The sequence below is a fragment of the Streptomyces sp. NBC_01450 genome (assembly GCF_036227505.1).
Taxonomy (GTDB): domain Bacteria; phylum Actinomycetota; class Actinomycetes; order Streptomycetales; family Streptomycetaceae; genus Streptomyces.
The window spans coordinates 3,640,001-3,870,686 of record NZ_CP109480.1; the positions used below are offsets into that span (position 1 = coordinate 3,640,001).

At 69.7% G+C, this 230,686-nt stretch carries 196 protein-coding genes and 4 pseudogenes (1 of these 200 only partly in view); 77 read left to right on the forward strand and 123 right to left on the reverse strand.

Annotated elements, in window-relative coordinates; genetic code table 11:
• Nucleotides 1-58 precede the first annotated feature (58 nt).
• The 3 genes from OG568_RS16210 to thyX form a co-directional block, all read right to left on the reverse strand.
• Complete coding sequence (locus tag OG568_RS16210) at nucleotides 59-1,744, reverse strand: ribonuclease J (protein ID WP_266586413.1); 1,686 nt, start codon at nucleotides 1,742-1,744, stop codon at nucleotides 59-61.
• Between the two features lie 137 nt (nucleotides 1,745-1,881).
• Entirely contained in the window at nucleotides 1,882-2,781 is a 900-nt protein-coding gene (gene dapA / locus OG568_RS16215; RefSeq protein WP_266430499.1) for a 4-hydroxy-tetrahydrodipicolinate synthase, read from the reverse strand.
• Between the two features lie 210 nt (nucleotides 2,782-2,991).
• The gene (gene thyX / locus OG568_RS16220) at nucleotides 2,992-3,732 is read right to left on the reverse strand and encodes an FAD-dependent thymidylate synthase (RefSeq protein WP_266586409.1); all 741 of its coding nucleotides are present in this window, start codon (nucleotides 3,730-3,732) and stop codon (nucleotides 2,992-2,994) included.
• 203 nt (nucleotides 3,733-3,935) lie between these two features.
• Between thyX and OG568_RS16225 the strand changes: the two genes are divergently transcribed.
• Together OG568_RS16225 and OG568_RS16230 are read left to right on the forward strand one after the other, a co-directional pair.
• The gene (locus tag OG568_RS16225) at nucleotides 3,936-4,175 is read left to right on the forward strand and encodes a hypothetical protein (RefSeq protein WP_266430505.1); all 240 of its coding nucleotides are present in this window, start codon (nucleotides 3,936-3,938) and stop codon (nucleotides 4,173-4,175) included.
• 122 nt (nucleotides 4,176-4,297) lie between these two features.
• Nucleotides 4,298-4,855 carry a hypothetical protein gene (locus OG568_RS16230; protein ID WP_329532092.1) on the forward strand — a complete coding sequence of 186 codons (558 nt, stop codon included), beginning with the start codon at nucleotides 4,298-4,300 and terminating at the stop codon, nucleotides 4,853-4,855.
• Between the two features lie 126 nt (nucleotides 4,856-4,981).
• On the opposite strand, the gene OG568_RS16235 is transcribed toward OG568_RS16230, so the two are convergent.
• From OG568_RS16235 to eccD, 6 genes are all read right to left on the reverse strand, one after another.
• Nucleotides 4,982-5,437: a hypothetical protein gene (locus OG568_RS16235; RefSeq protein ID WP_329532093.1), complete on the reverse strand. Its 456-nt coding sequence runs from the start codon at nucleotides 5,435-5,437 to the stop codon at nucleotides 4,982-4,984.
• Nucleotides 5,438-5,469: 32 nt separating this feature from the next.
• Entirely contained in the window at nucleotides 5,470-6,222 is a 753-nt protein-coding gene (gene dapB, locus OG568_RS16240) for a 4-hydroxy-tetrahydrodipicolinate reductase (protein WP_266430514.1), read from the reverse strand.
• Nucleotides 6,223-6,248: 26 nt separating this feature from the next.
• Entirely contained in the window at nucleotides 6,249-7,628 is a 1,380-nt protein-coding gene (locus OG568_RS16245; RefSeq protein WP_266430517.1) for a M16 family metallopeptidase, read from the reverse strand.
• Nucleotides 7,625-9,841, reverse strand: a complete 2,217-nt coding sequence (locus OG568_RS16250; RefSeq protein ID WP_329532094.1) for a polyribonucleotide nucleotidyltransferase — start codon at nucleotides 9,839-9,841, stop codon at nucleotides 7,625-7,627. The genes OG568_RS16245 and OG568_RS16250 overlap by 4 nt, the downstream gene beginning before the upstream one ends.
• Before the next feature lie 374 nt (nucleotides 9,842-10,215).
• Nucleotides 10,216-10,503 (reverse strand): 30S ribosomal protein S15, encoded by a 288-nt coding sequence (gene rpsO / locus OG568_RS16255; RefSeq protein WP_019064787.1) that lies wholly within the window; start codon nucleotides 10,501-10,503, stop codon nucleotides 10,216-10,218.
• A 208-nt stretch (nucleotides 10,504-10,711) separates the two neighbouring features.
• A complete protein-coding gene (eccD, locus tag OG568_RS16260; protein WP_329532095.1) occupies nucleotides 10,712-12,169 on the reverse strand; it encodes a type VII secretion integral membrane protein EccD in 1,458 nt (485 codons plus the stop codon).
• A 272-nt stretch (nucleotides 12,170-12,441) separates the two neighbouring features.
• Here eccD and eccCa point away from each other — a divergent pair, with 272 nt between their 5' ends.
• The 6 genes from eccCa (at nucleotide 12,442) to OG568_RS16290 (ending at nucleotide 21,378) form a co-directional block, all read left to right on the forward strand.
• Nucleotides 12,442-16,386 carry a type VII secretion protein EccCa gene (gene eccCa, locus OG568_RS16265; protein WP_329532096.1) on the forward strand — a complete coding sequence of 1,315 codons (3,945 nt, stop codon included), beginning with the start codon at nucleotides 12,442-12,444 and terminating at the stop codon, nucleotides 16,384-16,386.
• 124 nt (nucleotides 16,387-16,510) lie between these two features.
• Nucleotides 16,511-16,897, forward strand: coding sequence for a hypothetical protein (locus OG568_RS16270; RefSeq protein ID WP_266430533.1), 387 nt, complete (start codon nucleotides 16,511-16,513; stop codon nucleotides 16,895-16,897).
• A gap of 110 nt (nucleotides 16,898-17,007) precedes the next feature.
• Complete coding sequence (locus tag OG568_RS16275) at nucleotides 17,008-17,322, forward strand: DUF397 domain-containing protein (RefSeq protein WP_329532097.1); 315 nt, start codon at nucleotides 17,008-17,010, stop codon at nucleotides 17,320-17,322.
• Nucleotides 17,323-17,627: 305 nt separating this feature from the next.
• Nucleotides 17,628-19,574, forward strand: coding sequence for an ATP-binding protein (locus tag OG568_RS16280; protein ID WP_329532098.1), 1,947 nt, complete (start codon nucleotides 17,628-17,630; stop codon nucleotides 19,572-19,574).
• Between the two features lie 51 nt (nucleotides 19,575-19,625).
• Nucleotides 19,626-20,954, forward strand: a complete 1,329-nt coding sequence (locus OG568_RS16285; protein WP_329532099.1) for an SUKH-4 family immunity protein — start codon at nucleotides 19,626-19,628, stop codon at nucleotides 20,952-20,954.
• Between the two features lie 118 nt (nucleotides 20,955-21,072).
• Nucleotides 21,073-21,378: a hypothetical protein gene (locus tag OG568_RS16290; RefSeq protein WP_266430545.1), complete on the forward strand. Its 306-nt coding sequence runs from the start codon at nucleotides 21,073-21,075 to the stop codon at nucleotides 21,376-21,378.
• 42 nt (nucleotides 21,379-21,420) lie between these two features.
• Here the strand turns inward: OG568_RS16290 and OG568_RS16295 are convergent, their stop codons facing one another.
• On the reverse strand, nucleotides 21,421-21,849 hold the full coding sequence (locus OG568_RS16295; RefSeq protein WP_329532100.1) for a hypothetical protein: 429 nt from the start codon (nucleotides 21,847-21,849) through the stop codon (nucleotides 21,421-21,423).
• A 121-nt stretch (nucleotides 21,850-21,970) separates the two neighbouring features.
• On the opposite strand from OG568_RS16295, the gene OG568_RS16300 reads away from it, so the two are divergent.
• Both OG568_RS16300 and OG568_RS61460 read left to right on the forward strand, forming a co-directional pair.
• A complete protein-coding gene (locus OG568_RS16300) occupies nucleotides 21,971-22,627 on the forward strand; it encodes a hypothetical protein (RefSeq protein WP_329532101.1) in 657 nt (218 codons plus the stop codon).
• A 573-nt stretch (nucleotides 22,628-23,200) separates the two neighbouring features.
• Nucleotides 23,201-23,551: pseudogene (locus OG568_RS61460) on the forward strand (WXG100-like domain-containing protein); the annotation flags it as partial.
• Nucleotides 23,552-23,913: 362 nt separating this feature from the next.
• Here the strand turns inward: OG568_RS61460 and OG568_RS16310 are convergent.
• Together OG568_RS16310 and OG568_RS16315 are read right to left on the reverse strand one after the other, a co-directional pair.
• Nucleotides 23,914-24,666: a hypothetical protein gene (locus OG568_RS16310; RefSeq protein ID WP_329532103.1), complete on the reverse strand. Its 753-nt coding sequence runs from the start codon at nucleotides 24,664-24,666 to the stop codon at nucleotides 23,914-23,916.
• Between the two features lie 48 nt (nucleotides 24,667-24,714).
• Nucleotides 24,715-25,497 carry a hypothetical protein gene (locus OG568_RS16315; RefSeq protein WP_329532104.1) on the reverse strand — a complete coding sequence of 261 codons (783 nt, stop codon included), beginning with the start codon at nucleotides 25,495-25,497 and terminating at the stop codon, nucleotides 24,715-24,717.
• Nucleotides 25,498-25,588: 91 nt separating this feature from the next.
• Here OG568_RS16315 and OG568_RS16320 point away from each other — a divergent pair, with 91 nt between their 5' ends.
• From OG568_RS16320 to OG568_RS16355, 8 genes are all read left to right on the forward strand, one after another.
• Entirely contained in the window at nucleotides 25,589-28,558 is a 2,970-nt protein-coding gene (locus OG568_RS16320) for a toxin glutamine deamidase domain-containing protein (protein WP_329532105.1), read from the forward strand.
• 167 nt (nucleotides 28,559-28,725) lie between these two features.
• Nucleotides 28,726-30,969, forward strand: coding sequence for an SUKH-4 family immunity protein (locus tag OG568_RS16325; RefSeq protein ID WP_329532106.1), 2,244 nt, complete (start codon nucleotides 28,726-28,728; stop codon nucleotides 30,967-30,969).
• Nucleotides 30,969-32,030, forward strand: coding sequence for a hypothetical protein (locus OG568_RS16330; RefSeq protein WP_329532107.1), 1,062 nt, complete (start codon nucleotides 30,969-30,971; stop codon nucleotides 32,028-32,030). Before OG568_RS16325 ends, OG568_RS16330 begins: the two co-directional genes overlap by 1 nt.
• A gap of 104 nt (nucleotides 32,031-32,134) precedes the next feature.
• Nucleotides 32,135-33,442 carry an SUKH-4 family immunity protein gene (locus OG568_RS16335; RefSeq protein WP_329532108.1) on the forward strand — a complete coding sequence of 436 codons (1,308 nt, stop codon included), beginning with the start codon at nucleotides 32,135-32,137 and terminating at the stop codon, nucleotides 33,440-33,442.
• 226 nt (nucleotides 33,443-33,668) lie between these two features.
• Nucleotides 33,669-34,424 carry an immunity 49 family protein gene (locus tag OG568_RS16340; RefSeq protein WP_329532109.1) on the forward strand — a complete coding sequence of 252 codons (756 nt, stop codon included), beginning with the start codon at nucleotides 33,669-33,671 and terminating at the stop codon, nucleotides 34,422-34,424.
• A gap of 37 nt (nucleotides 34,425-34,461) precedes the next feature.
• Complete coding sequence (locus OG568_RS16345) at nucleotides 34,462-35,292, forward strand: immunity 49 family protein (protein WP_329532110.1); 831 nt, start codon at nucleotides 34,462-34,464, stop codon at nucleotides 35,290-35,292.
• 45 nt (nucleotides 35,293-35,337) lie between these two features.
• A complete protein-coding gene (locus OG568_RS16350) occupies nucleotides 35,338-35,643 on the forward strand; it encodes a hypothetical protein (RefSeq protein ID WP_329532111.1) in 306 nt (101 codons plus the stop codon).
• 460 nt (nucleotides 35,644-36,103) lie between these two features.
• A complete protein-coding gene (locus tag OG568_RS16355) occupies nucleotides 36,104-36,397 on the forward strand; it encodes a hypothetical protein (protein WP_329532112.1) in 294 nt (97 codons plus the stop codon).
• Nucleotides 36,398-36,521: 124 nt separating this feature from the next.
• On the opposite strand, the gene OG568_RS16360 is transcribed toward OG568_RS16355, so the two are convergent.
• Nucleotides 36,522-36,914, reverse strand: a complete 393-nt coding sequence (locus OG568_RS16360; RefSeq protein ID WP_329532113.1) for a hypothetical protein — start codon at nucleotides 36,912-36,914, stop codon at nucleotides 36,522-36,524.
• 72 nt (nucleotides 36,915-36,986) lie between these two features.
• Here OG568_RS16360 and OG568_RS16365 point away from each other — a divergent pair, with 72 nt between their 5' ends.
• From OG568_RS16365 to OG568_RS61465, 8 genes and pseudogenes are all read left to right on the forward strand, one after another.
• Nucleotides 36,987-37,643 carry a hypothetical protein gene (locus OG568_RS16365; RefSeq protein WP_329532114.1) on the forward strand — a complete coding sequence of 219 codons (657 nt, stop codon included), beginning with the start codon at nucleotides 36,987-36,989 and terminating at the stop codon, nucleotides 37,641-37,643.
• A 232-nt stretch (nucleotides 37,644-37,875) separates the two neighbouring features.
• Nucleotides 37,876-38,190 (forward strand): type VII secretion target, encoded by a 315-nt coding sequence (locus OG568_RS16370; RefSeq protein WP_266586366.1) that lies wholly within the window; start codon nucleotides 37,876-37,878, stop codon nucleotides 38,188-38,190.
• A gap of 111 nt (nucleotides 38,191-38,301) precedes the next feature.
• Nucleotides 38,302-38,964 (forward strand): WXG100 family type VII secretion target, encoded by a 663-nt coding sequence (locus OG568_RS16375; RefSeq protein WP_329532115.1) that lies wholly within the window; start codon nucleotides 38,302-38,304, stop codon nucleotides 38,962-38,964.
• 76 nt (nucleotides 38,965-39,040) lie between these two features.
• Entirely contained in the window at nucleotides 39,041-39,442 is a 402-nt protein-coding gene (locus OG568_RS16380; RefSeq protein ID WP_329532116.1) for a hypothetical protein, read from the forward strand.
• Nucleotides 39,443-39,540: 98 nt separating this feature from the next.
• The gene (locus OG568_RS16385; protein ID WP_329532117.1) at nucleotides 39,541-39,846 is read left to right on the forward strand and encodes a hypothetical protein; all 306 of its coding nucleotides are present in this window, start codon (nucleotides 39,541-39,543) and stop codon (nucleotides 39,844-39,846) included.
• Nucleotides 39,847-40,039: 193 nt separating this feature from the next.
• Nucleotides 40,040-40,204, forward strand: a complete 165-nt coding sequence (locus tag OG568_RS16390; protein ID WP_329532118.1) for a hypothetical protein — start codon at nucleotides 40,040-40,042, stop codon at nucleotides 40,202-40,204.
• Nucleotides 40,204-40,602: a hypothetical protein gene (locus OG568_RS16395; protein ID WP_329532119.1), complete on the forward strand. Its 399-nt coding sequence runs from the start codon at nucleotides 40,204-40,206 to the stop codon at nucleotides 40,600-40,602. Before OG568_RS16390 ends, OG568_RS16395 begins: the two co-directional genes overlap by 1 nt.
• A gap of 148 nt (nucleotides 40,603-40,750) precedes the next feature.
• A pseudogene (locus tag OG568_RS61465) lies at nucleotides 40,751-40,885 on the forward strand (IS630 family transposase); the annotation flags it as partial.
• A gap of 175 nt (nucleotides 40,886-41,060) precedes the next feature.
• Here the strand turns inward: OG568_RS61465 and OG568_RS16400 are convergent.
• Nucleotides 41,061-41,450, reverse strand: coding sequence for a hypothetical protein (locus tag OG568_RS16400; RefSeq protein ID WP_329532120.1), 390 nt, complete (start codon nucleotides 41,448-41,450; stop codon nucleotides 41,061-41,063).
• A complete protein-coding gene (locus tag OG568_RS16405; protein WP_329532121.1) occupies nucleotides 41,447-41,746 on the reverse strand; it encodes a hypothetical protein in 300 nt (99 codons plus the stop codon). Before OG568_RS16405 ends, OG568_RS16400 begins: the two co-directional genes overlap by 4 nt.
• A 459-nt stretch (nucleotides 41,747-42,205) precedes the next feature.
• Here OG568_RS16405 and OG568_RS16410 point away from each other — a divergent pair, with 459 nt between their 5' ends.
• The gene (locus OG568_RS16410) at nucleotides 42,206-43,048 is read left to right on the forward strand and encodes a helix-turn-helix domain-containing protein (RefSeq protein ID WP_329532122.1); all 843 of its coding nucleotides are present in this window, start codon (nucleotides 42,206-42,208) and stop codon (nucleotides 43,046-43,048) included.
• On the forward strand, nucleotides 43,045-43,260 hold the full coding sequence (locus OG568_RS16415; RefSeq protein ID WP_329532123.1) for a DUF397 domain-containing protein: 216 nt from the start codon (nucleotides 43,045-43,047) through the stop codon (nucleotides 43,258-43,260). The genes OG568_RS16410 and OG568_RS16415 overlap by 4 nt, the downstream gene beginning before the upstream one ends.
• 298 nt (nucleotides 43,261-43,558) lie before the next feature.
• Here OG568_RS16415 and OG568_RS16420 read toward each other — a convergent pair whose 3' ends face one another.
• The 11 genes from OG568_RS16420 to eccB all read right to left on the reverse strand — a co-directional run bounded on the left by OG568_RS16420 (nucleotide 43,559) and on the right by eccB (nucleotide 55,127).
• Nucleotides 43,559-44,932: a hypothetical protein gene (locus OG568_RS16420; RefSeq protein ID WP_329532124.1), complete on the reverse strand. Its 1,374-nt coding sequence runs from the start codon at nucleotides 44,930-44,932 to the stop codon at nucleotides 43,559-43,561.
• A 50-nt stretch (nucleotides 44,933-44,982) separates the two neighbouring features.
• Nucleotides 44,983-46,260, reverse strand: coding sequence for a WXG100 family type VII secretion target (locus OG568_RS16425; protein WP_329532125.1), 1,278 nt, complete (start codon nucleotides 46,258-46,260; stop codon nucleotides 44,983-44,985).
• Nucleotides 46,257-46,613 carry a hypothetical protein gene (locus OG568_RS16430; RefSeq protein WP_329532126.1) on the reverse strand — a complete coding sequence of 119 codons (357 nt, stop codon included), beginning with the start codon at nucleotides 46,611-46,613 and terminating at the stop codon, nucleotides 46,257-46,259. The genes OG568_RS16425 and OG568_RS16430 overlap by 4 nt, the downstream gene beginning before the upstream one ends.
• Before the next feature lie 729 nt (nucleotides 46,614-47,342).
• Nucleotides 47,343-47,702, reverse strand: a complete 360-nt coding sequence (locus tag OG568_RS16435; RefSeq protein ID WP_329532127.1) for a hypothetical protein — start codon at nucleotides 47,700-47,702, stop codon at nucleotides 47,343-47,345.
• A 24-nt stretch (nucleotides 47,703-47,726) separates the two neighbouring features.
• On the reverse strand, nucleotides 47,727-48,953 hold the full coding sequence (gene mycP, locus OG568_RS16440; RefSeq protein ID WP_329532128.1) for a type VII secretion-associated serine protease mycosin: 1,227 nt from the start codon (nucleotides 48,951-48,953) through the stop codon (nucleotides 47,727-47,729).
• 201 nt (nucleotides 48,954-49,154) lie between these two features.
• Complete coding sequence (locus tag OG568_RS16445) at nucleotides 49,155-50,594, reverse strand: WXG100 family type VII secretion target (RefSeq protein ID WP_329532129.1); 1,440 nt, start codon at nucleotides 50,592-50,594, stop codon at nucleotides 49,155-49,157.
• A 36-nt stretch (nucleotides 50,595-50,630) separates the two neighbouring features.
• A complete protein-coding gene (locus tag OG568_RS16450) occupies nucleotides 50,631-50,981 on the reverse strand; it encodes a hypothetical protein (protein WP_266430636.1) in 351 nt (116 codons plus the stop codon).
• Between the two features lie 65 nt (nucleotides 50,982-51,046).
• Nucleotides 51,047-52,363 carry a type VII secretion-associated serine protease mycosin gene (mycP, locus tag OG568_RS16455; protein ID WP_329532130.1) on the reverse strand — a complete coding sequence of 439 codons (1,317 nt, stop codon included), beginning with the start codon at nucleotides 52,361-52,363 and terminating at the stop codon, nucleotides 51,047-51,049.
• Nucleotides 52,364-52,591: 228 nt separating this feature from the next.
• Complete coding sequence (locus tag OG568_RS16460; protein ID WP_266430643.1) at nucleotides 52,592-52,876, reverse strand: WXG100 family type VII secretion target; 285 nt, start codon at nucleotides 52,874-52,876, stop codon at nucleotides 52,592-52,594.
• Nucleotides 52,877-53,011: 135 nt separating this feature from the next.
• Nucleotides 53,012-53,323 (reverse strand): WXG100 family type VII secretion target, encoded by a 312-nt coding sequence (locus tag OG568_RS16465; protein ID WP_030602125.1) that lies wholly within the window; start codon nucleotides 53,321-53,323, stop codon nucleotides 53,012-53,014.
• A 217-nt stretch (nucleotides 53,324-53,540) separates the two neighbouring features.
• Nucleotides 53,541-55,127 carry a type VII secretion protein EccB gene (gene eccB, locus OG568_RS16470; RefSeq protein ID WP_329532131.1) on the reverse strand — a complete coding sequence of 529 codons (1,587 nt, stop codon included), beginning with the start codon at nucleotides 55,125-55,127 and terminating at the stop codon, nucleotides 53,541-53,543.
• 352 nt (nucleotides 55,128-55,479) lie between these two features.
• Here eccB and eccE point away from each other — a divergent pair, with 352 nt between their 5' ends.
• From eccE to OG568_RS16490, 4 genes and pseudogenes are all read left to right on the forward strand, one after another.
• Nucleotides 55,480-56,802, forward strand: coding sequence for a type VII secretion protein EccE (eccE, locus tag OG568_RS16475; RefSeq protein WP_329532132.1), 1,323 nt, complete (start codon nucleotides 55,480-55,482; stop codon nucleotides 56,800-56,802).
• On the forward strand, nucleotides 56,802-57,644 hold the full coding sequence (locus OG568_RS16480; RefSeq protein WP_329532133.1) for a hypothetical protein: 843 nt from the start codon (nucleotides 56,802-56,804) through the stop codon (nucleotides 57,642-57,644). Before eccE ends, OG568_RS16480 begins: the two co-directional genes overlap by 1 nt.
• 186 nt (nucleotides 57,645-57,830) lie before the next feature.
• Nucleotides 57,831-57,947, forward strand: a pseudogene (locus OG568_RS16485) (SCO5717 family growth-regulating ATPase); the annotation flags it as partial.
• 345 nt (nucleotides 57,948-58,292) lie between these two features.
• A complete protein-coding gene (locus tag OG568_RS16490; RefSeq protein WP_329536369.1) occupies nucleotides 58,293-60,977 on the forward strand; it encodes a MinD/ParA family ATP-binding protein in 2,685 nt (894 codons plus the stop codon).
• Nucleotides 60,978-61,067: 90 nt separating this feature from the next.
• On the opposite strand, the pseudogene OG568_RS16495 reads toward OG568_RS16490, so the two are convergent.
• Nucleotides 61,068-61,313: pseudogene (locus tag OG568_RS16495) on the reverse strand (bifunctional riboflavin kinase/FAD synthetase); the annotation flags it as partial.
• 295 nt (nucleotides 61,314-61,608) lie between these two features.
• On the opposite strand from OG568_RS16495, the gene OG568_RS16500 reads away from it, so the two are divergent.
• The 5 genes from OG568_RS16500 to OG568_RS16520 all read left to right on the forward strand — a co-directional run bounded on the left by OG568_RS16500 (nucleotide 61,609) and on the right by OG568_RS16520 (nucleotide 67,579).
• Nucleotides 61,609-63,486, forward strand: a complete 1,878-nt coding sequence (locus OG568_RS16500; RefSeq protein ID WP_329532134.1) for an ABC transporter substrate-binding protein — start codon at nucleotides 61,609-61,611, stop codon at nucleotides 63,484-63,486.
• A 61-nt stretch (nucleotides 63,487-63,547) separates the two neighbouring features.
• On the forward strand, nucleotides 63,548-64,615 hold the full coding sequence (locus OG568_RS16505) for an ABC transporter permease (protein ID WP_329363686.1): 1,068 nt from the start codon (nucleotides 63,548-63,550) through the stop codon (nucleotides 64,613-64,615).
• Complete coding sequence (locus OG568_RS16510; protein ID WP_443077666.1) at nucleotides 64,612-65,562, forward strand: ABC transporter permease; 951 nt, start codon at nucleotides 64,612-64,614, stop codon at nucleotides 65,560-65,562. Before OG568_RS16505 ends, OG568_RS16510 begins: the two co-directional genes overlap by 4 nt.
• A complete protein-coding gene (locus OG568_RS16515) occupies nucleotides 65,559-66,581 on the forward strand; it encodes an ABC transporter ATP-binding protein (RefSeq protein ID WP_329532135.1) in 1,023 nt (340 codons plus the stop codon). The genes OG568_RS16510 and OG568_RS16515 overlap by 4 nt, the downstream gene beginning before the upstream one ends.
• Nucleotides 66,578-67,579: an ABC transporter ATP-binding protein gene (locus OG568_RS16520; RefSeq protein ID WP_329532136.1), complete on the forward strand. Its 1,002-nt coding sequence runs from the start codon at nucleotides 66,578-66,580 to the stop codon at nucleotides 67,577-67,579. The genes OG568_RS16515 and OG568_RS16520 overlap by 4 nt, the downstream gene beginning before the upstream one ends.
• A 124-nt stretch (nucleotides 67,580-67,703) precedes the next feature.
• Here the strand turns inward: OG568_RS16520 and OG568_RS16525 are convergent, their stop codons facing one another.
• The 9 genes from OG568_RS16525 to rimP all read right to left on the reverse strand — a co-directional run bounded on the left by OG568_RS16525 (nucleotide 67,704) and on the right by rimP (nucleotide 79,867).
• Nucleotides 67,704-68,657 carry a bifunctional riboflavin kinase/FAD synthetase gene (locus OG568_RS16525; RefSeq protein ID WP_329532137.1) on the reverse strand — a complete coding sequence of 318 codons (954 nt, stop codon included), beginning with the start codon at nucleotides 68,655-68,657 and terminating at the stop codon, nucleotides 67,704-67,706.
• 116 nt (nucleotides 68,658-68,773) lie between these two features.
• The gene (locus OG568_RS16530) at nucleotides 68,774-72,448 is read right to left on the reverse strand and encodes a serine protease (protein WP_329532138.1); all 3,675 of its coding nucleotides are present in this window, start codon (nucleotides 72,446-72,448) and stop codon (nucleotides 68,774-68,776) included.
• Nucleotides 72,449-72,703: 255 nt separating this feature from the next.
• On the reverse strand, nucleotides 72,704-73,609 hold the full coding sequence (gene truB, locus OG568_RS16535) for a tRNA pseudouridine(55) synthase TruB (RefSeq protein ID WP_329532139.1): 906 nt from the start codon (nucleotides 73,607-73,609) through the stop codon (nucleotides 72,704-72,706).
• The gene (gene rbfA / locus OG568_RS16540) at nucleotides 73,606-74,061 is read right to left on the reverse strand and encodes a 30S ribosome-binding factor RbfA (protein WP_266430683.1); all 456 of its coding nucleotides are present in this window, start codon (nucleotides 74,059-74,061) and stop codon (nucleotides 73,606-73,608) included. Before rbfA ends, truB begins: the two co-directional genes overlap by 4 nt.
• A 33-nt stretch (nucleotides 74,062-74,094) precedes the next feature.
• Nucleotides 74,095-74,388 (reverse strand): DUF503 domain-containing protein, encoded by a 294-nt coding sequence (locus OG568_RS16545; protein WP_329532140.1) that lies wholly within the window; start codon nucleotides 74,386-74,388, stop codon nucleotides 74,095-74,097.
• A gap of 263 nt (nucleotides 74,389-74,651) precedes the next feature.
• The gene (gene infB / locus OG568_RS16550; RefSeq protein WP_329532141.1) at nucleotides 74,652-77,807 is read right to left on the reverse strand and encodes a translation initiation factor IF-2; all 3,156 of its coding nucleotides are present in this window, start codon (nucleotides 77,805-77,807) and stop codon (nucleotides 74,652-74,654) included.
• A 147-nt stretch (nucleotides 77,808-77,954) separates the two neighbouring features.
• Nucleotides 77,955-78,233: a YlxR family protein gene (locus OG568_RS16555; RefSeq protein ID WP_329532142.1), complete on the reverse strand. Its 279-nt coding sequence runs from the start codon at nucleotides 78,231-78,233 to the stop codon at nucleotides 77,955-77,957.
• 102 nt (nucleotides 78,234-78,335) lie between these two features.
• Nucleotides 78,336-79,358 (reverse strand): transcription termination factor NusA, encoded by a 1,023-nt coding sequence (gene nusA / locus OG568_RS16560; protein ID WP_266430695.1) that lies wholly within the window; start codon nucleotides 79,356-79,358, stop codon nucleotides 78,336-78,338.
• Between the two features lie 2 nt (nucleotides 79,359-79,360).
• Nucleotides 79,361-79,867, reverse strand: a complete 507-nt coding sequence (gene rimP, locus OG568_RS16565) for a ribosome maturation factor RimP (RefSeq protein WP_266430698.1) — start codon at nucleotides 79,865-79,867, stop codon at nucleotides 79,361-79,363.
• Between the two features lie 309 nt (nucleotides 79,868-80,176).
• Between rimP and OG568_RS16570 the strand changes: the two genes are divergently transcribed.
• The 3 genes from OG568_RS16570 to OG568_RS16580 all read left to right on the forward strand — a co-directional run bounded on the left by OG568_RS16570 (nucleotide 80,177) and on the right by OG568_RS16580 (nucleotide 82,238).
• The gene (locus OG568_RS16570) at nucleotides 80,177-80,719 is read left to right on the forward strand and encodes a hypothetical protein (RefSeq protein WP_329532143.1); all 543 of its coding nucleotides are present in this window, start codon (nucleotides 80,177-80,179) and stop codon (nucleotides 80,717-80,719) included.
• On the forward strand, nucleotides 80,716-81,198 hold the full coding sequence (locus OG568_RS16575) for a ferritin-like domain-containing protein (RefSeq protein ID WP_266586307.1): 483 nt from the start codon (nucleotides 80,716-80,718) through the stop codon (nucleotides 81,196-81,198). Before OG568_RS16570 ends, OG568_RS16575 begins: the two co-directional genes overlap by 4 nt.
• A 98-nt stretch (nucleotides 81,199-81,296) precedes the next feature.
• The gene (locus OG568_RS16580; protein WP_329536371.1) at nucleotides 81,297-82,238 is read left to right on the forward strand and encodes an aminoglycoside phosphotransferase family protein; all 942 of its coding nucleotides are present in this window, start codon (nucleotides 81,297-81,299) and stop codon (nucleotides 82,236-82,238) included.
• 146 nt (nucleotides 82,239-82,384) lie between these two features.
• Here the strand turns inward: OG568_RS16580 and OG568_RS16585 are convergent, their stop codons facing one another.
• From OG568_RS16585 to dxr, 6 genes are all read right to left on the reverse strand, one after another.
• Nucleotides 82,385-84,079 carry a proline--tRNA ligase gene (locus tag OG568_RS16585; protein WP_329532144.1) on the reverse strand — a complete coding sequence of 565 codons (1,695 nt, stop codon included), beginning with the start codon at nucleotides 84,077-84,079 and terminating at the stop codon, nucleotides 82,385-82,387.
• 104 nt (nucleotides 84,080-84,183) lie between these two features.
• Nucleotides 84,184-84,753: a GNAT family N-acetyltransferase gene (locus tag OG568_RS16590; RefSeq protein ID WP_329532145.1), complete on the reverse strand. Its 570-nt coding sequence runs from the start codon at nucleotides 84,751-84,753 to the stop codon at nucleotides 84,184-84,186.
• A gap of 113 nt (nucleotides 84,754-84,866) precedes the next feature.
• Complete coding sequence (locus OG568_RS16595; RefSeq protein ID WP_329532146.1) at nucleotides 84,867-85,715, reverse strand: GNAT family N-acetyltransferase; 849 nt, start codon at nucleotides 85,713-85,715, stop codon at nucleotides 84,867-84,869.
• A gap of 461 nt (nucleotides 85,716-86,176) precedes the next feature.
• Nucleotides 86,177-87,334 carry a flavodoxin-dependent (E)-4-hydroxy-3-methylbut-2-enyl-diphosphate synthase gene (ispG, locus tag OG568_RS16600; RefSeq protein WP_095852303.1) on the reverse strand — a complete coding sequence of 386 codons (1,158 nt, stop codon included), beginning with the start codon at nucleotides 87,332-87,334 and terminating at the stop codon, nucleotides 86,177-86,179.
• 174 nt (nucleotides 87,335-87,508) lie between these two features.
• Nucleotides 87,509-88,813 (reverse strand): M50 family metallopeptidase, encoded by a 1,305-nt coding sequence (locus tag OG568_RS16605; protein WP_329532147.1) that lies wholly within the window; start codon nucleotides 88,811-88,813, stop codon nucleotides 87,509-87,511.
• Nucleotides 88,810-90,093, reverse strand: a complete 1,284-nt coding sequence (gene dxr, locus OG568_RS16610; RefSeq protein ID WP_329532148.1) for a 1-deoxy-D-xylulose-5-phosphate reductoisomerase — start codon at nucleotides 90,091-90,093, stop codon at nucleotides 88,810-88,812. The genes OG568_RS16605 and dxr overlap by 4 nt, the downstream gene beginning before the upstream one ends.
• Nucleotides 90,094-90,294: 201 nt before the next feature.
• Between dxr and OG568_RS16615 the strand changes: the two genes are divergently transcribed.
• Nucleotides 90,295-90,747, forward strand: a complete 453-nt coding sequence (locus tag OG568_RS16615) for a lamin tail domain-containing protein (RefSeq protein WP_329532149.1) — start codon at nucleotides 90,295-90,297, stop codon at nucleotides 90,745-90,747.
• Between the two features lie 8 nt (nucleotides 90,748-90,755).
• Here the strand turns inward: OG568_RS16615 and secA are convergent, their stop codons facing one another.
• The 4 genes from secA to OG568_RS16635 all read right to left on the reverse strand — a co-directional run bounded on the left by secA (nucleotide 90,756) and on the right by OG568_RS16635 (nucleotide 97,064).
• Entirely contained in the window at nucleotides 90,756-93,521 is a 2,766-nt protein-coding gene (gene secA, locus OG568_RS16620) for a preprotein translocase subunit SecA (protein WP_329532150.1), read from the reverse strand.
• 49 nt (nucleotides 93,522-93,570) lie between these two features.
• A complete protein-coding gene (locus OG568_RS16625) occupies nucleotides 93,571-94,056 on the reverse strand; it encodes a hypothetical protein (RefSeq protein ID WP_266586293.1) in 486 nt (161 codons plus the stop codon).
• Between the two features lie 103 nt (nucleotides 94,057-94,159).
• Nucleotides 94,160-96,091: an acyl-CoA dehydrogenase family protein gene (locus OG568_RS16630; protein ID WP_266586291.1), complete on the reverse strand. Its 1,932-nt coding sequence runs from the start codon at nucleotides 96,089-96,091 to the stop codon at nucleotides 94,160-94,162.
• Between the two features lie 166 nt (nucleotides 96,092-96,257).
• Entirely contained in the window at nucleotides 96,258-97,064 is an 807-nt protein-coding gene (locus tag OG568_RS16635) for a GH12 family glycosyl hydrolase domain-containing protein (RefSeq protein ID WP_329532151.1), read from the reverse strand.
• A gap of 318 nt (nucleotides 97,065-97,382) precedes the next feature.
• Between OG568_RS16635 and OG568_RS16640 the strand changes: the two genes are divergently transcribed.
• The 3 genes from OG568_RS16640 (at nucleotide 97,383) to OG568_RS16650 (ending at nucleotide 101,217) form a co-directional block, all read left to right on the forward strand.
• The gene (locus tag OG568_RS16640) at nucleotides 97,383-98,396 is read left to right on the forward strand and encodes a LacI family DNA-binding transcriptional regulator (RefSeq protein ID WP_266430732.1); all 1,014 of its coding nucleotides are present in this window, start codon (nucleotides 97,383-97,385) and stop codon (nucleotides 98,394-98,396) included.
• A 160-nt stretch (nucleotides 98,397-98,556) separates the two neighbouring features.
• Nucleotides 98,557-100,608 (forward strand): glycoside hydrolase family 31 protein, encoded by a 2,052-nt coding sequence (locus tag OG568_RS16645; protein WP_329532152.1) that lies wholly within the window; start codon nucleotides 98,557-98,559, stop codon nucleotides 100,606-100,608.
• 117 nt (nucleotides 100,609-100,725) lie between these two features.
• The gene (locus tag OG568_RS16650) at nucleotides 100,726-101,217 is read left to right on the forward strand and encodes a hypothetical protein (RefSeq protein WP_329532153.1); all 492 of its coding nucleotides are present in this window, start codon (nucleotides 100,726-100,728) and stop codon (nucleotides 101,215-101,217) included.
• 19 nt (nucleotides 101,218-101,236) lie between these two features.
• Here OG568_RS16650 and OG568_RS16655 read toward each other — a convergent pair whose 3' ends face one another.
• The 7 genes from OG568_RS16655 to OG568_RS16685 all read right to left on the reverse strand — a co-directional run bounded on the left by OG568_RS16655 (nucleotide 101,237) and on the right by OG568_RS16685 (nucleotide 112,323).
• Nucleotides 101,237-101,950: a glycoside hydrolase family 12 protein gene (locus OG568_RS16655; RefSeq protein WP_329532154.1), complete on the reverse strand. Its 714-nt coding sequence runs from the start codon at nucleotides 101,948-101,950 to the stop codon at nucleotides 101,237-101,239.
• Between the two features lie 36 nt (nucleotides 101,951-101,986).
• Entirely contained in the window at nucleotides 101,987-104,266 is a 2,280-nt protein-coding gene (locus tag OG568_RS16660) for a glycosyl hydrolase family 95 catalytic domain-containing protein (protein ID WP_329532155.1), read from the reverse strand.
• Nucleotides 104,263-106,278, reverse strand: coding sequence for a beta-galactosidase (locus tag OG568_RS16665; protein WP_329532156.1), 2,016 nt, complete (start codon nucleotides 106,276-106,278; stop codon nucleotides 104,263-104,265). The genes OG568_RS16660 and OG568_RS16665 overlap by 4 nt, the downstream gene beginning before the upstream one ends.
• A complete protein-coding gene (locus OG568_RS16670) occupies nucleotides 106,278-108,491 on the reverse strand; it encodes a 1,4-beta-glucanase (protein WP_329532157.1) in 2,214 nt (737 codons plus the stop codon). The genes OG568_RS16665 and OG568_RS16670 overlap by 1 nt, the downstream gene beginning before the upstream one ends.
• A 150-nt stretch (nucleotides 108,492-108,641) precedes the next feature.
• Nucleotides 108,642-109,577 carry a carbohydrate ABC transporter permease gene (locus tag OG568_RS16675; RefSeq protein WP_329532158.1) on the reverse strand — a complete coding sequence of 312 codons (936 nt, stop codon included), beginning with the start codon at nucleotides 109,575-109,577 and terminating at the stop codon, nucleotides 108,642-108,644.
• Nucleotides 109,574-110,608 (reverse strand): ABC transporter permease, encoded by a 1,035-nt coding sequence (locus tag OG568_RS16680; protein ID WP_329532159.1) that lies wholly within the window; start codon nucleotides 110,606-110,608, stop codon nucleotides 109,574-109,576. The genes OG568_RS16675 and OG568_RS16680 overlap by 4 nt, the downstream gene beginning before the upstream one ends.
• Nucleotides 110,609-110,634: 26 nt before the next feature.
• On the reverse strand, nucleotides 110,635-112,323 hold the full coding sequence (locus tag OG568_RS16685) for an extracellular solute-binding protein (protein ID WP_329532160.1): 1,689 nt from the start codon (nucleotides 112,321-112,323) through the stop codon (nucleotides 110,635-110,637).
• 376 nt (nucleotides 112,324-112,699) lie between these two features.
• Between OG568_RS16685 and OG568_RS16690 the strand changes: the two genes are divergently transcribed.
• On the forward strand, nucleotides 112,700-115,555 hold the full coding sequence (locus OG568_RS16690) for a glycoside hydrolase family 3 C-terminal domain-containing protein (RefSeq protein ID WP_329532161.1): 2,856 nt from the start codon (nucleotides 112,700-112,702) through the stop codon (nucleotides 115,553-115,555).
• Nucleotides 115,556-115,657: 102 nt separating this feature from the next.
• On the opposite strand, the gene OG568_RS16695 is transcribed toward OG568_RS16690, so the two are convergent.
• The 3 genes from OG568_RS16695 to OG568_RS16705 form a co-directional block, all read right to left on the reverse strand.
• A complete protein-coding gene (locus OG568_RS16695) occupies nucleotides 115,658-117,103 on the reverse strand; it encodes an aldehyde dehydrogenase family protein (RefSeq protein ID WP_329532162.1) in 1,446 nt (481 codons plus the stop codon).
• A 291-nt stretch (nucleotides 117,104-117,394) separates the two neighbouring features.
• On the reverse strand, nucleotides 117,395-119,056 hold the full coding sequence (locus OG568_RS16700) for a PucR family transcriptional regulator (protein ID WP_266586268.1): 1,662 nt from the start codon (nucleotides 119,054-119,056) through the stop codon (nucleotides 117,395-117,397).
• A gap of 188 nt (nucleotides 119,057-119,244) precedes the next feature.
• Nucleotides 119,245-121,698 carry an ATP/GTP-binding protein gene (locus OG568_RS16705; protein ID WP_329532163.1) on the reverse strand — a complete coding sequence of 818 codons (2,454 nt, stop codon included), beginning with the start codon at nucleotides 121,696-121,698 and terminating at the stop codon, nucleotides 119,245-119,247.
• Between the two features lie 331 nt (nucleotides 121,699-122,029).
• Between OG568_RS16705 and gabT the strand changes: the two genes are divergently transcribed.
• Together gabT and OG568_RS16715 are read left to right on the forward strand one after the other, a co-directional pair.
• Nucleotides 122,030-123,364 carry a 4-aminobutyrate--2-oxoglutarate transaminase gene (gene gabT / locus OG568_RS16710; protein ID WP_329532164.1) on the forward strand — a complete coding sequence of 445 codons (1,335 nt, stop codon included), beginning with the start codon at nucleotides 122,030-122,032 and terminating at the stop codon, nucleotides 123,362-123,364.
• 200 nt (nucleotides 123,365-123,564) lie between these two features.
• A complete protein-coding gene (locus tag OG568_RS16715; protein WP_329532165.1) occupies nucleotides 123,565-124,407 on the forward strand; it encodes a phosphatase PAP2 family protein in 843 nt (280 codons plus the stop codon).
• Here OG568_RS16715 and OG568_RS16720 read toward each other — a convergent pair.
• From OG568_RS16720 to OG568_RS16755, 8 genes are all read right to left on the reverse strand, one after another.
• Nucleotides 124,346-126,154: a chitinase gene (locus OG568_RS16720; protein ID WP_329532166.1), complete on the reverse strand. Its 1,809-nt coding sequence runs from the start codon at nucleotides 126,152-126,154 to the stop codon at nucleotides 124,346-124,348. The genes OG568_RS16715 and OG568_RS16720 overlap by 62 nt on opposite strands.
• Nucleotides 126,155-126,264: 110 nt before the next feature.
• On the reverse strand, nucleotides 126,265-126,708 hold the full coding sequence (locus OG568_RS16725) for a hypothetical protein (protein ID WP_329532167.1): 444 nt from the start codon (nucleotides 126,706-126,708) through the stop codon (nucleotides 126,265-126,267).
• A gap of 176 nt (nucleotides 126,709-126,884) precedes the next feature.
• Nucleotides 126,885-128,303 carry an NAD(P)/FAD-dependent oxidoreductase gene (locus OG568_RS16730; protein ID WP_329532168.1) on the reverse strand — a complete coding sequence of 473 codons (1,419 nt, stop codon included), beginning with the start codon at nucleotides 128,301-128,303 and terminating at the stop codon, nucleotides 126,885-126,887.
• 71 nt (nucleotides 128,304-128,374) lie between these two features.
• Nucleotides 128,375-129,175 carry an ABC transporter permease gene (locus OG568_RS16735; RefSeq protein ID WP_266430772.1) on the reverse strand — a complete coding sequence of 267 codons (801 nt, stop codon included), beginning with the start codon at nucleotides 129,173-129,175 and terminating at the stop codon, nucleotides 128,375-128,377.
• The gene (locus OG568_RS16740; protein WP_329532169.1) at nucleotides 129,176-130,099 is read right to left on the reverse strand and encodes an ABC transporter permease; all 924 of its coding nucleotides are present in this window, start codon (nucleotides 130,097-130,099) and stop codon (nucleotides 129,176-129,178) included.
• Entirely contained in the window at nucleotides 130,099-131,250 is a 1,152-nt protein-coding gene (locus tag OG568_RS16745; RefSeq protein ID WP_329532170.1) for an ABC transporter ATP-binding protein, read from the reverse strand. Before OG568_RS16745 ends, OG568_RS16740 begins: the two co-directional genes overlap by 1 nt.
• Before the next feature lie 158 nt (nucleotides 131,251-131,408).
• Nucleotides 131,409-132,656, reverse strand: a complete 1,248-nt coding sequence (locus tag OG568_RS16750) for a polyamine ABC transporter substrate-binding protein (RefSeq protein ID WP_266586255.1) — start codon at nucleotides 132,654-132,656, stop codon at nucleotides 131,409-131,411.
• A 265-nt stretch (nucleotides 132,657-132,921) separates the two neighbouring features.
• Nucleotides 132,922-134,445, reverse strand: a complete 1,524-nt coding sequence (locus OG568_RS16755) for a gamma-aminobutyraldehyde dehydrogenase (protein ID WP_329532171.1) — start codon at nucleotides 134,443-134,445, stop codon at nucleotides 132,922-132,924.
• A 178-nt stretch (nucleotides 134,446-134,623) separates the two neighbouring features.
• Between OG568_RS16755 and OG568_RS16760 the strand changes: the two genes are divergently transcribed.
• The gene (locus OG568_RS16760; protein ID WP_329532172.1) at nucleotides 134,624-135,262 is read left to right on the forward strand and encodes an NADAR family protein; all 639 of its coding nucleotides are present in this window, start codon (nucleotides 134,624-134,626) and stop codon (nucleotides 135,260-135,262) included.
• Between the two features lie 136 nt (nucleotides 135,263-135,398).
• On the opposite strand, the gene OG568_RS16765 is transcribed toward OG568_RS16760, so the two are convergent.
• Nucleotides 135,399-136,277 (reverse strand): DUF4190 domain-containing protein, encoded by an 879-nt coding sequence (locus OG568_RS16765; RefSeq protein WP_329532173.1) that lies wholly within the window; start codon nucleotides 136,275-136,277, stop codon nucleotides 135,399-135,401.
• 103 nt (nucleotides 136,278-136,380) lie between these two features.
• Between OG568_RS16765 and OG568_RS16770 the strand changes: the two genes are divergently transcribed.
• Nucleotides 136,381-137,496 carry an adenosine deaminase gene (locus OG568_RS16770; RefSeq protein WP_329536372.1) on the forward strand — a complete coding sequence of 372 codons (1,116 nt, stop codon included), beginning with the start codon at nucleotides 136,381-136,383 and terminating at the stop codon, nucleotides 137,494-137,496.
• A gap of 20 nt (nucleotides 137,497-137,516) precedes the next feature.
• A complete protein-coding gene (locus OG568_RS16775) occupies nucleotides 137,517-138,200 on the forward strand; it encodes a glycerophosphodiester phosphodiesterase (protein ID WP_329532174.1) in 684 nt (227 codons plus the stop codon).
• A gap of 34 nt (nucleotides 138,201-138,234) precedes the next feature.
• Here OG568_RS16775 and OG568_RS16780 read toward each other — a convergent pair whose 3' ends face one another.
• Together OG568_RS16780 and OG568_RS16785 are read right to left on the reverse strand one after the other, a co-directional pair.
• Complete coding sequence (locus tag OG568_RS16780) at nucleotides 138,235-139,971, reverse strand: sigma-70 family RNA polymerase sigma factor (protein ID WP_329532175.1); 1,737 nt, start codon at nucleotides 139,969-139,971, stop codon at nucleotides 138,235-138,237.
• Between the two features lie 159 nt (nucleotides 139,972-140,130).
• Nucleotides 140,131-140,985 (reverse strand): class I SAM-dependent methyltransferase, encoded by an 855-nt coding sequence (locus OG568_RS16785; RefSeq protein ID WP_329532176.1) that lies wholly within the window; start codon nucleotides 140,983-140,985, stop codon nucleotides 140,131-140,133.
• A 210-nt stretch (nucleotides 140,986-141,195) separates the two neighbouring features.
• Between OG568_RS16785 and OG568_RS16790 the strand changes: the two genes are divergently transcribed.
• Together OG568_RS16790 and OG568_RS16795 are read left to right on the forward strand one after the other, a co-directional pair.
• Complete coding sequence (locus OG568_RS16790; RefSeq protein ID WP_329532177.1) at nucleotides 141,196-142,815, forward strand: MFS transporter; 1,620 nt, start codon at nucleotides 141,196-141,198, stop codon at nucleotides 142,813-142,815.
• Nucleotides 142,816-142,929: 114 nt separating this feature from the next.
• A complete protein-coding gene (locus tag OG568_RS16795; protein WP_266586239.1) occupies nucleotides 142,930-143,928 on the forward strand; it encodes an Lrp/AsnC family transcriptional regulator in 999 nt (332 codons plus the stop codon).
• Between the two features lie 34 nt (nucleotides 143,929-143,962).
• On the opposite strand, the gene OG568_RS16800 is transcribed toward OG568_RS16795, so the two are convergent.
• The 5 genes from OG568_RS16800 to OG568_RS16820 form a co-directional block, all read right to left on the reverse strand.
• On the reverse strand, nucleotides 143,963-144,544 hold the full coding sequence (locus OG568_RS16800; protein WP_266629142.1) for a PadR family transcriptional regulator: 582 nt from the start codon (nucleotides 144,542-144,544) through the stop codon (nucleotides 143,963-143,965).
• Nucleotides 144,545-144,632: 88 nt separating this feature from the next.
• Complete coding sequence (locus tag OG568_RS16805; RefSeq protein ID WP_329532178.1) at nucleotides 144,633-145,115, reverse strand: hypothetical protein; 483 nt, start codon at nucleotides 145,113-145,115, stop codon at nucleotides 144,633-144,635.
• Complete coding sequence (locus OG568_RS16810; protein ID WP_329532179.1) at nucleotides 145,099-145,590, reverse strand: RNA polymerase sigma factor; 492 nt, start codon at nucleotides 145,588-145,590, stop codon at nucleotides 145,099-145,101. Before OG568_RS16810 ends, OG568_RS16805 begins: the two co-directional genes overlap by 17 nt.
• Before the next feature lie 155 nt (nucleotides 145,591-145,745).
• On the reverse strand, nucleotides 145,746-146,357 hold the full coding sequence (locus OG568_RS16815; protein WP_266430797.1) for a class F sortase: 612 nt from the start codon (nucleotides 146,355-146,357) through the stop codon (nucleotides 145,746-145,748).
• Nucleotides 146,354-146,776, reverse strand: coding sequence for a sortase-dependent protein (locus tag OG568_RS16820; protein WP_329532180.1), 423 nt, complete (start codon nucleotides 146,774-146,776; stop codon nucleotides 146,354-146,356). The genes OG568_RS16815 and OG568_RS16820 overlap by 4 nt, the downstream gene beginning before the upstream one ends.
• 201 nt (nucleotides 146,777-146,977) lie before the next feature.
• Between OG568_RS16820 and OG568_RS16825 the strand changes: the two genes are divergently transcribed.
• On the forward strand, nucleotides 146,978-147,436 hold the full coding sequence (locus OG568_RS16825) for a MarR family winged helix-turn-helix transcriptional regulator (protein ID WP_329532181.1): 459 nt from the start codon (nucleotides 146,978-146,980) through the stop codon (nucleotides 147,434-147,436).
• Between the two features lie 139 nt (nucleotides 147,437-147,575).
• On the opposite strand, the gene OG568_RS16830 is transcribed toward OG568_RS16825, so the two are convergent.
• On the reverse strand, nucleotides 147,576-148,769 hold the full coding sequence (locus tag OG568_RS16830; RefSeq protein ID WP_329532182.1) for an ABC transporter permease: 1,194 nt from the start codon (nucleotides 148,767-148,769) through the stop codon (nucleotides 147,576-147,578).
• 129 nt (nucleotides 148,770-148,898) lie between these two features.
• On the opposite strand from OG568_RS16830, the gene OG568_RS16835 reads away from it, so the two are divergent.
• Nucleotides 148,899-149,372, forward strand: a complete 474-nt coding sequence (locus OG568_RS16835) for a MarR family winged helix-turn-helix transcriptional regulator (RefSeq protein ID WP_329532183.1) — start codon at nucleotides 148,899-148,901, stop codon at nucleotides 149,370-149,372.
• 268 nt (nucleotides 149,373-149,640) lie between these two features.
• Here the strand turns inward: OG568_RS16835 and OG568_RS16840 are convergent, their stop codons facing one another.
• Entirely contained in the window at nucleotides 149,641-150,063 is a 423-nt protein-coding gene (locus tag OG568_RS16840; protein ID WP_329532184.1) for a RidA family protein, read from the reverse strand.
• A 115-nt stretch (nucleotides 150,064-150,178) separates the two neighbouring features.
• On the opposite strand from OG568_RS16840, the gene OG568_RS16845 reads away from it, so the two are divergent.
• The 7 genes from OG568_RS16845 to OG568_RS16875 all read left to right on the forward strand — a co-directional run bounded on the left by OG568_RS16845 (nucleotide 150,179) and on the right by OG568_RS16875 (nucleotide 157,788).
• A complete protein-coding gene (locus tag OG568_RS16845) occupies nucleotides 150,179-151,003 on the forward strand; it encodes a fumarylacetoacetate hydrolase family protein (protein WP_329532185.1) in 825 nt (274 codons plus the stop codon).
• 2 nt (nucleotides 151,004-151,005) lie between these two features.
• Entirely contained in the window at nucleotides 151,006-151,488 is a 483-nt protein-coding gene (locus OG568_RS16850) for a cupin domain-containing protein (RefSeq protein WP_329532186.1), read from the forward strand.
• Nucleotides 151,485-152,411, forward strand: coding sequence for an acyl-CoA thioesterase (locus OG568_RS16855; RefSeq protein ID WP_329532187.1), 927 nt, complete (start codon nucleotides 151,485-151,487; stop codon nucleotides 152,409-152,411). Before OG568_RS16850 ends, OG568_RS16855 begins: the two co-directional genes overlap by 4 nt.
• A 63-nt stretch (nucleotides 152,412-152,474) precedes the next feature.
• Nucleotides 152,475-154,115, forward strand: a complete 1,641-nt coding sequence (locus tag OG568_RS16860) for an AMP-binding protein (RefSeq protein ID WP_329532188.1) — start codon at nucleotides 152,475-152,477, stop codon at nucleotides 154,113-154,115.
• On the forward strand, nucleotides 154,112-156,481 hold the full coding sequence (locus tag OG568_RS16865) for a bifunctional salicylyl-CoA 5-hydroxylase/oxidoreductase (protein WP_329532189.1): 2,370 nt from the start codon (nucleotides 154,112-154,114) through the stop codon (nucleotides 156,479-156,481). Before OG568_RS16860 ends, OG568_RS16865 begins: the two co-directional genes overlap by 4 nt.
• 38 nt (nucleotides 156,482-156,519) lie before the next feature.
• Nucleotides 156,520-156,927, forward strand: a complete 408-nt coding sequence (locus OG568_RS16870) for an acyl-CoA thioesterase (protein ID WP_329532190.1) — start codon at nucleotides 156,520-156,522, stop codon at nucleotides 156,925-156,927.
• A gap of 18 nt (nucleotides 156,928-156,945) precedes the next feature.
• Nucleotides 156,946-157,788 carry a PaaX family transcriptional regulator gene (locus OG568_RS16875; RefSeq protein ID WP_266591454.1) on the forward strand — a complete coding sequence of 281 codons (843 nt, stop codon included), beginning with the start codon at nucleotides 156,946-156,948 and terminating at the stop codon, nucleotides 157,786-157,788.
• 72 nt (nucleotides 157,789-157,860) lie between these two features.
• Here OG568_RS16875 and OG568_RS16880 read toward each other — a convergent pair whose 3' ends face one another.
• Both OG568_RS16880 and OG568_RS16885 read right to left on the reverse strand, forming a co-directional pair.
• Entirely contained in the window at nucleotides 157,861-159,480 is a 1,620-nt protein-coding gene (locus OG568_RS16880; RefSeq protein ID WP_329532191.1) for an amidohydrolase, read from the reverse strand.
• A 214-nt stretch (nucleotides 159,481-159,694) separates the two neighbouring features.
• Entirely contained in the window at nucleotides 159,695-160,672 is a 978-nt protein-coding gene (locus OG568_RS16885; protein WP_329532192.1) for an Lrp/AsnC family transcriptional regulator, read from the reverse strand.
• A 112-nt stretch (nucleotides 160,673-160,784) separates the two neighbouring features.
• Between OG568_RS16885 and OG568_RS16890 the strand changes: the two genes are divergently transcribed.
• Entirely contained in the window at nucleotides 160,785-162,239 is a 1,455-nt protein-coding gene (locus OG568_RS16890) for a carboxylesterase/lipase family protein (RefSeq protein WP_329532193.1), read from the forward strand.
• A gap of 50 nt (nucleotides 162,240-162,289) precedes the next feature.
• Here OG568_RS16890 and OG568_RS16895 read toward each other — a convergent pair whose 3' ends face one another.
• The gene (locus OG568_RS16895; protein ID WP_329536373.1) at nucleotides 162,290-163,453 is read right to left on the reverse strand and encodes a polyamine ABC transporter substrate-binding protein; all 1,164 of its coding nucleotides are present in this window, start codon (nucleotides 163,451-163,453) and stop codon (nucleotides 162,290-162,292) included.
• Nucleotides 163,454-163,679: 226 nt separating this feature from the next.
• Nucleotides 163,680-165,119, reverse strand: a complete 1,440-nt coding sequence (locus tag OG568_RS16900) for a gamma-aminobutyraldehyde dehydrogenase (RefSeq protein WP_266430827.1) — start codon at nucleotides 165,117-165,119, stop codon at nucleotides 163,680-163,682.
• A gap of 165 nt (nucleotides 165,120-165,284) precedes the next feature.
• Here OG568_RS16900 and OG568_RS16905 point away from each other — a divergent pair, with 165 nt between their 5' ends.
• The 7 genes from OG568_RS16905 to OG568_RS16935 all read left to right on the forward strand — a co-directional run bounded on the left by OG568_RS16905 (nucleotide 165,285) and on the right by OG568_RS16935 (nucleotide 171,885).
• A complete protein-coding gene (locus tag OG568_RS16905; protein WP_054235338.1) occupies nucleotides 165,285-165,803 on the forward strand; it encodes an Lrp/AsnC family transcriptional regulator in 519 nt (172 codons plus the stop codon).
• The gene (locus OG568_RS16910) at nucleotides 165,788-167,170 is read left to right on the forward strand and encodes an aspartate aminotransferase family protein (protein WP_329532194.1); all 1,383 of its coding nucleotides are present in this window, start codon (nucleotides 165,788-165,790) and stop codon (nucleotides 167,168-167,170) included. Before OG568_RS16905 ends, OG568_RS16910 begins: the two co-directional genes overlap by 16 nt.
• A gap of 189 nt (nucleotides 167,171-167,359) precedes the next feature.
• On the forward strand, nucleotides 167,360-168,097 hold the full coding sequence (locus OG568_RS16915; protein WP_329532195.1) for an ABC transporter ATP-binding protein: 738 nt from the start codon (nucleotides 167,360-167,362) through the stop codon (nucleotides 168,095-168,097).
• Nucleotides 168,079-169,341, forward strand: coding sequence for a hypothetical protein (locus OG568_RS16920; RefSeq protein WP_329532196.1), 1,263 nt, complete (start codon nucleotides 168,079-168,081; stop codon nucleotides 169,339-169,341). Before OG568_RS16915 ends, OG568_RS16920 begins: the two co-directional genes overlap by 19 nt.
• Nucleotides 169,342-169,459: 118 nt before the next feature.
• Nucleotides 169,460-169,867, forward strand: coding sequence for a VOC family protein (locus OG568_RS16925; protein WP_266586199.1), 408 nt, complete (start codon nucleotides 169,460-169,462; stop codon nucleotides 169,865-169,867).
• A gap of 60 nt (nucleotides 169,868-169,927) precedes the next feature.
• Entirely contained in the window at nucleotides 169,928-171,043 is a 1,116-nt protein-coding gene (locus OG568_RS16930) for an LOG family protein (protein ID WP_329532197.1), read from the forward strand.
• A gap of 149 nt (nucleotides 171,044-171,192) precedes the next feature.
• On the forward strand, nucleotides 171,193-171,885 hold the full coding sequence (locus OG568_RS16935) for an LAETG motif-containing sortase-dependent surface protein (protein WP_329532198.1): 693 nt from the start codon (nucleotides 171,193-171,195) through the stop codon (nucleotides 171,883-171,885).
• Between the two features lie 197 nt (nucleotides 171,886-172,082).
• Here OG568_RS16935 and OG568_RS16940 read toward each other — a convergent pair whose 3' ends face one another.
• From OG568_RS16940 to OG568_RS16970, 7 genes are all read right to left on the reverse strand, one after another.
• Nucleotides 172,083-173,150, reverse strand: a complete 1,068-nt coding sequence (locus OG568_RS16940) for an ABC transporter ATP-binding protein (RefSeq protein WP_329536374.1) — start codon at nucleotides 173,148-173,150, stop codon at nucleotides 172,083-172,085.
• An 89-nt stretch (nucleotides 173,151-173,239) separates the two neighbouring features.
• Nucleotides 173,240-174,916, reverse strand: a complete 1,677-nt coding sequence (locus OG568_RS16945; protein WP_329532199.1) for an ABC transporter permease — start codon at nucleotides 174,914-174,916, stop codon at nucleotides 173,240-173,242.
• Nucleotides 174,892-175,968, reverse strand: a complete 1,077-nt coding sequence (locus OG568_RS16950; protein ID WP_329532200.1) for a thiamine ABC transporter substrate-binding protein — start codon at nucleotides 175,966-175,968, stop codon at nucleotides 174,892-174,894. Before OG568_RS16950 ends, OG568_RS16945 begins: the two co-directional genes overlap by 25 nt.
• Before the next feature lie 288 nt (nucleotides 175,969-176,256).
• Nucleotides 176,257-177,363, reverse strand: coding sequence for a 23S rRNA (adenine(2503)-C(2))-methyltransferase RlmN (gene rlmN, locus OG568_RS16955; protein WP_266586194.1), 1,107 nt, complete (start codon nucleotides 177,361-177,363; stop codon nucleotides 176,257-176,259).
• A 333-nt stretch (nucleotides 177,364-177,696) separates the two neighbouring features.
• Entirely contained in the window at nucleotides 177,697-179,205 is a 1,509-nt protein-coding gene (locus OG568_RS16960; protein ID WP_329532201.1) for an AAA family ATPase, read from the reverse strand.
• A gap of 918 nt (nucleotides 179,206-180,123) precedes the next feature.
• Nucleotides 180,124-180,609, reverse strand: a complete 486-nt coding sequence (locus OG568_RS16965; RefSeq protein WP_329532202.1) for an NUDIX hydrolase — start codon at nucleotides 180,607-180,609, stop codon at nucleotides 180,124-180,126.
• Between the two features lie 19 nt (nucleotides 180,610-180,628).
• On the reverse strand, nucleotides 180,629-180,793 hold the full coding sequence (locus OG568_RS16970; RefSeq protein ID WP_329532203.1) for a hypothetical protein: 165 nt from the start codon (nucleotides 180,791-180,793) through the stop codon (nucleotides 180,629-180,631).
• A gap of 529 nt (nucleotides 180,794-181,322) precedes the next feature.
• Between OG568_RS16970 and OG568_RS16975 the strand changes: the two genes are divergently transcribed.
• Nucleotides 181,323-182,636: a glycoside hydrolase family 3 N-terminal domain-containing protein gene (locus OG568_RS16975; RefSeq protein WP_329532204.1), complete on the forward strand. Its 1,314-nt coding sequence runs from the start codon at nucleotides 181,323-181,325 to the stop codon at nucleotides 182,634-182,636.
• Nucleotides 182,637-182,788: 152 nt separating this feature from the next.
• Here OG568_RS16975 and OG568_RS16980 read toward each other — a convergent pair whose 3' ends face one another.
• From OG568_RS16980 to OG568_RS16990, 3 genes are all read right to left on the reverse strand, one after another.
• Nucleotides 182,789-183,994: a cytochrome P450 gene (locus OG568_RS16980; protein ID WP_329532205.1), complete on the reverse strand. Its 1,206-nt coding sequence runs from the start codon at nucleotides 183,992-183,994 to the stop codon at nucleotides 182,789-182,791.
• On the reverse strand, nucleotides 183,994-184,992 hold the full coding sequence (locus OG568_RS16985; protein WP_329532206.1) for an LppY/LpqO family protein: 999 nt from the start codon (nucleotides 184,990-184,992) through the stop codon (nucleotides 183,994-183,996). The genes OG568_RS16980 and OG568_RS16985 overlap by 1 nt, the downstream gene beginning before the upstream one ends.
• Before the next feature lie 159 nt (nucleotides 184,993-185,151).
• A complete protein-coding gene (locus OG568_RS16990; protein ID WP_329532207.1) occupies nucleotides 185,152-185,460 on the reverse strand; it encodes a hypothetical protein in 309 nt (102 codons plus the stop codon).
• Between the two features lie 265 nt (nucleotides 185,461-185,725).
• On the opposite strand from OG568_RS16990, the gene OG568_RS16995 reads away from it, so the two are divergent.
• The gene (locus OG568_RS16995; RefSeq protein WP_266586182.1) at nucleotides 185,726-186,091 is read left to right on the forward strand and encodes a DUF6479 family protein; all 366 of its coding nucleotides are present in this window, start codon (nucleotides 185,726-185,728) and stop codon (nucleotides 186,089-186,091) included.
• A gap of 139 nt (nucleotides 186,092-186,230) precedes the next feature.
• Here OG568_RS16995 and OG568_RS17000 read toward each other — a convergent pair whose 3' ends face one another.
• The 5 genes from OG568_RS17000 to rpsB form a co-directional block, all read right to left on the reverse strand.
• Entirely contained in the window at nucleotides 186,231-187,361 is a 1,131-nt protein-coding gene (locus OG568_RS17000; RefSeq protein ID WP_329532208.1) for a phosphatidate cytidylyltransferase, read from the reverse strand.
• On the reverse strand, nucleotides 187,361-187,918 hold the full coding sequence (frr, locus tag OG568_RS17005; protein WP_054235439.1) for a ribosome recycling factor: 558 nt from the start codon (nucleotides 187,916-187,918) through the stop codon (nucleotides 187,361-187,363). Before frr ends, OG568_RS17000 begins: the two co-directional genes overlap by 1 nt.
• 170 nt (nucleotides 187,919-188,088) lie before the next feature.
• The gene (gene pyrH / locus OG568_RS17010; RefSeq protein ID WP_266430864.1) at nucleotides 188,089-188,859 is read right to left on the reverse strand and encodes a UMP kinase; all 771 of its coding nucleotides are present in this window, start codon (nucleotides 188,857-188,859) and stop codon (nucleotides 188,089-188,091) included.
• Nucleotides 188,860-189,038: 179 nt separating this feature from the next.
• Nucleotides 189,039-189,875, reverse strand: a complete 837-nt coding sequence (gene tsf, locus OG568_RS17015; protein ID WP_168496067.1) for a translation elongation factor Ts — start codon at nucleotides 189,873-189,875, stop codon at nucleotides 189,039-189,041.
• A gap of 95 nt (nucleotides 189,876-189,970) precedes the next feature.
• Nucleotides 189,971-190,894: a 30S ribosomal protein S2 gene (rpsB, locus tag OG568_RS17020; protein ID WP_266430868.1), complete on the reverse strand. Its 924-nt coding sequence runs from the start codon at nucleotides 190,892-190,894 to the stop codon at nucleotides 189,971-189,973.
• A gap of 270 nt (nucleotides 190,895-191,164) precedes the next feature.
• Here rpsB and OG568_RS17025 point away from each other — a divergent pair, with 270 nt between their 5' ends.
• Complete coding sequence (locus OG568_RS17025; RefSeq protein WP_329532209.1) at nucleotides 191,165-191,800, forward strand: murein hydrolase activator EnvC family protein; 636 nt, start codon at nucleotides 191,165-191,167, stop codon at nucleotides 191,798-191,800.
• A gap of 137 nt (nucleotides 191,801-191,937) precedes the next feature.
• Here OG568_RS17025 and OG568_RS17030 read toward each other — a convergent pair whose 3' ends face one another.
• The 18 genes from OG568_RS17030 to proS all read right to left on the reverse strand — a co-directional run bounded on the left by OG568_RS17030 (nucleotide 191,938) and on the right by proS (nucleotide 206,687).
• On the reverse strand, nucleotides 191,938-192,495 hold the full coding sequence (locus OG568_RS17030) for a TetR/AcrR family transcriptional regulator (protein WP_329536375.1): 558 nt from the start codon (nucleotides 192,493-192,495) through the stop codon (nucleotides 191,938-191,940).
• Nucleotides 192,496-192,637: 142 nt separating this feature from the next.
• Nucleotides 192,638-193,480, reverse strand: a complete 843-nt coding sequence (whiG, locus tag OG568_RS17035) for an RNA polymerase sigma factor WhiG (protein WP_266430872.1) — start codon at nucleotides 193,478-193,480, stop codon at nucleotides 192,638-192,640.
• A gap of 272 nt (nucleotides 193,481-193,752) precedes the next feature.
• Nucleotides 193,753-194,901: a DNA-processing protein DprA gene (gene dprA / locus OG568_RS17040; RefSeq protein ID WP_266586177.1), complete on the reverse strand. Its 1,149-nt coding sequence runs from the start codon at nucleotides 194,899-194,901 to the stop codon at nucleotides 193,753-193,755.
• Nucleotides 194,898-196,523 (reverse strand): YifB family Mg chelatase-like AAA ATPase, encoded by a 1,626-nt coding sequence (locus OG568_RS17045; RefSeq protein ID WP_329532210.1) that lies wholly within the window; start codon nucleotides 196,521-196,523, stop codon nucleotides 194,898-194,900. The genes dprA and OG568_RS17045 overlap by 4 nt, the downstream gene beginning before the upstream one ends.
• Nucleotides 196,523-196,894, reverse strand: a complete 372-nt coding sequence (locus OG568_RS17050; protein ID WP_266430878.1) for a YraN family protein — start codon at nucleotides 196,892-196,894, stop codon at nucleotides 196,523-196,525. The genes OG568_RS17045 and OG568_RS17050 overlap by 1 nt, the downstream gene beginning before the upstream one ends.
• 170 nt (nucleotides 196,895-197,064) lie before the next feature.
• Complete coding sequence (locus OG568_RS17055; protein ID WP_003965949.1) at nucleotides 197,065-197,373, reverse strand: DUF2469 domain-containing protein; 309 nt, start codon at nucleotides 197,371-197,373, stop codon at nucleotides 197,065-197,067.
• 55 nt (nucleotides 197,374-197,428) lie between these two features.
• Entirely contained in the window at nucleotides 197,429-197,959 is a 531-nt protein-coding gene (locus tag OG568_RS17060; RefSeq protein WP_329532211.1) for an NUDIX hydrolase, read from the reverse strand.
• Entirely contained in the window at nucleotides 197,949-198,692 is a 744-nt protein-coding gene (gene lepB, locus OG568_RS17065; RefSeq protein WP_329532212.1) for a signal peptidase I, read from the reverse strand. The genes OG568_RS17060 and lepB (OG568_RS17065) overlap by 11 nt, the downstream gene beginning before the upstream one ends.
• An 81-nt stretch (nucleotides 198,693-198,773) precedes the next feature.
• Entirely contained in the window at nucleotides 198,774-199,724 is a 951-nt protein-coding gene (lepB, locus tag OG568_RS17070; RefSeq protein WP_266586169.1) for a signal peptidase I, read from the reverse strand.
• Nucleotides 199,609-200,691 (reverse strand): signal peptidase I, encoded by a 1,083-nt coding sequence (gene lepB / locus OG568_RS17075; protein WP_266430886.1) that lies wholly within the window; start codon nucleotides 200,689-200,691, stop codon nucleotides 199,609-199,611. The genes lepB (OG568_RS17070) and lepB (OG568_RS17075) overlap by 116 nt, the downstream gene beginning before the upstream one ends.
• Nucleotides 200,684-201,400, reverse strand: coding sequence for a signal peptidase I (lepB, locus tag OG568_RS17080; RefSeq protein ID WP_329532213.1), 717 nt, complete (start codon nucleotides 201,398-201,400; stop codon nucleotides 200,684-200,686). Before lepB (OG568_RS17080) ends, lepB (OG568_RS17075) begins: the two co-directional genes overlap by 8 nt.
• Nucleotides 201,401-201,445: 45 nt before the next feature.
• On the reverse strand, nucleotides 201,446-201,796 hold the full coding sequence (rplS, locus tag OG568_RS17085) for a 50S ribosomal protein L19 (protein ID WP_266430890.1): 351 nt from the start codon (nucleotides 201,794-201,796) through the stop codon (nucleotides 201,446-201,448).
• Between the two features lie 131 nt (nucleotides 201,797-201,927).
• Nucleotides 201,928-202,749: a tRNA (guanosine(37)-N1)-methyltransferase TrmD gene (trmD, locus tag OG568_RS17090; protein ID WP_266430892.1), complete on the reverse strand. Its 822-nt coding sequence runs from the start codon at nucleotides 202,747-202,749 to the stop codon at nucleotides 201,928-201,930.
• The gene (rimM, locus tag OG568_RS17095) at nucleotides 202,749-203,336 is read right to left on the reverse strand and encodes a ribosome maturation factor RimM (RefSeq protein WP_266586163.1); all 588 of its coding nucleotides are present in this window, start codon (nucleotides 203,334-203,336) and stop codon (nucleotides 202,749-202,751) included. The genes trmD and rimM overlap by 1 nt, the downstream gene beginning before the upstream one ends.
• A gap of 107 nt (nucleotides 203,337-203,443) precedes the next feature.
• A complete protein-coding gene (locus OG568_RS17100) occupies nucleotides 203,444-203,683 on the reverse strand; it encodes an RNA-binding protein (protein ID WP_005479813.1) in 240 nt (79 codons plus the stop codon).
• Between the two features lie 2 nt (nucleotides 203,684-203,685).
• A complete protein-coding gene (gene rpsP, locus OG568_RS17105) occupies nucleotides 203,686-204,114 on the reverse strand; it encodes a 30S ribosomal protein S16 (protein WP_060901212.1) in 429 nt (142 codons plus the stop codon).
• A gap of 309 nt (nucleotides 204,115-204,423) precedes the next feature.
• Entirely contained in the window at nucleotides 204,424-205,020 is a 597-nt protein-coding gene (locus OG568_RS17110; RefSeq protein WP_329532214.1) for a hypothetical protein, read from the reverse strand.
• 251 nt (nucleotides 205,021-205,271) lie between these two features.
• Entirely contained in the window at nucleotides 205,272-206,687 is a 1,416-nt protein-coding gene (gene proS / locus OG568_RS17115; RefSeq protein WP_329532215.1) for a proline--tRNA ligase, read from the reverse strand.
• Between the two features lie 199 nt (nucleotides 206,688-206,886).
• Here proS and OG568_RS17120 point away from each other — a divergent pair, with 199 nt between their 5' ends.
• Nucleotides 206,887-207,714 (forward strand): class I SAM-dependent methyltransferase, encoded by an 828-nt coding sequence (locus OG568_RS17120; RefSeq protein WP_329532216.1) that lies wholly within the window; start codon nucleotides 206,887-206,889, stop codon nucleotides 207,712-207,714.
• 52 nt (nucleotides 207,715-207,766) lie between these two features.
• Here OG568_RS17120 and ftsH read toward each other — a convergent pair whose 3' ends face one another.
• The 6 genes from ftsH to nsdA form a co-directional block, all read right to left on the reverse strand.
• Nucleotides 207,767-209,704 (reverse strand): ATP-dependent zinc metalloprotease FtsH, encoded by a 1,938-nt coding sequence (gene ftsH / locus OG568_RS17125; RefSeq protein ID WP_329532217.1) that lies wholly within the window; start codon nucleotides 209,702-209,704, stop codon nucleotides 207,767-207,769.
• Between the two features lie 119 nt (nucleotides 209,705-209,823).
• Nucleotides 209,824-211,377 carry a signal recognition particle protein gene (gene ffh / locus OG568_RS17130; protein WP_329532218.1) on the reverse strand — a complete coding sequence of 518 codons (1,554 nt, stop codon included), beginning with the start codon at nucleotides 211,375-211,377 and terminating at the stop codon, nucleotides 209,824-209,826.
• 135 nt (nucleotides 211,378-211,512) lie between these two features.
• Nucleotides 211,513-213,960: a [protein-PII] uridylyltransferase gene (locus OG568_RS17135; RefSeq protein ID WP_329532219.1), complete on the reverse strand. Its 2,448-nt coding sequence runs from the start codon at nucleotides 213,958-213,960 to the stop codon at nucleotides 211,513-211,515.
• A 27-nt stretch (nucleotides 213,961-213,987) separates the two neighbouring features.
• The gene (locus OG568_RS17140; RefSeq protein WP_123997477.1) at nucleotides 213,988-214,326 is read right to left on the reverse strand and encodes a P-II family nitrogen regulator; all 339 of its coding nucleotides are present in this window, start codon (nucleotides 214,324-214,326) and stop codon (nucleotides 213,988-213,990) included.
• On the reverse strand, nucleotides 214,323-215,660 hold the full coding sequence (locus tag OG568_RS17145; RefSeq protein WP_266430911.1) for an ammonium transporter: 1,338 nt from the start codon (nucleotides 215,658-215,660) through the stop codon (nucleotides 214,323-214,325). The genes OG568_RS17140 and OG568_RS17145 overlap by 4 nt, the downstream gene beginning before the upstream one ends.
• A gap of 337 nt (nucleotides 215,661-215,997) precedes the next feature.
• On the reverse strand, nucleotides 215,998-217,473 hold the full coding sequence (nsdA, locus tag OG568_RS17150; protein ID WP_329532220.1) for a transcriptional repressor NsdA: 1,476 nt from the start codon (nucleotides 217,471-217,473) through the stop codon (nucleotides 215,998-216,000).
• 458 nt (nucleotides 217,474-217,931) lie between these two features.
• Here nsdA and OG568_RS17155 point away from each other — a divergent pair, with 458 nt between their 5' ends.
• Nucleotides 217,932-218,594, forward strand: coding sequence for a bifunctional DNA primase/polymerase (locus OG568_RS17155; protein ID WP_329363890.1), 663 nt, complete (start codon nucleotides 217,932-217,934; stop codon nucleotides 218,592-218,594).
• A 121-nt stretch (nucleotides 218,595-218,715) separates the two neighbouring features.
• Here OG568_RS17155 and ftsY read toward each other — a convergent pair whose 3' ends face one another.
• Complete coding sequence (ftsY, locus tag OG568_RS17160; protein WP_329532221.1) at nucleotides 218,716-219,927, reverse strand: signal recognition particle-docking protein FtsY; 1,212 nt, start codon at nucleotides 219,925-219,927, stop codon at nucleotides 218,716-218,718.
• Between the two features lie 128 nt (nucleotides 219,928-220,055).
• On the opposite strand from ftsY, the gene OG568_RS17165 reads away from it, so the two are divergent.
• Nucleotides 220,056-221,522 carry a cytosine permease gene (locus tag OG568_RS17165; protein WP_329532222.1) on the forward strand — a complete coding sequence of 489 codons (1,467 nt, stop codon included), beginning with the start codon at nucleotides 220,056-220,058 and terminating at the stop codon, nucleotides 221,520-221,522.
• Nucleotides 221,523-221,567: 45 nt separating this feature from the next.
• A complete protein-coding gene (locus tag OG568_RS17170; protein ID WP_266430921.1) occupies nucleotides 221,568-222,539 on the forward strand; it encodes an LLM class flavin-dependent oxidoreductase in 972 nt (323 codons plus the stop codon).
• 87 nt (nucleotides 222,540-222,626) lie between these two features.
• Here OG568_RS17170 and OG568_RS17175 read toward each other — a convergent pair whose 3' ends face one another.
• The 4 genes from OG568_RS17175 to OG568_RS17190 form a co-directional block, all read right to left on the reverse strand.
• Entirely contained in the window at nucleotides 222,627-224,045 is a 1,419-nt protein-coding gene (locus OG568_RS17175) for a sugar porter family MFS transporter (protein ID WP_329532223.1), read from the reverse strand.
• Between the two features lie 251 nt (nucleotides 224,046-224,296).
• On the reverse strand, nucleotides 224,297-228,067 hold the full coding sequence (locus OG568_RS17180; RefSeq protein WP_329532224.1) for an AAA family ATPase: 3,771 nt from the start codon (nucleotides 228,065-228,067) through the stop codon (nucleotides 224,297-224,299).
• A 221-nt stretch (nucleotides 228,068-228,288) separates the two neighbouring features.
• Entirely contained in the window at nucleotides 228,289-228,492 is a 204-nt protein-coding gene (locus OG568_RS17185; protein WP_028802434.1) for a hypothetical protein, read from the reverse strand.
• 382 nt (nucleotides 228,493-228,874) lie between these two features.
• The gene (locus tag OG568_RS17190; protein ID WP_329532225.1) at nucleotides 228,875-229,156 is read right to left on the reverse strand and encodes an acylphosphatase; all 282 of its coding nucleotides are present in this window, start codon (nucleotides 229,154-229,156) and stop codon (nucleotides 228,875-228,877) included.
• A 140-nt stretch (nucleotides 229,157-229,296) separates the two neighbouring features.
• Here OG568_RS17190 and OG568_RS17195 point away from each other — a divergent pair, with 140 nt between their 5' ends.
• A complete protein-coding gene (locus OG568_RS17195; RefSeq protein WP_329532226.1) occupies nucleotides 229,297-230,286 on the forward strand; it encodes a CAP domain-containing protein in 990 nt (329 codons plus the stop codon).
• Between the two features lie 167 nt (nucleotides 230,287-230,453).
• Here OG568_RS17195 and OG568_RS17200 read toward each other — a convergent pair whose 3' ends face one another.
• Nucleotides 230,454-230,686, reverse strand: the 3' portion of a protein-coding gene (locus tag OG568_RS17200) for a flavodoxin family protein (RefSeq protein ID WP_329532227.1). 379 nt of this gene lie beyond the right edge of the window; only the last 233 of its 612 coding nucleotides appear in the window; its start codon lies off the right edge, out of view; its stop codon occupies nucleotides 230,454-230,456.

The window sequence follows — 230,686 nt, forward strand, 5'->3', positions numbered from 1 at the left end:
GCGGGGCGCCCCGATGCAAATCGAGGGGCCCCGCTCCGGAGTTGGCGTGTGCGAGGGGTCAGACCTCGACGACGACCGGCAGGATCATCGGGCGGCGACGGTAGTTGTCCGACACCCACTTGCCCAGCGTGCGGCGGATGAGCTGCTGCATCTGGTGGGGTTCGACCACACCGTCCTGGGCCGAGCGCTCCAGGACCTCCGTGATCTTCGGGACGACATCTCCGAAGGCGGAGTCGTCGATACCCGAACCACGCGCGTGGACGTGCGGGCCTGCGGTGATCTTGCCCGTACTGGCGTCGATCACCACGAAGACCGAGATGATGCCCTCGTCGCCGAGGATCTTGCGGTCCTTGAGCGCCGGCTCGCCCACGTCCCCGACCGAGAGGCCGTCGACGTACACGTAACCCGCCTGGACCTTGCCGGAGATCTTGGCCTTGCCCTCGATGAGGTCGACGACGATTCCGTCCTCGGCGATCACGATGCGGTCGTGCGGGACGCCGGTGAGGGCGCCGAGCTCGGCGTTGGCGCGCAGGTGGCGCCATTCGCCGTGGACCGGCATCAGGTTCCGCGGCTTGCAGATGTTGTAGAAGTACAGCAGCTCGCCCGCGGAGGCGTGGCCGGAGACGTGCACCTTGGCGTTGCCCTTGTGGACGACGTTGGCGCCCCAGCGGGTGAGGCCGTTGATGACGCGGTAGACCGCGTTCTCGTTGCCCGGGATGAGCGACGAGGCCAGGATCACCGTGTCGCCCTGGACGATCCGGATCTGGTGGTCCCGGTTGGCCATCCTCGACAGGGCCGCCATCGGCTCGCCCTGCGAGCCCGTACAGACGAGGACGATCTCGTGCTCCGGGAGGTCGTCGAGCGTCTTGACGTCCACCACCAGGCCCGGCGGGACCTTCAGATAACCCAGGTCCCGGGCGATGCCCATGTTGCGGACCATCGAGCGGCCGACGAAGGCGACCCGGCGGCCGTACTCATGGGCCGCGTCCAGGATCTGCTGGATGCGGTGAACGTGGCTGGCGAAGCTCGCCACGATGATCCGCTTGCGGGCACTGGCGAAGACCGTGCGCAGCGCGTTCGAGATGTCGCGCTCGGGCGGGACGAACCCCGGAACCTCGGCGTTCGTGGAGTCGGAGAGGAGGAGGTCGATACCTTCCTCGCTCAGACGTGCGAACGCGTGCAGGTCGGTGAGGCGGTTGTCCAGCGGGAGCTGGTCCATCTTGAAGTCGCCGGTGTGGACGACCATGCCCGCGGGGGTGCGGATGGCGACCGCGAGGGCGTCCGGGATGGAATGGTTGACCGCCACGAACTCGCAGTCGAAGGGGCCGATGCGCTCGCGGTGCCCCTCCGCGACTTCGAGCGTGTAGGGGCGGATGCGGTGCTCCTGGAGCTTCGCCTCGATGAGGGCGAGGGTCAGCTTGGAGCCGATCAGCGGGATGTCCGGCTTCTCGCGCAGGAGGAACGGGACGGCGCCGATGTGGTCCTCGTGGCCATGTGTGAGAACGATGCCCTCGATGTCGTCGAGGCGGTCCCTGATGGACGTGAAGTCCGGCAGGATCAGGTCGATTCCGGGCTGCTCCTCCTCGGGGAAGAGCACTCCGCAGTCGACGATCAGGAGGCGGCCGTCGTATTCGAAGACCGTCATGTTCCGGCCGATTTCGCCGAGGCCACCGAGCGGGGTGACCCGCAGGCCTCCCTGGGGAAGCTTCGGCGGCGGGCCGAGTTCAGGATGCGGATGACTCAAAAGACTCTCCTCACCACACGCGCCACGTACCTGGCAAGGCACGTGGCGCGCATGACGTTCGTGCAGTAGCAGTTGTCTGTGTGGGGTGCAGGCCCGTGGCCTGCGTTGTCGTGCGTATTCAGTTGTGAAGTCTGTATTTAGAGCTCTACCCCGCCGGCAGCAAGATCGATCTTGAGCTGGGCGGTCTCCTCGGGCGACAGCTCGACCATCGGGGCACGCAGCGGTCCTGCGGGCAGTCCCTGCAGGGCAAGCGCGGCCTTCGTCGTCATGACGCCCTGGGTGCGGAACATGCCGGTGAAGACGGGAAGCAGCTTCTGGTGGATCTCGGTGGCCTTCTGTACGTCACCCGAGACATACGCGTCCAGCATGGCGCGCAGCTCCGGGGTGACGACGTGGCCGACGACGGAGACGAAGCCGACCGCGCCCACGGAGAGCAGCGGCAGGTTCAGCATGTCGTCGCCCGAGTACCAGGCGAGTCCGGAGCGGGCGATGGCCCAGCTGGCTCGGCCCAGGTCTCCCTTGGCGTCCTTGTTCGCGACGATACGCGGGTGCTCGGCCAGCCGCACGAGAGTTTCGGTGCTGATCGGTACGCCGCTGCGGCCGGGGATGTCGTACAGCATCACCGGCAGCTCGGTCGCGTCGGCGATGGCCGAGAAGTGACGGTACAGGCCCTCCTGCGGGGGCTTGTTGTAGTACGGCGTCACGGTCAGCAGGCCGTGCGCGCCGGTCTTCTCGGCGGCGCGGGCGAGCTCGATGCTGTGGTGGGTGTCGTTCGTACCGACGCCCGCGACAACGTGGGCGCGGTCGCCGACCGCCTCGAGTACGGCTCGTACGAGATCCGATTTCTCCACGTCACTGGTGGTCGGGGACTCACCGGTGGTGCCGTTGATGATCAGGCCGTCATTGCCTGCGTCCACCAGGTGGGTGGCGAGCCGCTGTGCGCCGTCGAGGTCGAGTGCGCCGTCCGCCGTGAAGGGCGTGACCATGGCGGTGAGGACCCGCCCGAAGGGGGTCTGCGGAGTGGAGGTCGGAGCCATGGGTAACACGCTACTCGCTGCTCAGGGCGTGGTCTGCCCTCGGGGGACACGACAAAGCGCGACAAATGCGGAGCCCGGCACTGCCTGCTCGGGGGTTCAAGCAGTGCCGGGTCCGTTTGATCAGGCTAGATGAACTTCTCGAAATGCCGCAATACGGACACCTCGCTCGGTCCATCCGCACATGTGTGCCGGACGGCGTGAGGGAGCGCGTTACGGCGCCACGCGCCCGTTGGCATTGAAGGCCGCGTGGGTGAGCGGCATGAGCTTGGCCCACTCCGCCTCCATCTTCTCGCCGACCATCTCGATCTCCCGCTGCGGGAAGGACGGGACCTTGGCGAGCTCGTGCTGGGTGCGCAGGCCCAGGAAGTGCATCAGGGAGCGTGCGTTGCACGTGGCGTACATCGAGGAGAAGAGGCCGACGGGGAGGACGGCACGCGCCACCTCGCGGGCCACACCGGCGGCGAGCATCTCCTGGTAGGCCTCGTACGCCTGTCGGTAGGAGTCCTCCATCACGCGGCCCGTGAGCTCCTGCTGCGCCTGGGTGCCCTCGACGAAGACGTACTTGCCGGGGCGGCCCTCCTGGACCAGCTTGCGGGACTCGTCCGGGACGTAGAAGGCCGGCTGGAGCTCCCTGTACCGGCCCGACTCCTCGTTGTACGACCAGCCCACGCGGTGCCGCATGAACTCGCGGAAGACGAAGATCGGGGCGCTGACGAAGAAGGTCATCGAGTTGTGCTCGAAGGGGCTGCCGTGCCGGTCCCGCATCAGGTAGTTCAGCAGGCCCTTGGAGCGCTCCGGGTCCTTCTGGAGCTCCTCGAGGGACTGCTCGCCGACGGTCGAGACACGGGCGGCGAACAGCACGTCCGAGTCGGACGCGGTGTGCTTGACCAGCTCGACGGTGACATCGCTGCGGAAACTGGGCTTGAGGTCGTCGGCGGGGGTGTCGGTCACGGTGCGGAGGGTCCTTCCCATCACGTCTCTCGGGCGGCGCCCACTCTACGGGCCGAAACTGACAACGGTGCGTTCGGTGCCGTGCCGCGACATTCGTCGGCGAACTTCAGCGAATTCGGTGATTCCGGGCACCTCTTGGGCCTTTCGCTCGTCTGTACCGGTGACAGCGATTCGTTCGAGCCTCCAGAGGAGAAGCAACACCCATGTTCCGTCGGCGCGAGTCCGTACCGTTCGCCTTCATCGCGGAAGCCGACCAGTTCCGCAGCAATGTCACTCCCCCACCGCGTGGGCGCGCGTCGGGCGGCGAGATATTCGGCCGCTGGCTCCTGGGGCTCACCGTGGTCGCCGGGCTGGTGGGCGCGTTGGTTCTCGGGATGCCGTCCCTCTCGCTGGACCAGTCGTCAGCGACGACCCAGCATTCCGAAGCCTCCAACGGCCGCTGACCCTCCCCCGCTGCCCAAATGCCGTGGGGGCACCCCCATGGCCCCCCAAGGGTGGTGAGCGGGGACCCCGCTCGATAGCCTCACCGGGCACAGCCCATGCGTGGATTGAGTGAGGAACAGTCGTGCCCCTGCCCTTCCTGACGGCGGACCGTGACTTTGACGAGGTGGCGGGCGAAGTCGCCCTGCCCTTCGACGACCGCGGCCACTGGCGGCGCCCCTACCGGCCCGGGCCTTGGCGGGTGGCGCTCGCCGCGCTCGTCCTGCTGCTCGCTTCCTACGTGCTCGTCGCGGCCGTGATCATCGCGCTCACCGGGAGCCGCTCCGCGGCGCTGCTCTGTTTCGTCGGCTCCCTGCTCGTCATCCTGTGCGCGCTGCGGCTGCTGCGGATGGGTGTCTGGGTGAGCCCGCGGGGGCTGCGCCGCGTGGGTTTCCTGTACACGAGTACGGCGTCCTGGGAGCAGGTCGTCGCCGTACGCACCGTCCAGCAGCCGGTGCGCTGGCTCGGGCTGCCGCGCACCGTGCAGGGACAGGCGCTGGTCCTCGTACGCGAGGGTCGTGCGGCGGACACCGTGCCGCCGCTGCTCACCTCGCACAACTCCGACTTCCTGGCGCGCGCGGAGGCGTTCGACCGGGCGGCGGACGCCGTCGAGGTGTGGGCCGACGAGTACCGGCGGAGTTGATCCCCCGGCGGTCGTAGCACGTCGAAGGGGCCGGTCCGCGGAGTGCGGACCGGCCCCTTCGACGTGCTTCCCGTCCTGCTGCTTCTCGTCGCACTCGCCTCGTGCTTCTCGGGTTCGCCCTGGCGCTCAGGCCTCGGCCGGGGGCCTGTCCTCGCGCAGGGCGATCGCCCGCTGCATCGCCTTGCGGGCGCGCGGGGTGTCACGGGCGTCGTGGTAGGCGATCGCGAGGCGGAACCAGCTGCGCCAGTCGTCCGGGGCGTCCTCGGTCTCGGCCTTGCGTCTGGCGAAGACCTCGTCGGCCGAGTCACGGTCGATACGGCCGCCCGGGGTGCGCTTCAACTCGTCCACGGGCAGGCCGCCCTCGGCGTCGAGCTCGGCGGCGAGCCGGTTGGCCTTGCGGACGAACTCGGTGATCTTCCACAGGAACCAGATGCCGATGACCGGCAGGATCAGCACCGCGACACCGAAGGTGACGGTGATCAGGGTGCCGTTCTGGATGAGCAGCACGCCTCGGCTGCCGACCAGGACGAAGTAGACGACCAGGACGGCGGCCGTGACGGCGTAGGTGATCTTCGCGCGCATGTCTGCCGGCTATCTGTTGTGCGTCCCTCGGCTCAGCCGAGGTCCAGGAAGTGTTCCAGGCCGAAGGTGAGGCCCGGCGTGGTCACCACGCGGCGGACGCCGAGCAGGATGCCCGGCATGAAGCTGCTGTGGTGGAGGGAGTCGTGGCGGATGGTGAGGGTCTCGCCCTCGCCGCCCAGCAGGACCTCCTGGTGGGCGAGGAGCCCGCGCAGGCGCACCGCGTGCACCGGGACGCCGTCGACGTTCGCGCCGCGGGCGCCGTCCAGGGCGGTCGCCGTGGCGTCGGGCTGCGGGGCGCTGCCCGCGCGCTTGCGGGCCGCGGCGATGAGCTGGGCGGTACGCGTGGCGGTGCCGCTGGGGGCGTCCACCTTGTTCGGGTGGTGCAGCTCGACGACCTCGACGGACTCGAAGTACGGCGCGGCGACCTCGGCGAACTTCATGGTCAGTACGGCCCCGATGGAGAAGTTGGGCGCGATGAGCACGCCGGTCTCCGGGGACTCGGCCAGCGAGGCGTTGAGCTGCGCGAGTCGCTCGTCGGTCCAGCCGGTCGTGCCGACCACGGCGTGGATGCCGTGCCGGACACAGAAGTCGAGGTTGCCCATCACCGAGGCCGGGGTGGTCAGTTCGACCACGACCTGGGTGCCGGTGGCGACCAGCGCCTCCAGCTCGTCACCGCGGCCCAGCGCGGCCACCAGCTCCAGGTCCTCGGCGGCCTCGACGGCTCGTACCGCCTCGGCCCCGATCCGGCCCTTGGCACCGAGGACCGCCACGCGCAGCTTGCTCATTGCTTCGTTCCTTACCGAGACGGGAATTACGCGACCGCGTCGTGCAGACGGGAGGCCTGCTTGTCCTTGAGCGGGCCTATGACCGACAGCGAGGGCCGCTGTCCCAGGATGTCGCGGGCGACCGAGCGGACCTCGTCGGGGGTGACCGACGCTATCCGGACCAGCATGTCGTCGACGGACATCTGCTCGCCCCAGCACAGCTCGCTCTTGCCGATACGGTTCATCAGCGCGCCGGTGTCCTCCAGGCCGAGGACGGTGGAGCCCTGCAACTGACCGATGGCGCGGCCGATCTCGTCGTCCGAGAGGCCGTGCTCGGCGACGTGGTCGAGCTCGTCGCGGCAGATCTTGAGCACGTCGTGGACCTGGCTCGGCCTGCAGCCCGCGTACACGCCGAAGAGGCCGCAGTCGGCGAAGCCCGAGGTGTACGAGTACACGCTGTAGGCCAGGCCGCGCTTCTCACGGACCTCCTGGAAGAGGCGGGAGGACATGCCACCGCCGAGGGCGGTGTTCAGGACGCCCAGGGCCCAGCGGCGCTCGTCGGTGCGGGCGAGGCCCGGCATGCCGAGGACGACATGGGCCTGCTCGGTCCTGCGGCCGAGGAGTTCGACGCGGCCCGCGGTGCGGATGGCGCGGCGGCCGTCGCGCGGGGCGATCGGCTCGACGGCGGTCTCCTTGAGGGCGCCCGCCTTCTCGAAGGCGGCGCGGACCTGACGTACGACCTTGTTGTGGTCGACGTTGCCCGCGCAGGCGACCACCAGGTGCGTCGGGTCGTAGTGCTTCTTGTAGAAGCGGCGGATGCGGTCGGCGCCGAGCGCGTTGACCGTGTCGACCGTGCCGAGGACCGGGCGGCCGAGGGGGGTGTCGCCGAGCATGGTGTGCGCGAACAGGTCGTGCACGCAGTCGCCCGGGTCGTCCTCCGTCATCGCGATCTCTTCGAGGATCACGCCGCGCTCGGCGTCCACGTCGGCCTGCTCGATCAGCGAACCGGTGAGCATGTCGCACACGACGTCGATGGCGAGCGGGAGGTCGGTGTCGAGCACGCGCGCGTAGTAGCACGTGTACTCCTTGGCCGTGAACGCGTTCATCTCGCCGCCGACCGCGTCGATGGCGGAGGAGATGTCCAGGGCGCTGCGCCGGGAGGTGCCCTTGAAAAGCAGATGCTCCAGGTAGTGCGTGGCGCCGTTCAGCGTCGGCGTCTCGTCGCGGGAGCCGACGTGCGCCCAGATCCCGAAGGTGGCCGAGCGTACGGAGGGGAGGGTCTCGGTGACGATGCGCAGGCCGCCGGGGAGGGTGGTCTTGCGGACCGTACCGATGCCGTTCTCGCCCTTGATGAGGGTTTGGGTACGGGCGACGGCCCGCGCCTCCGAGGAGGTGCGGGCCGTCGCCGTGGAGCTACGAGACGTCACTGGTCGGTGTCGTCCTTCTTGTCGTCGTCGCCTTCGCCCTCGATCACGGGGATGAGGGAGAGCTTGCCGCGGGAGTCGATCTCGGCGATCTCGACCTGGACCTTCTGGCCCACTCCGAGGACGTCCTCGACGTTCTCCACGCGCTTGCCGCCGGCGAGCTTGCGGATCTGCGAGATGTGCAGCAGACCGTCCTTGCCCGGGAGCAGCGACACGAACGCGCCGAAGGTCGTCGTCTTCACGACGGTGCCCAGGTAGCGCTCGCCGACCTCCGGCATGGTCGGGTTGGCGATGCCGTTGATCGTGGCGCGGGCGGCCTCGGCGGCCGGGCCGTCGGCGGCACCGATGTAGATGGTGCCGTCGTCCTCGATCGTGATCTCGGCGCCGGTGTCCTCCTGGATCTGGTTGATCATCTTGCCCTTGGGGCCGATGACCTCACCGATCTTGTCCACGGGGATCTTGACGGTGATGATCCGCGGGGCGTTCGGGGACATCTCGTCCGGCGTGTCGATCGCTTCCATCATCACGTCGAGGATGTGGAGGCGGGCGTCACGGGCCTGCTTGAGGGCAGCGGCCAGGACGGAGGCCGGGATGCCGTCCAGCTTGGTGTCGAGCTGGAGGGCGGTCACGAACTCCTTGGTGCCGGCGACCTTGAAGTCCATGTCGCCGAAGGCGTCCTCCGCACCGAGGATGTCGGTGAGGGCGACGTAGTGCGTCTGGCCGTCGATCTCCTGGGAGATCAGACCCATGGCGATACCGGCGACGGGGGCCTTCAGCGGCACACCGGCGTTCAGCAGCGACATGGTGGAGGCGCAGACCGAGCCCATGGAGGTCGAGCCGTTGGAGCCGAGGGCCTCGGACACCTGACGGATCGCGTAGGGGAACTCCTCGCGGGTCGGCAGGACCGGCACGATCGCGCGCTCGGCGAGCGCGCCGTGGCCGATCTCGCGGCGCTTCGGGGAGCCCACGCGGCCCGTCTCACCGACGGAGTACGGCGGGAAGTTGTAGTTGTGCATGTAGCGCTTGCGGGTCACCGGGGAGAGGGTGTCCAGCTGCTGCTCCATGCGGAGCATGTTGAGGGTGGTGACGCCCAGGATCTGGGTCTCGCCACGCTCGAACAGCGCCGAGCCGTGCACGCGCGGGATGGCCTCGACCTCGGCGGCGAGCGTACGGATGTCCGTGACGCCACGGCCGTCGATGCGGACCTTGTCCTTGATGACGCGCTCGCGGACCAGCTTCTTGGTCAGCGCACGGTACGCGGCGGAGATCTCCTTCTCGCGGCCCTCGAACTGCGGGAGCAGCTTCTCGGCGGCGATGTCCTTGACGCGGTCCAGCTCGGCCTCGCGGTCCTGCTTGCCGGCGATGGTGAGCGCCTGGGCGAGCTCGCTCTTGACCGCGGCGGTCAGGGCCTCGATGACGTCGTCCTCGTAGTCGAGGAAGATCGGGAACTCGGCGGTGGGCTTGGCGGCCTTCGCGGCGAGGTCCGACTGTGCCTTGCACAGAACCTTGATGAAGGGCTTCGCGGCGTCCAGACCGGACGCGACGACCTCCTCGGTCGGCGCCTCGGCGCCGCCCTGGACCAGCTGGATGGTCTTGTCGGTGGCCTCGGCCTCGACCATCATGATCGCGACGTCGCCGTCCTCCAGGACGCGACCGGCGACGACCATGTCGAAGACGGCGTCCTCGAGCTCGGTGTGCGTCGGGAACGCGACCCACTGGCCGTTGATCAGCGCGACGCGGACGCCGCCGACCGGGCCGGAGAAGGGCAGACCGGCCAGCTGCGTGGACGCGGAGGCGGCGTTGATCGCCACGACGTCGTACAGGTGGTCGGGGTTGAGCGCCATGATCGTGGCGACGACCTGGATCTCGTTGCGCAGGCCCTTCTTGAAGGACGGGCGCAGCGGGCGGTCGATCAGACGACAGGTGAGGATCGCGTCCTCGGAGGGACGGCCCTCACGGCGGAAGAAGCTGCCGGGGATCTTGCCGGCGGCGTACATCCGCTCCTCGACGTCCACCGTGAGGGGGAAGAAGTCGAGGTTTTCCTTGGGCTTCTTGGAAGCGGTGGTGGCCGACAGCACCATGGTGTCGTCGTCCAGGTACGCCACGGCGGAGCCGGCGGCCTGCTTGGCCAGGCGGCCCGTCTCGAAGCGGATGGTGCGGGTGCCGAAGGAACCGTTGTCGATAACGGCCTCGGCGTAGTGGGTCTCGTTCTCCACTAGCGTTTTCTCCTCGTCTTCGTCCCGTCTGCCCGTGTGGCAGGGGGACGGTGGCGGAGAGGCGCTCCGTCTGGTGCGGGCCGGTCTTCGATCGAAGCACCCGGGATCTCATTCCCCGGGGGCCACTACCGAGGACCGGCGGCGGTGCGGTGCGCGTCTCCTCGTTCGTTGACGTGACGCTCCCTACCCGGCGGGTACGGAGTCATCACGCTGTGTCGTACGTGCTGTGTCCTGCGTATTGCGTTGTGCTACCACACTACAAAGCGTCGGTGACACTCCGCACGTACAGAGACGTACGGCAGCACTTACAGCAGCGGCACGTACAGCAAAAGGAGCGGCTCCCAAGAGGTGGGAACCGCTCCCTTCACGGCGTCTTACTTGGCGCCCGCCGCACCGCGGCGGATGCCCAGGCGGTCGACCAGCGCACGGAAGCGCTGGATGTCCTTCTTGGCCAGGTACTGCAGCAGCCGGCGGCGCTGACCGACCAGGATCAGCAGACCACGACGGGAGTGGTGGTCGTGCTTGTGGGTCTTGAGGTGCTCGGTCAGGTCCGAGATGCGGCGCGAGAGCATGGCGACCTGGACCTCGGGGGAGCCGGTGTCGCCCTCCTTCTGACCGAACTCGCTGATGAGCTGCTTCTTCGTAGCGGCGTCGAGCGACACGCGTACTCCTCGTAGTCTTTAAATGTGCCACCGAGTGCCCCTGGTCCACATCTCAGGGGAGCTTCCGTTACTCGGGAGGCGGGGATCCGCTGGGCGCGGCCACCAGAGCCATGGGCTCCGGGGGTGCGTACACAAACGGCCGTCACACAGCGTACCAGCCTGGAAGTGGCCGGTTCTCCGTCGCGGCCCCACAGCCGACGGACGGCCTTCAGACGCCGCCGCGGACCTTGCTGTAGACGTCCAGGACGGCCAGGCAGACCGGGATCAGGGAGAGCAGCACCAGGGAATCCGCGAGATCCAGCATGCGGCCCCAGAAGGGAGAGAGCCCCTTCTGCGGCACGATCAGGGCGATCGCGATCAGGAGCAGCACGCCGGCCCCGACCGAGGCGCCGAGCCACAGGGTCCGTATGTCGACGGGGCCGGAGTTGCCCTGGACCAATTCGATGATGATCCCGGCCGGGGGCGAGATCGCGAGGCCGAGTACCAGCAGACCGAGCGTGACGATACCGGCCACGAAAAGGCACGTCACCTGGGCGGTGTACCGGAAGAGGCGCGCCCGCAGCATCGCGGCGAGGCCGGTGCACAAGGCCAGCAGTTGGGCCCAGCCGCTGTCGCTGAAGCCGAGCACCGCGCCACCTGCGCCGATGATGACAGCGGCGCAGCCGCCGACCAGTCCGAACAGCAGTTCGTGGCCCCGGCTGGTCTGGGCGACGATGCGCTGGACGTCGACGGCCTCGAGGTCGCCCTCCACGCCCTCACGACGGGCCCTGGCCAGGTCCTCCGGATTGCGGAAACCGATCGGCAGCTTGGCGAAACGGGCCGACCATCCGGGCAGGAAGCCTACGATCACCAGCGCGACGACCGAGGTACCGGCGGCGATCTCCCGCGGCTGCGCATCCGTGAGCACACCGCAGAACACGGCCAGCGTGCCGATCGCGGCGGCCAGCGCGGCAGCCACGAACGGGGCGTCTCCCTGCGGCAGCAGCATGATCAGCACGACGGAGCAGAGCAGTACGGCGACGCAGCCGACGAGGAACTGCAGCCTGCCTGGGCCTTCACCCGCGTCCTGGGGGATGGCGCCGGAGCCCGCGATGAGCGCGTGCGGCAGCGCCGAGACGCCGAGCGCGACGGCGCTGCCGCGGTCGTCGTACACCCGGGCCCGCACACCGGCGAGTGCCGTCAGCGCCAGCGCGACCACGCCGGCGAGGATGCCCTGAAGGCCGTGCATGTCGTGGCGTATCGGATCCGCGAACCAGAAGACGAAGCCGAGCATGATCAGCAGCAGCGCGCCGGAGACGAGGCCGGCCACCCGCATCAGGTTGTCGTTCCAGCTGCGGATGTCCTGCTTGACCGTGGTGGCGATCGCGTCCACCACGTCGTCGTGAACGGCCGGCGGCAGCGAATCGGCGAATGTGCGCAGCAGCAGCACTTCACCGTCCCTGACCCGGTGCTCGAGCAACGAACGGCTCGCGTCGAGCACTTGGCCCTCGCGGGTCACGAGGTGGTAGCCGGCGGGGCTGGTGTCCGACTGGACCAGGCCCGAGAGCCTGACAATCTCGGGAAAAAGGTCCTGGATCGGCAGGTCCTCCGGCAGCGCGACATCGATACGGCTGTCCGGCGCTGCGATGGTGATTCGGCAGAAACCCGTCGAAATCCCCGTGCTCACCTGGAAGTTCCCCCTGCTAGACAAAGCTTCTTCGCGCCGCTCGTACGACGCGGAGCGCCACCATATCCGTTACCTCGGGAGGCACAGGGTCTGCTTCCCTCATTTCTTCCAGGACCTGCTCCGCATCTCCATGCGTCTGGCTCCCTCGGGCCCTGGACGTGTCAGTAGGATCGACGCCTACGCGAACGACGCCTACGCGAACGAGAAGTACGTCGCGGTACACGGGGGCGTCGGTGCCAGGACGTATCAATCGCGAAGGATGAGTGCATTCGGTGAGCGTCGTCATCATCAAACGGCCACCGCGGATAGTGCCCCCGGTCGTCCCGGACGGCGAGGTCAGGCTCGAGACGCCGCCCGAGATCCCCCGCGAGGGCGACGAGAGCATGCTGATGAACCTGCTGCCCATGATGGGCATGCTGGGTTCCGTCGGCTTCTTCTTCATGCCCAACCTGCCCTCCTACATGAGGGTGGTCGGTGGGCTGATGCTGGCCTCGACGCTGGCCATGGCCATCGCCCAGTTCGCCAAGTCCCGGCAAGGCGGCGGCGCGGGGATGGCGCAGGACCGGCGTGACTACTTCCGCTACCTCGAACAGGTCCGCAAGGACGTACACAAGACCGCGGAACTGCAGCGGCGCAGTCAGCTCTTCCAGCATCCCGACCCGGAGCAGCTGTGGGCGGTGGCGGCCGACGGCAAACGTCTGTGGGAGCGGCGCCCGACCGACGGGGACTTCACCTCCGTACGGATCGGTCGCGGTGTGCAGCAGCTGAACACCCCGCTAGTCGCGCCGGAGACGGCACCCAAGGACGAGCTGGAGCCGCTGACCGCGGCGGCCATGAAGGCCTTCCTCGACGCGCACGGCAGTCTGAACGACCTGCCCGTCTCCGTCTCGCTGCGCGCCTTCTACCACATGACGATCTGCGGAGAGACCGACACGGTGTACGGCAACGCCCGTGCGTCTCTGTCCCAGTTGGCGACGCTGCATTCGCCCGAGGACTTGATGATCGCCGTGGTGGCACACCCCTCCGCGGCGGCGGACTGGGACTGGATCAAGTGGCTGCCGCACAGCCAGCACCCGAAGGCCAAGGACGGAGCGGGCGCGACCCGGCTCCTGTTCGACGACCTCGGAGAGCTGGAGGAGGCGCTGGCGGACCAGCTGGACGACCGTCCCCGCTGGAACCGGGACGCGAACCCCGTCTACGACCAGCCCCACCTGATCGTGGTGCTCGACGGCGGCACCGTGCCGCCGGACTCCGAGCTCGCCAGCTCCGAAGGCCTCCAGGGCGTCACCTTCCTGGAGATCGCCCCCGGTGAGATGGAGGAGGAACTGCGCGCGGGCCTGACGGCCTACGTGAAGGCGGACCGGATGCGGCTGTTCGTCGGCCACGAGTCCGCGTACACCGGCAAGCCGGACGTGCTGAACGCGGCGCAGGCCGAGTCGCTGGCGCGGCAGCTCGCCCCCTTCCGGGTCGGCACCGCGGAGGAGGGCGAACCCCTCCTGTCCAACCTGGACTTCACGGATCTCATGGGCATCGGCGACGCGGGTACCGTCGACGTGTCCCGCACCTGGCGTCCGCGCACGCTGCACGAGCGGCTGCGGGTGCCGATCGGTGTCGGCGAGGCCGGCGAGCCGGTCATGCTCGACCTCAAGGAGGCCTCACAGGAGGGCATGGGCCCGCACGGCCTGTGCGTCGGCGCGACCGGTTCGGGCAAGTCCGAGGTGCTGCGTACGCTGGTGCTCGGTCTCGCGGTGACGCACTCCTCGGAGACGCTGAACTTCATCCTCGCGGACTTCAAGGGCGGTGCGACCTTCGCCGGTATGGCGGACATGCCGCACACCGCGGCCGTGATCACCAACCTCGCGGACGACCTCACCCTCGTCGACCGTATGCGTGACTCGATCATGGGTGAGACGCAGCGCCGTCAGGAGTTGCTGCGCACGGCCGGCAACTACGCCAACCTGCACGACTACGAGAAGGCCCGGGCGGCGGGCGCCGCGCTCGAACCGATGGCCTCGCTGGTGATCGTGCTCGACGAGTTCTCCGAACTCCTCACCGCCAAGCCGGACTTCATCGACATGTTCATCCAGATCGGCCGTATCGGCCGTTCGCTGGGTGTGCACCTGCTGCTGGCTTCGCAGCGCCTGGAGGAGGGCAAGCTGCGCGGCCTGGACACCTACCTGTCGTACCGGATCGGTCTGCGCACCTTCTCCGCCGCCGAGTCCCGTACGGCGATCGGAGTCCCGGACGCCTACCACCTGCCGTCGATCCCCGGCTCCGGTTATCTGCGCTACGACACCGACACCATGGTCCGCTTCAAGGCGGCGTACGTGTCGGGGCCGTACCACGGCGAGGGCCCGTCCCGGGTGCACCGCTCGACCCAGTTGCGGCCCGCGCTGTTCACGGCGGAGCGCGTGGCGCTTCCCCCGCAGCCGGTGGTCGAGGAACCCGAGGCCGACAACAGGGTGGACGACGCACTGGCCGACACCGTCCTGGACGTCATCGTCAGCAGGATGGTCAACCAGGGACCGCCCGCCCACCAGGTGTGGCTGCCCCCGCTCGAAGAGGCTCCCTCGCTGGAGCAGCTCCTCCCCCAGCTCGCCGTCACCCCGGAGCGTGGCCTGACCGCGCCCGACTACACGGCTCTCGGCCGGCTCAACGTGCCGGTCGGCCTGGTGGACAAGCCGTTCGAGCAGCGGCGCGACGTGCTGTACCGGGACTTCTCGGGCGGCGCCGGTCACGGTCTGTTCGTCGGTGGCCCGCAGTCCGGCAAGTCGACGCTGCTGCGCTCGCTCATCTCGTCGTTCGCCCTCACCCACACACCCTCCGAAGTGCAGTTCTACTGCCTGGACTTCGGCGGTGGCAGCCTGATCGCGATGGAGGACCTGGCACACGTCGGCGGGGTCGCCAACCGTCTCGACGCCGAGAAGGTGCGCCGCACGGTCAGCGAGGTCGAGGGGATCCTCAACGCGCGCGAGGAGTACTTCCGCACCAACAACGTCGACTCGATCCAGACTTATCGTCAGCGGCGGGCCGCGGGAGCGCTGCCCGACCAGCTCTGGGGGGACGTCTTCCTCGTCATCGACGGCTGGGCCACCTTCAAGACGGACTACGAGCTGCTCGAGTCCACCGTCACCGAGATCGCGACGCGAGGCCTCGGTTTCGGTGTGCACGTGATCCTGAGCGCGAGCCGCTACACCGAAGTGCGGCCCGCGCTCAAGGACATGCTGCAGAACCGCATCGAGCTGCGGCTCGGTGACCCGACCGAGTCGGAGATCGACCGCAAGGTCGCGCAGAACGTCCCCGCGAGCGTGCCGGGCCGCGGTCTGACCCAGGACAAGCTGCACTTCATGACCGGGCTGCCCCGGGTCGACGGCTCATCGGCGATCGAGGACCTGTCGGAGGCGACGTCGATCCTCATCCGCGGCATCAACGACAACTGGCAGGGCAACCACGCCCCGTCCGTACGGCTGCTGCCCAAACTCCTGCCGTCGGAGCGGCTGCCCAAGGGGTTCGAGCACCCGGACCGCGGTGTGGCCATCGGCATCGACGAGTCGTCGCTCGCGCCGGTCTTCGTCGACTTCGAGGCGGACCCGCACTTCATCGTGTTCGGTGAGAGCGAGTCCGGTAAGTCCGCGATGCTGAGGCTGCTCATCAAGCAGATCACCGAGCGGTACACGCCGGAGCAGGCGAAGATCGTCATGGGTGACTACCGGCGCGCCCACCTGCAGGGTGTGCCCGAGACGCACCTGTCGAGGTACTGCGCGTCGGCGCCCGCCCTGTCGGAGACGCTGGAAGGCCTCGCCGGTTCGCTCAGCCGACGGATGCCGGGCCCGGACGTCACGCCCGAGCAGCTGCGCAACCGCAGCTGGTACAGCAGCCCGGACGCGTTCGTCATCATCGACGACTACGACCTGGTGGCGACGGGCATGAACCCGCTGGCCCCGCTCCTGGAGTACCTGCCCTTCGCCCGTGACGTCGGCCTGCGCGTCATCATCGCGCGTGCCTCGGGCGGTGCGAGCCGGTCGCTGTACGAGCCGGTGATGCAGCGGATGCGCGAGCTCGGCGCCCAGGGCATCGTGCTCTCCGGCGACCGGACGGAGGGTGCGCTGCTGGGCAACATCACTCCCTCGCAACTGCCGCCCGGGCGTGGGTACTTCCACACCCGGCGGCGCGGTGGGCAGCTCATCCAGACCGGATGGCTTCCCACGCGGTTCTGAGAGTCGGCTGTACGCGAGGGGCGGTACCCATGTGGGTGCCGCCCCTCGCGTACGGGTACACCGCTAAAGTGGCGTTGCGACAGGAAAAGGCCAGTCACGGGGGGCAGTTGTGTCGTCGGACTTCATGAACTCCGATCCCAAGGTCCTCAAGAACGAGGGCTACAACATGTTCACGGTCGGCCAGGACTTCGCCAAGGCCGCGAAGAGACTGCAGCAGGGACTGACCCACCTCGAGGGCGGCAGCGGTGACACTCCGCCGTGGGGTGACGACGACATCGGCGAGAAGTTCGGCGTCGTCTACGAGGGCCTGCGCGACGGCGTGTACCAGTCGATGGGCAGCCTGGCGGAGCGACTCGCGGGGATGGGGATCGCCTTCACCAGGATGGGCGTGGCGCACGAGCGGAACGAGGCCAACGAGGAAGCCATCTGGCAGAAGACGACCGCCGAGTACGACGGTCAGGTGGAGATCCCGACAGGCGTGCACCATGAGCGTCGTCGGCAGGATCCCTGACCCGAGTCCGTGGACCGTGGGTGACACGCCCCTTCCGCAGCGTGAGCACCATCCTCGCAAGTAGGGTGAGCCGCACACTTCGTTCGCACGTCAGGAAGAGGCTCAGCAGCATGACTGAGGCACGGGACAACGGGGTCGAGACTCAGACCGAGGACGTCAAGGCGCGCAAGGAACGGGAGAAGGACGAGCTGTACGCCCTCGACATCTCGGGGGCCGAGTGGCACAGCGCGCCCGGTACCGAGGAGCACGAGGAGCGAGTCGAGATCGCGTACCTGCCCGAGGGCGCGGTGGCCATGCGATCGTCCCTCGATCCCGGCACCGTGCTGCGGTACACCGAAGCGGAGTGGCGGGCGTTCGTACTCGGAGCGCGGGACGGGGAGTTCGACCTGGAGCCCGCGCCGCACAATGGTGGGGTCACGCCCTAGGGCCTGTCTGACAATTCCCGTCGTCGCCCGAAGGGCGGCCTGGCGGCGTCAGGTGCGTGCTCTCGGCGTGCCGGCCCCAGTCCCGCGTACTGGATGTACTCGGGTCTGGGGCCGGTGCGGCGAGTGGGGGCACCTCCCACGCCCTTGAGGCAGTGGGGGAGCGTGCATGGCGTCGCCAGGCAGGCGGGAATTGTCAGACAGGCCCTAGTACCAGGGCGGCGGACTCCGCCTCGGTCACCCTCCGCTCGGCACCTAGGATCAGGGTCGTACGCGAAGGCGTCCGCGATGGCGGAGGACGGGGACCCATGACCGGCTCGACCGAGGACTACGCACCGCATCCCCACATAGGCGGCCGGGCCGCCGCGCTGCGCGCGCTCGCCGCGTGGCGCGGGGCCGGGCCCGGCGCTCCGCGCGTGGTCGTGCTCACCGGCAGCTCCGGCAGCGGGCGTTCGCGGCTGCTCACCGGGTTCCTGATGCTGTGCGAGCCGGAGTTCCGCAAGCGACTGCCGCTGGACGAGATGGATCCGTCGACGGTGCCGCCGGAGCTGCCGGCCCCGGCGGTGCCGGCCCCTGACGGGTTGACCGCGGCCCAGGTCCTGTGGCTCCTCGCCGACCACTACGAGCTGAACGCCACCAGCACCGAGAACGTGTACGCCGAACTGGCCGCACTCGACGAGCCGGTGACCGTCGTCGTACCGGACGTCGACCGCGCCGGTCCGGTGCGGGCCGCGGGCGAGCCCACACGGCTCGTACGGGAGGTGCTCGCCCCCCTGGCCGCCACAGAGACGGTCCGGCTCCTGGCCGAGGTGCCGCGCCCCTTGGCCGCCGAGCTGGCCGCAGGCCTGCCGCCCGGCACCGCGCAGATCATCGATCTCGACGCACCGGAGTGGGCCGACCCCGAGGGCCTGGTGCGGCATGCCCAGGCGGCGCTGAACCCGGAGTTCGGGGCACCCGAGCTGCCGTTCACCGTCGATCCCGCCGCCCGCCTCGCCCTGGGAGCGGCGATCGGCCGCCGGGCCGGGACCAGCCCGCTGGTCGTCCAACTCGCCGTCCACTGCATCCTGATGGCTCCCGAGGGCTTCGACCCGGCCGACGAGAGCCAGCTGCCGACGTCCGTGGGCGAGGCCCTCGACCTGCACGCCAGACGGCTCGGCTCCGACCCGCAGACGCTACGGCTGATACTGGCACCACTCGCCCTGGCCGAGGCCGACGGCATACCGGCCCACCTGTGGGCGCGACTGGCGAGCGCGGTCGCCGGACAGGACATGAGCCGCGCCGTCGCGGGCGGGATGCTGCTCGCCGGGCCGTTCGTGCAGCCCGAAGAGCAGCCGGCAGAGGAGGCGGGGCAGGAGGATGGCACGCGTACGCTCCTCCGGCTGCTCCACCCGGCCCTCGGCGACGAGATCCGCGCCGGCCTGCCAAGCGTCCGCGCCGCCCAGACGCAGATCGCGATGGCGCTGCTCGAGGCCGTACCGGAGCAGGACTGGAGCAAGGCCGACCCCTACGTACGCGACCACATCGCGGGCCACACCCTGGAAGCGGGCCTGCTGCCCCAACTCCTCACGGACCCAGGGCTGTTCGTACACGCCGACCCGGTACCGCTGCGAGCCGCCATCGAAGCCGTCCCGACCGAAGAACTCGGCGCACCGGCCCGTACATACCTGCGTACCGCACCCCTGCTGACCCGCACCCAGGCACCCGCCGTGCTGCGCGCCGCCCTCCTGGAGACCGCGTTCGCCGAGGACGGCCTGCCCGACTATGCCTACGCCGTGCACCATCGGCTCGGCCTCGATCTGCCCTGGCAAACCCTGTGGAGCCTGCCCTTCCCCGGCATCAGCGCCGTGACCGTCGGCAGCCTGCCCCGTCCCGAGGGGCCGACCATCCCGGTCGCCGTTCTCGTCGTGCCCGCGGACACGCCTGGCGCGCATCCGGTCGGCGAGCCTGAGGATGCGGCCCGTTCCGCGGTACTCGTCCACGGCCTCGTAGGAGTGGACGACCTCGGCGACACCGACCCCGGGCTGGTCCTTCGCCCCTCCGAGGAAGAGCGGGCCGCCGCCCCGCTCGGCCTGAGCCGCGGCGCCGACTACCTGCGCGTCTGGGACCGGGCGAGCGAGGAAGTCGTGGCCGCGCTGATCTCCGACGTCCCCTTCACCGCAGCCGACCTCTCCCCCGATGGCATCCTCCTCCTCGCCACCGAGCGCGGGGCCAAGGCCCTCCGCATCCACCCGACGGACCCGGCGATAGCCTCGTAGCAACACCCCGTCCCCCACACGTTCGACCAGCCATCCCGAAGGAGCCTCCCCGTGACCACCCAGGAGCAGGCGCTCGCCCTCGCCGACCGTTGGCTCAACCCGGAAGGCTCGGCGGAGCCGCGCCGCGAGGTCCGGATGCAGGAGTTCGACCTGGGCTGGGTCGTGTGGGCCGCGTCCTCGGCACCCGAGCGCGATCCGATGCCCGGGGAGCGTCGGCCACCTGCCGGGATCGGCAACGCGTGCGGGGTCGTGGACCGCCGTACCAGCGAGCTGACGGTCTGGCCGTCGGTGCCGGTCGACGAGGTCGTACGGATGTACCGGCAGAAGCACGGCGGCGACGCACAGGGCGGAGGTTCTTCGCAAGGAGCCCGTCCGGTCACCGGCCCCGGCAACACCGCCGTCATCACCTACGTCGACCCGGCAGGCGGCGAGGAGACCACCCTCTTCCGCAACTCCGGCCCGGGCCTGCCTCCCGCCGAGTACCAGGCGTGGGCCGAGCTGCAGCGGATGAACGTACCCGTCGGCAATGTCGTCGCGGTCCATACCGACCTGCGTCCCAGCCTGCTCCCCGGCGGCTACACCGCCGAACTCCTCAACACCTTCCCCAACGCCCAGCTCTCCTGCTCGCAGACCTATGGAGCCCTTCCCGAGGAGCGTGCGGAAGGCATCGCGGCGCTGGTCGAGCAGGTCGAGACGATGCACCGGATCGCCGGCCAGCAGCCGCCGCCCCGCCCGCACCGCAGCCCCGTTCCCGCCCAGGTGACGCCCGCGGAGCCGATGCGTGACGTGGCCCTCGGCCACCACCTCGTCGAGGTCTTCGGCCAGGACGGCGTACGCCGCTACGACGCCGACGACATCGCCGACAGCCCGCTGCCCGAGACCACCAAGTCCACGCTCACCTGGGCGGGTCTCCCCGTCAGCCTTCCCCTCTTCTTCACCGCCGACCGGCCCGACGCCCCTCCGGCCGGCGGCCTGTTCACCGACGTCACCACGAATCTGCGCGAACGCCGCAGCCCCGCCGGCGAAGAGAAGATCGGCGCCCTGGCGCACCTGGTCCGGGTCGGCTTCGACGGGGTCGCGGTCATCGCGGTGCAGTGCCTGCCCGGTACGACGGAACCGGACGGCCTCGGCGCGGTCTGGGCCGTGGACCCGGTCACCGCCGCGGCCCGCTACGTCAACGTCTCGGCGGCCGCCTTCGCCCGCTCCCTGGCGCTGCTCGCCACAACACGGCAGCGGATGCAGGGCCTTGACCCGGTCGCGGCCGGCGCGGAAGTCGCGGCGCTGCAGGAGCAGTTGGTGGCCGTCGATGCCTCCGCCTTGGCGCATGCGGACACCTGGTGGTCGCTGATCGTCGAGCAGATGTGGCACGGGTTGTTCTGATCGGTCCTGCGGAGATCCCCACGGGGAACCCCCGCTGAGAATGCCCTCGCTGAGAGAACCCCCGCTGAGAGAACCCTCGCTGAGTGAACATCCGCTGAGAAAACAAGGAGAGCGACCCGTGACGTCGGACAACCCGGCAGCGCCGACCACCTCCGAGCAGGCCCTCGCCATCGTCCGCGGCCGGTATGCACAGCCCAAGCTGCCGGACGGCACCCCCGCTGAGCTGCGCGTCGAGGAATTCGACATCGGGTACCTGGTGTACGCGGTATTCCCGCCGGTCACAGATGCCGCCGGCCGGCCTCAGCCCGCTCCGCCCGGCGGCAGCAAGATCGTGGTCTCCAAGGAGACCGGCGAGACCGTCACCGTCCCCAACTACCCGACCGAGGCGGCCATCGCGCTGTACCGCAGGCAGCGCCAGGCATGACACGTACGGCGTGCTTCGTGCTCCGTGATCCGTGATCCGTGATCAGTAAAGCGAGAACCCGCCGCTGTGCCGCCCTTGGTTCTGCTTCCCGGACTGCGAGTCCCCACCCTCCGGCCGCCTCGGCTCGGACAGCCCGGAGGAGGGGTTTCCGCTCGCCCCCGCCTCCTCGTGCCTGATCTGCTCACGCTCCTCCTCGGAGAGCGCGTCCCACTGACCCCGCAGGGAGGCCATGCCTCCGCCCAGGGCGCGTGCCACCGCAGGGTCGTCCAGCGCGTCGCGCAGGGCGAGGCGGCCGGAGAGCAGCCTCTTCGCCGCGTCCTCCATGTCCTTGCCCACGGCGTCGGTCTCGGACAGCTTGCGCAGGGCCGAGTTCAGCGAACGTATCTGCCCCGGTTCGAGCGCCTCGTCCAGCACACCGCGGTCCGGCGAAGAACCGTGCGGGTTCGGTGAGTTCTCGGGTTGCCTGGTCATGTGGCCTCTCCTCGCTGCCCCTCGCCTCTCGGACACCCGAAGTATCTCCCGTCACGTACGAATGCCATGCTGACCCCCAGTGTCCGAAGAAGAGTCCGAAGAAGAGAAGGACCGCATTGTCATGGCCCGAACGAAAGGCATAGGACAAGGCGCAGGATCCAACCTTTCCCTCGCCGGCCTCGTCGGAAGAGCCTTCGGCCGCCTCGGGCGCGCCGGTGGCCTGGTCTTCCTTCTCGCGGGCCTCGCCCTGAGCGGATGGGGCGCGTACGAGGGGGCGTACGCGGCGGGATGGGCGGGTACGCATGGCACTCTGACGGTGAAGCAGTGCGAACTGAACTCCTCGCTCAACACCTCACGCAGCAGCCGCAAGAAGCGCCTCAATGTCCGTTGCGAGGGCACGTTCGCGTCCGAGGACGGCAAGAGCACGGACGTCAATGCCGCGGTGCAGGTGAGGTACAAGTACGCGCAGGGCACCGAACTGTCCGTGCAGCAGGCTGACGCGCCTACGACGGATACCTCCACGGACGGCGACTACACGCAGACCGACAAGCCCCGGGGCTGGCGCTTCTTCGCCGCCTTCTTCGGCGGCTGGGTCCTCACCGGCCTCGGCGTCTTCTGCCTCGCCACGGGTTACGCACCGTTCGGCCAGAGCCGCATCTCGTACGACGCGGCCTGGGAGGCGGCGGGACGGGGGGTGACGCGCCCGATCCTGATCGGGATGCTCGGGGTGGGTGTCATCGGAGCCGGGGTGTCATTCCTGGTCAGCTACTTCGTCTGATCGTCCGCGGTGGCGACCCGGCTGGCCACGGAGGGTAGTCTGCGCCGGTCAACTTCGCGTTGATCTCTGTTCGTTCAGTCAACTGCGGGGTTTCTCAGGCATGTCGAGGCCTCCATCGCAGTGCCGCCCGAATCAACCGCCCTACGGGCAGCCGCAACAGCCGTACGGCCAACCGCAGCAACCGCATGCGCAGCCGCAGCAGCCGTACGGATGCCCGCAACAGCCACAGCCACAGCCGCCGCGCGTCCCTCAACGTCCGCAGCCGGGGATCCTGTTGCGGTTCGTGAAGGCGGCCTCCGTCGGGCCGACCCGACGTTAGAGACACCGGAAGCGCACTCGGGGCCGTACGTCGTGAACGGTCTCGTCTCTTGAGGCAACCGTCAGGACCTGCAACGGATTTGTGACAGCAATCCCCTGAAGTCACCTGCGGGTGAGTCCGTAAACTTTGCGGACGGCCGTACTCCTGTGCGTATTCCCTTGACCGGTGAGGGAGTTGTACGGCCGTGTCGTCTGACGGGGGTGCTTTCTGCTGTGTCGATGATGCTGCCGGACGAACTCGAATGGGTTCTCGAGATGCTCGGCTACAACTGGCCGACGGCAGAAGAGGACAAGCTCAGAGACTCCGCCGCCCTGTGGCGGAAGTTCGGCGACGACGTCACCGCGCTGCACGAGGCGGCGAACGCCAGCGCCCGCCAGGTGACCGCCCACAACGCCGGCGACTCGATCGACGCGTTCACCAAGACCTACGCCAAGTTCGACGGCGGAGGCGGCTCCGACGGCTACCTCACCAACGCCGCCCAGGCCGCCCACATCATCGCGAACGTGCTGGAGGCCTGCGCCTACCTCGTCGAGTTCGCCAAATGGGCGGTGATCGCCCAGCTGATCGCCCTGGCCATCGAGATCTTCGCCGCCCAGGCCGCCGCACCCTTCACCTTCGGCCTGTCCGAGGTCGGCGCGCTGGGTGCGACCCAGGCCACCCGGCTGATCGTGCGCCGCCTCCTCGACGAGCTCAAGGAGGCCATCCTGGAGGCGATCGTCGAGGCGATGAAGGAGCCCGCCGTCTCCGCGATCGAGGCGATCATCACCGACCTGATCCGGCAGACGGTGAACGTCGGCTTCGGCGCCCAGCAGGGCTACGACCTCGCCACGACCGTCAAGGCCGGCAAAGACGGCGCCTGGGATGCCATCAAGCAGACCCCGCAGACCCTCGCCGAGGGTGTGCGCGACAGCCTGGGCGCCAAGGCCGGCAGCCGTGCTCACCATGCCATCGACAGTCGCATCGATGGTTATGACGGGGCGTCAGGAGCGCCGGGGACGTCGGGGGCTGATGGCGGGGACGGCTCGGGGGACGGTGACGGGGGTTCCAACGCATCCGGTGGTGACGGGGGTTCGGACTCGTCTCCCCGCTCCTCCTCCGACTCCAGCTCCAACGGCTCTGACTCGTCGGGGTCGGACTCCTCGTCGTCGACGCGTTCGGGCAGCGGCGCGGGCACGAACATAGGTGGCGGGATATCCGCGGACACCGGCGGCAGTGGTGTCGGTGGGCCGGATGTGGGTGCGGGTCCGGGCTCCGACTCCGGGTCCGACTCCGGCTCCGGCTCGGGCTCCGGCTCCGGCTCCGGCTCCGGCTCGGGGTCCGACTCCGGGTCGGGGTCGGGGTCTGGGCAGAATCCTTCCGCCTCGGACACGTCGGCCTCGAGGCCGACACCATCGCTGTCAGGTCCGACGCTGTCGGACTTCGACGACCCCACGCCCAGCGGAACGTCACCCGGTGCTGCGGACTCCAACGGTTCGTCCGGCCCTTCCCACTCCGGCGGCGGCTCCTCCGTGTCCGGCCTCTCGTCGCCGAGCACGCAGTCCGCACCCAGCCACGCGTCATCCGCCGCTACGTCGCCCTCGCCAGGCGGCGGCACGATCGGCACCTCGATCGACAGCCTGGCCTCCAGCGTCCCCACCCAGTCCAACGCGGCGCCGACGCCGACGACGAGCGACCCGTCCCCTGCGGGTACCGGGGGCCGTGCGGATGGCGGCTCGGCCATACCGACGTCGCCCGTGGCGCCGTCCACCGCAGGTGGCGGGGCCGGCTCTCACCACGGCGGGAGTACATCCGGCAGCACCCCGTCCGGCACGAGCCCGACCAGTCCGAGCCCCAACTCGGGCGCGGCGAGGATCCCTTCCACCAGTACTCCCGGTACGCCCTCCCCCACGGGAACCGGACCTGCCTCCACCCCGAGCCCCACGTCTCCGACGACGACGCCACGGAGTACTCCGACCCCGACGTCGGACGGCCGCGTTCCCGGTACGGCGGACGGTCGCACCCCTGGCACGTCGGACGGCCGAATACCGACCCAGCGCACCCCCGGGAGCACGACGCCGGGCGACAGCACGACACCGCGGAACACGCCCGGTACGACGCCGGGCGACCGCACACCGCCCCGCAACACGACGCCCGGCGACGGCACTACCCCCCGGAACACGACCCCGGGCGACCGCACCGCGCCCCGCAACACCGCGGACCCGACCGGCGGCACCCGGACCCACACCCCGGGCCAGAACCCGAGTACGACCACCCCGAACCAGAACCCGGCCCAGTCGACTCCCCCCAGGACCGCATCACCGTCCACGAGCACCCCCACGACGACGCCCTCCGCCTCGACCGGCACCGGATCCGAGCGCACCTCGACACCGAGCAGCGGCACCCCGAGCTCCTCGACACCGAGCGGCGGCACCCCCAACTCCTCGAACCAGCCCGGCCCCGCCAGCCGCCCCACCACCCAGGGCACACCCGGCACAGCCGGCACCCAGAACCAGCCGGGCACCGGCACCGGCTCCACTCCCGCCAGGCCTCCCCAGCAGCCCGCGGGCAGCACGCCCAACGCCCCGCAGCAGCCGGCCGCACAGCCCAACACCCCGCCGCAGAACACCCCGCCCAACGATCCGCAGCAACAGCAGCATCAGCAAGTGACGGCGGTCCCGGTCCACACCGTCATACGCACCCCGGGTTCCTCGACGCCGACGTCGCACCACACCCCGGCCACGCCGCAACCGCCGGGCTCGCCCCAGACCGACCCTGGCACCCCCACCGACCAGCAACACCCGCAGCAGGACAGCCTGCAGGACATCCGCGCCGACCTGGACCACTACCCCGGCGGCCTGACCGACCCCGACCCCGCCGACCAGCAGGCACTGGCCGATGCCGTCCCGCACAACGAAGACGGCACCCCGGAACGCTTCCCCGACCCCTTCGGCTCCTGGTCACAACTCCAGAACGACGGCGGCAACACCGTCCCCGGACGCAGCAACAACTGCGCCGACTGCTCCCGCTCCTTCCTGGAAACCTGGTACGGAAACCCCCAGGTCTCAGCACCCCGCACCCCCGACACCGACGAACACGGCAACCCCGACCCCTTCGCCCCCGAGAACAACGCGAACGAGAACCAGATCCGCTGGACCGGCGCCGCCCACGCCTACGCCGGTCCCGGCAACGACCCCGAGACCGCCAACAACATCGCGTCGGTCCTCCAGCAATCCGGCCCCGGCTCAGCGGCCATCGTCCAGGTCGACTGGCCCGGCGGAGGCGGCCACGCCTTCAACGTCGTCAACCACGACGGCAACATCGTCTGGATCGACACCCAGAGCGGCGAGGTCAGCAACCAGCCGCTCCACATCGACAACTCCGCACACGTCTGGCACATACCGCTGGACGCCGACCGGAACCCGATAGACACCACTCCGCCCGAGGCGGAAAACTCCGAGAACCAGAACGACGACGGGTCCCAGCCGGAGAACTCCGAGAACAACGGGCAGCCGGAGAACAGCCAAAACCCGCAGAACGACGCCTCGGGAGACACCCCGAAACAGACCGACGACACCGACACGGGAACCAACTCCCCCAAGCCGGCGGGCCCAGCGACCCCAGACTCATCGAACAACGCGGACCCCTCGCAGCCGTCGACGGCCGACCCGAACACAACGCCGGACCCGACGAACGGCGAGCCTGCCAACGGGAACGGCCGACCCCCGAGCCAGAGCAACACCCCGTCCGAACCGAACAGCACGCCTGATGGCCGGAAGCCCTCCCAGGACACCCCGGAAAGCCGGCAGCCGTCCCCGGACGACAGCAACGCTGATCCGCAGCAACAGCCGCAGCAGTCGCCCGAGACCCCCTCGGAACAGAACCGCCTGTCCCCGGCCGAGACACCGAGCACCCCGGACCAGCAGTCACGCCCGAACGAGGCTACCCACCCCGACGAGCAGGGCCGCACCCCCGACAAGGAGTCCGAGCAGCCAACCGCGACCACGGAGAGCCCGGCCCGGCCCGACTCCCCTTCGGAGCACGGGCAGCCGCCCACCGACACCACACCCGACAACGTCGACATCGGCACTCCGGACAAGGCCACGACTCCCACCCGGACTGCGACGAGCACCCCGAACGACCCCACAACCAACCGGGACACGCCTCAGCAGACCACCACGCCCTCGGACCTGCGTACGTCCATTCGGCACCAGCAGATCACGGACCGTCGCACCACCAACTCACGCACTGCGGACCGCACAAGCCCGAACCCCCTGCACAGCGGCAGCAACGGCGTCTTGGCCAGCCCTCTGGACGCCAACCGCCAGCCCGTCACGTCGACTCCAGATCGCGGCTCACAGGACTCCCAAGCGAGCCGACAGCCGGATGCCACATCGGCGAGTGCCGATCGTCGCGCTCCCACCGCGCCGGCAGGTACCGATTCAGGTGGTGGCCATGACACCACGGAGCGCCCCCAGGGCAGCGCCACCTATGACACGTCGCAAAGCCGACACGACACCCACTACGGCATGCTTCCCGAGCCGTCCCAAGCTCATCTTCGGGAAACCAACGACGTAACGCAGACCGATCTGGCCCCGGTATATGACCGCATCGGCGAGTGGAGCAATAACGGTGAGCTCAGCTCACTGCTGGGGGATCGTCTTGCTGATGAGCAGGGCGGCATTCGTAAGAGCACACTCATCAACGCGCTCACCGGATTCGCAGACCTGACAGAGGGGCAGCAGGGCGCGGTCGTTGCTGCCTTGGCCCGCATGGACTTGCGCTTCCACGCCACAAGTGCGGTGGGCGTTGCCTTGGATCCTGACGCAGACAATCCGAATTCACCTGCCAACTTCACTCCGCACACAACCGACCCGGAAAAGATCGAACGGTCGAACGCCGCACGCAAGGTGATCGGGCAGCTGATGGACAAGGCCGGCATCAAGTCCGCCGGACTCCACTACCACGCCGGAAAAGCCATCCCTGGAAGGGCTGCTCTGACTGAAGCGATCCACCAACGCATTTCGGAAGGGGAGGGTCTAACCGACAGCGAGATGGCGGAAGCAGTCCAGAACGAGCTCCAATCGCTCACCAACCACAAGGGAGACTGGTCCCGGAAGAATTTTGCGGTGATCGAGGTTCGAGACCCCCAGAACAATAACGAGATTCGATACGTCGTAGACAGCTCTCTCCCAATGAGCTCCGCCTGGGGAGCCGGAGTGCACTCCGAACCACATGCAATGGAGTGGATAAAATCTGTTAACGCGCAACGTGAAGCCGCTGGCGAGGCTCCTTTCGAGCCGGTTAGCCTCTACACGGAGCGCGAACCCTGCGGTCACGCCTCGGGAAACGATTGTTCGGGTTACATTTCCGATGAGATCGAGGAACCAAAAGACGAGGATCAGCTTCAAGAGGGGGAGAAAAAGAACGCGCTTCGCATCCACTACGGTGTCGGATTCCGCAGAGGGCAAATTGATGATAACGCAGACCTTTCAAAGGACGATGGCACCACCGCCACCGTGGAAGAGGCCAAAGAAGAGGCCAGGAAGAAGTTCACGGGCGACTTCAATAACTATGTAAACCACCTGAAGGGCATATGGGAAGGAAACGCCAAAGCTGGCAGCATGAGTAGCTAAGAGAATCCGGGACTAAGGCCGAAGGTGACGACGTGGCCAGTGGTCGACTTGACTAGATGCCGGGTACGGCAGAAACATGGGCCCGTTGGGGCTGATCTGCCAGCCGCAAAACGGCCTCGATCCGTTACATCACTTCGCTGTCGCCGTATCACTGAAAGGGTGCCCTCTTGCCCGAGACTCTCGATCCGAATTGGGAACACATCGAGGCCTGGCTAAGTCTGCCCGCCCGGAAACGGCGGGTCTTCTCCATCACCGGCACCACAGCCGTCGGCAAGACAGACTTCCTGGCTCAGGTGCGACGACGGATCAGTGATTCAGCATGGATCGACTGTCAGGGTTTGACGGCGGACGCCGTGGCCTTGCGCATGCGCGAGGCATGCCGGAACGATTCGAATCGTGGCAATCTGGTGATCTTCCTTGCCAATGTGCAGTACGCCGGGGAATTGTTGACTTCCTCCGAGCCCGCGCGCGTGGCAGGCACATTGGCTCCCGGCTTCAGGCGGTTCGGCCCCCGCGAAGTGTGGGTGATGGCTGAGCATGACCCCGAACTGATCCCGGTGGCCCCCAATCACGAGTACGAGATCGCCCTGCCCGAACGGTCACCGGTCGATCCGGCGGTTGAGCGGCCGCAAGACGAGCCGTTGCTAAGTGCGTTGGCGGCTGCGGAAACCCGCAAAATCCCGCTGGCGGTATGGCAACTGTTGTGCGCGTCCGCTGAATCACCTGCCACTGCTGATGAACTACTCACCCTGGCTAACCGCCGACCGGAGATCCTCTCGATGGCCGAGGATGATTCAGGTACCCCGGCAGTAGGTTTCGTTTCCGATGCACTCGTACACGCATGGCGGCGGGCTTGGCCCTGGGAAGCAGCCACTCAGGCAAAGATGGCCGAGGCGTTGTTGGCCGCGGTCAGTAGTACAACCGGGGGCACCTGGGCGCAGAGCGGACCTGTGGCTCGTTACGCCAGCCGGGCAGTGCCCATGCATGCCGCTCTTGCGGGCGCCCTGACCCGCGTGCTGGACAACGGCCGACTGCTCGCTCAATGCGCGCCGGCAGGACTGTACGAAGCGCTCTCCGTTGCCTACCCCAGCGGTGTCCCGTACGGGAGCACCGCCGCCCTCGTGCACTATCTGGAGGTCCAGGGCATTGTCCCCTCGTCGCAGGGAGAGTGGGTGGCATGGCTGCACCACGCGGCGCTCTCCGCGGGGCGCACGGAGTTGGCCGACCAGCTCCTCAACGCGGGGATAGAGCTCCCTTGGCGCACGGCGTGGTCGAGATGGCGACCCATGGGAGTGTTCGGGCTGCGATCACGCGACGCTGGAAGGGTCGACGAACTCGGAATCGCCGGGACCGAACCCGCCTTGCGTGTGATCACCGCGCGTGACACCACCACCGGGAAACACGCGTCCCCCAAGTATCGGTACCTACGGCAGGAGTGGGACCCCATCACTGGCGCACGGACCTCCGCACCAACCACGGTGAGGCATGCCCTCGCCGAGGGCGGCTGGGACTGGATCAGTGCCCGCAACCGCCCCGACGACCTGCCCGCCGTTTCTGCGCGCCACGGCGACCACGGCTGGGAAAGCGACTCGCCCGTACCCTCCCTGCCGCCCCGCTGCCCTTCCACCGTCACCCAGGGCATCCGCTTCAACGACACCTGGGTCTTGGCAGGCAAGGAAGGGCTCTTCGCAGTGACCATGCATGAGACAGACCAACTCCGCCAACCGCCCTTTGCGAGTAAGCCCTTGGTAGCGGCTCACTGTCGGTCCGCGACCTGGCCTCTGCCCGATCGCGCGGCAGCCGCTCTTCGCGGAGATGGGTTGCGGGAGTGGCTCGAAGAGTCTTTCGGCGCCGATTCCTGCCACCGCCTGGGCACGCCCCAGCTGCCCCCGGGGGTGAGTAACGAGGAGGCCTGCCGCTTCCTAACCGAGACCGGCCTACCCGAGATCCGCGACTTCTTGCATCTCTCCATCACCCCACGCGGCGACCGGCCCTTGCATGAAGTGCCCTGGCCCGGCCATGGGCGGGACGTCCCTCGTCATCTCCGCGCACAAAGAGAGGCGCCCAGCGACGGCCCGTTCTACGAGCTGGGTTCGTGGATGTACTCGAGGCTGTTGCTGGACGGCACCACCGGTCAGCTCCTCAGAGACACCACTGGCGGCATGGCCGAGCCTCTGGCGGGCAGCAGCCTCCCCCAGTTCTTCGCGATGGTCCGGCTCTTCGACGAATTCCGCAGAACGCACTATCCGTACGCCCCCGACCACAAGGACGCACGGATGAGCCTGGAAGCATGGTGCAGGCAGATAGACGCCGACGCCGCGCACGGTGCGGTCTGGGCGAGCATTCTCGAGGGTTACGAGTTCGAAGACAGCACCTGGGACCTCGCCTCGTACGGCGATGAGTGGGTCTGATGCCCGAATCGATCTCCGTACCAAGCACCTCGCCCATTCCGTCGGCCACCTTCCTGGGTGACATCAACACTCTTCTGCGGGACCTCTCCGACAGTGATCGCAGCGTGTGGCAGTCCGCGGAGAACCGTCTGGTCGCCCTCGGCGTACAGGCGGTCGACAGTTTGCTGCCGTATGTCGGAGACGGCGGATCGTCCCGTCTGAAATGGAGTGCCGAGTCCGTTCTGAAGCGTCTGGGCGACGAGGCACTGCCACGCCTGCGGGAGATCCGGCGGCAAGGTCCGGGCCGTCTGCGCAGCAAAGCCCTGAAGGTCCTGGTCGACCTGGGCGGTACCGAGTGCCTCGACGAGGTCGACCGGCGTGCCGTGGAACGCCTCGTGCGGATCAAGCTCATGGACGAACTCCCGGTGAAGGTCCCGTCGGAGGCCGGCCGCTGGTTGGCCTTCCCGGCGGACCGGCTCGACGACGCCGTATCCGCTCTCGGTCTACAAGACCTTCGGCCGGTCACCACCGTCATGGGCGTGGCCGCCACCACCCGAAGCACCGACTACGTGGAGTTCCAGGACTCCCAGGGTGAGACACAGACCGCCTACCGGGTCTTCATCACCCCGGAGTTCGAGAGCTGGCGTTCAAACCTGGAGTTCAAGAACTGGCGCCTGCTGTGGGGAAATTCGTTCCTGGACGAACTCGACAGCTTCGCATTGGCCGACAAGCTCAGCGAACGATGCGGTGAGGCCCACTTCTACATCATCGACCCTTACAACGCCGCAGAGAACTGGTACGTCGCCCGTGACGGTCACAGGGTGCGAAGCTTCGGCAGCTACGACTCCCCACAGTTCCAAGGAGAGCCACTGCCTTTCGAGGTGGAATACAGGGAAGACGCGGAGGACGAGGACGAGGCCGAGGAATACGCCGAGGGCGTTCCCTCCGCACTCACGGCAGCCGACAACCTCTCGGTCGAACCCGGCCCCATGCTCGCGGACGATACGCACGACCACGGGTGGCTCGCCACCACCCGCCCAGACGTACCCAACTCCCGCTTCAAGGGCGCCTTGCCCATCTGACGCCCACATCGTGCAACGGCCCGCGCAGGGCCATGGCGTCGTACACCGGCTCAGGCCTCCGATCCCAGGTGAGTGGTGTCTGCGGTGGGTGACAGGATGGCCGCATGAGTGAGGAGCTGGACGGCGTACTGGCCGACCCTGCACGGCTGTTGACCGCTGACCGCACGGCGGTGCGCGACCACATCACCGCTGCGAATGGCCCGGAGCGCGTGGGGCGCGAGGTCTTCCTACAGGCCGAAGCGATCTTCGGAGGCGCGGACGTGGCGTCTGCCGAGTTCGCCTCCTGGCTGCACTTCGCAGCGAAGGCGACCGGCCACGAGGAGTACGCCGAGCGGATCGCGACGGCCGAGCCGGGGATGCCGTGGCGAACAGTGTGGGCGTGGTGGCGGCCGGCCAACTGGTTCATGGCCCACCCGAGCCTGAACGGCGACTATTACCAGGTTCACCGCCGCCTGTACGAGGGTCGGGAGCTCGTCGAGGTGGTCGACCCGCGCGGCCCGCTCTGGCTCGACGCGGAGACGGGCCGGAGGGTGAAGGTCCGGGACGAAGGGGCGCTGGCAGAAGCGCCCTTGTCGCTGGAGGCGCTTGATGCGCCCGAACTGTACGACTGGTCGCTGACCGCCCCGGAGAGCTGGGAAGGCGCCGTCGCGTTCGCCGCCGAGGGCGGCAGGACTCGCTATCTCGTTGAGGACACGTACGGCATAGCGGTGCTCGAGACAGACGCGGAGGTGCTGCGGGACTGGCCGCGCGGCGAAGGGATCGACCCCACGTCGTCCGAGGAACCGCCGCCCGGCCCTGAACCGGTGCAGCGGCGGCCGACGGGTCCGCTCAGCGCGGCCCGGGTCGACGACGCCTTCGGGGAGCGGCACGTGGTGCGCATAGCGGAGAGTGCCCTGCCCGAGAGGCTCGAACACCCAGGTAGCAGACGGCACTTGCGGGACATCGGCCTGCCCGCGTGGTGGGCATGCCACGGGGCCGAGTACACGGCCCATTCGGCCGACGCCATGCGACCCTCGGCCGACGGCGCCTTGTCCGAGGACGGCCTCCCCAGCGGTGTGGCCGCCGCGGACCTGATCACTTTCGGCGCGTGCGACTACGGCGAGCTGTATCTGCACCGCCACGAGGGGTCCGTGCACATCTGGAGCCGACTGAACGGCCCGACGAACCGGGTGTTGGTGCCGCTCGCGCCGGACCTCGATGTCTTCACTCGCATCCTTGAAGCCGTCTACCGCTACAGCAACGCCTGCTGGCACCCCTATCCGGTGGAAGACGACCAGGAGGCAGTGGTGCGGGTGTTCCTGGATGAAATGGACAAGCTGGCCCCGGGCCTGTTCGATCCGCAGACGCCCAGCGGCATGGTGTGGGGCTGGTTCTACGCAGGCATCGCCGAACTGGGCGTGGATGGTTTCTAGTGCCTTCCATGCGTGAGTACGAGCAGAGAAGAAGGTGCGGAGAACCAGCGACTGAGCGCCGCTCCTGTCCACGACCAGAGGGAAAGCCCCCCTTCGACATCCGGAAACCGGAGGACAGGCAGGAATGACTACACAAGTGACACGTCACGACGTGCCTGCCGACCGTGTTTTCAGCATGCAAGCACTCGTTGACGACACCGAAGCGCGGGTCCGGAAGCTCGAAACCATGCCCGACACGTTCAACACCGGTCTGAACCGGGCACTGGCGAACGCCAAGAACCATTGCACCCTCGATCCCCGCGCCGCACGCATCGAGACCTGGGAGGCATGGGTCGCGGCCATGCAGATCGGCTCCGCCCTGTTCCGGGCCGCCACCTCATCGGAACCCACGGTGGAATGCCTCATCTCAGGCAAGCTGCGCACGATCCCCTCCACCGGTCGGCAGCCGCCCGCCAACGCGGGCAACTGGCTCACCGCCTTCTACTTGGCGCTCGTCTGTCGCGAACGCGAACGACTCACAGAGCTGAGCAACGTCCCGATCTCGCTGCTGCGCGAGTCCGGAGCCGTGTACGACGAGTACATCTACGACTGGGTCGACACCCTCCAGACGTACTGGATACAAGGTCCCGCTCTCGGCGACAAGTTGGTAACCGCGATCAAAGGTACGGATCCCGAGGTCCTGCAGGCCGCCGACCGCAGTCTGATGCTGCATGTCCTGTATCCCCCGCTCAATCTGTTCTACCGCTTGGTCCGAGGCGACGGTGACCGCTTCAACGCCGAACTGGTCAAGGCCCTGGAATGGCACAAGGAGTACTGGACGGCAGAGGAGTCGACGGCTGCGCAGGTGAGCGGAATCGTCGCACTGGGCCCGCTGGCCATGGCCTGCCTCGCCTACGACGGTGGCATCGCCATCGAGGTGGAGTCCGGCTACATCCCCAAGTACCTGCTGGAACGCGGCCGCGTCGGCGACTTCCCCACCTGATCCCCGAGAGGGACCGAGATGATCACGATTCCGCGTCATGAATTCCCGACGGGCCCTGCCCCAGGTGCTGCAGAACCTGGAGGCAGCACTTGAGGACGAGCTCGAGGACCTTCAGGAGGACCCCGAGTGGTTCTCCATGACCCTGAGCTCGGTGACCGACGCCCTCAACAGCCGCTGTTCGGGGGATCCCAAGGCCGACAAGCTGGAGACCTGGGAAGCCTGCGTCACCGCGATGCAGATCGGCCACGCCCTCTTCGTCGCGGCCCGCGCGACGACACCGACCATCGAGTGCCAGGTCGGCCACAAAAAGCACGTCTTCCGTTCCGGCACCGGGCCCTGGGTTCACGCGGGGAACTGGCTCACTGCGTTCTGGCTGTCCTGCGTGTGCCGTGAGAGGCAGCGTACGAACGACCTGTGCCAGGTGCCGGTTTCCCTGCTGCGCGAAGCGGGTGGCTTCGACGAGTACATCTACTCCTGGGTCGAAGCGCTGCAGACGTACTGGCTCAAGCGGCCGGAACTCGGCGACAAACTGCTCGCCGCGGTGGACGGCACCGACCCCGAGGTGCTCCGGCCCGCCTCGCGAAGCGCCGTACTGAACCTCATGTACCCGCCCATGAATCTCTTGACCCAGGTGGTGCGCGGCGACCAGGACAGGTTCACCACCGAGCTGGCCAAGACCATCGAATGGCACAAGGACTACTGGACCCGCGACGAAAAGCTTGAGCGCGATTCCGACGGACTCGTCGCCCTCGGCCCCCTGGCCATCTCCTGCCTGGCCCTGGACTCAGGTTTCACCGTCGAAGTCGAATCGGAGTACCTGCCCAAGTACCTCCTCGACGGCGGCTGGTACGGCGAGTTCCCCACATAGCCAACGCAGCAGTCGACCACAACACGAGTAGCGAACAGGACACCTATGGCTCCCGATGCGCCGCCCACCACTCCGGACGAAGCCGTCCGGATCGTCCGCACGCGTTACGCCCAGCCCAAACTCCCCGACGGCACCCCCGCCGAACTCCAGGTCCACGAGTTCGACATCGGCTACCTGGTCTACGCAGTCTTCCCGCCCCGCACCGACGCCGTCGGCCGACCGCAGCCCGCCCCACCCGGCGGAGCCAAGATCGTGGTGTCGAAGGAGACCGGCGAAACCGTCACCGTCCCCAACTACCCGACCGAGCAGGCCATCGCGCTGTACCGGAAGAACCTCACGCAGAACACGTGACGGCTGGCCAACCCCACCCGGGCCGGCCCCGCAGCACCGCTCCTCCCGACCGCGCACCCTTCACGCGGCCCGCTCTGGCTCCGACGACTCCCTCCTGATCTCACTGGTAGCTTGCGGTTACTGCCAGTTCACTCCGTGAGAAATCAATGAGCCCGCCGCCGTTCCAACCGCCACCGCCGCCTCCACAGCCACCGCAGAACCCCTACAAGCCGTACAGCCAACCCACCCCGCCACAACAGCCACCGGGGTTCGGACCGCCGCAGGCGCAACCGATTCATCCGATGCACCCCGCGCCACCGTTCCAGGCGCCCCCTTCGGGCAGCAGCCGAACGCAAGCGGTCCTCCGGTCGGCGCGGTCTTCCTCGGATTCTTCGCTTCGGTCATCGTCTCGCTGCTCTACAGCGGTCTCATCCTGGCCACGTACAAAGAGCAGTCGCTCACCACGGCCCACACCCTCCACTTGGCCCACGCGCTGGTCAACGGAGCGATTGTCGGCTGCCTGGTCGGCTTGGTGGGGCACCGCAGCAATGGCGCCCATATCGGTGGGGCCGTCATCGCCGCGCTCGGCGCCTTCTTCGGCTTCACCGACGCCGTCCCGCTCATCATCGCCGAGAGCCAATCACCCAGCGCCATCGGGAACATGATGGAGGCCGACCCCTTCATCCCGACCAAGGCCTGGTGGAACAACGAAATCGACTGCGGAGTCGACTGGTTCTCACCGCTCGGCCTCCTGCTCGCCGCAGCCGCCGCGTGAGGCCTCGCCTGCCTCATCGCCAGGAAACGCCGCCAGATGTGACTTCTCATCAGGTGCCGGTCGGGCCACCACCTGGTGCCCGGGCGGCAGCCTGGGCCGGTCCTGAGACCCAAGACGGTATACCTCAGCGGAAAGCGGGACTGTCGCCGAGACCCGCCAACGCTGCCCCAATACAGGTGACCGTCATCGCCCAGCGCGTGTGGCCGATCCGGGCAAGCGCAAAACCCCAACCGCTCAAGACCACCCCCACGGCATAGGTGGCGACCCAGACACCCAACGCGTCGCCCCCACCGAGGCGTACGACGATCAGAACAAGGCAGACGGCGGCCAGCAACCCGGCAAACGCGGCGTACATCGCACGGACCTGCCGCGCGTCACGCCGCCGACCCTCCGCGAGCCCCGGTCGGCCCTGAGCCTGGAACTGCGCCCGCAGTTCCTCCGCGCTCCGCCCGGGGGACAGCGGCTGCTCGCCTGGCCTGTCCGGGCTGTTTGCCGCCTCACCGCCATGCGTTGTCATAGCAGCGGAGCATAGTGGTCAACGCTCGGCCGGCCTGGTGGGGGCGCAGAGACGTTCTCTACACTCCACCGCATGTCGCTTCCCCACGGACTCTCCCCCTCCCCCACCGCCACTGTCGTGCGCACCGGCCAGCGGTCCTCGCGGCGGATGATCCCACTCGGCATTGTCCTCACGGCGATCAGTGCCCTGCTCCTGTTCGGCGGCATTGCGATAGCCGCTGGGCTCGGAGACGGTGGACCAAACCCCAAGGGGATCGGGGGAATCGTCATCGGGCTGTTCATGGGCTTCATCAGCGTCGCCAGCCTGACCGTCGCCTGGTCGAGTCGGCACTCCAACGTGAGCATCGACGACACGGGGCTGTGGGTCAGCAACGGCAAGGTCCAGAACGTCATCCCCTGGCAGAGCCTCGCCGGAGTCGGGCTGCACTGGAGCAAGGTCGGCAGGGGCGGTGTGAAGGTGCACTCCATAGAGCTGTGCCCCAACACGCCCATCGACCGCGACGACCCGGTCCTGTGGCCCCTGGTCCGAGATGAGGAACCGTTGCACCCCACCCACCCGCGGCTGCGCTACCGCCTCCCCGTCCCTACGGGTTCCCGGGTAGCGCTGGTCACTGCGATCCAGCAGCAGGTCCCTCAACTGTGGCTCGGTGAGACCGAGCGAGAGACCAGCTACATGGGTGTTCCGGATCGCAAGGGACACCGGGAGCGTACGCGCGGATCCTCGCGTTAACGGGCCTGCCCGGTGGATCGTTGGCCGTTGTCAACGCCGGGGACAATCCGTGATCCTTTTTCAACGGCCCAAGAGTGCCTCAAAGTTCGGCCGCCGACGGCAATCGCACCCCGGTCATAGTCAACAGGGCACCCGAAGCAGCAGAGCTGCATGATGCGGTCTGCCGACATCCGTCCGCGTGGCTTGCGGTAGCGTGTCGCAACGGCTGTGACCAATGGACAAAGGTGAACAGATGGGGTTCAAGGTTCAGGGTGACGACCTGGAAAGCTACGCAACTCAAATAGGCAGAGCCGCTGAGGACATTCAGCAAGCCAGGAAATATGAACGGGACAATACGAACGTAGGCGTCTCCGACCAAGGACTGATCGAATTGATCATCGGTGCCCACCGGTCGGTCGTCGAGGAGGTCAACTCCGCCATGACACGGGCAGAGTCGGTGCTCCGCGCCGCAGAGGCGGAAATGAGGAAGAGCGCCAGCTACTACAAGGCGACCGACGAATCTACGGCTCGGTCCATGGACGCCACCTTCCCGCCCAGCAAGCGCTGACTCCGCCAGCCCCCGAGAGGCCCCCGCATGTCCGGGTTTACCGACATATCCGAGCCCACGAGCCACCTGACCGCCCCCAAGAAGCCCGAGGAGTTCTCACAGGGACTCCTGTTGGACGTCTTCAACGACGCCAGCGACCTCGTCAGCCCGTCGTATTGGATCATGGAGGCGTACAACGCGGTCTTCGGGTTCAACCCCTTGGACGAAGCCATCCAGTGGTTCGCCGGCGACTGGGAGTCATTCGCCGAGTGCGCCTCCGTATGGCAGAACATCGGCAAGGCCTGCGAAGGCGTAGCGCAGAACCTGAAGTCGGGGAACTCCTCTCTCGATTCGACATGGGACGGCAACGCCGCGGATGCGGCCTATAACTACTTCGACGAGCTGGCGAAGAAACTCACCGGCTGCCGCGAGACCTTCGATTCCCTGCATTCCACGTACGAGAGCCTGGCCAACGCCGCCTATTCGACGGCGGAAGCCATCAAGGGCGTGCTCGGCGGGATCATCGACGGCCTGATCATCGTCGGTATCGAAATGGCCGCGGGTACAGCACTGTCCTGGACAGGAGTCGGGGCCGTCGTTGGATATGGGCTGGCTGCCCTTGAGATCACGCGGCTGCTCAAGATGTGGGGCGACGCAACCAAGATGCTTGCCGAGGCGCAGACCATCGTCAACGGCGGAGTTGGAGTCCTGGAAGCGCTGGGAGCCGAGATCTACGGGCACTTCCAGAACTTCCCGTCCGTGGGTGGAAATTACGACAACCCTGCGGTCGCCTGACGCTGTTGCCCCATCGCTCAGCAATTCCCGGCAGTAACCGGTAGTCGATTGCCGGTAGTAAGGAGGGACCCACGCCATGGCTGAAGAGCGCCAGATCGGCGACGCAGACCTGATGGACATCGCGCGGGACGAGACACGGGCCCGTGCTCTACGAAAGTCGCTGCAGCGCCTCGCCGACAACCCGTCCGGCAACAGTGCGCTCCAGGAGATGGCCCGGGAAGTCCTCTCCGGGCGGGTCGGCCTCCGCGAAGCCCTGCGCGTGGGCGCGTATTCCGATGCCCTCGGCGAGCGCATTGCACAGGCTCGCCAGGAGTACGAGCAGCTGTCCCCAGAAGTGCGTGAACAGCAGCGCGCCGAGGCCGAGCGTTACCTCGAAGCTCAGCGCGCCGAGATCGAACAAGAACGCCAAGAGGCAGCAGAGCGCTCGGGCACGGCACAGCGCCAGGCTCGTCACAGTGGCCACGACTGGAAACTCTGACCGGTGCACAACCTGCCAGCCGCATACTGGCAGGGGTACTGGATGAGCGAGCCTCCCGCCAGCTACGCCGATCCGGGCGATCGCGTAGCCTGCCACACATGCTGATGAATGACATGGGTGACGGCAGCCGGGAGCGACTGTCATCTCGCACCTGGTGGAACGCGGCAATGTTCGCCGGCATCCTCAGCGCGATGGTAGCCCTGGGCAGCGTCGCAGCGGCTGTCATGCCGGGCGTCGACGTCGCTATGCGTGTGGTGACCGGAGTTCTGGCTGTCGTCGGCGCCACTGGAGTATGGGCGGCCGTGCGCAGTTATCGCAGCCGCAGCGGCAAGCTGTTGGCGCTCGCCCTGACGTGCGCCCTGGGGAGCACCGCGGCGCTGGTAGTACTCCGCAGCGTGGCCTGAGGCCCCCCGGGGGGAGGGACACCTCCCGCTCGTTCCTCCGCTGCTGGAGCGCTCGCCCCTGACAACCGTCGGAGACGCAGAGAGTGTTACGAGCTCTCTGCGTGCGGTCAACGCCTCGACGATACGCCGCTGGCCGAAACAGGCCGAGGAGGGCGGCGCCTGGTTCGCCGGTGACCCGGCCTTCGGCGGCGTCATGATCGTTCCGGGCAGCAACGGCATGCTCTTCGTACAGCCCTCGGGCTGGGAGAAGTACGAGCAGGAACGCGCCCAGGCCGATCCGCAGCGCAGGGCCCTTGCCGAACGGGCCGGTATCTCCGGGCTGTTGGAGAAGGAGCCGAACATCTTGGTGGGTGGCTGATGCGCGTATTCGGCTGGGTGTGCGGCGGCATCCTCGCCCTCGTGGCCGCCTTCTGGTGCGTCAGCGCGACCGCCGACCTCGCCCTGTCCGCAGGGGACTACGGCACCCCGGGCACGTACCAAGTGGAGACCTGCAACGACACCAGCAACACCCGTAAGAACTCCGACTACGACTGCTACGGGGACTTCACGCCGGACGGCGGCACCGCTGGCGACGCCGTCTACGTGCACCTCAAGGACACCGGGCACGACTACCCGGACGGCACCGAGTTCGACGCGCAACAGGGGATTGAGCCGGAGACGCTTCAGCGGGTCGGGTTCTGGGGCATCGTGGGCGAGCTCTGGCAGGTCTCGGCCCGCGTGGCCGTACTCGCAGGCCTCGGGTACCAAGCCATCTAACCGCGGGGGGAGTCCCACAGCCGGGAGCCCTCGCGGCGCCAGAAGGTGGCCGACCGGGTGGGCTACGCCGCCGTGGTCGCCATCCCCGTGGGCATACTGAGCCTGATCGCCGTGGCCGCGGAGCCGACCCCCTAACTAGTGCTGGGCCTGGCGGGCCGCGAGCGAGGTGGGACCACGGTCGAAGGGACCCGCCTCCCGGCCCCGGCTGAGCGAGGATCAGTACGCCCGGCTGGAGGCGGCGCTGGAGCGGGGGCCGCTCCCCCATGGCTCGCCCGACAAGCGGTGAACGCCGGCACGGGTGCAGACGTGATCGGCCGAGCGTGTGACTCCTTTCCAGGGAAGCGCCTGATCAAGCGGTGAGGGCCCTGGCCTCGCCCACGAGGATGTGGCGCTTCAGCGCCGAGTGCAGCATCCTCGTGGCTCACCGCTTGGGCCTCGAGCTGCCCCGCAACTCGGCCTTACGGGCCCTCACAGTCGGTGGGCGCGGCAGCAGTACGGGCGGGCGGCGGCTTGACGGGCTGCCGGAGTCGTGCGCCTCGGCTTTCAGCGATGAGGAGCGTGTCGCCGAGAGCCTGGGCGAGTTGCTCGGCGAGGCGTCGGACGGCATCCGGGGCGGCGGGTACGGCGAGCACTTCCCAGGCCTGTTCGTGGAGCTGTTCTGCGAGGCCGAGTTGTACGGTCTCCACGCGATCGGCGATCCGGGAGAGGGTGCCGTCACCGATGCCGTCCTCGATGAGGTAGCAGCGCTGGCCGAGGGAGCCGGTCCAGGGGAGCAGGCGGGCGCGGGGATCGGACTTCTCGGGGAGGTCTCCCCCTCCTCCCGGCGCATCCATTTCCGACAAGGTCATCCGCCGACCTCCACTCCGTGGATACGGCGAGGGCCGACGTCGATGTCGTACGTCGCCAGCCAGAGGGCTCGGCGCCGGGCGCGCTGTTCAGTGGTGAGTACGTAGGGGCGGACGGGTGGGGTGGCGGAGCCGTCGAGGGGCGCGTCGGTGGCGTAGGGGCCAGGTGCTCTGCGGAGCGCAGGCCTCGGTTCCCGGCGGTGTACGGGGTCGGGTGGCGTGTGTCCGGCGCGGTGACGGCCACGCGGGGCGAAGAGGACGGCAAGCGCGTCGAGGGCGCGAAGGATCAGGTTGATCATTGTGTCAACTCGCTGTGCCGTCAGTGGTCTTGGAGTGGCGCTCGCAATCGGCGCAGATCTGTACGGCCCAGCCGAGCCGGCCTCCATCGGGGTGCTGTGTGTACGCGTGACCGCAGGGCTGGAGCCCTTGTCCTCCGCCGCAGCGGACGCACGCCAGGCCGTAGAGGCGGCGCCAGGACTCGCAGGGGAGGCGGAGGGGGTCGTGGGTGCCGGTGCGGAGGTCGCTGCAGGGTGCCGTCATGGCCGCTCCCAGTGAGGGATGAGGGCGAGCTTGGAGTAGTCGACCCATTTCGAAGAGTAACTACTCGGAGCATGACATCGAGAAAGGTTTCTCGGCAAGTTGGTTGGCGATTTTTCCGTACAGCTCGTTGAACTGGCATATGCCGAACTGTTCGAGCTGTGTAGAGTCCACGCCAGAGAGGCGGTGATCGATGCATGGCTGATGCTCGACCCAACCTGATGCGGCGCCGGCTCGGCCTGGCGCTCCGCACCTTGCGACAGCGTGCGGGCCTCAACTTGCCTGATGCCGTGGAGAGGTTGGGACTCTCCGGGCCGTCCGCGCTGAGCAAGATCGAGAATGGCAAGCAGCGTGTACCGTCGTCAGCCCTGGACAAGTACTTTCAGGCGTACGACGTGGCGGATGAGCAGCGCATCCAGGAGATCAGGCGCCTCGCCGCCATGGCGTCCTCGCCCCGCAGTACCAACCTGTTCAATCAGTACCGTGACGCGGTCCGCGATCCATTCGCCGACTACCTCGAACTCGAAGAGCTGGCTGTACACGCCGACTGGTATGCCGTCCAGCTCGTTCCCGGGCTCCTGCAAACACCCGCGTACGCGCACGCTGTTGTCGAAGGAAGTGGCAAGTGGCGGACGGCGAGGGAGGTGCGTACCTTCGTTGAGCTGCGGATGAAGCGCCAGCACGTGCTGCGCCGTGAGAACCCCTTGGCCATGTGGTGTGTGCTGGACGAGGCGGTCCTGCGTCGGGAGATGGGCGGACCTCGGGTCATGGCCGAGCAGTTGCGTCATCTGCTGGCGATGTCGGAGGAACTGCCGGGAGTGGAGTTGCAGGTGCTCCCCTTCAAGGCCGGAGTACACGCCGGCATCGACGGGGCTTTCACCGTCTTCCGTTTCGACGCCGGTGACCCTCTGGCGGTGGTCGAGCCACTGACAACATCCTTGTATCTGGAGGAGGATGTGCATGTGGGCCGCTACGACGTCGCCTTCAATCACCTGCGTGCGAGGGCGCTGGACATCCCGTCTTCACGCGACTTCCTGCAGGACCTCATCAAGGAGGAAGAGTGATAGGCCAGGCTGAACTGCGCGACACCAACTGGACCAGGAGCAGCTTCAGTTCGGGTGGCGATAACTGCGTCGAGGTGGCCTTCGGGGCCGGCGAGACGGTCGGCGTGCGTGACTCGAAGATGATCCCGGGGCCACTCCTGGCCGTCGCTGGCGAGGCGTTTGCCGCATTCCTCAACGGGGTCAAGGACGGTCAGCTGGATCGTACGGCCTGATCGCCAACCTTGTGCGGCCGCAAGGCGTGATTCCTCCCCGGCTCGAACGCCGCGACCTCCCGGCAAGAAGCCGGTGAAGGTTTTACGCACGGGAAACCTCGGCATCCTGGCGCTGCTGACCCTGTGGTGCCCGCCTCTGTCCGGTGGCCTCGTTGCACGTACAAGGTGGAGACCTGCAACGACACCAGCAACACCCGTAAGAACTCCGACTACGGCTGCTACGGGGACGTCACGCCGGACGCCGGCGACGCCGTCTACGTGCACGGATTAACCCCTCGAGCCGGGCCGATGGGCGACGTTACGGAGCAGACCCCACGGCACCCTGGCTGCTGCCCGGCTGCCTCTGCCCCGCCGTGTCTTGGCTTACGGCTACGTACAGGCCATACACCAGAAGACCGACCGTGCCGGCGATTCCGACGACCAGGCGCCAAGCCGCCGAGGGAACGGGAAGCGTGAGCGCCACGACGCAGAGCGTCCAGAGCAGGAGGACGTTCATCAGCCGGTTCGGGATGCTGAGGATCCAACCGCCGTCAAGGTCGAGCAGCTGGCTCTCGCCTGTTGAGCCGACGTGATCCGCCGCCGCCCTCGCGGACTCTTCATACTCCGGGGCGAGCCCGCCCGGGATGAACCAGCCGGCATCGCTGACGAAGACCGCGCCCGTACGATGCGGCCCCTTCCGGCCTCCGTGCCGATTGTGGTCCGGCACCCAGACCAGATGCCCTTCCGCACTCCCCGCTGTGTCCACATACCTGGCATTGTCCCCACGGACATGCAGCTGCACAGGGCCCGTGGAAGTGTCCAGGCAGATGCGCGCCTTCCCCGCCCCATAACCGTCGTACCCGGACATGCTCGCCCGCAGTACACATTCGTCACCGCGCAGCCGCCGCGGAAATCGCTGGTCCCTACGGCTCGTGAGATAGCCGAAGAAGAGTGCCGCAACGAGGAACAGCCACCCCGAACTCAGAATCCAGGTCCACCAGTTGTTCATGGCGCGACCGGAGAGTTGACGGTCGACACTGGTCCTGTCGTTGTCACCCACGGCCCCCAGGTCGGGTCGGTCGGGGGCGTAGGCGACGTAGGCGTTCTCGCCGACCACCGCGGGATCTGGCCATTCCGATCGGAATTCGACGCGCTTCCCGCTTCCGGCTCCGTTGGCCGGAGGCAACGTCACCGTCACGGTGCAGTAGTACGTGCTGCCGTTCTTGTGCCGGTCCTCGACGACATCCCGCACCGACTCGACCGGCAACGCCCGTACAACGGCGCCCGAAGAGGCGATCTCCGCTGCCTTGCCCGTGGGCGTGGGGGTACCCACCCCAAGGGCGAGCGGGAGGACCAGCACCATAACCCCGCCGTAGAACGACAGGGCCTCTCCGTTCAACAGAGCGGAGGCGCCTCGCAACCTCGCGGGGAGCGCCCTGGGTCCGCGCTCTTCTGTGGCCGATGCGCGGTCGGCCAGGGCGCTATAAACCAACGCAGGGTCCGGGTTGCCCGACGAGCGTCTCAACGCCCATGCCGAGAGGGCAAGAACAGCGAGTACGACCGCGCAGCCCAGCACCAGAGTGTCACGCAGTGTCGACTTCACCATGAAGAGCCAGCACCCGAGGAGCACCGTCACCAGGAGGCATGCCGCCCAGGCCACCACCTTGCCCAGTACGATGACCGGTCCGAGCATGCGGAGCCCGCCGTCCTTCATGGCACCTGTTCCCATTCCGTCCGAACTGTTCATCCGAAGTCGTCCACCAGACTCGTGTTCTTTGCGTGCTCGCGGAGCTGTTGGGCCGTCTTCTGCTGCCCTTCGGCCAGGTCGTCCTCGATGCTGTCCGCCTCTTTGAGCCGGTTTCCGGCCGCGCCTGTCTCCGTGCCCACTCGGCTGTTCGTGGCCTCGTCGCGAAGCGTGTTCCGCTGTTCCTCTGTCAGCCCTTCGGCATCGGCTCCCGTGTCGGGCGTCGCCTGTTCGCCGCTCTCCCCACTCGGCCCAGCAGCTCCGTCCGCTCCGCCCGCGTCGGCGGCTCCACCGGAAGCACCGTCTGCTGTGCCGTTCCCGTCGGCTACCCCAACGGAAGCACCCTCTCCGGTTCCGTTCGCCTCCCCGGCTCCTGAACCGTGCGTCAGTCCGCCTCCGATGCCGCCGCCGGCTGCTCCGGCTCCGGCCCCGATCAGCGACTGCGACCAGTCGAACTCGTCGTCCTTGTCTGCCCACGGACCGTAAGAATTGGCGGCATCCCCGACCAAGCTGCCCGTCGCTCCACCGATGGCACCAGTGCCGATCGACTCGCCGATTCCTCCCCCGAGCCTCCCGCCGAGCGCGGCATCGGCAGCCTTTCCCATCCCTGCCCCAGCCATCCCACCGACCAGGTTGTTCTCCCACTCGGGACCCTTGCCACTGATCACGCTGGTGGTCACTCCGTTGCCGAACTCGATCGCGGTCCGGCCAGCGAACGTACTGCCGAAGCGAACGCCGTACTGCAGAAACTTGCTCGAGTGCTCAAATGTCCGCAGCCTCTCGAACCAACGGGCGATCGTGGCCAGGATCCTGCCGAGCCTCGCGGCGGCCGTCGCCGCCTCCCCGGCAAGCCGGGCCGCGTTCGCGGCACCAGCGGCTGCGGAGAAACCGAGGGTGATGAAGGAGGTGGCGACGGAGACACCGATCGTGACACCGATCTCCAGGTAGATCTGATGGATCTCGCTGTTGATCTCTTCGATCTTGTCCGCTGCCTCGTTCAGGCCCTTCTTCGCCTCATCGAAGGTCGGTTGAGCGTCCTCAACGGACTTCTTGACCTCTTCCCAATGCTTGACGAAGGCATCAGCAGCTGGCCCCCGCCAATCGTCGCCGTGGACATCGCCGATGACCTTGTCCATGTGGACGACGAACTTGTCGAGGGCATCCCCCATCGCGCCCCACGCCTTGGCCGCGTCACGCAGAACATCTGGCTCGCCACCGGGGTTGCAGAGCTCGAGTCCGGCTTCGTAAATGGTCTCCGCGGCCGACTCGTCACTCACGCGCTCTTCCCCTTGAACAGATCCTCCAGGGCACGCTCGGCGGCTCCAGTGTTGTGGGAGTTGTCGGAAAGGTTGCCGGCCATGTCATAGAGATGGTCCTGCAACCCCTGGATCGCCTTGGTCATGTGGTCGGCCAAGTCAATGTACGCAGTGGTCACTTCCTCTGACTCCGTCAGAAAGCCGAACCCGTCGTGGATGGCCTCGCTATCCGTCTTCGGCTTGAACTTGGCCAACTGCTCACCGAGTTCATCGGCCTCTTTCTTGAAAGCGCCGCTCAATCTTTCGAGCGCGGAGTGGCCGATGTAGAACCCGTCCGACACAAGATCCTCCCTCTTGGTGTTGTCGCGTGACACGCCGAACCAAACCTTCGGCTCCCCTCCTTACGCCGCGCGAACCCTAAGCGGAATCGTCGACTTTGCCAGGCGGTAGCTGCGGCTCTGCACGTCGGGGGTGCCAGGTGCACATCTTCGCAAAGGTTTACGCCCTGCCCTGGAGAGGTCAGGTGAACCTCGCCCAGCGCAGGGTTCGGCTAGGACTGCTGATGACCCGCACTCAGGGGCATCAGCGCCTGGTAGGCATCCGTCTCTGCTGCGCCGGCTGTGATGCATCCCGATGACATTTCCGAGCCACCCAGGAGTACGAGGACCGTGATGACCAGGTGCCCTCCGCCGCCGCTAGATGGGTGAGGTACTTCTACTGGCCTTGGTACGGAGGTTGCTGGGCGTAGGGGTTGGGATGCTGTGGAAGCTGTCCAGGAGGAGCGGGGTGCCCGTACCCCTGGTTGGGAGCTGGGGTGGGGTACGGCTGTTGGGCTGTCGGGTACATCGGCTGCTGGGGCGGGTAGCCCATGTTCTGCGGGTAAGTTCCGCTGACGGGGTCGCCGTTCGCCGAGTTGCGGCGACTACGGGTTACTGCGAAGACTGCGACGGCGGCAATCACGGCTCCGATGCCGACGATAAGGACGATGGCGCCCATCGAGGAGAGTCCCTTCTCATTCTCGGGCTGATTCGCTGTGGTGTCGTTGTTTCCGGGCGCCTCGGTGGTCGGCTGGATCCGACCGAGCGGAGACTAACCGTGAGCCGCTAGGGGATATCCATCGGGAGGCCTTGTAGAGGCGGATGATCCGTAGCTGGGTCACTGCAAAATCGCGAGCACCACGAGACAAAGCAGCAGGGTTGTAGCGTGAGCTCCTGCCCCCACCTCTTCAAAGCGCGATTGTCATCGCGGTAGCCGCGCAACATGACTACGAGACCCACGTGCGTACCAATCAGATCGAGCACTGTCAGCCACAATAATTTGCCAGACATGATCGGCATAAAGAGGAGCAGCCAAGGGGCGACGAGTGCAATCCCGAGCAAGAAGGTGGTGAAGTGGTTCACGGTATGCGACGTCATCTCATCGGCAGCGGATTGGGGATTCAGATCCGGCAGCTCCGAGTTCACAGCCCCTCCAAGGGGGAATTACTCCTACTGCCCTTGGCGCGGGGGCTGCTGGGTATAGGGGTTGGGGTGCTGCGGGGACTGTCCCGGAGGAGCGGGATACCCCTGGGCGGGAGCTGAATTGGGGTAAGGCTGCTGGGCAGGCGGGTAGCCTGAACCCTGAGAAGAGACGCCGCCGCCGGAACCGGGGCCACCATTACCGCCGTTGCGGCGGCTTCGGATTACCACGATGACAATCGCGCCGATGACCACAACGGCTGCGACACCGCCAGCAAGGACGAGAATGTTACTGGAGGAGGACTTCTCCTTTTTAGCCTCTGTTGAGGTGCCCGTTCCCTTGGATGCCTCGCTGGAAGTCGAGGCGGACGACTTGAGCTGGCCGAGAGGGTTCTCCTTGGAGCCTGCGGGGATGTCCATTGTGACCGCCTGGTAGGGGCGGATAATCCCGTAGCCGTACTCCTCGTCAGGTGCCTTCAGTCCCTTGTGGCCGAGGAACGAGGCCGACTTGATGAGGCGGTTGATGACCTGGCCTGCGGTGAGGTCGGGGTGCTTTGCGCGGACCAGGGCGGCAGTAGCGGATACGTAGGCTGTGGCATCCGATGTGCCGGTTGACAAACTGTACTGCTGCGACCGAGTCATATCCGCCGCGAGAATCCCAACACCGGGAGCCATGAGGGTGAGCCCCTTTCCGGTATTGGAGCCATCCCAGCGGTTTCCCTCTTTGTCTACAGCGCCGACAGATACAACTCCGGACAGCGCCGCCGGCTCATCGACGGCAACAGACCCATTGTTTCCTGCGGATGCAACAACTACGACATCGTGCGCTTGCGCATACGTGATGGCCTCACGACCGTCGCTTAGAGTCTTTCCGCCATCGTTAGAAAAAGAGAGATTGATGACCTTCGCACCATGGTCCACAGCATATCGGACCGCCGCGGCCCAGGTCTCATCGCGATTAGGGTCTTTCTGTGTCTCAATGACACGGAGAGGCAAAATCTTTGCCTTTGGTGCGAGCCCCACCATGCCCGACGCTTTTCCCGTTCCATGGCCGTGTCCAGCGATGAGGCTCGCCATACTCGTCCCATGTCCGTCCAAGTCTTTCTGGGCGTTACCTCCGCCAGTAAAGTCTTTACCCTCAAGGACCTGACCAGTTAGATCAGGGTGACTGGCATCCACACCGGAATCGACTACGGCGACGGTCACCCCTTCCCCCTGAGTTTCTACCCAGGTGTCTTTCATCGCGAATACGTCCAAGACCCACTCTTGGTCTCTGACATAGTCAGCCGAGGCAGTTGGGGCCGAGGTGAGGAGCAAGGCTCCCGTCAAAGCGACGACCCCTGCCATTGACGAGACTCGTTTGAAACCCAATTCCCTGCTCCTCACTCAGCGATGGCTGGGTGCGCCAGCCTTCATACATGGGCAGACGACAACTTTCCGTCCGGCCCGCTTACTTGCTTACTCGATGGTCCGCGGTACGTTCCGGTTGCGGTCTTCTTCCGAGATCCAGGTCTCTTCGTCCTCGACCAAGTAGTCGGGACGGTCGCCCTGGCTGTTCTCTTCCTCGGACCGTCGGCCGCGACCACCTGCACCGCCGGCCCCGCCCGCCATGGCGCCGCGCTGGGTTCCGCCGCGACTGCCATGCAGGCCAGCACCGCCACCGGCACCCTTGCCAGTGACCCCCTTGGCTGCGCCAATCACACCGCCACGGGACCTTGCGAGGGCTCCACGGCCGCCAGCGCCAGCACCGCCGCGACCAGCCGCACCTGCGCCCCCGCCACCCATGCCGCCCATACCGGCTCGGCCTCCGGCACCGCGACCCGCCGCGCTGCCACCGGCCATGCCACCGCGACCACCCGCGGCTCCGATGCCGCCGCGTCCGGCAGTACTGCCCCCGAGGCCAAACGCTCCGCCAGTAGTCACGATGCCGGAACCCTGACCTCCGCCGGTGCCGAAGTTGCCAGCACCGCCCCTGGGTACACCAGTGCTCGTGCCGGGACCGGCCCCCGTGAGACCGGGAGAGATACTGTCCACATTCGTCTTGGCGGACGGGAGCTGCGAACCTCCGGTGATACCCGGGTCACGGGGCACCGTGGGTGCTGGCTTGACACTCGTGGTCGGGCCAGCGCTCCACGGCTTACTACCTGATCCCGAGACGCTTGGTCGGGACGCTCCGACGCCGCTCGGGGTCACAGGCGGCGGGTACTCCACATTTCCGCTCGGCTCTTTGATATTTCCCCGGTCATCGGTCTGAATACGATTCCTATTCAGGTTTCCCGTGACCCGGATGTACTGAGCCGCGAGGTTCTCCATGACGGCAACACCGTTGAGCTGGGCTTCTCGGCTTGCACCGATCTTTCCCTCATTGATTTCCGCTACTTCTTTGGCGGTCAGCTTGCGGTCCTGAAGGTCCTTGGCCGTCGATTCGCCGTTGTCCCAGGACCAGTCACTGAGAGCATCACCGACCTTGGCCCAGCCGCTGGGCTCTTTGATGTCGTCCAACTGCGACTTGTACTCGCGCAACTGACCGGCCGCATCAGCCATTTGGGAACTGTTGAGGTCGGCGTGCAAAGCGGCGTTCCTGATGCTCTGCGTGATCTCACGAGCCTTCTTTTCGAAACTCGCGGCTGCTTCACCCTCCCAGTGCTCCAGGACATTGTCGACTGCCTTGTCGAGCCGGTCAGCGATTCCCTCGCCGTCTTTACCCCCAGCGAGGGTTTCCTTGACCTTGCTCCAGTGGCGGCCGACGTCCTCGATCGTCCCCGGGTTGGCGAGGTCAAGCATCTGCTTGAGCTCTTTAAGCGAGTGCTCGACGAATTGAGTCTTGGTCTGAGGTCGTCCAGCGATGCAGGTTTCATTCACAATCACTGGCTTGGGCAGGTCTTTGTCACCGGCCATTTTGAACCCTCCTTGGTAGGTGATCCTCGATCCGGACTACTGGTCCCACTTGCCGTTCGAGCCCCCGGAGTCTCCACCCATTTGTCGCTTGTTCGCGTACTCCTGCTCGGTGTACTTGTCCTTGACCTTGGAGGTGCTCGTGCCAAACTTATCGATCAGTCCGTGCAGGCTCTTGATCGCGGCCTCAAGGTCAGTCTTCATGTCTTTGTGGGCTGCGTGCAGATCGCCCGCCTCCAGGAAGAGGCATGAGTTCCCGAACGCATCCATCGGGATCTCCGTGTTGTACCGCGACGTCTCCCCCGCCTTGTCCATATCGTCCAGCAACGTCCAGAGCTTGCGGATGACCTCATCCATCGCGCTCAGATCGACCCGCATTCCGTCGCTCATACCCCGTTGTCCTCTCCCCTGTTGTCCAAGTTGTCAGCACTGACTCTGGGTGCCCAAGTCATCGCCTAGCCCGCCTGTCCAGCCCGTCCGCCCCGCCGACTCCGCCAGTCCCGCACAGCCACCCCGCTCCCCGCAATCACGAGGGCCAGCGCAAGTCCCGTGCCCAGGACGTAAATGGCGATCCGGCGTTCCCGTTCCGCCTCGCTCTCGCCCATCGTCACGGCCATCGGGATGACCCTGCCCGCACCGGCCGTGACCACCGGGTCCGGCGTCGGAGAGTTGCCCGGCGTGGAGTCGTCCGACAGCGCGGCGACCGGGTCGACCACGCCCCAGCCGATGTAGCGGTTGGGTTCGCGGCCCGGGCGTTGGGCGGTTTCCTCGATGCGGGTGGCGATCTGGGCCGCCTTCCACGTCGGGTGCTTCTCCTTCAGGAGGGCCGCTACGCCCGCGACGTACGGGGCCGCGAAGCTTGTGCCGTCGGCGCTGCACTGCCCGCTCTTGGGGACGGTGGAGACCATGTCGACCCCGGGTGCCGCGACGTCCACGAAGTCGCCCGCCTGTGAGAAGTAGGCGCGTTCGTCGTTGCGGTCGGAGGCCGCCACCGCCAGGACGCCGTCGTACGAGGCGGGGTAGGTCTTCGCGGACTTGCCGTCGGCTCCGTCGTTGCCGGCGGCCGCCACGATCAGGGCACCCTGGCCCACCGCGTCCTCCACGGCGGTCCGCAGTGTCGGGTCGTCCTTCTTGTTCGCGGTGTCCGAGGAGATGTTGATGATCTTCGCGCCCGCGGCGACCGCGGCCCGGATGGCCGCCGACATGGTCCCGGAGTTGCCCTGCTTCTCCTCACCGCCCGTGTACTGGAAGGAGAGGATCTTGGCGTCCGGTGCGATGCCCACGAAGCCCGTGCCCTTGATCGGGCGGGCGGCGATGATGCCCGCGACCCTGGTGCCGTGGCCTTCGAGGTCCTGGGTGCCGTCCGTGGAACCGCCGACGTAGGACTTGCCGCCAGAAGCCATGGCGCTGCGCAGTTGAACGTTGGAGTCGTCGACGCCCGTGTCGATCACCGCGACCGTGACGCCCTTGCCCTTCGCCTGTCCCCACAGCTGGTCCAAAAGGATCCGCTGGAGCGACCACGGTGTGGACTTGATGACGTCGCCACCGAAGACGCATTCCGTGCTGGCCGCCAGGCCGAAGTCCGGGCCGCCTGAGTCGGAGGCGCCTGAGTCCGTGAGGCGGGTGGGCACCGCCGTGTCCGCCAGTGCCAGCGGCGCCGACGCCGACGCCGACGCACACCAGATCCCGGTCGCCGCGAGCACGCCGAAAATCCGCTGCAGTGCGCGGGTTCCACCGTTGCGGCTGCGCGAACGGACTGTCCGGTCTTTCACGTTCAGGCCCCCCATGTTCAGGCCCCCAGGGCTTCCTTGCTTCCTTCGAAGCTGGGTCATGTCTGTGTGACGGTCGTGTCGATGGTGAGTGAGAAGAAGTGCGGGATTTACTGTGCGCGGTCCCGCAGGAACTGTGTACGACCCCGAAGCAGAGATCGGCCCAGCGGACGCCGTGGCGTCCGCTGGGCCGATTCTCTTCATCTCATGTCCCTCGGGTCGCCGACGGGCTTAGCCCCAGGTCGAGGCGTTGCTCTTCTCAGTGGCCTGGTAGTTCTCGGCCGCGCTCTGCAGCGCGGTGGAGATCTTCAACAGGGTCGCGTGCAGGTCAGCGGCGGTCTGGTCCCACTCGCGCTGCTTGCGCTGGTAACCCTCCTGCGCTTCACCTTCCCAGGAGTTGGCGACGCGCTTGACCGCGGCCTCGAGGTCGTCGAGCTGCTGCTTGATGCGGCCGGCGGTCGACTTCACGTCCGTGGAGGCGTTGGTGATGGTTGCGTAATTGACGAGGATCGACATCGTCGTTCCCTTTCAGGAAGAGTCGTAGGAAGTCAGTGGAGATCGATCACGATCCATGAAGATCCGGTGGGATCGATGAAGATCCGGTGGGATCGATCGAGATCGAAAGGAACAGCTGGAGTCCGCGCGGCTTGATCAGCCGAAGTCGGACATGATCTTGCTGATCTCACTGTTCTGCTGCTCTTCCGACGCGGAGTAGTTGCTCCGCGTGGAGTCCACGGCTTCCTTGATGTCGTTGAGGATGTCGCTCATCCTCTTCGCGTCCGAGTTCCAACGGTCCTGCAGCTGGCGGTAGGACTGGGCCGCCTGGCCCTGCCAACCACCGGCGATCTGGTCGATCACTCCGTTGAGACGGCGGATCTCGCCCTGCAGCTGACCGCTGACGGTGCTGATGTCACCGGAGAGCTTTGTGAGTTCGTCCTCTGTTACCCGGAACTGGCCGGCCATGATGAACCTTCCCCCATGTTGTCGTTGATCCGGGAAACCTGCCCTGGTGCCCGGAGGAACTTCGCATCATTGAGCGCTGCAAACACTCTATCGTCAGCCTGTCATTCATCCACAGGCAGGACCAATCAGTTACACGGCTCACACACTTGAGCGTTCGTCTCGTGATCCACGAACCGTCTTACTCTCAAGTGCGCCTGCCAGCCAGTCCGTTGGCCTGTCACTGGCTCTGTTCCTGCGCCGCGCTACCGGTGTCCAGAGTGGGCCCCTTCGGAATGAATGTCGCCCAACTTTGCGGCACGATCGCGGGGTTGGAGACGTCCTCGTAACCCAGCCGCGTGCGCGCCTTGTCCGTCTCGCTCGCCCCACCCTCCGACGAGGACGAGGAGGAAGCGGACGACGAAGACGAACCGCTGCCGCTTCCCTTCGCCTCACTGTCGTTGTTCGCCGGCAGCGAGTACCGCAGTCCCGTGTCCGTCAGCAGGTACGTCGCCCCGCCACCCCCTGCCGCACCGATGACCTCCTGGAAGAGAAGCCCCGAGCCGGACGAGACGTAGGCGCTCAGCGAATCGGCGATGACCTTCTTGGGGTACGTCGTTCCGGCCCAGGCGGCGAGCTGCGGCTTCTTGTCCGTGCCGATGGTGCCGTTGTAGACGCTGCACGAGGTGGTACGGGCCTCGTCGGTCCCCGTGGCCGCGGGGTTGGCCTGCCGCGGAACGCTCTCGGGCCAGCCCTTGTCCGCGTAGAAGCGGTCCGCCTGGCCGCTGTTGGCCGCGATGATGTCCTGGGTGGGGACCTTGACGGCATCGGTCCCCACGGCGGAGGGCGACCGCTTGAGCAGTTCGGCGACGAAGGGCGTGATGGAGGCGACCTTGTCCTTGAGGACGACGTAGTACTGCTTGCCCCCCGCGTCCTGCGCCTCGAGCACCTGGCCCACCGTGTTCGCATCGGCGGGGAGCCCCTGGACCGTGGTCGGCTGTCCGGCGGACGGGACCGTCGGGAAGGCGATGACCCCGCCGGCGTTGAGGGTGCGCAACCACTCCTGGCTCACTGGCTGCGGCTCGGCCTCGCTGCCGATGACGGCGGAGCGCAACTGCGCCATGGTGGTGTCGTCGAGACCCGACGTGCCGCCCAGCAGGAAGCGGTTGCCCTTGCCGTCGACCAGGTATTCCAGTGAGGTCTTGCGGTCGACGACGTACAGGGCCTCGCGGCCGTTGACCTTGCCCGCGTCACCGAGCGACTTGGCGTCGTCGGCGTCGAGGACGAAGACGGCACGGTCGATGGCGTCGTCCGATCCCGGGGCCGGGCGCTCGCACACCGCCCAGGTCTTCGTCTTCGACGCGTCACCCTTGGAGGGCAGCCGGTCGGGGGCGTACGGGATACCGAGGGTCGCGCCGTGCGGGATGCCGCTCTTGTCGATCTCCTTGCCGGAGACCTCGAGGACGCTGCCCTTGCCCTTGTCGAGGAGGAGCTTGGCGGAGGCGTAGTTGAGAACGGGGTGCAGCGTCGGGGTCTTCTTGCCGTTCGACGCCTCGTCGGGGAGGACGACGTAGCGCGTCGTGGAGTCGCTGTCGACGATGATGTACTCACCGGGCTCGTCCCAGCCCGCGGGCGCCGTCGGCTTGATCACGCCCCAGCCGATGAAGCCCACCACGAGTGCGACGCCGACCGCCAGACTGGGCATCACCGTACGGATGGGACGCGGCGCGCCTTCCTCGGATCCGCCCGGCGACGGCGCCAGGAACGCCGCGACGGTGCGCTTGCGAGCGAACGTGTAGGCGGCGAGCTCATCCTGACGCTTTGCCATGGTCCCCGTTTCTCCCGTTTTGTACTGCTCGATCGTGTTCGAAAGGCCACTTCGGCCACGCAGGCACCAACTATGCCCTGCGCTCCGGGACGACGGTTCATCAGGTGTTCGGCCGACCCCGCATCTTCACAGAGCTTCACCACAGCCCTCCACCATGCGGGGCCGGTCCGTGACAGGCTGGCCAGCCGGGGTTTCGGTGTCCCCTGTGTCGTCTCGCGTTCCGCAGCGGGTAGCGTGAGTCAGTCTCATACATGATGTGGGCCATCGACGCCCCTGGCCCGTCGCCGGGATCTCGGACAGAGGATCCCGTCCGACGAAGGGCCACTACTTCGCGAAAGGGATGCCCCGGGGGATGACCAGCGCTACGAGCACTCGGCGCGGACGCCGCGCACCGCAGCAAGAGGAAGGTCCGAGCGGCAGACGTACGTCAGTTGCTCCAGCCTCCCCCGTCGCCGCGTCGCCGCGCACGCTGCCCCGCCCCGGCAGCCTGGGCCCGGTGCGGCTGCAGCAGCTCATCCTGGTGGAGCTCGCGGCGGCGGTCATGCTGGCCGCCTGGGTTGCCGACACGTCCTGGCTGCTGGCCCCGGCCGGTGCCGTGGCGGCGCTGCTGTTGCTCCTGGCGGTTTTGCGCCGGGGCCGACGTCCGCTGCCCGAGTGGTTCGAGACGACGCGCGCGCTGAGGCAGCGTCGACGCGACGCCAAGCTGCCCGTGCCGCCCGGGACGGACGCGATGCTGGCCCCGCTCCTGGAGTGCGACCCCGCCCTGCGGACGTACGGCTTCGTGTCCCGTGACGACCGCTCGATCGGCATGATCGGCGATGGGACCTTCCTGACCGCCGTGCTCTTCGTGCAGCCGGGAGACCAGCCGCTGCGTCCCGAGTCCGCCGGGCGGCAGCTGCCGCTGCAACTGATCCACGGCGCGCTGGAGGTCGACGGGATCCGTCTCGCGTCCGCGCAGGTCGTACAGCACACCCAGCCGGCGCCCGCGCCGCATCTGCCCCAACAGGCGGTCGCCGCACGGTCGTACGGCCCGCTCCAGGCGAAGGCCGGTTCTCCCGCGCTCCGGCTCACCTGGGTCGCCCTCAAGCTCGACCCTGAGCTGTGCCCGGAGGCGGTTCAGGCGCGCGGGGACGGCGTTCCCGGGGCGCAGCGGGCACTGCTGCGGGTGGCGGACCAGCTGGCGAGCCGGCTGACCGGGGCCGGCTTCAAGGCGACCCTCCTGGACGAGAACGAGCTGGTGCAGGCGCTCGCGACGTCCAGCTGCCTGAACCCGCGGGCCAACGCGCAACACGCCCAGGACGGGCGGCAGCCCCAGCGGCGTACGGTCGAGTCGGTACGGTCCTGGCGGGTCGACGACCGGTGGCACACCACGTACTGGCTCTCCCGCTGGCCGCAGTTGGGGGACGGCGGTGTGGCGCTGCCCGAGCTGATCACGCGGTTCACCTCGCTCCCCGTGCTCGCCACGACGTTCAGCGTGACCCTGGGGAGGGCCGGCAGCCGGGGCGTCTCCCTCACCGGGCATATCCGCGTCACCGCCCGTGGTGAGAGTGAACTCGGGGAGGTGGGGCGCGAGTTGGAGCGGGCCGCGAGTGCCGCGAAGGCCGGTCTGGTGCGCCTCGACCGGGAGCAGGTCCCCGGAGCCCTCGCCACTCTGCCGCTCGGAGGTACGTACTGATGTCCCACCCCGCTACGGCCACGGACCCGGGGCAGCACGGCCGGGCCTCCGGGCGCACGCCGGCGCACGTGGCCTCGCCCACCGACACCGGCATGATCCCCATCATCCGGCAGCCGCAGACGCCGCAGCAGCAACGGCGCATCTTCAGCCCGGGTTTCGGGCTGCGCGGGCCGCGCCGGAACCGCCATGTCGTCACCGTCGACGAGCTCGCGGCGATCAGCATGCCGATCGGCGACGACGGCGTGATCATCGGCGCCGATGCGGAATCACAGCCGGCCGTGCTCGGGCTGTCCCGCCCCACCCCCTTCGACGTCGTGCTCGTGGGCGGCCTCTGGCTCGCTCAGGTGCTGGCGCTGCGCGCCGCGGCGACGGGTGCGCGCGTGGGCGTGGAGACCGGCCGGCCGCAGGCCTGGCAGCAGTTGGCCCAGGCTGCGGGCGGCGGCCAGCAGTGCGTGACGGTCTATCCGGTGGGGCGGGTGCCTGCGCAGGGCCCCTCCGTCTCGAGCCCGGTGGTGCTGATCCGGGACTGTGGCATCCGCCCGCCGCGGGGGCGGGTGACCTCACTGCCGTGGCAGGCCGTGGTGACGGTGCTGCCCTTCGTCGGCGAGCATGCGCCACTCTGGCTCACTCGGGCCCATCTGGTGGGGATCCAGCGCATCTCGCCCCAGGAGACCGAGGTCGTACGCGACACTCTGGGCGTCCCGGACGAGCATCTCCAGCACATGCCGACCCTTCACGACGGCGTCGCCCTGTGGTGCACCCGCAAGCACCACAAGTTCGTCATGACCGAACCCACTGATGCGGAGACAGGCCTGCTCGGCGTGGCCCGCCGTATGGACTGACGCGTCGTCGTCTCCGGGAGCGGGGTACAAACCGGCTGCGCCCATGGGCGCTTTTCCCTACCGCGACGCGAGTGATTAGGCTTCTGGTAATGCGGTGACAATCGCAGCCGCGTGGGACTCGCCACTCGGTCCGCCCGGCCGCGACGATGACCAGCTCAGCAGCAGCGGCTGACCAGGAGGCAAGCAGTGAACAGGGATCGGTCCGAGTACAACGGCGGCAGCCCGTCCTCGGATGGGGACGATCACGAAATGGAACTCACCGACGAGTTCGAAATCGTCTACACGCCTCCCGCCTGGTACGCCCAAGGCACGCAGGGTGGCTCCACGGCCGGCGTCCAGCAGGACGCCGGCCGGACTGCGCCACCACCGCCGACCGGACCACCCGTCGGGCCACTGACCGGGCCGCCGGGTGGTCCTGTGCCGCAGGCTTCCGCGCCGCATGCTCCGGCACCCCAGGCCCCGGCACCGCACGCTCCCTCATCCCAGACTCCCGCACCGCACGCTCCGGCACCGCACGCCCCGTCACCCCAGACTCCCGCACCGCACGCTCCGGCACCGCACGCCCCGTCACCCCAGACTCCCGCACCGCACGCCCCGTCACCGCACGCCCCGTCACCCCAGACTCCCGCACCGCACGCCCCGTCACCGGTGCAGCCGTACGCCCAGGGCGCACCGCAGCAGCCCGCGCAGGGTGCGCCCGGCGCGAACCAGTACGGCACGGGTGGCTACGGATTTCCGCAGCAGCAGTCCGCGCCGGGCACCCCTCAAGCGGCCGGCGGCGCGGCGGTACTCGGCGGGTACGGCTACCCCCAGCAGGCGGGAGCGGGCGCGCCCCAGCCGAGCCAGGACACGTCGGGCGGTTACGGACAGCCTCAGCAGCAGACGCCGGCCCAGCCGCCCGCCGCGCCCGGCTTCCCCGTGCTGCGGCCGGTCGACGAGGACGCCCAGGGCATCCCGCCCCAGGCTGCTGCCCCGGCAGCTGGCGTCCCCGAACGGCCCGCCCCCGGGCAGCCGATGCCGGAGCAGCCGATGGCCGAGCTCAACCATGCCGCCGCCGACGCCGAGGCGGCGCGGCTGTTCGGCGATGCCCACGACGACGAGGAGTCGGCGGAGGAGCGGAGCCACGGGGCGGAGTCGGGTGACTTCGCCGGGTCCGTGTCCGGTGCGGAGGACGACGAGACGGCGAACGTCCGGTCCAATGCGGAATCCCCCACGCAGGCCGATACCGAGGCCGCGTCAGCGACGGCGGAAGCAGGGCCGGAGACAGCGCCGACGCCCACCTCTCCCGGACCCTTGCCTGCGGCGCAGGGGCAGCAGCCACAGGCGCCGCCCACCGCGCAGGCCTCCGCAGCGCCCCAGGCCGACCACGAACTTCCCCCGCTGCCGCAGGGCTACGTGCCCGCGCACCCCGTCCAGGGAGTACCGCAGCAGACAGGGCAGCCGGACCAGCAGGCCGCAGCCGCACAGGCCGCAGCCGGGCAGGCCGCCGGATACGGCTACCCCCAACCCCCCGCCCAGCCGCAGCCCGGCCAGCCCGAGCACCAGCCCTCTCCGCAGGGCTCATTCGGCCCGGCCCAGCCGGTGCCCCCGGCCCAGCCTCAGCCCGGATACCCGGCGCAAGCCGGGCAGCCCCAGGCCGCCGGATACGGCTACCCGCAGCAGGCGCCCCAGCCAGGCCAGCCCCAGCCCGCACAGCCGCAAGCCGGGCAGCCGCAGGCCGCCGGATACGGCTACCCCCAACCCCCCGCCCAGCCGCAGCCCGGCCAGCCCGAGCACCAGCCCTCTCCGCAGGGCTCATTCGGCCCGGCCCAGCCTCAGCCCGGATACCCGGCGCAAGCCGGGCAGCCCCAGGCCGCCGGATACGGCTACCCCCTACCCCCCGCCCAGCCGCTGCCGCAGCCGCCCGGGCAGGCCGGTTACGGCTACCCGCAGCCCTCCCAGCCGCAGCAGCCCGCGCCCCACCAGCAGCCTCCGGCCCAACCTCTGCCTCAGCAGCAGCCTCAGGCCCAGCAGCCCGCACCGCAGCAGCAGCCTCCGGCCCAACCTCTGCCTCAGCAGCCCGCGCCCCACCAGCAGCCCGCTGCCCCGCCCGCCGCCTACGGCAACCAGGGCTGGACCGCCCCGGTCGGCCCGCAGGCCGGGCCCGGTGCCCCCCAGCAGCAGGCCACGCCCGGCACCCCGCTCGGCTACAACGCCGCCGTGGAGCTCTCCTCCGACCGGCTGCTGCGCAATCAGCCCAAGGCCCGCAAGAACAACACGGGCCCGTCCCGCTTCAAGTTCGGCGCCAAGAAGGAGGAGGCGGAGCGGCAGCGGAAGCTGGCTCTGATCCGTACGCCGGTGATGTCCTGCTACCGGATCGCGGTGATCAGCCTCAAGGGCGGCGTCGGCAAGACCACGACGACCATATCGCTCGGCGCCACGCTCGCCACCGAGCGCCAGGACAAGATCCTGGCGATCGACGCCAACCCGGACGCCGGCACCCTCGGCCGACGGGTGCGTCGCGAGACGGGCGCCACCATCCGCGACCTGGTTCAGGCGATCCCGCAGCTGAACAGCTACATGGACATCCGCCGCTTCACCTCGCAGGCGCCGTCGGGGCTCGAGATCATCGCCAACGACGTGGACCCGGCGGTCTCCACCACCTTCAACGACCAGGACTACCGCAGCGCGCTCGACGTGCTGGGCAGGCAGTATCCGATCATCCTCACGGACTCGGGTACCGGTCTGCTCTACAGCGCGATGCGCGGAGTCCTGGAGCTCGCCGACCAGTTGATCATTATCTCCACACCCTCGGTGGACGGCGCGAGCAGCGCCTCGACAACGCTCGACTGGCTGTCGGCGAACGGATTCGCCGATCTCGTCCAGCGGTCGGTCACCGTGATCTCCGGCGTCCGCGAGACGGGGAAGATGATCAAGGTGGAGGACATCGTCGCGCACTTCCAGACTCGCTGCCGCGGTGTCGTCGTGGTGCCCTTCGACGAACACCTCGCGGCGGGCGCCGAGGTGGACCTCGACATGGTGCGTCCCAAGACCCGCGAGGCCTACTTCGATCTCGCCGCGCTCATCGCCGAGGACATCGCCCGTACGCAGCAGGGCTTCGGCAACCCGAACCTGCAGTTCCAGCAGCCCCAGCAGGGGTACGCGCCCCCGCAGCAGCCCTACTCCCAGCCCGGCGTAACGCCCCAGCCGGGGCAGGGCTGGCAGCAGCCCCCGCAGCAGCAGCCCGGACCGGGCCAGGGCTGGCAGCAGCAGCAGCAGTCGGCGCAACCCCAGGATCCGCGGCAAAACCCGCCACAGCACGGCTCCGTACCGCCCGGCTGGACGCAGCAGTAGCAGACCGGTCGGCAACGTCAGAGGGTCGGCACCCGCACGGTGCCGACCCCTTGACGTCCGTGTACGGCGCGCCTCGAGCGCACCCGTTCAGCCGAGTTCACGGCCGCGCTGGGCGCCGCGCACGACGACGCCCTCGACGCGGTGCGGGCGGCCCAGGATCTCGGGTGCGCCCTCGGCGTCGCCCCCGGCGACCAGCCGCCGGGGCAGGGTCGAGGAGGAGGGCTCGCCGCCGCCGGCCGTACCACTCACGTACAGCTCCGCCACCTCGACATCGAAGTCGTACGTCTCGCCCTGTTCCCGCAGGAAGTCGACATCGCCGCCGGCCTTGTCGCCGAAGCCGATTTGCCACCCGGGCCCGCACCGACTCTCACGGTGCGGGTCCGTCGCGTATCCATGGGCGTCACGAGCCGTCAGCCCGTCACCTGGGGGGCTTCACCGGTCTGAACCAATAGGCACGAAATTCACGCCAACTCGTTATTTCCGCAGGCCACACGGGGTTGACGCGCCGTTGACGTGCGGAGACCCCCGCTGATAGACACACACATCAATCCCGCCGGCGTCCCCCGATCACCCTGATCCTGAAGGTCAACCAGCCATCCCCGTGCGAGCGATGACGCGAGGTCACCGACCCATGAACAGACACGATCAGCCCAACAGAAGACGTCTGCGCCCACGGCTCCTCGCCGCCGCAGCCGCCGCCGCGCTCACTCTCACCGCCGGTCTCGCGACCCCGCTCAACCCGGCCCCACAGCAGGCCCAGGCCCAGGCCAAGGCGAGCCAGCAGGCCAAGGCGAGCAAGAAGGTCCTCACCGTCGCGGTCGCGCAGAGCGTCGACTCGCTGAGCCCCTTCCTGGCCTCGCGCCTGCTCAGTACGAGCATCCACCGGCTCATGTACGAGTACCTGACCAACTACGACCCCGCGGACAACCACACGATCCCGGGCCTGGCCACCAAGTGGGAGCCGTCCGCCGACAAGCTCACCTGGACCTACACGATCCGGTCGAACTCCAAGTGGTCGGACGGACAGCAGGCCACCGCCGAGGACGCGGCGTGGACGTTCAACAAGATGATGACGGACCAGGGCGCGGCCACCGCCAACGGCAGCTTCGTCACCAACTTCAGGAAGGTCACCGCGCCGAGCCCCGCCCAGCTCGTCATCGAGCTGAAGAAGCCGCAGGCCACCATGGGCGCGCTCGACGTGCCGATCGTCCCCCAGCACATCTGGGAGAAGGTCGAGGACTTCTCGAAGTTCAACAACGACCAGAGCTTCCCGATCGTCGGCAACGGGCCGTTCGTCCTGACCGACTACAAGCCCGACAGCTATGTGCGTCTGAAGCCGAACAAGACCTTCTGGCGTGGCGCCCCCAAGTTCGACGAGCTGGTCTTCAAGTACTTCAAGGACCAGGACGCCGCGGTGGCCGCCCTGCGCAAGGGTGAGGTCTCCTTCGTCGCGGGCTCCCCCGCGCTGACTCCCGCCCAGGCGGCGTCCCTCAAGGGCGAGCCGAACATCAAGGTCAACGACGCCCCCGGCCGCCGCTTCTACGCCCTCGCCACCAACCCCGGTGCCCAGGCCAAGGACGGCAAGCACTTCGGTGACGGCGCCGAGTCGCTGCTGAACCAGAAGGTGCGCCAGGCGCTCTTCATGGCCATCGACCGGAAGACCCTCATCGACAAGGTCTTCCAGGGACACGCCGTCGAGGGCGCGGGATACATCCCGCCGCGCTTCTCCACGTACCACTGGAAGCCGTCCGCGAGCCAGGAGCTCGCGTACGACCCGGCGAAGGCGGCCCAGCTCCTCGACGCGGCGGGCTACAAGAAGAACGCCGACGGCAAGCGTGTCGAGAAGAACGGCAAGCCGATCGATTACCGGATCCTGTGCCACGCCACCGACCCGAACGACAAGGCGGTCGGACAGTACGTGAAGGAGTGGTTCGGCAAGCTGGGCATCGGCGTCACCCTCGACTGCCTCGACAACGTGACCGACCCCTGGCTGGCCGGCAAGTACGACCTGGCCTTCGACGGCTGGTCCGTCAACCCGGACCCCGACTTCGTGCTGTCCATCCACACCTGCGCCGCCCTGCCCGCCACCCCCAAGGACACCGGCGCGACGGACAACTTCATCTGCGACAAGAAGTACGACGAGCTGTACGACCAGCAGCTCGCCGAGTACGACACCGCCAAGCGGGCGGACATCGTCCAGCAGATGGAGTCACGGCTGTACGACACCGGGTACATGAACGTCATGGCGTACCCGAACGCGGTCGAGGCCTACCGCACCGACCAGATCAAGTCGATCGAGACGATGCCGAAGGCCGCGGGCAACATCTACGGCCAGGACGGTTACTGGAGCTGGTGGTCGGCGGTTCCGGCCGACGCCTCCGGTGCGTCCTCCGACGGTTCGAGCTCCACGGGCGTCATCATCGGCATCGTCGCGGGCGTCGTCGTTCTCGTCGGCGTCGGGGCGTTCTTCGCGATGCGACGCCGCGCCACGGCCGAGGACCGCGAGTAGCCCATCCCGTCTCCCCGACGCCTACGGGCACCCCATGAACGTACGAGCGAATGAGTAGTTCATGACCGCTGAGGCAACACCCTCGCTGGTCGAGGCGACCGACGGTCCGGCTCAGGCCGGGCCGTCGGTCCGCGGGCCACGGGCGCGCACCACCACCGCATATCTACGGTATGTGGCGGGCAAGTTGGGCGGCGCGGCCGTCTCGCTGCTGGCCGTCCTCGTCACCAGCTTCTTCCTCTTCCGGCTCATCCCCGGCGATCCGGTGAAGTACATGACGGGCGGCCGACAGGTCTCCGCCGAGCAACTCGCGCACTACCGCGAGGAGTTCGGGCTCGATCTGCCGCTGTGGCAGCAGTTCACCGACTACTGCGGCAAGGCGCTCACCGGTGACCTGGGCACCTCGTACCAGTTCCGGGCCCCCGTCATCGACAAGATCTCCGAAGCACTGCCGAACACCCTCCTGCTCACCGGCACGGCGTTCGTCCTGTACACCGCGCTGGGCATCTTCATCGGCACCCGCTCGGCCTGGCGGAGCGGCCGCACGAGCGACCGTCTCAACACCGGTCTGGCCCTGACGCTGTACTCGATCCCGTCCTTCTGGCTCGGCCTGCTGCTCATCATCGTCTTCTCGGTGGGCATGGGCCCGATCCCGGGCCTGTTCCCGACCGGCGGCATGGAGTCCGGCGGCAAGGAGGGCTTCGCGTACGTCCTCGATGTCGCCCACCATCTGATCCTGCCGGTGGTGACACTGGTCGCCGTCGAGTACGGCCAGACCCTGCTGGTCACACGCTCGGCGCTGCTGGACGAGATGGGCAGCGACTATCTGACGACGGCGCGCGCGAAGGGCCTGCGGGACGATCTCGTCCGGCGCCGCCACGCCGTGCCGAACGCGCTGCTGCCGACCGTCACCCTCATCTTCATCAACCTCGGCCGGACGGTCGCGGGAGTGATCCTCGTCGAGACCGTCTTCTCCTGGCCCGGCCTGGGCGGGCTCTTCTACCAGGCGCTGAGCGTGCCCGATCTGCCGCTGGTCCAAGGACTGTTCTTCGTCTTCGCCTCGGCGGTGATCGTGATGAACACCCTGGCCGATCTGATCTATCCGCTGCTGGACCCACGGGTGGGCCGATGACCACGACCGAGTCGGACGGGCCGATGACGACCGAAGCAACCCCGCAGGTGACCGCGGTCGGCCCGCGCACCCTCGCCTGGCAGCGCCGCCGCCACTCCGCCGCCCGCTTCTGGCGGCAGTACCGCACCCACCGGGCGGGCGTCTTCGGACTCGCCGCCCTCGCCCTCTTCGCCCTGATCGCCCTGACCGCGCCGCTGACCGTCGGCTCCGACGTGCAGAGCGTGACCGACGCACCGGGCGGCCCGATGGAGAGCCCGAGCGCCCGATTCCCGCTCGGCACCGACCAGTTCGGGCGCAATCTGCTCGGACTCGTGGTGTGGGGTGCCCGGGTCTCGCTGCTCGTCGGACTGCTCGCGGCCGTGCTCTCCGTCGCCATCGGCGCGCTCATCGGGATCACTGCGGGTCACTTCCGCGGCTGGTACGCGACCGTGATCATGCGGATCACGGACTGGTTCCTGGTCATGCCGACGCTGGTGCTCGCGATCGCGCTGATGACCGTGATGTCGCGCTCGATCGGCACGATCATCCTGGCGATCGGCGTCACCACCTGGCCGACCACCGCCCGGCTGGTGCGTGCCCAGACCCTGGCCGTGGAGTCGCGGCCGTACATCGAGCGGGCGAAGGCACTCGGCGGCGGGCACTGGCACATCATGTCCCGGCACGTGCTGCCCAATGTGATGCCGCTGGTGCTGGCGCAGACCACCCTGATCATCTCCTCCGCGATCCTCGCCGAGGCGACCCTCGCCTTCCTCGGGCTCGGTGACCCGACCGTCGTGTCCTGGGGCGGGCTGCTCCAGGACGCGCGGGAGGCGGGCGCGGTCAGCGCGGGCAAGTGGTGGTACCTGGTGCCACCGGGGGTCGCGATCGCGGTGGTCGCGCTGGCGTTCACGCTGTGCGGGCGCGCGGTCGAGTCCGTCCTCAACCCCAAGCTGGGGGTGACCCGATGAGCACTCCGACGAAGCGGCGTCTGCTGGAGGTCAGGAACCTCGAGGTGACGTACGCGGGCGGGGCGGCCGCCGTGCGCGGCGTGGACCTCTCCCTCGACGCGGGCCAGAAGCTGGGCATCGCGGGCGAGTCCGGCTGCGGCAAGTCCACGCTGGCGCTCGCGCTGCTGCGGCTGCTGCCCGCGGGCACCCGCACGAGCGGGGAGATCCTGCTCGACGGCGAGGACGTGCTCACGATGAAGTGGGGACGGGTACGGGCGGTCCGCTGGGCGGGCGCCTCGATCGTCTTCCAGGGCGCGATGCACTCCCTCAATCCCGTGCACCGCGTCGGCGACCAGATCGCCGAGCCGATCCTGCTCCACAAGAAGGCCACCCCGGCGGGCGCGAAGAAGAAGACCGCCGAGCTGCTGGAGCACGTCGGCCTGCCCGCCGCCCGCGCGAACGCCTACCCGCACGAGCTGTCCGGCGGGCAGCGCCAACGCGTCATGATCGCCATGGCCCTGGCCTGCGACCCCCGGCTCGTCATCGCCGACGAACCGACCACGGCCCTCGACGTGATGATCCAGGCCCAGATCCTGCGCCTGATCGAACACCTCGTCGCCGAGCAGGAGTTGGGCCTGATCATGATCAGCCACGATCTCGCGGTACTGGCCGACACCTGCGACCGGCTCGCGGTGATGTACGCGGGCCGTGTCGTCGAGGAGGGCCCCGCCCGGCAGGTGTACGACGCGGCCCGGCACCCGTACGGCAAGGCGCTGTCGGCGGCGTTCCCGCGCATCGGCGACGCCGCCTCGCGGTTCGCGCCACGCGGACTGCCGGGCGATCCACCGGACCCGTCGGCGCTGCCGTCCGGCTGTACGTTCCACCCCCGGTGCGCGGTGGCGCTGGACCGCTGCGCGACCGAGGATCAGGCACTGCGGGAGGCGGGTGCGGGGCACCGGGCCGCCTGTGTGCACGCCGGCGCGACCGTCCCCGAGCCGGGCGGCACCCCGGCACAAGAAGCGAGGAGCAGCGCCCCATGACCACGACGACCACCGCCGTGACCGCGGCTCCCCTGCTCCGTGCCGAGGGCCTGCACATCGCCTTCCCCGGACGCCACGGCGCCGCCCGCGCGCGTGCCGTCGACGGGGTCGACCTCGACATCCGCCCCGGCGAGATCGTCGCCCTGGTCGGCGAGTCGGGCTGCGGCAAGACGACGCTGGCCCGCTCCCTGCTCGGCCTGGTCCCGCCGACCGGCGGCCGCGTCACCTTCGACGGCAAGCCGCTCGACTACTCCGCGCGCGCCCTCAAGGCCTACCGCAAGCGCGTCCAGCTGGTCCTGCAGGATCCCAGTGGCTCGCTCAACCCCCGGCACACGGTGTACGACGCCGTGGCCGAGGGACTGCGCATCCACCGGTACGGCGGCGACGAGCGCGCGGCGGTCGCCGAAGCCCTCTCCCGGGCGGGTCTGCGTCCGCCGGAGCGCTTCTTCCTGCGCTACCCGCACGAGTTGTCCGGCGGTCAGCGCCAGCGCGTCGTCATCGCGGGCGCGCTGGTCCTGGAGCCCGAACTCATCGTCGCCGACGAGCCGGTGGCCTCCCTCGACGCGTCGGTACGCGGCGAGATCCTCGCCCTGCTGCTGCGGCTGCGCGCCGAGCTCGGCCTGTCCGCCCTGGTGGTGACCCACGACCTGGGGCTGGCGTGGAACATCGCCGACCGGGTCGCGGTGATGTATCTGGGCCGGATCGTGGAGACGGGCGAGGTGGAGAAGGTCCTGACGGCGCCCCGGCATCCTTACACCCAGGCCCTGTTGTCGGTCCTCCCGGAGGCCCCGGGCGAGCCGGTGGTCCTCACCGGCGAACCCCCGGACCCCTCCCGCATCCCCGCCGGCTGCCGCTTCCACGCGCGCTGCCAGATCCTGGCGAGCGGGGAGGCCGAACGGGCGAGCGTCGCGGACGCGTGCCGGGGCGAGGACCTGGAGGTGCTGGACGGAAGCGGCGAGGCACAGGTGGCGTGCCACTGGGCACGGCTCCGGACGTGAAGCAGGCGGGGTGCCGACGGGCACTCAGTACGTGAAGCGGGTGGCGTGCCGCTGGACGCTCAGTACGTGAAAAGGGGCGCCCGGTGCCTTTGAGAGCACCGGCGCCCCTGCCCCGTACGACGAGTCACTCCCCGTCGTACGCCTCGATCAGCTCGCGCGAGCGCTTCACATCGTCGGCGATGGCTTCCAGCAGCGCCTCGATGGAGTCGAACTTGGCCATGCCGCGGACGTAGGCGAGGAAGTCGACGGCGACGTGCAGGCCGTACAGGTCGAGGCCTACGCGGTCGATGGCGTACGCCTCCACCGTGCGCTCGGTGCCGTCGAACTGCGGGTTGGTGCCGACGGAGATCGCGGCGGGCATCGCCTCGCCCTCGACGTGCAGCCAGCCCGCGTAGACGCCGTCGGCGGGGATCGCGGTGTGCGGGAGGGTCTCGACGTTGGCCGTGGGGAAGCCGAGCTCGCGGCCGCGCTGGGCGCCGCGGACGACGACCCCCTCGACGCGGTGCGGGCGGCCCAGGATCTCGCGCGCGCCCTCGACATCGCCCTCGGCGACCAGCCGCCGGGTCAGGGTCGAGGAGAAGGGCTCGCCGCCTCCGGCGGATCCGCTCACGTACAGCTCCACCACCTCGACGTCGAAGTCGTACGTCTTGCCCTGCTCGCGCAGGAAGTCGACATTGCCCGCGGCCTTGTGGCCGAAGCGGAAGTTCGGGCCCTCGACGACGGCCTTGGCGTGCAGCTTGTCGACGAGGACCTTCACCACGAAGTCGGCGGGCGACAGCTTCGAGAACTCGGTGGTGAAGGGGAGGACGAGCAGCGCGTCCACACCCAGCTCGGCACAGAGCTCGGCGCGGCGGTGGTGCGGGGCGAGCAGCGGGGGGTGGCTGCCGGGGCGCACGACCTCGCTCGGGTGCGGGTCGAAGGTCACCAGGACGGAGGGAACGCCCAGCTCACGGGCGCGGTCCACGGCATGCTTGATGATCAGCTGGTGTCCGCGGTGCACCCCATCGTAGGAACCGATGGTGACGACGCTGCGCCCCCAGTCCTCGGGGATGTCCTCCAAGCCACGCCAGCGCTGCACTGTGACCGCTCCTTGTCGAACCCGTGTCCGTGATTGCCTCATTCGCAGCTCTAAGGGTGCCATGCCGCGTGCGCTCGGTTCGCATCGGCATCGGGGTGTGACGCATCGCGCACGGTTCAGGCCGGAACCCGTATCCCGGAGAGGCTCTCGATCATGCGGCGGGTGCTCGGGCCGACCACGCCGGCCCACTCCTCGGGGGCGCCCGTCAGCCAGCCTGCCACCAGGGTCGCGAAGCCGGGGACCTGGCGGGCGAGCTCGACCAGACCGCGGTCGAATCCGGTGGCTCCGGCGGGGGTGCGGACGAGGAGCAGGCCCGTACGGTGCACCAGCTCACGGGTGGGTTCCTCGCCCCGGCGGGCCGCGCCGTCCGCGGCGGCCCGCAGCAGGGTGCCGAGGACGGCCGGGTCCTGCTCGTGCGCGAGCAGCAGGTCCAGCAGCTCGCGCCGCAACGGGCCGCAGTCCCGGCCGCCCGGCGCCGCCAGGACGGCCGCGAGAGCCGCCCGCACGGTGGCCGGACAACCGACCAGTAGACCGGTGACCAGCGGGAAGAGGACGGATCGTGCCGCGGGACCGTGTGTGAGACGGCGGTCGACGTACGCGGCCACGTGCGCGGCGGCCTCGGGGCACAGCTCCACCACTTCCCTGACCAGCACGCCGACGCGGCGGGCGAGCGCGGGCGTGGTGACGTCGGCGAGCGTGCGCAGCGCGTCCGCGGCGTCCGCGTCCGGCTGCCGCAGCCGGGTCCGGAAGGCGTCGAGCACCGGATCGGGGTGCGTGTTCAGGGCCGCGACCAGGGCGCTGGCGGGAAGCCGCGGATCGCCCGCGACGAAGCGCTCCAGCGCTTGCGGCAGGTACCGGGCCCGCGTCCACGGGTCCCGTACGAGCAGGCCGAGCGCGCCGCCGTGCAGTGCGCGGTCGGTGGGGCGGGCCAGCAGGGTCAGCGCCGCGTAGCGCAGCAGCTCGCGGTCGGCCTCGGCGCGCACGTGCGGCGCGGCGCGCAGCCCGTACGCCATCGCCGCCACCCGCCGGGCCGGGCGCTCGTCGTGCGCCCACCGGTCCACCGCCCGGCACACGGCCGAGGGCTCCTCCTCGGCGAGCGCGGCCAGCAGCTCGTCCGCGCGCCGGTGGGCGCAGTCGACGAGGGCCTCCGCGAGGTCGTCCAGGGCGCGCCGCCGGTGCGCGTACAGCAGGGCCTGCGCGGCGGTCGCCACGGTCGCGTGAGGCGCGGCGGGCAGCGGACGGTCGTCGTCGAACCAGGGCGTGAGGTGGGGTTGTACGGCGGTGGGGTCGGCGGCGAGGAGTCGGGCGACGGCGTCCAGGTAGCGCGAGGTCTCCGGGGGACGGCGGCGGTGGGCGCCGGAGGCGGTGCGGGAGTCCTCGGCCGGGCCCGCCGCACGCGGTGCCCCGTCCGCGACGACCAGGTGCCTGAGCAGATCGAAGCGCTCCGCCTCCGGCAGCGGCAGCGCCTCCCAGAAGGAGGGCCCGAACTCCGCCGGCACGTCCCGGCCTTCGGTGCGCCACGCCACGATCCGCTCGGCCAGCAGCCGCAGCGCGCTGACGTACGGGGTCGCGTCGGGCAGGCGCACCAGGACGTCGGCGAGGAGGTGGGTGGCCCACCAGATGCCGTCCCCCGTGGGGGTGGCGGCTCCGGTCGGGGCGGCGTCTCCGGTCGGGGCGTGTTCCTCCGGCGGCAGGTCGTCCATGGCCTCGACGAGGTCTTCGAGGCGGCGGGCCAGCGCACCGGCACCCTGGTGACGGGCCAGCAGGAGGAGGGCCTGCACGACGGGGCCGATGCGGTGGCGCGGCACCGTCACGGGACGTGCGTGGGCCGACGGGCGGGCGGGCATCCACTGCTCCGGTACACGCTCGGCACACGAGGCTTCGCGGCGCCGGTGGACCAGGGCGTCCAAGGCCGGGTCCAGGTCCAGGTGGGTGGCCTGGATCCAGTCGGCGAGCTCCTCGTGGGCGAACCGGTAGCCGCTCCCGGCGGGGACCATGAGGCCCTCCGCGAGGACGGCGGAGGCCCAGCCGGTGGTACCGCCCGGGCGGCGTCCGAGGGCGGTGTCCCAGGGGAAGACGGCCTCGAAGGACGCACGGTCCAGCCGGCCCTGCCCAGGTCCCAGACAGCGCCGCGCGGCCTCGTGCACCTGGCCGGAGACCTGGGCGGCGAGCCTTCGTACGGCCGTGCCACGCAGCCCGTTGGCCGCCGCGAGCCGGACCGCGACGCGCAGGCACATCAGGTCCAGATGGGCGGCGAAGACCTCCTCGCGGTCGAGTGGCCGGGTCGGCGCGTCCGGCCGCGTGGCCCACACCTCCGCCAGCAGCCGCAGCGTCAGCGGATGCCGCGCGTCGGCGGCCACCAGCGCGTCCTCGGGGATCCCGGCCCTCGACCGGACCAGCCGCGCCTCCTCCTCGGTCAGCCCGTCCAGCCGGACGCAGGGCGGACTCGACGGCTGCGGGTCGGCACCGGACCGGTGCAGCGACTGGGCCGGGAACTCCGCCCCCGCCTGCTCCCAGTACTCGGCACGGCAGGCGACGACCAGCCGCACCCCGCTCGCCCGCAGCCACTCGGCCGTGCCCTCGGTCCACTCGGGCAGCCGGTGGGCGAGGTCGGGCGGCATCTCCTCCGGTCCGTCGAGGAGGAGCAGCAGTGGCCGTCCGGCGGCCCGTGCCAGGCGGGCCAGCCGGTCGGGACCGATGTCGCCGAGCTCTCCCTCGTACCTGCCGGACGGCAGCACCCACGGCTCCTGGCGCGCGCCCTCCTCCGGGGCCGCCAGGATCCGCCCCGCCCGCTCCAGCGCCCGGGTGGCCGCGTCGGCGACGGAGGTGTCGGTGGCGAGGAGGTCGGCGCCGCGCAGCCAGAGGGTGGGAGCCGGCTCGGCGCCGCGGGTGCGGCGGGCGGCGAGCGCCGTGAGTTCCGTCGTACGGCCGCTGCCGGGTGGGCCGACGAGTCCGAGAACGGCGGCCGGGCCGCTCTCGAAGGCCGCGAACTCCCTTACGACCGCGGCCCGTTCGACGGTGGCGGGTGCTGCGCCGCCGGTGGCCGCCGAGGCCACGGCCCCGCGGCCGTCCGAGCCCACCGAGGCCGCCGTGAGTTCGAGTACGCCTGCCGGATTGAGGTCGGCCCCGTACGCGGGGACGGTGGCGGCGTTGCGGTCGAGGAGTTCGGCGAGCGGCCCCGTGACGCCGGGGGTGCGCAGGAGGACCGCGAAACCCGCCGTCCGGTGCTCGGTGTGCAGCGCCGTGCCGAGCACTCCGATCACCGCACCGGTCGAGGCGTCGAGGACGGGTCCCCCGGCCGCCCCGCCGGCCGGCCGGAGCGCGTCCGCGCCCGCCGTGCCGATCGCCAACTCCATCGCCTCGTCGAGGAGATGGCGGCGATCGGTCGCCGTGTACGTCACGGCGGTGCTGCCCAGTACCCGGGCCTCGCGCCAGCCGCCCGCGGCGATCCGTACGTACGTGCCGGTCCCGACTCTCTCCCGCACGGTGACGGGGAGCGGATCGAGGCCGAGACCCTCGGTCCGTACGAGCGCCAGATCGGTTTCGGGGAGTGGGGTCACGGCGTCGGAGGTCACCACGCAGCTGCGGTCACCGGGAGCGTGCAGCACCAGGCGGGCCAGGCCCTCGACGGCCTCGTGGCTGGTGATCACCGTGCCCTGGTGGTCGGCCACGAAGCCCGTGCCGCGTGGACGTCCGGCCAGGTCGCAGACGCGCACCAGGGACGCGTCCCGCGCGCTGCGGGCGTCGTCCGGTGTCTGCTCGTTCCCGGTCCGCGAGCCCCGTCCCGCCATGCTCGAACCTCCCCGCGCCGTGCTCCTTTTCCCGACGGTAGGCGCCAAATGATCAGCGGAACAGATCACGTACGAAACGCGCCCCCTTCCGCTCCCTCGGTTCACTCCGAGCGCCTGCCCGAAGGGGTGAATAGGGCAGAGCGGATGGATACACAGTTGGGTGGGGGAACCGAGGGGGGACCGTGGAGCGGCGGGCACGAAACCCCGTGACCGCCGCTCCACGGGCAGGTGCCCGAGCAGGAAGAGGCGTCGGCCTCAGCCGAATACGGCGAGGCTCTTCGCCTTGCCCTTCTCTTCCTCCACCAGCGCGAGGAACCGGCCCTCCGGGTCGAAGACGGCCACGGCGCCGACCCCCACGTACTCCTCGGGGATCTCCAGGCGCACGCCGTTGAGCAGCAGCCGGGCCCGCTTGGCGTCCACGTCCCAGCGCGGGAACGCGGCCGCGGCGGCCTCGGCGATCGACATCACGGTCAGCTCCTCCTGGAGCTGGTCGAGGGTGCGCGCGGCGTCGAGCTTGTACGGGCCCACGCGGGTGCGGCGCAGCGCGGTGAGGTGACCGCCGACGCCCAGGTCCGCGCCCAGGTCCCGGGCGAGCGCCCGGATGTACGTCCCGGACGAGCAGACCACGGAGACGACCAGGTCGAGCACCGGCGTGCCGTTCTCGGCCACGGCGTCCCGGATGTCGTACACCGCGAACGAGGAGACCGTCACCGGGCGGGCCGGGATCTCGAAGTCCTCGCCCTCGCGCGCCCGCTTGTACGAGCGCACGCCGTCGATCTTGATGGCGCTGACCTTGGACGGCACCTGCATGATCCGGCCGGTCAGCTTGGCGACCCCGGCGTCGATGGCCTCCCGGGTCACCCTGGAGGCGTCGGCGGACGAGGTGATGTCGCCCTCGGCGTCGTCCGTCAGGGTGTCCTGGCCGAGCCGGATGGTCCCCAGGTACTCCTTCTCGGTGAGCGCCAGGTGCCCGAGGAGCTTGGTCGCCTTCTCGACGCCGAGGACGAGCACGCCCGTCGCCATGGGGTCGAGCGTGCCGGCGTGTCCGACGCGGCGGGTCCTGGCGATCCCGCGCATCTTGGCGACCACGTCGTGCGAAGTGAAGCCCGACGGCTTGTCGACGATGACAAGCCCGTCGGGCGTCTTGGTCTTCTGCGTCATTCCGCGGCGTCGCCGTCCGTCTCGTCGTCCTCGCCCGGCTTCTTGTACGGGTCCGCGTCACCTGCGAAGGCGGCGCCCGCCGAGACCTCGCGCACCTTCGCGTCCGAGGCCCGTGCCTTGTCGAGCAGGTCCTCGATCGTCTTGGCGGTGTCCGGCAGGGCGTCCGCGACGAAGGTCAGCGTCGGCGTGAACTTCACGCCCGCCGCCGCGCCGACCGCCGAGCGGAGCACGCCCTTGGCGCTCTCCAGGCCCGCGGCCGCGGCCGCGCGCTCCTCGTCGTCCCCGTAGACCGTGTAGAAGACGGTCGCCTCCCGGAGGTCCCCGGTGACCCTGGTGTCCGTGATGGTGACATGGGTGCCGAGCCGCGGGTCCTTGATCCCGCGCTGCAGCTTCTGGGCCACCACCTCTCGGATGAGGTCCGCCAGCCTCTTGGCACGCGCGTTGTCGGCCACTGGTCCGTCTCCTTCTTCGCCTTGCTTGTTCCGTCAGTCTTCGTCTGTATGAAGTCTGCGCCGTACCGACAGCAGCTCCACCTCCGGTCGCGCCGCGACGAGCCGCTCGCAGCAGTCCAGTACCTCGGTGAGGTGCTCGGTGTCTCCGGAGACCACCGCCAGGCCGATCTCGGCCCTGCGATGAAGGTCCTGGTTGCCCGTCTCCGCCACGCTCACCGCGTACTTCCGCTGGAGTTCAGCGACGATCGGCCGGACGAGAGAGCGTTTCTCCTTGAGCGAGTGCACATCGCCGAGGAGCAGATCGAAGGACAGCGTCCCCACATACATGTGTAACCGGATGTCCCGCCGGTACGGGATAGATGGCCTGCCAATGCGCTTGGCAGGGACATCAGAACCGTACAACGAACGGGTGAGATGCTCGCCGGGGTTTTTCGCCCGCGGACCGGTGGGGGCTTGTCGCGCCCACGCGGCGGAGTCCCCTATGTCACAGGCCCGCGCCCCTAGAAGGGGCGCGGGGAACTGCGCGATCTCTTAAACGGCAAGCTGGCCGACGGTGAACTTCTCACCGCCGGCCAGCTCAAGCCACTGCGTTACGCCCGCGGCTTCTCGCGCATCTCGTACGTCGCGATGACGTCGTCGACCTTGATGTCGTTGAAGTTTCCGAGGTTGATACCACCCTCGAAGCCTTCGCGGATCTCGGTGACGTCGTCCTTGAAGCGACGCAGCCCGGAGATGTTGAGGTTCTCCGCGATGACCTTGCCGTCGCGGACGAGGCGCGCCTTGGTGTTGCGCTTGACCTCGCCCGAGCGGACCAGGACACCGGCGATGTTGCCCAGCTTGGACGACTTGAAGACCTCGCGGATCTCCGCCGTGCCGAGCTCGACCTCCTCGTACTCCGGCTTGAGCATGCCCTTGAGGGCCGCCTCGATCTCCTCGATGGCCTGGTAGATCACCGAGTAGTACCGGACGTCGACGCCCTCGCGCTCCGCCATCTGCGCCGCGCGGCCCGCGGCGCGGACGTTGAAGCCGATGACGATCGCGTCGGAGCCGGTCGCCAGGTTGATGTCCGACTCGGTGACCGCACCCACACCACGGTGCAGGACACGGATGTCGACCTCGTCGCCGACGTCGAGCTGGAGCAGCGAGGACTCGAGAGCCTCCACCGAACCGGACGCGTCGCCCTTGATGATGAGGTTGAGTTCCTGCACCAGACCGGCCTTGAGGGCCTCGTCCAGGTTCTCCAGGGAGAACCGGACACCCCGGCGGGCGAAGTTGGCGTTGCGCTCACGCGCCGCGCGCTTCTCGGCGATCTGACGCGCCGTGCGGTCCTCGTCGACAACCAGGAAGTTGTCGCCGGCGCCCGGGACGTTGGTGAGACCCAGGACCAGGACGGGGGTCGACGGACCCGCTTCCTCGACGTTGTTGCCGTTGTCGTCGAGCATCGCCCGGACACGGCCGTACGCGTCGCCGACCACCATCGTGTCGCCGATGCGCAGCGTGCCGCGCTGGACCAGGACCGTCGAGACGGCACCACGGCCGCGGTCGAGGTGGGACTCGATCGCGATGCCCTGCGCGTCCTGCTCCGGGTTGGCCCGCAGGTCGAGCGAGGCGTCCGCGGTCAGGACCACGGCCTCCAGCAGCTGGTCGATGTTCAGACCCTGCTTGGCGGAGATGTCGACGAACATCGTGTCGCCGCCGTACTCCTCGGCCACCAGACCGAACTCGGTGAGCTGACCGCGCACCTTGACCGGGTCCGCGCCCTCGACGTCGATCTTGTTGACCGCGACCACGATCGGCACGTCGGCCGCCTTGGCGTGGTTCAGCGCCTCGATCGTCTGGGGCATCACACCGTCGTTGGCCGCCACCACGAGGATCGCGATGTCGGTCGACTTGGCACCACGGGCACGCATGGCGGTGAACGCCTCGTGACCCGGGGTGTCGATGAAGGTGATGCGACGCTCTTCGTCGTTGACCTCGGTCGTGACCTGGTACGCACCGATGTGCTGCGTGATACCGCCGGCCTCGCCCGCGACGACGTTCGTCTTGCGGATGGTGTCCAGCAGTCGGGTCTTACCGTGGTCGACGTGACCCATGACGGTCACGACCGGCGGACGCGCGACGAGGAACTCCTCGCCACCCTCGTCCTCGCCGAACTCGATGTCGAAGGACTCGAGCAGCTCGCGGTCCTCCTCCTCGGGGCTGACGATCTCGAGGACGAAGTTCATCTCGTCCGCGAGGAGCTTCAGCGTCTCGTCGGAGACGGACTGCGTGGCAGTGACCATCTCGCCGAGGTTCATCATCACGCCGACGAGCGACGCCGGGTTGGCGTTGATCTTCTCCGCGAAGTCGGTGAGGGACGCACCGCGCGACAGGCGGACGGACTGTCCGTTGCCGCGAGGCAGCATCACGCCGCCGACCGACGGGGCCTGCATGGCCTCGTACTCCTGGCGCCTCTGCCGCTTCGACTTGCGACCACGACGCGCCGGACCGCCGGGACGGCCGAACGCACCCTGCGTGCCACCACGGCCACCGGGACCACCCGGACGACCGCCGAAGCCGGGACGGCCACCGCCGCCACCGCCGGGACCACCGGGACGACCGGCGAAACCGCCGCCGCCACCGCCGGGACCGGCCGGACGACCGGCGAAACCGCCACCGCCGCCACCGGGACGACCGGCGAAGCCGCCGCCACCCGGACGACCGCCGCCGCCACCGGGACCACCGGGACGACCGCCACCGCCACCGGGACCGCGGCCACCGGGGCCACCGCCGGGACGCGGGCTACCCGCAGCGGGACGCTGCGGCATCATGCCGGGGTTCGGACGGTTGCCACCGGGGCCACCGCCGGGACGCGGAGCGCCACCCTGCGGACGAGGCATACCGCCCGGAGTCGGACGAGCACCGCCCGGACCGCCCTGCGGACGCGGAGCGCCGCCGGGACCGCCCTGGGGACGGGGACCACGGTCCTGGCCCGCGCCCTGCGGACGCGGAGCGCCGCCGGGACGGTCGCCACCGGGACGCGGAGCACCGCCGGGACGGGGCGCCTGGGGGCGCGCCATACCGGTGGAGCCGCCGGACGTGAAGGGGTTGTTGCCCGGACGCGGGCCGGCCGGACGAGCACCGGGACGCGGGGCCTGGCCGCCGGGACGCGGGGCGCCCTGACGGTCGCCGCGCTCGGGACGGTCGCCGCGACCCTGACCACCCTGGCCGGGACCACCGGCCGGACGGGCACCACCGGGACGCGGAGCCTGGCCGCTGGGACGCGGGCCACCCGGACGGGGACCTGCGGCAGGAGCCGCCGGAGCCGCGGGAGCCGACGGGGGTGCGGTGAACTCGGGCACGGCCGGAGCCGGAGCCGCCGGAGCGGGCTTCGGAGCGGGCTTGGGACCCGGAGTCGGGCGCGGACCCGGAGCAACCGGGGCAGCCGGCGCAGCCGGAGTGACCGGAGCAGCGGCGGGGCGCTCGGCCACGGCCGGCTTCGGGGCCGGCGGGCGCGGGGCGGCCGGACGGGCAGCCTGCGCCGGAGAGGGGGCACCCGGCTTTGCCGGGGCAGCCTTGCGTGCGGAGGCGGGCTTGCCGCCACCGCTGCCCTGCTGGAGGGCGTCAGTCAGTTTGCGTACAACGGGCGCCTCGATCGTCGAGGACGCCGAACGGACGAATTCACCGAGCTCCTGGAGCTTGGCCATGACGACCTTGCTCTCAACCCCGAACTCCTTGGCGAGTTCGTATACCCGGACCTTAGCCACTTCGCTCCTTTTAGGTCCGGGTTGCGTCCGGACCGTCGCTACTTCATGGGCGTACTCATCGCGTGCTCATCGAGTGCTCATCGCAATCTCGACCTACTTCCAACTCGCGGGGTACCAGGGCCGCACGGGGGCTCCGTACGACACTCCTTACGGTGTTGCCTGCTCGACGTAGAGGCGCAACGCCGCTGTGTCGAGCAATCCCGGGGCACGCAGCGCCCGAGGGAACGCCCGGCGGCGTACCGCCAGGTCGAAACAGACCAGGGCGGGGTGCACATAAACGCCCCGGCCGGGCAGCGTACCGCGATGATCGGGGACGCATTCACCCTCGACCGCCACGATCCGCAGCAGATCAGTCTTGGCCGCTCGCTCCCGGCACCCCACACAGGTGCGTTCAGGGCATGCGCGGGCTCGCGTCCGGCCAGACACTCTTAAGTCTACCTCCCCGCGGCGACCTCACCCCTTTGGGGCAAGAATCGAACAGTTGCCGCGCATATAACTGACGTGATCTAAGCCACCTGCGGCTCAGAACTATTCCCGGTGCTGGTCCGCGCCGCGCCGGGCGGTCTCCTCGGACGGCTGCTCGGTGTCCGGACGGATGTCGATGCGCCAGCCGGTGAGGCGGGCCGCGAGGCGGGCGTTCTGGCCCTCCTTGCCGATCGCCAGCGACAGCTGGTAGTCCGGGACGGTCACGCGCGCGGAACGGGCCGCGAGGTCCACGACCTCGACCTTGGAGACACGGGCCGGGGACAGCGCGTTCGCCACCATCTCGGCCGGGTCGTCCGACCAGTCGACGATGTCGATCTTCTCGCCGTTCAGCTCGGCCATCACGTTGCGCACCCGGCCGCCCATGGGGCCGATGCAGGCGCCCTTGGCGTTCAGACCCGAACGGGTGGACCGGACGGCGATCTTCGTACGGTGACCGGCCTCGCGTGCGATCGCGGAGATCTCGACGGACCCGTCGGCGATCTCCGGCACCTCCAGGGCGAAGAGCTTCTTCACCAGATTGGGGTGCGTACGGGACAGGGTGACGGACGGACCGCGTACGCCCTTCGCCACCCGGACGACGTACGAGCGCAGCCGCAGCCCGTGCTGATACGTCTCTCCCGGGACCTGCTCCTGCACCGGCAGGATGGCCTCCAGCTTGCCGATGTCGACGAGGACGTTCTTGGGGTCGCGCCCCTGCTGTACGACACCCGTGACGATGTCGCCCTCCCGGCCGGCGTACTCACCGAGCGTCGCGTCGTCCTCGGCGTCCCGCAGGCGCTGCAGGATGACCTGCTTGGCGGTGGTCGCGGCGATCCGGCCGAACCCCGACGGGGTGTCGTCGAACTCGCGGGCCTCCTGCCCCTCCTCCAGGTCCTGGGGGTCCTCCTTCGCCCACACGGTCACATGGCCGGTCTCCCGGTCGAGCTTGACGCGCGCGTGGCGGCGGCTTCCCTCGGTGCGGTGGTAGGCGATGAGGAGGGCCGACTCGATCGCCTCGACCAGCAGGTCGAAGGAGATCTCCTTCTCCCGTACCAAGCCCCGCAGGGCACTCATGTCGATGTCCACGGCTACGCCTCCTCTGCGTTCTCTTCGTTCTTGTTCTTACGGTTGAACTCGACCTGGACACGGGCCTTGGCGATGTCTTCGAAGGCGAGCCGCTTGGCGGTGGGCTTGCGCCCCTTCACGCCGGGCACCTCGACATCGACACCCTCTTCGTCCACTTCGAGGATTCTCGCGACCAACTCGCCACCGTCCCCCAGCTGGAACTTCACCAGGCGGTCCGTGGCGCGTACGTAGTGACGGTGCTCCTTGAGCTCGCGCTCGGCACCGGGGGTTCCGACCTCGAGGGTGTACTCGCCCTCGCCCATCGCGTCCGTCTCGTCGAGCTTCGCCGAGAGCGCGCGGCTCACATCGGCGATCGCGTCCAGATCGGCGCCTTCGTCGGAATCGACGACGACACGCAACACACGCTTGCGTCCGACCGAGTCCACTTCGACCTCTTCGAGGTCGAGTCCCTGAGAGCTGACGAGCGGTTCCAGCAGTTCTCGCAGCCTCTCGCTCTGGGTGGTGCTCATCCGGGTGACTCCTCGGCCGCGTGTGCTGTTGTGGGTTGGTCGCGTGTCTGGTCAAAGGGTATCCGGTCGCGGAGGGTGTTGCCGTCCACCATTCCCTCGCCCCCGCCGCCCCTGCCCGTCCCGTCCCCGGGGCTCCGCCCCGGCCTCCCGCATCGCCCGAAGGGCTCGTCCTGAAGATGCGAGCGGGGGCGGCGGGGGCGAGGACACGGGTTGGGGAGAGCCGCTGGGGGGCTATCCAGTGGGGCACGGGTACCGTGATCACGGGCGTGCCGCCCTCCCTTTCGTACGAGCCTCCCGAGGACGTCTGCCGTGCCGTTCACCCTGCCGCCCCGCACCCCCTCGGGGCCGCGCCGAAGGAGCCTGCTCGCCTCCGCCGCGGGCACCTTCGTGCTCGTGGGCTGTTCCGCCCCCGAGCCGTCCACCGACACCACGGACAGGAGACCCTCGGCCGAGGACCGCGCACGCGCACGCGCGGCCCGCGACAGCGAGTCGCTCGCGGCACGCTACGGCGCCGTGATCACCGCCCATCCCCCGCTGGCGGCCCGGCTGAAGCCACTGCGGGCGGAGGTCGTACGGCACGCGAAGGCGTTCGGGGGCGCCGGAACCGCCGGCAGCCGCCCCTCCGCCTCCGGCTCACCGTCAGCCTCCGCCTCGGCGCACCCCAGCCCCTCCCCCGCCGTGCCCGCAGCCGAGAAGGACGCCCTCGCCGATCTCGCCTCCGCCGAGCGCACCTTGGCGGACCAGCGGACGAAGGCCCTGTTGGCGGTTCCGGGCGAGCTGGCCAGGCTGCTGGCCTCGGTGGCCGCGGCCGGAGCCGCACACGCGTTCCTGCTGACGGAAGGTGCCAAGTGAGCACACCCAAGGACACGAAGGGCGCCGAGCTCGGCGCGTTGCAGGCCGCGCTCGCCGCCGAACACGCCGTCGTCTACGGGTACGGAGTCGTCGGCGGCAGGATCGACGACAGTCGCCGGGGCGAGGCCCGGTCGGCGTACGACGCGCATCGGGCGCGGCGCGACGAGCTGGCGCGCGCCGTACGGGAGGTGGGCGGCAAGCCGGAGGTCTCGGCCGCGGCGTACGCGCTGCCGTTCGACGTACGGGACTCCGCCGCGGCCGTACGGCTCGCGGCCGACTTGGAGGAGCGCGTGGCCGGGGTGTACTCCGACCTCGTACGCGCCTCCTCGGGCGACCGGCGGCGCATGGCCGCCGAGGCCTTGCGGGAGGCGGCGGTGCGGGCGGTGCGCTGGCGCGGGGAGAGCGTAGCCTTCCCTGGTCTCGCCGAGCGGGCTGCCCCCTCGGCCACCCCGGTCGCGGCGACGCCGTCACCTTCGTGACACGCCCCTGACAGCCAGGTGGGGTCGACCTGGACGAGGTGGACGACGTGGACGACCTGAACCAGTTGGAAAGGAACACTCGCGCAATGGACTCGCGCATGGCCTTCGAACCGCCGCGGCGCCTGGTACGGGCGCTCGGCGAGACGCAGCGGAACGGGTCCAACGGCTCCGGCGGGTCCGACGGGACGGGCGAGTGGCTGGACAAGCTGCCCGCGCTGGCGCAACAGACGGTCGATCTACGCGAGTTGACCGTGGAACGGGTGCAGGCGCCCGGCGGCCGCAGCAGCCTCGTCCTGCTCGTCCGGCAGGCCGACGGGACGCCCGCCGTCCTGAAGCTGGCGCCGCCGCGGGCCCGTCCGGAGAGCGAGCGGGCCGCGCTCGCCCACTGGGACGGACGGGGCGCCGTGCAGCTCCTCAACCCCGCCGACGCGCAGGCCGACACCCACGGCGTACTGCTGTTGGAGCGCCTGCGTCCTGATCTGTCCGTGCGTTCGCTGCCGGAGGCGAAGGCTCTGCTGGAGGCGGCCGGGACGCTGCGGCGGCTGTGGGTCGAACCGCCGGCCACCCATGTCTTCGAGACCGTCGCCGAGCGGACCGGGCGGCAGGCCGAGGCAATGCGGACGGCGGCGGGCGCCGACACGGAGGTCGCGCCTCTGGTCGACGCGGCGCTCGCGGCCCGCGAGGAACTCCTGGCCGACCCGCCCGAGGAGCGGCTGCTGCACGGCACCTTCCGGCAGAGCAAGGTACTCGCCGGGGAGCGTATGCCCTGGCTGGCCGTGGGCCCGGACCCGGTGGTCGGCGAGTGCGCCTTCGATCTGGCCCGGCTGGTCCGGGACCGGGTGGAGGACCTGATCGCGTCCCCTTCGGGGTCGTCGATCACGCGGCGGCGGGTGAAGCGGCTCGCCGAGTCCCTGGAGGTGGACCAGGAGCGGCTGCGGGGCTGGACGCTGTTCCGGGCGGTCGAGTCCGGCGTACGGGCGGGGCGGGTCGGGCGTCCGCAGGACGCGGAACTGCTGCTGGAGTTCGCCGGCTGGCTCTGACTGCCCGCCAAGGCTGCTCCCCTCCGAATGACGCTCTGTCACGTCCTACGGTCGGGGAGCAGCCCGAGGGAAGCCCGTGAGGCGCTCATGCGCCCCGGAAGAAGTCCCTGAGAGACCGCTTCAATCACAGACTTCGAGTGCCTCGGTCACGCCGTCAGGCGCGCGATCGCCTCGTCGACGGTCAGTTCCTCGCGCTCGCCGGTACGGCGGTCCTTCAGCTCGAGGACACCCTCGGCCGAGCGCCGCCCGGCCACCAGGATCTGCGGTACGCCGATGAGCTCGGCGTCCGTGAACTTCACGCCCGGGGAGACCCCGGCGCGGTCGTCCACGAGGACGCGCACGCCCGCCGCGCCCAGCTTCTCCGACACGTCGAGGGCCAGCTCGGTCTGCAGGGCCTTGCCGGCGGCGACGACGTGGACGTCGGCGGGAGCGATCTCCTTGGGCCAGCACAGTCCCTGCTCGTCGGCCGACTGCTCGGCGAGCGCCGCGACCGCGCGGGAGACACCGATGCCGTACGAGCCCATGGTCACGCGGACCGGCTTGCCCTGCTGGCCGAGGACGTCGAGCTGGAAGGTGTCGGCGTACTTGCGGCCGAGCTGGAAGATGTGGCCGATCTCGATGGCGCGGTCCAGCTTGAGGCCGGTGCCGCACTTGGGGCACGGGTCGCCCGCTTCCACCACGACGACGTCCAGGTAGTCGTCGACCTCGAAGTCGCGGCCGGCGACGACGTTCTTCGCGTGCGTGTTGACCTTGTTGGCGCCGGTGATCCAGGCCGTGCCGGGGGCCACGCGCGGGTCGGCGATGTAGCGGATCTTCTCCAGGCCCTGCGGACCGACGTAGCCGCGCACGAGGTCGTCGCGGCCCTCGAAGTCCTCGGCGGTGACGAGTTCGACGACGGCGGGGGCGAGGTGCTCGCCCAGCTTGCCGAGGTCGACCTCGCGGTTGCCGGGAACGCCGACGGCGACGATCTCGCCGTCGACCTTGACGAGGAGGTTCTTGAGGGTGGCGGAGGCCGGGACGCCGAGGTGCTCGGCGAGCGTCTCGATGGTGGGGGTGTCGGGGGTGTCCAGCTCCTCGACCGGGCCGACACCGGAACCGTCCACCGGCTTCAGGGCGAAGGTGACGGCCTCCGTGTTGGCCGCGTAGTCGCAGGACGGGCAGTCCACGAAGGTGTCCTCACCGGCCGCTGCGGGCGCGAGGAACTCCTCCGACGCCGAGCCGCCCATGGCGCCCGAGACGGCCGACACGATGCGGTAGTCCAGGCCCAGGCGGGCGAAGATCTTCTGGTAGGCGGCGCGGTGCAGCGCGTACGACTCCGCGAGGCCCTCGTCCGTCGTGTCGAAGGAGTACGAGTCCTTCATCTGGAACTCGCGACCGCGCAGCACGCCGGAGCGCGGGCGGGCCTCGTCGCGGTACTTCGTCTGGATCTGGTACAGCATGACCGGCAGGTCCTTGTAGGACGCGACCTGGTCCTTCACGACGAGCGTGAAGATCTCCTCGTGGGTCGGGCCGAGGAGGTACTCGCCGCCCTTGCGGTCCTTGAGGCGGAAGAGGAGGTCGCCGTACTCCTCCCAGCGGGCGGAGGCCTCGTAGGGCTCCTTGGGCAGCAGGGCCGGCAGGAGGACCTCCTGCGCCCCGATGGCGTCCATCTCCTCGCGTACGACCCGGGAGATGTTGTCGAGGACCTTCTTGCCGAGCGGCAGCCAGGTCCAGATACCGGCGGCGTTGCGGCGCACGTAGCCGGCACGGACGAGCAGCTTGTGGCTGAGCGTCTCGGCGTCCGCCGGGTCGTCACGCAGTGTCTTGACCATCAAACGGGACATGCGCTGGACCTGGGCCATGATTCTCGACTCCTGCTGCGTAAGGGTGATGGCTAGGAGGTTAGCCGGGCGGCCCAGCCCGGTGGAAATCGGTTGTCGCCCGGCCGGAGGGCAGACCCGGGCGCTCAGCGTCTGCGCAGCGGCAGCGGAGCGCCCATGACGGCGTACGGCTTGGGTGCGCTGGGGAAGAGGACCTGCCGCGCGAGATCCTCGTAACCCAGCGAGCGGTACAGGCCGCGGGCCGGGCTGTCGGTGTCGATGGCGGAGAGGATCGAGCGGGGTTCGGTGGCGCTGTCCGTGATGCCGGTGATCAGTGACCGGCCCACGCCGTGGTTCTGGTAGTGCGGGTGGACGTGCAGCTCGGTGATCACGAAGGAGTGGTCGAGCCAGGCGTCGTGACCCTGGGCGCGCAGATACGGCTCCACGACGGTGGACCACCAGTGGGTGCGGTCGTTGGGCATGCCGTAGACGAAGCCGACGAGCCGTCCGTCGGACGTCGTGGCGCCGAGTGCGCGGGCTCCCGGGTACGTAAGGTGACGCAGCACGATCTGCCGGCGTACGGCGACCTCGTCGGCGCCGAGCCCGAAGGCGAGGGCCTGCACGGCGAGCGCCTCGTCGACGCGCGCCGCGAGATCCAGCGGGCCGACGACCACGTCGTCGGGGTTGCGGGGGCCCTGACCGGGAAAGCGCAGCATGCCGGGGAGACTACCGGGGCGCTTCGCCGGATGGCGCCGGGGACTACGGGAGGCTGGTTCCGGTGCGTCCCGGTCGGGGACGGTCGCGGAGTTCCCCGTACCCCTATCGAGCGTTAGAACAGCACGCTCATGAACGCGCCGATCTCCTGGAAGCCGACACGGTGGTACGTCGCCCGGGCCGGGGTGTTGAAGTCGTTGACGTAGAGGCTGACGAGCGGGGCGACGTCGGCGAGGGCGTAGCGCATGACGGCGGACATGCCCGGGGCCGCGAGCCCCTGGCCCCGGTACTCGGGGGCGACCCACACCCCCTGGATCTGGCAGGCCTGCGAGGTGGCGGCGCCGATCTCGGCCTTGAAGGCGACCTTGCCGTTCTGGTCGAGGCGGGCGAACGAGCGGCCGGTGCCGACGAGTTCGGCCACCCGCGCCTGGTAGAGCAGGCCGCCGTCACCGGCGAGCGGTGAGACGCCGACTTCCTCGGTGAACATCGCCACACACGCCGGCATGATCGTTTCCATCTCGTCCTTGCGGATGCGGCGGACGTACGGATCCGGGGCGATGTCGGCGGGGAGCCGGTCGGTGACCATCAGGGGCTGGTGGGCGCGGACCTCGCGGGCCGGACCCCAGCTGGGTTCGAGCAGCCGCCACAACTGGGCGGTGGCCTCGACGGGGCCGACGATCGAGGAACAGCGGCGGCCCGCCCTTCGCGCCCGGTCGGCGAAGCCGCGGACGGCGCGTGGGGTGGCGCAGATCGGGACCAGGTTGGCCCCCGCGTAGCAGAGGGAGCGCAGCATGCCGTCCTCGTACCAGCCCCACATCTCGCCGCCGAGCCGCCATGGGTCGAGGCCCGCGACCTGTACCCGGGACGCGACGAAGGCGTTGGCGACCGGGTCGCGGTCGAGGACGGCGAGCGCGGCGTCCAGGTCACTCGGTTCGAGGACCCTGGTGGTGGTCTGGGTCAACACGTGCGGGGGCCTCACCATACGGTCTGCTGATCTCCGCACTGTACCTGGCGAGGTTGTGCCTCGCCGCCCCTTGTATCGGCCGGGGCTTCGGCCGCGGGCGGGCGGGTGCGGTCCGCGCGGTTCCCCTCGCCCCTGGACCCGGGCTTCGCCCTGTGTCCCCGTCCGTCCGGGGTCATTTGTCTGCGGGCGCGTGGGGCCGATCGCGCGGTTCCCCGCGCCCCTCGGCCGGGGCTGCGCCCCGGATATCCCGGCCGCCCGCAGTGGTTCGGCTGCGGGTGCGTGGGGGCTGGGCGCGCAGTTCCCTGCGCGCCTGACGGGGCGCTGCGGGCGTCTTCAGCCTGGCCAGCGGTTGCGGACGAGGCCGTTCAGGCCGGTCGGGGGTTTGGGGGCGGAGCCCCCAAGTGAGGAGGGGACGGGTAGGGGCGGCGGGGGGCGGGACACCGTGGTTCCCGCCCCGTGGGTCAGCCCGCCACCGACACCGAAGGCTCGCCGGAGGCGATACCGTCCGCCTCCATCTGCTCGGCGAGCTTCATCGCTTCCTCGATGAGCGTCTCGACGATCTTCGACTCGGGCACGGTCTTGATGACCTCGCCCTTGACGAAGATCTGCCCCTTGCCGTTGCCGGAGGCGACGCCGAGGTCGGCCTCACGGGCCTCACCGGGCCCGTTCACGACGCAGCCCATGACGGCGACGCGGAGGGGGACCTCCATACCCGTCAGACCGGCGGTGACCTCTTCCGCCAGCTTGTACACGTCGACCTGGGCGCGCCCGCAGGACGGGCAGGAGACGATCTCGAGGCCGCGCTGCTTGAGGTTCAGCGACTCCAGGATCTGAAGGCCGACCTTGACCTCCTCGGCGGGCGGGGCCGACAGGGAGACACGGATCGTGTCGCCGATGCCCTCGGAGAGCAGCGCTCCGAACGCCACCGCCGACTTGATCGTGCCCTGGAAGGCGGGGCCCGCCTCCGTCACACCGAGGTGCAGGGGGTAGTCGCAGGCCGCGGCCAGCTGCCGGTAGGCGTTGACCATGACGACCGGGTCGTTGTGCTTGACCGAGATCTTGATGTCCCGGAAGTCGTGCTCCTCGAAGAGGGACGCCTCCCAGAGGGCGGACTCGACGAGCGCCTCGGGGGTCGCCTTGCCGTACTTCTGGAGCAGCCGCTTGTCGAGCGAGCCCGCGTTGACGCCGATCCGGATCGGGGTGCCGGTGTCCTTCGCGGCCCGCGCGATCTCCTTGACCTGGTCGTCGAACTGCTTGATGTTGCCGGGGTTCACCCGGACGGCCGCGCAGCCGGCGTTGATCGCCGCGAAGACGTACTTCGGCTGGAAGTGGATGTCCGCGATGACCGGGATCTGCGACTTGCGGGCGATCGTGGCGAGCGCGTCGGCGTCGTCCTGGGTGGGGCAGGCCACTCGTACGATCTGGCAGCCGGAGGCCGTCAGCTCGGCGATCTGCTGCAGCGTGGCGCCGATGTCCGACGTACGCGTCGTCGTCATCGACTGCACCGAGACGGGTGCGTCTCCACCCACGGCCACGGTTCCGACCTGGATCTGCCGGCTCTTCCGACGCTCTGCGAGCTTGGTCGGAACGGACGGCATGCCGAGAGAAATCGCAGTCATCTGCTGTGCAACCCCAAGTTGTGGATCAAGGTCCCGGAATCGTGGGCTCCAGGCTCCGAGATTACGGCACCGGCGCACGCCCGAGCACATCACGCCCCTAAACCCACCCAACGGATGGCGGCCGGGCACCCAGGGTGCCCGGCCGCCACGAACGGTGTCCTGCCCAGAGACCGACTAGGAGATTTTCACCGGGTTAACAACGTCCGCGATCAGTACGAGGATCGTGAAGCAGACGAAGATCCCGGCCACCACATAGGCCACCGGCATCAGCTTCGCCACGTCGAACGGGCCCGGGTCGGGCCGCTTCAGCACCTTCGCCGCGTTGCGCCGCAGCGACTCCCACAGCGCGCCCGCGATGTGCCCGCCGTCGAGCGGGAGCAGCGGGAGCATGTTGAACAGGAAGAGGGAGAGGTTGAAGCCGGCGACCAGCAGCAGCATCATCGCGACCTGCTGCGATGCCGGGATGTCGAGCGTGAAGACATCGCCGCCGATACGGGCCGCGCCGACCACGCCCATCGGGGAGTCCGCCTTGCGCGGGCCGTCGCCGAAGGCCGCGTCCCACAGGTCGGGGATCTTGCCGGGCAGCGAGACCAGCGACTCGACGCCGTTCTGCATCATGTCGCCCATGCGGTTCACGGACTGGCCGAACGACTGCTGGACGATGCCGGACGCGGGCGTGAAGCCGAGGAAGCCGGCGTACACGTACTTGCCCTCGACATAGCCGCCGTCGCCGTCGGTCTTGCTGACCTGGTTCTTGATCAGGTGGGCGGTCAGGTCGACCTTCTGGCCCCCCCGCTCAACGGTGATCGTGACGTCCTTGCCGGGGTTGGCGCGGATGTCGGACTGCAGCACCGCCCAGTCGTCGATCGCCTTGCCGTTGAACGCGACGATCTTGTCGCCGCCCTTGAGCCCGGCGGCCTTGGCGGGCGCGGCCACGTCGCTCGACGCGCACTTGGAGCGGTTCTCGCTCTGCTGGATGACACAGTCCGAGACCTTGCCGACCGTGGTGGTCTGGGTCTGCACACCGAACGTCATCATCACGCCGAGGAAGATCGCGACGGCCAGAATGAGGTTCATGAACGGGCCCGCGAACATCACGATCACGCGCTTCCACGGCTTGCGCGTGTAGAAGAGGCGGGTCTCGTCGCCGGGCTGGAGCTCCTCGAAGGCGGCCGACCTGGCGTCCTCGATCATGCCCCGGAAGGGGGAGGTCGAGCGTGCCTCGATACGGCCGTCGGGGCCGGGCGGGAACATCCCGATCATGCGGATGTAGCCGCCGAGCGGGACCGCCTTCACCCCGTACTCGGTGTCGCCCTTCTTCCGCGACCAGATGGTCGGCCCGAAGCCGACCATGTACTGCGGCACGCGGATGCCGAAGAGCTTGGCCGTCGACAGATGTCCCAGCTCGTGCCAGGCGATCGAGATGAGCAGGCCGACCACGAAGACGACTATGCCGAGGATCATCATCAGGGTCGTCATGCACGAGCCTCCGCGGTTGTCATCTGTGTCATTGGTGCTGTCCGTGCCGTCTGTGCGGTCAGTTCACGGGCCCGGGCGCGTGCCCAGGTCTCCGCTTCGAGGACGTCCGCCACGGTCAGGGAAGTTCCCGTTCCGGGTGTGCCGTGTTCCTCGACCACCCGGGTGACGGTCTCCATGATCCCGTTGAACGGCAGGGCGCCGTTCAGGAACGCGTCCACGCACTCCTCGTTGGCGGCATTGAACACCGCCGGGGCCGTGCCCGCGAGCTGCCCCACATGCCGGGCGAGCCCGACGGAGGGGAACGCCTCGTTGTCGAGCGGGAAGAACTCCCAGCTCGACGCCTTGGTCCAGTCGAAGGCGGGCGCCGCGTCCGGGACGCGCCCGGGCCAGCCGAGACCGATGGCGATCGGCCCCCGCATGTCGGGGGGCGTCGCCTGGGCCAGTGTCGATCCGTCCGTGTACTCAACCATCGAGTGGACATACGACTGCGGGTGCACCACCACCTCAATGCGATCGAAGGGAATGTCGTAGAGGAGGTGCGCCTCGATGACTTCCAGCCCCTTGTTGACCAAGGTCGCGGAGTTGATGGTGATCACCGGACCCATGGCCCAGGTGGGGTGCGCGAGGGCCTCGGCGGGAGTGACGTTCGCCAGCTCCGCCTTCGTACGGCCCCGGAAGGGTCCGCCGGAGGCGGTGACGACCAGCTTGCGCACATCGGCGCGCGTCCCGGCCGCCAGGGCCTGGAAGAGCGCCGCGTGCTCGGAGTCGACGGGGATGATCTGACCGGGCTCGGCCAGCGCCTTCACCAGCGGGCCGCCGACGATGAGCGATTCCTTGTTGGCGAGCGCGAGGGTGCGGCCCGCTTCCAGGGCGGCGAGGGTGGGCGCGAGGCCGATGGAGCCGGTGATGCCGTTGAGGACGGTGTGGCAGTCGGAGGCGGCGAGCTGGGTGGCGGCGTCCGCGCCGGCCAGGATCTCGGGAAGGGCCTCACCGGGTGCGTACTCGGCCGCGAGCGCCTCCCGCAGCGCCGGTACGACGTCCTCGCGCGCGACCGCGACCGTGCGCACGTGCAGTCGGTGGGCCTGCTCCGCGAGCAGTCCGACCCTGCCGCCGGCGGCGGAGAGCCCGGTGACCCGGAACCGGTCGGGGTTGCGCAGCACGAGGTCGATGGCCTGGGTGCCGATCGAGCCGGTGGAGCCGAGGATCACGACATCCCGGACTCCGTCCACGGGGTCGAAGACGAGATGCGGATCAGCGAGGGGGGCTGGACTGTCGCTCATCCCCCCATTGTGGCCGCATCGCGACCCGCGCAGGACAGGGCTCCCCTCTTCTCCTCTCTTCTGACCCCATTAGCACCCCGACGTACCGGAGGAAGCGAAATCACCCCTTGTGAATCCCGCGTGAAGATCATGTGATAGCACTTCATCATTCTCACTGGCCGGTGGACGACCGGCCGGGGGGCGAAACCCTGGGGGGTTCTCATGCGGATACGCGCTGCCCTGCCCGCGCTCGCGAGCGTCGTGGCACTGACGGGCACGTTCCTTCTCGGCACTCCGGCGCAGGCGGCCGGCGGTGTGACCATCCACCACGTCTGGTTCGACAGCCCCGGTTCGGACAACCGCTCCAACGCGAGCCTCAACGCCGAGTGGGTGCAGATCAAGAACACCGGTTCCGGGGCGATCTCGCTCAAGGGCTGGATCCTGAAGGACGTCTCGAACCACCGGTACACCTTCCCCGACGTGAAGATCGGGGCGGGCAAGACCATGAAGGTGCACACGGGCAGCGGTAGGGACACCGCGGCGGACAAGTACCAGAACCGCCGCGCGTACGTCTGGAACAACACCAGCGACACCGCCACGCTCACCAAGGCGAACGGCAGCAAGGTCGACGCGTGCTCGTGGACGACGCGGGACCCCAGCGACAAGTACTGCTGACGCTCTCCTCACCGCTTGCGGCGGCGCCGCGCCCTGGACCTGCCGGGGCGCGCGCCGCCGCCCGACGGCTCCGCGGCCGATGCGGGGGCGGGCGTGGCGGCGTCGGCCGGGGCGAAGTCGCCCTCGACCACACCCTCCGCCGTGTCCATGGTGGGGGCCGTGAAGTGCAGGTCCTCGACGCGGTCGCGGCGTTCGAGGGTCCCGGACGCACCGCTGGAGGCGTCCAGGTTGAAGACGTAGCCGACGGACTCCTCCTTGATGGCGTCGGTCATCGCGCCGTACATGTCGAAGCCCTCGCGCTCGTACTCGACGATGGGTTCCCGGCCGAGCGTCCAGCGCAGGCCGATGCCGTCGCGGAGGTAGTCCATCTCGTAGAGGTGCTCGCGCCATTTGCGGTCGAGGACGTTGAGCACGACCAGGCGTTCGAGGTCGCGCAGGGCCTCGGCGCCGAGTTCGGTCTCGCGTTCCTCGTAGCGGTCGTGGATGTCCTCGGTGACGGCCTCGGTCAGGTCGTCGGCGGTGAGGTCCGCGCGGTCGCCGGCCGCCTCCTCCAGGTCCTCGATCGTGACCCGTACCGGATAGAGCTGCCTGAAGGCGCCCCAGAGCCGCTCCAGGTCCCATTCCTCGGGGAAGCCCTCGCTCGTCTCCTGTTCGATGTACGCCCGCACCGTGTCGTCCATGAAGTGCAGGAGCTGTTCGCGCAGGTCCTCCCCCGCCAGGACGCGGCGGCGCTCGGCGTAGATGAGGGTGCGCTGCCGGTTGAGCACCTCGTCGAACTTCAGGACGTCCTTGCGGGACTCGAAGTGCTGCTGCTCGACCTGGGCCTGGGCGGAGGCGATGGCGCGGGTGACCATCTTGTTCTCGATGGGGATGTCGTCGGGGACGTTCGCCATGGACATCACGCGGTCCACGACCTGGGCGCGGAACAGGCGCATCAGGTCGTCCTCCAGGGAGAGGTAGAAGCGGGAGGCGCCGTTGTCGCCCTGGCGTCCCGAGCGGCCGCGCAGCTGGTTGTCGATACGGCGGGACTCGTGGCGCTCGGTGCCCAGCACATAGAGCCCGCCGAGCTCCTTGACCTCCTCGTACGCCGCCCCGACCGCGGCGGTGACGCGCTCGCGCACCTCGCGGCAGGCCTCGGGGTGCTCCTCCTCGGTGAGTGCGCGCTGCTCCAGCTCGGCGGCTATGGCGGACTCGGGATTGCCGCCGAGCATGATGTCGGTACCGCGGCCCGCCATGTTGGTGGCGACGGTGACGGCGCCCTTGCGGCCCGCCTGGGCCACGATCTGGGCCTCGCGCTGGTGGTTCTTGGCGTTGAGCACCTCGTGCCGGACACCGCGTTTCCTGAGCAGCGCGGAGAGCAGCTCGGACTTCTCGACCGAGGTGGTGCCGACGAGGACCGGCTGCCCCTGGGCGTGCCGCTCGGCGATGTCCTCCACGATCGCCGCGTACTTGGCGTCCACGGTGCGGTAGATCTGGTCGGGGTCGTCGACGCGCTTGGGAGGCCGGTTGGTCGGGATCGGCACGACCTGGAGCTGGTAGATCTGGTGGAACTCGGCCGCCTCCGTCATCGCCGTACCGGTCATGCCGGCGAGCTTCTCGTAGAGGCGGAAGAAGTTCTGCAGGGTGATCGTGGCAAGGGTCTGGTTCTCGTCCTTGATCGTCACGCCCTCCTTCGCCTCGATCGCCTGGTGCAGCCCCTCGTTGTAGCGGCGGCCCGCGAGGATGCGGCCGGTGTGCTCGTCGACGATCAGCACCTCGCCGTCCACGACCACGTAGTCCTTGTCCCTCTTGAAGTGCTCCTTGGCCTTCAGGGCGTTGTTGAGGTGCCCGATGAGGGAGGTGTGGTCGGACTCGTACAGGCTCTCGATGCCGAGCTGGTCCTGGAGGTACTCGACGCCCCGGTCCAGGATCGCGACGGTGCGCTTCTTGGGGTCGTACTCGTAGTCGTACGTGGTCCGCAGCGTCGCCAGCTCCTCCTTCTCGGCCGGCCGGGTGAAGAGCTCCTCCTGGACGCGGACGCCCTTCATCCGTCGTACGAGCCCCGCGAACGCCTCGTACCACTGGGTGGGCTGGTCGGCGGGCCCGGAGATGATCAGCGGGGTGCGGGCCTCGTCGATGAGGATGGAGTCGGCCTCGTCGACGATCGCGAAGTGGTGGCCGCGCTGTACTAGTTCGTCCCTCGACCAGGCCATGTTGTCGCGCAGGTAGTCGAAGCCGAACTCGGTGTTGGTGCCGTAGGTGATGTCGCAGGCGTACTGGGCGCGGCGTACGGCGGGTGTCGACTCGGACTTGATGACACCGACGGTCAGGCCCAGGAAGCGGTAGGCGCGGCCCATCCACTCGGCGTCGCGCTCGGCGAGGTAGTCGTTGACCGTGACGAGGTGCACTCCCTTGCCGGACAGGGCGTTCAGATACACGGGGAGGGTGGCGACGAGGGTCTTGCCCTCCCCCGTCTGCATCTCGGCGATGTTGCCGAGGTGGAGCGCCGCGCCGCCCATCACCTGGACGTCGAAGTGACGCATGCCCAGGGTCCGCCAGGCCGCCTCGCGCATCGCGGCGAAGGCCTCCGGCAGCAGGTCGTCCAGGCTCTCGCCGTCGGTGTGGCGCTGTTTGAACTCCGGGGTGAGGGACTGGAGTTCCTCGTCGGAGAGGGCTTTGAACTCGTCCTGCAGGGAGTTGACCTGATCGACGACACGCTGCAGCCGGCGCAGCACACGGCCCTCGCCCGCCCGCATGATCCTGCCGGTGATGGCGTCCAGACCTTTACCTGGCATGGGATTCCCCCCGCAACTGAGCACAGCAGCCGAGCGCGACTGGCCATTTCTAAACGGCGTCCACGAGCATCCGTATCCAGTGGTTGGCCCGCTGGAGAATATGGACGCCTTGCTGATTCGCCTTGATCACCTCGCGCAGGACGGGATCGTCGACCACGTCGAGCGCGCCGCGGAAGAGTTGCTGGATGACGGGCCGCTCCCCCGGCCGGCCGGCGTCCAGCAGACCGTCGACGTCACGGAGGTCGATGCGCCGGATCCGTACGGCGTCGAAGGAAGGAACCGCCGGGCGCGGTTCCGTGTCGACCAGGGCCAGCGCGCAGTCGTTGAGGAGAACCGCGAGGCCGTCACGGTGCGCCTCGAAGGTCTCGGGCGCGGCTTCGCGCAGCTTCTGCCCGAGCGGCCGCACTTCCTTGCGGACGGTCCGCAGGGCCCCTGCGGGATCCGGTTCGTCCAGCTGCCGCCGGGCCTCGGCGCGGGCGCGCGTCAGCTGCGCGGAAAGGCCGTGAGCGTGTTCTTCCCCGATTCCTTGGCGCATCTGCCGTCCCCGTTCGCCATTCTCCTCATTGTCGACGCACATATTCGGTGCGGCAAGCGTGGAAATGGCGAACCGGGACGGCAGTGAATTCCTGGGGAAAGGGTCAGCGAATGGGGCGGTGGACGTTTTCCTTCCGGCTCGGGCCGGGCGTCGCGTCGGCGATCCAGGGGCCTTCCCCGGACGGATCGATCACGCCCTGCTCCAGCCATTCGTACGTGCCCGCGAGCACGCCCTTGACGACCTTGCGGTCGAGGTCGTCGGTGTTGCTCCACAGCCGGCCGAAGAGTTCGTCGACGCGGATGCGGGACTGGCGGCAGAAGGCGTCGGCGAGCTGGTAGGCCTCGCGGCCGTGCTGTCCGGTGAGGCGCAGGTGTTCGGCGCGGACGCAGGCCGCGCTCATCGCGAAGAGCTCGGCGCCGATGTCGACGATCCGGCCCAGGAAGCCCTGCTTGGTCTCCATCCGGCCCTGCCAGCGGGACATGGCGTAGAAGGTGGAGCGGGCGAGCTTACGGGCGTTGCGCTCGACGTAGCGCAGATGCGGGGAGAGATCCACGTGCCGGTTGAAATCACCGTACGAGCGTGGGAGTTGCCCCGGTCCGGCGACCAGTTTCGGCAGCCACTTGGCGTAGAAGACACCGGCGTTCGCGCCTGCCTTCGCCTTGTCCGAGAAGGACTTGTCGGGGTCGATGAGGTCACCGGCGACCGACAGGTGCGCGTCCACGGCCTCGCGGGCGATCAGCAGGTGCATGATCTCCGTGGAGCCCTCGAAGATGCGGTTGATGCGCAGGTCGCGCAGGATCTGCTCGGCGGGCACCGCCCGCTCGCCGCGCGCCGCCAGCGACTCGGCGGTCTCGAAGCCGCGGCCGCCGCGGATCTGGACCAGTTCGTCGGCCATCAGACAGCCCATCTCGGAGCCGTACAGCTTGGCGAGGGCGGCCTCGATACGGATGTCGTTGCGGTCCTCGTCGGCCATCTGGGAGGACAGGTCGACGACGGCTTCGAGGGCGAAGGTGGTGGCCGCGATGAAGGAGATCTTGGAGCCGACGGCCTCGTGGAAGGCGACCGGCTTGCCCCACTGCTCGCGCGCCGCCGACCACTCGCGGGCGATCTTCAGACACCACTTGCCCGCGCCCACGCACATGGCGGGCAGGGACAGGCGTCCGGTGTTGAGCGTGGTGAGGGCGATCTTCAGGCCCGCGCCCTCCGGGCCGATCCGGTTCGCGGCCGGGACGCGGACCTGGTGGAAGCGGGTGACGCCGTTCTCCAGACCGCGCAGGCCCATGAAGGCGTTGCGGTGCTCGACGGTGACGCCCTCGGAGCCGGCCTCCACCACGAACGCCGTGATGCCGCCCTTGTGGCCCTCGGACTTCGGGACGCGCGCCATGACGACCAGCAGATCGGCGACGACGCCGTTGGTCGTCCAGAGCTTCACCCCGTCGAGGACGTACTCGTCGCCGTCCGGGACGGCGCTCGTGGCCAGCCGCGCCGGGTCGGAGCCGACGTCCGGCTCGGTGAGGAGGAAGGCCGAGATGTCGGTGCGGGCGCAGCGCGGCAGGAAGACGTCCTTCTGCTCCTGCGTGCCGAAGAGCTTCAGCGGCTGCGGTACGCCGATCGACTGGTGCGCGGACAGCAGCGCGCCGATCGCCGGGTTCGCGGAGCCGACGAGGGCGAGCGCCTTGTTGTAGTACACCTGGGTGAGACCGAGGCCCCCGTACTTGGTGTCGATCTTCATGCCGAGGGCGCCGAGGTCCTTGAGGCCGTCGATGACCTCGTCGGGGATCTGTGCCTCGCGCTCGATACGGGCCGCGTCGATCTTCGTCTCGCAGAAGTCGCGCAGCTTGGCGAGGAACTCCTCGCCGCGCTGTACGTCGTCCTCGGGGGGCATGGGGTGCGGGTGGATCAGGTCGAGGCGGAAGCGGCCGAGGAACAGTTCCTTGGCGAAGCTGGGCTTGCGCCAGTCCTGTTCGCGGGCCGCCTCCGCGACCTGACGTGCCTCACGTTCAGTGACGGTGGGCTGGTGGGGTGTTGCGGACATGAGGCTCACCTCGCCGCGCATAGGGATCTTGGGGACCATCGTTACCGATCGGTTCTACTCGATCGTATTTACCCGAATACGGGTGACCCCACCAGTCCTCGCGCGCGTTCGCGTGAACGTCCGCGCGCGTTCGCGTGAACGTGTACCCCAAGGGTTTGGTCCGATGTCAGCCGATGTCGACCGAATACGCCTTGGTGTCCAGCCGTCCCGAACCGCGGAAGACCTCGCTGCCCGACTCGATGCCGGAGAGGTACTTGTCGTTGCCGAGCAGCTTGCGGCGGACCAGGGCCTGGGTGAAGTCGTCGAGGTCGAGGGAGGCCTTGGTGGTGTTGGTGCGGCGGACGAAGGAGTACACCTTCCAGCCGATGTCGCCCTGGTAGATGTCCCACATGGCGCCGTCCAGGCTGACGCTGCCGTACTTGGTGCCGAGGGGGCCCGCACCGCCCTGGCGGTTGAGCCAGACCATGACTTCGTCGGTGGGCTGGTCCTGCCAGTCCGCGTCGTTCTTGGCGTGCAGCCACAGGTCGTACGCGACGTTCATGGTGCCGGGGCTGGAACTGACCGAGAACTCCCAGCTGGTCTTGACCGGCTTGCGGTCGCCGACCCGGACGGGCAGCTCGGTGGCCGCCTTGTCGGCCTTCCAGCCCCAGTGCCAGCCGAGCACGGTACTGGCGTACGACTTGACGTTGTTCTCCTTGCCGGCCTTGCTGGTCCAGGTGTAGTTCGTGCCCCAGCCGATGGTGTCGCCGGAGCGCGAGGTGTCCCAGACGCACTGGGTACCCGTGCCGTCGTCCTGCCCCCAGAGGTTGTTGTTGACGTAGTACTTGCCCATCGTGACGGTGTCGAAGGCGCCGCACTTCTTGCCGGCCTCACCCGCCTGGGCGACGGTGACACCCGCGGCGGCCGCGAGCGCCACCGTTCCCGCGAGCATCGTCTTCGCCTTCTTGGACAGGCGCGGTCGGCGGTGTTGCATCGGGGGTCCTTCCGGAAAACGGTCTGCGTACGCCTTCTCAGTGACCACCGACCCTCAGAAGGTTGCCGCCGCATGGCGAAGTCCGGCGCGGGAAACGTACCGGCGCACGACACTGGAAGCACGCCCAGGCGCGACGCGGAGAACGCGCCGTCGCACGGCACGACCACGGCTCCCGATCCCCACCGCAAGAATCCTGTCGAAGCGCTTCGACAACCTATGGACACCCACCACCCGTCGAGCTACTGTCGAGCCACCCTCACACGCCCTTATCCGCAATGCGCACTGTCGAAGCGCTTCACACAATGCTTGGAGAGCTGGATGGTCACCCTCGCCGAGGTCGCCCAGCACGCCGGAGTCTCGGCGAGCACGGTGAGCTATGTCCTCAGCGGCAAGCGGTCCATCTCCGCGGGCACCCGGCAGCGGGTCGAGCGGAGCATCCAGGAGCTCGGCTACCACCCGAACGCGGGGGCCCGGGCCCTGGCGAGCAGCCGGTCCAACATCATCGCGCTGATGATCCCGCTCCGTACCGACATGTACGTACCCGTGATGATGGAGATCGCCATCGCGGTGGCGACCCACGCCCGCACGCACGGCTACGACGTGCTCCTGCTCACCGGCGAGGAGGGTCCCGACGCCGTGCGCCGCGTCACCGGCAGCGGGCTCGCCGACGCGATGATCCTGATGGACGTGGAGCTCGACGACGAACGGCTCCCCCTGCTGCGCCAGACGGACCAGCCCTCCGTACTGATCGGCCTGCCCGCCGACACCTCGGGCCTGACCTGCGTCGATCTCGACTTCGGCGCGACGGGCGCGCTGTGCGCCGAGCATCTCGCGCTGCTGGGGCACCGTGACATCGCTGTCATCGGCGAGGCCCCCGCGGTCTACGAGCGGCACACCGGCTTCGCCGAGCGCACCCTCGACGGACTCCGGTCCCGTTCGCGGGAGTTGGGCCTGCGTGTACTGCACCGTCCCTGCGAGGGCGGGTACGACGCGATGGCCCTGACCCTCGCCCGCATCCTCGACGAGCGCCCCGGCACCACGGGCTTCGTCGTGCAGAACGAGTCCGCGGTCGAGCCGCTGCTCGCACTGTTGCGCCAGCAGGGCCGGGCCGTCCCCGAGGACGTGTCGGTGATCGCGATCTGCCCGGACCAGGTCGCGACACAGGCCTCGGTGCGGCTGACCTCGGTCGCCATCCCGGCGCAGGAGATGGGCCGGCTCGCCGTGGAGCATCTGATCGCCAAGTTGGAAGGGCACGGCAAGGACGAAGTCGTGCTCATCGCACCCGAGTTGACGGTACGGGCGAGCACGGGCCCGGCGCCGACCGCCGCCTGACCAAGAGCCCGGCCACTCCCTGCCCCACCCCGCACCGCATCACTCCGCATCACACCGCACTGCCACAGCCCCAGCGTCGTGCCCTCCTCCCGGGCACCCCCATGTCTGCATGTCTGCATGTCTGCATTCCTCATGTCTGCATTCCTTCAGGAGCGCCCCCGTGAATCAGCCTGTCGAAAACCAGACCAAGTCAGGCGCGGTCAGCCTCGCGCAGTCCTCCCCGACCGTCGGCACGTTCCGTGAGCGGGACGGCGGGCTCGAGTGGAGCGGCCGTCAGGAGACCGTCCGTATCGAGCCCTGGGGCCCGGACGCGGTCCGGGTCCGCGCGCGCCTGGGCGGCCCCGTCCTCGAAGGGCTCCCCGGCGCGCTCCTCGACGAGCCGCAGGCGACCGAGAGCACCGTCAAGATCCAGGACGGCGAGGGCCGGTTGACGGTCGGCGCACTCACCGTCGAGGTCGACGCCGAGGGTCAGATCCGCTTCCTCCGCACGGCCGACGGCACGGAGCTCCTCGCCGAGGAGCGCGCCCACTTCTGGTGGCCCGGCCCACGCCTGTACACCCCGACGGGAAACGGCCACCACCGCCTGGAGCAGCGCTTCGCCGCGTACGAGGGCGAGAAGCTGTACGGCCTCGGCCAGCACCAGCACGGGCTGTTCGACCAGAAGGGCGCCGTCCTGGACCTGATCCAGCGCAACGCCGAGGTCACCGTCCCGGTGCTCACCTCCAGCCGGGGCTACACCTTCCTGTGGAACTCCCCCGCGATCGGCCGCGTCGAGCTCGCGGGCAACGGCACCCGCTGGGTCGCCGACTCGGCCCGCCAGCTCGACTACTGGATCACCGCGGGCACCCCGGCCGACGCCCAGCGCCGCTACAGCGCCGCCACCGGCCGTACGCCGATGCTGCCCGAGTGGGCGGCCGGCTTCTGGCAGTGCAAGCTGCGCTACCGCACCCAGGACGAACTCCTCGACGTGGCACGTGAGTACAAGCGACGGGGCCTGCCCCTGTCCGCCATCGTCTGCGACTTCTTCCACTGGACCCACCTGGGCGACTGGAAGTTCGACCCGGCCGAGTGGCCGGACCCGGCGGCGATGCGGCGCGAGCTCACCGAACTCGGCGTCAAGCTGGTCGTGTCCGTCTGGCCGTCGGTCTCCCCGCTCTCCGAGAACCACCCGCTCATGGAGCAGCGCGGCTACTTCATCGGCACCCAGTACGGCCCGATGGCCCACGCGGACTGGCCCGACAAGGAGGTCGCCTCCACCGTCCAGGTCGCCTTCTACGACGCGACGAACCCCGAGGCCCGCGACTTCCTGTGGTCACGCGTCAAGGACAACTACCTCGATCCGTACGGCATCTCGGCCTTCTGGCTGGACGCCTGCGAGCCCGAGCTGAAGCCGGGCTTCCAGGAGAACCTGCGCTATCACGCGGGCCCGGGTCTGGAGGTCGGCAACCTCTACCCCCGTGAGAACGCCCGCACCTTCTACGAGGGCATGCTCGCGGCGGGCGAGACCGAGATCGTCACCCTCAACCGCTCGGCGTGGGCGGGCAGCCAGCGCTACGGCGCCGCCCTGTGGTCCGGCGACATCGGCACCGACTTCCCGACCCTGCGCCGCCAGATCGCCGCGGGCCTCAACACCGCGCTCTCCGGCATCCCCTGGTGGAACACCGACATCGGCGGCTTCCACGGCGGCGACCCCGACGACCCGGCGTACCGCGAGGTGATGGTCCGCTGGTTCCAGTTCGGCGCGCTCTCCCCGCTGATGCGCCTGCACGGCTTCCGCGACCCCGGGATGCCGCTGGGCCCCGACATGACCGGCGGCCCGAACGAGGTCTGGTCGTACGGCGAGGAGGCCGGCGCGATCCTGGAGAAGTACCTGCGGCTGCGCGAGCGTCTGAAGCCCTATGTACTGGACGTCATGCGGGAGGCCCACGAGGAGGGGCTGCCGGTGATGCGCCCGCTGTTCCTCGAGTTCCCCGAGGACCACGCGGCCTGGTCGGTCGACGACTCCTACTTCTTCGGCTCCGACCTCCTGGTCGCGCCGGTGCTCACGGCGGGCGCGACAGTGCGTACGGCGTACCTTCCGGCGGGCGCCTGGTGGACCGACGCGTGGACCGGTGAGACGTACGAGGGCGGCGCGGCCGTCACCGTCGACGCCCCGCTGGACCGCATCCCGCTGTTCCTGCGGGACGGGGCGCGACTGCCGGTGGCGGAGTAGCCACGCGAATGCGGGGGAGGCCGGGCGGGCCTCCCCCGCATGATCCGTGACGCTACTGTTGCCGGAACTGTGGCCTCCATCACGGCCGATGAGATCTCGGGCTGCTGAAGTCACCGGATGGTGTACCTGCTCCTGCCGCTCCTCCCCGGAGGCCTGGTCGCGGCCTTCGCCTTCGTCGGGTACTGCTTCAGCACCCTCGGCCGGATCGGCCTGCGGCAGGCCGACCGCGTGGCGTGGCTGCGTGTCCTCGCCGCCCTCATGGGGGCCGCCGCGGCCGTCCTGTACGTGTGGGGCCTGCTCCATCTGGTCGGCGCGGTCATGGACGCGGAGGAGAACGGCACCGACTCGGCACCGCTGCGGCCCTGCCGTACGCCGGGCTGGGAGGAGTGGGCGCAGGACCCCGGCATCGTCGACTACACGGTGCGCTATCTGCCCCTCCGGTTCGTCTGCGAGACGGGGGACGGCGACAGCTACGTCACCGACACCGTTCCCGACTATCTGAACCCCAGCGTGCTGGGATTCGCGCTGGCCGGCGCCGGATGCGCCGGTGCCGCGCGGCTCGTGTCGCGACGGCCCGGCCCCCGCGCGACGCGAGAACCGGGCCACTGACGGTCACCAGCGGAATCGGTCAACTACTGCTCACCGACAGGCCGTTGGTCGCGAAGTCCAGGCCGCCGGACGAGGACGTGATCTCGAAGCCGAACTGGAGGTCGCCGATGGTGACGTTGCCGAACCATCCCTTGGTGTCCTTGATCCACTTGAGGATCGGCAGGACGTCGACGGTGCCGGAGCTGGAGTTCGAGGTGCGCACGAAGGAGAAGACGTCGTTGGATCCGTTGTTGCCCTTGTAGACGGTCCAGGTGTGGCCGCCGAGGGTGAGGGTGCCCTGCGAGGTGCCGAGCGGACCGACGGCTCCGGTCTTGTTCACCCAGAGCATGACCTCGTACTTGTAGGCGGTGTCCCAGATGTCGTACGACGTGTTGTACGCGCCGGACGACGGGACCGTGACGTTGTAGCCGCTGCTGAGCGAGCCGAGCGAGGTGATCGACTTGTTGATCACCTTCTTGGCGTTCGGGTACGACTTGATGCCACCGGTGTTGGGGTGGTTGGCCCAGACGCCCCAGTTCGTACCGGAGTTCGCCCAGATGCACTGGCTGCCCGCGCCGGAGCCCCAGATGTTGTTGTAAAGGGTGTACCCGTTGAGGCTGGTGTTCCCGTACTGCTCGCAGGAGCTCCAGACGGCCGCCTGGGCGGGGGCGGAGGCGAGGCCGACGGTGGCGCCGAGCGCGAGCGCGGGGGCCAGCAGGGCCTTGGCGGCCCTGCCGAGTGTCCGTGTTGCCATGGTGTCCCTTCCATGGGTGGGGGGGAACTGCGGGTGCTACTGCGGCCCCAGGGTGAGGACGCAGTCTTCTCCGGCGCTCAGGGAGAGCGGTCGCGCGCCGGCGGAAGTCCTGAGATCGATCCGCGTGGTGCGGGTGGGGCGGATGACGGCCGTGCGCTCCTCCGGGCTCCAGGTCAGGTCGACCTCGGCGCCGAACCGGGTGCGGATGCCGTGGAGCCGGCCGCTCGGGTACGCCGTGGGGAGCGCGGGGAAGAGGACCAGCCGTCCGGGCGTGGACTGGACGAGCATCTCGATGAGCACGGCGGGAAGCGTGTGGGCGGCGTCCGCGTTGTAGACGTGCCGCTTCGGGTAGTGGCCGCTCATCAGGGAGACATGGAAGAAGTCCCCGGCCAGCACGTTGTCGAGGGCTCCCGCCACCCGCTCCCCGTCCCGCAGCCGGGCCGCCACCAGGGCGTGGTGGAGGTGGCCGTGCGCGGAGTCGTTCTCGGCGCCGCGCAGTGCGAGGGCGCGGTGGGCCGCCGCGGCGAGCTCGGGGGTGTCGTACGGGTTGATCTCGTCGAGCGGCCAGACGCCGTAGAGGTGGCTGAGGTGCCGGTGGTCGTAGGTGTCGTCGAGGCCGGGCCAGGCCCACTCGGCGAGCGCCCCGTCGGCGTTGACGCGGTGCGGCGGCAGCCGGTCGGCGAGCGCGCGCCAGCGCTCGGCGTCGGGTCCGGGGTGGTGGTCGGCCGCCGTGCGCAGGGCGTGGCGCGCCGCCGAGAGGTCCATCGCGGAGTTGAGGGTGATCCAGCTCGCGCCCGCGGGCCGGTTCTCCGGTGAGTACGACGGCACGATCACGACGTGGCCGTTCTCGTCGGTCCGGGTGAGGAAGTCCTCGTAGAAGTACGCCACTTCGGCGAGCGCGGCGGCCAGGCGCGGGTCGCGTGCGCCGCGCGTCTCGTCGTGGTCCACGAGGGGTTTCAGCAGCCAGTCGGCGCCCGCGGTCCACACGTGCAGGGGGTACTCGCGGCTGAGGTGGTAGATGTGCCCGGACTCGCCGTCGGTGTGCGCGGGGGCGACGACGCCCCGGGTGCCGAAGACCGCCCGGGCGTTGTCGCGCCAGTGCGGCAACTGGCCGTGGATCAGGGCGGCATGGGCCTCGGACACCTCCGGGAGCGCCGCCGCGGCGGCCGACGCCGTCTGGAGATTGACGTTGGCGTCGGTGGTGAAGGCCCCCGACCAGGCGGTGTCCCAGTCGCCGGTCCACAGCCCGGTCAGGCGTGGCGGCAGCATTCCGGCGGCGGACAGCAGGTGGTAGCGACCGGCCGCGAAGAGCCGTTCGAGCAGGGCGGGGCTCTTCGGGCGGCCGACCAGTTCCGAGCCGGGAAGCGCCCGTTCGGCCGGGTCGGCGCCCAGCTCCAGCCCCGCCCGCAGGTAGGCCGGGCGGTGCAGGGCGGTGTGGCGGGCGAGGAGAACGTCGTACATGTCCTCGTCGCCGTCGCCGTCGGGCAGCAGGACGCGCAGCTCACGGGCCTCGGCGAGCGCGTCCCACTCCCCCTTGTGCCGTCGTACCCGCGTGAGCAGCAGCACCGAACGCGCGCCCTCGATGCGGATCCCGGGCGGCGCGGTGCGCGTCCGGCCGCCGGTGACCACGGCGAGCGTCACCCCCGTGAACGCCCGCTCGCTGCCCGGATAGCGGGCCCGCAGGGTGAGGAGAGCGCCTTCGGCGGTGAGGACGGAACCGTGACCTACCGTCAAATCCGATGGAACTCCTGGCAGTCGGTGGTCGAGCAGCACGTCGGCGGTGAGATCGGCCTCGGTCACGTGCTGGACGATGACGTCGTCCGCGCGCGAAACGAAGACCTCGCTGCGTCGGCCCCCGCACTCGGCGCGGACGACACCGGTGGTGAAGTCGACCTCGCGCCGGTAGGCGGGCGACTCCCGTGGCGTCCGGAGCAACCGCACCTGGAACGCCGGGTGGAAGGGCTGCACCCACAGCAGCGGCCGCCCGTCGGTGAAGTCCTCCCCGGCGGTGACGTCACCGGCCAGCAACCGGTCCTGGACGCCCTTCAGTCGTGCGGCGAGCTCGGGCGGCCGGGCGGCCTCGCTGCCGTTCGGGCGGACCAGGGTGTGGTGGTTGACGATGACCCGGTCGTCGTTCGGATCGCCGAACACCATGACGCCGTGCCGGCCGTTCCCGCTCAGGAAGGCGTCCTCCCAGCGGGCGGCGGGGGCGGGCTCCCAGGTGCCGTGGACGGGAGTGTCGGTGGAGCCGTGGACGGGAGCGTCCGTGAGGCCGTGGGCAGGGGCGTCGGTGGAGCCGTCGGCGGGCTCGCTCATGGCGCTTTCTCCAGTACGGCGACCCCGTACCGCCCCAGCTCCACGGCGTCGACGACGTCCTCACCGGTCAGCAGGTCGCGGTGGCGTCCGGGCACCGGCACGGTCACCGTGTCCCGTCCGTGGTGGAGCAGGAAGAGCAGTTCGCCCCGGCGTACCGCCTCCACGCCCGCCGGGAGGTGGTCGAGCGGCGGCCTTACGCCCGCGTCCTCGGCGATCCCGGCGAGCAGCGGCCACAGCGCCTCGGGCTCGGGGAGGGTGGACAGATACCAGGCGCGGCCCTTGCGCAGTACGGCCGGAAGACCGTCCAGCTCACCGCCCTTGTACGGGACGACCGCGTAGGTGTCGTCGGCGGCCTCGATCTCCTCGGACCACAGCGTGCCGCGGAAGCCCTCGACGTCGACCTTCTCGCCGGCGTCCAGCGGCCACCACTCGTGCAGGGTGCGGATGCCGAAGAGCTCGCGCAGCCGCTCGTCCATACCGCCGGGCCGCACCCGGTCGTCCTGGTCGGCGACGCCGGTCAGGAAGCCGGAGACGAGCGTGCCACCGCCGCGCACGTACCCGACGAGGTTGTCGATCGCCGTGTCCGTCAGCAGATAGAGCTGCGGGACGACGACCAGCCTGTACGCGGACAGGTCGTGCTCGGGGTGGGCGAAGGAGGTGGTGATGTTCGCCTCCCACAGCGCGCGGTGCCAGGCACTCACGACGGCCTGGTGGTCGACCTCGTGGGACAGCCGCCCGTCCTGCTGGCTCGCCCACCAGGCGTTCCAGTCCATCAGTACGGCGACATCGGCGCCGACGACCCGGGTGTCCGCCACTTTCCCGCTCAGCAGGGCGAGTTCGGCCCCGATCCGCTTGACCTCCTGGAACGTGCGGCCCCGCTCCCCGGCGTGGCTGACCATCCCGGAGTGGAATTTCTCGGCTCCCTGCCGGGACTGCCGCCACTGGAAGTAGCAGACTGCGTCCGCGCCCCGCGCGACGGCCTGGAGGGACCAGAGACGGTTGAGGCCTCGGGGCTTCGGGTGGTTCACGCCCCGCCAGTTCACGGGCCCCGCCGCCTGCTCCATGACCATCCAGGGTCCGCCGCGGGCCTGCGAGCGGGTCATGTCGTGGACGAGCGCGCCGTACTGGCCGCCGAGCGGGTCGCGCGGGTCCGGATAGATGTCGACGGAGACGACGTCTTCCCGCTCGGCCCACGCCCAGGCGTCCTGGCCCTGCCAGAACGGCATGAAGTTGGTGGTCACGGGGATGTGCGGGGTGTGTCGGGCGACGATGTCGCGTTCGGCGAGGTAGCACTCCATGAGAGCGTCGGAGGTGAAGCGCTTGAAGTCGAGAACCTGGGTGGGGTTGTTCATGTAATGGGCGTGGCGGGGCGGGAGGACGCCTTCCCAGTCGTCGTAGCCCTGGCTCCAGAAGGCCGTGCCCCAGGCGGTGTTGAGGGCGTCGAGTGTGCCGTACCTGTCCTGGAGCCAGCGGCGGAAGGCGGCGGCCGCCTCGTCGCCCCAGTCGTAGGTGCAGTACTCGTTGTTGATGTGCCACATCGTGAGGGCGGGATGGCCGGCGTAGCGGGCGGCGAGGTCCTCGGTGATGGCGGCGGCGTGGCGCCGGTAGGTGGCGCTGGAGTGGGCGAAGTGCTGGCGGCCGCCCCACCACTCGATACGGCCGTCCGCGTCGCGGGGCAGCGTCTCCGGGTGGAGCCGGCCCATCCAGGGCGGGGGCGAGGAGGTGGGGGTGGCGAGGACGACTCCGATGCCGTTGTCGTGCAGCAGGTCCATGAGCCGGTCCAGCCAGCCGAACTCCCTGGCCCCCGGGGTGGGTTCGAGCTTGGCCCAGGAGAAGACGCCGACGGTGACGGAGTTGACGCCGGCCTCCTTCATGAGCCGTACGTCCTGCGGCCAGAGCTCCTGCGGCCACTGCTCGGGGTTGTAGTCGCCGCCGAAGAGGACGCGGCCGCGGGTGGCATCGCCGAGACTCGGTCCCTGGCGGGTCGGCGTCGGATTCTTGTGTGTCGGCATCAGATCGGCTCCCCGTACTGGATGCCGCGCCCGTTCGTACCGAGGTACACACGGCCGTACACGCGCGGGTCTCCGGTGATGACCTCGCCGATCCAGCCCCACTGGTGGGCGTCGTCGTTGATCCGTACCCAGGTCTCGGCCGCGTCGTCGGAGCGGTAGACGGCGGTGATCGTCTCCGTGGAGCCGACCTGATAGACGGCCGGGTAGTCGGCGCCGTCGGCCGCCTTGCCGAAGCCGAGGGTGTACGAGGCCCAGCAGCTGGCGATCCTGGCGAAGGTGACGCCCCCGTCGGTGGACCGGTAGAGCCCGTTCCACTTCACGCTCAGCCACAGGTCACCGCTCCGCCCGGGTGCGGCGGCCAGCTTGAACTGGTTGTCCCCGGAAGGCAGTCCACCGGCACGGGAGGTGAAGGAACGGCCACTGTCAGTGCTGGCGTACAGCGTTCCCGTGTCGGTGTCGTACGCGTAGAAGAGCGTCGGGTCGGCCGGGTCGGCGACCGGCGTGGCGCCCTTCGGGAAGGAGGAGACCTCGGACCAGGTCGCGCCGTTGTCCGCCGAGCGGTGAGCCGCGTACTTCGTGCCGTCCCAGTGCACGAAGGACCACAGCAGCGTGCCGCCGTCGGCGCTGGTGGCGATCGGCCCCGGTGCGTCCTTGGCGATGTCGGGCTGGGCCGTGAAGGGCGCCCAGGTCCGCCCGCCGTCGCGGGAGTACGCGCCGTTGCCGTGGTCGCCCCAGCCCGCCCGGACGACGTACGACGGCCTGTCCGCGGCCTGCGCGAGTCCCGTCGCCGACCCGAACACGGGGTTCGTCGCCATGCCGCGCGACGGAGACGCCGTGAGCCGCTCGTGGTACATCACGCCGATGTCCCCGAGTCCGCTGATCAGATGCGCCTCCCCGGCCGGGGGCGAGATCAGTTGGCGCACGGCCGTCTCCTCCAGACCGCGGATCCGCGGCGCCCAGCGTCTGAGGTCGCGGGTGCCGTAGAGGGTCGCGCCGGTCCCGTACACGAGGTGCTTCGAGTCGTACGGGTCGAGGGCGAGCGCCTGGATCCACCAGCCGAACTTCGGCTGGTCGTCTCCCCAGTCGAGGAAAGGAGTCTCTGACACGTCGAAGACAGCCACGTCCTTGAGGGACGCCCAGGTGCGGCCACCGTCGGTGGATCGGAACACGGTGTCGCCGTCGGCCCACCGGTTGTTGGTGGAGACGACGACGGTGCCCACGCGGCGGGCGTCGACGGCGACCCCGCCGTAGCCGAAGGTGTCGCTGCCGCCGGGCTGGACGGGGGTGACGTCCGTCCATCGGTCGGTGGCGGTGGCGGTGGCGGTGGCGAGCTTGTGCACGCTGCCGGCCGACTGGCCGTTGGGCCCGGGGGCGTCGGCGTACGTCACGTACAACTCGCGGGTGTGGCGGTCGTAGGCGGCGCGGATCGGGACCTTGGCGGAGGTGCCGGTGGGCTGCCCGGGGACGGGCTCCCAGGTGGTGCCGTCCGTGGTGCGGTAGAGGTTGACGGCGGTCGCGGTCCCGTCGCCGTCACCCCACCCGGCGTAGACGGCACGGCCGACGGCGACGAGGAAGGTGACACCCTGCCCGGAGGCGCTCGCGGTGGCCGGGAAGCCGCTCACGACTGCCCAAGTGGCTCCCCGGTCGGACGACTTGAGCAGCCCGTCGTGCCGGGTACCGAGCCAGAGAGTGCCACTGTCACGCGGGTCGACGAGCAGCCGCTCCCCCGTCCCGCGTCCGTCTTCGTTGCCGCCCAGCTTCACGGTGAGATCGGTGCGGGTCCAGGTGGCGCCGCGGTCCTCGGAGCGGAGGATCGCGCCGTTGCCGGCCCACGACTGGGCGTAGGTGCCGAGGGCGAGGTAGAGCCGGTCCGGGTGCGCGGGGTCGACGGCGAGCGCCTCGACACCGAGCAGGTTCCAGTCGTCCCAGCCGAGGTGGTCGGTGAGCGGGGTCCAGCGGGCGGCACGCTCGTCCCAGCGGTAGGCGCCACCGATGTCGGTCCGGGCGTAGGCGAGCCCTCGTACGGCCGGATGGAACAGCACCCCGGTGATGAATCCGGTACCGCCGATGACGGCGTTGCGCCAGCGGTAGGAGGGGGTGGCGGCCGTGACCTCGGCGGCGTGCGCGCGGCCCTGGAGGGCCCCGGTGGTGAGCGCGGCGGCGGCCGCGGTCCCGGCGAGAACGGCCCGGCGGCTCAGTCGGGACGCGTGCATGACATACCTCGTTCTACGGAGAGACGGTCAGGGGAGTTACCTGAGGGGCGCGGGGCTGTATCGATATGCGGCTCCGCCGCGTGGGCGCGGCCGGCCACGAACCACCCGCGGCCACCGAACGACCGAAGCGCCCTCTTCAACAGGCGCCGGTCAGCCCTTCACCGCGCCCGTCAGCATGCCCTTCTTGAAATGCCGCTGCACGAACGGCGACAACACGGCCACCGGCAGCAACGCCATCACCATGACCGCCATCTGCACCGCCAGTCCGGACAGTTGGCCGGTCTTGATGGCCTGGCCGAGGCCCACCGGGGCCTCCTGCTTCTGCACGAGCTGGATCATGACGTTCTGCAGCGGCATCATGTCCTGGTCGTTGAGGTAGAGCGAGGCGTTGAACCAGGCGCTCCAGTACCCGACGGCGTAGAAGAGGGTGATCACCGCGAGGACCGCGCGGGAGAGCGGCATGACGATCTGCCACAGAATGCGGAGCTCACCGGCGCCGTCGATGCGGGCACTGTCGATGAGTTCCTGCGAGATACCCATGAAGAAGCCGCGCAGCACCAGGATGTTGAAGACGCTGATCGCGCTCGGGAGGATCAGCGCGAGATAGCTGTCGGTCAGGCCCAGCGACTGCACCAGCAGATAGGTCGGGATGAGACCGGCGCTGAAGAACATGGTCGCCAGCAGCGCCAGCAGGATCCAGCGGTGGCCGAGCGAGCCGATGCGGGAGAGGCCGTAGGCGCACAGGACGGACACCGTCATGGAGAACAGCGTGCCGACGAGGGTGATCAGGATGCTGATGACGGAGGCGCGGGTGACCTGGCCGCCGCTGAGGAGTTCCTTGTAGGCGACGAAGGTGATGCCCTTGGGCACCATCACCAGGCCGCCGGCCTCGTCGATGGTCTTCCGTGAGGAGAGGCTGGTGACGATGACGATCCACAGCGGGAAGAAGATCCCCACGCAGGCGAGGGTCAGCACGAGTCCCTTGCCCGCGAGGCCGGCCTTGCTGGGCTCCTCCTCCCACACCGGCCGGGGCGGCGCGGCCCAGCGGCCGGGGCCGCGCACGGGTTTGTCGATGACGGCGGTCACTTCTTGTACACCCCCTGCTCGCCCATGAGATGGGCCACCTTGTTCGCGGCGAGGACCAGGCCGAGGCTGACCACGCCCTTGATCAGTCCGGCGGCCGCCGCGTAGCCGAAGTCCTGGTTGCGGACGCCGTTCCACCAGACGAAGGTGTCGAGGACCTCCGCCGCACCTGGTCCGACGGCGTCGCGCTGGAGCAGGATCTGTTCGAAGCCGACGGTGAGGGCGTCACCGACGCGGAGCACCAACAGCAGGGCGATCACCGGGCGCAGCGCGGGCAGCGTGACGTGCCACATGCGGCGCCAGCGACCCGCGCCGTCCATCGCGGCGGCCTCGTACAGGTCCGGGCTGACCGAGGACAGCGCGGCGAGGAAGACGATGATCCCCCAGCCGGCGTCCTTCCACACGCTCTCCGCGGTGATCAGGAACTTGAAGGTGTTGGGGTCGGTCATGACGTCGAGGCCGTCGTACCCGTGCTGCCGCAGCAGCTGCGAGAGGATTCCGGCGCCGCCGAAGAGCTGCTGGAAGACGGCGATGACCAGCACCCAGGAGAAGAAGTGCGGCAGGTAGAGGATCGCCTGCGAGAGCGCCCGGACCCTGGGCCTGACCACACTGTTGATGAGCAGCGCCAGCGCGATCGGGATCGGGAAGTACAGGACGAGCTGGAGGAAGAACAGCACGAGGGTGTTCCGCACGGCATCCCAGAACGCCGAGTCCGCGAAGACCCGTTGGAAGTTCTCGATGCCCACCCAGGGGCTGTGCAGCATGGAGACGATGCCGTTGTCGCTGATGTACGGGTCGTAGTCCTGGAAGGCGACGAGGTTGCCGAGGATCGGCACATAGTTGAAGAGCAGGACCAGCAGGACCGCGGGCAGCGTCATCAGGAGCAGGACGCGGTCGCGTCTGAACCTGAGCCGCAGGCTCACCTTCCCGGAGGGACGTTTCTCCCGGGAGCCGGTGGCGCCGCCGGACGCCACCGGAGTCTTCCCTGTCGTGTCGGCCTCGGTCCCGCTCCGAGGCACCGTGCTGTGGGACACGGCCGTTCTCCTTGCCTCGGTGCCGGTCAGCTCGTCGCCGAGCCGTTCTCGTCGAGCAGCTTCTTGTACCAGTCGCGCAGTTTGTCGCCGCCCTTGCTCTTCCAGTCGGAGACGGCCTGCTGCATGTCGCTGATCTTCTTGCGGCCGCGGACGATGTCGTCCTCCAGCTGCTCGAAGTCGTTGGAGAGGTTGGTGTAGCGGGACGGCTCGGTGATCTGCATGCCGTAGAAGGAGGACTTCTTGGTGAAGGCGCCCATCCGCTGCTGCCACTCGACCTGCGCCTTGGCGACCTCGGGGAAGTCGGGGTGGGCGATGGTCGCGGTGGGGCTCGCGACCATGACGTAGGCGTTGAGGACCTCGTTGTTGCCCTGGTCGGTCTTGGTGGGGACGCCGTTCTTGACGGTGTAGTGGGTGCCCTCGACGCCGTAGTTGGTGAGCATGTACTCCTTGGTGCCGTACGGCGCGGCGGTGACGTTCGCGACGGCGAGCACGTCACGGATCACGGACTCGGAGGCCTTCTTGCTGACGAAGGCGAAGATGTTGGCCGGCTCACCGGCCCAGAGAGTCGGCGAGCCGCCGTCGTGGCCGAAGATGTCCATGCCCCAGATCTTGTAGTCCGGGTTCTGGGTGGCCTGTTCGGCGGTGCGGCTCCACCACTGCGAGATGTCCTGGTTGTAGATGAGGAACTCGCCTGCGGCGAACTTGGGACCAGGGTCGGTGGACTGGCTCTTGCCGAGCTTGGCGTCGGGGTGGACGTACCCGGCGGCGAACAGCTTGCGGGTCCACTCCAGTGCTTCGAGGTACTCCTGGGTCTCGACGCGGTAGATCAGCTTGCCGTCCACCATGTTCCAGCCGAGCGCCTTCTCGCTGCCGGAGAGCACGCCCCAGGCGTTGAAGGCGGTCCACTTCATGTCCATGCAGGCCCAGCGCTTGGCCTTGGCGTTGGTGATCTCCTTGGCCAGGGCCATGAACTCATCGGCAGAGGTGGGTACCTGGTACCCCTCCTTGTCGAAGATGTCCTTGCGGTAGAGGGGCACGATGTTCGCGACGTACGAGGACGGCATGGGCAGCCCGCGCAGCTTGCCGCCGAAGATGCAGCGCTGCCAGGCGTCGGACGGGATCCCGGCCAGGTTCGGGTAGTCCTTGGCCTTGTCGCCGGAGAGATACGGGCCGAGGTCCGCGAACTTGCCGATGATGGCGCTGGGTATCTTGCCGCCCATGTTCCAGCCGGGGATGACCACGACGTCCGGGATGTCACTGGAGGCCAGGACCGCGCCGAGCTTCTGGTCGTAGGTGTTGCCGTCCTGGTTCTGCCACTGGACGTCGACACCGATCAGATCGTTCATCGCCTTGTAGTAGGCGTTGTCCCCCTTCGGCGGGGAACCCCAGAACGGCGACATGATGCTGACCTTGCCGCCCTTGCCGAGCTTCTTCGGCACCGAGGTCTTCAGGGAAGCGATGTCGAGCTTGGTGGTGAAGCCGACCGCGGAGCCGTTCTTGGCGGCGATGTCAGGGGTCACCACATTGGTCGCGACGTAGGCCGGCAGCAGCTTCTTGGCGTTCTTGCCCGCTGACGTGCCCCCGCCCGAGCCGCTGTCCGAACCGCCGCAGGCGGCGAGCAGCGGCATCCCTCCCGCCACCGCTGCGGCGGCGACCGCCGTGGAGGCGAGGAAGCTTCTCCGGCTGGGAGCGGAGGTGGCGGCGTTCGGCGTCATTGCGTCAACCCTTCATGGCGCACAGCAGGACACCCGGCGGTGGAGCCGTCGGCTGCGGTGTCTTGAGTGGAACTGGCTGAGCCGAAGCGGTCCTCAAAGGACTGCGTGGAGGACTGCGTGCCCCCGAGGGAGCCGCCCCACTAGTCGAAGCGCTTCGATGTTGCTGCGAGGTTAAGTGAACACCTGGGGGTGCACAAGAGCCGATTCCAAGATTCCTCGGAGGTGTACAGGACTGGATCAGCCTCATCGGGCGCCTGAAATGCCAATGAGGAAACGGAGTTGTTGCGTCGAGGTGTCTTGACACCCGCCCCTCGGGCGAACCAGCATCGAAGCGCTTCGAAAGCACCCTGTCGCTCCATCGCAAAGGGATCACCACGTGACCGCACAAACGCCGCCTACGCCGCCTTTTCGCGATTCGCGGCTGCCGTTCGCGAAGCGCATCGACGATCTGCTGGCGCGGCTCACGCTCGACGAGCGCATCGCGTTCCTGCACCAGTACGCGCCCGCCGTGGAGCGGCTCGGGGTGGCCGCGTTCCGCACCGGCCAGGAGGCGCTGCACGGCGTGGCCTGGATGGGCCCGGCGACGGTCTTCCCGCAGGCCGTCGGCCTCGGCGCGACCTGGAACGACGGACTCGTGCGCCGCGTCGGCGAGGCGGTCTCGGCCGAGGTCCGCGCGATGCGCGCCCGCGACGACCGCGTGGGCCTCAACGTCTGGTCCCCCACGGTCAACCTGCTGCGCCACCCGCTGTGGGGCCGCAACGAGGAGGGCTACTCGGAGGACCCGAGGCTCACCTCCGCGATCGCCACCGCGTACACCCGGGGCCTGCGCGGCGACCACCCCGACTACTGGCGCACGGCTCCCGTCCTCAAGCACTGGCTCGCCCACAACAACGAGACGGACAGGGACACCGCTTCCTCCTCGGTCCGCCCGCGCGTGCTGCACGAGTACGACCTGCGGGCCTTCCGCGCGACCGTCGAGGCGGGCGCGGTGGCGGGCGTGATGCCGGCGTACAACCTGGTCAACGGCCGCCCCAACCATGTCTCCCCGTATCTCGCGGAACACCTGCGCACCTGGACCGACCAGGAGCTCCTGGTCTGCTCGGACGCGGGCGCCCCCTCCAACCTGGTCGACTCCGAGCGCTACTTCGACACCCACGAGGAGGCGACCGCCGCCGCGGTCCTCGCTGGGGTCGACAGCTTCACGGACCACGGCACGGACGGTTCGAAGATCGTGGACCGGGTCCGAGGGGCCTTGGAGAAGGGCCTGTTGAGCGAGGCGGACATCGACACGGCGGTCCGCCGTCAGCTCGCGATCCGCTTCCGGCTCGGCGAGTTCGACCCACACACGGACCCCCATGCCGGCACCTCGGACTTCGACACCCCGGCCCACCGCGCGCTCGCCCGCGAGGCGGCCGAGCAGGCGATCGTCCTCCTCAAGAACGGCGGCCTGCTGCCGCTGAACCCGGGCGTGCGCGTCGCCGTCGTCGGCCTCCTCGCCGACGAGTGCAAGCTGGACTGGTACAGCGGCACGCTCATCCACCGCTGCACACCGCTGGAGGGCCTGTACGAGCGCTTCGGCGCCGAGCACGTCGACTTCGCCGAGGGCGTGGACCGCGTACGCCTGAGGACCTCCTCCGGTACGTATCTGGCGGTGCCCCCGGCCGGGGACGCGGCCGACGAGGTGCGCGGCGCCGAGGGCGCGCTGGACCCGGCCCTGCTCGCGGGCCGTACGGACCTGCCGCCCCTCACCACCGACGCCACCGGCACCGACCTCGCGCTGATCGACTGGGGCGAGGGGCTGCTGACCCTGCGGGCCCCCGACGGCCGCTACCTCTCGATCGCCGAGGACGGCTACCTTCGCGCGTCCGCCGACCAGCCGGGCGGCTGGGTCGTCCAGGAGACGTTCCGCCTCGAACCGGCGGGTTCCCGCGCCGGATCCCATGCGAACGGCCACCTCCTGAGGCACGTCGGGACGGATGGGCACGTCTCTGTCGCCGCCGACGGCGTCAAGGTTGCCGACGAGGCCCCGGAGATTTTCGAGCTGGAGTTCACCGAGCGCGGCGAGGACGCCGTGGCCCGCGTGGCACGGGCGGCCGACGTCGTCGTGGTCGTGGCGGGCAACGACCCGCACATCAACGGGCGCGAGACCGAGGACCGCACCACCCTCCGGCTCCCCGCCCACCAGGAGCGCCTGCTGCGCGCCGCCCGCGCCGCGAACCCGGACACCGTCCTCGCCCTGGTCTCGGCGTACCCCTACGCGGTGGACCCCACCGATCTCCCGGCCGTCCTGTGGACCGCACACGGCGGCCAGGCCGCGGGCACCGCCCTGGCCCGTGTCCTCGCCGGCGACGTCTCCCCCGCGGGCCGCCTCCCGCAGACCTGGTACGCCTCCGACGCGGACCTGCCCGACCTGCTCGACTACGACGTGATCGGCGGCCGCCAGACGTATCTGTACTTCGAGGGCGTCCCGTTGTTCCCGTTCGGCCACGGCCTCTCCTACACGTCCTTCGCGTACGACGATCTCGAGGCCACCGCGACGGAGCAGGCGTTGCGGGTCTCTTTCACGGTCACCAACACGGGCGAGGCCCCCGCCGACGAGGTGGCCCAGCTCTACGCGCGCACCGTGCACCCGTCGGTGCCACGCCCCCGCCGCGAGCTGCTGGCACACCGCCGCTTCCATCTCGCCCCCGGCGCCTCGGACCGGCTGACCTTCGAACTCCCCCTCTCCGCACTGGAGTTCTGGGACGTGGCAGTCGGCCGCCCCCGTCTGGAGCCGGGCGCCCACGAGCTCCTCGCGGGCGCGTCCAGCGAGGACATCCGCCTGCGCGCCACGCTCGACCTCGCGGGCGAGCCCGCCGCGCCCCGCCCGGTGGGCGAACCGGGCCTGAACGCGGCCGACTTCGACGAACAGCGGGACACCGAGATCGTCGACCGTACGAAGGTGTCGGGCGACGCGGTGACACCGCGGGCCGACGCGACGGGCGAACTCGTCTACCGGAGCTGCGACTTCGGAACCGGTGTCACGCGGGTTGACGTCGAGGTGTCGGGCGAGGGAGTCGTCGAGGTGTCCCTGGACGGGGGCCCGTCCCTCGCGACCGTCACCTTCGGCGCGACGAAGGGCCCGTACGACTACACCACCACCGGCGCCGAGTTCGCGGCCTCCGGTGTGCACGACCTGCGTCTCAGGCTGCGCGGCCCGCTGCGGCTCGCGCGGGTCGGCTTCTCCGGCTGAGGGTCCGGACAGGCCGGCCACCAGGGGGACATGCCGACGGCCGGAACCCCCGCACAGTTGGGTTCCGGCCGTCGGCTGTCGCGCCCTTGAGCTGTTGTGTCCTTAGAGCGCGAGGCCCGTCAGGACGAGGACCCGCTCGTAGGTGTAGTCGTCCATCGCGAACTTGACGCCCTCGCGTCCGACACCGGACTGCTTCACACCGCCGTACGGCATCTGGTCGGCGCGGTAGGACGGCACGTCGCCGACGATCACGCCACCGACCTCCAGCGCGCGGTGGGCGCGGAAGGCGGCCTGCAGGTCGTGGGTGAACACGCCTGCCTGGAGGCCGTACTTGGAGTCGTTGACGGCGGCGAAGGCCTCCGCCTCCCCGTCCACCTTGCGCACGGTGAGGACCGGTCCGAAGACCTCCTCGCAGGAGATCGTCGCCTCGGCCGGTACGTCCGTGAGCACGGTCGGCGCGTAGGAGGCGCCGTCGCGCTTGCCACCGGCGAGGAGGGTGGCGCCGGACCGGACGGCCTCGTCGACCCAGGACTCCACGCGCTGGGCGGCGGCCTCGCTGACCAGCGGGCCGACGTCCGTCTTGTCGTCCGAGGGGTCGCCGGTGACCTGGGCCTCGACGGCGGCCACGATGCGCGGCAGCAGCCGGTCGTACACCGCCGCGTCCGCGATCACGCGCTGCACGGAGATGCAGGACTGGCCGCCCTGGTAGTTGGAGAAGGTGGCGATGCGGGTCGCGGCCCAGTCCAGGTCCTCGTCGCTCGCCCAGTCGCCGAGGACGACGGCCGCGCCGTTGCCGCCGAGCTCCAAGGTGCAGTGCTTGCGCGGCACCGAGTCCATGATCGCGTAGCCGACCTTCTCGGACCCCGTGAACGAGATGACCGGGAGCCGCTCGTCCTGGACGAGGGCGGGCATCCGGTCGTTGGAGACCGGCAGGATCGACCAGGAGCCGGCCGGCAGGTCCGTCTCGGCGAGCAGGTCACCGATGATCAGGCCGGACAGCGGGGTCGCGGGCGCCGGCTTCAGGATGATCGGCGCGCCGGCGGCGATGGCCGGGGCGATCTTGTGGGCGCACAGGTTGAGGGGGAAGTTGAAGGGCGCGATGCCGAGGACGACGCCCTTCGGGAAGCGGCGGGTGAGGGCCAGGCGGCCCTGGCCGCCGGCGTCGGTGTCGAGGCGCTGCGCCTCGCCGCCGTTGAAACGGCGGGCCTCCTCGGCGGCGAACCGGAAGACGGACACCGCGCGGCCGACCTCGCCGCGGGCCCACTTGATCGGCTTGCCGTTCTCGGCGGAGATGAGCTGCGCGATCTCCTCGGTGCGCTCGACCAGGCGCTTGCTGACGTGGTCGAGGGCGGCGGCGCGTACGTGGGCGGGGGTGGCGGCGAACTCGTCCTGTACGGCGTACGCGGCGGCGACGGCCTCCTCGACCTGTGCCTCGGTCGGGACGCTGACCTGTCCGACGACCCGGCCGTCCCACGGCGAGGTGACATCGAAGGTGGTCTCACCGGTGGCCTGGCGGCCGGCGAGCCAGAAGGCGTGGGTGGAAGTCATGTCGATTCCCGGCCCTTCCGAGGTTGAGGAGTCCTTGGCTTTCGTGGTCCACGGTAGGGCCGGGGTGGCGGGAGGTCGTTTGTCCGGGACGTAGCAGTACCGGGTCGCGGCACTCCGCTTTGGCACGGTCGGGGTGACCGCCGGGTTCTCCTCGCCCCCGCCGCCCCTACCCGTCCCGTCCCCGGGGGCTCCGCCCCGGACCCCCGAAAAGACCGCGCAGTTCCCCGCGCCCCTGAACGAACGGCGCGATCGGCCCCCGTCGGCCGCGGACGAAGAACCCACCCGGGGTCCTTACTCCCCCGCCGCCGCCGTCGCCTTCAGTGCCAGCCACAGCTCCATGCGGACGTCGGGGTCGTCGAGGGAGCGGCCGAGGATCTCCTCGACGCGTCGCATCCGGTAGCGCAGGGTGTGCCGGTGCACACCCAGGTCCGCGGCGGCGGCGTCCCACTGCCCGTGCCGGGACAGCCACGCCCGCAGCGAGGCGACCAGATCCCCCCGCCCGGTGGCGTCGTGCTCGTGCAGCGCGCGCAGCAACCCGTCCGCGAACGCCCGCACCGCATCATCGGCGAGCAGCGGCAGGACGGACCCCGCGGCCAGCTCCTCGTGCTCGACCAGCGACCGCCCCCGCCGCCGGGCCACGGACAGCGCCTGCTCGGCCTGCTTGTAGGCGGCGGCCGCGGCGATCGGCCCGGCGGGGGCCGACAACCCGACGACCAGTTCGTCCTCGTCGCCCACGGGCTGCTCCCGGCCGGCGATCCGCGCGGCGTCCAGCGCGGCCGCGTACTCCCCGCACGCCGTCACCGCCGCGCCCCCGTCCACGGCGAGCACGACCAGCCGCTCCCCGTCGGGCACGACGAGCACGGACTCTCCGGAGCGGGCGGCGGCGGATTCGACGATCTCGGCGAGCCCGCCGAGCGGGTCGCCGTTCGTCGGGTCCACCGCCGCGACGGGGGCCTTGGACGGCTTCGCGGCGGCCACCCGCGCGTGTCCGTCGGCGTGCGCCCGGGCCGCCGACGCGGACGCCGACTCGGCGAGGATCAGCCGGAAGGGCGCGTCGAGCAGCTCCCCGTACAGGTCCCCGGCCACGGTCCGCGCGTGCTCGGGCTGCCCGGCGAGCAGCATGCGCAGCACCGCCGCCCCGATGCGCTGCTCGGCGGCGTGCAGTGACCGGGAGCGTTCGGTGGTGAGGGTCAGCAGCGCGATCGCGGAGTGCACGGCGTAGCGCTCGGCGGTGCCGAGGGCGGCGGCCGTTCCGACGGCGAGCGCGGCGCGGGGGCGGCGCCCGGTGCCGAGGGTGTGCAGTTCTACGCGGTCCTCGCCGCCCACGACGGAGCTGGCGGGCGCGGGGCGCTCCCGCAGTCGTTCCACGTCGGGGGTGAGCCGCGCGGCCCGGCGCCCGGCCCACTCGGGGGCGGTGGCGACGACGGCGCCGGACGCGTCGTACAGGGCCGCCCAGCCGTCCACCTGTCCTGCCAGTGCGGACAGCAGCCCCTCGGGGCCGTCGTTCAGTGCCTGCTTCGTCAGTTCGCGCTGCGCGGCGAAGCCCGCCGTCACCGCCCGGTACTGGTCCGCGGCGATCGCGGCCGACACCGCCTTGCTGATCGCCAGGAAGGGGGTGCGGCGGGGGACCTCCAGGAGTGGCAGGCCCTCTTCCTCCGCCGCGTCGACCAGGGCCTTCGGGATCTCGTCGTAGTTGACCCCGACGGCGAAGCCGAGCCCGACGACCCCGGCCCCCACCAGCCGCTTCACATAGCGCCGCATGACGTCCGGATCCTCCGCGTCCAGCTGGAGCGCGGTGATCAGCAACAGCTCCCCGCCCTCCATATAGGGCACGGGGTCGGCGAGCTCGCTGACGTGGGCCCAGCGGACGGGTACGTCCAGACGGTCCTCGCCCGCCCGCACGGTCAGTTTGAGCGCGGAGTGGTGGACGAGCGAGGCGAGCGTGGGGCGCATGGGACCTTCAGGTCTTCACAGGATCTTCGACGGTCACGGGCAGTGTGATCATTTAAAACTTTTGGCCGCAACGTATGAACGACCTATGTCGATTCTGCCTCACCGTATGGTCAGCCGGTGACCTTATGTCCAGACGCCGCGGTCAGCCCCCCGGCCTCTGTCCCGCCCCCCGCGGACGGTCGCGGGGCTCAGCTCCGTAGATCCACCAGCAACGGCGGCGCGTGTTCTCCCGTCACCGTGGTGAGCGACAGCACCGCGTGCCCCGGTGGCACCTCGTGCGCCAGCTCGGATGCCGACCACCGCTCCCGTTCGACCTTCCTTATGGTCACCGCGTCCGTGGTGACGGCCTTTCCGGTGACCAGCTTGCGCAGGGCGTGGATGGCCCGGGTCATCGGCTGGTCCGCGAAGACGGTGTGCTTGGCCACGTCGCGGGTCTCCACCCACTCCGTGCCCCAGGCGTGGGCGAAGCGGCTGCCGTCCCACGTCGTGACGCCGGAGAAGGCCATCCGGCAGCCCACGGCGCCGTACAGCGGCCCGTGCAGTGCCTCGGGGATGTCGCCGATCGTGCGCAGGGCGAGCACCACCCCCGCGTTCTGGGAACGCAGGCGCTGAATGCGGCGTACCGAGTCGGTGGTCAGCGTTCCGGTGGCGTCGTCGAGGACCAGGCAGGCGAAGTGCGGGCGCTCCCCGCCGCGTACGACGGCGGTGAACTGGGCGAGCACGAGCCGGGCGAGCAGCCGGGCCGCCTCCTCGTGGCCGTGCTCGGGCAGGTCGATCCGCACCCGCAGCGGATGATGGGCCACGGCGCGCAGCGAGAACGCCCGGGTCGTGCCACCCGCGCCGAAAAAGTCGGCGAAGGCGGGCCGGTCCAGGAGCGCCAGCCGGTCGGCGAGCGCCGGGCCCGCGTCGGCCGGGCTGCCGACCTGCCGCATACGTGCTTCCAGTTCGCGGCGCATCCCGGCGTGCCGCGGCTCCGAAAGGGCTTCGTGCAGGGCGGTCAGGGCCGCCGGTACGCCTTCCAGGAGTTCCCGCAGGGCGGCCATGGGCGGGAACGTGCCGTGCACGGCCCGGTAGGGGCCGAGGAGTTGGGCGAGCGCGGTGGTGGCCCGCTGGCCGGCCACCGTGTCGAGGTCCCCGGCCAGGCCTTCGGCGAGGAAGGAGGCCGCCTCGTCGGGGTCCTCGGAGTCCGCGTACAGATCGAGGTCGTGGACGGAGGCGGGGTCGCCGATCTTCACCACGACGTCGAAGGCCGAGTCCGGGCCGAGCGGCGTCCCGGCGGCGGCGACCGCGACGACGGCGCACCGCCCGGTGAGCGCCTGCAGGGCGAGCGACTCGACGACGGGGCCGACCAGGTGCCGGGTCTTCCCGGAGCCGGAAGGACCGACGGCGAGCAGGGAGGTGCCCAGGGCCTCCGGGTCGAGGGCCGCGCCCCCGCCGTCGTAGGCCTCGGGGGTACGGTCTCCGGTCGTCCACCGCCCGATGCGCACCTGTCCCACGAGCACGTCGTGCGCCGCGGTGCGCGCGGGCAGGTCGCGGGCCCCGGAGGGATGCGTCCAGGCCGCTCCGCCCCGTCGCAGCACGGTGTCGACGAAGGCGGTCAGGCGGGTGGCGTCCCACTTCGCCGTGGTCCACGCGCGCCGCACCCGGGCACAGTCCACGTCGTTCATCCGGCCGCCGAGCACCTCGGCGGTGAGCAGTTCCGCCGCCTCGTGCTGTCCGGCGTCACGGAGTTCGGGCCATTGGGCGGCCGGCAGGTCCGGCGCGAACTTCGCGGTGCCGTCCTCCTGTGCCGCGTTGCGCGCGGCTCGGGCGGCGAGCCACTCCCTGACGTACCCGCGCCAGGCGCCGATCCGGGCGAACGGCCACAGGACCAGCAGGGTGATCAGCGTGTAGAGCCCGTCGGTGATCAGCTGCGACTGGAACAGGTCGTAGCCGCCGAAGACCAGGGCGACGAGGGAGAACAGCGGGGCGACGACCGGCAGGGCGTCCCAGCCGACTCCGGGGAAGGCGTTCGGGAAAACGAACGTCAGCGCGATCAGCGCGCCCAGCGCGGCGAGGGCGGCGCGCAGGGGCTGGGGCCGCCCGGTGACGTAGTGGCGGACGACCTCGGGCCAGCTCCCCAGCCGGCCCATGGCGTACACCAGCACGCCGAAGAAGACGCCGTTGTAGACCTCGATGGCCTCCGCCCCCTGCCACTCCTTGGGCGAGGTGGTGCCGCTCCACCACCAGTCGTCCGGCGTGAACAGCTTCAGCACGACCCACATGTAGGGGACGCTGCCGTGGCGCCACAGCGACCAGACGACCAGTGCCACCACGAGCGGGACCGCGAGCCCGACGACGGTGACCGGCGAGAGCCGCTCCCGCCCCTTCGACGGGCGACGCACCCGGTATCCGTACCGCCAGATCCCGGGGCCGGCGGCGGGGCGCGGCTTGTTGAGCCAGTCGGCGACGGTGGGCCGGGGGGCCGGTGACTGCTCCGGCACGGACGGCAGACCCGCGGGCCGCGGCGGGGTCCCCCTCGGCATGGGGGGTACTCCAGGTGGCGCAGGCGCGGGTGCCTTACCAGGTGGCGGCGGCACGGCGGGTCCCGGCACCGCACCGGTATGCCCGCCCCGCGCGTCCTGTGTCCCGTCGCCGTCCATCGCCCTGCCCCCTGACCAGCCGCTCCGTGCTTCGTCCGCGAGTCAATCTAGTGCCCCTGCGGGGGGAGTTCACCGTTTACGCGGCCGGGTCCGCGCCTTGCCCGGGCGCAGCGGCGGGGGACCGGCGACGGCATGGGATCACCGACCCCGAGGGCCTCTATGTCCACCGCGGACAACGGAATCCTCCGACAACGCCCACATGGAGCATGCCGACCCCCCGTTCCCGGCCCTAGCCTGCGAAGAAAGAAGTCAAGAGTCCGAAAACACCCCGCCCGGCGCACCCCGTCCGCCGCGGGGCCGTCCGGTTCGCAAGATCATCAGGGAGCCCCTCATGACCGCACTTCCGCAGGAGCGCCGCGTCGTCACCGCCATCCCCGGCCCGAAGTCGCAGGAGCTGCAGGCCCGACGCACCGCCGCGGTCGCGGCCGGTGTGGGTTCGGTGCTCCCTGTCTTCACCACGCGCGCCGGCGGCGGCATCATCGAGGACGTCGACGGCAACCGTCTGATCGACTTCGGCTCCGGCATCGCCGTGACCTCCGTCGGCGCGAGCGCCGAGGCCGTCGTCCGCCGCGCCTCCGCGCAGCTCCAGGACTTCACCCACACCTGTTTCATGGTCACGCCGTACGAGGGCTACGTCGCCGTCGCCGAGGCGCTGGCCGAGCTGACCCCGGGTGACCACGCCAAGAAGTCGGCCCTGTTCAACTCGGGCGCCGAGGCCGTCGAGAACGCCGTCAAGATCGCCCGCGCGTACACCAAGCGTCAGGCCGTCGTCGTCTTCGACCACGGCTACCACGGCCGTACGAACCTCACGATGGCGCTGACCGCCAAGAACATGCCGTACAAGCACGGCTTCGGCCCGTTCGCGCCCGAGGTCTACCGGGTGCCGGTGGCGTACGGCTACCGCTGGCTGACCGGTCCGCAGAACGCCGGTGCCGAGGCCTCGGCCCAGGCGATCGACATGATCAACAAGCAGATCGGCGCCGACAACGTCGCCGCGATCATCATCGAGCCGGTGCTCGGCGAGGGCGGCTTCATCGAGCCCGCGAAGGGCTTCCTTCCCGCCATCAGCAAGTTCGCCAAGGACAACGGCATCGTCTTCGTCGCGGACGAGATCCAGTCCGGCTTCTGCCGCACCGGCCAGTGGTTCGCGTGCGAGGACGAGGGCATCGTCCCGGACCTGATCACCACCGCCAAGGGCATCGCGGGCGGTCTGCCGCTCGCCGCCGTGACGGGCCGCGCCGAGATCATGGACGCCGCGCACGCGGGCGGCCTGGGCGGCACCTACGGCGGCAACCCGGTGGCCTGCGCGGGCGCGCTCGGTGCGATCGAGACGATGAAGGAGCTCGACCTCAACGCCAAGGCGAAGAACATCGAGGCCGTCATGAAGGCCCGCCTCGGCTCGATGGCCGAGAAGTTCGACGTCATCGGCGACGTCCGTGGCCGTGGCGGCATGATCGCCATCGAGCTGGTGAAGGACCGCGCCACCAAGGAGCCCAACCCGGAGGCGACCGCCGCGCTCGCCAAGGCCTGCCACCAGGAGGGCCTGCTGGTCCTGACCTGTGGCACCTACGGCAACGTCCTCCGCTTCCTGCCGCCGCTGGTCATCGGTGACGATCTGCTGAACGAGGGCCTCGACATCATCGAGCAGGCCTTCGCCCGTATCTGAGGCCCCACCCGTCCCAGCCCCGCGACCCGGCCGGCCGCGCTGAGCGGATTCCGCTTGGTTCCGGGGCTGCGGCGACCGGGGTCAGAGCGTGTGAAGAACGTGTGCGGGGTGCATGACGGGACGCGATTCCGTCTGTCGGAGCCCGATCCCCTGCCGTAGGTTCTACCCAGATGAGAGATACACCCCGCCCACAGGGGACTGTGGGTGACACCGGGTCGAGGCCTCCCCAGCTTCGCCCTGGTCGTGCCCTCGCGCACACACCCGGAGCTTCCGGCTCCGGATCTCCTCACCGATCGGACAGTCGCCCGCCCCAAACCCCCCGGGGCGCGCGACGACCCGATCCGGACGGCCGCCTCGGAACTACCCCCCCTGTTCCGGGGCGGCCGACCTTCCTCCTCGGACGTCTCGCCTTCCTCGGCCTTCCGGCCCTTGTCTTCGCGCTGATCACCTGGCAGGTCGCGGCCCACGGCCCCCTCGCCCGCGCGGACGAACGCCTCAGCCGCACGCTCGTCCACCCCGACCGGGCCTCCGAAATCCTCGCCGACCTGGGCAATGTGGCCGTCGCGGTGCCGGTCCTGGCCGTCGTGCTCGGGTACGTGGCGTGGCGGGCCCGCGCGGCCGGGCGGGACCGCTGGTGGCTGCCGTCCCTCGCGGCGGCGGCCCTGATGGCGGTCGTACCGGCATTGATCGTGCCTTTGAAAGAACTGGTCGCCCGGCCCGGCCCACCGGTCATGGGCCCGGGCACGGGCTTCTATCCCTCGGGCCACACCGCCACCGCCGTCATCGCGTACGGCGGTGCGGCCCTGGTGCTGATGCCGTGGCTGCGGAGCACCGGGGCCCGCCGCGCTCTGCTTGTCGCCTGTCTCGCCCTGAATCTCGGCGTCGCCTTCGGCCTGATCCGGCGGGGCTACCACTGGCCGCTGGACGTGGCGGCCGGCTGGTGCCTGTGCGCGGTGCTGCTGCGCTCGCTGTGGCTCCTCCTCAGCCGAAATAGCCGTCGAAGGTCCGCTGGAACTCCCAGCTCCCGTAGCGGTCCCAGTTGATCGACCACGTCATCAGGCCACGCAGTCCCGGCCAGGTGCCGTGCGTGGCGTACGAGCCGCAGTTGGTCTTCCTGGTCAGGCAGTCCAGGGTCTTGGTGACCTCGGACGGCGTCACGTAACCGTTGCCCGCGTTCGTCGACGCCGGCATGCCGATCGCCACCTGGTCGGGGCGCAGCGGCGGGAAGACGTTGTTCGCGTCGCCCGCGACCGGGAAGCCGGTCAGCAGCATGTCGGTCATCGCGACGTGGAAGTCGGCGCCGCCCATGGAGTGGTACTGGTTGTCGAGGCCCATGATCGGCCCGGAGTTGTAGTCCTGGACGTGCAGAAGGGTCAGGTCGTCGCGCAGGGCGTAGATGACGGGGAGGTAGGCGCCGGCCCGCGGGTCCTGGCCGCCCCACTTGCCGGTGCCGTAGTACTGGTAGCCGAGCTGGACGAAGAACGTCTCCGGGGCCATCGTCAGGACGAACTTGGACCCGTACTTGGCCTTCAGGGTCTTCAGGGCCGAGATCAGGTTCACGATCACCGGTGTGGTCGGGCTCTTGAAGTTGGTGTCGCTCGCGTCCAGGGAGAGCGAGTGGCCCTCGAAGTCGATGTCCAGGCCGTCCAGGCCGTAGTTGTCGATGATCTTCGAGACGGAGGACACGAAGGTGTCGCGGGCGGCCGTCGTCGTCAACTGCACCTGGCCGTTCTGGCCGCCGATCGAGATGAGCACCTTCTTGCCCGCGGCCTGCTTGGCCTTGATCGCGGCCTTGAAGTCGGCGTCGTTCTCGACGCTCGGACACTCGGTGACCGGGCAGCGGGTGAAGCGGATGTCGCCGGAGGTGGTGGAGGTCGGTTCGCCGAAGGCCAGGTCGATGATGTCCCAGCTGTCGGGGACGTCGGCCATGCGGGTGTAGCCGGAGCCGTTGGCGAAGCTCGCGTGGAGGTAGCCGACGAGGGCGTGCCCGGTGGAGCCTCCGGATCCCGTGGACGTCGTCGCCGTGACCGTCGCCGACTTGGCCGACTCCCCCGCGTCGTTCACCGCGGCGACCTGGAAGGCGTACGCGGTCGAGGGCGCGAGGCCGCTCACGGTGGTGGACGTGCCGGTCGACGTCTGGACTCTCACCCCGTCGCGGTAGACGGCGTAGCCCGTCGCGCCGGTGACCGGCGACCAGGAGAGGGCGACGGTCGAGGACGTGACCGTGCCGACGGCCAGGCCGGTGGGCGCGGCCGGGGGCTGCCCCTGGTCGACGCCGGGGCCGACGAGGGAGACGTCGTCGGCGTAGTACGCGCCGGTGCCGTACCAACCGTGGGTGTAGAGGGTGACCTTGGTGGTGGACGGGCCGGTGCGGAAGGTGGTGGTGAGCTGCTGCCAGTCGGGGGCGGACTGGGTCCAGGTGGAGACGTCGGTGGTGCCGGTGCCGCTCGCGCCGAGGTAGACATAGCTGCCCCGGACGTATCCGGCGAGGGTGTACTGGGAGTCGGGTTTGACGGTCACCGTCTGGGAGCACTGCGCGTAGTCACTGCCGGCCGGGGTCGCCCGCAACGCCGAACTGCCGCTCCGTACCGGTGATGTGACGGCGGCGCCCGCCGTGCAGGTCCAGCCGTCGAGCCCCGCCTCGAACCCGCCGTTTTCGACCAGGTCCGCGTCGGCCGCACGGGCGGCCGACGAGAGGGCGACGAGGCCGGGTACGGCCAGCACGGTGGCCGTACACACGGCGAGCAGCCTGTGCCGCGTGGACGGTCTGGTGCGTACGGTGCGATCCACAACTGCCTCCGGGCATGGGGGAATTCAGGAGGGTGGAGCGCGCCCAATTTGGTCCAGACCAATCCTGTTGTCAAGACCTCTGACTGTCACCGGGGTCCGTCCCCGCACCACTAGTGCCCCGCGATGCCCGCCGCCGCCTCGTGCATGGCGAGTTCCAGCAGCGCCGGATCGAGGAGCGTGCCGGAGCCGTCCGGCGGGATCAGCCAGCGGACCCCGCCGGTGGTCCGTCCCGGGTACGGCACCACGATCCACGTACCGCGCCCCGCCGTGCGCACCCCCGTGCCGAGCCATCGCGCCGCGGTGCCGGGCGGCACGAAGAAACGCATCCGGGCGTCGCCGAAGTCGACGAGCACCGGGCCGAGTCGGTCTATCACTCGGGTCAGCACGTCGAGCGTGGGATAGCCGAGCTCACCCGGCAGGATCAGTACGTCCCAGAGTCTGCCGGCCGGCAACAGCGCGACCGCCCGTGGATTGCGCTCCCATTCCCCGCGGCAGGCCTCCGGATCCGGTTCCACGGATGCCAGCCACTCGACCGCCGCCTTGGCCCCTGTCATGGCGGAACCTCCCATGTCTCCTCGGATCGACGCTGGTCGCGTCACGGGAGAGAGGGAGGTTCGGTCCGGGCATTACGCGGGTTCGGCCAGGCGTTGGTGGTGAGCCGGATCACGGTGGATGAGCTGGGCGTACGCCTGCAGATCACTCAGCGCGGCGCACGCCCCGGCGGGGCGGCTCAGCTGTCGAAGCCCAGCCCCAGCCTGTCCATCGTCTTCAGCCAGAGGTTGCGCCGTCCGCCGTGCGCGTCGGCCCGCGCCAGCGACCACTTGGTGAGCGCGATGCCGGTCCAGGCGAAGGGCTCGGGCGGGAAGGGCAGGGGCTTCTTGCGGACCATCTCCAGTTCCGTGCGCTCGGTGCGCTCCCCCGCCAGCAGGTCGAGCATCACGTCCGCGCCGAACCGGGTCGCGCCCACCCCCAGACCCGTGTACCCGGCCGCGTACGCGACCTTTCCGTGGTGCGCCGTGCCGAAGAAGGCCGAGAAACGCGAGCAGGTGTCGATCGCACCGCCCCAGGCGTGGGTGAAGCGGACGCCCTCCAGCTGCGGGAAGCAGGTGAAGAAGTGCCCGGCGAGCTTCGCGTAGGTCTCCGGGCGGTCGTCGTACTCGGCGCGCACCCGGCCGCCGTACGGGTAGATCGCGTCGTAACCGCCCCACAGGATGCGGTTGTCGGCGGAGAGCCGGAAGTAGTGGAACTGGTTCGCCGAGTCCCCGAGGCCCTGGCGGTTCTTCCAGCCGACGGACGCCAGCTGGTCGGCGGTCAGGGGTTCGGTCATCAGCGCGTAGTCGTAGACCGGCACGGTGTACGCGCGTACCCGCTTGACCAGGTTGGGGAAGATGTTGGTGGCGAGGGCCACCTTGCGGGCGCGCACCGAACCGTACGGGGTGCGTACGGCCATGCCGGCGCCGTACGCCTTCAGGGCGAGCGCGGGCGTGTGCTCGTACACCCGTACCCCGAGCCGCAGACAGGCGCGCTTGAGGCCCCAGGCGAGTTTGGCGGGGTGGAGCATGGCGACGCCGCGGCGGTCGTGCAGGCCCGCGAGGAAGGTCGGCGAGTCGACCTGTTCGCGGACCGCGTCGGCGTCCAGGAACTCGACGCCGTCGGCGAGGCCCCTCTCCCGCAGCTCCTCGTGCCACTCACGGAGTTCGGCCGCCTGGTGCGGCTCGGTGGCGACGTCGATCTCGCCGGAGCGCTCGAAGTCGCAGTCGAGGGAGTAGCGGGCGACGGCCGCCTCGATCTCGTCGAGGTTGCGGGCGCCCAGCTCCTCCAGCTTCTTGATCTCGTCCGGCCAGCGGGTGAGTCCGTTGGCCAGGCCGTGGGTCAGGGACGCGGCGCAGAAACCGCCGTTGCGGCCCGAGGCGGCCCAGCCCACCTCGCGGCCCTCCAGGAGCACCACCTCACGCTGCGGGTCGCGCTCCTTGGCGATCAGCGCGGTCCACAGTCCGCTGTAGCCACCGCCGACGACGAGCAGATCGCAGGTCTCGGCGCCGGTGAGGGCCGGCTCGGGGTGGGGCTTGCCGGGGTCGTCCAGCCAGTACGGAACCGGCTGGGCTTCGGAAAGAGACGTGGTCCAACGGGTCATGGCGCTTGGGGCCATGATTTCAACTCCCTACAGCTGAATTACCCACCGAGTCTTCTTGTGGGTTATGCCTTCCGCGATGCCTTTTACTATGCCTTTTGCTTGCTGCGGCGGTTGCTGACGACCATTCCGGCCAGGACGAACAGTACGGCGACGATGAACATGGCCGTACCGATGACATTGATCTGGACGGGTGTCCCGCGCTGCGCCGAACCCCACACGAACATGGGGAAGGTGACGGTCGAACCCGCGTTGAAGTTGGTGATGATGAAGTCGTCGAAGGAGAGCGCGAAGGCGAGCAGCGCGCCCGCCGCGATGCCGGGGGCCGCGATGGGCAGGGTGACGCGCAGGAACGTCTGCACCGGGCCGGCGTAGAGGTCCTGTGCCGCCTGCTCCAGGCGCGGGTCCATCGACATCACGCGTGCCTTGACGGCCGTCACGACGAAGCTGAGGCAGAACATGATGTGCGCGATCAGGATCGTCCAGAAGCCCAGCTGAGCACCCAGGTTGAGGAAGAGGGTGAGCAGTGAGGCCGCCATGACGACCTCGGGCATCGCCATCGGCAGGAAGATCAGCGAGTTCACCGCGCCGCGCGCCCGGAAGCGGTAGCGGACCAGCGCGAAGGCGATCATCGTGCCGAGGATCGTGGCCCCGATGGTCGCCCAGACGGCGATCTGGAGGCTGATCGAGAGCGAGCCGCACATGTCGGCGACGCCGCACGGATCGCGCCAGGCGTCCAGGGAGAACTGCTGCCACTCGTAGTTGAAGCGCCCCTTCGGTTTGTTGAAGGAGAACACCGTGACGACGACATTGGGCAGCAGCAGATATCCCAGCGTCAGCAGTCCCCCGATGACGACGAGATTCCGCTTGAACCAGCGTACGAAGGCCATTTAGACCAGATCCTCCGTCCCGGACTTGCGGATGTAGAGGGTGACCATGATGAGGATCGCGGCCATGAGAATGAAGGAGAGCGCGGCGGCCGTCGGATAGTCGAGGATCCGCAGGAACTGCGTCTGGATGACGTTGCCGACCATCCGGGTGTCCGTGGAGCCGAGCAGATCGGCGTTCACGTAGTCACCGCTGGCCGGGATGAAGGTCAGCAGCGTGCCGGAGACGACGCCGGGCATCGACAGCGGGAAGGTGACCTTGCGGAAGGTCGTGAACGGCTTCGCGTACAGGTCGCCCGCCGCCTCGTGGAGGCGTCCGTCGATGCGCTCCAGCGAGGTGTAGAGCGGCAGGATCATGAAGGGCAGGAAGTTGTACGTGAGGCCGCAGACCACCGCGAGCGGTGTGGCCAGGACACGGTCGCCGGAGGTGAAGCCGAGCCAGTTGGTGACGTCCAGGACGTGCAGGGTGTTGAGGGCGCCGACGACCGGGCCGCCGTCCGCGAGGATCGTCTTCCAGGCGAGCGTGCGGATCAGGAAGCTGGTGAAGAACGGCGCGATGACCAGGATCAGCACGACATTGCGCCAGCGGCCCGCGCGGAAGGCGATCAGATACGCCAGCGGGTAGCCGAGCAGCAGGCACAGGATCGTCGCGGCGCCCGCGTACAGCACCGAGCGCAGGAACTGGGGCCAGTAGTCGGCCAGCGCGTTCCAGTACGTCTGGAAGTGCCAGGTGACCTTGAAGCCCTCCTCCAGGGAGCCCGTCTGCACGGACGTGGAGGCCTGGTAGACCATCGGCAGCGCGAAGAAGACCAGCAGCCACAGGATGCCGGGCAGGAGCAGCCAGTACGGGACGAGGCGGCCGCGCTTCTTGGGCGGTTTCTCGGTGGACTGCGGCGCGAGGGGTGGCGCCTCGGTGACGCTGGCCATCAGGCGGCCTCCTCCTCGACGGTCTCGACGCCCGCGTCGATGTCCTGGGCGGCGTCCAGGCCGAAGGTGTGCGCCGGGTTCCAGTGCAGGACCACCTCGGCGCCGGGGGTGAGCCGGGCGTCGCGGTCGATGTTCTGGGCGTAGACCTCGAACTCGGGGCAGACCGCGCTGTCGATGACGTACTGCGTGGAGACACCGATGAAGCTGGAGTCGGCGATCTTGCCGGTGATCCGGTTGCGGCCGTCCGGTATCTCGCCCGCGTCGTCGGCATGGGTGAGGGAGACCTTCTCGGGGCGGACCCCGACCAGGACCTTGCCGCCGGCCGTCGTGGGCGCCGAACAGCGCGCCTGCGGCAGGACCAGCTTGCCGCCGCCCGCCGCCAGGACGATGTCCTCGCCGTTCTTGCTGTCGACGGCGGCCTCGATGAGGTTCGAGGTGCCGAGGAAGTTGGCGACGAACGTGGTCTGCGGGTTCTCGTAGAGGTCGGCGGGGGCGCCGAGTTGCTCGACGCGGCCCGCGTTCATCACGGCGACCGTGTCGGCCATCGTCATGGCCTCCTCCTGGTCGTGCGTGACGTGTACGAAGGTGATGCCGACCTCGGTCTGGATGCGCTTGAGCTCCAGCTGCATCTGGCGGCGCAGCTTGAGGTCGAGGGCGCCGAGCGGCTCGTCGAGGAGCAGCACCTTGGGGTGGTTGATGAGGGCGCGGGCCACGGCGACGCGCTGCTGCTGGCCGCCGGAGAGCTGGTGCGGCTTCTTGCGGGCCTGCTCGCCGAGCTGGACGAGCTCCAGCATGTCCTCGACCTGCTTCTTCACCGACTTGATGCCCCGTCGGCGCAGGCCGAAGGCGACGTTCTCGAAGATGTCGAGGTGCGGGAAGAGGGCGTAGGACTGGAAGACGGTGTTCACCGGCCGCTTGTACGGCGGCAGGTGGGTCACTTCCTGGTCGCCGAGGAAGACGGTGCCGGAGGAAGGTTCCTCCAGGCCCGCGATCATCCGCAGGGTGGTGGTCTTGCCGCAGCCCGACGCCCCGAGGAGGGCGAAGAAGGAGCCCTGGGGGACGGTCAGGTCGAGCGGGTGGACGGCCGTGAAGGAGCCGTACGTCTTGCTGATCCCGGAGAGGCGGACGTCGCCGCCGTTGTCTGTCGTCATGGTGTGGTCCCTGGATGTCGGGGTCGTAGGGGTGTCCGGGGCGGGTTGCGGTCGCCGCCGGTCGGGGGCCGCGCGGCGGAGCCGGCACGCGTCTCCTGGGGCGCCGGGCAACCGCCCTGGCGGCCCGGACCACCGCAACCGCTCAGCCGCCGGAGGCGTTACGCCCCTGTGAGCTTGGCGAACTTCTCTTCGTAGGCCGTCTCTTCCTTCTGCGTCAGCGAGCGGAAGGCGTGGGACTTCGCGGCCATGGCCTTGTCGGGGATGATCAGCGGGTTGTCCGCCGCCGACTTGTCGAGCTTCGCGAGCTCGTCCTTGACCCCGTCGACGGGACAGACGTAGTTGATGTACGCGGCGAGCTGTGCGGCCGGACCGGGCTCGTAGTAGTAGTCCATGAGCCGTTCGGCGTTCGTCTTGTGACGGGCCTTGTTGGGGATCAGCATGTTGTCCGTGGACGTCAGATAGCCGCTGTCCGGGATGATGAAGTCGACGTCCGGGCTGTCCGCCTTGAGCTGGACGACGTCGCCCGCCCAGGCGACACAGGCCGCGAGGTCGCCCTTGGTGAGGTCGGACGTGTAGTCGTTGCCGGTGAAGCGGCGTATCTGGCCTTTGTCGACGGCCTTCTGGAGTCGGGCGATCGCCGCGTCGAAGTCGTCGTCGGTGAACTTCGCCGGGTCCTTGCCCATGTCGAGCAGCGTCATGCCCATGCTGTCGCGCATCTCCGAGAGGAAGCCGACACGCCCCTTGAGCTTGGGATTGTCGAGCAGGTCGGAGACCGACTTCACCTCGATGCCGTTCAGCGCCTTCTTGTTGAAGGCGATGACGGTCGAGATGCCCTGCCAGGGATAGGAGTAGGCGCGTCCGGGGTCCCAGTCGGGGCTGCGGAACTGGGCGGACAGGTTGAGGTACGCGTGCGGGAGGTTGGAGGCGTTCAGCTTCTGCACCCAGCCGAAGCGGATCAGCCGGGCGGCCAGCCAGTCGGTGACCACGATCAGGTCGCGCCCGGTGTCCTGGCCCGCGGCGAGCTGCGGCTTGATCTTGCCGAAGAACTCGACGTTGTCGTTGATGTCCTCGGTGTACTTGACCGAGATGCCGGTGCGCTTGGTGAACGCGTCGAGCGTCGGGTGGTGCTTCCCGCTGTCGTCGACGTCCATGTACTCGGTCCAGTTGGAGAAGTTGATCGTCTTCTCCTTGGCCGAGTGGTCCTCGGCGGAGACGCCGCCCTGGGTCTTGCCCGCCGCCGGGATTCCGCAGCCGCTCAGTGCACCCAGCCCGCCGACGGCGAGCGCGCCGCCCGCGGAGGCGCGCAGCAGCGAGCGGCGGCTGAGGGCCGCCCTGCCGTTCCTGAAGCTGCGCCGCATGGCGGCCAGTTGGGCCGGGGAGAGGCGGTCGGGCTCGTACTGCTCCATGCTCGTGATGCCCTTTCGGAAGGGTCGCGGCCGTGGTCTGGCGGCCTGGTCTGCCACTCGGCGATAGTCGGAAGTCGACGCGCGGCCGACTCCGGATCGACTAGGGGGTGTTTGAGAAGTCCAGTGCGGTGCCTGCGGTGTTCGGTGCGTGCCCTCGGCGTGCCGGACGAAGGCTCTCGTAGCGGAGCTACCAGGGTCTTTGGCCGGTGCGGCGAGGGTGCGTGCCGGGCGCCGCGGGTGCTGTGCGGGACTTCTCAAACACCCGCTAGGGCCGGTCCCCGAAGATCGTGCGGTGCCAGTCCTTCCTGGCGACCGCGGTGTTGTCGAACATGACGTGCTTGATCTGGGTGTACTCCTCGAACGAGTACGCCGACATGTCCTTGCCGAAGCCGGACGCCTTGTAGCCGCCGTGGGGCATCTCGCTGATGATCGGAATGTGGTCGTTGACCCACACACAGCCCGCCTTGATCTCCCGGGTCGCACGGTTCGCCCTGTACACGTCCCGGCTCCACGCGGAGGCGGCGAGGCCGTACGGAGTGTCGTTGGCGAGCCGGATTCCCTCGTCGTCGCTGTCGAAGGGGAGCACCACCAGGACGGGACCGAAGATCTCGGACTGCACGATCTCGCTGTCCTGAGGAGCGTCGGCGACGAGCGTGGGCCGGTAGTACGCGCCGTCCTTGAGCTCCTCGGGGATCTCTCCGCCCGTCACCACGCGCGCGTAGCCGCGGGCCCGGTCGACGAATCCGGCGACGCGGTCGCGCTGGGCGTGCGAGATCAGCGGGCCGAGGTCGGTTCCTGACGCGAACGGGTCGCCGAGGCGGACGCTCGCCATCAGGGCGGCCGTCCTGGACACGAACTCTTCGTAGAGGGGCCTTTGCACGTACGCGCGCGTGGCGGCCGTGCAGTCCTGCCCGGTGTTGATGAGCGAGCCGGCCACCGCGCCGTTCACGGCCGCGTCCAGGTCCGCGTCGTCGAAGACCACGAAGGGGGCCTTGCCGCCCAGCTCCAGGTGGAGCCGCTTGACGGTCGAGGTGGCGATCTCGGCGACGCGCTTGCCGACCGCGGTGGACCCGGTGAAGGAGGTCATCGCCACGTCGGGGTGGCCGACGAGGTGCTCGCCGGCGTCCTTGCCCGCCCCCGTCACGATGTTGATCACGCCGTCCGGGATGCCCGCCTCGGTGGCGGCCATGGCGAAGAGGAGCGAGGTCAGCGGGGTCAGTTCGGCGGGCTTCAGCACGATCGTGTTGCCCGCGGCGATCGCCGGGAGGATCTTCCAAGCCGCCATCTGGAGGGGGTAGTTCCAGGGCGCGATGGAGCCGACGACGCCGATGGGCTCGCGGCGTACGTACGAGGTGTGGTCGCCGGAGTACTCGCCCGCGGACTGCCCCTGCAGATGCCGGGCCGCACCCGCGAAGAAGGCGGTGTTGTCGATGGTGCCGGGCACGTCGAACTCACGGGTCAGCTTGAGGGGCTTTCCGCACTGGAGCGACTCCGCCCGGGCGAACTCCTCGGCGCGGTCGGCGAGTACGGCGGAGAAGCGGTGCAGGGCGTCGGAGCGCTCGCCGGGGGTGGCGCCCGCCCAGCCGGGGAACGCCTCACGGGCGGCGGCGACGGCCGCGTCGACGTCGACGGTGCTCGCCAGCTCGTACGTGTAGACCTCGTCGCCGGTGGCGGGGTCGACGACCGCGTGCGTACGGCCCGAAGTGCCCTTGGTCAGCCGGCCCGCGATGTACTGCGCGCCGTCCGCGAAACGGTCCTGCGCCTGGAAGCGATGGCCCGGATTGTGCATGTCGCTCTCCTCCGCCGTTCTCCCCGGTGACGCGGGGGTGGGCGTAGCTCCAGCTCGATTTGAGTGCCGATCCTGACAGAGCCAAGGGACTCCAACAAGTGATTCCGTTGTTGCCTTTTGGTTACGCGACGGAATCTGTCGACCAGGTGTCGAGTCCCCATGGAAAAGGCGGGACGGAATGTCAGTGGTGCGTGCCACAGTGGCGTGCATGGCGAAGATCGATTCTTGGGAAGCGCTGGTCAGCGCGGTCCGCTCGGGGGCGAGAGTCAAGTACCTGCACTTCTGGGGGCACCGCCCGCGACCGGACGGCCAGGTGAGCGCGAGCTGCCTGAGCCAGTGGTGGCCGTCGCCGTTCGTGGTGGACGGTGTCTCCTACGCGACCGCGGAGCACTGGATGATGGCGGGCAAGGCACGGCTCTTCGGGGACGCGGAGGCGGAGCGGCGCGCGATCGAGGCGTCCAGCCCCGCACTCGCCAAGAAGGCGGGGCGGCTCGTGCGCGGCTTCGACGAGGCGACCTGGCAGCGGGAGCGCTTCGGGATCGTCGTCGAGGGCAGCGTGCACAAGTTCGCCGCCCATCCCGAGCTGCGGGCGTTCCTGCTGGGCACGCGCGCGCGAGTACTGGTCGAGGCCAGCCCCATGGACCGGGTGTGGGGCATCGGGCTCGCGGCGGACGACGAGCGGACGGCGAATCCCGAGCGGTGGCGCGGGCTGAACCTGCTGGGATTCGCCTTGATGGAGGCGCGCGAACGCCTCCAACAGAAGGACCTAGGGCCTGTCCGGCGGATCAAGTCGGAGAGAAGCGGCGGTCTCTCATAAGCGTAGGTGAGCGGGGCTTGGTGCGTGCAGCTGCAAGGCGGAGGAGGGCGTCGACGCGGAGCGTAGGCAACCGACGACAACGCCGCAGATGGGCGTGCCAAGCCCCGCGTCTGCGGCATGATCCGCCGGACAGGCCCTAGCCGAGGTGCGGCACGACGAGTGAGGTGGAGTAGCCGTCGTCCCCGCTGAACGGGTCGCTGTCGCCGCTGTCGTCCGGGAGGGCGAAGAAGACCACGATCATCGCGATGCCGAGCGCGATGCCGACCGCTCCGCAGATGATCCCGGCCAGCGCCTGCCCGGGGTTGTTCGCCTCGCCGTGGCGCGCCTTGCGGCGCCCCAGCACGCCGAAGGTCACCGCGAGGATGCCCAGGATGATGGCCACCGGCCACAGACAGAACACGACGGCCGAGATGATGCCGAGCACCAGTCCGGCGGTGCCCATGCCGTTGCTCGGCGCCGGAGGCATCATCGGCCAGCCGTAGCCGGGCGCGCCCGGGTAGGCGGCTCCCGGCGCGGGGTAGGCCGGGTAGCCGTATCCATATCCGTACGAGACCTGGCCGGGGCCCTCGGGGGCGATGGGCGGCGGGGGAACCGGCTCTCCGGGAACGGGGTGGGGCGGGGGCCCGGCGGCGGGGGACGCGAAGGGGTTGTCCCAGGACTGCGGCGGGGACTGGGGATGAGGGTGCGGCTGGGGGTGGCTCGGGGTGCCCGTTCCGGGGAGGGCGACGACCGTCGGCTGGTTGTGCACCGAGGGGGGTGTGGGAGCACCGGGCGCGCGGGAGGGTGCCTGGTCCGCGGGCGGGGCCCAGAGGTTCGGCTCGGGGCTCGCTCCGGCGGCGCCGTTGTCCTGGGGGTCCTTGGACGGGGAACCCGGCTGGGGGTCACCGCCGGGTATCGCGTCCTCGGGACCGGTGGCCGACGGCATGTCGATCTGCGTCGGCGGCGGAGCCGACGGGTCCGGGGACGCCCACGGGTTCGCGGCGGCGTTCTGCGGCGCCTGCGCGTCGTCGGACATGTGTGAGGTCCCCTCCCCTGTCTGTACCTGCCGTCATGCTACGGCCCGCGGCCGCGCCCCGTGAGCGGCGGCCTACGATGATCCCCGAGTCACCGATCAGCCGATCACCCGCGTCCCCTCCACCACCTTCCGGGGACGCCGCTTTGGGGAGGAACCCTTGACCGACCAGCTCAGCACCCGCGAGGGCGTCCGCGACCTGCACGCCTTCATCGCCGGACTGCCCAAGGCCGAACTGCACGTGCACCACGTCGGATCCGCCTCCCCCCGCATCGTCTCCACCCTCGCCGCCCGCCACCCCGACTCCCAGGTGCCGACGGACCCCGAGGCCCTCGCGGACTACTTCACGTTCACGGATTTCGCCCACTTCATCCAGGTCTATCTGTCCGTCGTCGACCTCATCCGCACCCCCGAGGACGTGCGGCTGCTGACGTACGAGGTCGCGCGGGACATGGCCCGGCAGCAGGTCCGTTACGCCGAGCTGACCATCACCCCGTGGTCCTCCACCCGCCGCGGCATCGACGAGCGCGCCTTCATGGACGCCATCGAGGACGCCCGCAAGGCGGCGGAGGCCGAGTTCGGGGTCGTCCTGCGCTGGTGCTTCGACATTCCCGGCGAGGCGGGGCTCGAGGCGGCCGAGGAGACCCTGCGGCTCGCGACCGACGACCGGCTGCGACCGGAGGGGCTGGTCTCCTTCGGGCTCGGCGGGCCCGAGATCGGCGTACCGCGGCCGCAGTTCAAGCCGTACTTCGACCAGGCGATCGCGGCCGGACTGCGCTCGGTGCCGCACGCGGGTGAGACGACCGGGCCGGGGACCGTGTGGGACTCGCTGAACGAGCTGCGCGCCGAGCGCATCGGGCACGGCACCAGCTCCGCGCAGGACCCGAAGCTGCTCGCCCACCTCGCCGAGCACCGCATCGCGCTGGAGGTCTGCCCGACCTCCAACATCGCCACCCGCGCGGTCCGCACCCTCGAGGAGCACCCCATAAAGGAGTTCACCCGGGCCGGGGTCCTCGTCACCATCAACTCCGACGACCCGCCGATGTTCGGCACCGACCTCAACAACGAGTACGCGGTCGCCGCCCGCCTCCTCGACCTCGACGAACTCGGCCTCGCCGCGCTCGCCAAGAACGCGGTGGAGGCGTCCTTCCTCGACCCGGCCGGCAAGACGCGCCTCGCCGAGGAGATCGACACCTACGCCTCGGCGTGGCTCGCTCCCTGAGCGACCAGCACAATGGGCCCATGCGCACCGTGACTGCCGTGGCCCACCGCGGCGCCCCCTATCGCGTCCGCGAGAACACCCTCGACTCGCTGCGTTCCGCGCTCCAACTGGGCGCGGACGCGGTCGAGATCGACGTACGGCTGACCCGCGACAAGGTGCCCGTACTGCTGCACGACGAGACGCTGAAACGGCTGTGGGAGCTGGAGCGGCCGCTCACGTCGCTCTCCTCGGACGAGGTGCACGGACTCACGGACGGCGGGGTGCCGACGCTCGCGGAGGCCATCGAGGCGACCAAGGACAGCCGGATCCTGGTCGATCTGCCGGGTGAGCCCGACGGCGCCGCCGTACGCCGGATCGTCGATGTCGTCCGCGAGTGCGGGGCCCAGGACCGGGTGTACTACTGCGCGGGTGCCCCGGCCATGCTGGCGGTGCGCGCCGCCGACCCCGCCGCCGAGATCGCGCTGACCTGGACGAGCATCGCACCGCCGCGCCCGGCCCTTCTCGAAGCCGTACGGCCGCGCTGGCTCAACTACCGCTTCAGCCTGGTCGACCGCGCCCTGACGGCCCGCGTCCACCGCGGCGGCCACCTGCTCTCCGTGTGGACGCCCGACACCCGCCGTTCCATGCGCCGGCTGCTCGACATGGGGGTGGATTCGATCACGACGAACCGCATCGACGCGCTGTGCGCACTGCGCAAGGCCTGAGTCGACGCGGCCGGTTCGAATGGATGTGGAGGAGTCACGAGGAGACCCGCGAGCTCCGGCTCACCGTCGCCGGGTCGGTGGGGGTCGAGCGGGTCAGGTACTGCGGCACCGGGGATGTGTCCTTGCCGTTGTCGCGGACGAGGCCGTAGCGGACCGCGCCCTGGGCCGGACCGGTGGTGACGTCCTCGGTCACCTTGTCCCAGGTCGAGGTCTGGACGAAGAGGTTGTAGTCGGCGGGGCCCTCGTTCTGGTGGAGGGTGACGGTGCCGTCGATCCAGAAGTACTCGTTCTGCCACATCTGTTGGGTGCCGGACGGCAGGACGGCGTAGCCCACGGACGGGCCGCCCATCCATGTCGTGCCGTCCGTCGAGCCGGGCTGGACGTCGTCCATGCGATGACCGCCGCCCGAGGCGACGTGGAAGAGCTTGCCGCTCAGCCCGGTCCAGGTCGGCATGAGCAGGGCGCCGGGACGTTGCTGAGGCAGGACCTGCCAGCGGACCCGGAAGTAGCCCTGGCCGCTGAGGGTGACCGTCTCGCCGCGGTGGGTGAGGCCGGTGGCGGGCGCGCCGGTGGCGGTGACGCCCTTCTCGGCGCGCCGGGGCAGCGCCACCGGAAGCGCGCTCGCGGCGGGCGCGCTGTCGACGGCGTCGACGACGGTGCCGTACAGCTGGGCGCGGGTCTTCGAGGGCGACGGTGAGGGCGACAAGGAGGCGGAGGGGGACGGTGACCCGGTCGGGGTCGGGGAGGGGGACGGCTCGCCCGTACGTCCCGACGGTGGGCGGGCGGTGCTCGCCGCCGTGGGCGAGGCGAGGGCCGGGGGCGGATCGGCGGGCGTCCGGGTGACGACGTACAGGCCGCCCGCCGCGAGGGTGGCACCCGCCGTGACGGCGACGGCGGGCTTGGTGAGCAGACCGAGGATCTTGGCGGACCAGCCGACGGAGGTGGCGGCGACCGCCGTCTTGCCGCCGAGCGCGAGCGACAGCGTGAAGCCGACCGGCAGCGGGACGAGGGCGATCCCGACGAGGAGGCGCTCGGCCGGTACGACGGCCTCGCGGGCGCCCGAACAGTACGCGCAGCCCCGGATGTGCCGGGCCAGCCGCTTGCGCCACACCGAGTCGGGCCGTCCGCCCCAGCGGGCTGTCACCAACCGCAGGGCGGGGCACGGGGAGTTGCCCGCGCCGGGATGGTGGCCGTCGAGCGCCCGCACGATGTCCCGCGCGGTCTCCAGCCGCTGTTTCATCCGCTGCACCCGCACCGCCGCGTGCTGCCTGCTGATCCCGACCGCCGCCGCCAGCTCGCGCCGGGTGAGTTCGCCCGCGACCTCCAGCCACCACAGCGAGAGCAACTGGCGGTCCTCGTCGTCGAGCCAGCGCACCGCCTCCGCGACCTCGCGCCGCTGCCCCTCCAACTGGAGCCGCAACACGGTCAGTTCGGCGAAGTCGGCGGCCTGTTCGCCGGCACCGTCGGCCAGTGGCTCGACCGTCCGGCGGCGCGAGCGCTCCCGTATCTGCCGCATCGCGATGGCGACCAGCCACGACCGGAAGCTGTCCGGGTCACGCAGCGAGCCGAGGTTGTCGACGGCGCGCAGCATGGTCTCCTGCACGACGTCGTCGACGTCCGCGTGGCCGTTCAGGGCGCGGCCGACGATGTTGTAGACGAGGGGGAGCCAGCCCTCGACGAGTTCGTCGAGCGCGCGCCGGTCACCGGCCTGCGCGGCCGCGATGGTGGAGCGCCACTGCCGCCCGTCCACGTACGTCCCTTCCGGTGTCACGGTGACCGCCCGTGGCGCTTGGCAACACACGGGCGGGAGTGCAGGATCCCCCACCCCGGCGAGCCTGTCCGCGCGCTATGCCGCAGATCACAGCCGTTCGTCGGGTCCCGACACACAGGAGACGGAGGGACGCCGTCCGCGATAACAGTTTTTTGCCCGTCACCGCGGACTCGCCGTCACATCCGCCGTCACATCCGCCGTCAGACGGGCCGTCACGAGATGCACGTTCATCCCGCACGGGACGACCCCGTTCGGCGCCGTGAGATTCTTCGCCCCGGTGAGGAAAGCCGCGCGCAGGGACTCCACGGTGGCCGGGTCGAGCGGGCCGATGTCATAGACACCCGACAGGGCGTCCCACACCTGCTCCACCGGTCCGCTCAGGTCGATGGGGACGGTCTCCCAGTCGACCGGAGCGAATCCCACCGGCGCGAGGACGCTGTCGAGCCCCGCACGGCTGCGGGTCCTGCGGTCCCCGAGGGCGGGGATGCGCTGCTCGGCGGGGGCCGTCTCGATCGCGGACCGCAACAGCCCGATGAACAGTTCGTACGCCTCACCGCCCACGGCGCCGCCGCCGATCACGCAGGCCAGCATGCCCCCGGGGCGCAACACCCGGGCCACTTCCGCGGCGACCTGTTCCACCTCCCCCATCAGCATCAGGGCCATGTGGGAGACGCAGGCGTCGAAGGTGTCGTCGGCGAAGGGAAGGTCCTGGGCCCGGCTCTCCGACAGCGTCGTCCCGGCGGGCAGCGGTCGGCGTCGCGCCAGCGCCAGCGCCTCCGGGGAAAGGTCCACCCCGGCCGGCCGCCGTCCCCCGGTCCGGGCGAGCAGTTCGAGCAACAGGCCGTCGCCGCAGCCGAGATCCAGCACCCGACCGTGTCCGGCGACCCGGTCGCACAAGATCTCGTAGCTGGACCGGCCGTCCGGCGCACGGCCACCGGCGAACGCGTCCACCGTCACCGCCGGCCGCTCGGCGTGGAAGGCCCGCAGGAAGGCTTCTTGCGATGTCGTCGTCATACCCGCGAACCTATCCGCCGTGCGGGTCGCCAGGTCGGCGGCCTCACACCTCCTGACAACAATCACGGAAATCCCGGGAAACCGGGTCCGGAATGTCGAATTTCCAGGTTTTCCCCCGCCCTGGCTGGCCCCGGCCCGCAGGCGGCCCCGAAGGTGAGCGCCGTATCGAGCGATCGCGGTGCGGTGCGCCGCAGGGGGAGAGGGAGTTCCGTGAACGTCACGACAACGGCGCACGAGCCGCGGGAACGGCGGGCGGCCACGCTTGTCATGGCCTGCGTGGGCGTGTTCGTCGCGTATCTGCCGGTGACCACCGTCTCGGTGAGTCTGCCTGCCATCCAGCGGGCGCTGAACACGTCGACCGCCCAACTGTCGTGGGTCTCGGACGCGTTCGTGCTGCCCATGGCCGCGCTGATCCTGACCGCCGGTGTCTTCGGCGATGTCCACGGCCGCAAGAAGGTCTTCCAGGCGGGCCTCGCGTTCAGCGCGGTGGGAGCGGCGATCGCGCTGTGCGCGCGGTCGGTCGAGGTCCTCTGGGTCGGCCAGGCCTTCGCCGGTCTGGGCGCGGCCGCCCTGCTGCCCACGACGCTGGCGCTGATCAGCCACGCCGTGCCCGACCACCGCGAGCGCGGCAAGTTCGTCGGGCTGTGGGCCACGGCCCTGTTGGGAGCCCTGGCCGTCGGCCCCGTGATCGCGGGACTGATCCTGGAGCACTTCTCCTGGCGCTGGATCTATCTGCTGCCCATACCCGCCTCGCTCCTCGCGATGGCCGTCGCGGCCCGGCTGGTGACCGACTCGCGCGCCCCCGGCTCACGGCGCCTGGACTGGCCCGGCCAGATCACCGCCGCGGTGGCGATCACCGCGCTGGTCTACGGCGTCATCGAGGGCGGCGCCGGCTCCTTCACCGAGGTGAAGGTGATCGTGGCCCTGGTGGCGGCGGCGGTCGCGGCCGTCGCGTTCGTCCTGGCGGAGCGGCGCAGTGACAGCCCGATGCTGGACCTGACGCTGTTCCGCAGCCCCGCCTTCACCGCCACGACGCTCGTCGCCATGATCAGCTTCCTGGGCCTGATCGGCTTCTTCTTCGCCCTCAGCCTCTACTTCGGCATGGTGCAACAGCTCAGCACCCTGGAGGCGGCGGCCCGGATGCTGATGGTCACGCTGATGTGCATCCTCGTCGGGGTACCGGCCGGACGGCTGATGCACAAGGTGTCGCCGCGCGTCCTGATCACCGGCGGGCTGCTGGTGACCGCTGCCTCGCTGCTGTCGCTGACGTCCATCGACGCCGGAACGTCGTTCGGTTCGCTGGCCTGGCGGCTCGCCCTGCTGGGCCTCGGCCTGGGCTTCGTCATCACGCCCATGACGGCCGCGGCCGTCGCCTCCGTACCGTTCCGTCAGGCCGGTATGGCGGCCGCCGGGAACAGCGCCTTCCGCCAGGTCGGCGGCGCGCTCGGCCCGGCCGTCCTCGGCGCCGTGCTGTCCACCAAGGCCGTGCACACCCTGCCGGGCCACCTCACCGACGTCGGCCTGCCCGCCGCGACGGTACGGAGCGTCACTTCCGCGGTGGACGCGGGCGGCCTGGGCGCGGTCGCGGGCATGAACCTGGGCGCCGACCGGGGCCGCGCCCTGGGCGCCCTGTCCGAGGCCTTCCTCGACGGCCTCCACCTGTGCCTGATCATCGCCGCGGTGCTGACCCTGGTCGCCGCGGCGGTCGGTGCCGTACTGCTGCGCAGTCCGCGGCGGCCGGCCACCGGCCCGGTGGCCGGATCCGGCGCCGCCCCGGCGGCGCTTCAGGAGACCGGGGCGGCGGAGCCCCGGCTGGGGCAGCGCGGCTGACCCCGGCACCAGGGGCGTCCTTTCGTGGGGACGGAGCGGGCGCCCTTACGGGCCCGGGACCATGCGGGTCCCGGGCCTCGCCGTCGTGCACGATCATTGACCTCGGGAGTCCACATGGAGCGGGAGGAGGCGGAGCCGATGCCGTCCCGCGCGCTCGACCCGCTCGACCTGAAACTGCTGCAGTGTCTGCAGATCGACGGACGGGCCCCGCTCACCCGGATCGCCGAGGTGCTCGGGGTCTCCGACCAGACCGTCGCCCGGCGCATGCGGCGGTTGCGCACCACGGCACGCCTGCGGGTGCTCGGCGTGGTCGACGAGAGCCTGCTCGGACGCACCAACTGGATCGTCCGGCTGCGCTGCACCCCGGACGTGGCCGAGCAACTGGCGGGCGCGCTCGCCCGGCGCTCCGACACCGCGTACGTGTCGCTGATCTCCGGAGGCACCGAGGTGCTGTGCACGATGAAACCGCGCAGCCGGCAGGCCCGGGACGAGCTGCTCTTCGACCGGTTGCAGCGCACCCCCCGAGTCGTGTCGGTCAGCGCCCACTGTGTGCTGCACTCCTTCTACGGCGGCCGGCTGGACTGGCTCAACAAGGCCGACGGGCTCGCCCCCGACCAGCGGGCGACCCTACGCCCACCGCCGGTCGAGCCGGTCACCGAACCCGTCACGCTGGAGGCGGCCGACGAGGCGCTGCTGGCCGTGCTCGTCCGGGACGGGCGTGCCACCCTCACCGAACTCCAGGCGGCCACCGGCCAGACCGAGTCCGTGGTCAAGCGGCGTCTGGAGCGTATGCGGGCCACCGGGGTGCTCTATTTCGACGTCCAGTTCGACCAGGAGCCCCTCGGCCACGACGTGGAGGCCATGCTGTGGCTCACCGTGGCGCCGGCCGCGCTCGCCGACGTCGGGCGGGCCCTCGCCGCGCATCCCGAGGTGCGTTTCGCCGCGGCGACCACCGGCCAGGCCAACATCGTCGCCGCGACCGTCTACCGCAACAGCGCGGAGCTGTACACGTATCTGAGCGAGAAGATCGGCGCCCTCGACGGTGTCCGGGCCGTCGAGACCGCCCTGACCCTGCGCCTGGTCAAGCAACTCGCCTACGACCCGGGCCGCTGACTTCGCGCGGGGCGGCCGCGGGGTACCGGGAGCCTCAGCCGCGAGCCCTGGCGCCGAGGGCCTCGGCCCGCTGGTCGAGCCTCCTCAGGACCGTCTCCCCCCACTGGATGTTCCCCTGTTCCAGGGTCATGCCGCCGAGCAGGGTGAGGTAGGGGCCCACGCGTTCGACGGTGGCGAGGTACTCCTCCTCGGTGCGCCCGGCCAGCATGCGTTCCTGCGCGCGCCGGTAGCGGGCCAGCTTGGCTCCGGCCCGTTCCACGCGCTCGGCGACCCCGGCCCGTACGGCCTCGGCGTCGCCGATGTCGACGCACTGCACCTTGACCAGCAGCTCGTCCCGGATCGCCGTCGGCTTGCTGGGGACTTCGGCCGTGTAGGCGCGCATCGCGTCGAGTCCGGCCTCGGTGAGCGAGAAGAGCCGCTTGTTGGGACGGCGTTCCTGCTGCACGACGCGGGCGCGGACGAGCCCTTCGCCCTCCATGCGCTCCAGCTCGCGGTAGATCTGCTGGGGGGTGGCCATCCAGAAGTTGGCGACGGAGGCCTCGAACCCCTTCGCGAGGTCGTATCCGGACGCCTCGCCCTCCAGAAGCGCGGCCATCACCGCGTTGCGCAGAGCCATTTCCCCAAATTAACACCCCGTATCGACACTCCATTGATTAGTCAACGCAGTGACGATCCGTCGGTCGATCACTCGGTCGTTCACTCGGTCACTGGGGTGGAGATCCGCTCGGCGCGATCGACGGCTCGGCGACGGGCGTGGTCGGTGTCGAGGACGGCGCCGGGGTGGGGACGGCCGGGCGGGTCGTGGCGCGGCCGGTCGTCCGAGCCGTCTGGGTGGGAACGGCCGTCCGTCTCCCCGGGGTGGGACTGGGGCTGACGGACTCGGGGGACGCCTGCGGGGTGGGGGGCACGGCCGACGGGCTGCCCTCGGAGGGCGGGGCGAGCGGGACCGTCGGGGACGTGGGCGCCTGGGACGTCGACAGGCGGACCGGCAGCGCGACGAGGACGGCGACGGCGCACACCGACCCGACCCCTACCGCGGTGCGCAGCAGCCGGCGGCGGACCGCACCGCGACGGATCGCCTCGTAGCGACCGGCGGGCGGGCCGAGGTAGTCGGAGGCGGGCCGCAGGATGACGGCGAGCGGGTCGTCGGGTTCGAAGTCCGAGCCCTCGTCAGAGTGTGTGATCAAGGCTTCTCCTCAGGTGGGCGCGGAGCAGTTCGCGGGCCGCGTGGAGGTCGGCCTTGATGGTTCCTTCCTTGCGTCCGGTCAGCACGGACACCTCCCGGATCGGCATGTCAGCGTAGTAGTGCAGGAGGATCGGGACGCGCAGTCGTTCCGGCAGCGACTGCACGAGCAGGCGTACGGACGGGTCGGACTGTTCGGTGTGCGGGCGGACGGCGACCTCTGCGGTGGCACGGTGTACGGCTCTGCGTTCGCGCTCCAGCTTGCGCCAGTGGTCCCGGACGAGGTTGGCGGCGGTGACGTAGAGGAAGCCTCGGGGCTCCGCCACGGAGGTCCAGCGGGCCCAGAGCCGGGTGAACGCCTCGGAGGCGATCTCGTGGGCCGTCTCGTCGTCGTCGACGAGACGGCGGCACCAGCCGGCGAGGCGCGGATAGAGGGCGGCGAACAGCTCGGACGCGGCCTTCTCGCGGGACCGTTTCAACGCTCTCCATGGTCGTGGGGGTGCTCGGACACCACTCGGGTGCCCGGATGGATGCCACTCGTGAGTCTTGTACCGCACTCGTGGGTGAGGAGTCCGGGCCGCCGGCGTACGTTCCAGCGGCCCGGGATCCCCCGCGATCCGGGGGCGGTGGTGGGTCAGGGGCTCGCGGAGCTCAGCGTGGCGAAGACGATCACGTTGTCGGGGTATCCGTCACCGGTACGGGCGCCGCCGCATGTGATGAGCCGCAGCTCCGGCCGGTCCACGTCCCCGTAGACCTCGTCCGCCGGGAAGTCCGCCTTGGCGACCGTCCGTACGGCGTCGACCGTGAACTCCGCCGTCCTGCCGTTCTCCAGGCGCGCCACGATCCGGTCGCCCCGGTGCAGCCGTGCGAGGTTCCGGAACACCCCGTCCCCGTAGGAGCCGACCGTGACATGACCGAGGATCACCGACGGGCCGGTCTGTCCCGGCGTCGGCGAGTGCCGGTACCAGCCCGCCCGGTCGTGCGCCGTGATCGGGGGCACCTGCACGCTGCCGTCCGCGGCCAGCCCCAGCCGCATGACCGGGGTGTCGACCCCGATGGCCGGGATCCGCAACCCGACCGGGACCGAACGCCCGAGGGCGTGCGCGGCCTTCGCGGAGGTCCGCGAAGGCACCGGCGTGCCGCTGGGGTGTCCGGGTGCGGCCGAGTCGGTCCCGTGGCCGCCGCAGCTCACGAGCAGTGAGGCCATCGCCGCGGTGACGAAGGCGCGCCTGGAGAGCGAGGTCATTCCCCGGTCGCCCGCCGGCGACGTACGACGAAGACCGCCGCGCCGCCCACGGCGAACACCGCAGCGGCACTCCCGCCGATCAGTCCGCCCTGGCCTCCGGACTTCGACGCCGTCGGCGCCACACCGGTGTCGGGAGCTCCCTTCGGTACGACGGAGACCTGGCCCGGGGACGGCGCCCGGGTCGGCAGGCCGGCGCTCGGAACCGGGGACGGGGTGCCGGAGCCCGGACGGGTGCTCGGCACCGCGCTCGGGGCGGCGCTCGGGGCGGCGGTGGCGGTCGGCGCCTGGGACGGGGCGGGGGTGGCGGTCGGACGGACCGTCGTCGGTACCGGGCTCGCCCCGGAGGCGAACGCGGGCACCGTGCTCGCCAGCACGGCGGTGCACGCGAGTGCCATGGTGCTGAGGACAGTTCGGCGCATGAATCGCTCTCTTTCGTCGGTCCGCCCGTCCGGTGAACCGGCGGGCTGAGTTACGGATCGTGCGAAGAGACGAGGCAGCGGGAGAGCGGGTTGTAAAGAGCGGGCAAAGCCGGGCGACAGGAGGCGATCCTCACACAATGGAAGCCAACTGATAATCTCCGGCACACCACCATCAGTTGACTTATAAAGAGGGCCCGCGACGTGAACCTGCACCATCTCGACCGGCCCGCCGGGAACATCGCGTGGGAGATCGGCCAGATCCTGGCGACCCGGGTCGAGCGGACCCTGCGCCCCCTCCACCTCACCCTCGCCCAGCACAGCGCCCTGACACAGGCCACCCTCACCCCGGGTGTCATCTGCGCCACCGCCGCACGCCGAACGGCCATCACCCCCCAGTCCATGGGCACCGCCGTCAACGGACTCGTCGCACGCGGACTGCTGGAACGCCGCACCACCCCCGGCGACAGACGCACCCAACGCCTGTACGCCACCGAGGCCGGACTGCGGCTCGCGGCACAGGCCGACGCCGCCGTGCACGCCACCCACGCCGAAGCCCTGGATGCGCTGACACCGGCGGAACAGGGACAGATCCACACAGTGCTCCTGAAACTCCTGGCAGCACTGAATCCGGCGGCCACGGACGTCGACCGCACACGATGAGGAACCGCACACGACGCGTGGGCGCCTCCCCGGCAAAGACGAAGACGAAGGGCACGCTCCGGCGCATCGCACTCGCGCACCGGCCCCGATCAGCCGCCCGAACAGCCCTGCGGGTCGCTACGCCCGGGCCGGAGCACGCTCACCCGAACCACGTCGCGCGCTGCTGCGCCCCTTCGTCGAAACCGCTGCCGCCGAGACCGGACAGACCGCCAGGCCCGGCCTGCCACGTCGCCTCGACGCCGGTCCCGGCCTGCCACGTCGGCTCGGTGCGGGCCCCGGCCTGCCACGTCAGCTCGGCGCGGGTCCCGGCCTCCTCGACCGGAAGGGCTGCCGCGTACTGAGGCTCGGCCGTGTTCTGCTCGGCACTCGGGCCCTCGCGTCGGAACACGTCCTTCAGGTAGAGCACGGCGGCGGCGCCGAGCACCCACAGCGGGAGGATCACCAGGGCGCGGGTCAGACCGTCGTTCTGGAACCCGGACAGCCCCTGCATCGCGCGCACGCCCACCCCGACGGGCAGAACCTCGGACAGCGGGTGCAGCCAGGACGGAAGGTACGCCGCCGGCAGGACCCCGCCGCTGCTGGCATTGCCGAGGATCAGCAGGAGTATCGAGGCAAGACTGACGCCCGCGGAGCCGAAGAGTCGCAGGAGCACCATCGTCGTGCCGCCGACCGCGGCGCCCATCAGCGCGACGACGAGGGCCAGGGGCAGGGAGGCGCCGGGCAGCGCACCGAACCCCACGCTCCCGCCGATGAGCGCGACCATGATGCCGCCGATCACTCCGAACAGGGCCAGGCTGCCCATACGCCAGCGGAACGTGAGCCGGGGTGCGAGCTGGTAGGTCGTCATGCCGAAGAGGTATCCGGCCAGCACCAGGCCGAAGGCCGCGTAGAAGGCGGAGAGTCCCCGGGTGTCCTCGGCCGCCGACGGGGCGACGTCCTCGACGGAGAGGTGCTGGTGTTCCGCACGGGCCACGCCGCCGAAAGCGGTGGTCACGGTCGCGGTGACGCCGGCTCCGTTGGCGCTGGCGTAGAGCAGGTTCCCCTTGCCGAGGTAGGCCGCGTAGACGGACCTGTCCTGGACGGCCCGTCGGGCGGCGGATTCGTCGGGGTACGTCTCGAGCGTGAAGCCGCCCGGTACGGCGCGCGCGAGGCCCTCGCGCAGCTGCGCCTGATGCGTGCCGACCTCCGTCGTGCCCACGCGCAGCTCATGCGGGCGTGGCGCGTGGAAGGCGGCGAGATAGACGCTGACGAACACGGTGCCTATCAGCAGGACGACCGCCACGGGGCCCAGGACGGCGCGTGCGGTTCCAGGGCGGGGGAGCGGATGGGCCACATCCAGCGCATGCTTGTGAGACTTTGCGGAAGAGGAGCGAAGGGCCATCGCGAACAGATTCCTAGAATAGAAGCCAACTGATAGTCTGTTGTACATCATAATCAGTTGACTTACAAAGGGATCCGCCACGTGAACCATTCCGACCAGCGCACAGGCCATGTGGCCTGGCAGATCGGCCAGATCATGGCGACCCGGATCGAGCGCACACTGCGCCCGTTCCAATTGACCCTCGCCCAGAACAACGCCCTGATGCAGGCCATCCTCGATCCGGGTGTCTCCAGTGCGACCGCGGCCCGCAGGACCGCGATCACCCCTCAGTCCATGGGAACCGCGGTGAACGGGCTGGTCGAGCGGGGACTCCTGGAACGCCGGACCACCCCCGGCGACCGGCGCACCCATCGGCTGCACGCCACCGAGGCCGGCCGGCGGCTCGCGGCGGAGGCCGGGAGCGCGATGGACTCCACTCACGCCGAAGCCCTGGAGGCACTGACGCCACAGGAGCAGGAGCAGGTGCACTCACTGCTGGTGAAACTGTTGACGTCGCTGAATCCGGCGTCCATGGAAGGCGACAGCGCGCCCCGGGGAGCCCGCGAGCCGATGTAAGGCCGGCAGGCGGGGCTCAGAAACCGCCGCCCGCCTCGACGGTGCGGCCAGTGACGCAGGCGGCCCAGGGCGCCGTGCGCCTTCCCCCCCCCCCCCCCCCCCGCCCGAACGGCACGGAGGACATCACCCTTCCACCCGGGAGCAGAGCCGGCATCCGCGTATGCCCAGCCGCCCCGGGATGTACCGCTCGTCGAAATGCCGGGCAGCCGGCCCTCACGCGTCAGGGGCCGGCCCCGGTACCTGCGGGCCGGCCCCTGACGCCGTCGCCTCAGCTCTGCGGGCGGATGAGCCGCTCGTCCGGGATCACGGCGACGCCGAGAATCTCGATCATCGCCTCCGGCTGCCAGAGGGCGGTCGTGCCGATGCCGGCCATCGCCGGAAAGACCGGGCCCCCCGCGAGCTCCTTCCAGGCCTTCCCGATCTCCTTGCCGTGCGCCTGGTAGTCGGGGATGTCGGTGAGGAAGAGAGTGATGCTCACCAGGTCCCCAGGAATCCCGCCGGCGGCGCGCAGCGTGGTGAGCAGGTTGCCGAACGCCTGCCGGAACTGCTCGACGATGCCGCCCGGGACGATGCGCATCCGCTCGTCGAGCGCGGTCTGGCCACCCAGATAGAGCGTGTTGCCGCTCAGTGTGCCGTGCGAGTAGCCGCTCGGCGCGGGGAGCGAGGGCGGGTTCACCGGGATCGGAGTCATTGCGCGTACCTCCTGGGACGGGGTGAGTGCAGGCAGCGTAACCCATCTATTGACTGTTTTCGACGATCGTGAAAATCTCGCTATATCGCTGCCCGAGGCCCCAGGGAGAACTCCGATGAAACTCGCCACGGTGGCTCACAACGGCCGTACGACGGCCGCCGTCCTCGACGGCGACCACTGGCGCTCGTTGCCGGCCGACAACCTCTCCGACCTGCTGGCCACCACGGCGCTCGACCGCGCCGCGGACCTCGTCGGCGAGGACCTGCCCGGCGCCGTCCCCGTGCTGCCGCTTCCGTCCCCCCGGAAGGTGGTGTGCTGCGGCCTCAACTACGCCGACCACATCACCGAGATGGGCCGGGAGCTGCCGGCCCACCCCACGCTCTTCGCCAAGTACGCCGACTCGCTGACCGGACCCGAGGACGACCTGGTCCTCCCGAAGGGCCTGGACGTGGACTGGGAGGCGGAGCTCGCGGTCGTCGTCGGCGCCGAACTCACCGGCGCGGACCGGGATTCGGCCCGGGCGGCGATCGCCGGCTACACCGTCGCCAACGACATCAGCGTGCGGGACTGGCAGAAGCGCACCCTGCAGTGGTTCCAGGGCAAGGCATGGGACCGCACCACCCCGCTCGGTCCGGTGGTCGTCACCCCCGACGCACTCGACCCGGTCGCGGGCGTCGAGGTGATCTGCCGGGTGGACGGCACCGAACGCCAGCGCGGCAACACTCGCACCCTCGTGTTCGACGCGGCCGACCTGCTCGCCTACATCTCCACCTTCACCACCCTGCGCCCCGGCGACGTGGTGCTGACCGGAACCCCCGGCGGCGTCGGGATGGGCATGACCCCGCCGGTCTTCCTCGCCGACGGCGACCTCGTCGAGACCGAGATCCCCGGCATCGGCACCCTGCGCAACCGCCTTCGCCTGACCGATTCCAGGAGCTGATCATGGAACCCGATTTCTCCAAGTACGCCCTGGAGGGCGACAACTCGATGTACGCCGACGAGTCCGGCCTGGTCGTGCCGTTCGTGACGCGCGGCGGCCTGGAGGGCGGCGCCACCGGCCAGTCCGCCGGCGCGACCCGTGTCTCCGGTGTCTCCGTCCAGCACACCCCGGCCACCAGACTGTGGTTCGGAAAGGTGAGCAACGAGCCCGGCTACCGCTCGGTGACCCACCACCACGGCGAGGCCGAGACCGGCGGCTACGTCCTGTCGGGCCGGGCGCGCATCTACTTCGGCGAGAAGTTCGAGGACTACGTCGACATGGCGGAGGGCGACTGGGTCTTCGTACCGCCGTTCATGCCGCACATCGAGTGCAACCTCTCGCGGTCCAGGCCACTGACGTGGATGACCACCCGGACACCGGAGAACATCGTCGTCAACCTGCCCGACGTCGCGGACGCCGACCTGCGCAACTGGCTGAACCGATGACGAGGACGGAGCCGACGTCCGCGGCCTTCGCGGCGGCGGTCACGCTGAAGCCCGCCGAGCCCGAACACTTCGACCGCGCCTTCACCGCGACCACCCAGCCCTGTCCCTGGCCGAAGGCGTACGGCGGCGACATGGTCGCCCAGGCCGCGGCCGCCGCCATCCGGTCGGTCGAGGACAAGACGCTGCACTCCATGCACTCCTACTTCCTGCGGCCGGTCGACATCGGCGCCGAGGTGCGCTACGAGGTGGAGCTGCTGCGCGACGGCCGCGGCTACGCCACCCGGCAGGTCCGTGGCTTCCAGAACGGCAAACCCGTCTACGTCTGCCTCGCCAACTTCGCGGCGGGCGAGCCGGGTTCGCGGGAGTACGCCATGCAGCCGCCCGCGGACGTACCGGATCCCGAGTCGCTGCCCACCGCGGGGTCGTATCTCCGCGACACCGCGTCCCGGCCGACCCCCCAGCCACCGCACACGATGACCGACGCGGTGCGGGAGTACTGGGACGGCGGCCGCAGCTTCGACATGCGGCACGTCCCCGGCCCCCTCTACCTCACCGTCGAGGGCGAGCGGACCCCCCACCAAGCGGTGTGGGTACGGCCGTTCGACCGGCTCAAGCCCGTCGACGGGCTGACCGACGCCCAGCGCGACCTCGCCGCGCTCGCCTACGTCTGCGACTTCACGATCCTCGAACCCGTCCTGCGCGTGCTCGGCCTGCCATGGACCCTGCCGGGACTCGTCACCGCCAGCCTCGACCACGCGATGTGGTTCCACCGCCCCGGCCCGGTGGACGGCTGGCTCCTCTACGCCCAGGAGGCCATCGCCGCCGAGTCCGGCCGCGGCCTCGCCACCGGCCGGTTCTTCACCGCCGCCGGAGTCCACCTGGCCACCGTCGTCCAGGAAGGCCTGATCCGCACCGCTTCCTGAACTCCTGTGCTCTGCACGGCCCGCGCCCGCACCCGGCACGGACCCCGCAGAAAGGAACCCTCGATGGCCCTCGCGCCCTCCGCCTACCCGGACACGTTCGCCCGCGACCACCTCCCCCCGCGCCACCTGTGGCCGGTCCTCGAATTCACCACAGCCGAACTCCAGTACCCCGAACGCCATAACGCCGCCACCGAGATCATCGACGTACCCGCCACCGCCTTCGGCCCCGACCGTCCCGCCCTGCGCACACCGGAGGGCGAGGTGTGGACCTACGGCGAACTGCTGCGCCGCGCCAACCAGGTCGCCCACGTGCTCACCGAGGACCTCGGCCTGATACCCGGCAACCGGGTGCTGCTGCGCTCCCCGAACACCCCGTGGACCGTCGCGGCCTGGCTCGGCGTCCTCAAGGCCGGCGGCATCGTCGTGACGACCATGGCGGCCCTGCGGGCGCGCGAGCTCACCCCCATCGCGGAGAAGACCCGCCCCGCCGTCGCGCTGGTCGACCACCGGTACACACGGGACGTCGAGGCCGTACGCGACACCGTCCTGCCGGACCTCACGATCGTGCCGTACGGCGGCGACGCACCCGACGACCTGACCCGCCGGACGGCGGCGAAGCCCGCGGAGTTCACCGCGGTGGACACGGCCGCCGACGACGTGGCCCTCTTCGGCCCCACGTCGGGCAGCACCGGCGTACCGAAGATCACCACCCACTTCCACCGCGACCTCCTCTCCATCGACAACACCTTCGGCCGGCACACCCTCCGGCTGCGGCCCGACGATCTCGTGTCGTGCACCGCGCCGCTCGCGTTCACCTTCGGCCTCGGCATCCTGGTGGTCTGCGCCCTGCGCGCCGGCGCGTGCGCGCTGCTGACCGAGGCCGTCGCACCTGAGCCGCTCGCCGACCTCGTCGCCGAGACGGGGGTCACCGTCCTCGCGACCGCGCCGACGGCGTACAAACAGATCCTCAAGTCCGGCAAGGCGGACCGGCTGCGCAGTCTGCGCACCGCGGTCAGCGCCGGGGAGCACATGCCGGACGACGTGTGGCAGCAGCTGCACGCCGAGACCGGGATCAGGGTCATCGACGGCATCGGGGCCACCGAGATGATCCACATCTTCATCTCCGCCGCCGGTGACGACATCCGCCCTGGAGCGACCGGAAGACCAGTGCCTGGCTACCGCGCCACCGTCCTCGGCCCCGACGGCGAGGAGGTCGGCCCCGGTGTCGAGGGACGGCTGGCGGTGATCGGCCCGGTCGGCTGCCGCTACCTCGACGACCGGCGCCAGGAGACCTACGTCGTCAACGGCTGGAACGTCACGGGCGATACCTACATCCGTGACGAGGACGGCTACTTCCGCTACCGCACCCGTACGGACAACATGATCGTCTCCTCCGGCTACAACATCGGAGGCCCCGAGGTCGAGGCCGCGATCGACACCCACCCGGACGTGATCGAGTGCGCGGTGGTCGCCAAGCCCGACCCCGAACGCGGCTCGGTCGTGTGCGCCTTCGTCGTGCTGCGCGAGGGGGTGGCAGGCGACGACGCCAAGGCCAAGGACATCCAGAACTACGTCAAGGCCCGGCTCGCGCCGTACAAGTACCCGCGCGCGGTGCGCTTCAGCGACGCCCTGCCCCGTAACACCAGCGGGAAGCTCCAGCACTACCTGCTGCGCCAGTTGATCGAGAAGGAGAACCAGGCATGAGGATCGCAATCGTGGGGGGCGGCCCGGGCGGGCTCTACTTCGCCGCCCTGATGAAGCAGCTGGACCCCTCCCACGAGATCACCGTCTGGGAGCGCAACTCCCCCGACGACACCTTCGGCTTCGGGGTGGTCTTCTCCGACGAGACCCTCGGGGGCATCGAGAACGCCGACACCGTCGTCCACGACGCGATGGAGAACCGATTCGCCCGGTGGACCGACATCGACATCGAGTTCAACGGGCACCCGTTCACGGTCGGGGGCCAGGGCTTCGCGGCGATGTCCCGCAAGGACCTGCTGCACATCCTCCAGGAGCGAGCCGCCGCGCTGGACGTCACCGTGCACTACCTGACCACCGCGCCGGACCCGGACGAACTGCGCGAGTCCCACGACCTCGTGGTCGCGGCGGACGGGCTCAACTCGGCCGTGCGGACCAAGTACGCCGACGCCTTCGGCCCCTCCTTGGACCGGCGGGCGAACAAGTACATGTGGCTGGGCACCGACCGGGTCTTCGAAGCCTTCCAGTTCTTCGTCAAGCAGACGGAGTTCGGGACCATGCAGATCCACGGCTACCCGTACTCCGACGCCGGATCGACCTTCATCGTCGAGATGCAGGAGGACGTGTGGCGTCGCGCCGGCTTCGACGCGACCGAGGGCACGGCGTTCCCGCCCGGGGTCTCCGACGAGCGGGCCGTCGCACGGATCCGTGAGATCTTCGCCGGGGAACTGGCCGGTCACACACTCCTGACCAACAACTCGAAGTGGCTCAACTTCACCACCGTCCGCAACCGGCGCTGGTACCACCACAACGTCGTCCTGCTCGGCGACGCCGCCCACACCGCCCACTTCTCGATCGGCTCCGGCACCAAGCTGGCGATGGAGGACGCCCTGTCCCTCGCCGCCTGTCTGCACGAACACCCCACCGTCGCCGAGGCGTTGACGGCGTACGAGACCGAGCGCCGTCCGGTGGTGGAGTCCACGCAACGCGCCGCCCAGGCCTCGCTGGAGTGGTTCGAGAACATCGGCATGTACGCCGGCCAGGACCCCGCGCAGTTCTGCTTCAACCTGCTCACCCGCTCCCGCAGGATCACCTTCGACAACCTCAAGGACCGCGACCCCGGCTTCGCCGAGCTGATCGAGCGCGGCTTCGCGCAGGCACAGGGGCTGCCGGAGACGGCCCCGGCGATGTTCCAGCCGTTCTCGATCGGCGGCCTGGAACTGAAGAACCGGATCGTGCTCTCCCCGATGGACATGTACTCGGCCGTGGACGGCGTACCGGACGACTTCCACCTGGTCCACCTGGGCTCCAAGGCGCTCGGCGGCGCCGGACTGGTCATGACCGAGATGGTCTGCGTCTCACCCGAGGCACGGATCACCCCGGGCTGCTCGGGCCTGTGGAACGACGAGCAGCGCGAGGCGTGGGCCGAGGTCACCGCCTTCGTCCACGAGCGCAGCACGGCGAAGATCGGGCTCCAGCTCGGCCATGCGGGCCGCAAGGGCTCGACCAGGCTGATGTGGGAGGGCATCGACCAGCCGCTCGACGAGGGCAACTGGGAGGTGCTCGGCCCCTCCGCACTCCCCTACGGCGCGGGCAGCCACGTACCGCGCGAGATGACCCGTGCGGACATGGACGCGGTCCTCGCCGACTTCGCGGCCGCCGCCCGGCGGGCCGGCGACGCGGGCTTCGACCTCCTCGAAGTGCACGCCGCCCACGGCTACCTGCTCTCCTCCTTCCTCACCCCCGTCGCGAACCACCGGACGGACGAGTACGGCGGCGAGTTGGCCAACCGCCTGCGCTTCCCTCTGGAGGTCTTCGACACCGTGCGGTCCGCCTTCCCCGCCGACCGCCCGGTGACCGTACGCATCTCGGCGACCGACTGGACCCCCGACGGGAACACCGAACACGACGCGGTCGAGATCGCCCGGGCCTTCGTCGCCCACGGAGCGGCGGCCGTCGACGTCTCCTCCGGCCAGGTCACCAAGGACGAGAAGCCCGCGTTCGGCCGGTCCTACCAGACCCCGTTCGCCGACCGGATCCGCCACGAGGTCGCCGCCCCGGCGGGGGCGGCCGTGATCGCCGTGGGCGCGATCTCGTCGTACGACGACGTCAACTCGATCCTGCTCGCCGGCCGCGCCGACCTGTGCGCGCTCGGCCGCACCCACCTCTACAACCCGCAGTGGACCCTGCAGGCGGCCGCCGAGCAGGAGTACCGCGGCCCGGGCGCCCAGTGGCCGACGCAGTTCGCGGCCGGCCGCCGCAAGCCGCCCACCTCACGCACCGACGCGGTCCGCCCGCGCCTCGCGCTGCTGCGCGAGGCCCCCCGGGACGCCGTCCACCTGCGGTGGACGCCCGGCCGGACGACGGGATGAGCCGTCCGGGCCGTCCGTTCGGTGTCCACCGTGCCCGCGTGGAATGGGTGGACACCGACGCCGCCGGGATCTACCACAACACCACCGTCGTGCGGTTCGCCGAGGCGGCGGAGGCCGCGCTGATGCGGGAGCACGGCGTCCCCGGCTACTTCCCGGTGGCGCCCAGGGTGCGCTACGAGGCGGAGTTCGAGGCACCTCTCCTGTTCGGCGAGGCGGTGGAGACCCGGGTCGAGCTCATCCGCCTCGGCCGGTCCTCGATGACCTTCGCCTTCGAAGTGTGGCGGGAAGCCTCCGACGGCCGGCCACGCCGACGTGCCGCCCGGGGCAGCTACGTCACCGTGCACGTCCCCGACAAGGAAGCGGGCGGCAGCGCCCCCTGGCCGGCCGCCTGGCGCACGGCGCTGGCCGAAGGGGTGTACCCGGAGGCGGTCGACCGACTCCGGTAAAATTCCGCTTTCGTGACCATGAGCGACCTCGTCGACGACGACCCGACCCAGGCGGCACCGCCGCGATCCCTGATCGTGACGGTCTACGGCCTCTACGCGCGCGAGGTCGGCGGCTGGATCGGGGTGGGCACCCTGATACGGCTGCTCTCCGAACTCGGCGTCGACGCCCAGGCGGTCCGCTCGTCGATCTCCCGTCTCAAGCGCCGCGAGATCCTGGTGTCGGAGCGGCGCGACGGCCGGGCGGGCTACGCGCTCTCGCCGTACGCCCGCTCTGTCCTCGAGACCGGTGACCGGCGTATCTTCGAGCGCCACGCCGCCCCCGCCGACGGCTGGGTCATCGCCGCCTTCTCGGTACCGGAGAGCGAGCGGCAGCACCGCCACCAGCTCCGGTCGCGGCTCACGTGGCTGGGCTTCGGCACCGTCGCGTCGGGAGTCTGGATCGCTCCCGCCCACGCTCTCGACGACACCCGCGACCACCTGCTCCGCCACGGCCTGGACCAGTACGTCAACCTCTTCCGCGGCGACTACGTGGCCTTCGGGGACCCCGCCGAACAGGTCAGCCGCTGGTGGGACCTGGCAGCACTCCAGGGCCTCTACGACGAGTTCGTCGCCAGGTTCACGCCTATGGCCACGCGTGCGGCCGAGACCGAGAAGAACACGGCGTCCCGGGACGCGTTCGTCGACTACGTCCACGTCCTGACAGCCTGGCGACGCTTCCCCTACCTCGACCCGGGCCTGCCCGCCGCCCTCCTCCCGGCCACCTGGTCCGGCACAACGGCAGCGGACCTCTTCTTCGAGCTGCGGCGCACCTTGGAGGAGCCGGCACACGAGTTCGCGCGGGGCCTGCTGGCCGACTCCTGACGTTCTCGCACATGTCCTGGACGGCCGCCGTGCCGCATACGAAGGCATGCACGGCGGCCGTCCCGGCCCGGCCTACCGCGCGTCTGCGGGTGTGATCAGGAGGCCGCCGACGAAGGTGTGCGTCGGGTTGAGGTCGCGCAGCGCCTCGCCGGGGCAGTGGGCGGGGTCCTGGTCCCAGACGGTGAGGTCGGCGAAGCGGCCGGGGGTGAGGGTGCCGCGCAGGTGCTCCTCGCCGCACAGGCGGGCGGCGTTGATGGTGTGCAGGGCGACGGCTTCGTCGTAGGTGATGGCGTGCTCGGGGCCCTTGACGCCGATGACGGTCTGCCGGGTGGTCATGCCCCACACGGAGCGCATGGCGCCGAACTGGCCGACCGGGAAGTCGGAGCCCGCGCTGACCTGGGCACCCAGGTCGATCCAGGCGCGGGCCGGGAAGAGGCGGGCGACCCGCTCCGGGCCCCAAAAAACCTCCTCGACCTCGGCGGTGTCGTGCAGCAGCGGCTGCTGGATGGTGACCGGGATACCGAGGGCGACGGCGCGGGCGCGCTGCTCGGGGCCGGCGAGGCCGCCGTGCTCCATGACCAGCGAACCGGCAGGCAGGCCGGGGTTGCGCTCCAGGACGCGTTCGTAGACGTCGAGGAGGGTACGGACGGCCCGGTCGCCGTAGGCGTGCGTGCCGACCCGCCAGCCACGCCGGACCACCGCCTCGACCGCCTCGACCAGCGCGTCCGGCTCCCAGATCAGCATCCCGGAGAAGGAGTGGTCACAGGCGTACGGCTCCTCGGTGGCACCGGCCTCCAGGCCGCCGTCGAGGCCGAACTTCACGCCCCACACCGACAGTTGCGGGTCGGCGGTGTCGCGCCACTCTTCCATGACGTCGAGCAGGTCCTCCACCTGGGCCGCGCTGGTCATGCCGAGCGCCGAGATCAGCGCGCGCACCCGGGTGTGCAACGCTCCGGCCTCGCGGGCGGCCCGGAGCACCCGGTAGTCCTCGGGGGTGACCGCGCAGTCGCGCACGGTGCCGATGCCGGTGGCGGCGTAGTCGCGGGAGGCGATCCGCAGTCCCTCGATGCGCTGGGCCCGGTCCGGGGCCGGGACCAGCCGCTCGACCAGGTGCAGGGCGTTGTCGACCAGCCGGCCGTCCAGCCGGCCGTCGGCGCCGCGGCCGATGGTGCCGCCGGGCGGTACGGGGGTGTCCTCGGTGATGCCCGCGAGGCGCAGCGCGTAGCTGTTGACGACGTCGTTGTGGCCGCCGCGCTTGACCAGGACCGGGTGCCGGTCGGTGACGGTGTCGAGTTCGGCCGCGGTGGGCAGGCGGCGCTCGGCCAGGTTCAGTTCCTGCCAGTTGGTGGTGGTGCGGATCCACTCGCCCTCGGGGGTGACCGCGGCCCGCTCCCGGATCAGGTCGAGGAACTCGGGGATGGTGCGGGCCCGGTGCACGGGGACGTCCTGGGCGCCGAGCGCAGCGAAGATCATGTGGGTGTGGGTGTCGTCGAAGGCGGGCAGCACGGTGGCACCGGGCAGGTCGTGGACCCTGGTGTGCGCGCTCACCAGGTGGTCGAGGCCGTTCGGGTCGGGTGAGAGGGCCGCGATGCGGTCGCCCCGTACGGCCAGCGCCCGCTGCGGGGCCTGGCCGGGCACCAGGGTGTGCACGGCATCGGCCCGGATCAGCAGATCGGCTCCGTGATCGGTCATCGTCGTCTCCATGCCATCTCGAAGTGTTTCGGAGCGTGTCAGGGACGCCGCGAGTGGCCGGGACCGTGCTCGGCCGACCGTTGGTCCGCCGCGTCCGCTGACGAGACCGTTGTACGGGCCGTCAGCCGATTCACGTACGTTCGGTGGTCATGGATGCATGAAGTGCGCCACGGTGGCGGCCCGCGATGCAGATCATGCGCCAAACGCTCAATACTCAGAGGCTGCCGGGGCGGACCAGCCCGGTCCTTTTGACCCCGGTCAGGATGGGGGTGACCTCGATGGTGGAGACGTGTTCGAGGGCGCCGACGGTGTCGCTCAGGAAGTGGTAGAGCGCGTTGAGGTCGGCTGCCGCGACGGCCACGAGGAGGTTGGCCGGGCCGGTGGTGGCGGACGCGAAACGGACCTGTGGGTGACGGCTGAGTTGCCGGCCCGTCTCCTCCAGCCCGCCCGGCGCGACGGTGATCCACAACAGCGCCTCGGTGCGGATGCCCAGCCGGGCGAGATCGACCTCGGTCGCGAGTCGGATGACCTGGCCGCCCACCAGTACCTCCAGGCGGCGGCGGGCGGTGAGGGCGGTGGTGTCGGCGCGGCGCGCGAGGTCGGTGTAGGAGGCCCTTCCGTCCTCGGTCAGCGCGGCGATCAACTGGTGGTCGAGGGGCAGGAGGCCGGAACGGCCGGGTGTCGCAGGCGCGTTCGGCCGCAGGCTGGTCAGCTCGGCCTTTGACAGCAGGCCGCCGCTCCAGTCGAAGGCGGCGGGAAAGACCCGCAGGAGGACATGAGAGGTCCACGACTGGACCGCGGGGGTGGCGGGGAGGTCGCGCAGCAGCAGCGCGTTGCGTGCGTCCGGGCCGTCCAGGAACAGGATGGTGCAGATTTCGTCCCCGCCGCCGAGGACGTCCACCCAGATGGTGTCGGGGTGGCGGGCCAGGGTGGCGGCGATGGCGGTGATCCGGTTGGGGCGGCACCGGATGCGCAGGGCCAGCGGGATCAGATCGGGGAAGTGCGTGGGGTTGCGCACGGCTGTGGCACGCAGCGTTCCGTCGTGGAACAGCGGCGACGCACGGCGCACCACGGTGCGCTCCGAGATGCCCAGGACACGGCCGACCGTACGCCACGAGGCGCGCGGGGCAGCCAGCATCGCGGCGGCGATCCGGCTGTCTGTCTCATCCAGACTGTGGCGTACTTTCTCCATGCAGCAGGATTCTATGGCTTTCTTTCGTGCATGGAGGTGCTTCTTCTGGCTCAGATCGCTCTGGCCGCATAGAAACGGTCTCAGAGCAGCCGAGATGGGAGAGGTGAGCACGATGACAGGTGCCGAGAGCCAGGTCGTGGACACGGACCGGGGCAAGGTCAGGGGCGTCACAGAGGGTGAGGCGATCTCCTTCCGGGGAATCCCGTACGCCGCCTCGCCCGTCGGTGAGCTGCGTTTCGCGCCGCCGCAGCCGCACCCGGGCTGGCTGGGAGTACGGGAGGCGGCGACGGCCGGACCGGCAGTCCCGCAGGCAGCCTCCCGGCTGGAGCAGGTGATGGGACAGCGCGTGCCGGACTGGAACGAGGACGGCAGCCTGACCGTGAACGTCTTCACCCCGCGGCGGGCACGGGAGGACAGGGCGCCCCGCCCGGTCCTGGTCTGGTGGCACGGGGGCGGCTTCACCAGCGGCTCCGGCGGCTGGGACTGGTACGACGGTGGCCGCCTCGCCGCACTGGGCGACATCGTGGTGGTGACCGCCAACTACCGGGTGGGACCGCTGGGCTACTTGTACCTGCCGGAGATCGGCGCCGCGAACTCCGGCCCCCAGGACCAGGCCGCCGTGCTGCGTTGGGTGCGGGACAACATCGCCTCCTTCGGCGGCGACCCGCGCACCGTGACGGTCGGCGGACAGTCGGCCGGAGCGTACTCCGCCCTGTCGCTGGCGCTCGACCCGCAGACCACGGGACTCGTCACCCGGGTACTGCTGGAAAGCGGCCCCTTCGGCCTGCCCCCGCAGGACCCGCAGAACGCGGCCGAGAACGCCGAGGCATACCTGCGGCTGCTCGGCGTCCAGAGCGGCACGGACACCGCGAAGACGCTGCGTGCACTGCCGGTCGAGCAGTTGCTGTCCGCGTACGGCCGGCTCGCGGGACAGCTCGCGCGTCCGGGCAACGCGGCCCCGCCGATGTATCCGGTGCTCGGCGGCCCCGGCGTGCCCCGCACCTGGCAGCGAGCTCTCGCGGACGGCGCCCTGGAGGGCAAGGCTCTGCTGATCGGCACCACCCGGGACGAAGCGACGGCCTTCTTCGCCTTCGACCCGCGCGTCCAGAACCTCACCGCCACCGGCGCGCTGGACATCCTCGCCGGCCAGATCGGCGAACAGGACGCCCACGAGGTCTACCGGCGGCATGCCGCCCGGCTTCCGCAGGCGACGCCGGCGCAGATCTTCACCGCGGTCCAGACCGATGAGCTGTTCCGCGACGGCGCGCTGCAGATCGCCGACCACCACGCGGCCGGCGGCAACGCCACCTACGCCTACCAGTTCGACTACCAGCCGGCCGAGGACGCACACGCCCTGGGCGCCACCCACTGCGGCGAACTGCCCTTCCTCTTCAACACCTTCGACGCCTACCCGGACAGCCCGATGCTGGGCAGGCCCACAGACGCCCAACGCGCCCTGGGACACACCTTCGCGACCGCCGTCACCGAGTTCGTCACCACTGGATCGGTGAACGACTGGCTGCCCTACGCGACCGCAACGGCCGCCCGCATCCGGCACTTCGCCTGAGCCGAGGAGGGCCGGGGGGAACGCCGTACCGCCCAGACCTGAAACCGCGGTCAGAGTCCCGCGATCGCGTTCCAGCGCTTGGCGAACTCCGTGCGTTCCGTGGACGTGATGTCGCGCGCGATCGCCAGCCGCTTCCGCATGGTGGCGTCGGGGAAGATCAGCGGGTTCTCGGCGAGCGCGGCGGTGTCCTCGTCCTTGGAGGAGGCGAGGACGTGCTGGGCGGCCGGGACCGGGCAGACGTAGTTGACCCAGGACGCCAACTCGGCGGCGACCTCGGGCTCGTAGTAGTAGTCGACGAGCTTCTCGGCGTTGGCCTTGTGGCGGGCCAGGTCGGGGATCATCAGGGAGTCGGACCACAGCTCGGCGCCCTCCTCGGGTACGACGAAGCGGATGTCCGGGTTGTCCGCCTGGAGTTGGATCACATCGCCCGAGTACGCCTGGCAGGCCAGTACGTCACCGCTGACCAGGTCCTTGGTGTAGTCGTTGCCCGTGAAGCGGCGGATCTGGCCGCTGTGCACGTACTTCTCGACCTGGTCGCAGATCGTGTGGAAGTCGTCGGCCTTCCACCGGGTGATGTCGACGCCGTTGCCCTGCATGAGAAGTGCGAACGCCTCGTCGAGACCGGAGAGCAGGGTGACCCTGCCCTTGAGGTCGGGGGCCCACAGGTCCGAGACGTGCTTGATCTCGCGGCCGGCCTTGCGGCGGTTGTACGCGATGCCGGTGATGCCGGACTGCCACGGCACGGTGGACTTGCGGCCCGGGTCGAACGCGGGCCTGCTCAGCAGCGGGTCGAGGTACTTGGCGACGTTCGGCTGCCTGGCCCGGTCCATCTCCTGCACCCAGCCGAGCCGGACGAAGCGCGCGCACATCCAGTCACTGATGACGATCAGGTCGCGGCCGGTCTGCTGGTGGTTCATCAGGGACGGGCTGATCTTGCCGAAGAACTCGTCGTTGTCGTTGATCTCCTCGATGTAGTCGACGGAGATCCCGGTGCGCTTGCGGAAGGCGTCCAGCGTGGGCCGCTTTGTGTGGTCCGTGTCGTCGGTGTCTATGTAGAGCGGCCAGTTCGCCCAGGTCAGCCGCTTGTCGCGGGCCGAGAGGTCGGCTCCGGCGCGGTCACCTGGTGACACATACGCGGCGGGTACACCGCAGCCCGCGAGGGCCCCGAGCGCCGCACCCCCGCCCAGGGTGCTCAGCAGGAACCGGCGGGACATCGGCGAGGTCTTCCGAATCTCTGGCACTCCGGCAGCATGCCTTCTGCGACTCGGCGCGAACAATGGACGCTGCGTCGAGCACTCGCACGCCGACCCGACACCCTGTCGACCGGCTCGTTACCGGGCGGTTACGCCCGGACGCCGACGGCGAATCCGCCGCCGGGGACACCCTCCTCGGAAAACCGTGAACACTTAAGCGCTTAAGTGTTCACGGTTTCTGTACGGACTACGCGTCCAGCGAGGTCATCACGTGCTTGATCCGCGTGTAGTCGTCGAAGCCGTACGCCGACAGGTCCTTGCCGTAGCCGGACTTCTTGAAGCCGCCGTGCGGCATCTCGGCGACCAGCGGGATGTGGGTGTTGATCCACACGCAGCCGAAGTCGAGGGACTTGGACAGGCGCATCGCGCGGCTGTGGTCCTTCGTCCAGACCGAGGAGGCGAGGGCGTAGTCGACGCCGTTGGCCCACTCGATGGCCTGGGCCTCGTCCGTGAAGGACTGGACGGTGATGACCGGCCCGAAGACCTCGTTCTGGATGATCTCGTCGTCCTGCTTGAGGCCGGAGACGACGGTCGCGGCGTAGAAGTAGCCCTTGTCGCCGACCTGTTGGCCGCCCGCCTCGACCTTGGCGTGCGCGGGCAGCCGCTCGATGAACCCGGCGACCTGCTTGAGCTGGTTCGGGTTGTTCAGCGGGCCGTAGAGCACGTCCTCGTCGTCCGGCTGGCCGGTCTTCGTCTCGGCGGCGGCCTTGGCGAGCGCGGCGACGAACTCGTCGTGGATGGACTCCTGGACGAGGACGCGGGTGGCGGCCGTACAGTCCTGGCCCGCGTTGAAGAAGCCCGCGACCGAGATGTCCTCGACGGCCTTGGCGATGTCGGTGTCCTCGAAGACCACGACCGGGGCCTTGCCGCCCAGCTCCAGGTGGACCCGCTTGAGGTCCTTGGACGCCGACTCGGCGACGGACATGCCCGCGCGTACGGAGCCCGTGATGGAGGCCATCGCCGGGGTCGGGTGCTCGACCATCGCGCGGCCGGTCTCGCGGTCGCCGCAGATGACGTTGAAGACACCCTTGGGCAGGATGCCACCGATGATGTCGGCGATCAGGACGGTGGAGGCGGGGGTGGTGTCCGAGGGCTTGAGGACCACCGTGTTGCCCGCCGCGAGCGCCGGGGCGAACTTCCACACCGCCATCATCATCGGGTAGTTCCACGGCGCGACCTGCGCGCAGACGCCGATCGGCTCGCGGCGGATGATGGAGGTCATCCCCTCCATGTACTCGCCGGCCGAGCGGCCCTCGAGCATCCGCGCCGCACCCGCGAAGAAGCGGATCTGGTCGACCATGGGCGGGATTTCCTCGGACCGGGTCAGCCCGATCGGCTTGCCGGTGTTCTCGACCTCGGCCGCGATCAGTTCCTCGGCCCGCTCCTCGAACGCGTCCGCGATCTTCAGGAGGGCCTTCTGGCGCTCGGCGGGCGTCTGGTCGCGCCAGGCCGGGAAGGCCGCGGCGGCGGCCGCCATGGCGGCGTCCACGTCGGCCTGACCGGACAGCGGCGCGCTCGCGTACGCCTCGCCGGTCGCGGGGTTGACGACCTCGGTGGTCCGCCCGTCGGCGGCATCCCGGAACTCACCGTCGATGTAATTGCGCAGACGACGCAGCTCGGTGCTCACTGCCGGCCCTCCAAGTTCAGGTGTCCAATCGCTGAGACACCCACCCTAATCCGTGGCCCCACGTTTTCAACACCCCTAGTCACCCCTTGACTGCGAAATCCGCAAGCTACAGCCTCGTAAACAACGAATTTCATCGCTACAGCCTTGCGGAACCGTCGAGACGTCATGCACAGTGAGCTCGTGGCCAGTCGAAGCGCAGACCCCAGGGACTCCACCCGCGAGTCCAGGAACGGCAGTCCCCAGCTGGACTCCGTCTCCCTCGCCATCATCGAGCAGCTCCAGCAGGACGGACGCCGCCCGTACGCCGCGATCGGCAAGGCCGTGGGCCTGTCCGAGGCGGCCGTGCGCCAGCGCGTCCAGAAGCTGCTCGACCAGGGCGTGATGCAGATCGTCGCCGTCACGGACCCGCTCACCGTGGGCTTCCGCAGGCAGGCGATGGTCGGCGTCAATGTCGAGGGCGACCTCGACCCGGTGGCCGACGCGCTGACCGCCATGTCGGAAGTCGAGTACGTGGTGATGACCGCGGGCTCGTTCGACATCCTCGCCGAGATCGTCTGCGAGGACGACGACCACCTGCTGGACGTCATCAACAAACGCATCCGGGCCCTGCCCGGGGTGCGCTCCACCGAGAGCTTCGTCTATCTGAAGCTCAAGAAGCAGACCTACATGTGGGGAACCCGATAGCCGTGAGCACCAAGGACCTCAGCAAGACCGCGTACGACCACCTGTGGATGCACTTCACCCGCATGTCCTCGTACGAGAACGCGCCCGTTCCCACCATCGTCCGTGGTGAGGGCACCTACATCTACGACGACAAGGGCAAGCGCTACCTCGACGGTCTCGCGGGCCTGTTCGTGGTCCAGGCGGGCCACGGCCGCACCGAACTCGCGGAGACGGCGTTCAAGCAGGCGCAGGAGCTGGCCTTCTTCCCGGTGTGGTCCTACGCCCACCCCAAGGCCGTCGAGCTCGCCGAGCGCCTCGCGAACTATGCTCCGGGCGACCTGAACAAGGTCTTCTTCACCACGGGCGGCGGCGAGGCCGTCGAGACCGCGTGGAAGCTCGCCAAGCAGTACTTCAAGCTGCAGGGCAAGCCGACCAAGTACAAGGTCATCTCGCGCGCCGTCGCCTACCACGGCACCCCGCAGGGCGCCCTGTCCATCACCGGCCTGCCGGCCCTCAAGGCCCCCTTCGAGCCGCTGGTCCCGGGCGCCCACAAGGTCCCGAACACCAACATCTACCGCGCCCCGCTCTTCGGCGACGACCCGGAGGCCTTCGGCCGCTGGGCCGCCGACCAGATCGAGCAGCAGATCCTCTTCGAGGGCCCGGAGACGGTCGCGGCCGTCTTCCTGGAGCCGGTGCAGAACGCCGGCGGCTGCTTCCCCCCGCCGCCCGGCTACTTCCAGCGCGTGCGCGAGATCTGTGACCAGTACGACGTACTGCTGGTGTCGGACGAGGTCATCTGCGCCTTCGGCCGCCTCGGCACGATGTTCGCCTGCGACAAGTTCGGCTACGTACCGGACATGATCACCTGCGCCAAGGGCATGACCTCGGGCTACTCCCCGATCGGCGCGTGCATCGTCTCCGACCGCATCGCCGAGCCGTTCTACAAGGGCGACAACACCTTCCTGCACGGCTACACCTTCGGTGGCCACCCGGTCTCCGCCGCGGTGGGTATCGCCAACCTCGACCTGTTCGAGCGCGAGGGCCTCAACCAGCACGTGCTCGACAACGAGGCCAACTTCCTGCAGACCCTGCAGAAGCTGCACGACCTGCCGATCGTCGGCGACGTCCGCGGCAACGGCTTCTTCTACGGCATCGAGCTGGTCAAGGACAAGGCCACCAAGGAGACCTTCACGGACGAGGAGTCGGAGCGCGTGCTCTATGGCTTCGTCTCCAAGAAGCTCTTCGAGTACGGCCTCTACTGCCGCGCCGACGACCGCGGTGACCCGGTCATCCAGCTGTCGCCGCCGCTGATCTCCGACCAGTCGACCTTCGACGAGATCGAGGGCATCGTCCGTCAGGTGCTGACGGAGGCGTGGACGAAGCTCTGATCTTCCTCCCGGATGATCAACAACGGCCCCGGTGCCGCCCGTTCGAGTGAGAAAGGGCGCCCCGGGGCCGCGTGCTGTCCGCCCTGACGGCCCCGACTCCCTAGCGTGCCCAGTGACCGATCGGCCCTGCCTTCGTTCCCCCGTCCGGGGGATTGGCAGCGCAAATCTGATCTGAACGAGGTGTACGCGATGGTGGCCCCGCCGGACAACGACGTGCTCTGGGCACGCGCCCTGCACGTCAAGCACAACGGCTCGCCCGCGCTCAGCGGCGTCTCGCTCGGCATCCGCGACGGCGAGATCCTCGCCGTCGGCGGCCCGCGCGGCAGCGGCAAGACGACCCTGCTCCAGTGTCTGTCCGGGCAGGTGCTGCCCCAGCAGGGCGAGGTCTGGTTCAACAGCACGCCGGTGCACACCATGGACCCCGTCACCCGCGAACGGCTGCGCCGCGACCGCTTCGGCTGGATCGACCCCACGCCCGTCCTCGTACCGGAACTGAACGCCTGGGAGAACGCGGCGCTGCCCCTGATGCTGCGCGGCTGCGGCCGTCGGGCCGCCAAGACCGCCGCCCTCGAATGGCTGGAACGCCTCGACATCCGCGACTGCGCCCGCAAACGCCCGCACGCCCTGCTCCAGACCGAGCGGCAGCGCGTCGCCATCGCCCGGGCGCTCGCCCTCTCCCCCAAGGTGCTCTTCGCCGACGAACCGTCCGCCCCGCTGCACCGCGCTGACGGCGACCACGTCCTGCGCACCCTCACCTCGGCTGCCCGCTCTCACGGCATCACGGTCGTCCTCGCCACGCACTACGCGGACACCGCGGCCCTCGCCGACCGCACGGTGTCGCTGCTCGACGGACGGCGCGTGAACACCCTCCATCTGCCCCCGGTCGTCGAGGCGGAAGGCCGGGCCGCGTGCTCGCTCTCCGTCTAGCCCGCGGGGCTCACTCCGTCGTCCAGCTGCGCAGACTCCTTGTCGTCGCCGCCTCGGCGGGCACCGGCTTCCTGCTGCTGTGCACGCTGGGGTACGCGCTGGCGCACCCGGACCCCTCGGCCGGCGCGCTGCTCCGGCTCCTGTGGTGCCTCGCGCCCGCCGCCGCCACCGTGCACTTCGCGGTCGCGGTCGCCCGTACGGACCCGGGGACCCGGCCGCGCCCCGGGCTCTCGGCGATCGGACTCGGCCCCGGCCGGCTGATGGCGATCTCGGCGGTCACCACCGCCCTGTCGACCACGCTCGGCTCGATCCTCGCGCTGCTCGTCTTCCTGCACCTGCGCGGCGACCTCCCCGGCATGTCCTTCGACGGCGACGGGGCGGCCTTCCTCGCCTCCGACCAGCCGCTGCCCCTGCCCGCGGCCCTGACCCTGCTGCTCCCGGTCCCGCTGGCCGCCTCCCTGGCGAGCGCGGTGGCGCTGCGACCGCGGAGTCCCCGGCCGACCCGCCCCAGGACGGCCCGTCCCCGACGGCCGGGCGCCGACGGCGACTCCTCCCGTGAGCCGTCCCCTACGCGCGCCAAGTCCGGCCCGTACGCCGACCAGCCGGGGCGCCCGCTGGATCCGCAGCAGCCCGCCCCTCCGCTGCCCACCCCCGGGGGACTGCCCTGGGGCATCGCCGTCCTCGCGGCGGGCCTTGCCGTGGAGGCGTACGCGAGCCGTTCGGGACCCGGCCTGGCGCTGCCCGGCCGCTTCACGGGCGGCCCCGCCCGGGTGTTCGGCGGCTGGTCCCTGACCGCGCTCGGGCTGATGCTGGCCGCGCCCGCGATCACGCACCTGTGCGGGCGGCTGCTCCAGGCCGTACGCCCCGGCGCGCTGCGGCTGCTGGCCGGGCGCGTCCTCCAGGAGGAGGCCCGGCGCATCGGGCGCCCGCTCGGCGTGGTGTGCGCGGTCGCGTCCGGCGCGTACGCCATGGCGACCGTGTACTCAGGGGCGCGCCCCTCGTTCGGTCCGCTCAGCACGCTCGGGGCGCTGCTCGTGGCCGGGTGCACCGTCGCGACCCTGTTGACCGCGGCGGTCGAGGCCAAGCACGCGCGCGCCGACACCACGGCCGCGCTGCTGCGCCTGGGGGCACCGACCACGGTGCTGCGGGGCGCCGCGCTGCTCCGCGCGGGCGCGCTGCTCGCCGTGTTCGGCCCGCTGACCTGGGTGGTCGCTGAACTCGCGGCGCTGCCGCTGACGCGCTGAGCACACGTACGCGCTTCCTTCCCGCTTTTTCCCGGCGAGCGATGAGTTCCGCGCGCAGGAGCGGTCTACCTCTGCGAACGGCACCGCATCACTTCACCCGCACCGGGAGAGACCCCTCATGTACCAGCAGATGATCTTCGTGAACCTCGCCGTGAACGACGTCGACACCTCGAAGAAGTTCTTCACCGAGCTCGGCTACACGATCAACCCGCAGTTCACGACGGACGACTGCGCCTGTGTCGTCATCAGCGACACGATCATCGCGATGCTGCTGAGCAAGCAGCGCTACGCGGACTTCACGAAGAAGGACATCGCGGACCCGACGAAGACCAGCGAGGTGCTGCTGTGTCTGAGCGCCGAGAGCCGCGAGAAGGTCGACGAGCTCTGTGACAAGGCCCTCGCCGCGGGCGGCTCGGGGACCCGGGAGGCCCAGGACCAAGGCTTCATGTACGGCCGCGCCTTCGACGACCCGGACGGCCACACCTGGGAGGTCATGTGGATGGACCCGGCGGCGGTCCAGGGCTGAGCCCCCCCGGGGGGACACCGACGCGCATGTCCCCCTCAAGGGAGGCCCTAGCATGGCCGCGTGCAGCCAACCCCCCTTCATGCCGCCCATGACCGCGAGATCGAGTCCCTCGCCGAGTTCGACAAGGTCGTCTCGGAGCACGGCTCGCTCACCCGGTTCCGCGTCCAGGCCGTGGATCTGACGGACCGTACGGACGCCCTGCTCACGGTGGACACCGCGGGCGCCGTCTTCCTCGGCTGTCCGATGGCCCCCGAGGCGGCGGCACGCGTACGAGGCACGGGCGCGCTCGTCTTCCCGCCCATACCCGGGCTGCCCTTCGACCCCTACCGCGGGCTGCTCTACTCCCCGGACGAGCTCTTCGCGTCGCTCGACGCCGGCTACGAGGCGACCCCGGACGCCCTCGCGTACACCTGGTTCCAGCGGACCAAGGCCGACGGCGACGTCTTCACGTCGATGCTGCGCGCGATCCACGACGACTCGGTGTCGGACGCGCTCGACGAACTCCTCGTCGGGACCCGAGTGGTGGGCGTGATGGGCGGTCACGCGATGGCACGCGGCACGGAGGCGTACGAGGGCGCCGCACGCCTGGGGCGCGAACTGGCGCGCGCCGGACTCATGGTCGCCACCGGCGGTGGCCCCGGCGCGATGGAGGCCGCGAACCTCGGCGCGTACGCCGCCCCGTTCGACGACGAGATGCTCACCAAGGCGCTCCAGCTTCTCGCCGAGGCGCCGTCGTTCACCCCCTCCATCAGCGACTGGGCGGGTGCCGCCTTCGCCGTGCGCGAGCGCTGGCCGGACGGCGGCCCCTCCGTCGGCATCCCGACCTGGTTCTACGGCCACGAGCCGCCGAACGCCTTCGCCGCCCACATCGCCAAGTACTTCGCCAACGCGACCCGGGAGGACGGGCTGTTGGCCCGCTCGAACGCGGGCGTCGTCTTCCTGCCGGGCGCCGCCGGGACCGTACAGGAGATCTTCGACAACGCGACCCCGAACTACTACGAGTCGCGCGGCGAGCCCACCCCCATGGTTCTGGTGAACCGTGCGCATTGGACCGTAAAACATCCCACTTGGCCTCTTCTCCAGTCACTTGCCCGCGAGCGGTCCATGGAGTCCCGGATCGCGTTGGTGGACCGGATCGAGGAGGCACCGGAGGCGCTCAAACGCCTCGGTGGTTAATGACAAGGCAAAACCGACGGCACGGCAGGGCATATGCATTGACAGCACTTAGGTGGCGCTTATAGACCTGTGAGGCCCGAGGGGGCCCTGTTGACACAGCAGAACCCCCCTTAAACCCCCCGCAGTTGCGCATTCTGTGAAGGGCAATCGTGTCCATATCTCGCCGTACCGCACGTTCCGTGCGAATCCTCGGTGTCGCCTCCGCCACCGCCGCGCTCGCGCTCGGTGCCGCCGGCAACGCCCTTGCTTGCAACATCAGTGAGTTCTCCGCCGAAGCCAAGTGCGACGGCGCCAAGGGCATCATCTCCGTCACGGACGTGGATGCCTCAGGCACCAAGGCGACCGTGTCCGTGTTCCTGGAGTCCAACGGCGCCGACGCGAAGAAGGTCGGCGAGCAGGAAGTCCAGGGCTCGCGCGCAGGTGTCACCATCACCTTCGCCGAGGACTGGAAGCCGGGCGCCACGTACCGCGTCCACGTCAAGGCCGGAAACCAGGTCGACGCGGACATCAAGGAGAACGTGACCGCTCCGTCCACGGCCTGCGCGACCACCGAGTCGCCGTCGCCGTCGGCCTCGGAGACCCCGAAGCCTTCGGAGACCCCGTCCTCGCCCGCCTCCTCGGAGACGCCTTCCGCGAACCCGTCGGAGTCGGAGAGCAGCGCCGCTCCCGCGACGCCGGGCGACAACGCCCCGTCGCCCGCGGCCGGTAGCTCCAACCTCGCCGAGACCGGTGCGAACTCCAACACGCCGATGATCGCCGGTATCGCCGGTGCCCTCGTGGTGGTCGGCGGCGGAGCGGTGTTCTTCGGCATGCGTCGCCGCGGCGCCTCGAAGTCGAGCTGAACCGCACACCGTACGTCTGAGTGAAACGTGTGGCCCGCCCCTCTCGAAGGGAGCGGGCCACACGCCTGTCCGGGTGGTGCGCCTGCTACCCGAAGGTCGCCCGCTCCAGCCAGAAGTCCAGCGGCTCCCGCTCCCCCAGCACCTCCAACCGCGCGTCGCAGTAGCGGTCATGTGCGAGTGGCGTCATGATCTGTACCTTATGGAGCCGAAGGCTCCCCGAGCACGACGATTTCGGCTGCCTCGAACACCACACCGACCTCGTCACCGGGCGCGGGCGCCTCCCGCAGCGCGCACGCCGCCTCGATACGCGGCGCGCCCTCCGGCAACAGCTGTACGGCGACGTGGGTGCCCCGGAAGGTGCGTGCGGCCACGGTGCAGCGCAGCCCGTCCGCGGGGGCGACCAGCCGTACACCGGCGGGCCGCACGAGGAGCGTGCCGGGTCCCTGCGGAGTGCCCTCCGGCACCGGGAGCCTCCCCCACGGCGTGTCCGCGATCCGGTCACGCACCGTCGCCGCCACCACGTTGTCGAAGCCGAGGAACCGTGCCACGAACTCGTCCGCCGGGTGCTGCCAGACCTCAAGTGGCGTGCCGGACTGGGCGATCCGCCCCTCACGCATCACCACGACCCGGTCGGCGAGCGCGAAGGCCTCGCCCTGGTCATGGGTGACCGCGAGCACGGTCGTGCCCAACTCTCCGAAGAGCTGCCGGAGTTCGACGACGAGCCGTTCGCGCAGCGAGCGGTCCAGCTGGCCGAGCGGCTCGTCGAGCATCAGCAGCCGGGGGCGCGGGGCGAGCGCACGGGCCAACGCGACCCGCTGCTGCTCACCGCCGGAGAGGGCGGCGACGGCGCGCGCACGAGCCCCAGGCAGCCCCACGAGTTCCAGCAACTCCTCGACCCGTACGGCCTGTTCGTCCTTCGACGCGCCGTGCATACGCAGCCCGAAGGCGACATTGCCGCCCACGTCCCGCTGCGGGAAGAGCTGATGGTCCTGGAACATGAGTCCGACGCCCCGCTTGTGCGCGGGCACCCCTGCCTGGTCGCGTCCCGCCAGGAGCACGTGGCCCGCGTCGAGCGACTGCAATCCGGCCACCGCGCGCAGCAGCGTGGACTTGCCGCTGCCGCTCGGTCCGAGCACACACACGATCTCGTGCTCGGCGACATCGAGGCCGACGGCGTCGAGCACCGGCCGACCGCCGAAGCGTACGGTCGCGGACTCGACCCTCAGCAGGGCGTTACGTGTCCGGGGACGCGCCGGCGTCGGCATCGGCTCTCGCGCCTCCTGCCGCTCATGCGTCTCCTGCGCCACCTCCGTCGCCCCTGTCGCCTCTGTCGCCTGCTTCGCGAGCCGCGCCATCAGAACTCCCCCGTCCGGTCGGTGCGGATGCGCTCCAACAGCAGCAGGGCCACCGCGCACACCACCATCAAGATCGTCGAAAGGGCCATCGCCTGGCCGTAGTTGAGGTCACCCGCGCGCCCGAGCAGCCGGGCCACGGCGACCGGCAGGGTCGGGTTGTCGGGCCGCGCGATGAAGACCGTCGCCCCGAACTCGCCCAGCGACACGGCGAAGGCGAACCCCGCCGCGATCATCAGCGCCCGCCGCACCATCGGCAGATCGACCTCCCGCCACACCCGCCACGGCGACGCCCCGAGGACGGCCGCCGCCTCCCGGAGCCGCCCGTCCACCGCCCGCAGCACCGGCAGCATGGTCCGTACGACGAAGGGGACACCCACCAGCGCCTGCGCGAGCGGCACCAGGATCCACGAGGAGCGCAGATCCAGCGGCGGTTCGTCGAGCGCGATCAGGAAGCCGAACCCGACGGTCACTGCGGACACACCGAGCGGCAGCATCAGCAGCGCGTCGAAACCCCGTACGAGGTGCCCGGTCCGCCTGGTGAGCGCGGCGGCCGCCAGACCGCCGATCAGGACGGCGACGGCGGTGGCGGCGAGCGCGTACTCCAGCGAGTTGCCGATCGCCGCGATCGGTGCCACCAGGAAGATGCCGCTGTCGGCCGAGGTCAACGCCTTGTAGTACGCGAATCCGTAGCCGCCCGGTGCGTCCAGGGACCGCTGGACCAGTACGCCGAGCGGCAGGACGAGCAGGACGAGGATGCTCGCCAGGACCCCGCCCAGCAGCGCCCACTGGCCGGCCCCACGCGGTCGGCGCGCGGCCACTTCCGGAGCCACCAGACGCAGGGCGGTCTCCCGGCGGCGTACGGTCCACGCGTGCACGGCGAGAATCGCGCCGACGGCCACGAACTGGACGATCGTCAGTACCGCCGCGGTCGCGAGGTCGAAGATCTCCGAGGTCTGCCGGTAGATCTCGACCTCGAGAGTGGAGAAGGTCGGCCCGCCGAGGATCTGCACCACACCGAACGAGGTGAAGGTGAAGAGGAAGACCATCAGCGCGGCGGCGGCCACGGCCGGGCTCAGCGCCGGCAGCGTCACCCTGCGCCAGGCCGCGAACCGGGAGGCGCCCAGCATCCGCGCGGCCTCCTCCTGACGCGGGTCCAGCTGCGACCAGAGCCCGCCGACCGTCCGTACGACCACCGCGTAGTTGAAGAAGACATGCGCGAGCAGAATCGCCCAGACGGTGGTGTCCAGCCGTACGCCCCAGAGGTGGTCAAGGAATCCGCCCCGGCCTACGAGGGCCAGGAACGCCGTACCGACCACGACCGTCGGCAGGACGAACGGGACCGTCACCACCGCCCGCAGCACCTGCTTGCCCCTGAAGTCGAAGCGCGCGAAGACATACGCGCCGGGGAGCGCGATCAGCAGCGTGAGCGCCGTGGAGGCGAGCGCCTGCCAGGTGGTGAACCACAGGACGTGCCGGATGTCGGACTGCGCGAGCACCGCACCGATCCGCCCGAACCGCCAGACCCCGTCGATCTTGAGGCCGCGGGCGACGATCGCGGCGACGGGGTAGGCGAAGAAGACGGCGAAGAACGCGACGGGCAGGGCCATCAGCCCGATCCGCGTCGCGCTCTCCTTGCGACTCCTTCGAGGCGCTACTTCAGTACGAGCGAGGTCCACGACTTGACCCACTGGTCACGGTTGTCGGCGATCTTGGCGGGGGCCATGGTCTCGGGGTGCTCGGCCTGCGGGCCGAACTTGACGAATTCCTCGGGCACCTGGGCGGTCTCGCGGACCGGGTACACGAACATGTTCAGCGGCATGTCCTCCTGGAACTTGACGCTGATGAGGAAGTCGAGGAGTGCCTTGCCGCCCTTGGTGTTCTTCGCGTTGCTCAGCAGCCCCGCGTACTCGATCTGCCGGAAGCAGGTGCCGCTCGCGACCCCGGTCGGCGCGGTCTTCGGCTTCGGGTCGGCGTAGATCACCTCGGCGGGCGGCGAGGAGGCGTAGGAGACGACCAGCGGCCGGTCGGCCTTGGCCTTCTTGCCGCCCGCGGACCCGGAGAATTCGTCGTTGTAGGCCTGCTCCCAGCCGTCGACCACCTTCACGCCGTTGGCCTTGAGCTTCTTCCAGTAGTCCTGCCAGCTGTCGTCGCCGTACTTCGCGGCGGTCCCGAGCAGGAAGCCGAGGCCGGGCGAGGACGTGGCCGCGTTCTCGGTGACGAGGAGGTTCTTGTACGCGGGCTTGATCAGGTCCTCGAACGAGGTGGGCGGGGCCAGCTTGTGCTTGCTGAAGTAGGCCTTGTCGTAGTTGACGCAGATGTCACCGGAGTCGATGGGCGTGACCCTGTGCTTGTCCTGGTCGATCCGGTACTGCTGGACGATCTGGTCGGAGCCCTTGGCCTCGTACGGCTGGAACAGCCCGTTGTCGAGCGCACGGGACAGCAGGGTGTTGTCGACGCCGAAGAAGACGTCGCCCTGCGGGTTGTCCTTGGTGAGGATGGCCTTGTTGACGGCCTGCCCGGCGTCGCCGTCCTTGAGGACCTTGACCTTGTACCCGGACTGCTTCTCGAAGTCCCCCAGCACGCTCTTCGACACGGCCCACGAGTCGTGGCTGACGAGCGTGACGGTCTTGGGGTCCCCGGCGCCGCCGCTGTCGGAGGACCCGCACGCGGACAGCGTGACGAGGCCCAGCCCGATGACCACGGCCGTGGTCGTCCTCTTGATGCTCACTGAATTCCTCCTGGGATGACCAGGAAGAGACGCGGCCCTGCCCGGGATCCTCGGAAGGTTCCCGGGCAGGGCGCAACAGCTTGAGTGATGCCCGAACTTCCTACCCAGAATGACCTGGGCAAGGTTCAGAGGGTCTGCGGCCCACCGGTGCTCCGGCTACCGCACTCTCAGCGCTGTGGCGCTCCCCTGTCGGAATATGAAGATGTCGGAATATCGAATTGCACTGACTGGCACGGTGACGGGCACTGGCCGGTGGCACTGCCCGAAAGGGCACTGCCGCGGATCAGACTATCGCTCGGTCGCGGCCAGCTGACCGCATGCCCCGTCGATCTCCTGGCCCCGGGTGTCCCGGACGGTCACCGGCACCCCATGGGCCGCGATCGCCTCGACGAACGCCTTCTCGTCCTCGGGCCGCGAGGCGGTCCACTTCGAACCCGGCGTCGGGTTCAGCGGGATGAGATTGACGTGCACGGGCTTGCCCTTGAGCAGCCGCCCGAGCCGGTCACCGCGCCATGCCTGGTCGTTGATGTCCCGGATGAGGGCGTACTCGATGGACAGCCGACGTCCGGACTTGGCCGCGTACTCCCAGCCGGCGTCCAGCACCTCGCGCACCTTCCACCGCGTGTTGACGGGGACGAGGGTGTCGCGCAGTTCGTCGTCCGGGGCGTGCAGCGAGATGGCGAGGCGGCACTTGAAGCCCTCGTCGGAGAACCGGTGGATGGCGGGCACCAGCCCGACCGTCGACACGGTGATCCCACGCTGCGAGAGCCCGAGCCCGTCCGGCTCGGGGTCGGTGAGCGCGCGAATGGCGCCCACGACCCGCTTGTAGTTGGCGAGCGGCTCGCCCATGCCCATGAAGACGATGTTGCTCAGCCGCGCCGGGCCGCCCGGGATCTCGCCGTCCCTGAGGGCCCGCATCCCGTCCACGATCTGGTGCACGATCTCACCGGTGGACAGGTTCCGGTCCAGCCCGGCCTGTCCGGTGGCACAGAACGGGCAGTTCATCCCGCAGCCCGCCTGCGAGCTGATGCACATGGTCACCCGGTCCGGGTAGCGCATCAGCACGGACTCGACGAGCGTGCCGTCGAACAGGCGCCACAGGGTCTTGCGGGTGGTGTCCTGGTCGGTCGACAGATGCCGCACGACCGTCATCAGCTCGGGAAGCAGCGCCTCCTGGAGCTTGCCGCGCGCGGCGGCCGGGATGTCCGTCCACTCCGCGGGGTCGTGCGCGAACCGCGCGAAGTAGTGCTGCGAGAGCTGCTTGGCGCGAAACGGCTTCTCACCGATCGCGGCAACCGCCTCTTTACGCTCGGCGGGCGTGAGGTCGGCGAGGTGCCGCGGCGGCTTCTTGGCTCCGCGGGGGGCGACGAATGTGAGTTCTCCGGGTGCAGGCATAACCCTTCCAGTGTCGCAGATCAACTCCACCAGCCCAGGCCAGAGCGGGGTGGGGGCGGTCACCCGTGGGTGCCTACTGTCAGCCTTGGTCGGCCTCGCACGGCCCAGGGACGGCCCAGGGCGCTCAGGTGTCGCGATCACTACTTCGTGAAGGCGGACGTGGTGGGCGGCGAGAGCAGCCAGGTCAACCGGGCAATGGGAGCCACCCAGACCCTCGGCCAACCTCGACTGAGCGGCCCGGCACCCGGGCCGGAGCCGCGGGACGCCCTGAGTCCTGGAACAAATCCGTCCCGCTGGAAGAACCACCGGCAGACTTCTGGCTCACCTCAGCTCTTACTGGTTCGACCCCTCAGCCTGCCCGGAGCCGCGCTGCAGAGCTGTCACAACCCGCTCGACAAGTGAGCTGGTTTCCACCGCGTTTTTGGAGTCGGAATGCCAAATCTCGAAAGCAACTCGGAGGCAGTAGCGCCAATCGTGCCCAGTTCTTTTAGCGAGAAGTGTCAGCCATCTATGATGGTCGACCCCGAGCATTTCCGCGATGTACACACTAATTGACTGAATAGGGCAGCCTAGCCTCCGAGCTAGCTCTTCTGGGTGACATGCTGCGTACTGAACAAAGACCTTTTCCGGCGGCTCCGAGCCGGGGAGAAATAGAATACCCCTCGAAGCATCTGAAGTTTTGAGGGCACCTCTCTGGTCTCCATCTATTACTGCCACGGCCCGGACGCGACTAGACGAGGAAAGAGATCGCAGCGTCACCACTACGTCATTCCAGGAACCAGCCTGCAGCACCTCTGTTTCACTGAGGAAAGGGAACTGGTTGGCCGACAAGATTAGGCTCAAGGCGCTTGCGGCTACCTCGTCTTCCACAATCATAAAGAAGCGCAGCGGGTGATCCACTCCAAGAGCGTCCCGAAGATCAGCGGGGCGTGACGGCTTAAGGATTGCTCTCGAATCACCGAGCCGTACACACATTCGGATACATGGTAGTGGAACGCGCCCCATGAACTCAGCGGAGTGGGTTGCGATGATAATCTGCGTATTGGAGGAGCGCGCCAGTGCTGCCATCTCATCCAAGAGCGCTGCCCGGCCTCTTGGTGCAATGTTGGCCTCAGGCTCATCAAGTAGTAGAACGGCGTTCTCGGAGCAATGGCGAATGTTCCATCGGAGAATGTGGACCGTCAACTCTCCGTAACTCATCTGAAATGAGTCGATCCATCTTTCTCCGTGCCTTGCCCTGACATATGGAAACGGGAAGCCTGCACCGCTCACATCGACCGGATAGTAAGTGACCTCGTCGTAAGAAATTCCCAAAATCTCACGCAGAGCGTCTAGATCCCTCCTCTTCTGGCGCCACGGGTCTCCGGCTAGATCAGTTTCCATAAAATTAAGACTGACGTCTTGGAAAAAAATCTGAATGTCCGTGGAAACATCGTAAGCATCTTGGAAGATGGGGTTGAATTCTCCACCAATGCGCGATTGCTTTCGCGATGCCTCTCGAGTGAGACTCAAGTCTGCATCTACCTGCACTTCTTGGTCGCCATGCTGAACCGTGACTGAGTGCTGGCCTCCGAGAAATGTTTCACTTTTACGCTGAGGGCGAATCAAGGGAGGGATGTCATAGTATCGAGAACCGGCTTGCAAGCATTCCGCGATCAAGGAGAGGAGGGTGGTTTTACCAGCCCCATGAGCTCCAGCAATAAGTGTTACCGGTGCAAGGTCCACGCTTTGCCCTTCGAACGGAGACCCCTCCTTAAAGTCAATGCGTTTCACATAGAACTGCGGCTCAAAGTGCTTCATTGACTGCCAGAGCCTCGTAGAAGCGTGCGGTGCGTTAGCCACGTCGGTCCCCCCTAATGATTTCGCAGATCATTCTTGCAGGGTGATGCCATGTGTGGCAGGTGGTTTCCGTGCTGAGGTCGGCGGAGTCTCAATGGGCGAGTCAACCCTTCAGCGATCTTGAAAACCGTCGTGGCGGCGATGTCACCGTGGGTTCAAATCCCACACCCACCGCAGATGAACGGCCCCTGACCAGGTAAATCGGTCGGGGATTGTCGCGCTGATGGCGCTGTCCACGAGTAACTGCCGTTCCCCGGTGTCTCCCGCTCGATCGGGCACGGCAGGGGCACGTCTGCTTCCAGCCTGGAAGCCGTCACAGGTCCACTGTCAGTGCCTCTTGCTAGCTTGCTCGTCGAGACCGGTCGGAGAACCCTTGAGGTCCGCGGTTAAGGGGGGTGGGCACAAAGGTCCCCGGGTTCGCCTCGGGACTGTGAGCTTAAGGCCGTGGCATCCACCCCCCTCCTCAAGCCTCGCGCACAACCTCCACCCACCACTCACCCCAGCTCCCATCCCGTCTGCCGTCGACCCACACACCGTGGAGCGGGCGTGGTTCCTGGCGTCCAGGTGGAGCGCGCCACTGTACGAACGACCTGGACGCCAGGGGCCGCGTCTGCTCGGCTCTGCCTGGGTCGACGGCAGACGGGATGGGAGCTCCCGCGCACGCCACACTCGGCCAGCACTCGCGAACGGAGCCCCCGCCATCCTGGAGCCTGAGCGCCCCCGCCGGAGGCATGTCTTTTGCCCGCGGGTGACTTCCTCGCTCCTGCCCGCTGCACGTAGCGCGCCGCCGGGCGCGGCCAGCCGGGGCGGAGACAGGAGGCAGGCCGCGCCGCAGAGGCGGCGCGCGCCCGCGCCGTGCGCGGGCCTTGATGAAGTAGGGAAAGTTCTACCGCACCGCGATCATGGTCGAGCTACCGACGATCATGCGGCTCGGCTTTCGGGCTTCTGGCCGTGCTCCAGGTAGACCGGAGCCGTCTGGTTCCTGGCCTCCGTTGCGGCGAGGATGCGCCGGGCCAGTCGCGGGATCGTGCGCTCGGCAACTTGTTCCGGGGGCAGGAAGGAAAAGCCCTTCAGCTCGTCCGGCTGCAAGGTGATCTGGGCAAGGTGGTCCTGGCTGAGCCGGCCGCCGTCGAAGAGGTACAGCACCTTGTCGCCCTCGGCTTCGTTCGGTGCCCAGTCGACCGCGAGCAGGCGCCCGATGGGTGGCGTGATGCCCAGCTCCTCGCGAACCTCTCGGACGGCAGCGTGCAAGGGTGACTCGCCGGTCTCGACGTATCCCCCGGGGATGTCCCAGTAGTCCTTGTACGTGGGCTCCACCATGAGGATCCGGCCCGCGGTGTCGAAGAACAGCGCACCCGCTGCCATGCGCGGATGCGCCATCTTCGCTTCGTGTGCGTTCGCTGCCATAGAGCCGAGGGTACCCAGCTCAGACGAGGTGCATCCTGTTGGCCAGGTCTGCCAGGTTGCGGCTCGGCCGGCCCTGCTGGTTCCGGATCCAGGTGAGGACGAGTTCACGTGCGAGGTAGTGGTTTCGTGCCTGCTCGGGTGCCCAGCTCTCCGCCTCGAGGGCCTTTGCCAGCGCCTCATCCACGCGGTTGTGGGTGCTGAGCGCTCGGGCCACGGAATCCGGGAAGCCGTACGCCTCCGCCCGGCAACGCGGGATGCACGCCCTTCCCACTTCTACGCCTCGGTGGGACTCGGGGCTTGGCACGCCCGCCTGTGCTGATGAGGCACCGTCGCTTCCCTTGCCGGTGCGGCAGCGGACGTACTCAGCCGCGGAGCGTTGCCGGGCGGGCCAGGAGGCGGCGCGCCGGCCGATCTGCGGGCCGCGCTCGGAGCCGCCCTGACCTGCCGTTTCCCGGCCCGAGGGCGCCCTCGGGCCGACACCCGTCCCACGTGAGCTTCGCCACGACTCGGGTGAAGCACGCTCGAACGTACGCCCTGGCTCACGTCGGCTGGACTTTCGTCCGGCTCCGAGGCGCGAGATCCTGGTATTCCGACCGTGGACCAGCGCACAAATCCGGGCTGGTGCGCCTCTCACGCGCCGGAAGGCCCACCTCATGCTCATACGGCTCTCAGTGCGACGGGTACCGTCGCGCCTTCCCTAAGGAGGCCGGGCGATGGATCTCCTGTCGTACCGTGACCGCAGAAGCGCGACACCACCGCCGCGGCTCCCCGGCCGCGCCACGACCGCACGAAGACTGAGCACGGCCGCCGCCGTGGCGGCGATGCTCCTGGCGGGCTGTGGCACGGACACCCCCAAGGCGGCCCCGCACTCCAGTGGCCCCGGCGTGTCCCTCGCCCCGTCCGCCACGCCTTCCCTCTCCCGTTCGGCCTTCGCCCCGTCCGCCACGCCTTCCTCCTCCCGTTCGTCCCTCGCTCCGGCCCTCACCTCCGCCGCCACCGCGTGCACCAACAGCACGAAGCTGGCCGGGTGGTCGAACCGCCGGCTGGCCATGCTGACCGTCGCCGTCCCGGTGTCGGAGACCTCGGTGTCCGACGTCACTTCCGAGGTGAGCGCGGGTGCGGGCGGTGTGCTGCTGTTCGGCAGCAAGGCTCCGACCGACCTCGGCTCCCGGCTGACCGCCCTGAAGTCCCATGTGCCCGGCAAACTGGGCCTGTTGGTGATGACCGACGAGGAGGGCGGCGGCATCCAGCGCATGTCGAACCTCGTCGGGTCCCTGCCCTGGCCCGCGTACATGGGCGCGCACTGGACCCCGGCCCAGATCCAGCAGAACGTCACGAAGGTCGCCAGAAAGATGGCTGCCGCCCAGGTCAACATGGACCTCGCGCCGGTGGTCGACGTCGACGGCAGGAACGTGGCCCCCAGCAAGACCAACCCCGACGGATGGCGGTCCTTCAGCGGCAACACCTCGGTGGTCTCCAAGGCCGGTGTCGCGTACATGAACGGGTTGCGCGCGGGCGGCGTGATACCCGTCGTCAAGCACTTCCCGGGCCTCGGCGGCTCCACTTACAACTCCGACTTCGGCCCGGCCCGCACCCTGCCCTGGTCCACCCTGCAGAAGGTGGGCATCCCGCCGTTCACAGCGGCCATCAAGGCCGGTGCCCCGGCCATCATGGTCTCCAACAACATCGTGCCGGGACTGGGCACCAATCCGGCGAGCCTGTCACCCACCGCCATCAGCTCCGAGCTGCGCGGCAAGCTGGGATTCAAGGGGCTGGTGGTCACCGACTCGCTCAGCGCCAAGGCCATCTCCGCCGCCGGCTTCAGCGTTCCCGCCGCCGCCGTCCAGGCCCTGCGCTCCGGCGCCGACATGGTCATGTTCGACCTGGGAGGCAACGTCAGCTCCCAAACGTCCGCTATCGCCACGGCGATCACCAATGCGGTGGCCGGCGGACACCTCTCCCGCAGCCGCCTCATCGACGCGGCGGGGCACGTCCTGGCCGTCCGGCACGTGAACCTCTGCTCCTGAACAGTGGGCCCCCTACCAGCGCCAAAGGTGCTGGTAGGGGGCCCACTCACGTCTGATGCCCGTCAGTTCTCCACGTCCCCGGGATCGAACATGTGAACTATGGACGTCGGTGCCTGCTCCCGCTGTCGGCCGGACAGCGAGAGCGGGCCCTGCTACCAAGTCACCGGCAGCTCCATCGGGAAGCGCCGGATCGTCTCCGTGTCCCACCGCACTTCCTCCGGCGGCACCGCGAGCCGCAGCCCGGGGAAGCGCTGCAAGAGACGCCCGATGGCCACTTCCAGCTCCGCCATGGCCAAGGGCACCGCGATGCACCGGTGTCCGCCCCAGCCGAACGTCATGTGCGGCTGGTACGGCCGGTCGGGGTCGAGGACGTGCGGGTCCGGGAAGCGCTTCGGGTCACGGTTGGCCGCCAGGTACGACACGTGGACGAAGTCGCCCGCCTGGATCCGTGCGCCGTCCAGCTCCACGTCCTCAAGGGCCAGCCGGGGGATACCGACCCCCTTGCGGAACGGGATGTGGCGGAGCATCTCCTGCAGGACGTCGGTCAGGGTCTCCGGCCTGCGCCTGAGGTGTTCCATCAGCTCGGGACGCGTCAGGAGCAGGTAGGCGATGTCGCTGATCTGGCACGTCGCCGTGTCCTGGCCGCTGAGTGTCAGCGTCAGTGCCATGACGGCCAGTTCCCTGTCGTCAAGCTGGTCCTTGCCGTCCCGCGCCGCGGCCATCGTACTGATGATGTCCTTGCCGGGTGAGTTCCGGCGCTGCTCGACGAGTTTGGCGAAGTAGGCCGTCAGGTCGGCCTTGGCGCTCGCCGCGGCCTCCTTGTTGTCCGGGTCGACGACGAGCAGCCGGCGCACGGACTCCTGCATCTGGGGCCACTCGTCCCGTTCGATGCCGAGGAGGTCCAGGATGGTGTGCTGGGGAAGCGGGTCGGAGAGGTACTGAACCAGGTCCGCCGGCCGGCCGTCCTCCTCCATCTTGTCCAGCAGGGCGTCCGCGAGCCAGGTGATCCGGCTCCGCATCCCCTCGACCCGCTGCTGCGTGAAGGCCTGCGAGGCCAACTGGCGGACACGGCTGCTGTGCGGCGGGTCCATCACGTTGACCGATTCGGGCGAGACGATCGGCTCCGGCGTCAGACGGGGGTAGTCGTGGCCGATGATGGCGGCCCGGCTGAGCCGGTGGTCGGTGGTCACCTGCTTGACGGCGTCGAAGCCGGTGACCAGCCAGGCCCCCGCATCACCGTAGGGAAGGCGAATGTATGCGGGGGAATCGCGGTCCATCAGGTCCGCGAGCTCAGGGTCGAACTCCAGGGCTTCACTGAAGTCGAACGGGCAGATGTTCTTCTCGTTGTCCGCGGCCATCAGCCGGCTCCTCCGGGCATGGGTACGACGTTGGTGGTGTCCACGGCCCGGCGAATGGCCTGGGCGAGCCTGACGGCATCGCCGTCGGCCCAGTAGTGGACGAAGAACAGGCGTGGTTCATCGGTGAGGTTGTGGTGGTGCGCCTCGACGAGTTCGACGCCGCCGCGCCGCAGGGCCATGAGGACGGCCCGGACCTCCTCGGCGATCACGACCAGGCCACCGCTGAGGGCGGCCCTCCCGCCGCCGAGCGGCTGGAAGTTGACGGAGCTGGTGGCGCCCAGCCCCGGAGGCAGGATCACAGGGCCGTCGACGACGGTCTCGCGGCGGACATAGGTGCACCTGTAGATCTCGCCGTCGGTGGCACCCTTGACGCCCATGACGGCGTCGATCGCGGCGGTGTCCAGGTCGACGGGCGGCGAAGAGGTGGTGGGTTCGGCGGGCGGGGTGCCGATGCGGTCGAACGCGGCGCGCAGACCGCGTGCGACGGTGACGGGATCGTGGCCGTGTGCGCGCAGATGAACCCACCAGACATCCGGCTCGTGGGCGAGCAGGTGCTTGTGGGTGCCGGCCTGCATGATCCCGTGCTCCTGCAGGACGTCGCTGAAGTGCTGCAGTTCGCGCTCGGTGACCACCGCGTCGCCCATCAAAAGCGTGCTGTGGTCCGCGTAACGGACGAAGGACACCTGCGTGCCCAGGGCGAGCGCGGGGTTGATCCGGATGCCGCGAGAGAAGACCGTGAGGTCCCGGCGCGGCAAGCCCGTGTGGTACATGAACCGCCTCATGCCACCGGGCCGGCCCAGAGCCTCTCCCACGTCCGCCCAGTCCGCCGGCTCGGTCATCACCGGTTCGACCGGGGAGCGGTCCTCCGGTCCCGGGGACAGGGCTCGGGCCCCGGCAGGCACACCGGTGAGTACGGGCGCAAGGGCGGCCGCGGCCGGCATGCGGCGTTGGGACGCGATGGGTCGGGAGCGGGTGTCCTGCTGTCGCTCGTCAGCCATGTCATATGCCTCCTGGCGCGATGGAAGCACAGGAGACCTCCCGGACCGCTGATCGGCACAGCCACGTCCCGCCAGGTGGGCTAACTGGCTGCCGCCGATGGACCGCGGCCGTGCCACAGCTCACCCCTGTCACCGAGCGGGCCGGGTGGCGAGGGAGTACTAGAACACGAAGATCAGGACACCTCCGCGGTTGACGAAGAACCCGTGGTGGTCGAAGCGGTCGCCGAAGCGGAACCCGTTGTGATCGAAGCGGTGATCGAAGCCGAACCCGTTGTGATCGAAGCGGTGATCGAAGCAGCCTCCGCCCCACCGGTCACCACGGTCGCCGCACCAGTTCGTGGTCACATGAGTGTGCACGGCAGGGGTTGCCGCTGAGGCCGTGCCCGCCGCGCCGATCACGGCGCCACCGGCCATCAGAATGCCGACCGCGGACACCGCGGCGAGACGCGTCACGCGTTGTGCTCGCATGATGGATACACCTTTCCTTCCATGGAGGAGCGACCCATGGAGGAGCGGCGCGGTCGCAGGTGTCGCGCATACGTACGGGAATCACGTCTCGCAGCCGAGATCCCCGCGGTACGGAAACCAGCCGACCGGGGCGTACCCCCGGGGTGGGGCTCTCTACATGACTACGTTGACGGCGCCCTTTTGGATTGACCGTCGACGGTCCAGCCGACGTCCGGCGCGGTCGGGACGGCTGGTTCATTGGCCGATTTGAGGGTATTTGCCTGGTATGAGTAATGCATCGATGTATTTGGCGGAACCCAGCGGTCTGCTCAGCCTCGGGCTGTTCCTGATCGCCGTGGCTCTCATCACGCTCCTGGCCGGCAGCTTCTGGCTGAGCTGCCGTATGCGGACCCGCGCACCGCGCCTGCCACGCCCGGAGGAGCAGCCGCACGTGCCGCAGGACGGCCCGGTCCGCGAGGCGCGGGAGATCCGGGAGCCCGCCGAGATACCCAAGGTGGCCAAGGGGGGGCACGCTCTCACCCCGTACGAGCTGACCCATATGTCGACCCGTACGAGCTCGTCGCAGAAGCGGCAACGCTGGCACGAGGGCGGCAGCGGCTCGTTCGGCAGCGGTGGGCTGGGCCACCACTGACGCCGGCGCCTCGGCCATACGCGAAGACGTCTCCGCCACACCCGAAGGCGCCTCGGCCACACCCGAAGAAAAGAAGCCCGCCACGAAAAGAGGCCCGCCGCCCTGTGGACGACGAGCCCCTCATTCAGGTGTGCGCGGGTCAGCCGGATCCCACGAAGAGCACCAGCAGCAGCCAGACCACCGGCGCCGTCGGCAGGAGCGAGTCCAACCGGTCCATGATGCCGCCGTGGCCCGGCAGCAAGGTGCCCATGTCCTTGATGCCCAGGTCCCGCTTGATCATGGACTCACCGAGGTCGCCGAGCGTGGCGGTGGCCGCGACCGCGAGGCCGAGGATCAGCCCCTGCCACCACGTGCCGCCCTCGATCAGGAACTGCAGACACAGCGCGCCCCCGACCATCGCGAAGGTGACCGCTCCGAACAGGCCCTCGCGGGTCTTGCCGGGGCTGATGCGCGGAGCCAGCTTGTGCTTGCCGAAGCGCCAGCCGATCGCGTACGCGCCCGTGTCGCTGACGACCGTCAGCAGCAGGAACGTCAGGACGCGGCGCGGACCGTCGTCGGCGGTCAGCATCATGGCCACGAACGTCGCCAGGAACGGCACGTAGAACGCGGCGAAGACGCCCGCGGTGACGTCCTTGAGGTAGCCCTCGGGCGGTTCCGTCATCCGCCAGACCAGGACCGCCAGCGCGGTGAGCGCCATCGCCACCCACGCGCCCTCGGCCCCCCGGACGTAACCGGAGACGACCATCGCCGCACCGCCGACCGCCAGCGGGACGAGCGGTGCCTTGATGCCCTTGCGCTCCTCGAGCCGTGATGTGAGCTCCCACAAGCCCACCACCACGGCGACCGCTATGACCCCGACGAACACGGCCTTGACGACGAACAACGACGCGACGATCACCGCGCCCAGCCCGACGCCGACCCCTATCGCGGCGCCCAGGTCGCGTCCCGCACTCTTCTTCTGCGGTGCGGGGGCGGGCTGTGGGGCGGGGCTGGGCATGGGCTCCTGCGGCTTCTGCGACGGGGTCCCGAGGGATCCCGTCTGTGGTGTGTCGTCGCGGAACAGGGGGCCACTCAGCCGAGCGGCCCCCCGGTCGTCATCCTGGTCTCCGCCGTGTGCGGGTACGCCGGGCACGATGGGCATGGGGCGAGTCTGCTGCGCGTTATGCGCATCGTATGCGGGACCCGCCGGGGCTGCCCCCTGGACAGGCCCCTGCTCGGACGGCCCCCAGAACCCGGCTTGTGGCGGCGCCCCCCAGGAAGAGTCGTTCATCAGACCTCGAGCAGCTCCGCTTCCTTGTGCTTGAGGAGCTCGTCCACCTGCGCGACGTACTTCGCGGTGGTGTCGTCGAGCTCCTTCTCCGCGCGGCGGCCCTCGTCCTCGCCGACCTCGCCGTCCTTGATCAGCTTGTCGATGGCGTCCTTGGCCTTGCGGCGGACCGAGCGAATGGACACCTTGGCGTCCTCGCCCTTGGTCTTGGCGACCTTGATGTAGTCCTTGCGGCGCTCCTCGGTCAGCTCGGGGAACACCACCCGGATGATGTTGCCGTCGTTGCTGGGGTTGACGCCCAGGTCGGAGTCGCGGATCGCCTGCTCGATGTTGCGCATCGCGCTCTTGTCGAACGGGGTCACCACGGCCATGCGCGGCTCCGGCACCGAGAACGAGGCCAGCTGGTTGATCGGCGTCAGCGCGCCGTAGTAGTCGGCCACGATCTTGTTGAACATCGCCGGGTGCGCACGGCCGGTGCGGATCGCGGCGAAGTCCTCCTTGGCGACCACGACGGCCTTCTCCATCTTCTCCTCGGCCTCGAGGAGGGTCTCTTCGATCACCACTTGCTCCTGCGTGTCTTGAGTAGGCCCGGCAGCTGCTCCTCGTCGGGGTGGCGGCCGGCTGCGTCGCGTCTTATTCCTGCACGGTTCCGGACCGGCAGGACATTGTCCATCCCCCGGTCAGGGTCCGTCCTCGGCCCGGGCTTGTCCCCGGCCGGGGTCGGTCCCGGTCAGCCCCGGCCGCTTTGGTCACCCACGAGTGTGCCGATCTTCTCACCCTTGACGGCCCGCGCGATATTGCCCTCCGCCAGGAGTTCGAAGACCAGGATCGGCAGCTTGTTGTCGCGGCACAGCGTGATGGCGGTCATGTCGGCGACCTTGAGGTCGCGGGTGATGACCTCGCCGTAGCCGAGCGAGTCGAACTTGACGGCCTCGGGGTTGGTCTTGGGGTCGGAGTCGTAGACCCCGTCCACGCCGTTCTTGCCCATCAGCAGGGCCTCGGCGTCGATCTCCAGGGCGCGCTGGGCGGCGGTGGTGTCGGTGGAGAAGTAGGGCATGCCCATACCCGCGCCGAAGATGACCACACGGCCCTTCTCCAGGTGCCGTACGGCGCGCAGCGGGATGTACGGCTCGGCGACCTGGCCCATGGTGATGGCGGTCTGCACGCGGCTGTCGATGCCCTCCTTCTCCAGGAAGTCCTGGAGGGCGAGGCAGTTCATCACCGTGCCGAGCATGCCCATGTAGTCGGAGCGGGCCCGGTCCATGCCACGCTGCTGGAGCTCGGCGCCGCGGAAGAAGTTGCCGCCGCCGATGACTACGGCGATCTGGGCGCCGCCGCGCACGACGGCCGCGATCTCGCGGGCGATCTTGTGCACCACGTCGGGGTCGACGCCCAGTCCGCCGCCGCCGGCGAACGCCTCACCGGAAAGCTTCAGCAGAAAGCGGCCCGCGCCTTTGCCGTCGTCGGTCTTCTCGCCCTTGTCGGCCTGGGTGGTGGTCATGGAGATCTCCTCATGGTGCACATACGAAGAAGGCCATTGCCGGTGGGGTGTTGGCTCCCATACGCGGCAATGGCCTCCTCGTCAGATCTGCTGTCGTCCGTCACGCACGCGCGCGTGTCGGCGTACGCGGACGACTGCTGCCGACCCTATAGGGGCCGCGCGTCGATCGCGGTACGGACTCAGATGCCGACCTTGATGCGCACGAAGCGCTTCAGGGTGACACCGGCCTCGTCCAGGACCTTCTGAACGGACTTCTTGTTGTCGAGCGCGTACGGCTGACCGAGGAGGGTGGCCTCCTTGAAGAAGCCGTTGACGCGACCCTCGACGATCTTCGGGAGGGCGGCCTCGGGCTTGCCCTCGGCGCGGGTGGTCTCCTCGGCGACGCGACGCTCGGACTCGACGACCTCGGCCGGGACGTCCTCCTTGGAGAGGTACTTCGGCGCGAAGGCGGCGATGTGCTGCGCGACACCCTTGGCGAGGTCGGCGTCGGCCTTGTCCAGCTCGACCAGGACACCGATCTGCGGGGGCAGGTCGGGCATGGTGCGGTGCATGTACGCGGTCACGTAGGCGCCGGAGAACTGGGCGAAGCGGTCCAGGACGATCTTCTCGCCCAGGTTGGCGTTGGCCTCGTCGACGAACGCCTGAACCGTCTTGCCGGGCTCGATCTCGGAGCCGAGAAGCGCCTCGAGGTCGGCCGGGGAGGTCTTGACGACGTGCTGGGCGATCTCGTTGGCGACGGTCTGGAACTTCTCGCCCTTGGCGACGAAGTCCGTCTCGCACTTCAGCTCGACCAGGACACCGGAGGTGTTGTCGTCAGCGATGATGGAGACCACGGCGCCGTTCTCGGCGGAGCGGCCCTCGCGCTTGGCGACGCCCTTCTGGCCCTTGATGCGCAGCGCCTCGACGGCCTTGTCGACGTTGCCGTCGGCCTCGTCCAGCGCCTTCTTGCAGTCCATCATGCCGGCGCCGGTGAGCTCACGGAGCTTCTTGACGTCGGCGGCGGTGTAGTTCGCCATGATTCCTGGAATCTCTCTCGAAGTCTGAAGATCTACGGGCCGAACGGCGGGGGCTCGGTGTGCCCCCGCCGTTCGTTACCCGAAGGGGTGAGGGGTCAGGCCTGCTCGGCGTCCGCGGCCGGGGCCTCGGCGACGGGGGCCTCGGCGGCCGGAGCCTCGACAACGGCCTCGGCGACAACCTCGGCCTGCTCGGCGTCGGCGACCTTCTCCGTCTCGGCGGAGGTCTGGACCTCGGCCTCGTCGGCCTTCTTCTCGCCCTCGAGCAGGTCGCGCTCCCACGCGGCGAGCGGCTCGCCCGCGGCCTTGTCACCCTCGGCCTTGCCGGCGCCGGAGCGGGCGATGAGGCCCTCGGCGACGGCGTCGGCGATCACGCGGGTGAGCAGGGTGACGGAGCGGATCGCGTCGTCGTTGCCCGGGATCTTGTAGTCGACCTCGTCGGGGTCACAGTTGGTGTCGAGGATGGCGACGACCGGGATGTTGAGCTTCCGGGCCTCACCGACCGCGATGTGCTCCTTCTTGGTGTCCACGATCCAGACGGCGCTGGGCACCTTCTGCATCTCGCGGATACCACCGAGGGTCTTCTCCAGCTTGGCCTTCTCGCGCGAGAGCACGAGAAGCTCCTTCTTGGTCAGACCCGAAGCGGCGACGTCCTCGAAGTCGATCTGCTCGAGCTCCTTGAGGCGCTGCAGACGCTTGTAGACGGTGGAGAAGTTGGTGAGCATGCCGCCCAGCCAGCGCTGGTTGACGTAGGGCATGCCGACGCGGGTGGCCTGCTCCGCGATGGCCTCCTGCGCCTGCTTCTTCGTGCCGACGAACATGACCGTGCCGCCGTGGGCGACGGTCTCCTTGACGAACTCGTAGGCGCGGTCGATGTACGACAGCGACTGGAGCAGGTCGATGATGTAGATGCCGTTGCGCTCCGTGAAGATGAAGCGCTTCATCTTCGGGTTCCAGCGACGGGTCTGGTGACCGAAGTGGACGCCGCTTTCCAGCAGCTCCCGCATCGTGACGACGGCCATGGCCGTTCTCCTTGGTGTTCTCGGTTGTGCCGCGTGTGCCGGACGGCACTCGCGCCTGACGCCCGCGATGCGCCTTGCCACGAGGGACCGAGGGGCGCTGACACCGGCTTTTGATGACCGGATGTCGGGGCGTGCGAAGTCGACCCGGTGACCCGGATCGCCACGAGAAGTGTACGGGACCCGCGAGGTGCGGGGTGACGCCGCTGTCCACAACCGGCCGGTGGTCCACAGATCCCGGCCAAGATCCGTCCGATGCGGGACCGTTCTCGCATGCGAGCGAAACGATGTGTGCGCACGTGGCTGGGGTTGCTGTTGGGAATGACGGTGACCGTTCTGGGTGCGCTGACCCCCTCAGCCCTGGCCCGGGCGAACGGTCCGGCGCCCCCGACTCCCGCCGGTCCACCGGCCTCCGACACGACGGTTCTGCCTCTCGCCCGTCTCTGGCCGGTGGGTCTGCGCCCCTCGGTCCTGCGCGGCTGGGACCCGCCGGCGACGCCGTACGCCCGCGGCCACCGCGGGGTGGACCTCGCGGCGCCCCCGGGTGCCCCGGTCCGCTCCGTCGCGGCCGGCCGCGTCTCCTTCGCGGGGCGCGTCGCGGGCCGTGGAGTGGTCGCCGTCGAACTCGCGGGCACGGGCACTCCGCCCCTGCGCACGACCTTCACCCCCGTACGGGCGACGGTGCGCCAGGGCGACGAGGTGGCCGCGGGCGAGGTACTGGGCACGCTCGAACCGGGCGACGCCCACTGTGGAACGTCATGCCTGCACTGGGGCCTGCGCCGAGACAGAACCTACTTGAACCCCCTGTCCCTGCTCCCGCCCTGGCTCCTGCACAGGGGCCCGTCCCGCCTGCTCCCGCTGACAGGGGCCCGGAGACAGCCGTCCGGGTCCCCGGCCCACATGCGCTGAGAAGCCGGGAAGAGCACTCGCCGCCACGCCGGCAGGCGCACGTGCGATCGGAAGCGGGGCCTCAATCCCCAAGGTGCACTCCGCAGGGGCCACGCCGTGCGACCTGCCCCGACGCCGGGCACCCGGCGTACAGGGGCTCAGCCCCGTACGCCCCGTAGTGCCATCCCCACCGCGGCATCCGTGATCGTGCCGGGATCCTCCGCGGCCCCGAGCTCGATCCTCCGTACCGCCGCGTCGACCACGCCCTGAAGCAGCATCGCGGCCAGCCGCGGCTCGGCGTGGCCCATCTGCCGCAGCGCGTCGACGATCATCGCGACCAGCCCGCCGTGCGCCGCGCGGATCTTCTCCCGGGCCCCGGCGTCGAGCTCACTCGCGGAGATGGCCACGACAGCCCGGTGCCGCCGGTCCCCGACCAGCGCCAACTGCTGCCGGACGTACGCCTCGACCTTGCCCTCGGGCCCGTCCACCGCGGCCATCGCCGACGAGACCTCCGCGGCCCAGACCGGAAAGTCCACCTCGCACAGCTCTTCGACCACAGCCGCCCGGGACCGGAAGTACTCGTACACGGAGGACCGCGCGAGCCCCGTGCGCTCCGCCAGGGCCGGGAAGGTCAGCGCCTCCGTCCCGCCCTCGGACAGCAGGGACCGGGCCGCGTCCAGCAGGGCGGCTCGCTGCATCGACCGGTGCTCGGCCACGGAGGCCGCTCGAATCCTTGGCACGCCCTCCACTTTACGGACGGACCGCCCCGAACGGCAGCCACTCCCACCACCGAAAGGAACGTGCCAGGGAGACGGAGTGACCAGGCAGGGACGATTCAGCAGCCTGCCCCGCTCGAGGTCAGCGCCCGAAACTCGCCAACTTGGCGCGCAGCTGCAACACCGACTTGGTGTGGATCTGACTCACCCGGCTCTCCGTCACTCCCAGCACGTTCCCGATCTCCGCGAGCGTCAGACCCTCGTAGTAGTAGAGCGTGACCACCGTCTTCTCCCGCTCCGGCAGCGTGTTGATCGCCCGCGCCAGAAACCTCCGCAGCTCCCGGTCCTCGGCGACCTCCACCGGATTGTCCGCCGCGGTGTCCTCCAGCGTGTCCATCAGGCTCAGCCGGTCACCGCCCTCACCGCCGACGTGCAGCAGTTCCTCCAGCGCCACCACGTTGGCCAGCGACAACTGACTGAAGACCGCGTGGAGATCCTCCACCCCGATCCCCATCTCGGCGGCCACCTCGCCCTCCGACGGCGTCCGCCGCAGTCGCGCCTCGAGCGTCGCGTACGCCCGCTCCACATTGCGCGCCTTCTGCCGCACCGAGCGAGGGATCCAGTCCAGCGCCCGCAACTCGTCGATCATCGCGCCCCGGATCCGCGTGATCGCGTACGTCTCGAACTTGATCTCCCGCTCGATGTCGAACTTCTCGATCGCGTCGATCAGCCCGAACACCCCCGACGACACGAAGTCGGCCTGCTCCACATTGGCCGGCAGACCCACGCTCACCCGCCCCGCGACGTACTTCACCAGCGGCGAGTAGTGCAGGATCAACTGCTCGCGCAGCCGCTCGTCCCCTGTCGCCTTGTACGACCGCCACAACTCGTCGAGCGTCGAGGGAGCGGGCGGCCGCACGCTACCGCCGTCGCGGGCGGCTGGGGGGATCGCCGCCCGATCGGACCCGGAGGTGTGCTGGGGCATTCGTCGCCTTGTGCCGTTCTGCCGTGAACTGGGGGTACCTGGGTGCGCTGTCGCGCTGATGTCGAGTTGCCTGTCCTGCGTCGGAATCCACGTGAGCGTAGCGTGACTGGAGCGTCGCAGTGCGCGAAGGGGAGCGGATCAGTCGTGCGCAGATACGTTCCGCTGTGCGCCCCTCGGGGGCATGTTCGTCGCCCTCCGTGATCATCGAGGGACATCAACTGCGGGAATTGCCAAGGCTGTCGGCGTTCGCCCGGACGGCCGAACACGCTCGGTCAACACCCGCGACGATCATCACGGACCGAGATCGTGGCCTGGCGTGTCAACTTCCAGCCGTCGCCGTGTCGTTCGACGAAACCAAGTGATCGGAGTTCGTACAGTCTCCCGACCGCGTCGTCCGTGGTGGTCCCCGCCTCGCGGGCGATCTCCTCCGCCTCTGCCGGACCGCGCGCCGGCAGCGCGGCCAGCACACGTCCGGCGCCCGGATCCAGCAGGTCACGCGGCAGCACGGGCCCGCGCCGGTCCGGGGCCAGCTCGCCGATGTCGCCCACCAGCTCCGCGACGTCCGCGGCGTCCGTGACCAGGACCGCCTCCCCGCGCAGCAGCTCATGCACCCCGGCCGACAGTCCACTGGTGACGGGGCCCGGCACCCCCATCGCGAACCGCCCCAGCCGCTGCGCCGCCCGCGCCGTGACCAGCGCACCACTGCGGTACGCGGCCTCGACGACCACCGTCCCCCGGGTGAGCGCGGCGATGACCCGGTTCCTGAGGATGAATCTGCTCGGCGTGGGATGGTCACCGGGCGGCAACTCCCCCACGACCAGCCCCTGTTCGGCGATCCTGGAGATCAACTCGGTGTGTCCGCGCGGATAGGGCCGGTCGACTCCGCAGGCCAGCACGGCGACGGTCGCACCGCCCGCCCCGAGGGCACCCCGGTGCGCGGCGCCGTCCACCCCGTAGGCACCGCCCGACACCACCACCCAGCCACGCTCGGCGAGCCCGGCGCCGAGCGTGGCCGCCACGTGGGCGCCGTACTCGGTGCAGGCCCTCGCTCCGACCACGGCGACCGAGCGCAGTGCCCATATCCGCAGGCTGGGCCGCCCCCGTACCCACAGGCCGGTGGGACGCGTGTCGCCGAGGTCGTCGAGCTGCGCCGGCCACTCGGGGTCCCCGGGGCACACGAACCGGGTCCCGGCCTCCCGCGCCACCGCGAGGTCCCGCTCCGGGTCCGCCCGCTCCGCCCGGGCCCGCAGCCCCGCCCAGCGCTTGTCCGTCACTCCCCGTGGTTGCTCACCGCCCGCGACGAGCCGCCGGACCGCCTCAGCGGCACCGACCGCACGGAGCCAGCGCCCGCACGCCTCGTCGCCCGGTTCGATCACCCGCGCGAGGAAGGCCCGCTGAAGCCTCTCGTCCTCCTGGCTCACGACAGCGCGCCGATCGCCATCGGCACCCCACGGGGGACGCCGGTGCGCAGTTGCAGGGCGAGGGCGACGTCCGTCGCGCCGGGCCGGTCGTGTCCCACCAGGTCCGCGACGGTCCAGGCGACACGCAGCACCCGGTCCAGGCCGCGGGCGGTCAGGGCACCTCGCTCCAGGCTGCGCTCCGCCTCGTCCATCGCGCCCAGGGACGCGTACCAGCGGCTGCGCAGCTCCCGTCCCGGCACTTCGCTGTTCGTCCGCCAGGGCGTGCCCGCCAGCCGCGCGGCGGCCCGCTCCCTGGCGGCGCGCACCCGGTCGGCGACCGTCTCGGTGGATTCACCCCGGGCACCACGCTCGGTCAGCTCGGAGCGGGTGACGCGGTCCACCTCGATCCGCAGGTCGACACGGTCGAGCAGCGGCCCGGAGAGCCGGGCCTGATAGCGGCGGATCACGGAGGACGGACACTCGCACAGGTCGTCCCGTTGCGAGAAGCGGCCGCACGGGCAGGGATTCGCCGCCAGCACCATCTGGAACCGCGCCGGAAACCGCACCACCCCCGCACTGCGCGCGATCACCACATGCCCCGCCTCCAGGGGCTGCCGCAGCGCGTCGAGGGCCCGGCTGCTGAATTCGGGCGCTTCGTCCAGGAAAAGCACGCCTCGATGAGCCAGGGACACCGCGCCCGGCCGTGCGATCCCCTGGCCCCCGCCGACGAGGGCCTGCATGGTCGCCGAGTGGTGCGGGGCGCAGTAGGGAGCGATGTCGACCAGGGGTCTGCCCGCTGGCAGCAGGCCGGCGACCGAATGGACGGCGGTGACCTCCAGGGATTCGCCCTGGGTGAGCCGCGGCAGGATGGCCGGCAGCCGCTCGGCGAGCATCGTCTTGCCCGCTCCTGGGGGACCTTCCAGGAAAAGGTGGTGCCCACCCGCCGCCGCGACCTCCACGGCGGTCCGTGCCGAGTGCTGGCCCACGACGTCGGCGAGGTCATGGCCGTGGCCGTGCTGGGCCGCGCCCATGCTGTGCATGCCGGTGGCCGCGCCCGTGCCCGGCATCCGCAACCCCGCCATCAGCGGGTCCGGTCGGCCCTGCTCGTCCGGGTCCTCCTCGGGCACCGGTTCGTCCGTGAGCACCGCGATCAGCTGGCGCAGACTGCGCACCCCGAGCACCGAGATCCCCGGTACGAGCGAGGCCTCGGCGGCCGCGCACTCGGGCACCACCACCTGCTCGTACCCGGCGTCCGCGGCGGCGAGGACCGCGGGCAGCACGCCCCGCACCGGCCGCACGCGTCCGTCCAGGCCCAGCTCGCCGATCATCACGATGTCGGAGAGCACCCGGGGATCGATGCGCTCGGCGGCTCCCAGCACCGCGCAGGCGACGGCCAGGTCAAAACCGCTGCCGCCCTTGGGTACGGAGGCCGGGCTCAGGCCGACCGTGAGTTTCTTCTGGGGCCACGCCGAACCGGAGTTCACCACCGCCGCCCGGACCCGGTCCTTGCTCTCGGTCAGGCTCTTGTCGGGCAGACCGACCAGGGTGAAGGCCGCGACGCCCGGCTCCAGGTCCGCCTGGACCTCGACGACCACGCCCTCGACGCCCACGAGGGCCACCGCACAGGTACGCGCGAATCCCATCAGGCCACCCCCCGCGCGTGCTCGACCACGGGGGCACCACGGTCGGGGAGGACGACGCCGATCAGATCGATGCGGACGCCGCCGGGTGGTGCCCCGCCGTGTTCCTGGAGCCAGCGCTCGGCCAGGCCACGCAGGCGCTGTGCCTTGGCCGGGGTGACGGCCGCCATCGGATGCTCGAAGGCCCCCGACTTGCGCGTCTTGACCTCGCAGACGACGAGCGCGTCGCCGTCCCGGGCCACGATGTCGATCTCGCCGGTCCTGCCGCCGCGCCAGTTGCGCGCCAGGACCGTCATCCCGGTCTCGGTCAGCCGCCGTGCGGCCAGATCCTCGCCGTACTTGCCCAGTGCGTTGCGTGCCTCGGGTGTGTTCATGTCGGCACCACCTCCGGCGCCAACACTGAGGCCACTTCGACCCGTTATTGGATCTTGGTGGACAAACGGCCGACTGTGGACAACTCCCTCACCCACACGAGGGTTTCCTGGTCCGTCGTCAGCGAGGGATCCCGGTCCGTCGCCGGCCGTCTGTCATCGGCCACCCGTCATCAGCCGCCCGGCAGCTCCAGGTCGCTCTTGTTCAGCTCCTCGATATTCACGTCCTTGAACGTAAGGACACGCACCTGCTTGACGAAGCGAGCAGGTCGGTACATGTCCCACACCCAGGCGTCCGCCATGGACACCTCGAAGAACACCTCGCCCTGGACCGAATGCACCTGCATCTCGTAGTCGTTGGTGAGGTAGAAGCGCCGTTCGGTCTCGATCACATATTTGAACAGACCGACGACATCGCGGTACTCCCGATAGAGCTTCAGCTCCATCTCGGTCTCGTACTTCTCGAGGTCCTCGGCGCTCATGGCATGTTCCCCTTCAGCCGTGCGTCCCCCTATTGTGCGCCAGCCCCGCGAGCCCCTAGACGATTTCGGTGTCGAGGATCTCGGGCCTGGCCGGAGGACCCTCGTCGAGCAGCCTGCGCAGCAGCTCGGCGAGTCTGGTCGGATACACCGTCTCATGTGCCTCGGTCAGTTCCCGGCACGTCCACCAGCGCGCTCCGGCGACACTGCGCCGTTCCAGCTCCGTCAGCCCGGCGGCGACGGTTCCCTTCTGGGTCGTACGGGCCAGGAAGTACCACTCGTCCTGGTCCCAGCGGCGCCCCGCGAACGGGAACGAACAGGTCCGCTGCCACAGCACCGGGCCCAGGGCGACCTCGGTGATGCCGGTCTCCTCCACGAGTTCCCGCAGCGCGGCCTCCTCGTGCGTCTCGTCGCCCTCGAGGCCACCGCCGGGCGTGAACCACCAGTCGTCCGCCGGATCGTCCGGCTCGTGACCGTGCAGCAGCAGAATGCGGTCCTCCGCGTCGAGCAGCACGACCCGGGCCACCTTCCGTGGCCCGCCGGCGCCGGAGTCCGCGACGGAACCCCCGTACGACGCCTCAGGCGGCACCGGCCAGCTCCGTCCGCGTCCGGCCGCGCCGCCTCAGCAGCCCCGCGATCGGCCCGTACGCCGCCCCGCCCAGCACCAGCACCGCGCCGACCACGACGGCGGTCAGGACCAGCCGCAGCGGCCCCGGCGACGAGATCCCGCCGAGCTTCTCGAAGCCCGTGGGGCGTGCCAACATGCCGTTCATCGGCCAGGCGACGGCGTCGACACGGCTCTTCACCGCGCTGCGCGCGACGGTGCCGTTGAAGGCCTCGGTGAGGTGGGCCGTGGAGTCCAGTGAGCCGCTGCGCTCGTCACCGAGCAGGAAGAGCCGGTCCTTGGGCACCTCGATGGTCGGGATCTGCTTCGACTCCGCGGCCTGGCCCTTGGGGAGATACGGTTCGTCGATCTGCTTGCCGTTGACGGTCAGCTTGTTGTTCGTGCAGCACGCGACCGTGTCACCGCCGACCGCGACGACCCGCTTGACGATGAGCGTGTCGCCCCAGCTCTTCTGCTTGAAGACGATGACGTCGCCGCGCTTGACGTCGTCGCCGTCGATCCGCTGGGCCAGAATGCGATCGCCCGCCTTGATGGTCGGCACCATCGACTCGGTCGGCACGGTGTACGGCTGGTATTCGATCGCGCCCCAGGCGAAGCCGCCGAGAAAGAGCACACAGCCGAGGGCCACGGCCAGCCCCGACAGCACGCTGCCGAGCCGCCCGCGGCCCTCGTCCGTACGACCTGACGTCCTGCTCATCCCAGTGCTCCCCCAACTCGGAGAATCGATCCCGCGGCCCCACCTGCGGGCCGCGGAAGATCGGCGATCTGGGACGGCACCCTACCCGGCGGTACCCCGACCAGAAACCCTCGGGTTTCCGGCGGTAAGCCGACGCCTGCGCCACAGCACCAGCGGCACCGCGCCGGCCAGTCCGAGCGCGCCCGGAGCGGCGGCGCTGAGGTTCTGGTCGAAGGTGTCGGGAATCGGCAGTGTGTCCCAGCGGGTGGGCGGCCAGGCGATCACGATGGCGCGGCCGACGACATTGCCCACCGGCACGAAGCCCTGGTGACTGTCCTGCTGGTGATAGCGGGAGTCCAGCGAGTTCTGCCGGTGGTCACCCATGACCCAGATTTTGCCTTTGGGTACCGTCACCTTGAACTGGCCGCCCTGGTCGTCCACGCTGCACGGGGTGTTCCCGGCGTAGACGTACGAGGTCTCGTTCAGCGCCTTGCCGTTGACCTTCACCGGGCCGTTGCCCTTGCACTCGATCGTGTCACCGGCGACACCGATGACCCGCTTGATGAGGTCCTTCTCGTTGGCGGACGGCATCAGGCCGATCTTGCTGAGGAACGTCTGCACGGCGTTCGGGTTGGGCGTGGGCTCGCCCGCCAGCCAGTTGTCGGGGTCGTGGAAGACGACCACCTCGCCGCGCGAGGGCTCCGAACCGAACCACGGGGTGAGCTTGTCGACCAGGACCCTGTCGCCCTGCTGAAGGGTGTTCTGCATCGAGTCCGAGGGAATCGAGAACGCCTGGACCAGGAAGGTCTTGATCAGCAGCGCGAGAACGAGCGCGATACCGATGAGGAGCGGAAGCTCCTTCCAGAAGGAACGCGGCTTCTTGGGCTTCGGCTCCTGCTCGCCCTGCTCCTTCGTACCGCCGCCACCGTCCCCGGAGTCACTCCCGGAACCAGTGACGTCGTTCGTGGCCGGGGTGGCCGATCCGTCGGGTCGCTCCGGCTGCTCCTCGGGGCCACCATGTCCGGATCGTGCGCCGACCGCCAAATCCCCCACATCCACTCCTCACTCCGTGCCGCCGCCTGCTCCGGATCCGGCGCAGGCCCACCACTCCCATAACGAGCGGGAGTTCCGCAGGGCTCGGGAGCGGGATCAATCGATTGAGATCCGCGGACGCCACCCTATGCGACGGGCCGAGGGCGGTTGTCGACCCGCTCGGTACGGACGAGAACGTGTCCGGTTCCTTCAGACGGGTCCAGTGCCCGAAGGGCCAGGCGATGACCATGGCTCTGCCGACGACCGAACTCTCGGAGACGGTACCGCCGTATTTCTCGGTGCGGTGGTAGCGGGAGTCGGCGGAGTTGGCCCGGTGGTCGCCCATCACCCAGAGACGGCCCTTGGGCACGGTCTCTTCGAAGGAGAAGTCCGACGGTTTGTTCCCGGCCTGGATGTACGTCTCGTTGAGCGGCATGCCGTTGACGGTCACGCGCCCTTGGGTGTCGCAGCACTTCACGGTGTCGCCGCCGACCGCGACGACCCGCTTGATCAGGTCCTTGTCGTTGTCGGAGGGCAGCAGACCGATGGCCGTCAAGCCCTCTTTGACCTGCTTGACGACGACGGGGTCGTTCTTCTTGGTGGTCTTCTCCCCGGCCAGCCAGTTGCCGGGGTCCTTGAAGACGACGACGTCGCCGCGCTCGGGCTTGGAGCCGAACCATGGCGTGAACTTGTCGACGAGCACACGGTCGCCGATCTGGATCGTGTTCTCCATGGAGCCCGACGGGATCACGAAGGCCTGGACGAGGAAGGTCTTGAGGACAAGGGCTATGAGCACCGCGACGCCCACGAGGAGAGGTATCTCCTTGACCGCGGAGCGCCGTCGGCGCCGCTTGACCTTGCGCTGGAGCTTGCGGCGCTCGGCACGGCCGGGCCGGACCGCGCCGCCGGCGGCGCGCCGGGTGCCGGTGGGCAGCAGGTTGTCGGCGGCGTGGTCGGAGACTCCGCGCGGCCTGCCACGGTTACCCATGGGCACCGTCCGCGGCGGACACACGCGCGTAGGCGGCGGAACGCCGCAGCCGGGTCCAGTGGCCCGCGGGCCAGGCGATCCAGTCGGCCCTGCCGATCACTTCACCGACGGGGACCATGCCGCCGCCGGGGGACCCCAGGTGGTCGCGGGAGTCGCTGGAGTCGCTGCGGTGGTCGCCGAGGAGGAACAGGCTGCCGTCGGGCACCACGACGTCGAAGGGAACATCGGACGGGCTGTTCCCCGGGTACAGAAACGTCGACTCGTCGACCGACCTGCCGTTCACTTGGAGCCTCCCGTCCTTGTCACAGCAGACCACGTGGTCTCCCCCCACACCGACGACGCGTTTGACGTAGTCCGCGTTCCCGAAATACCCAGTGCCGTCGAACACAACTACGTCGCCCCGCTGCGGCTCAGCACCAAAACGGTACGCCAACTTGTTTACGAGAACGCGGTCCCCGATCCTCAATCCGCGCTCCATCGAACCGCTGGGGATCTCGAACGGCTGCATCACGAAGTTGCTGAACAGCACCACGAACAGCAGGCAGACCAGCACGGTCAGAGTGAACCGTCCACCTGGGAGCCAGTCCGCGACCCGGGCCACCAACGCGAAACGCGACCGTTCCTCCGGCCCCTCGACGTCCGAGATGTCCTCGGACTCGACAGGGCGGGAGGAGCGGTCGCGCTCCGTGTGCTGTGCTTCGGTGTCCATCGGAGCCAGATGTTATCCGGCGTCCATGTGAACCCCTTCGCGAGCTCAGTTGTCGCGCTTCTCCTTGATCTTCGCGGCCTTGCCGCGCAGGTCACGCAGGTAGTACAGCTTCGCGCGACGCACGTCACCACGGGTGACGAGCTCGATCTTCTCGACGATCGGGGTGTGCACCGGGAAGGTACGCTCGACGCCGACCGAGAAGGAGACCTTGCGGACCGTGAAGGTCTCGCGGACACCGGCGCCCTGACGGCGGATGACTACGCCCTTGAACTGCTGCACACGGGAGCGGTTGCCCTCGATGACGCGGACGTGGACGTTGACGGTGTCACCCGGGCGGAAGGCCGGGATGTCGCTGCGCAGCGACGCGCTGTCGACGGTGTCGAGCAGGTGAGACATTTCGTCTGCTTTCTTCGCTGATGCCACAGGTCATCAACGGGAGCTAGTTTTCCAAGAGGGTGCTGTCGCGTCGGGACGGTCGTCGTGTCCCCCTGTGGCAGGGGCGCCCGGTCTACGCAGACAACAGCGGCCTATTCTTCCACGGCCTCCGGCCTGCGCCAAAATCGACCGCCGGGATCCGGCTGCCAGCCCAGGATCGAGAGCATTTCGCGGTCCTTCTTGTCGAAGACGGAAGAGTCGCAACGCTCGATGAGGTCGGGCCGGTTGGCCGCCGTACGCCGCAGCGCCTCGTCGCGACGCCAGCGGGCGATCTTCCCGTGGTGGCCGCTGACCAGCACGTCGGGGATCTCACGACCGCGCCACGCCGGGGGCTTGGTGTAGACGGGCCCCTCCAGGAGGTTGGCCATGGCCCCGGGGGCGAACGAGTCGTCCCGGTGGGACTCGGCGTTGCCGAGAACACCCGGCAGCAGCCGCGCCACGGCCTCCGTGACGACGAGTACGGCCGCCTCACCGCCGGCGAGCACGTAGTCGCCGATGGACACCTCGTAGACGGGCATCCGGGTCGCGTATTCGTCGATGACCCTTCGGTCGATGCCTTCGTAGCGGGCGGGCGTGAAGACCAGCCAGGGGCGCTCGGAGAGCTCGACGGCGAGTTCCTGGGTGAAGGGGCGTCCGCTGGGCGTGGGCACGACCAGGACGGGCCCGTGGGAGCCGGTCTCGTAGCCGTCGGCCAGGACGGAGTCCAGGGCGTCGCCCCAGGGCTCGGTCTTCATCACCATGCCGGGGCCGCCGCCGTACGGGGTGTCGTCGACCGTGTTGTGGCGGTCGTACGTCCACTCCCGAAGGTCATGGACCTGCACGTTCAGCTGCCCGCGCGCGCGTGCCTTGCCGACGAGCGAGACGTTGAGCGGTTCCAGGTACTCGGGGAAGATCGTGACGACGTCGAGCCGCATCAGGCGTCGGCCCCCGAGGAGTCCTCGTCGCCCTTGGAGGAGGCGTTTTCCGTGTCCCTGGAGGAGACGATTTCCGCCTGGTCGTCGATCAGGCCCGGCGGCGGGTCGATGACGGCCCGCTGCTCCTCCAGGTCGATCTCGGTGACGATCTCCTCGACGAACGGGATCATGACCTCGGTCCCGTCGGGCCGCTCGACCACGAACAGGTCCTGTGAGGGCAGATGGGAGATCTCCGTGATCCGCCCGACCTCCACCCCGTCCTTGGTGACCACGTCCAGGTCCATCAGCTGGTGGTCGTAGTACTCGTCCGGGTCCTCCGGCTGCTCGTCCGGGTCGACCTCGGCGATCAGAAGGGTGTTGCGCAGCGCCTCGGCGGCGTTCCGGTCGCGTACGCCCGCGAAGCGCAGCAGCAGACGGCCGCTGTGCACACGGCCGGTCTCGATGGTCAGCGGTCCGGTGGAGGCCGGATCGGTGAGCAGGACGGCGCCGGGCCCGAGCCTGAGTTCCGGCTCGTCCGTACGGACCTCCACGGTGACCTCGCCCTTGATGCCGTGGGCGCGGCCGACGCGAGCGACTACCAGCTGCACTGTGCTTGATCTCCTGTCGATGTGCCTACGGCATTGGTTCGTAGACGACTACGGGCCGGGGACGGCTCGAAAGCCCTCCCCGGCCCGAGCCGGTGCTGCCTGTTACGTCAGCGGACGTGGTCCACGTCGACGAGGTCGACGCGGACACCTCGGCCGCCGATGGCACCCACGACGGTCCGCAGCGCGCGGGCGGTACGGCCGTTGCGGCCGATCACCTTGCCGAGGTCGTCGGGGTGCACCCGGACCTCGAGAACGCGCCCACGGCGCAGGTCGCGCGAGGCGACCTGCACATCGTCGGGGTTGTCGACAATGCCCTTCACGAGGTGCTCGAGAGCCTCCTCGAGCATGCTCAGGCCTCGGTCGACTCAGACGAAGAAGACGCGGCCGGGGCCTCGTCCTTCTTCTCAGCCTTCTTCTTCTGGGTGATGGCCTCACCCTTGCCCTCGTCGTCGCCGCCCAGGGCGTCGAACGACGGGCGCGTCGCCTTCGGCTCGGCCACGAGCAGCGGAGCAGGGGCGGGCTCGCCCTTGAACTTCTGCCAGTCGCCGGTCAGCTTCAGGATGGCGAGAACGGGCTCGGTCGGCTGCGCGCCGACACCCAGCCAGTACTGCGCGCGGTCCGAGTCGACCTCGATGCGCGAGGGATTCTGCACCGGGTGGTACAGACCGATCTCCTCGATGGCCCGACCATCACGGCGGGTACGGGAGTCGGCGACGACGATGCGGTAGTGAGGCGAACGGATCTTGCCCAGACGCTTCAGCTTGATCTTGACTGCCACGGAAGTGGTGTCTCCTGGTCTTGACGTGGTTGGGCACGGCGAGATGGCCGCGTGGGGTTGCGGTACCCGAGTGCCCGATGGACGCGTCAGCCGGAGGAGAGAGGGGTCCTGTGCGGCTGTCGAGTACAGCTAGCCATTGTGCCACACCCTGACGGGCCGCCTTCACGGGGCAGCGCGCGGCGACCCCCGGCGCCGGATGCCCGGCATCGGGGGTCGCCGCCGAGGTCGGCAGCGCGCCCCGGCTCGGGCCGGGTGCCACCGCGCGGGGCTGAGGCCGGCTGAGTACGGCTGCCACGAGCAGCCGTCTTCTCAGCTCGCCGCAGCGCCCACGACCTCGGGGATGCGGAACGGCTGCCCGCACCCTCCGCACATGATCGGCGCCTGCGCCAGCACGGACGGGACGACCCGTACGTTGCGGCCGCAGTCGCAGACCGCCTTGACCCGGACGCCTCCTCCGGAGGAGCCGTGCCGGGCGGCCGGGCCCCGGAACGAGCGGGCCGTGTCGGCGGCGGTCGCGGCGGTGTGCGCCTTGAGGGCGCGTTGCAGCCGCTCGATCGTCGGGCGGTAGCGCCGCTTCGCCTCGGGGTTGAGTGTGACCAGGGAGAAGCCACTACTGGGGTGCGGCTCCTCCGGGTGGTCGAGGCCAAGCTCCTCGGCGATGGCGAGGAATCTGCGGTTGTGGTACCGGCCGGCGCGCGAAGTGTCGCGGACTCCGCGGGCGGCTGCGATGCCATGGACTGCCTCATGCAGCAGTCGTTCGAAGGAGAGTTCGTGTCCGCAGGCGGACGACGACTCTCCGATCAGGGACTCTGGCGCGGCAAGATCGGGCAGTTCGGAGTGGTGCCGCTGAATGTCGGCCCACGCCCCTGCCAGCTCTGCGGCGAGAACAGGTGGTGTCGTGCTCACGTAATGACAACGAGCCGGGGGGCCTCTGTGTTCCTATTCCGGGCCATCCCAAATAATTTGCACGTACCCGTCAGTTGCCGCTGATGCGTCCGGACGAGGGCGGGTGCGCTGATCTGCGGAGAAGCCTCACAGCTCACGCCAAGCCGGTACGTAGTAACACGTACGCCCCGACGCGTAGACGATGTCCGCACACCGGGGCACCTGTGGTCATCAGATGCGCAAGAGGCGTTTCGGCCTCCCTGGGGGCCTACTCAGTAAGCGCGTGCGACGACCGCGACGTTACCCGGTGCGTCGTCGGCGTCGGGCACCGACCCGTCCTCGGCGACCAGACACCGTACGGTCACCGAGTGCTCGGCGAGCTCGGCCTCGCCCTGTTCTCCGAGCTCGGCCCACGGAATGCGCGCCCAGCCGCCGGCGACGGCCGCCTCGACGGCCTCCTGGATGGTCGACACCTCGCAAGTGCGGGACTCCCGGCGCTCACGCGACTGCTTCAGAAGCAGCGCCTGGTCCTCTTCGAGGACGGTGGGGAGCAGTTCCACCAGAGCGTCGATGGCGACCGGCTCCTTGCCGCCGGGGATACGGCGGGCCAGCATCGCCGTGCCGTTCTCCAGGTCACGGGGGCCGACCTCGACGCGGACGGGGACGCCCTTGAGCTCCCAGTCGACGGCGCGCCGCCCGAACGGGACGTCGGTGCGGTCGTCCACATGGACGCGCACACCCGCCGCCTTCAACCGGTCGCCGATTTCGCGGACCTTGGCCAGAACCGCTTCGTCACCCTTGATCGCGAGGACGACGGCCTGGATCTGGGCGAGCCGCGGCGGGACGCGCAGTCCGTTGTCGTCGCCGTGCATCATCACCAGGGCGCCGATCATGCGGGTCGTCGAGCCCCAGGAGGTCTGCCAGACCAGCTCCTGCTTGCCTTCCTTCGACAGGTACCGGGTGTTGAAGGCCTTGGCGAAGTTCTGGCCCAGTTCGTGGCTGGTGGCCATCTGGAGGGCCTTGCCGTCGCCCATCATGCCTTCGAGCGTGAGGGTGTTGATGGCGCCGGCGAAGCGCTCCTTGGCGGTCTTGCGGCCGGGGACGACATCCATGCCGAGGACGTTCACCATGAAGTCCTCGTACACCTGGCGGTGGATGTGGGCGGCGAAGTCGCGGGCGTCCTCGTACCTGGCGTGCGCGGTGTGGCCCTCCTGCCAGAGGAACTCGGACGTCCGCAGGAAGAGGCGGGGCCGCAGCTCCCAACGGACCACGTTCGCCCACTGGTTGATCAGCAGCGGCAGGTCGCGGTAGCTCTGCACCCACTTCGAGAAGTAGTCGTTGATGATCATCTCGGAGGTGGGTCGGACGACCGCGGGCTCCTCGAGCTCCTTGCCGCCGCCGTGCGTGACCACCGCGAGCTCCGGTGCGAAGCCCTCGACGTGGTCGGCCTCCTTGGTGAGGTACGACTGCGGGATCAGCAACGGGAAGTACGCGTTCTGGGTACCCGTCTCCTTGATGCGGGCGTCCATCTCCGCCTGCATCCGCTCCCACAGTCCGTACCCGTACGGTCGGATGACCATGGAGCCGCGCACCGGTCCGTTGTCGGCCAGTTCGGCCTTGGCGATCAGATCCTGGTACCAGCGCGGGAAGTCGTCCGCCTGGGGCGTGAGAACGGGTGCCTTTGCCATGGCGCGATGGTACGGGCACACGTTGCCGGTATGTGAATTCTTGTGCCGCGCGCGGACGGCGCGCAAGCAGCGCGCCACAACCCCTGGACGGCGCGACGAGTGCGGAGTTACCTGACATACGGGGGAAGAGCGAGCGCACTGCACGGGGGCAAGGGAAACGGGGCGCAGCGGCAACTCTCGGCGGATTGGGGCGCTTTCGATGACACCTACGCTCGTGCGGCAACACCTACCTCACGCGGCCGCGCCGCCCCGGGTGGATCCGTGTGCACGCGCGCGTGACTGGGCCGAGATCCAGGAGCGGATGCTGGTGCCGCTCTACGAAGCCGTCTACGAGCGGCTCGAAGTGGGCTGCGGGACACGGCTCCTCGGCCTGCGCTGCGGTACCGGGCTGGCCCTTCTGATGGCGGCCTCCCGGGGAGCGGCGGTGACCGGCGTCGACTCCTCGTCGCCCGAACGGGTGGCACTCGCGCGGGAACGGTTGCTGCCGGACGGGTGGGGCACACGCGCGCGTGCCGACGCCCGGATCGTGGAGGGGTCCCCCTCGGACCTCGCCGACCCGGCGGCGGCCGCGTACACGCTGGTGACCGCGTTCGAGCCGATCGGGTGCGCGCCGGGGGACGCCGAGGAGCTCGGGGAGCTGCTGTCGGCGGCGACTCCGCTCGCTGAGCGGGGGGCGGCCGTGGTGCTGGTCGGATGGGGGCCGCCGGAGCGGTGTGCCACGTCCGCGGTGCTGCCGGGCGAGGGGAGCGGGCAGGCTCCTCGCCGGGACGACCTGGAGGACGTCGCCCAGCGGGCCGGGCTCCGGCCGGACGGATCCGGGCGGGTGGCGTGTCCCTTCGGGTACGCGGATGTGGAGAGTGCGGTGCGGGGGTTGTTGTCGACCGGGCTGTTCGACGCGGCGGTCGGTGCGACGGATGTGGTGCAGGTCGGCAAGGAGCTGACGGAGGCGCTGCATCCGTATCAGCGCGGGGACGGCACGGTGTGGATGCCGAACGTCTTCCGGTACCTGATCGCACGCACGGGCTGAGGCCGCCGGGTCGCGCCCCCGCCGCCCCTGAAAGGGCGTGCGGGCAACCGCCTCACACCTCCTCCTTCTTCAGGCGCGTCACACCCGCGATCCGGTAGGCCTGTGCCTCCTCCAGCGTCTCGTTCGCCAGCAGCGCCTCCGCGAGGGCGTTCAGCTGGTCGCGGTGGTCGCGGAGCTTCTGGCAGGCCTCCTCGTAGCACTCGTCGACGATGCGCCGCATCTCGTGGTCGATGGAGTCGAGGGTGGCCGGCGCGGCGGCGAGGCCGTAGGCCTGCTGGGCGTCGTTGGGGAGGGCGGAGAGACGGCCGACCCGGTCGCTCATGCCCCAGCGGGCGACCATGCCGCGAGCGAGGTTGGTGACCTGTTCGAGGTCGTTCTCGGAGCCGGTCGTGATGACCCCGTAGACGACGTGTTCGGCGGCCATGCCCCCCAGGGCACCGATGATCCGACCGCGCAGGTACTCCTCGGTGTACGAGTACCGGTCGGTGTCCGGTGTCGAGAGCGTGACGCCCAGCGCGCGCCCGCGCGGGACGATGGTGATCTTGCGAACCGGGTCGGCGCCCGGCTGCAGCATGCCGAGAAGGGCGTGGCCGCTCTCGTGGTACGCGGTCCGGCGGCGCTCCTCGTAGGGCATCACGAGGGAACGCTCCGCGCCGAGCTGCACCTTCTCCAGCGCCTCGGAGAGGTCCGTCGGCGCCACCTCGTCCTGCTTGCGCTTGACGGCGAGCAGCGCCGCCTCGTTGGCGAGGTTGGCCAGATCCGCGCCGGTCATGCCCGGCGTCGTGCGGGCCACCTGGGCCAGGTCCACTTCCGGGGACAGCGGGATCTCGCGGGTGTGGATCCGCAGGATCGCCTCACGGCCACGGCGGTCGGGGGGCGCGACGTTGACGATCCGGTCGAAGCGGCCGGGGCGGGTCAGTGCCGGGTCCAGGATGTCCGCACGGTTCGTCGCCGCGATGACGATGACGCCCTCGAAGCCCGAGAAGCCGTCCATCTCGGTGAGGATCTGGTTCAGGGTCTGCTCGCGCTCGTCGTGGCCGCCCATCGCCGAGCCGCCGGCCCGGGCCCGTCCGATGGTGTCGATCTCGTCGATGAAGATGATCGAAGGGGCCACTTTCCTGGCCTCGGCGAAGAGCTCACGGACCCGGGACGCGCCCACGCCCACGATCATCTCGATGAACTCCGATGCCGAGGCCGAGAAGAACGGAACGCCCGCCTCTCCCGCCACGGCCCGCGCGAGCAGGGTCTTTCCCGTGCCGGGCGCACCCGCGAGGAGCACACCTCTCGGCATCTTCGCGCCCATCCTGCGGTACGCGTCCGGATTCTTGAGGAAGTCGACGACGTCGTTCAGTTCGCCCTCGACCTCGTCGATTCCGGCCACGTCGGCGAAGGTCGTGCGCTGGGCGCCGGGCTGCAGTTCGACCGGTTTCGGGGGTGCCTTGCGGTGGAGCATGCCGCCCGGGCCGCCGAAGCCGGACCGCAGCCGTCGGGCGAAGAAGATCCACAGCAGCACCAGGAACACGATCGGAACCAGGGAGAGCAGCAGGTTGGAAAGGAAGCTGCGCTGCTGGACCACGGGTGAGGCGGTCACCGTGACGTGGCGTTTCTCCAGGTTCTGCCAGAGCTTGTCGTCCGCGAAGGACGGGCGCTGGGTCTTGAACTTGGTGTACTTCCCGCCGCCGTCCGGATTGACCTGGACGCTCTTGAGCTCGCCCTGGATGGCGTCGCCCTTGGAGTAGATCTTGCCGATGTTGTCGCTGTCCACCTGCTTGCTGAACTCCGTGTACGAGATCGTCGGCTCGTTGCCCTCGTTGTAGAAGGACAGCACCAGGACGGCGATCACGAACAGGACCACGGCAGCGGCGATCAGGCCTATCCAGCCGCCGGGCATCTTCCTCTTCCCGGAGGGTGGACCGGTCGACTCCGGTGGCGTTCCCTCGGTACGCCACGGCTGGTCAGGGTCCTTGCGCGGCGGCACAGGGTTACTCATATTAGGACGTTACGACACGAAATGCCTGCCAGCATGCGCAGAAAAACCACTGGGGGCACCCCTCCGGCGAGGGGCGCCCCCAGTGACGTACGAGAACGACCCCGTACGGAAACGAACCGTCAGCCCATGAACTTCTTGAACTCGTCCGGCAGCTCGAAGTCCTGAGCCTGCTGCCCGGCGGGCAGACCGAAGGCGCCGCCCGACTGGGCACCGGCCTCGCGGCGCGCCGCGGCCTCGTCCTCCTGCTGCTTGCGCTTCATCGGGTTGCCGGAGCGCTGCTTGCCCTTGGCGACCTTCTGCTTCTTCTTGGCGCGGCCGGGGCCGCCGCCCATGCCCGGGATCCCGGGCATTCCCGGCATGCCGCCGCCCTGGGCCATGCGGGACATCATCTTGCGGGCCTCGAAGAAGCGCTCCACCAGGTTCTTGACCGCGCTGACCTCGACACCCGAGCCCTTGGCGATACGGGCGCGGCGCGAGCCGTTGATGATCGTCGGTTCCTGGCGCTCGCCCGGGGTCATCGACTTGATGATGGCGGCCGTGCGGTCGACGTCGCGCTCGTCGAGGTTGTTGATCTGGTCCTTGATCTGGCCCATGCCCGGGAGCATGCCGAGCAGCTTGCTGATGCTGCCCATCTTCCTGACCTGCTCCATCTGGGACAGGAAGTCGTCCAGGGTGAAGTCCTGGCCCTTCTTGGACGCCAGCTTGGAGGCCATCTTCTCGGCCTCTTCTTGGCTGAACGTCTTCTCCGCCTGCTCGATCAGGGTGAGCAGGTCACCCATGTCGAGGATGCGGGAGGCCATCCGGTCCGGGTGGAAGGCGTCGAAGTCGTCGAGCTTCTCGCCGTTCGACGCGAACATGATCGGCTTGCCGGTGACCGAGGCGATGGAGAGCGCGGCACCACCACGGGCGTCACCGTCGAGCTTCGACAGGACGACGCCGTCGAAGCCGACGCCGTCACGGAAGGCCTCGGCCGTGTTGACGGCGTCCTGACCGATCATCGCGTCGACGACGAAGAGGATCTCGTCCGGGGAGACGACGTCGCGGATGTCCGCGGCCTGCTGCATCATCTCCTGGTCGATGCCGAGGCGGCCGGCGGTGTCCACGATCACGATGTCGTGGACCTTGGTCTTCGCGAACTCCATGGAGTCCCTGGCGACCTTGACCGGGTCGCCGACGCCGTTGCCCGGCTCGGGGGCGTAGACGGCCACACCGGCGCGCTCGGCGACGACGCTGAGCTGGCCCACGGCGTTCGGGCGCTGGAGGTCGGCGGCGACCAGGAGCGGGGAGTGGCCCTGGTCCTTGAGCCACTTGCCGAGCTTTCCGGCGAGCGTGGTCTTACCGGCACCCTGCAGACCCGCGAGCATGATCACGGTGGGCGGGTTCTTGGCGAACCGCAGGCGGCGGGTCTCGCCGCCGAGGATCGTGACGAGCTCGTCGTTCACGATCTTCAGGACCTGCTGGGCAGGGTTGAGGGCCTTGGAGACCTCGCTCCCCAGTGCCCTCTCCTTCACGTTCTTGATGAACGTCCGGACGACCGGCAGGGCCACATCGGCTTCAAGGAGCGCGATACGGATCTCGCGGGCCGTGGCGTCGATGTCCGCCTCGGAGAGCCGGCCTTTCCCGCGGAGGTTTTTGAAAGTCGCGCTCAGGCGGTCTGAGAGGGTATCGAACACGGTGGCGTCGGTCCTCGGAGTCGGGGGCGGTTGGGTTGCCCTCCAGGGTATCTGCCCGAAAAGGGTTGGTGGCCCCTGCCCGGTGTGAATACCGGACAGGGACCGCGTTCTGTGAACACGGACAGGACCGCGAGGTCACCCCCGCAGCATCTCCTCCAGCCCACGCGCCACCGAGACCGCCTCCTCCGCCGGCAGGGGCGCGCCCTTGGGGCCGGTGACGTAGAAGGCGTCCACGGCGTTGGCACCGAGGGTGGACACGTGCATGCTGCGCACCCGTACGCTCGCGTCCTCCAGGGCCCGGCCGATGCGGTGCAGCAGGCCAGGAGCGTCGTGGGCGCGGACCTCGATGACCGTCGCGTGGCGGGATGCGGCCGAGGCGACCGTCACCCTGGGCGGCGGCGCGATCGTGCCCCGGCGGCGCGGATAGGCGGCGTCGCGCTCCGCGAGCCGGGCCGCGATGTCCAGGGACCCGTCCAGGGCGCGCACGAGGTCGGCGCGCAGCCGGGCGGCCTGCGGCAGGGAGCCGTACTCGGCGGCGACCCGCCAGTTGAGCAGCAGCACCGAGCCCTCGACGCCGTCGGGCAGGTCCAGCGCGCGCAGCTCGGCCGTGCGCACGGTCAGGCGGTGCATCGCGAGGACACCGGCGACCGCGGGGAGCACTCCGGGCTGGTCGGGTACGGCGATGAGCAGTTCGACGCCCAGGGGCTCCGGATCGCCGGTGGGTTCCTCCTCGGTGGGCGGTTCGGTCTGTGCGCGCAGTGCCAGTACGGGCCCGCCGGTGCGCAGCGCCTCGATGGCGAGCCGCTCCTGCTCGGCCGTGGGCGCGGCGGCCTCCGGCTCCTCGGGGACGTCTCCGGCGAGCACGGCGGCGACCCGCTTGACCAGGTCGGCGACGAGGGATCCGCGCCAGGAGGACCAGGCCGCGGGCCCGGTGGCCAGCGCGTCCGCCTCGGTGAGGGCGTGCAGCAGTTCGAGGGTGCCCTGCGATCCGACGGCCTCGGCGACCGAGCGGACGGTCGCCGGGTCCTCCAGGTCGCGCCGGGTCGCGGTGTCGATGAGCAGCAGGTGGTGGCGTACGAGGGTGGAGAGCACCGCCACGTCCGCACGGTCGAAGCCGATGCGGGCGGCCACGTCCCGGGCGATGATCTCGCCCGCGACGGAGTGGTCGCCGGGCCAGCCCTTGCCGATGTCGTGCAGCAGGGCGGAGACGAGGAGGAGGTCGGGGCGGCCCACCCGCCGGGTGAGTTCGGAGGCGCGGACGGCCGTCTCGATCAGGTGGCGGTCGACGGTCCAGATGTGCACGGCGTTGCGCTGCGGGCGGCAGCGCACGCGTTCCCAGTCGGGCAGGAGCCGGGTGATCAAACCCTCGGCCTCCAGTGCCTCCCAGACCTCGATGGTCGGACGGCCCGAGCCGAGGAGCGTGACGAGCTGTTCCCGGGCCTCGGCGGGCCAGGGTGTGGGCAGTGGGCGCGCGACGGCTGCCATGCGGCGTACGGCGTGCAGGGAGAGCGGGAGCCCGGCCTGTGCGGCGGCGGCCGCGGCACGCAGCGGGAGCACGGGGTCGCGCTCGGGCCGTGCGGCGCGGGCGAGCACCACCTCGCCGTCCATCTCGACCACGCCCTCGGCGAGCGGTGAGCGCTCCGCGGCGGGCTTGGCGCCGCCGAGCATGGCACGCAGCCGCGGCCGCACGGCGCGCGACTTGAGCACGCGCCCCACCTCGCGCCAGGTGACGTCACTGGCGTACGAGACGACGCGCGCGGCCTCGTACACCTGGCGCAGGAGGGTGTCGGCGTCCAGGAGTCCGAGTTCGGCGGCTACCTGGTCCTGCTCCTGGAGCGCGAGGCGGTCGGTGGCGCGGCCGGTGGTCAGGTGGAGGGCGTCGCGGACGTCGAGGAGCCTGCGGCGGGCGTCCGCGAGGCCCTCACGGGGCGCGTCCGCGAGCCAGGAGGCGGCGACGGCGCGCAGGGCGGTGGCGTCGCGCAGGCCGCCGCGGGCCTCCTTCAGGTCGGGTTCCAGCAGGTACTGCAGCTCGCCCTGGCGCTCGGCGCGCTCCGCGCACAGCTCCTGGAGTTCGGGGAGACGTTTCGGCGCCTGGTTGCGCCAGTCGGCGAGGACGGCCGTCCGCAGTCCGGCGGTGAGGCCGAGGTCGCCCGCGATGTGGCGGGCGTCCAGCAGGCCGAGCTGCACCTTGAGGTCGTCGCCCGCGGTCTTGCGTGCCTCACCCGGCGTACGGACCGAGTGGTCGAGGGCCAGGCCGAGGTCCCAGATGGGGTACCAGACGCGGTCGGCGAGGGCGGCGACCGCGCCCGAGTCACCGCCGTCGTGCAGGAGCAGCAGGTCGAGATCGCTGCGTGGGGAGAGTTCACCGCGGCCGTAGCCGCCGACGGCGACGAGTGAGACACCGCGCAGTCCCTCGGCTCCCGCGCCGAACAGGCCGGTCAGCCACTCGTCCGTGAGTTCGGCGAGGGCAGCACGGCGCGGCGGCCCGGACTGCGCCCCCTCCTGGAGGAGGCGCAGCCGGGCCGCCGCGTAGCCGCTGGGTCCCGAGTCCTCTGCTTCCGTGCGCATCTCCGTACTCGTCACCCAGTGGCTCCTGTTCTGATCTTCTGTTTAGAGCGCGTCCGGGCCGCGCTCGCCGGTCCGGACCCGGACGGCCGTCTCGACCGGGAGGGACCACACCTTGCCGTCACCGATCTTGCCGGTGCGGGCCGCCTTCACGATGACGTCGATCAGCTGCTCGGTGTCGTCGTCCTCGGCCAGCACCTCGATGCGGATCTTGGGGACGAGGTCGACGGTGTACTCGGCACCACGGTAGACCTCGGTGTGTCCCCGCTGGCGACCGTAACCGCTGGCCTCCGTGACCGTCAGACCGTGCACCCCGAAGGCCTGCAGGGCCTCCTTGATCTCGTCGAGCCGGTGGGGCTTCACGACGGCGGTGATGAGCTTCATGCGTCCACCTTCTTGCTCTGCGTACCCGCGAGGGCGGAAACCGAGCCGCCGACGATGCCGCCGCCCGCTCCACTGAAGTCGTATGCGGTCTCAGCGTGCTCGGCCTGGTCGATGCCCGCGATCTCCTCGTCCTCGGTGACCCGCATGCCCATCGTCTTGTCGATGATGAAGGCGAGGATCGCCGAGACGACCAGGGAGTAGCCGAGGACGGCGAAGACGCCGGCGCACTGCTTCCAGAACTGGGTGAGACCGCCGCCGTAGAAGAGGCCTTCGACCGTGGACTGGCCCTTGCCGCTGGCGAAGAAGCCGATCAGCAGGGAGCCGATGACACCGCCGACGAGGTGCACGCCGACCACGTCGAGGGAGTCGTCGTAGCCCAACTTGTACTTGAGGCCGACCGCCATGGCGCACACGACACCGGCGATGGCGCCGACCGCGATCGCGCCGAGCGGGGAGACCGCACCACCGGACGGCGTGATGGCGACCAGACCGGCGACCGCGCCGGAGGCGGCGCCCAGCGTGGTGAACGCGCCGTGGCGGATCTTCTCGTAGATGAGCCAGGCCAGCATGGCGGCCGCGGTGGCGATCTGCGTGTTGACGAACATCAGCGCGCCGACGCCGTCGTCGTTGCCGAGCCACGAGCCGGCGTTGAATCCGAACCAGCCGAACCACAGCAGACCGGAGCCGAGCATCACCAGCGGGAGGCTGTGCGGACGCATCGGGTCCTTCTTGAAGCCGACGCGCTTGCCGATGACGAGGATCACGCCGAGCGCCGCGGCACCCGCGTTGATGTGGACCGCCGTACCACCGGCGAAGTCGATCACGCCCAGGTCGAAGGCCCAGCCGCCGGTGCCCCAGACCCAGTGGGCGACCGGGAAGTAGACGACCGTGGCCCACAGCGCGATGAACAGCGACCACGCCGTGAACTTCACCCGGTCCGCCAGCGCACCGCTTATCAGCGCGGGCGTGATGATGGCGAACATCAGCTGGAAGACCATGAAGACGAAGATCGGGATGGTGTAGCCCGGCCACAGCTCCGTCAGGCCGATGTTGCTGAGGCCGACCCAGTCCGAGGTCCAGCCGATGAACGAACCCTTGTCCGTGCCGAAGGCGAGGGAGAAGCCGTACAGCACCCACAGGATCGTGACGATCCCCATGCTGATGAAGCTCATCATCAGCATGTTCAGGGTGCTCTTGACACGGACCATGCCTCCGTAGAAGAAGGCGAGGCCGGGGGTCATGATCAGCACCAGGGCGGAGCAGATGAGCATGAACCCGGTGTTGGCGGCCGAGAGCTTGGGAGCTTCTGCGGCTAGCGTGATGGCTGGTGCCATCGGCGTCTCCTCGTCGTTGGTACGGCCCCGTGCGGGCGAAGCCTGAGCGGTCATGAGGGGTGGGCCGGTTATGCGCCATGAGATTGACGCAGCGCGGTTTCCGTCGACGCCCCTCGATGTTTCGCCGCAGTGACGAAGGCACCTCGTGTGTTACGCGTCCATGAACTGCCTGATACCGGGCGGAGCGATCGTTATCGTGGCGCAACCTTCCCAGAAGGCAAACAAACCGGCCACGGCTGGTCGTCCGATGACCTGGCATGGGGGAGCCGAGTCGGGCAGTTCGGGACGACCGGCCGTGGCCGGGGTACTGGGATCGGACCGCTTGCGCGGCCCGGGCTCAGACCGCTTCCGCGGTCTCCGGAAGGTCGACGGCGAGCTGCTCGGTGAGGTCCACGACCTCGGCGAGGTCACCGAAGTCACGGACGGCCGTGTCGACCGTCTTTCGGATACGAGTGTTGACGCGCTCGGAGCGCACCTTCTTGGCGATCGCCATCGCGTCCTTGGCCAATACCGCACTCTGCTCGGGCTCGCGCCGCAGCAGGTGCACGGTGGCCATGCCGATGAGATTGAGTGCGTACGAACGCTGGTGCTCGCCGTCCTTGGCGAAGAGGTCGACGGCCCGCTGCATCAGGGGCTCGGCGAGCGAGGCGTACGTGGGGCTGCGGCCCGCGACATAGGCCAGGTCCCGGTAGGAGTGCGAGTTCTCGCCGTGCAGCTCGGCCGGCGAGAAGAAGCGGATCCAGTCGGGGTCCGGGTCGTCCCACTCGTGAAGGTCCTCGAAGCTGTCCTCGGCCATCCGGACGGCCCGCTTGCACTTTCCGGGCTGGCCCATGTTCGCGTAGGCGCGGGCCTCCATCGCATACAGCATGGACTGGGTGCGCGGGCTCGCGCAGTCACGGCTTCCGTACTGCGCCAGGTGAATGAGTTCGAGCGCGTCGTCGGGCCGGCCGAGGTGGATCATCTGGCGGCTCATGCTGGAGAGGATGTACGAGCCCAGCGGCTTGTCGCCCGCTTCCTTGGCGGCGTGCAGGGCGAGCACGAAGTACTTCTGCGCGGTCGGCTGCAGTCCCACGTCGTAGCTCATCCAGCCCGCCAGCTCGGCGAGCTCGGCGGCGACCTTGAACAGGCGTTTGCTGGTCGCCCCGGGCTGCGGCTCCTGGAGCAGGTCGGTCACCTCGTGCAGCTGGCCGACGACCGCCTTGCGGCGCAGGCCGCCGCCGCACTGGGCGTCCCACTGGCGGAACATCACCGTGGTGGACTCCAGGAGGTCCAGCTCGGGCTGGGAGAGCCGGCCGGGGCGGCGGGCGGCGGCCGGGGACTCGGGCTCCTCCTGGGGCGCGACGGGCGAGGGCACCAGCCAGCGCTGCATGGGTTCGATGAGGGCCGGGCCCGCGGCGAGGGCCAGCGAGCTGCCGAGGAAACCGCGCCGCGCCAGCATCAGGTCACTGCGCGAGTACTCGCTGATCAGCGCCACGGTCTGGGGACCGGTCCAGGGCAGGTCGACACCCGACACGGACGGTGACTGGTGGGCGGCGCGCAGACCGAGGTCCTCGACGGCGACCACACAGCCGAACCGCTCGGAGAACAGCTCGGACAGGATCCGCGGAATCGGCTCGCGCGGATTCTCGCCGTCCAGCCAGCGGCGCACCCGGGAGGTGTCCGTGGAGATGTGATTGGCCCCCAACTGACGGGCCCTTCGGTTCACTTGCCGCGCCAGCTCGCCCTTCGACCAGCCACTGCGCACGAACCACGAGCCCAACAGCTCATTCGGGCGCTTGTCAGCGTTCATACCGCTTCCGCCGTTGCCGCCCACTGGAACGCCCCCATCCCTGAGACCACTTGTACGCTGCGTGCGCCAAGCCCTATCAGAATGCCGGTAAATACGGCCGCACGTCCGGCAGTTCTCACCCTTCGAACGGGAAGCCGACTTGCCTCCGGCATACCCACGAGTGCATACGTCCCCAGGACTCGTGCACTCAAAGTAATCCTACGATCACGCGTCCAGCCATGGCGATCCCGGAAACGCCACCATTCGCCACCCCTTCGAATGAACTCCGGATCACCTGTACGCGATTCACTTGACATAGGACAGCCAGAAGTGGCGGAACGATGCATTCGGGGGCGCACGCCGCCGGGCGCACCACCCAGGACACTTCCGGACGCCGCCAGGATCGCGTCGGCAGCCACGCGACACCCGGGGACATGAACACACTGAGTGACGCGTCGCGTTCATCGCGTAACCATCGGCACGTCGGACCCGTTGGAGGGGGCATGGGCTTCACGATCGGCAGCAGTCGGGGGATGCGCGAAAGCCGGCCCGGCACCCGTCGCCGCGGCCGCTCGTCGGAGTGCACCGCCGTGGCCGAGTTCACCGGACTGTGGGGCTGGGACGTGGTCCCCGGCGCCCGGGCCGCCGCGGGCGCGTGCTCGTGCGGCAAGACCGACTGCCCCGCACCGGGGGCGCATCCGCTGGACTTCGCGCCATTGCTCGAAGCCGGCGCCACCCTCGACGAGGTCTCCGAGACCTGGAGCGAGTTCCCCGGTGCCGCGGTGATGCTGCCGGTCGGCCGCGCGTTCGACGTGATCGAGGTCGCCGAGGCCGCCGGGCGCCGCGCGCTGGTCCGCCTGGAGCGGATGGGGCTGCCCACCGGGCCGGTCACCGCGACCCCGGACGGCCGCGCCCACTTCTTCGTCGCCCCCGGCGCCGCGGCCGAGCTCCCCGAGCTGCTCTACCGGATGGGCTGGGACGACGCCTCCCTCGACCTGCACGGCCTCGGCCCCGGTACGTACGTCACCGCCCCGCCCTCCGACCGCGCCGGCCTCGGCCCGGTCCGCTGGCTGCGCTCCCCCGCCCTGGACTCGGCGACGAAGCCGCCGCAGGCACGGTTGCTGCTGGGGACGCTGGCGTACGTGGCGCACCGGTCGCGCGCGTAGCCGTGGCCGCTGCGGCTGCCGTTGGCGCTGCCGAGGTGACTGGCACATGACGAAGCGCCCGCCTCCAACTGCACCTTGGGGGCGAGCGCTTCTTGCAACCTGCTGAACGTCAGTAGGCTGACTACTCTCCGATAAGGGCGTCAACGAACGCCTCCGGCTCGAACGGCGCCAGATCGTCCGCGCCCTCGCCCAGACCCACCAGCTTGACCGGCACCCCCAGCTCGCGCTGGACCGCGATCACGATGCCGCCCTTCGCGGTGCCGTCGAGCTTGGTCAGCACGATGCCGGTGATGTCGACGACCTCGGCGAAGACGCGAGCCTGCACCAGACCGTTCTGGCCGGTCGTGGCGTCGAGGACGAGCAGCACCTCGTCGAGCGGGGCGTGCTTCTCGACGACACGCTTGACCTTGCCGAGCTCGTCCATGAGGCCGGTCTTGGTGTGAAGTCGTCCGGCGGTGTCGATGAGGACGACGTCGGCACCCTCCTCGATGCCCTCCTTGACCGCGTCGAAGGCGATCGAGGCGGGGTCGCCGCCCTCGGGGCCGCGCACGGTACGGGCACCCACGCGCTCGCCCCAGGTCTGCAGCTGGTCGGCGGCGGCGGCACGGAAGGTGTCGGCGGCGCCGAGCACCACGTTCTTGCCGTCGGCGACGAGTACGCGGGCGAGCTTGCCGGTGGTGGTGGTCTTCCCGGTGCCGTTGACACCGACGACCATCACGATGCCCGGGGTGTCGAGAGGCGAGTCGGTCTTGACCTCCCGGTCGAACTCGGGGACGAGGAGCAGCAGCAGCTCCTCGCGCAACAGGTTGCGCAGCTCGTCGGGCGTCCGCGTACCGAGCACCTTCACGCGCTCACGCAGCCGCTCGACCAGCTCCTGAGTGGGCTGCACGCCGACGTCGGCGGTGAGCAGGGTGTCCTCGATCTCCTCCCAGGTGTCCTCGTCGAGGTGCTCGCGCGAGAGGAGCGTGAGCAGCCCCTTGCCGAGCGCGTTCTGCGAGCGGGAGAGGCGGGCACGCAGCCGCACCAGACGCCCGGCGGTCGGCTCCGGGATCTCGATCGCGGGAGCTTCGACAATGGGCGAGGGTTCCTCGACGGCGACCGGCGCCGTCGCCGAGCCGTCGGGGAGATCCACCTCCTCTATCGTCCGGCGCGCCTCGTCGCGCGGGGTCTCGGCCTCGTCGCCGACGTGCGGTTCGGCCGGAGGGGCGGTGATGTCGGGCGTCGTGGGGGGCGCCGGGGGCAGCGGCTTCCTGCGGCGACTGCCGATGAGGAGCCCGCCGAGTGCGCCGATCACGACCACGGCGATGACTACAGCAAGGATGACGGTTTCCATAACGCTCCCCAGTATCAGCCATCCCCCTCTCCGGAGGGATTCTCCGTGTCATCGGAGGGATTCCGTGGCTTCCTCCGAGAACATGCATCACAAAAGCATAAAAACAAGACAAAGTATGCTTAATGTCCATGAGGACCACCGACCGCTCCGATGGCACCCTCGACACACACGCGCACCACGTTCTGGAAACCCGGGGCATCGAGCCCGTCCCCGACTCCGAGCGGCACGCGAAGACCCGCGAACTCCTTCCCACCTGGATCGCCGCCAACATCACCGTCCTGCTGCCGGCCATGGGCGCGACCCTGGCCGTCGCCTACGGACTCAACTTCTGGCAGGCCCTGGTCGTCGGCCTCGCGGCGCCGATCCTGTCGTACGGCCTGGTGGGTCTGGTCGGCATCGCGGGCAAGCGGGGCGGCGCTCCCGGTATGACCCTGTCCCGCGCGGTCTTCGGCCAGCGCGGAAATCTGCTGCCGGGTTCGCTGATCTGGATCGCCCGCTGGGGCTGGGAGACGATCAACGCGGTGACGGGCTCCTACGCCCTGCTCACCGTCCTGAACGTGGTCTTCGGCATCAGGAGCAACACGTTCCTGATCGTCGCGACGCTGCTGTTCTTCGTGGTCGCGACCTTCGCGATCTCGGGCCTCGGCATCAGCGCCGTCCGGACGTGCAGCAAGTGGGCGACGTGGCTCTTCGCCGGCTTCTCGGTGCTCGTTCTCGGACATCTCGTCGCGGACACGGACTGGGGCAGGGTCTTCGGGCGGCCCGCGGGCCCAATCTCCCTGATGATCACGGGGGTCGGACTGATCGCGGCGGGCGGCATCAGCTGGGCGCCGACGGCGCCGGACTTCACGCGCTATCTGCCGCGTACGGCCTCGTCGGCGGCGATCGTCCGCAACTGCGTGGGCGGCGCCGGCATCGTCGTACTCCCCCTGATCCTGATGGGCGCCGTGATGGCGGTCTCGACGCCTGGCCTGGCCTCGACCGCCGACCCGGTCTCCTTCCTCGGCGCGACCCTGCCGCTGTGGATCGCGGTGCCCTACCTGCTCATCGCCCTGGTCGGCGTTCTGCTGATCAACGCGATGTCGATGTACTCGGCGGGCTTCACCGCGCAGACCCTCGGCATCAAGGTGCCGCGGCAGTGGGCGGTCCTGGTCAACGCCGTGATCTCGCTGGTCCTCGGCGGCGTCCTGATGCTGGTGGCGACCTCCTTCGCGGGCTCGTTCATCGCGTTCCTGTCGCTGCTCGCGGTCGCGTTCTCGGCCTGGGTCGGCGTCTTCGGCGCGGACATGGCGCGCCGCGTGGAGTACGACGCCAAGGCCCTGCTCGACACCACGCGCACCAGCGCCTACTGGTACCGGGGCGGCTTCGGCCCGGCCGCGGTCGCCGCGTGGGCGCTGGGGCTCGGCTCGGGCCTGCTGTTCACCACGTCCGACTGGTTCACGGGTCCGCTGGCGTCGAACAACCCCGTCGGCGAGTACGGCCTCGGCTGGGTGGCGACCATCGCGGTCTCCTTCCTGCTGTACGTGGTGCTGCCGAAGCCCGCGGTGGCGCCCGCGGCGCAGCCCGCGAAAGGTTCCGCGACTATGGCTGTCTGACGCCCCGTCAGCTACCGTCCCCCTCCACACCGAAGGGGGGCTTCCATGCCCGTAACCGTCGTGCGCTTCAACCTCGTCGACCCCGCCGCCACCCCCGCGTCGCTGAGCGCCCGCTACAAGGCGGCCATCGAGATGTCCGCCTACGCCGACGACCGCGGCATCACCACCGTGCAGACCGAGGAACACCACGGCGTCGCCAACAACTGGCTGCCCTCGCCGTTCGCGTTCGCGGGCGCGGTCTTCGGAGCGACCCGCCACCTCGCGGTCACCGTCTCCGCGGTCATCGGCCCGCTGCACGATCCGCTGCGCCTCGCCGAGGACATCGCCGTACTCGACCTGCTCAGCGGCGGCCGCCTCGTCACCGTCGCGGGCATCGGCTACCGGCCCGAGGAGTACGCCCTGTTCGACGTCGACTGGAAGCGGCGCGGGGCACTCCAGGACGAACTCCTGGAGACGGTGCTGAAGGCGTGGACCGGCGAGGAGTTCACCTACCGGGACCGTACGGTACGGGTCACACCGCGCCCGTTCTCCGATCCGCACCCCCTGCTGCTGGTCGGCGGTTCGTCCAGGGCCGCGGCCCGGCGCGCCGCCCGGCTCGGGCTCCCGTTCTTCCCCAGCGCGCACCTCCCCGAGCTGGAGGCGTACTACAAGGAGCGGCTCGTCGAGTACGGCACCGAGGGCTGGACCATGATGCCCGCCGCAGAGACCCCGCTGCTGCACATCGCCGAGGACCCGGACCGGGCGTGGGCCGAGTACGGCGGGCACTTCCTGCACGAGGCGCGGACGTACGCCTCCTGGCAGTCCGGTGACATCCGCTCGGCGGTGAAGTCGGCGGCCACGACGGTCGAGGAGCTGCGCGCGGAGGGTGTGTACCGGATCCTCACGCCCGACCAGTGCGTGGCGCAGGGTCTCGACAACCACGTGCTGCACCCGCTGTCCGGCGGGATGCCGATCGACGAGGGCTGGCGCAGCCTGCACCTGTTCTGCGAAGACGTACTGCCCCGGCTCGGGGAGTGACCCGGGGCAGTACGTCTTACGGGTACGAGGAGAGGGGCAGCGGGGACTTGGCCCTTCTCCTCGAGTCTCGGGGCCTCTTCAGGAGGCTCAGCCCATTTCCTCCAGCGTCTTGCCCTTGGTCTCCTTCACGTACTTGAGCACGAAGGGGATGGAGAGCGCGGCGAAGATCGTGTAGATCACATAGGTCGCGGAGAGGTTCCAGTCGGCCAGCGACGGGAAGCTCGCGGTGATGGCCCAGTTGGCGATCCACTGCGCGGAGGCGGCGACACCCAGGGCGGCGGCGCGGATCTTGTTCGGGAACATCTCGCCGAGGAAGACCCAGACCACGACACCCCAGGAGAGGGCGAAGAAGAGGACGAAGACGTGCGCGGCGATCAGGGCGGTCCAGCCCTGGGCGGCCGGCAGCTTGCCGTCCACGAGGTCGTACGAGAAGGCCCAGGCCTCCAGCGCGAGGCCGATGGCCATGCCCACGGAGCCGATGAGCGCGAGCGGCCGACGGCCGATCCGGTCGACGAAGATCATGGCGATCACGGTGCCGACGATGTTGATGATCGACGTCGTGAACGAGTAGAAGAACGACTGCGAGGGGTCGACACCGACCGACTGCCACAGCGTCGAGGAGTAGTAGAACGCGACGTTGATGCCGACGAACTGCTGGAAGACCGAGAGGCCGATACCGATCCAGACGATCGGCTTGAAGAAGAAGCCGCCGCCGAGCAGGTCCTTGAAGGTCGACTTGTGCTCGCTCTTCATGGCGTGCTCGATCTCGGCGACGCGGGCCGTCAGGTCGATCTTGTCGCCCTCGACCTCCTTGAGCACCTCACGGGCGCGCTCTTCCTTGCCCACGGAGATCAGGAAGCGCGGCGACTCGGGGATCGCGAAGGAGAGCAGACCGTAGAGGACGGCCGGGACGACCATGACGCCGAGCATGACCTGCCAGGCCTCGATGCCCATCAGCTTGCCGCGCTGGTCGCCGCCGGCGGCGTTCAGGATGCCCCAGTTGACCAGCTGCGAGATGGCGATGCCGACGACGATCGCGGCCTGCTGGAAGGAGCCCAGGCGTCCGCGGTACGCGGCCGGGGAGACCTCGGCGATGTAGGCGGGGCCGATGACGGAGGCCATACCGATGGCGAATCCGCCGATGATGCGCCAGAAGGCGAGGTCCCACAGCGCGAACGGCAGCGCGGAACCGACGGCGCTGACCGTGAAGAGGGCGGCGGAGATCTGCATGCACCGGATGCGGCCGATGCGGTCGGCTATGCGGCCCGCGGTCGCCGCGCCGATGGCGCAGCCGATCAGCGCGATGGCGATGACCTGGGCCAGGGTCGCGGAGCCGATGTCGTAGCGGCTTCGGATGGCCTCGACGGCACCATTGATCACGGCACTGTCGTAACCGAAGAGGAAGCCGCCCATGGCGGCCGCCGCCGCGATGAAGATGACATGCCCGAGATGTTCGGGGTGAGCCGTCCTGGCTCCTGGTCGGGGCGCCTGCGCGGTGCTGGTCACGTGTAACTCCTCGGGCCACCCGGCCTCGCTGCCGGGGGGTGTGGGGGCAAGCCCTTCGGTGGTACCAGTGCCGCATAACTTCGCACTGCCCACCACCTGAAGGTAAAAGCAACGCTGCAGAGACTATGCCTTCAAGTTTCGAAGTCAACAGTTCGATAGCTGTGAATTTTTCGGGCCCGAGAGGTCATCATGCGTTCACTACTTGAATGAAGCTAGAAGCCCAGGTCATGACCGGTGTGCGCTACATGCATCTAGCGGAGTCGCTGGCTGATGACCTTCGACACACCGTCGCCCTGCATGGAGACGCCGTACAGCGCGTCGGCGACCTCCATCGTCCGCTTCTGGTGCGTGATCACGATCAGCTGCGAGGCCTCCTGCAGCTCCTGCATGATCCGGATCAGCCGCTGCAGGTTGGTGTCGTCGAGCGCCGCCTCCACCTCGTCCATCACATAGAACGGACTGGGTCGCGCCTTGAAGATCGACACAAGGAGCGCGACGGCGGTGAGGGACCTCTCCCCACCGGACAGCAGGGACAGCCGCTTCACCTTCTTGCCGGGGGGCCGCGCCTCGACGTCCACACCCGTGGTGAGCATGTTGTCGGGGTCGGTCAGGATCAGCCGCCCGTCCCCTCCCGGGAACAGCCTGCTGAAGACACCCTCGAACTCACGTGCGGTGTCCCGGTACGCCTCGGTGAAGACCTGTTCGACGCGCTCGTCGACCTCCTTCACCACCTGCAGCAGATCGGCCCGCGTCTTCTTGAGGTCCTCCAGCTGCTCGCTGAGGAACTTGTGACGCTCCTCCAACGCGGCGAACTCCTCCAGCGCCAGCGGATTGACCTTCCCGAGCTGCGCGTAGGCCCGCTCGGCCGACTTGAGCCGTCGCTCCTGCTCGGCACGGTGGAACGGCCGGGGCTGATTGCGCGGGTGCTCCGGATCCTCGGGCAGTTCCTCACCCTCGGCGGGGAGCGAGGGCGGCACGAGCTGGCCCGGACCGTAGTCCGCGACAAGCCCCGCCGGTTCGACACCGAGCTCCTCCAGCGCCTTCGTCTCCAGCTGCTCTATCCGCAGCCGCTTCTCCGCGCCGAGTACCTCGCCGCGGTGAACCGAATCCGTGAGTTTGTCGAGCTCGGCCTTGAGGTCACGGCCTTCGTTGCGCGCGGCGACAAGATCCTGCTCACGGCGGGCCTTGGCCGTGTCGGCGGCGGTGCGCTCCTCCTCGGCCCGGCTCAGCGACACCTCGACATGCGCGAGGAGTTGCCGCGCTCCGGAGGCGACCGCCTCGGCCACCGTCGCCTCGTGCCGCAGCCGGGCCCGCCGTTGCTCCGCACGCGCGCGTGCCTCCCGTTCCGCCCGCGCGGCCCGGTCGAGCCCGTCGGCCCGTCCCGCGAGCCCCTTCACCCGCTCCTCGTGCGTACGCACCTGGAGGCGGGCCTCCATCTCGGTCTGCCGCGCGTTGGCCCCGTCCGCGGCGAGCCGGTCCCGTACCGCGGTGTCGGGCTCCTCCTCGACGGGCATCTCCTCGGCCACGGCCAGCCGCTCGGCCAGTTCCTCGGCCTCCTCCACGGCCCGGTCGAGCGCCTCCTGCGCCCGCGCCGCTGCGGCGGTGCTCCGCTCGGCCTCCCCGGCCGCACCGCGCGCCTGCCCGGCCAGCCGCCCCAACTGCTGGGCCACGGACGACTTCTCCCGCTCGGCGGCCCGCCGCCGCTCCCCCAGCTCCTCGACGAGCGCGGCCCGCTCCCCCCGCTGCTCGGCGGCCCGGTGCTGCGCCGCGCCGAGTTCCTCGCACCGCACGGCGAGCTCCTCGAGCTGGGCCGCCGCCTCGTCGACGGACGCCTGTACTTCGAGGAGGCTGGGCGCTCCGGCGGACCCACCGTGCGCGAAGTGCGCTCCGAGCAGGTCCCCCTCCGCCGTGACCGCGGTCAACTCCGGCCGCGCGTAGACCAGGTCCTCGGCGTCCTCCAGGGTGCCGACCACGACGATCCCCCGCAGCAGCCGCCGTACGGCGGGCATGAGCTCGGCGGGACCACGGACCAGGTCGGCGGCGTACGGCGGCCCGGTGGGGGCCGTCTGTGGGGCCACGTCACCGGTGGTGACGTCCGGAGTCCGGGCCCCCGGGACGGCCCTTGGAGTCGCGTCGTGCTCAGAGGCCGCGGAGGGGCCTGCACCGCCGGATGCGTCACGCCCCCCGGGGTGGCCGGCGCCGGGCACCGTGCGGGACGTGCTGTCACCCGCCGTCCCGTGCTGCCCGGTGCCGTCGATACCCCTGGTTTCCCGAATGGTTTCCCGAATCCCCGCCTCCTCCGGCGCCCCGGCCAGCAGCAGGGCCGCCCGGCCCGCGTCCTGCTTGCGCAGCAGACGGATGGCTTCGGCGGCCGAGGCCGGGGTGGTGACCGCGATGGCGTCCGCCGCGGCGCCGAAAGCGGCGGCGAGCGCGACCTCGTGGCCGGGGGTGACGGACAGCAGCTCGGCCGCGGGGCCGAGCAGCCCTGTGAGGCGGTCCCTGGCCCCCAGGAGCGCCCCCGTGCCGTCCTTGCGCCGCAGCCCCAGGGCGAGGGCCTCATGGCGGGCCTGGGTCGCGGCGCGCCTGCGTTCGGCTGCCGTGGCCGCCTCACGGGCGGTGCTCAGCGCGGCCTCCGCCTCGGACAGCGCCCGCTTGGCCGCCTCGTGCCGCTCCGTCAGCTCCGCGTCGCCCGCGTCCAGGCCGTCGACCTCGGCCTGCAACTGCTCGTACTCCTCCTGCGCGGCGAACGCCCGCTCCTGGGCCTCGTCACGGGCGACGGCGAGCCGGTCGATCTCGGCCTGGGCGGAGGCGGCCCGTGAACGGGCGGCGTTGACCTGGCCGTTGAGGCGGGCCAGGCCCTCGCGGCGGTCGGCGATGGCGCGGGCCACGTCCTTGAGGCGGCGCTCCTCGACGGCGAGCTCGCGCTCCAGTTCGGCCCGGTGCGCGACCGTGTCCTCCAGGGCGTGCTCGGCCGCCTCCAGGGCCGCTTCGAGCTCGGCCTCCTGCTCACGGATCCGCGCGGCCTCGCGCTCCATGTCCTCGGGGTCGCGCCCGCGCCGCTCCTCGGCGGGCGCCGAAGTGGCACTCTTCACCCGCGCGTCGGCCAGCGAGATCGTGCCGCGTACCCGCTCGGCGAGCTGTGAGAGCTCGTACCAGGTCTGCTGGGCGCGCTGGAGCCGGGGCGTGAGCCGGCGGACCTCGTCCTCCAGGAGCGCTTCCCGCTGGAGCGCCTTCTTCAGTTCGGCCTCGGCCGTTTCCTTGCGTTGTTTGAGCGCGGCCTCGTCGGCGATCTCGGACTGGAGCGCCTGCCGCAGTCGTACGAGATCGTCGGCGAGCAGACGGAGGCGGGCGTCGCGCAGGTCGGCCTGGATGACGGCGGCGCGGCGGGCCACGGCGGCCTGCCGGCCCAGCGGCTTGAGCTGGCGGCGCAGTTCGTCGGTGAGGTCCTGGACGCGGGCCAGGTTCGCCTGCATCGCGTCCAGCTTCCGCAGCGCCTTCTCCTTGCGCTTGCGGTGCTTGAGGACGCCCGCCGCCTCCTCGATGAACGCGCGGCGGCCCATCGGGTCGGCGTGCAGGACGGAGTCGAGCTGGCCCTGCCCGACGATGACGTGCATCTCGCGGCCGATGCCGGAGTCGGACAGCAGCTCCTGGATGTCCAGGAGACGGCAGGTTTCACCGTTGATCTGGTACTCGCTGCCGCCGTTGCGGAACATGATCCGCGTGATGGTGACCTCGGCGTACTCGATGGGCAGCGCCCCGTCGGAGTTGTCGATGGTCAGGGACACCTCGGCCCGGCCGAGCGGCGGCCGCCCCGTGGTGCCGGCGAAGATGACGTCCTCCATCTTGCCGCCGCGCAGCGACTTGGCCCCCTGCTCACCCATGACCCAGCTCAGGGCGTCCACGACATTGGACTTGCCCGAACCATTGGGGCCCACGACACAGGTGATGCCCGGCTCGAACCGCAGCGTGGTCGCCGAGGCGAACGACTTGAACCCGCGCAGGGTCAGGGCCTTGAGGTGCACGCCGCCGGACTCTACCTTTCGGGCTGGTCTCACTCCATGAACCCGCGGTTTCACCCATGAACGTGCAGGGCACACCAGACGTTAAAGAGTGGGAGGGCGCACGGGGGAAAGACACGCGGGGGAAAGAAGAAGGGACGCCGAAGAGGCGTCCCTTGCAAATCTGACAACTTAGCGGTTGACACGGGCAACCCAACCACTGCTGTCGTAGTGCGGTGCAGTGATCAGGTGAGCGCAGGCTCCGCCTGGGGTACGTCGATGCTCTCGAGAAGCGAGTCGTGAGAAGCGGCAGCCGCGAGCGCGTCGTTCTCGGCCTGAATCCGTACGAGCTCGGATTCTAGGTCCTGGACGCGCTGCTGGAGCCGTCGCATCTCGGCGATGAGTCGCGGGTCGGAACCGCCGACGTAACCGAGAAGCGCCTTTGCCATGATGGATGGTCCTCCACACTGAGTGACCGACCGAAGCGGTGTGGGTCGTGAGGGAATCGCACCCGCGATGCTTGACACTTGCTAAATTCCTGCTGCGGTTCCACATGCCAAACAGCTAAGGTGCGCGGGGCTTTCAGCGTCTCACCAAAAAGTTTGACGGTCAACACGATCACGCCCCGTATTGGCGGGCAACCCGCTGTCGCGCGGCCCTGCGGACGGCGGCGCTGCGACTCCTGCGGGGCCCGGGGGGCGTGGAGATCATCCTTCTTCGGGGAGCCTGCCACGCCGAGCCGTTCTTGGCAACCACCAGGTCATTTCTGCTTCTGGCAGGTGCCGGTGGCATGCCATACCGCTTCCGCCAGGGGCGTTGCGCGGGTCCCCGTCACCGGATCGCGAAGCCGTCGTAGATCCCCCGGGGCGTGTCCCAGATCTCAGTGACTCCGTCCACACGCCCGGGTGTGTCGTCCCCCTGGAGCCAGTCGAGCAGCCCCTGGCATTCGGCCTGGGGTCCTTCCGCTACGACCTGGACCCGTCCGTCGTCCAAATTGAGAGCAAAGCCACTCAGGCCGCCGATCTCCAGCGCCTTGGCCCGCGTGAACCAGCGGAAACCCACACCTTGGACACGTCCGCGCACCCAGACGACCAGCCGCACAACCTCGTTCATGAGCGCACGCTAACCGGACAAAGTCTCTCGCAGCACATCCTCCCCTCCCGTCATGAGGTACCGTCCCGACCCAATGAGTCTCATATGAAACTCACTCTTTCGGGTGAGGATCGCTGACCAAGAATGAGGAAGGCCAGGAGATGGGACGCCACGGACGCTCTGCCGCCGGCCGCGACGCCACGGGCCGCGGCACCGGGGTCACGGATACCCGCGGACCTGCTACGGAAAGTTACGGCCCGGAGAATCTGTACGGCTACGCCGCCGTCGCCGACCTCCCCGTCACCCCGGCTGCCCGCTCGCACCGCAAGCGGAAGACCGCGATCCCGGTACGCGCGGGTCTGCTCGGCGTCTCCGCGGCCGTGGCACTGGGCACCGTGGCCGTCGCTTCGGGCGTGCTGCCCGGCACCGAGAACTACTCGCTCGGCGGTGGCAGCAACAACTCCGACAGCGTGCAGGCCGTAGGGTCCCCCTCCACCCACGAGACCCAGCAGGGCGGTACGTCGGGCAGCGCGAGCGCGGACGGTCGTGAGGGCACGTCGACGAGCCGTGGCTCCGACCGCTCCGCGTCGCCCTCCGCCTCGGCGTCCGCCGCTCCCGCGACCTCCTCGGCCGCGCCGACGACAGCGCCTTCCCAGGAGCCCAGCACCACCAAGCCGGGCAAGACCGCGAACCCGCACAAGCCCGCGACTCCGCCCGGCCAGGCCCGGAAGACGACGGCGCCCACGACCACCGCTCCGATCGATGTCTCCGCCCAGACGGCGGCCGAGGTCGAGGTGCTCAAGCTGGTCAACGACGAGCGGGCCAAGGTCGGCTGCAGTCCGGTGGCGGCGAACAGCGCCCTGTCGGACCTCGCCCAGGCCTTCAGCGAGGACATGGCCACGCGCGACTTCTTCGACCACACCGACCCGAGCGGGCTCAGCCCCTGGGACCGGGCGGCCAAGGCCGGGATAACCAGCCTCGGCGGCGAGAACATAGCCCGCGGCCAGGCCGACGCCGCCGCCGTCATGGACGCCTGGATGAACAGCCCCGGCCACCGCGCCAACATCCTGAACTGCGACTTCAAGACCCTGGGCGTGGGTGTGCACCTCGGCACCGGCGGCCCCTGGTGGACGCAGGACTTCGGCTACTAGCAGGACGGCCCGCCCCTCACCGCACGACGAAGCACCACGAAGCACCACGAAGCCGCGCCCCTCGACGAACGAGGTGGCGCGGCTTCGTGGTGCGCCCGCGTGAACGTTCGCGTAAACGCTTACGCAATCCTTTGCGCGAGCGCTTACGCGAACGTTTGCGCAAGCGTTTACGCGGCCGCGTCGGCGACCGCCGCGCGACCCAGCGCGAACACCCGCGCCGTCTCCGCGACCCGGCGGCCGAGGTGCTCCGCCGTGGCGATGTCGGCCTTGTGGACCGCTTCCGGGCCCTCGTCGATGTTGGTCTGCGCGGCGGCGCCGGCGAAGACGCCGAGTCGGTTGAGGTCGTGCTCGGAGGCCGAGGAGCTGTTCCAGCCGGGGTGCAGACCGAGGTTGATCCAGT

Bases quoted from the DNA above. Each gene is read 5' to 3' on its own strand.
- OG568_RS16800 (WP_266629142.1), bottom strand. From the start codon at position 144,544: ATGGCTCTGCGCAACGCGGTGATGGCCGCGCTTCTGGAGGGCGAGGCG.
- OG568_RS16975 (WP_329532204.1), top strand. From the start codon at position 181,323: ATGGATCTCCTGTCGTACCGTGACCGCAGAAGCGCGACACCACCGCCG.
- OG568_RS16515 (WP_329532135.1), top strand. From the start codon at position 65,559: ATGAGCACTCCGACGAAGCGGCGTCTGCTGGAGGTCAGGAACCTCGAG.
- OG568_RS17055 (WP_003965949.1), bottom strand. From the start codon at position 197,373: ATGAGCGCCGAGGACCTCGAGAAGTACGAGACCGAGATGGAGCTGAAG.
- ftsY (WP_329532221.1), bottom strand. From the start codon at position 219,927: ATGGAAACCGTCATCCTTGCTGTAGTCATCGCCGTGGTCGTGATCGGC.
- lepB (WP_266430886.1), bottom strand. From the start codon at position 200,691: ATGGGTAACCGTGGCAGGCCGCGCGGAGTCTCCGACCACGCCGCCGAC.
- OG568_RS16760 (WP_329532172.1), top strand. From the start codon at position 134,624: ATGTCAGTGGTGCGTGCCACAGTGGCGTGCATGGCGAAGATCGATTCT.
- OG568_RS16850 (WP_329532186.1), top strand. From the start codon at position 151,006: ATGGAACCCGATTTCTCCAAGTACGCCCTGGAGGGCGACAACTCGATG.
- OG568_RS17050 (WP_266430878.1), bottom strand. From the start codon at position 196,894: ATGAACACACCCGAGGCACGCAACGCACTGGGCAAGTACGGCGAGGAT.
- dxr (WP_329532148.1), bottom strand. From the start codon at position 90,093: ATGAGCGACAGTCCAGCCCCCCTCGCTGATCCGCATCTCGTCTTCGAC.
- OG568_RS16840 (WP_329532184.1), bottom strand. From the start codon at position 150,063: ATGACTCCGATCCCGGTGAACCCGCCCTCGCTCCCCGCGCCGAGCGGC.
- OG568_RS16660 (WP_329532155.1), bottom strand. From the start codon at position 104,266: ATGAGCGAGCCCGCCGACGGCTCCACCGACGCCCCTGCCCACGGCCTC.
- OG568_RS16605 (WP_329532147.1), bottom strand. From the start codon at position 88,813: ATGACGACCCTGATGATGATCCTCGGCATAGTCGTCTTCGTGGTCGGC.
- OG568_RS16350 (WP_329532111.1), top strand. From the start codon at position 35,338: ATGGCTCCCGATGCGCCGCCCACCACTCCGGACGAAGCCGTCCGGATC.
- OG568_RS16270 (WP_266430533.1), top strand. From the start codon at position 16,511: ATGAACTCCGATCCCAAGGTCCTCAAGAACGAGGGCTACAACATGTTC.
- OG568_RS16590 (WP_329532145.1), bottom strand. From the start codon at position 84,753: ATGCTGCGCTTTCCCGGTCAGGGCCCCCGCAACCCCGACGACGTGGTC.
- OG568_RS16685 (WP_329532160.1), bottom strand. From the start codon at position 112,323: ATGACGCCGAACGCCGCCACCTCCGCTCCCAGCCGGAGAAGCTTCCTC.
- OG568_RS16280 (WP_329532098.1), top strand. From the start codon at position 17,628: ATGACCGGCTCGACCGAGGACTACGCACCGCATCCCCACATAGGCGGC.
- OG568_RS16500 (WP_329532134.1), top strand. From the start codon at position 61,609: ATGAACAGACACGATCAGCCCAACAGAAGACGTCTGCGCCCACGGCTC.
- trmD (WP_266430892.1), bottom strand. From the start codon at position 202,749: ATGCGGCTCGACGTCGTCACGATCTTCCCCGAGTACCTGGAACCGCTC.
- OG568_RS16400 (WP_329532120.1), bottom strand. From the start codon at position 41,450: ATGACCTTGTCGGAAATGGATGCGCCGGGAGGAGGGGGAGACCTCCCC.
- OG568_RS16860 (WP_329532188.1), top strand. From the start codon at position 152,475: ATGGCCCTCGCGCCCTCCGCCTACCCGGACACGTTCGCCCGCGACCAC.
- rplS (WP_266430890.1), bottom strand. From the start codon at position 201,796: ATGTCTCACCTGCTCGACACCGTCGACAGCGCGTCGCTGCGCAGCGAC.
- OG568_RS17100 (WP_005479813.1), bottom strand. From the start codon at position 203,683: ATGCTCGAGGAGGCTCTCGAGCACCTCGTGAAGGGCATTGTCGACAAC.
- OG568_RS16875 (WP_266591454.1), top strand. From the start codon at position 156,946: ATGAGCGACCTCGTCGACGACGACCCGACCCAGGCGGCACCGCCGCGA.
- rlmN (WP_266586194.1), bottom strand. From the start codon at position 177,363: ATGCCTGCACCCGGAGAACTCACATTCGTCGCCCCCCGCGGAGCCAAG.
- OG568_RS16665 (WP_329532156.1), bottom strand. From the start codon at position 106,278: ATGCCGACACACAAGAATCCGACGCCGACCCGCCAGGGACCGAGTCTC.
- OG568_RS16635 (WP_329532151.1), bottom strand. From the start codon at position 97,064: ATGCAACACCGCCGACCGCGCCTGTCCAAGAAGGCGAAGACGATGCTC.
- OG568_RS16300 (WP_329532101.1), top strand. From the start codon at position 21,971: ATGGCCCGAACGAAAGGCATAGGACAAGGCGCAGGATCCAACCTTTCC.
- OG568_RS16480 (WP_329532133.1), top strand. From the start codon at position 56,802: ATGTCCCACCCCGCTACGGCCACGGACCCGGGGCAGCACGGCCGGGCC.
- OG568_RS16765 (WP_329532173.1), bottom strand. From the start codon at position 136,277: ATGTCCGACGACGCGCAGGCGCCGCAGAACGCCGCCGCGAACCCGTGG.
- OG568_RS16915 (WP_329532195.1), top strand. From the start codon at position 167,360: ATGGTGGCCCCGCCGGACAACGACGTGCTCTGGGCACGCGCCCTGCAC.
- OG568_RS16345 (WP_329532110.1), top strand. From the start codon at position 34,462: ATGAATTCCCGACGGGCCCTGCCCCAGGTGCTGCAGAACCTGGAGGCA.
- lepB (WP_329532213.1), bottom strand. From the start codon at position 201,400: ATGGACACCGAAGCACAGCACACGGAGCGCGACCGCTCCTCCCGCCCT.
- OG568_RS16995 (WP_266586182.1), top strand. From the start codon at position 185,726: ATGAGTAATGCATCGATGTATTTGGCGGAACCCAGCGGTCTGCTCAGC.
- OG568_RS16785 (WP_329532176.1), bottom strand. From the start codon at position 140,985: ATGACGACGACATCGCAAGAAGCCTTCCTGCGGGCCTTCCACGCCGAG.
- OG568_RS16750 (WP_266586255.1), bottom strand. From the start codon at position 132,656: ATGGAGCAGTACGAGCCCGACCGCCTCTCCCCGGCCCAACTGGCCGCC.
- OG568_RS17155 (WP_329363890.1), top strand. From the start codon at position 217,932: ATGGGCTTCACGATCGGCAGCAGTCGGGGGATGCGCGAAAGCCGGCCC.
- OG568_RS16940 (WP_329536374.1), bottom strand. From the start codon at position 173,150: ATGCCGACGCCGGCGCGTCCCCGGACACGTAACGCCCTGCTGAGGGTC.
- OG568_RS17000 (WP_329532208.1), bottom strand. From the start codon at position 187,361: ATGAACGACTCTTCCTGGGGGGCGCCGCCACAAGCCGGGTTCTGGGGG.
- OG568_RS16390 (WP_329532118.1), top strand. From the start codon at position 40,040: ATGATCGTTCCGGGCAGCAACGGCATGCTCTTCGTACAGCCCTCGGGC.
- whiG (WP_266430872.1), bottom strand. From the start codon at position 193,480: ATGCCCCAGCACACCTCCGGGTCCGATCGGGCGGCGATCCCCCCAGCC.
- OG568_RS16235 (WP_329532093.1), bottom strand. From the start codon at position 5,437: ATGCGCGCGAAGATCACCTACGCCGTCACGGCCGCCGTCCTGGTCGTC.
- OG568_RS17140 (WP_123997477.1), bottom strand. From the start codon at position 214,326: ATGAAGCTCATCACCGCCGTCGTGAAGCCCCACCGGCTCGACGAGATC.
- OG568_RS16845 (WP_329532185.1), top strand. From the start codon at position 150,179: ATGAAACTCGCCACGGTGGCTCACAACGGCCGTACGACGGCCGCCGTC.
- OG568_RS16310 (WP_329532103.1), bottom strand. From the start codon at position 24,666: ATGGCCGAGCCGCCATCCGCACGGCCCCCGGTACCCGCAGGGGACGGG.
- eccB (WP_329532131.1), bottom strand. From the start codon at position 55,127: ATGGCAAAGCGTCAGGATGAGCTCGCCGCCTACACGTTCGCTCGCAAG.
- lepB (WP_329532212.1), bottom strand. From the start codon at position 198,692: ATGAGCAGGACGTCAGGTCGTACGGACGAGGGCCGCGGGCGGCTCGGC.
- pyrH (WP_266430864.1), bottom strand. From the start codon at position 188,859: ATGACCACCACCCAGGCCGACAAGGGCGAGAAGACCGACGACGGCAAA.
- OG568_RS16630 (WP_266586291.1), bottom strand. From the start codon at position 96,091: ATGTCCGCAACACCCCACCAGCCCACCGTCACTGAACGTGAGGCACGT.
- OG568_RS16705 (WP_329532163.1), bottom strand. From the start codon at position 121,698: ATGGACGGCGACGGGACACAGGACGCGCGGGGCGGGCATACCGGTGCG.
- truB (WP_329532139.1), bottom strand. From the start codon at position 73,609: ATGACGCAGAAGACCAAGACGCCCGACGGGCTTGTCATCGTCGACAAG.
- dapA (WP_266430499.1), bottom strand. From the start codon at position 2,781: ATGGCTCCGACCTCCACTCCGCAGACCCCCTTCGGGCGGGTCCTCACC.
- tsf (WP_168496067.1), bottom strand. From the start codon at position 189,875: ATGGCGAACTACACCGCCGCCGACGTCAAGAAGCTCCGTGAGCTCACC.
- OG568_RS17190 (WP_329532225.1), bottom strand. From the start codon at position 229,156: ATGAACGAGGTTGTGCGGCTGGTCGTCTGGGTGCGCGGACGTGTCCAA.
- OG568_RS16740 (WP_329532169.1), bottom strand. From the start codon at position 130,099: ATGGCCAGCGTCACCGAGGCGCCACCCCTCGCGCCGCAGTCCACCGAG.
- OG568_RS16295 (WP_329532100.1), bottom strand. From the start codon at position 21,849: ATGACCAGGCAACCCGAGAACTCACCGAACCCGCACGGTTCTTCGCCG.
- OG568_RS16405 (WP_329532121.1), bottom strand. From the start codon at position 41,746: ATGATCAACCTGATCCTTCGCGCCCTCGACGCGCTTGCCGTCCTCTTC.
- OG568_RS16730 (WP_329532168.1), bottom strand. From the start codon at position 128,303: ATGGCCCCAAGCGCCATGACCCGTTGGACCACGTCTCTTTCCGAAGCC.
- secA (WP_329532150.1), bottom strand. From the start codon at position 93,521: ATGCCAGGTAAAGGTCTGGACGCCATCACCGGCAGGATCATGCGGGCG.
- OG568_RS16865 (WP_329532189.1), top strand. From the start codon at position 154,112: ATGAGGATCGCAATCGTGGGGGGCGGCCCGGGCGGGCTCTACTTCGCC.
- rimP (WP_266430698.1), bottom strand. From the start codon at position 79,867: ATGAGCACCACCCAGAGCGAGAGGCTGCGAGAACTGCTGGAACCGCTC.
- OG568_RS17145 (WP_266430911.1), bottom strand. From the start codon at position 215,660: ATGGCACCAGCCATCACGCTAGCCGCAGAAGCTCCCAAGCTCTCGGCC.
- OG568_RS16545 (WP_329532140.1), bottom strand. From the start codon at position 74,388: ATGTATGTGGGGACGCTGTCCTTCGATCTGCTCCTCGGCGATGTGCAC.
- dapB (WP_266430514.1), bottom strand. From the start codon at position 6,222: ATGAGCAAGCTGCGCGTGGCGGTCCTCGGTGCCAAGGGCCGGATCGGG.
- OG568_RS16615 (WP_329532149.1), top strand. From the start codon at position 90,295: ATGCGGATACGCGCTGCCCTGCCCGCGCTCGCGAGCGTCGTGGCACTG.
- OG568_RS16700 (WP_266586268.1), bottom strand. From the start codon at position 119,056: ATGCGCCCCACGCTCGCCTCGCTCGTCCACCACTCCGCGCTCAAACTG.
- OG568_RS16890 (WP_329532193.1), top strand. From the start codon at position 160,785: ATGACAGGTGCCGAGAGCCAGGTCGTGGACACGGACCGGGGCAAGGTC.
- OG568_RS16340 (WP_329532109.1), top strand. From the start codon at position 33,669: ATGCCCGACACGTTCAACACCGGTCTGAACCGGGCACTGGCGAACGCC.
- OG568_RS16420 (WP_329532124.1), bottom strand. From the start codon at position 44,932: ATGCTCGGACCGGTCATCGTACTGGGCAAGGTGGTGGCCTGGGCGGCA.
- OG568_RS16745 (WP_329532170.1), bottom strand. From the start codon at position 131,250: ATGACGACAGACAACGGCGGCGACGTCCGCCTCTCCGGGATCAGCAAG.
- OG568_RS17045 (WP_329532210.1), bottom strand. From the start codon at position 196,523: ATGGGATTCGCGCGTACCTGTGCGGTGGCCCTCGTGGGCGTCGAGGGC.
- OG568_RS16275 (WP_329532097.1), top strand. From the start codon at position 17,008: ATGACTGAGGCACGGGACAACGGGGTCGAGACTCAGACCGAGGACGTC.
- OG568_RS16510 (WP_443077666.1), top strand. From the start codon at position 64,612: ATGACCACGACCGAGTCGGACGGGCCGATGACGACCGAAGCAACCCCG.
- OG568_RS16880 (WP_329532191.1), bottom strand. From the start codon at position 159,480: ATGACCGATCACGGAGCCGATCTGCTGATCCGGGCCGATGCCGTGCAC.
- OG568_RS16640 (WP_266430732.1), top strand. From the start codon at position 97,383: ATGGTCACCCTCGCCGAGGTCGCCCAGCACGCCGGAGTCTCGGCGAGC.
- OG568_RS16695 (WP_329532162.1), bottom strand. From the start codon at position 117,103: ATGACTTCCACCCACGCCTTCTGGCTCGCCGGCCGCCAGGCCACCGGT.
- rpsB (WP_266430868.1), bottom strand. From the start codon at position 190,894: ATGGCCGTCGTCACGATGCGGGAGCTGCTGGAAAGCGGCGTCCACTTC.
- OG568_RS16385 (WP_329532117.1), top strand. From the start codon at position 39,541: ATGCTGATGAATGACATGGGTGACGGCAGCCGGGAGCGACTGTCATCT.
- OG568_RS16670 (WP_329532157.1), bottom strand. From the start codon at position 108,491: ATGCACGCGTCCCGACTGAGCCGCCGGGCCGTTCTCGCCGGGACCGCG.
- OG568_RS16735 (WP_266430772.1), bottom strand. From the start codon at position 129,175: ATGGCCTTCGTACGCTGGTTCAAGCGGAATCTCGTCGTCATCGGGGGA.
- OG568_RS16795 (WP_266586239.1), top strand. From the start codon at position 142,930: ATGGAGCGGGAGGAGGCGGAGCCGATGCCGTCCCGCGCGCTCGACCCG.
- OG568_RS16725 (WP_329532167.1), bottom strand. From the start codon at position 126,708: ATGACAGGGGCCAAGGCGGCGGTCGAGTGGCTGGCATCCGTGGAACCG.
- OG568_RS16980 (WP_329532205.1), bottom strand. From the start codon at position 183,994: ATGGCCGCGGACAACGAGAAGAACATCTGCCCGTTCGACTTCAGTGAA.
- OG568_RS16895 (WP_329536373.1), bottom strand. From the start codon at position 163,453: ATGTCCCGCCGGTTCCTGCTGAGCACCCTGGGCGGGGGTGCGGCGCTC.
- OG568_RS16650 (WP_329532153.1), top strand. From the start codon at position 100,726: ATGGTGTACCTGCTCCTGCCGCTCCTCCCCGGAGGCCTGGTCGCGGCC.
- OG568_RS16410 (WP_329532122.1), top strand. From the start codon at position 42,206: ATGCGGCGCCGGCTCGGCCTGGCGCTCCGCACCTTGCGACAGCGTGCG.
- OG568_RS16855 (WP_329532187.1), top strand. From the start codon at position 151,485: ATGACGAGGACGGAGCCGACGTCCGCGGCCTTCGCGGCGGCGGTCACG.
- OG568_RS17170 (WP_266430921.1), top strand. From the start codon at position 221,568: ATGCCCGTAACCGTCGTGCGCTTCAACCTCGTCGACCCCGCCGCCACC.
- OG568_RS16380 (WP_329532116.1), top strand. From the start codon at position 39,041: ATGGCTGAAGAGCGCCAGATCGGCGACGCAGACCTGATGGACATCGCG.
- OG568_RS16530 (WP_329532138.1), bottom strand. From the start codon at position 72,448: ATGGCGGGACGGGGCTCGCGGACCGGGAACGAGCAGACACCGGACGAC.
- OG568_RS16225 (WP_266430505.1), top strand. From the start codon at position 3,936: ATGTTCCGTCGGCGCGAGTCCGTACCGTTCGCCTTCATCGCGGAAGCC.
- OG568_RS16775 (WP_329532174.1), top strand. From the start codon at position 137,517: ATGCGCACCGTGACTGCCGTGGCCCACCGCGGCGCCCCCTATCGCGTC.
- OG568_RS16755 (WP_329532171.1), bottom strand. From the start codon at position 134,445: ATGCACAATCCGGGCCATCGCTTCCAGGCGCAGGACCGTTTCGCGGAC.
- OG568_RS16465 (WP_030602125.1), bottom strand. From the start codon at position 53,323: ATGGCCGGCCAGTTCCGGGTAACAGAGGACGAACTCACAAAGCTCTCC.
- OG568_RS16580 (WP_329536371.1), top strand. From the start codon at position 81,297: ATGGCCTTCGAACCGCCGCGGCGCCTGGTACGGGCGCTCGGCGAGACG.
- OG568_RS17025 (WP_329532209.1), top strand. From the start codon at position 191,165: ATGCGAGCGAAACGATGTGTGCGCACGTGGCTGGGGTTGCTGTTGGGA.
- OG568_RS16335 (WP_329532108.1), top strand. From the start codon at position 32,135: ATGAGTGAGGAGCTGGACGGCGTACTGGCCGACCCTGCACGGCTGTTG.
- OG568_RS16330 (WP_329532107.1), top strand. From the start codon at position 30,969: ATGCCCGAATCGATCTCCGTACCAAGCACCTCGCCCATTCCGTCGGCC.
- OG568_RS17185 (WP_028802434.1), bottom strand. From the start codon at position 228,492: ATGGCAAAGGCGCTTCTCGGTTACGTCGGCGGTTCCGACCCGCGACTC.
- ftsH (WP_329532217.1), bottom strand. From the start codon at position 209,704: ATGAGTAACCCTGTGCCGCCGCGCAAGGACCCTGACCAGCCGTGGCGT.
- OG568_RS17195 (WP_329532226.1), top strand. From the start codon at position 229,297: ATGGGACGCCACGGACGCTCTGCCGCCGGCCGCGACGCCACGGGCCGC.
- OG568_RS16655 (WP_329532154.1), bottom strand. From the start codon at position 101,950: ATGGCAACACGGACACTCGGCAGGGCCGCCAAGGCCCTGCTGGCCCCC.
- OG568_RS16820 (WP_329532180.1), bottom strand. From the start codon at position 146,776: ATGCGCCGAACTGTCCTCAGCACCATGGCACTCGCGTGCACCGCCGTG.
- OG568_RS16445 (WP_329532129.1), bottom strand. From the start codon at position 50,594: ATGGCCGGTGACAAAGACCTGCCCAAGCCAGTGATTGTGAATGAAACC.
- OG568_RS16815 (WP_266430797.1), bottom strand. From the start codon at position 146,357: ATGACCTCGCTCTCCAGGCGCGCCTTCGTCACCGCGGCGATGGCCTCA.
- OG568_RS16460 (WP_266430643.1), bottom strand. From the start codon at position 52,876: ATGTCGATCCTCGTCAATTACGCAACCATCACCAACGCCTCCACGGAC.
- OG568_RS16365 (WP_329532114.1), top strand. From the start codon at position 36,987: ATGTCGCTTCCCCACGGACTCTCCCCCTCCCCCACCGCCACTGTCGTG.
- OG568_RS16585 (WP_329532144.1), bottom strand. From the start codon at position 84,079: ATGGCCCAGGTCCAGCGCATGTCCCGTTTGATGGTCAAGACACTGCGT.
- OG568_RS16905 (WP_054235338.1), top strand. From the start codon at position 165,285: ATGCACAGTGAGCTCGTGGCCAGTCGAAGCGCAGACCCCAGGGACTCC.
- ispG (WP_095852303.1), bottom strand. From the start codon at position 87,334: ATGACTGCGATTTCTCTCGGCATGCCGTCCGTTCCGACCAAGCTCGCA.
- gabT (WP_329532164.1), top strand. From the start codon at position 122,030: ATGACCGCACTTCCGCAGGAGCGCCGCGTCGTCACCGCCATCCCCGGC.
- OG568_RS16395 (WP_329532119.1), top strand. From the start codon at position 40,204: ATGCGCGTATTCGGCTGGGTGTGCGGCGGCATCCTCGCCCTCGTGGCC.
- OG568_RS17120 (WP_329532216.1), top strand. From the start codon at position 206,887: ATGACACCTACGCTCGTGCGGCAACACCTACCTCACGCGGCCGCGCCG.
- eccE (WP_329532132.1), top strand. From the start codon at position 55,480: ATGACCAGCGCTACGAGCACTCGGCGCGGACGCCGCGCACCGCAGCAA.
- OG568_RS16450 (WP_266430636.1), bottom strand. From the start codon at position 50,981: ATGAGCGACGGAATGCGGGTCGATCTGAGCGCGATGGATGAGGTCATC.
- OG568_RS16965 (WP_329532202.1), bottom strand. From the start codon at position 180,609: ATGGCAGCGAACGCACACGAAGCGAAGATGGCGCATCCGCGCATGGCA.
- OG568_RS16505 (WP_329363686.1), top strand. From the start codon at position 63,548: ATGACCGCTGAGGCAACACCCTCGCTGGTCGAGGCGACCGACGGTCCG.
- OG568_RS16885 (WP_329532192.1), bottom strand. From the start codon at position 160,672: ATGGAGAAAGTACGCCACAGTCTGGATGAGACAGACAGCCGGATCGCC.
- OG568_RS16520 (WP_329532136.1), top strand. From the start codon at position 66,578: ATGACCACGACGACCACCGCCGTGACCGCGGCTCCCCTGCTCCGTGCC.
- proS (WP_329532215.1), bottom strand. From the start codon at position 206,687: ATGGCAAAGGCACCCGTTCTCACGCCCCAGGCGGACGACTTCCCGCGC.
- OG568_RS16370 (WP_266586366.1), top strand. From the start codon at position 37,876: ATGGGGTTCAAGGTTCAGGGTGACGACCTGGAAAGCTACGCAACTCAA.
- OG568_RS16625 (WP_266586293.1), bottom strand. From the start codon at position 94,056: ATGCGCCAAGGAATCGGGGAAGAACACGCTCACGGCCTTTCCGCGCAG.
- OG568_RS16985 (WP_329532206.1), bottom strand. From the start codon at position 184,992: ATGGCTGACGAGCGACAGCAGGACACCCGCTCCCGACCCATCGCGTCC.
- OG568_RS16360 (WP_329532113.1), bottom strand. From the start codon at position 36,914: ATGACAACGCATGGCGGTGAGGCGGCAAACAGCCCGGACAGGCCAGGC.
- OG568_RS17165 (WP_329532222.1), top strand. From the start codon at position 220,056: ATGAGGACCACCGACCGCTCCGATGGCACCCTCGACACACACGCGCAC.
- OG568_RS16925 (WP_266586199.1), top strand. From the start codon at position 169,460: ATGTACCAGCAGATGATCTTCGTGAACCTCGCCGTGAACGACGTCGAC.
- OG568_RS16990 (WP_329532207.1), bottom strand. From the start codon at position 185,460: ATGCGAGCACAACGCGTGACGCGTCTCGCCGCGGTGTCCGCGGTCGGC.